Source organism: Pedobacter nutrimenti (genome assembly GCF_032678445.1).
Lineage (GTDB): Bacteria > Bacteroidota > Bacteroidia > Sphingobacteriales > Sphingobacteriaceae > Pedobacter > Pedobacter nutrimenti_A.
Genome location: NZ_JAVTSQ010000002.1, coordinates 115,344 through 346,029, shown reverse-complemented (window position 1 = coordinate 346,029; position 230,686 = coordinate 115,344). Strand labels below are relative to the sequence as shown.

194 protein-coding genes, 4 tRNA genes and 1 pseudogene (2 of these 199 only partly in view) are annotated in these 230,686 nt (G+C 42.1%); 137 read left to right on the top strand and 62 right to left on the bottom strand.

Annotation, left to right across the window (positions count from 1 at the left end; genetic code table 11):
• The 5 genes from R2S08_RS04225 to R2S08_RS04205 all read left to right on the top strand — a co-directional run.
• Positions 1 to 189 carry the 3' portion of a PD-(D/E)XK nuclease family protein gene (locus tag R2S08_RS04225; RefSeq protein ID WP_316833986.1) on the top strand. Its footprint begins 2,706 nt before the window's first position, so 189 of the gene's 2,895 nt are visible here — the last part of the coding sequence; its start codon lies off the left edge, out of view; it ends in the stop codon at positions 187 to 189.
• Positions 190 to 301: 112 nt separating this feature from the next.
• Positions 302 to 1,288: a pyruvate dehydrogenase complex E1 component subunit beta gene (locus R2S08_RS04220; RefSeq protein ID WP_316833985.1), complete on the top strand. Its 987-nt coding sequence runs from the start codon at positions 302 to 304 to the stop codon at positions 1,286 to 1,288.
• A gap of 75 nt (positions 1,289 to 1,363) precedes the next feature.
• Positions 1,364 to 3,673 carry a Tex family protein gene (locus R2S08_RS04215; protein ID WP_316833984.1) on the top strand — a complete coding sequence of 770 codons (2,310 nt, stop codon included), beginning with the start codon at positions 1,364 to 1,366 and terminating at the stop codon, positions 3,671 to 3,673.
• A 584-nt stretch (positions 3,674 to 4,257) separates the two neighbouring features.
• Positions 4,258 to 5,010, top strand: coding sequence for a hypothetical protein (locus R2S08_RS04210; protein ID WP_316833983.1), 753 nt, complete (start codon positions 4,258 to 4,260; stop codon positions 5,008 to 5,010).
• A gap of 5 nt (positions 5,011 to 5,015) precedes the next feature.
• The gene (locus R2S08_RS04205; RefSeq protein WP_316833982.1) at positions 5,016 to 6,416 is read left to right on the top strand and encodes an RtcB family protein; all 1,401 of its coding nucleotides are present in this window, start codon (positions 5,016 to 5,018) and stop codon (positions 6,414 to 6,416) included.
• A 14-nt stretch (positions 6,417 to 6,430) separates the two neighbouring features.
• Here the strand turns inward: R2S08_RS04205 and R2S08_RS04200 are convergent, their stop codons facing one another.
• Positions 6,431 to 7,456: a WYL domain-containing protein gene (locus tag R2S08_RS04200; RefSeq protein ID WP_316833981.1), complete on the bottom strand. Its 1,026-nt coding sequence runs from the start codon at positions 7,454 to 7,456 to the stop codon at positions 6,431 to 6,433.
• 819 nt (positions 7,457 to 8,275) lie between these two features.
• Between R2S08_RS04200 and R2S08_RS04195 the strand changes: the two genes are divergently transcribed.
• The gene (locus tag R2S08_RS04195) at positions 8,276 to 9,373 is read left to right on the top strand and encodes a slipin family protein (protein ID WP_316833980.1); all 1,098 of its coding nucleotides are present in this window, start codon (positions 8,276 to 8,278) and stop codon (positions 9,371 to 9,373) included.
• A gap of 4 nt (positions 9,374 to 9,377) precedes the next feature.
• Positions 9,378 to 10,796: an RtcB family protein gene (locus tag R2S08_RS04190; RefSeq protein WP_316833979.1), complete on the top strand. Its 1,419-nt coding sequence runs from the start codon at positions 9,378 to 9,380 to the stop codon at positions 10,794 to 10,796.
• 16 nt (positions 10,797 to 10,812) lie between these two features.
• Here the strand turns inward: R2S08_RS04190 and R2S08_RS04185 are convergent, their stop codons facing one another.
• Positions 10,813 to 11,286 (bottom strand): Lrp/AsnC ligand binding domain-containing protein, encoded by a 474-nt coding sequence (locus R2S08_RS04185; protein WP_133779189.1) that lies wholly within the window; start codon positions 11,284 to 11,286, stop codon positions 10,813 to 10,815.
• Between the two features lie 154 nt (positions 11,287 to 11,440).
• Here R2S08_RS04185 and R2S08_RS04180 point away from each other — a divergent pair.
• Positions 11,441 to 11,548 (top strand) — tRNA-Asp (locus R2S08_RS04180).
• A gap of 74 nt (positions 11,549 to 11,622) precedes the next feature.
• Positions 11,623 to 11,768, top strand: a tRNA-Asp gene (locus R2S08_RS04175).
• Between the two features lie 63 nt (positions 11,769 to 11,831).
• Here the strand turns inward: R2S08_RS04175 and R2S08_RS04170 are convergent.
• Positions 11,832 to 13,424, bottom strand: a complete 1,593-nt coding sequence (locus R2S08_RS04170) for a TPM domain-containing protein (protein ID WP_316833978.1) — start codon at positions 13,422 to 13,424, stop codon at positions 11,832 to 11,834.
• 469 nt (positions 13,425 to 13,893) lie between these two features.
• Between R2S08_RS04170 and R2S08_RS04165 the strand changes: the two genes are divergently transcribed.
• Genes R2S08_RS04165 through R2S08_RS04155 form a run of 3 tightly spaced genes read left to right on the top strand, consistent with a single transcriptional unit; the run spans position 13,894 to position 15,927 of the window.
• Positions 13,894 to 14,499, top strand: a complete 606-nt coding sequence (locus tag R2S08_RS04165) for a GIN domain-containing protein (RefSeq protein WP_316833977.1) — start codon at positions 13,894 to 13,896, stop codon at positions 14,497 to 14,499.
• A 10-nt stretch (positions 14,500 to 14,509) separates the two neighbouring features.
• Entirely contained in the window at positions 14,510 to 14,707 is a 198-nt protein-coding gene (locus R2S08_RS04160) for a hypothetical protein (protein WP_316833976.1), read from the top strand.
• A 14-nt stretch (positions 14,708 to 14,721) separates the two neighbouring features.
• The gene (locus R2S08_RS04155) at positions 14,722 to 15,927 is read left to right on the top strand and encodes a multidrug effflux MFS transporter (RefSeq protein WP_316833975.1); all 1,206 of its coding nucleotides are present in this window, start codon (positions 14,722 to 14,724) and stop codon (positions 15,925 to 15,927) included.
• A 5-nt stretch (positions 15,928 to 15,932) separates the two neighbouring features.
• On the opposite strand, the gene R2S08_RS04150 is transcribed toward R2S08_RS04155, so the two are convergent.
• The gene (locus R2S08_RS04150; RefSeq protein WP_316833974.1) at positions 15,933 to 16,763 is read right to left on the bottom strand and encodes an NAD(P)H-binding protein; all 831 of its coding nucleotides are present in this window, start codon (positions 16,761 to 16,763) and stop codon (positions 15,933 to 15,935) included.
• 66 nt (positions 16,764 to 16,829) lie between these two features.
• Positions 16,830 to 17,648, bottom strand: a complete 819-nt coding sequence (locus tag R2S08_RS04145) for a helix-turn-helix transcriptional regulator (protein ID WP_316833973.1) — start codon at positions 17,646 to 17,648, stop codon at positions 16,830 to 16,832.
• Positions 17,649 to 17,812: 164 nt separating this feature from the next.
• Here R2S08_RS04145 and R2S08_RS04140 point away from each other — a divergent pair, with 164 nt between their 5' ends.
• The 10 genes from R2S08_RS04140 (at position 17,813) to R2S08_RS04095 (ending at position 25,634) form a co-directional block, all read left to right on the top strand.
• A complete protein-coding gene (locus R2S08_RS04140; RefSeq protein WP_316833972.1) occupies positions 17,813 to 18,667 on the top strand; it encodes an SPFH domain-containing protein in 855 nt (284 codons plus the stop codon).
• A gap of 2 nt (positions 18,668 to 18,669) precedes the next feature.
• Positions 18,670 to 18,846, top strand: a complete 177-nt coding sequence (locus R2S08_RS04135; protein WP_108550476.1) for an Arc family DNA binding domain-containing protein — start codon at positions 18,670 to 18,672, stop codon at positions 18,844 to 18,846.
• A 279-nt stretch (positions 18,847 to 19,125) separates the two neighbouring features.
• Positions 19,126 to 19,575: a cytochrome B gene (locus R2S08_RS04130; protein ID WP_133779197.1), complete on the top strand. Its 450-nt coding sequence runs from the start codon at positions 19,126 to 19,128 to the stop codon at positions 19,573 to 19,575.
• Between the two features lie 234 nt (positions 19,576 to 19,809).
• Complete coding sequence (locus tag R2S08_RS04125; RefSeq protein ID WP_316833971.1) at positions 19,810 to 21,216, top strand: anthranilate synthase component I family protein; 1,407 nt, start codon at positions 19,810 to 19,812, stop codon at positions 21,214 to 21,216.
• 9 nt (positions 21,217 to 21,225) lie between these two features.
• On the top strand, positions 21,226 to 21,798 hold the full coding sequence (locus tag R2S08_RS04120; RefSeq protein ID WP_133779199.1) for an anthranilate synthase component II: 573 nt from the start codon (positions 21,226 to 21,228) through the stop codon (positions 21,796 to 21,798).
• Positions 21,795 to 22,586: an indole-3-glycerol phosphate synthase TrpC gene (gene trpC, locus R2S08_RS04115; RefSeq protein ID WP_316833970.1), complete on the top strand. Its 792-nt coding sequence runs from the start codon at positions 21,795 to 21,797 to the stop codon at positions 22,584 to 22,586. Before R2S08_RS04120 ends, trpC begins: the two co-directional genes overlap by 4 nt.
• A 23-nt stretch (positions 22,587 to 22,609) precedes the next feature.
• Complete coding sequence (hflX, locus tag R2S08_RS04110; RefSeq protein ID WP_316833969.1) at positions 22,610 to 23,800, top strand: GTPase HflX; 1,191 nt, start codon at positions 22,610 to 22,612, stop codon at positions 23,798 to 23,800.
• Positions 23,801 to 23,822: 22 nt separating this feature from the next.
• Positions 23,823 to 24,197 carry a 30S ribosome-binding factor RbfA gene (gene rbfA / locus R2S08_RS04105; RefSeq protein ID WP_108550482.1) on the top strand — a complete coding sequence of 125 codons (375 nt, stop codon included), beginning with the start codon at positions 23,823 to 23,825 and terminating at the stop codon, positions 24,195 to 24,197.
• A gap of 24 nt (positions 24,198 to 24,221) precedes the next feature.
• A complete protein-coding gene (locus tag R2S08_RS04100; protein ID WP_316833968.1) occupies positions 24,222 to 24,926 on the top strand; it encodes a peptidoglycan DD-metalloendopeptidase family protein in 705 nt (234 codons plus the stop codon).
• 54 nt (positions 24,927 to 24,980) lie between these two features.
• Positions 24,981 to 25,634: a TonB family protein gene (locus tag R2S08_RS04095; RefSeq protein ID WP_316833967.1), complete on the top strand. Its 654-nt coding sequence runs from the start codon at positions 24,981 to 24,983 to the stop codon at positions 25,632 to 25,634.
• Between the two features lie 8 nt (positions 25,635 to 25,642).
• Here the strand turns inward: R2S08_RS04095 and R2S08_RS04090 are convergent, their stop codons facing one another.
• A complete protein-coding gene (locus tag R2S08_RS04090; protein ID WP_316833966.1) occupies positions 25,643 to 26,503 on the bottom strand; it encodes a diacylglycerol/lipid kinase family protein in 861 nt (286 codons plus the stop codon).
• Positions 26,504 to 26,567: 64 nt separating this feature from the next.
• Here R2S08_RS04090 and R2S08_RS04085 point away from each other — a divergent pair, with 64 nt between their 5' ends.
• On the top strand, positions 26,568 to 27,575 hold the full coding sequence (locus R2S08_RS04085; protein ID WP_316833965.1) for an App1 family protein: 1,008 nt from the start codon (positions 26,568 to 26,570) through the stop codon (positions 27,573 to 27,575).
• On the opposite strand, the gene R2S08_RS04080 is transcribed toward R2S08_RS04085, so the two are convergent.
• The 3 genes from R2S08_RS04080 to R2S08_RS04070 form a co-directional block, all read right to left on the bottom strand.
• A complete protein-coding gene (locus R2S08_RS04080) occupies positions 27,540 to 28,739 on the bottom strand; it encodes a DUF1501 domain-containing protein (protein ID WP_316833964.1) in 1,200 nt (399 codons plus the stop codon). The two genes, R2S08_RS04085 and R2S08_RS04080, sit on opposite strands and share 36 nt — an antisense overlap.
• A gap of 21 nt (positions 28,740 to 28,760) precedes the next feature.
• Positions 28,761 to 30,185, bottom strand: a complete 1,425-nt coding sequence (locus R2S08_RS04075) for a DUF1800 domain-containing protein (protein WP_316833963.1) — start codon at positions 30,183 to 30,185, stop codon at positions 28,761 to 28,763.
• 83 nt (positions 30,186 to 30,268) lie between these two features.
• Positions 30,269 to 30,637: a YccF domain-containing protein gene (locus R2S08_RS04070; RefSeq protein ID WP_108550489.1), complete on the bottom strand. Its 369-nt coding sequence runs from the start codon at positions 30,635 to 30,637 to the stop codon at positions 30,269 to 30,271.
• Between the two features lie 135 nt (positions 30,638 to 30,772).
• On the opposite strand from R2S08_RS04070, the gene aat reads away from it, so the two are divergent.
• Complete coding sequence (aat, locus tag R2S08_RS04065) at positions 30,773 to 31,411, top strand: leucyl/phenylalanyl-tRNA--protein transferase (RefSeq protein ID WP_316833962.1); 639 nt, start codon at positions 30,773 to 30,775, stop codon at positions 31,409 to 31,411.
• Here the strand turns inward: aat and R2S08_RS04060 are convergent.
• Both R2S08_RS04060 and R2S08_RS04055 read right to left on the bottom strand, forming a co-directional pair.
• The gene (locus tag R2S08_RS04060) at positions 31,408 to 34,305 is read right to left on the bottom strand and encodes a DEAD/DEAH box helicase (protein WP_316833961.1); all 2,898 of its coding nucleotides are present in this window, start codon (positions 34,303 to 34,305) and stop codon (positions 31,408 to 31,410) included. The two genes, aat and R2S08_RS04060, sit on opposite strands and share 4 nt — an antisense overlap.
• 213 nt (positions 34,306 to 34,518) lie before the next feature.
• The gene (locus tag R2S08_RS04055; RefSeq protein WP_316833960.1) at positions 34,519 to 36,057 is read right to left on the bottom strand and encodes an aldehyde dehydrogenase family protein; all 1,539 of its coding nucleotides are present in this window, start codon (positions 36,055 to 36,057) and stop codon (positions 34,519 to 34,521) included.
• A gap of 426 nt (positions 36,058 to 36,483) precedes the next feature.
• Between R2S08_RS04055 and R2S08_RS04050 the strand changes: the two genes are divergently transcribed.
• The 7 genes from R2S08_RS04050 (at position 36,484) to R2S08_RS04020 (ending at position 42,365) form a co-directional block, all read left to right on the top strand.
• Complete coding sequence (locus R2S08_RS04050) at positions 36,484 to 37,887, top strand: tetratricopeptide repeat protein (RefSeq protein ID WP_108555515.1); 1,404 nt, start codon at positions 36,484 to 36,486, stop codon at positions 37,885 to 37,887.
• Between the two features lie 67 nt (positions 37,888 to 37,954).
• Positions 37,955 to 38,722 carry a phosphosulfolactate synthase gene (locus R2S08_RS04045; protein ID WP_133779212.1) on the top strand — a complete coding sequence of 256 codons (768 nt, stop codon included), beginning with the start codon at positions 37,955 to 37,957 and terminating at the stop codon, positions 38,720 to 38,722.
• A gap of 45 nt (positions 38,723 to 38,767) precedes the next feature.
• Positions 38,768 to 39,508 carry a shikimate dehydrogenase gene (gene aroE / locus R2S08_RS04040; protein WP_316833959.1) on the top strand — a complete coding sequence of 247 codons (741 nt, stop codon included), beginning with the start codon at positions 38,768 to 38,770 and terminating at the stop codon, positions 39,506 to 39,508.
• Between the two features lie 2 nt (positions 39,509 to 39,510).
• On the top strand, positions 39,511 to 40,092 hold the full coding sequence (gene gldD, locus R2S08_RS04035) for a gliding motility lipoprotein GldD (RefSeq protein ID WP_316833958.1): 582 nt from the start codon (positions 39,511 to 39,513) through the stop codon (positions 40,090 to 40,092).
• 14 nt (positions 40,093 to 40,106) lie between these two features.
• On the top strand, positions 40,107 to 40,742 hold the full coding sequence (locus R2S08_RS04030; RefSeq protein WP_316834152.1) for an MBL fold metallo-hydrolase: 636 nt from the start codon (positions 40,107 to 40,109) through the stop codon (positions 40,740 to 40,742).
• A 13-nt stretch (positions 40,743 to 40,755) separates the two neighbouring features.
• The gene (locus R2S08_RS04025; protein WP_316833957.1) at positions 40,756 to 41,982 is read left to right on the top strand and encodes an FtsX-like permease family protein; all 1,227 of its coding nucleotides are present in this window, start codon (positions 40,756 to 40,758) and stop codon (positions 41,980 to 41,982) included.
• A 2-nt stretch (positions 41,983 to 41,984) separates the two neighbouring features.
• A complete protein-coding gene (locus R2S08_RS04020; protein WP_133779216.1) occupies positions 41,985 to 42,365 on the top strand; it encodes a hypothetical protein in 381 nt (126 codons plus the stop codon).
• Here the strand turns inward: R2S08_RS04020 and R2S08_RS04015 are convergent.
• Together R2S08_RS04015 and mqnB are read right to left on the bottom strand one after the other, a co-directional pair.
• Positions 42,359 to 43,204: a 1,4-dihydroxy-6-naphthoate synthase gene (locus R2S08_RS04015; RefSeq protein ID WP_316833956.1), complete on the bottom strand. Its 846-nt coding sequence runs from the start codon at positions 43,202 to 43,204 to the stop codon at positions 42,359 to 42,361. The genes R2S08_RS04020 and R2S08_RS04015 overlap by 7 nt on opposite strands.
• A gap of 34 nt (positions 43,205 to 43,238) precedes the next feature.
• Positions 43,239 to 43,868, bottom strand: a complete 630-nt coding sequence (gene mqnB, locus R2S08_RS04010) for a futalosine hydrolase (RefSeq protein WP_316833955.1) — start codon at positions 43,866 to 43,868, stop codon at positions 43,239 to 43,241.
• Between the two features lie 70 nt (positions 43,869 to 43,938).
• Between mqnB and R2S08_RS04005 the strand changes: the two genes are divergently transcribed.
• The 4 genes from R2S08_RS04005 to R2S08_RS03990 all read left to right on the top strand — a co-directional run bounded on the left by R2S08_RS04005 (position 43,939) and on the right by R2S08_RS03990 (position 49,718).
• Entirely contained in the window at positions 43,939 to 44,349 is a 411-nt protein-coding gene (locus R2S08_RS04005; RefSeq protein ID WP_108555844.1) for a 6-pyruvoyl trahydropterin synthase family protein, read from the top strand.
• Between the two features lie 15 nt (positions 44,350 to 44,364).
• A complete protein-coding gene (gene folE / locus R2S08_RS04000) occupies positions 44,365 to 45,000 on the top strand; it encodes a GTP cyclohydrolase I FolE (RefSeq protein WP_108555845.1) in 636 nt (211 codons plus the stop codon).
• Positions 45,001 to 45,093: 93 nt separating this feature from the next.
• Positions 45,094 to 45,978 carry an ACP S-malonyltransferase gene (gene fabD / locus R2S08_RS03995; protein ID WP_133779219.1) on the top strand — a complete coding sequence of 295 codons (885 nt, stop codon included), beginning with the start codon at positions 45,094 to 45,096 and terminating at the stop codon, positions 45,976 to 45,978.
• Positions 45,979 to 46,040: 62 nt separating this feature from the next.
• A complete protein-coding gene (locus tag R2S08_RS03990) occupies positions 46,041 to 49,718 on the top strand; it encodes a HAMP domain-containing sensor histidine kinase (RefSeq protein ID WP_316833954.1) in 3,678 nt (1,225 codons plus the stop codon).
• A 10-nt stretch (positions 49,719 to 49,728) separates the two neighbouring features.
• Here the strand turns inward: R2S08_RS03990 and R2S08_RS03985 are convergent, their stop codons facing one another.
• The gene (locus R2S08_RS03985) at positions 49,729 to 50,637 is read right to left on the bottom strand and encodes a hypothetical protein (protein ID WP_316833953.1); all 909 of its coding nucleotides are present in this window, start codon (positions 50,635 to 50,637) and stop codon (positions 49,729 to 49,731) included.
• Positions 50,638 to 50,847: 210 nt separating this feature from the next.
• Between R2S08_RS03985 and R2S08_RS03980 the strand changes: the two genes are divergently transcribed.
• The gene (locus R2S08_RS03980) at positions 50,848 to 52,380 is read left to right on the top strand and encodes a glycoside hydrolase family 10 protein (protein ID WP_316833952.1); all 1,533 of its coding nucleotides are present in this window, start codon (positions 50,848 to 50,850) and stop codon (positions 52,378 to 52,380) included.
• Positions 52,381 to 52,417: 37 nt separating this feature from the next.
• On the opposite strand, the gene R2S08_RS03975 is transcribed toward R2S08_RS03980, so the two are convergent.
• The 3 genes from R2S08_RS03975 to R2S08_RS03965 all read right to left on the bottom strand — a co-directional run bounded on the left by R2S08_RS03975 (position 52,418) and on the right by R2S08_RS03965 (position 56,351).
• Complete coding sequence (locus tag R2S08_RS03975; RefSeq protein ID WP_316833951.1) at positions 52,418 to 53,563, bottom strand: acyltransferase family protein; 1,146 nt, start codon at positions 53,561 to 53,563, stop codon at positions 52,418 to 52,420.
• Complete coding sequence (gene nagB, locus R2S08_RS03970) at positions 53,564 to 55,483, bottom strand: glucosamine-6-phosphate deaminase (RefSeq protein WP_316833950.1); 1,920 nt, start codon at positions 55,481 to 55,483, stop codon at positions 53,564 to 53,566.
• 121 nt (positions 55,484 to 55,604) lie between these two features.
• On the bottom strand, positions 55,605 to 56,351 hold the full coding sequence (locus tag R2S08_RS03965; RefSeq protein WP_133779224.1) for a DeoR/GlpR family DNA-binding transcription regulator: 747 nt from the start codon (positions 56,349 to 56,351) through the stop codon (positions 55,605 to 55,607).
• A 234-nt stretch (positions 56,352 to 56,585) separates the two neighbouring features.
• Here R2S08_RS03965 and R2S08_RS03960 point away from each other — a divergent pair, with 234 nt between their 5' ends.
• From R2S08_RS03960 to R2S08_RS03925, 8 genes are all read left to right on the top strand, one after another.
• Complete coding sequence (locus R2S08_RS03960) at positions 56,586 to 59,756, top strand: SusC/RagA family TonB-linked outer membrane protein (protein ID WP_316833949.1); 3,171 nt, start codon at positions 56,586 to 56,588, stop codon at positions 59,754 to 59,756.
• 17 nt (positions 59,757 to 59,773) lie between these two features.
• Positions 59,774 to 61,066: a RagB/SusD family nutrient uptake outer membrane protein gene (locus tag R2S08_RS03955; RefSeq protein ID WP_316833948.1), complete on the top strand. Its 1,293-nt coding sequence runs from the start codon at positions 59,774 to 59,776 to the stop codon at positions 61,064 to 61,066.
• Between the two features lie 276 nt (positions 61,067 to 61,342).
• A complete protein-coding gene (locus R2S08_RS03950) occupies positions 61,343 to 64,378 on the top strand; it encodes a SusC/RagA family TonB-linked outer membrane protein (protein WP_316833947.1) in 3,036 nt (1,011 codons plus the stop codon).
• A 4-nt stretch (positions 64,379 to 64,382) separates the two neighbouring features.
• The gene (locus R2S08_RS03945; RefSeq protein WP_316833946.1) at positions 64,383 to 65,837 is read left to right on the top strand and encodes a SusD/RagB family nutrient-binding outer membrane lipoprotein; all 1,455 of its coding nucleotides are present in this window, start codon (positions 64,383 to 64,385) and stop codon (positions 65,835 to 65,837) included.
• A gap of 10 nt (positions 65,838 to 65,847) precedes the next feature.
• Positions 65,848 to 66,300 (top strand): hypothetical protein, encoded by a 453-nt coding sequence (locus R2S08_RS03940; protein WP_316833945.1) that lies wholly within the window; start codon positions 65,848 to 65,850, stop codon positions 66,298 to 66,300.
• Positions 66,301 to 66,358: 58 nt separating this feature from the next.
• A complete protein-coding gene (locus R2S08_RS03935) occupies positions 66,359 to 67,045 on the top strand; it encodes a peptidoglycan recognition family protein (RefSeq protein WP_316833944.1) in 687 nt (228 codons plus the stop codon).
• A gap of 36 nt (positions 67,046 to 67,081) precedes the next feature.
• Positions 67,082 to 67,297 (top strand): hypothetical protein, encoded by a 216-nt coding sequence (locus R2S08_RS03930; protein WP_108554861.1) that lies wholly within the window; start codon positions 67,082 to 67,084, stop codon positions 67,295 to 67,297.
• Positions 67,294 to 68,985 (top strand): S41 family peptidase, encoded by a 1,692-nt coding sequence (locus R2S08_RS03925; RefSeq protein ID WP_316833943.1) that lies wholly within the window; start codon positions 67,294 to 67,296, stop codon positions 68,983 to 68,985. Before R2S08_RS03930 ends, R2S08_RS03925 begins: the two co-directional genes overlap by 4 nt.
• Here the strand turns inward: R2S08_RS03925 and R2S08_RS03920 are convergent.
• Together R2S08_RS03920 and R2S08_RS03915 are read right to left on the bottom strand one after the other, a co-directional pair.
• Positions 68,982 to 69,314 (bottom strand): 2Fe-2S iron-sulfur cluster-binding protein, encoded by a 333-nt coding sequence (locus R2S08_RS03920; RefSeq protein ID WP_108554859.1) that lies wholly within the window; start codon positions 69,312 to 69,314, stop codon positions 68,982 to 68,984. The two genes, R2S08_RS03925 and R2S08_RS03920, sit on opposite strands and share 4 nt — an antisense overlap.
• Before the next feature lie 2 nt (positions 69,315 to 69,316).
• Positions 69,317 to 70,327, bottom strand: a complete 1,011-nt coding sequence (locus R2S08_RS03915; RefSeq protein WP_133779234.1) for an NAD(P)/FAD-dependent oxidoreductase — start codon at positions 70,325 to 70,327, stop codon at positions 69,317 to 69,319.
• 129 nt (positions 70,328 to 70,456) lie between these two features.
• Here R2S08_RS03915 and R2S08_RS03910 point away from each other — a divergent pair, with 129 nt between their 5' ends.
• From R2S08_RS03910 to R2S08_RS03790, 25 genes are all read left to right on the top strand, one after another.
• The gene (locus R2S08_RS03910) at positions 70,457 to 71,218 is read left to right on the top strand and encodes a UDP-2,3-diacylglucosamine diphosphatase (protein WP_316833942.1); all 762 of its coding nucleotides are present in this window, start codon (positions 70,457 to 70,459) and stop codon (positions 71,216 to 71,218) included.
• A gap of 114 nt (positions 71,219 to 71,332) precedes the next feature.
• The gene (prfA, locus tag R2S08_RS03905; protein WP_316833941.1) at positions 71,333 to 72,406 is read left to right on the top strand and encodes a peptide chain release factor 1; all 1,074 of its coding nucleotides are present in this window, start codon (positions 71,333 to 71,335) and stop codon (positions 72,404 to 72,406) included.
• Between the two features lie 77 nt (positions 72,407 to 72,483).
• Positions 72,484 to 72,557 (top strand) — tRNA-Asp (locus R2S08_RS03900).
• A gap of 76 nt (positions 72,558 to 72,633) precedes the next feature.
• Positions 72,634 to 72,707: transfer RNA gene (locus tag R2S08_RS03895), tRNA-Asp, on the top strand.
• Positions 72,708 to 72,873: 166 nt separating this feature from the next.
• Positions 72,874 to 73,458, top strand: coding sequence for an RNA polymerase sigma-70 factor (locus R2S08_RS03890; protein ID WP_316833940.1), 585 nt, complete (start codon positions 72,874 to 72,876; stop codon positions 73,456 to 73,458).
• Positions 73,459 to 73,534: 76 nt separating this feature from the next.
• The gene (locus R2S08_RS03885; protein WP_316833939.1) at positions 73,535 to 74,671 is read left to right on the top strand and encodes a FecR family protein; all 1,137 of its coding nucleotides are present in this window, start codon (positions 73,535 to 73,537) and stop codon (positions 74,669 to 74,671) included.
• A gap of 229 nt (positions 74,672 to 74,900) precedes the next feature.
• The gene (locus R2S08_RS03880; protein WP_316833938.1) at positions 74,901 to 78,272 is read left to right on the top strand and encodes a SusC/RagA family TonB-linked outer membrane protein; all 3,372 of its coding nucleotides are present in this window, start codon (positions 74,901 to 74,903) and stop codon (positions 78,270 to 78,272) included.
• 10 nt (positions 78,273 to 78,282) lie between these two features.
• On the top strand, positions 78,283 to 79,731 hold the full coding sequence (locus R2S08_RS03875; RefSeq protein WP_316833937.1) for a RagB/SusD family nutrient uptake outer membrane protein: 1,449 nt from the start codon (positions 78,283 to 78,285) through the stop codon (positions 79,729 to 79,731).
• A gap of 30 nt (positions 79,732 to 79,761) precedes the next feature.
• Positions 79,762 to 80,517 (top strand): hypothetical protein, encoded by a 756-nt coding sequence (locus tag R2S08_RS03870; protein ID WP_316833936.1) that lies wholly within the window; start codon positions 79,762 to 79,764, stop codon positions 80,515 to 80,517.
• A gap of 57 nt (positions 80,518 to 80,574) precedes the next feature.
• Positions 80,575 to 81,498 carry an ABC transporter ATP-binding protein gene (locus tag R2S08_RS03865; RefSeq protein ID WP_316833935.1) on the top strand — a complete coding sequence of 308 codons (924 nt, stop codon included), beginning with the start codon at positions 80,575 to 80,577 and terminating at the stop codon, positions 81,496 to 81,498.
• Between the two features lie 16 nt (positions 81,499 to 81,514).
• Positions 81,515 to 83,818: a Gldg family protein gene (locus tag R2S08_RS03860; RefSeq protein ID WP_316833934.1), complete on the top strand. Its 2,304-nt coding sequence runs from the start codon at positions 81,515 to 81,517 to the stop codon at positions 83,816 to 83,818.
• 1 nt (position 83,819) lies between these two features.
• Positions 83,820 to 86,489 carry a MutS-related protein gene (locus tag R2S08_RS03855; RefSeq protein WP_316833933.1) on the top strand — a complete coding sequence of 890 codons (2,670 nt, stop codon included), beginning with the start codon at positions 83,820 to 83,822 and terminating at the stop codon, positions 86,487 to 86,489.
• 1 nt (position 86,490) lies between these two features.
• Positions 86,491 to 89,268 carry a M16 family metallopeptidase gene (locus R2S08_RS03850; RefSeq protein ID WP_316833932.1) on the top strand — a complete coding sequence of 926 codons (2,778 nt, stop codon included), beginning with the start codon at positions 86,491 to 86,493 and terminating at the stop codon, positions 89,266 to 89,268.
• A gap of 12 nt (positions 89,269 to 89,280) precedes the next feature.
• Positions 89,281 to 91,569 carry a Gldg family protein gene (locus tag R2S08_RS03845; RefSeq protein WP_316833931.1) on the top strand — a complete coding sequence of 763 codons (2,289 nt, stop codon included), beginning with the start codon at positions 89,281 to 89,283 and terminating at the stop codon, positions 91,567 to 91,569.
• A gap of 159 nt (positions 91,570 to 91,728) precedes the next feature.
• Positions 91,729 to 92,313 (top strand): RNA polymerase sigma-70 factor, encoded by a 585-nt coding sequence (locus R2S08_RS03840; protein WP_316833930.1) that lies wholly within the window; start codon positions 91,729 to 91,731, stop codon positions 92,311 to 92,313.
• 93 nt (positions 92,314 to 92,406) lie between these two features.
• Complete coding sequence (locus R2S08_RS03835; RefSeq protein WP_316833929.1) at positions 92,407 to 93,543, top strand: FecR family protein; 1,137 nt, start codon at positions 92,407 to 92,409, stop codon at positions 93,541 to 93,543.
• Between the two features lie 354 nt (positions 93,544 to 93,897).
• Complete coding sequence (locus R2S08_RS03830) at positions 93,898 to 97,218, top strand: SusC/RagA family TonB-linked outer membrane protein (RefSeq protein ID WP_316833928.1); 3,321 nt, start codon at positions 93,898 to 93,900, stop codon at positions 97,216 to 97,218.
• Positions 97,219 to 97,337: 119 nt separating this feature from the next.
• Positions 97,338 to 98,693 (top strand): RagB/SusD family nutrient uptake outer membrane protein, encoded by a 1,356-nt coding sequence (locus R2S08_RS03825; RefSeq protein ID WP_316833927.1) that lies wholly within the window; start codon positions 97,338 to 97,340, stop codon positions 98,691 to 98,693.
• A gap of 18 nt (positions 98,694 to 98,711) precedes the next feature.
• Positions 98,712 to 99,479 carry a hypothetical protein gene (locus tag R2S08_RS03820; RefSeq protein WP_316833926.1) on the top strand — a complete coding sequence of 256 codons (768 nt, stop codon included), beginning with the start codon at positions 98,712 to 98,714 and terminating at the stop codon, positions 99,477 to 99,479.
• A gap of 135 nt (positions 99,480 to 99,614) precedes the next feature.
• Positions 99,615 to 100,538 (top strand): ABC transporter ATP-binding protein, encoded by a 924-nt coding sequence (locus tag R2S08_RS03815; RefSeq protein ID WP_316833925.1) that lies wholly within the window; start codon positions 99,615 to 99,617, stop codon positions 100,536 to 100,538.
• Positions 100,539 to 100,547: 9 nt separating this feature from the next.
• Positions 100,548 to 102,818: a Gldg family protein gene (locus tag R2S08_RS03810; protein WP_316833924.1), complete on the top strand. Its 2,271-nt coding sequence runs from the start codon at positions 100,548 to 100,550 to the stop codon at positions 102,816 to 102,818.
• Between the two features lies 1 nt (position 102,819).
• Positions 102,820 to 105,471: a MutS-related protein gene (locus R2S08_RS03805; RefSeq protein WP_316833923.1), complete on the top strand. Its 2,652-nt coding sequence runs from the start codon at positions 102,820 to 102,822 to the stop codon at positions 105,469 to 105,471.
• Positions 105,461 to 108,238, top strand: a complete 2,778-nt coding sequence (locus R2S08_RS03800; RefSeq protein WP_316833922.1) for a M16 family metallopeptidase — start codon at positions 105,461 to 105,463, stop codon at positions 108,236 to 108,238. Before R2S08_RS03805 ends, R2S08_RS03800 begins: the two co-directional genes overlap by 11 nt.
• A gap of 10 nt (positions 108,239 to 108,248) precedes the next feature.
• Positions 108,249 to 110,540, top strand: coding sequence for a Gldg family protein (locus R2S08_RS03795; protein ID WP_316833921.1), 2,292 nt, complete (start codon positions 108,249 to 108,251; stop codon positions 110,538 to 110,540).
• Positions 110,541 to 110,601: 61 nt separating this feature from the next.
• A complete protein-coding gene (locus R2S08_RS03790; RefSeq protein ID WP_316833920.1) occupies positions 110,602 to 111,426 on the top strand; it encodes a glycerophosphodiester phosphodiesterase family protein in 825 nt (274 codons plus the stop codon).
• Here the strand turns inward: R2S08_RS03790 and R2S08_RS03785 are convergent.
• The gene (locus R2S08_RS03785; RefSeq protein WP_316833919.1) at positions 111,419 to 111,970 is read right to left on the bottom strand and encodes a sigma-70 family RNA polymerase sigma factor; all 552 of its coding nucleotides are present in this window, start codon (positions 111,968 to 111,970) and stop codon (positions 111,419 to 111,421) included. The two genes, R2S08_RS03790 and R2S08_RS03785, sit on opposite strands and share 8 nt — an antisense overlap.
• Before the next feature lie 391 nt (positions 111,971 to 112,361).
• On the opposite strand from R2S08_RS03785, the gene R2S08_RS03780 reads away from it, so the two are divergent.
• A complete protein-coding gene (locus R2S08_RS03780) occupies positions 112,362 to 113,633 on the top strand; it encodes a sugar MFS transporter (protein WP_133779257.1) in 1,272 nt (423 codons plus the stop codon).
• On the opposite strand, the gene R2S08_RS03775 is transcribed toward R2S08_RS03780, so the two are convergent.
• Genes R2S08_RS03775 through R2S08_RS03765 form a run of 3 tightly spaced genes read right to left on the bottom strand, consistent with a single transcriptional unit; the run spans position 113,603 to position 117,496 of the window.
• Positions 113,603 to 114,343, bottom strand: coding sequence for an MIP/aquaporin family protein (locus R2S08_RS03775; RefSeq protein ID WP_316833918.1), 741 nt, complete (start codon positions 114,341 to 114,343; stop codon positions 113,603 to 113,605). The genes R2S08_RS03780 and R2S08_RS03775 overlap by 31 nt on opposite strands.
• A gap of 29 nt (positions 114,344 to 114,372) precedes the next feature.
• On the bottom strand, positions 114,373 to 115,881 hold the full coding sequence (gene glpK, locus R2S08_RS03770; protein ID WP_316833917.1) for a glycerol kinase GlpK: 1,509 nt from the start codon (positions 115,879 to 115,881) through the stop codon (positions 114,373 to 114,375).
• A 31-nt stretch (positions 115,882 to 115,912) separates the two neighbouring features.
• Entirely contained in the window at positions 115,913 to 117,496 is a 1,584-nt protein-coding gene (locus tag R2S08_RS03765; RefSeq protein ID WP_316833916.1) for a glycerol-3-phosphate dehydrogenase/oxidase, read from the bottom strand.
• Positions 117,497 to 117,817: 321 nt separating this feature from the next.
• Between R2S08_RS03765 and R2S08_RS03760 the strand changes: the two genes are divergently transcribed.
• Positions 117,818 to 118,588, top strand: a complete 771-nt coding sequence (locus tag R2S08_RS03760; RefSeq protein WP_316833915.1) for a DeoR/GlpR family DNA-binding transcription regulator — start codon at positions 117,818 to 117,820, stop codon at positions 118,586 to 118,588.
• Positions 118,589 to 118,595: 7 nt separating this feature from the next.
• Here R2S08_RS03760 and R2S08_RS03755 read toward each other — a convergent pair whose 3' ends face one another.
• Positions 118,596 to 119,063, bottom strand: a complete 468-nt coding sequence (locus tag R2S08_RS03755) for an Lrp/AsnC family transcriptional regulator (protein WP_133779261.1) — start codon at positions 119,061 to 119,063, stop codon at positions 118,596 to 118,598.
• Positions 119,064 to 119,425: 362 nt separating this feature from the next.
• On the opposite strand from R2S08_RS03755, the gene R2S08_RS03750 reads away from it, so the two are divergent.
• Complete coding sequence (locus R2S08_RS03750) at positions 119,426 to 120,286, top strand: RNA polymerase sigma factor RpoD/SigA (protein ID WP_316833914.1); 861 nt, start codon at positions 119,426 to 119,428, stop codon at positions 120,284 to 120,286.
• A gap of 34 nt (positions 120,287 to 120,320) precedes the next feature.
• On the opposite strand, the gene R2S08_RS03745 is transcribed toward R2S08_RS03750, so the two are convergent.
• The 6 genes from R2S08_RS03745 to R2S08_RS03720 form a co-directional block, all read right to left on the bottom strand.
• A complete protein-coding gene (locus R2S08_RS03745) occupies positions 120,321 to 122,831 on the bottom strand; it encodes a family 20 glycosylhydrolase (protein WP_316833913.1) in 2,511 nt (836 codons plus the stop codon).
• Between the two features lie 71 nt (positions 122,832 to 122,902).
• Positions 122,903 to 124,510 carry a RagB/SusD family nutrient uptake outer membrane protein gene (locus R2S08_RS03740; RefSeq protein ID WP_316833912.1) on the bottom strand — a complete coding sequence of 536 codons (1,608 nt, stop codon included), beginning with the start codon at positions 124,508 to 124,510 and terminating at the stop codon, positions 122,903 to 122,905.
• A 24-nt stretch (positions 124,511 to 124,534) separates the two neighbouring features.
• Positions 124,535 to 127,942: a SusC/RagA family TonB-linked outer membrane protein gene (locus tag R2S08_RS03735; protein ID WP_316833911.1), complete on the bottom strand. Its 3,408-nt coding sequence runs from the start codon at positions 127,940 to 127,942 to the stop codon at positions 124,535 to 124,537.
• Positions 127,943 to 128,080: 138 nt separating this feature from the next.
• Positions 128,081 to 129,046 (bottom strand): FecR family protein, encoded by a 966-nt coding sequence (locus R2S08_RS03730; protein WP_316833910.1) that lies wholly within the window; start codon positions 129,044 to 129,046, stop codon positions 128,081 to 128,083.
• Between the two features lie 449 nt (positions 129,047 to 129,495).
• Positions 129,496 to 130,083, bottom strand: a complete 588-nt coding sequence (locus R2S08_RS03725; protein WP_316833909.1) for an RNA polymerase sigma factor — start codon at positions 130,081 to 130,083, stop codon at positions 129,496 to 129,498.
• 170 nt (positions 130,084 to 130,253) lie between these two features.
• The gene (locus R2S08_RS03720) at positions 130,254 to 130,601 is read right to left on the bottom strand and encodes a hypothetical protein (protein ID WP_133779267.1); all 348 of its coding nucleotides are present in this window, start codon (positions 130,599 to 130,601) and stop codon (positions 130,254 to 130,256) included.
• A 102-nt stretch (positions 130,602 to 130,703) separates the two neighbouring features.
• Here R2S08_RS03720 and R2S08_RS03715 point away from each other — a divergent pair, with 102 nt between their 5' ends.
• Positions 130,704 to 131,243, top strand: a complete 540-nt coding sequence (locus R2S08_RS03715; protein ID WP_316833908.1) for a biopolymer transporter ExbD — start codon at positions 130,704 to 130,706, stop codon at positions 131,241 to 131,243.
• Between the two features lie 247 nt (positions 131,244 to 131,490).
• On the opposite strand, the gene R2S08_RS03710 is transcribed toward R2S08_RS03715, so the two are convergent.
• Both R2S08_RS03710 and metK read right to left on the bottom strand, forming a co-directional pair.
• Positions 131,491 to 132,708: an IS4 family transposase gene (locus tag R2S08_RS03710; RefSeq protein WP_316833907.1), complete on the bottom strand. Its 1,218-nt coding sequence runs from the start codon at positions 132,706 to 132,708 to the stop codon at positions 131,491 to 131,493.
• A 179-nt stretch (positions 132,709 to 132,887) separates the two neighbouring features.
• The gene (gene metK, locus R2S08_RS03705) at positions 132,888 to 134,138 is read right to left on the bottom strand and encodes a methionine adenosyltransferase (RefSeq protein WP_133779269.1); all 1,251 of its coding nucleotides are present in this window, start codon (positions 134,136 to 134,138) and stop codon (positions 132,888 to 132,890) included.
• Positions 134,139 to 134,368: 230 nt separating this feature from the next.
• On the opposite strand from metK, the gene R2S08_RS03700 reads away from it, so the two are divergent.
• The 29 genes from R2S08_RS03700 (at position 134,369) to R2S08_RS03560 (ending at position 161,031) form a co-directional block, all read left to right on the top strand.
• Positions 134,369 to 135,253, top strand: a complete 885-nt coding sequence (locus R2S08_RS03700) for a diacylglycerol/lipid kinase family protein (RefSeq protein WP_133779270.1) — start codon at positions 134,369 to 134,371, stop codon at positions 135,251 to 135,253.
• Positions 135,254 to 135,272: 19 nt separating this feature from the next.
• Positions 135,273 to 135,623: a translation initiation factor gene (locus R2S08_RS03695; RefSeq protein ID WP_316833906.1), complete on the top strand. Its 351-nt coding sequence runs from the start codon at positions 135,273 to 135,275 to the stop codon at positions 135,621 to 135,623.
• Positions 135,624 to 135,766: 143 nt separating this feature from the next.
• The gene (gene pckA / locus R2S08_RS03690) at positions 135,767 to 137,374 is read left to right on the top strand and encodes a phosphoenolpyruvate carboxykinase (ATP) (protein WP_133779272.1); all 1,608 of its coding nucleotides are present in this window, start codon (positions 135,767 to 135,769) and stop codon (positions 137,372 to 137,374) included.
• A gap of 273 nt (positions 137,375 to 137,647) precedes the next feature.
• The gene (locus R2S08_RS03685) at positions 137,648 to 138,475 is read left to right on the top strand and encodes a MotA/TolQ/ExbB proton channel family protein (RefSeq protein WP_133779273.1); all 828 of its coding nucleotides are present in this window, start codon (positions 137,648 to 137,650) and stop codon (positions 138,473 to 138,475) included.
• Positions 138,476 to 138,562: 87 nt separating this feature from the next.
• Positions 138,563 to 139,180 (top strand): biopolymer transporter ExbD, encoded by a 618-nt coding sequence (locus R2S08_RS03680; RefSeq protein WP_316833905.1) that lies wholly within the window; start codon positions 138,563 to 138,565, stop codon positions 139,178 to 139,180.
• A gap of 9 nt (positions 139,181 to 139,189) precedes the next feature.
• Entirely contained in the window at positions 139,190 to 139,741 is a 552-nt protein-coding gene (locus R2S08_RS03675) for an ExbD/TolR family protein (protein WP_133779275.1), read from the top strand.
• Positions 139,742 to 139,770: 29 nt separating this feature from the next.
• A complete protein-coding gene (locus R2S08_RS03670; RefSeq protein ID WP_108555429.1) occupies positions 139,771 to 140,595 on the top strand; it encodes an energy transducer TonB in 825 nt (274 codons plus the stop codon).
• Between the two features lie 236 nt (positions 140,596 to 140,831).
• Positions 140,832 to 141,737 carry a substrate-binding domain-containing protein gene (locus R2S08_RS03665; RefSeq protein WP_316833904.1) on the top strand — a complete coding sequence of 302 codons (906 nt, stop codon included), beginning with the start codon at positions 140,832 to 140,834 and terminating at the stop codon, positions 141,735 to 141,737.
• Positions 141,738 to 141,914: 177 nt separating this feature from the next.
• Positions 141,915 to 143,630, top strand: a complete 1,716-nt coding sequence (locus tag R2S08_RS03660; protein WP_316833903.1) for a hypothetical protein — start codon at positions 141,915 to 141,917, stop codon at positions 143,628 to 143,630.
• A gap of 78 nt (positions 143,631 to 143,708) precedes the next feature.
• The gene (locus R2S08_RS03655) at positions 143,709 to 144,080 is read left to right on the top strand and encodes an NADH-quinone oxidoreductase subunit A (protein ID WP_133779279.1); all 372 of its coding nucleotides are present in this window, start codon (positions 143,709 to 143,711) and stop codon (positions 144,078 to 144,080) included.
• 104 nt (positions 144,081 to 144,184) lie between these two features.
• Positions 144,185 to 144,727, top strand: a complete 543-nt coding sequence (locus tag R2S08_RS03650; RefSeq protein WP_108549706.1) for an NADH-quinone oxidoreductase subunit B — start codon at positions 144,185 to 144,187, stop codon at positions 144,725 to 144,727.
• Positions 144,727 to 145,230, top strand: a complete 504-nt coding sequence (locus R2S08_RS03645) for an NADH-quinone oxidoreductase subunit C (RefSeq protein ID WP_316833902.1) — start codon at positions 144,727 to 144,729, stop codon at positions 145,228 to 145,230. Before R2S08_RS03650 ends, R2S08_RS03645 begins: the two co-directional genes overlap by 1 nt.
• 5 nt (positions 145,231 to 145,235) lie before the next feature.
• A complete protein-coding gene (locus R2S08_RS03640) occupies positions 145,236 to 146,447 on the top strand; it encodes an NADH-quinone oxidoreductase subunit D (RefSeq protein WP_133779281.1) in 1,212 nt (403 codons plus the stop codon).
• Complete coding sequence (locus R2S08_RS03635) at positions 146,440 to 146,952, top strand: NAD(P)H-dependent oxidoreductase subunit E (protein WP_316833901.1); 513 nt, start codon at positions 146,440 to 146,442, stop codon at positions 146,950 to 146,952. Before R2S08_RS03640 ends, R2S08_RS03635 begins: the two co-directional genes overlap by 8 nt.
• Positions 146,952 to 148,316: an NADH-quinone oxidoreductase subunit NuoF gene (gene nuoF, locus R2S08_RS03630; RefSeq protein WP_316833900.1), complete on the top strand. Its 1,365-nt coding sequence runs from the start codon at positions 146,952 to 146,954 to the stop codon at positions 148,314 to 148,316. Before R2S08_RS03635 ends, nuoF begins: the two co-directional genes overlap by 1 nt.
• A 15-nt stretch (positions 148,317 to 148,331) precedes the next feature.
• Positions 148,332 to 149,336, top strand: a complete 1,005-nt coding sequence (locus R2S08_RS03625; protein ID WP_133779284.1) for a 2Fe-2S iron-sulfur cluster-binding protein — start codon at positions 148,332 to 148,334, stop codon at positions 149,334 to 149,336.
• A complete protein-coding gene (nuoH, locus tag R2S08_RS03620) occupies positions 149,336 to 150,373 on the top strand; it encodes an NADH-quinone oxidoreductase subunit NuoH (protein WP_316833899.1) in 1,038 nt (345 codons plus the stop codon). Before R2S08_RS03625 ends, nuoH begins: the two co-directional genes overlap by 1 nt.
• Positions 150,374 to 150,407: 34 nt before the next feature.
• Positions 150,408 to 150,908: a NuoI/complex I 23 kDa subunit family protein gene (locus R2S08_RS03615; RefSeq protein WP_108549713.1), complete on the top strand. Its 501-nt coding sequence runs from the start codon at positions 150,408 to 150,410 to the stop codon at positions 150,906 to 150,908.
• 50 nt (positions 150,909 to 150,958) lie between these two features.
• A complete protein-coding gene (locus tag R2S08_RS03610) occupies positions 150,959 to 151,456 on the top strand; it encodes an NADH-quinone oxidoreductase subunit J (protein ID WP_108549714.1) in 498 nt (165 codons plus the stop codon).
• Positions 151,456 to 151,785 carry an NADH-quinone oxidoreductase subunit NuoK gene (gene nuoK / locus R2S08_RS03605; RefSeq protein ID WP_108549715.1) on the top strand — a complete coding sequence of 110 codons (330 nt, stop codon included), beginning with the start codon at positions 151,456 to 151,458 and terminating at the stop codon, positions 151,783 to 151,785. Before R2S08_RS03610 ends, nuoK begins: the two co-directional genes overlap by 1 nt.
• A gap of 22 nt (positions 151,786 to 151,807) precedes the next feature.
• Positions 151,808 to 153,700 (top strand): NADH-quinone oxidoreductase subunit L, encoded by a 1,893-nt coding sequence (gene nuoL, locus R2S08_RS03600; protein ID WP_316833898.1) that lies wholly within the window; start codon positions 151,808 to 151,810, stop codon positions 153,698 to 153,700.
• A 21-nt stretch (positions 153,701 to 153,721) separates the two neighbouring features.
• On the top strand, positions 153,722 to 155,188 hold the full coding sequence (locus tag R2S08_RS03595; protein WP_133779287.1) for a NuoM family protein: 1,467 nt from the start codon (positions 153,722 to 153,724) through the stop codon (positions 155,186 to 155,188).
• A gap of 4 nt (positions 155,189 to 155,192) precedes the next feature.
• Positions 155,193 to 156,566, top strand: a complete 1,374-nt coding sequence (locus R2S08_RS03590; protein ID WP_316833897.1) for an NADH-quinone oxidoreductase subunit N — start codon at positions 155,193 to 155,195, stop codon at positions 156,564 to 156,566.
• Between the two features lie 46 nt (positions 156,567 to 156,612).
• Positions 156,613 to 157,272, top strand: a complete 660-nt coding sequence (locus R2S08_RS03585) for a DedA family protein (protein ID WP_316833896.1) — start codon at positions 156,613 to 156,615, stop codon at positions 157,270 to 157,272.
• 6 nt (positions 157,273 to 157,278) lie between these two features.
• Positions 157,279 to 157,830 carry an inorganic diphosphatase gene (locus tag R2S08_RS03580; RefSeq protein WP_133779290.1) on the top strand — a complete coding sequence of 184 codons (552 nt, stop codon included), beginning with the start codon at positions 157,279 to 157,281 and terminating at the stop codon, positions 157,828 to 157,830.
• Positions 157,831 to 159,156, top strand: coding sequence for a hemolysin family protein (locus tag R2S08_RS03575; protein ID WP_133779291.1), 1,326 nt, complete (start codon positions 157,831 to 157,833; stop codon positions 159,154 to 159,156).
• Positions 159,157 to 159,167: 11 nt separating this feature from the next.
• The gene (locus R2S08_RS03570) at positions 159,168 to 159,872 is read left to right on the top strand and encodes a 16S rRNA (uracil(1498)-N(3))-methyltransferase (protein ID WP_133779292.1); all 705 of its coding nucleotides are present in this window, start codon (positions 159,168 to 159,170) and stop codon (positions 159,870 to 159,872) included.
• The gene (locus R2S08_RS03565; RefSeq protein ID WP_316833895.1) at positions 159,869 to 160,528 is read left to right on the top strand and encodes a DUF4159 domain-containing protein; all 660 of its coding nucleotides are present in this window, start codon (positions 159,869 to 159,871) and stop codon (positions 160,526 to 160,528) included. The genes R2S08_RS03570 and R2S08_RS03565 overlap by 4 nt, the downstream gene beginning before the upstream one ends.
• A gap of 2 nt (positions 160,529 to 160,530) precedes the next feature.
• Positions 160,531 to 161,031 (top strand): acetyl-CoA carboxylase biotin carboxyl carrier protein subunit, encoded by a 501-nt coding sequence (locus R2S08_RS03560; protein WP_316833894.1) that lies wholly within the window; start codon positions 160,531 to 160,533, stop codon positions 161,029 to 161,031.
• A gap of 80 nt (positions 161,032 to 161,111) precedes the next feature.
• Here R2S08_RS03560 and R2S08_RS03555 read toward each other — a convergent pair whose 3' ends face one another.
• Complete coding sequence (locus tag R2S08_RS03555) at positions 161,112 to 162,755, bottom strand: SUMF1/EgtB/PvdO family nonheme iron enzyme (RefSeq protein WP_316833893.1); 1,644 nt, start codon at positions 162,753 to 162,755, stop codon at positions 161,112 to 161,114.
• A 317-nt stretch (positions 162,756 to 163,072) separates the two neighbouring features.
• Here R2S08_RS03555 and porV point away from each other — a divergent pair, with 317 nt between their 5' ends.
• The 3 genes from porV to R2S08_RS03540 are packed head-to-tail and all read left to right on the top strand — an operon-like array spanning position 163,073 to position 165,054.
• Positions 163,073 to 164,254, top strand: a complete 1,182-nt coding sequence (gene porV / locus R2S08_RS03550; protein WP_316833892.1) for a type IX secretion system outer membrane channel protein PorV — start codon at positions 163,073 to 163,075, stop codon at positions 164,252 to 164,254.
• Between the two features lie 16 nt (positions 164,255 to 164,270).
• Positions 164,271 to 164,750 carry a 2-C-methyl-D-erythritol 2,4-cyclodiphosphate synthase gene (gene ispF, locus R2S08_RS03545; protein ID WP_108551733.1) on the top strand — a complete coding sequence of 160 codons (480 nt, stop codon included), beginning with the start codon at positions 164,271 to 164,273 and terminating at the stop codon, positions 164,748 to 164,750.
• Between the two features lie 55 nt (positions 164,751 to 164,805).
• Complete coding sequence (locus R2S08_RS03540; protein ID WP_133779298.1) at positions 164,806 to 165,054, top strand: hypothetical protein; 249 nt, start codon at positions 164,806 to 164,808, stop codon at positions 165,052 to 165,054.
• Positions 165,055 to 165,107: 53 nt separating this feature from the next.
• Here the strand turns inward: R2S08_RS03540 and R2S08_RS03535 are convergent, their stop codons facing one another.
• From R2S08_RS03535 to R2S08_RS03495, 9 genes are all read right to left on the bottom strand, one after another.
• Complete coding sequence (locus R2S08_RS03535; protein WP_316833891.1) at positions 165,108 to 165,983, bottom strand: pirin family protein; 876 nt, start codon at positions 165,981 to 165,983, stop codon at positions 165,108 to 165,110.
• 32 nt (positions 165,984 to 166,015) lie between these two features.
• A complete protein-coding gene (locus tag R2S08_RS03530) occupies positions 166,016 to 166,546 on the bottom strand; it encodes a YceI family protein (RefSeq protein WP_316833890.1) in 531 nt (176 codons plus the stop codon).
• A gap of 87 nt (positions 166,547 to 166,633) precedes the next feature.
• Positions 166,634 to 167,221 carry a Crp/Fnr family transcriptional regulator gene (locus R2S08_RS03525; RefSeq protein WP_316833889.1) on the bottom strand — a complete coding sequence of 196 codons (588 nt, stop codon included), beginning with the start codon at positions 167,219 to 167,221 and terminating at the stop codon, positions 166,634 to 166,636.
• A gap of 18 nt (positions 167,222 to 167,239) precedes the next feature.
• A complete protein-coding gene (locus tag R2S08_RS03520) occupies positions 167,240 to 167,398 on the bottom strand; it encodes a FeoB-associated Cys-rich membrane protein (protein ID WP_316833888.1) in 159 nt (52 codons plus the stop codon).
• Between the two features lie 50 nt (positions 167,399 to 167,448).
• Positions 167,449 to 168,642: a hypothetical protein gene (locus tag R2S08_RS03515; RefSeq protein WP_316833887.1), complete on the bottom strand. Its 1,194-nt coding sequence runs from the start codon at positions 168,640 to 168,642 to the stop codon at positions 167,449 to 167,451.
• Complete coding sequence (locus R2S08_RS03510; protein ID WP_316833886.1) at positions 168,626 to 169,468, bottom strand: glutamine amidotransferase-related protein; 843 nt, start codon at positions 169,466 to 169,468, stop codon at positions 168,626 to 168,628. The genes R2S08_RS03515 and R2S08_RS03510 overlap by 17 nt, the downstream gene beginning before the upstream one ends.
• A 1-nt stretch (position 169,469) precedes the next feature.
• Positions 169,470 to 170,573 carry a carboxylate-amine ligase gene (locus R2S08_RS03505; protein ID WP_133779305.1) on the bottom strand — a complete coding sequence of 368 codons (1,104 nt, stop codon included), beginning with the start codon at positions 170,571 to 170,573 and terminating at the stop codon, positions 169,470 to 169,472.
• Positions 170,574 to 170,621: 48 nt separating this feature from the next.
• On the bottom strand, positions 170,622 to 171,674 hold the full coding sequence (locus tag R2S08_RS03500; protein ID WP_316833885.1) for a hypothetical protein: 1,053 nt from the start codon (positions 171,672 to 171,674) through the stop codon (positions 170,622 to 170,624).
• A gap of 38 nt (positions 171,675 to 171,712) precedes the next feature.
• Positions 171,713 to 172,417, bottom strand: coding sequence for an esterase family protein (locus R2S08_RS03495; RefSeq protein ID WP_316833884.1), 705 nt, complete (start codon positions 172,415 to 172,417; stop codon positions 171,713 to 171,715).
• Between the two features lie 186 nt (positions 172,418 to 172,603).
• Between R2S08_RS03495 and R2S08_RS03490 the strand changes: the two genes are divergently transcribed.
• The gene (locus R2S08_RS03490; protein ID WP_316833883.1) at positions 172,604 to 173,425 is read left to right on the top strand and encodes an alpha/beta hydrolase; all 822 of its coding nucleotides are present in this window, start codon (positions 172,604 to 172,606) and stop codon (positions 173,423 to 173,425) included.
• On the opposite strand, the gene R2S08_RS03485 is transcribed toward R2S08_RS03490, so the two are convergent.
• Positions 173,412 to 174,071 (bottom strand): NAD(P)H-binding protein, encoded by a 660-nt coding sequence (locus R2S08_RS03485; protein ID WP_316833882.1) that lies wholly within the window; start codon positions 174,069 to 174,071, stop codon positions 173,412 to 173,414. The genes R2S08_RS03490 and R2S08_RS03485 overlap by 14 nt on opposite strands.
• 51 nt (positions 174,072 to 174,122) lie before the next feature.
• Positions 174,123 to 174,902, bottom strand: a complete 780-nt coding sequence (locus R2S08_RS03480; RefSeq protein WP_316833881.1) for a DUF1080 domain-containing protein — start codon at positions 174,900 to 174,902, stop codon at positions 174,123 to 174,125.
• Between the two features lie 722 nt (positions 174,903 to 175,624).
• Here R2S08_RS03480 and typA point away from each other — a divergent pair.
• The gene (typA, locus tag R2S08_RS03475; protein ID WP_316833880.1) at positions 175,625 to 177,433 is read left to right on the top strand and encodes a translational GTPase TypA; all 1,809 of its coding nucleotides are present in this window, start codon (positions 175,625 to 175,627) and stop codon (positions 177,431 to 177,433) included.
• A gap of 77 nt (positions 177,434 to 177,510) precedes the next feature.
• On the opposite strand, the gene R2S08_RS03470 is transcribed toward typA, so the two are convergent.
• Positions 177,511 to 178,206: a phosphatase PAP2 family protein gene (locus R2S08_RS03470; RefSeq protein WP_316833879.1), complete on the bottom strand. Its 696-nt coding sequence runs from the start codon at positions 178,204 to 178,206 to the stop codon at positions 177,511 to 177,513.
• Between the two features lie 126 nt (positions 178,207 to 178,332).
• Here R2S08_RS03470 and R2S08_RS03465 point away from each other — a divergent pair, with 126 nt between their 5' ends.
• Entirely contained in the window at positions 178,333 to 179,049 is a 717-nt protein-coding gene (locus tag R2S08_RS03465) for a 3-ketoacyl-ACP reductase (protein ID WP_316833878.1), read from the top strand.
• Between the two features lie 19 nt (positions 179,050 to 179,068).
• On the opposite strand, the gene R2S08_RS03460 is transcribed toward R2S08_RS03465, so the two are convergent.
• Together R2S08_RS03460 and R2S08_RS03455 are read right to left on the bottom strand one after the other, a co-directional pair.
• A complete protein-coding gene (locus R2S08_RS03460) occupies positions 179,069 to 179,818 on the bottom strand; it encodes a glycosyltransferase family 2 protein (protein WP_316833877.1) in 750 nt (249 codons plus the stop codon).
• A gap of 12 nt (positions 179,819 to 179,830) precedes the next feature.
• Positions 179,831 to 181,102 (bottom strand): glycosyltransferase, encoded by a 1,272-nt coding sequence (locus tag R2S08_RS03455; RefSeq protein WP_316833876.1) that lies wholly within the window; start codon positions 181,100 to 181,102, stop codon positions 179,831 to 179,833.
• A 210-nt stretch (positions 181,103 to 181,312) separates the two neighbouring features.
• On the opposite strand from R2S08_RS03455, the gene R2S08_RS03450 reads away from it, so the two are divergent.
• Positions 181,313 to 182,071, top strand: a complete 759-nt coding sequence (locus R2S08_RS03450; RefSeq protein WP_316833875.1) for a class I SAM-dependent methyltransferase — start codon at positions 181,313 to 181,315, stop codon at positions 182,069 to 182,071.
• A 39-nt stretch (positions 182,072 to 182,110) separates the two neighbouring features.
• Here R2S08_RS03450 and R2S08_RS03445 read toward each other — a convergent pair whose 3' ends face one another.
• Genes R2S08_RS03445 through R2S08_RS03410 form a run of 8 tightly spaced genes read right to left on the bottom strand, consistent with a single transcriptional unit; the run spans position 182,111 to position 188,724 of the window.
• Positions 182,111 to 183,010, bottom strand: coding sequence for a glycosyltransferase (locus R2S08_RS03445; RefSeq protein WP_316833874.1), 900 nt, complete (start codon positions 183,008 to 183,010; stop codon positions 182,111 to 182,113).
• 3 nt (positions 183,011 to 183,013) lie between these two features.
• Positions 183,014 to 183,661, bottom strand: coding sequence for an FkbM family methyltransferase (locus tag R2S08_RS03440; protein ID WP_133779317.1), 648 nt, complete (start codon positions 183,659 to 183,661; stop codon positions 183,014 to 183,016).
• Complete coding sequence (locus R2S08_RS03435) at positions 183,658 to 184,977, bottom strand: flippase (RefSeq protein WP_316833873.1); 1,320 nt, start codon at positions 184,975 to 184,977, stop codon at positions 183,658 to 183,660. Before R2S08_RS03435 ends, R2S08_RS03440 begins: the two co-directional genes overlap by 4 nt.
• Before the next feature lie 25 nt (positions 184,978 to 185,002).
• Positions 185,003 to 185,518, bottom strand: a complete 516-nt coding sequence (locus R2S08_RS03430; protein ID WP_316833872.1) for a DinB family protein — start codon at positions 185,516 to 185,518, stop codon at positions 185,003 to 185,005.
• Position 185,519: 1 nt separating this feature from the next.
• Positions 185,520 to 186,212 carry a DUF4476 domain-containing protein gene (locus R2S08_RS03425; protein ID WP_316833871.1) on the bottom strand — a complete coding sequence of 231 codons (693 nt, stop codon included), beginning with the start codon at positions 186,210 to 186,212 and terminating at the stop codon, positions 185,520 to 185,522.
• 58 nt (positions 186,213 to 186,270) lie between these two features.
• Positions 186,271 to 186,960 (bottom strand): YjjG family noncanonical pyrimidine nucleotidase, encoded by a 690-nt coding sequence (locus R2S08_RS03420; protein WP_316833870.1) that lies wholly within the window; start codon positions 186,958 to 186,960, stop codon positions 186,271 to 186,273.
• Positions 186,961 to 186,962: 2 nt separating this feature from the next.
• Positions 186,963 to 187,607 (bottom strand): uracil phosphoribosyltransferase, encoded by a 645-nt coding sequence (gene upp, locus R2S08_RS03415; protein WP_133779322.1) that lies wholly within the window; start codon positions 187,605 to 187,607, stop codon positions 186,963 to 186,965.
• The gene (locus tag R2S08_RS03410) at positions 187,588 to 188,724 is read right to left on the bottom strand and encodes a DUF7033 domain-containing protein (RefSeq protein ID WP_316833869.1); all 1,137 of its coding nucleotides are present in this window, start codon (positions 188,722 to 188,724) and stop codon (positions 187,588 to 187,590) included. The genes upp and R2S08_RS03410 overlap by 20 nt, the downstream gene beginning before the upstream one ends.
• A gap of 77 nt (positions 188,725 to 188,801) precedes the next feature.
• On the opposite strand from R2S08_RS03410, the gene uvrB reads away from it, so the two are divergent.
• From uvrB to R2S08_RS03320, 18 genes are all read left to right on the top strand, one after another.
• Positions 188,802 to 190,838 (top strand): excinuclease ABC subunit UvrB, encoded by a 2,037-nt coding sequence (gene uvrB / locus R2S08_RS03405; RefSeq protein ID WP_316833868.1) that lies wholly within the window; start codon positions 188,802 to 188,804, stop codon positions 190,836 to 190,838.
• A gap of 24 nt (positions 190,839 to 190,862) precedes the next feature.
• A complete protein-coding gene (locus R2S08_RS03400; RefSeq protein ID WP_108550174.1) occupies positions 190,863 to 191,063 on the top strand; it encodes a YwbE family protein in 201 nt (66 codons plus the stop codon).
• Positions 191,064 to 191,149: 86 nt separating this feature from the next.
• On the top strand, positions 191,150 to 191,395 hold the full coding sequence (locus R2S08_RS03395) for a DUF4834 domain-containing protein (RefSeq protein WP_316833867.1): 246 nt from the start codon (positions 191,150 to 191,152) through the stop codon (positions 191,393 to 191,395).
• A gap of 82 nt (positions 191,396 to 191,477) precedes the next feature.
• A complete protein-coding gene (locus R2S08_RS03390; RefSeq protein WP_316833866.1) occupies positions 191,478 to 193,958 on the top strand; it encodes a hypothetical protein in 2,481 nt (826 codons plus the stop codon).
• A gap of 210 nt (positions 193,959 to 194,168) precedes the next feature.
• Positions 194,169 to 195,023, top strand: a complete 855-nt coding sequence (locus R2S08_RS03385; protein ID WP_316833865.1) for a UDP-2,3-diacylglucosamine diphosphatase — start codon at positions 194,169 to 194,171, stop codon at positions 195,021 to 195,023.
• 29 nt (positions 195,024 to 195,052) lie between these two features.
• Entirely contained in the window at positions 195,053 to 196,039 is a 987-nt protein-coding gene (locus tag R2S08_RS03380; RefSeq protein ID WP_133779327.1) for a glycosyltransferase family protein, read from the top strand.
• 102 nt (positions 196,040 to 196,141) lie between these two features.
• Positions 196,142 to 197,050: a DUF6427 family protein gene (locus R2S08_RS03375; protein WP_316833864.1), complete on the top strand. Its 909-nt coding sequence runs from the start codon at positions 196,142 to 196,144 to the stop codon at positions 197,048 to 197,050.
• Positions 197,051 to 197,147: 97 nt separating this feature from the next.
• Positions 197,148 to 197,903 carry a type III pantothenate kinase gene (locus R2S08_RS03370; protein ID WP_133779329.1) on the top strand — a complete coding sequence of 252 codons (756 nt, stop codon included), beginning with the start codon at positions 197,148 to 197,150 and terminating at the stop codon, positions 197,901 to 197,903.
• Entirely contained in the window at positions 197,887 to 199,215 is a 1,329-nt protein-coding gene (locus tag R2S08_RS03365) for a hypothetical protein (RefSeq protein WP_316833863.1), read from the top strand. The genes R2S08_RS03370 and R2S08_RS03365 overlap by 17 nt, the downstream gene beginning before the upstream one ends.
• On the top strand, positions 199,215 to 199,787 hold the full coding sequence (gene lptC / locus R2S08_RS03360) for an LPS export ABC transporter periplasmic protein LptC (protein ID WP_316833862.1): 573 nt from the start codon (positions 199,215 to 199,217) through the stop codon (positions 199,785 to 199,787). Before R2S08_RS03365 ends, lptC begins: the two co-directional genes overlap by 1 nt.
• Before the next feature lie 129 nt (positions 199,788 to 199,916).
• Complete coding sequence (locus tag R2S08_RS03355; protein WP_316833861.1) at positions 199,917 to 202,013, top strand: SurA N-terminal domain-containing protein; 2,097 nt, start codon at positions 199,917 to 199,919, stop codon at positions 202,011 to 202,013.
• A 62-nt stretch (positions 202,014 to 202,075) separates the two neighbouring features.
• A complete protein-coding gene (locus tag R2S08_RS03350; protein WP_316833860.1) occupies positions 202,076 to 202,591 on the top strand; it encodes a DUF2480 family protein in 516 nt (171 codons plus the stop codon).
• A 32-nt stretch (positions 202,592 to 202,623) separates the two neighbouring features.
• The gene (locus R2S08_RS03345; protein WP_316833859.1) at positions 202,624 to 203,406 is read left to right on the top strand and encodes a DUF3108 domain-containing protein; all 783 of its coding nucleotides are present in this window, start codon (positions 202,624 to 202,626) and stop codon (positions 203,404 to 203,406) included.
• A 1-nt stretch (position 203,407) separates the two neighbouring features.
• Positions 203,408 to 203,962: a DUF3109 family protein gene (locus tag R2S08_RS03340; RefSeq protein ID WP_133779457.1), complete on the top strand. Its 555-nt coding sequence runs from the start codon at positions 203,408 to 203,410 to the stop codon at positions 203,960 to 203,962.
• Positions 203,963 to 204,008: 46 nt separating this feature from the next.
• Positions 204,009 to 204,869, top strand: coding sequence for a glucose-1-phosphate thymidylyltransferase RfbA (gene rfbA, locus R2S08_RS03335; protein ID WP_316833858.1), 861 nt, complete (start codon positions 204,009 to 204,011; stop codon positions 204,867 to 204,869).
• 7 nt (positions 204,870 to 204,876) lie between these two features.
• A complete protein-coding gene (locus R2S08_RS03330; RefSeq protein WP_316833857.1) occupies positions 204,877 to 205,548 on the top strand; it encodes a hypothetical protein in 672 nt (223 codons plus the stop codon).
• A gap of 31 nt (positions 205,549 to 205,579) precedes the next feature.
• Positions 205,580 to 207,550, top strand: coding sequence for a hypothetical protein (locus R2S08_RS03325; protein ID WP_316833856.1), 1,971 nt, complete (start codon positions 205,580 to 205,582; stop codon positions 207,548 to 207,550).
• A 3-nt stretch (positions 207,551 to 207,553) separates the two neighbouring features.
• The gene (locus R2S08_RS03320) at positions 207,554 to 208,849 is read left to right on the top strand and encodes a hypothetical protein (protein ID WP_316833855.1); all 1,296 of its coding nucleotides are present in this window, start codon (positions 207,554 to 207,556) and stop codon (positions 208,847 to 208,849) included.
• Positions 208,850 to 208,856: 7 nt separating this feature from the next.
• Here R2S08_RS03320 and R2S08_RS03315 read toward each other — a convergent pair whose 3' ends face one another.
• Positions 208,857 to 211,232, bottom strand: coding sequence for a M1 family metallopeptidase (locus R2S08_RS03315; protein WP_316833854.1), 2,376 nt, complete (start codon positions 211,230 to 211,232; stop codon positions 208,857 to 208,859).
• Between the two features lie 133 nt (positions 211,233 to 211,365).
• Here R2S08_RS03315 and R2S08_RS03310 point away from each other — a divergent pair, with 133 nt between their 5' ends.
• Together R2S08_RS03310 and R2S08_RS03305 are read left to right on the top strand one after the other, a co-directional pair.
• Entirely contained in the window at positions 211,366 to 211,815 is a 450-nt protein-coding gene (locus R2S08_RS03310; protein ID WP_316833853.1) for a DUF6702 family protein, read from the top strand.
• A gap of 21 nt (positions 211,816 to 211,836) precedes the next feature.
• Positions 211,837 to 213,033 carry an anhydro-N-acetylmuramic acid kinase gene (locus R2S08_RS03305; protein ID WP_316833852.1) on the top strand — a complete coding sequence of 399 codons (1,197 nt, stop codon included), beginning with the start codon at positions 211,837 to 211,839 and terminating at the stop codon, positions 213,031 to 213,033.
• Here the strand turns inward: R2S08_RS03305 and R2S08_RS03300 are convergent.
• The 4 genes from R2S08_RS03300 to R2S08_RS03285 all read right to left on the bottom strand — a co-directional run bounded on the left by R2S08_RS03300 (position 213,030) and on the right by R2S08_RS03285 (position 218,608).
• Positions 213,030 to 214,805 (bottom strand): aminopeptidase P family protein, encoded by a 1,776-nt coding sequence (locus R2S08_RS03300; RefSeq protein WP_316833851.1) that lies wholly within the window; start codon positions 214,803 to 214,805, stop codon positions 213,030 to 213,032. The two genes, R2S08_RS03305 and R2S08_RS03300, sit on opposite strands and share 4 nt — an antisense overlap.
• A gap of 98 nt (positions 214,806 to 214,903) precedes the next feature.
• Entirely contained in the window at positions 214,904 to 216,298 is a 1,395-nt protein-coding gene (locus R2S08_RS03295) for a DNA/RNA non-specific endonuclease (protein WP_316833850.1), read from the bottom strand.
• A 234-nt stretch (positions 216,299 to 216,532) separates the two neighbouring features.
• Positions 216,533 to 217,690 (bottom strand): hypothetical protein, encoded by a 1,158-nt coding sequence (locus R2S08_RS03290; RefSeq protein WP_316833849.1) that lies wholly within the window; start codon positions 217,688 to 217,690, stop codon positions 216,533 to 216,535.
• A 24-nt stretch (positions 217,691 to 217,714) separates the two neighbouring features.
• Entirely contained in the window at positions 217,715 to 218,608 is an 894-nt protein-coding gene (locus R2S08_RS03285; RefSeq protein ID WP_316833848.1) for a TssN family type VI secretion system protein, read from the bottom strand.
• A gap of 166 nt (positions 218,609 to 218,774) precedes the next feature.
• Here R2S08_RS03285 and R2S08_RS03280 point away from each other — a divergent pair, with 166 nt between their 5' ends.
• Positions 218,775 to 219,713: a type VI secretion system baseplate subunit TssG gene (locus tag R2S08_RS03280; RefSeq protein WP_133779345.1), complete on the top strand. Its 939-nt coding sequence runs from the start codon at positions 218,775 to 218,777 to the stop codon at positions 219,711 to 219,713.
• Positions 219,714 to 219,716: 3 nt separating this feature from the next.
• Here the strand turns inward: R2S08_RS03280 and R2S08_RS03275 are convergent, their stop codons facing one another.
• Both R2S08_RS03275 and R2S08_RS03270 read right to left on the bottom strand, forming a co-directional pair.
• Positions 219,717 to 221,570: a hypothetical protein gene (locus R2S08_RS03275; protein WP_316833847.1), complete on the bottom strand. Its 1,854-nt coding sequence runs from the start codon at positions 221,568 to 221,570 to the stop codon at positions 219,717 to 219,719.
• 124 nt (positions 221,571 to 221,694) lie between these two features.
• A complete protein-coding gene (locus R2S08_RS03270; protein WP_108554913.1) occupies positions 221,695 to 222,129 on the bottom strand; it encodes a GPW/gp25 family protein in 435 nt (144 codons plus the stop codon).
• A 141-nt stretch (positions 222,130 to 222,270) separates the two neighbouring features.
• Here R2S08_RS03270 and R2S08_RS03265 point away from each other — a divergent pair, with 141 nt between their 5' ends.
• From R2S08_RS03265 to R2S08_RS03235, 7 genes and pseudogenes are all read left to right on the top strand, one after another.
• On the top strand, positions 222,271 to 222,792 hold the full coding sequence (locus R2S08_RS03265) for a hypothetical protein (RefSeq protein ID WP_133779347.1): 522 nt from the start codon (positions 222,271 to 222,273) through the stop codon (positions 222,790 to 222,792).
• A 2-nt stretch (positions 222,793 to 222,794) separates the two neighbouring features.
• Positions 222,795 to 223,286, top strand: coding sequence for a type VI secretion system transmembrane protein TssO (locus R2S08_RS03260; RefSeq protein WP_166644000.1), 492 nt, complete (start codon positions 222,795 to 222,797; stop codon positions 223,284 to 223,286).
• Between the two features lie 42 nt (positions 223,287 to 223,328).
• The gene (locus tag R2S08_RS03255; RefSeq protein WP_133779348.1) at positions 223,329 to 224,276 is read left to right on the top strand and encodes a PKD domain-containing protein; all 948 of its coding nucleotides are present in this window, start codon (positions 223,329 to 223,331) and stop codon (positions 224,274 to 224,276) included.
• Positions 224,277 to 224,281: 5 nt separating this feature from the next.
• A pseudogene (gene tssR, locus R2S08_RS03250) lies at positions 224,282 to 226,552 on the top strand (type VI secretion system protein TssR domain-containing protein); the annotation flags it as partial.
• Positions 226,553 to 226,647: 95 nt separating this feature from the next.
• The gene (locus R2S08_RS03245; protein ID WP_316833845.1) at positions 226,648 to 229,152 is read left to right on the top strand and encodes an ATP-dependent Clp protease ATP-binding subunit; all 2,505 of its coding nucleotides are present in this window, start codon (positions 226,648 to 226,650) and stop codon (positions 229,150 to 229,152) included.
• A 47-nt stretch (positions 229,153 to 229,199) separates the two neighbouring features.
• A complete protein-coding gene (locus tag R2S08_RS03240) occupies positions 229,200 to 229,646 on the top strand; it encodes a hypothetical protein (protein ID WP_133779351.1) in 447 nt (148 codons plus the stop codon).
• Positions 229,647 to 229,689: 43 nt separating this feature from the next.
• On the top strand, positions 229,690 to 230,686 hold the 5' portion of the coding sequence (locus tag R2S08_RS03235) for a DUF5458 family protein (protein ID WP_133779352.1). The gene runs 395 nt beyond the window's last position; 997 of the gene's 1,392 nt are visible here — the first part of the coding sequence; its start codon is at positions 229,690 to 229,692; the stop codon falls past the right edge of the window.

The window sequence follows — 230,686 nt, the reverse complement described above, 5'->3', positions numbered from 1 at the left end:
ACCTTTTTTATGGAGGGCAAGGAGAAGACCAAACTGAACGGGGAGCGGCTGGAAAGCATCAAAGCAGAGTTTCTGGATTTATTAAGGGCAAAACTTGCGGAGCTTTTTGATGAAAATATTCCTTTCAGGCCTACAGAAAACGAGGCTGGCTTTGTTTTTTCGCCCTATTTGACTTTGTGTGGAATGTAAAATGACCAAAGGATGTTAGATCGGGCTAAAGATGCCCAAGTGTAATTAAAACACTACTTTATAATTAGATTACAATACTTATATTTGCCCACAGTTAATATTTGAATATACAATGAGAGAGATTCAATTTAGAGAAGCCCTGCGTGAAGCCTTGAGCGAAGAGATGCGTAAAAATGAAAACGTATTTTTGATGGGAGAAGAAGTAGCGCAATATAACGGTGCATACAAAGTTAGTCAGGGTATGCTGGATGAGTTTGGTGACAAACGCATTATTGATACCCCTATTGCTGAGCTTGGTTTTGCCGGTATTGGTATTGGGGCTGCAATGAACGGATTAGTTCCAATCGTAGAGTTTATGACATTTAACTTCTCTTTGGTTGCTATTGATCAGATTATTAACGGTGCGGCTAAAATGCTGTCCATGAGCGGAGGCCAGTTTTCTGTGCCAATCGTATTTCGCGGACCAACAGGTAATGCCGGCCAATTGGGTGCTCAGCACTCTCAGAACTTTGAAAACTGGTATGCCAACTGTCCTGGTTTAAAAGTGGTGGTTCCTTCTACTCCTTACGAGGCTAAAGGTTTGTTAAAACAAGCTATCCTTGATCCGGATCCTATCATTTTTATGGAATCTGAGGTGATGTATGGCGATAAAGGAGAGGTTCCTGAAGAAGAATATTACATTCCATTGGGTAAAGCTAATGTCGTTAAAGAAGGTACTGATGTAACGATCGTAACTTTTGGTAAAATGCTGACCCGTGTAGTGAACCCTGCTGTTGAAGAGCTGACTAAAGAAGGCATCAATGCAGAGGTTATCGATTTGCGTACTGTACGTCCTATTGACTATGCAACCATCATTGAATCGGTGAAAAAAACGAACCGTTTGGTGATTGTGGAAGAAGCATGGCCATTGGCTTCTATTTCTTCTGAGATTGCTTTTAATGTTCAGAAAAATGCTTTCGATCATTTGGATGCACCAGTATTGCGTATTACTTGCGCTGATGTTCCGCTTCCATATGCGCCTACGCTGATTGCAGCAAGTTTACCAAATGCAGAGCGTGTAGTGAAAGCTGTAAAAGAAGTATTGTACGTAGCAAAATAAGCTATTAAAGATAATCCAGAAATATAATCCCGATGGCTCGTGCCCTTCGGGATTTTTTATTTTAAAAACAACGAAATGAGTCATCACTCGAAAATCATTGCTGCTGAATTAGCCATAGCAGAGAAACAAGTTCTTTCTACGATTGAATTGCTGGATGAAGGTGCTACTGTGCCTTTTATCTCCCGTTACCGGAAAGAAGCGACCGGAAGCCTGGATGAGGTTCAGGTAGCCGCGGTACGAGACCGGTTCCAGCAATTGCGCGACCTGGACAAAAGAAGGGAAGCAATTTTGAAGGCCCTGACCGCATTGGGAAAACTGAGCCCTGAACTGGAAGCCAAGATCAATGCGGCATTAACCATCACAGAGATCGAAGATATTTATCTTCCTTATAAGCCTAAGCGCAAAACAAGGGCTTCTGAGGCCAGGAAAAAAGGTTTGGAGCCATTGGCTTTATTGGTGTTGGAACAACGTGGTGAAGATCCGGAAGGAGAGGCTGCAAAATACCTGAGTGAAGAGTTGGGTGTGGCTTCTGTGGAAGAGGCCTTGGCTGGTGCCAGAGATATTATTGCAGAGATGGTGAATGAGAATACAGAGGCCCGGGCGACGATGAGAACCTATTTTCAGCAGCACAGTAAGTTTAAATCGGTGGTGGTGAGTGGAAAAGAAGAGGAAGGAATCAAGTATAAAGATTATTTTAACTGGGATGAGCCGGTTAAATCTACACCTTCTCACCGCGTTCTGGCCATGCGCCGCGGGGAGAATGAATCTGTATTAAAGCTGGAGCTTGCACCAGGTGAGGAGGGAGCGATTCGTTTGCTGGAAAAGCAATTCATCAGATCTTCCAATAAAAATGCACAACAGGTTGAGCTGGCTATCCAGGATGGCTATAAGCGTTTGCTTGCACCTTCTATGGAAAATGAACTTCGTGGTTTTTCTAAGGAAAAGGCCGATGAAGAAGCGATCCGGGTTTTTGTAGAAAATGCAAGACAATTATTGCTGGCGGCACCAATGGGCCAAAAGAATGTTCTGGCCATAGATCCGGGTTTCAGGACCGGATGTAAAGTGGTTTGCCTGGACAAACAAGGTAAATTGCTGGAAAACACCACCATTTTTCCGCATACGGGTCAGAATAACGTTAAAAATGCAGCAGAGAGTATACAGAAACTTTGTGCTAAATATGAGATTGAAGCCATTGCTATCGGCAATGGAACAGCGGGCAGGGAAACGGAGGTCTTTGTTCGTGGACTGGGGCTGGGTGAAGTATCGGTTGTGATGGTGAATGAAAGTGGTGCTTCTATCTATTCTGCTTCAGAAGTAGCAAGGGAAGAGTTTCCTAATCATGACATTACGGTTAGGGGTGCAGTGTCTATTGGGCGCCGTTTGATGGATCCTTTGGCTGAGCTGGTTAAAATTGATCCTAAATCTATCGGTGTGGGACAGTACCAGCATGATGTGGACCAGAATAAATTGCAGGCTTCTTTGGATGATACTGTAATGAGCTGTGTGAATGCGGTAGGCGTGGAATTGAATACGGCCTCTAAACAGGTATTGGCTTATGTTTCCGGACTGGGTCCGCAACTGGCACAAAATATCATCAGTTACAGGAATGAGCATGGTGCTTTTAAAAACAGGGAGAGCCTAAAAAAAGTACCTCGTTTGGGCGATAAAGCTTTTGAACAGGCGGCGGGTTTCCTGCGGATCAGAAATGGTGCACATGTGCTGGATGCGAGTGGGGTACACCCGGAACGCTATGAGCTGATCAACAGAATGGCGGCAGACCTGGGTTGTTCTTTAGAAGAATTGCTGAGCGATACTGCACAGCAGAAAAAGATCAAACTTCAGCAATATGTGAGTGAAGAAGTGGGTTTGCCTACTTTAAATGATATTATGGCAGAGCTTGCCAAGCCTGGACGTGATCCGAGGGAGCAGTTTGAAGTTTTTAGTTTTACCGATGGGGTAAACGAGATTGCAGACCTGAAACCGGGGATGAAACTGCCAGGGATTGTAACGAATATTACGAATTTTGGCGCTTTTGTAGATATAGGTGTGCATCAGGATGGATTGGTTCATACGAGTCAGATGTCTGATAAATTTGTGCCGAATCCAAACGATCTGGTTAAGGTGCATCAGAAAGTTGAGGTTACGGTTGTTGAAGTGGATGTGGAACGGAAAAGGATTTCCTTGTCGATGAAGAAGGAACATACCGGTAAGGCAGAGAAATCCAAATCGGAGAAACATCAGCATAAACCGAAATTCAAACCAAAACCGAGTGCGGCTGGCGGAGTTAAACCTGCATTTAAGAAGCCGGATGTTAAAAAGGAAAAAGCGCTTCCGGAAGGTGATTTGCAAATGAAACTTGCTGCACTGAAGGATAAGTTCAAATAATTTTAAAAAGGCCCGTAAGGGCAGTCATGGTCGGAAGAAAAATCTTCCGACTTTTTTGCGTAAAAGAGTTTGTTTTATTCTAATAAATATTTGATAATCAGTCATTTATACTTGTTTTTTTTGGACAATACACTCTTCGGAGACTAACGCTTCTGCGCACCGCTGCGCGCTTGCTTCGAAGCTCGATGTCCCTCCTGAGTAGTATTGTTTTTCTTTGGGTGCTTAATTGTCCGTGTGTCTTGTATGGTAATTAGAACAAAGATAAATTCCTGTGGCTCTTGCGGATGTCGAGAAAATAGCCTTATCTTTGCGCCAGTTCCTTGTTCAACTTTTTTTAATTATAGGAATCATGACTGAACGTTTCCACATATCGCCCCTTTCGCACGCTGCCTGATCCAGGCGGACGTTATTACATTTTGCTTTATTGTATATAAAATGGAATGCTTTCTGGTTTTAAGCCGGACTGATCTGCGTCTGCCGAAATTTTTAAGATCTGGCCTGTGCTGAATTTATAAGGGTATATCCTCTTTCTGAGGACGAATTGAGCCAATCAACACAATTATAATTTTTTGAGTAACAGTCCAATGGACAATAATGAATTGTCGTTTGATGTTTTGCAGTACAAATTGAAATCTGCAAGACGAAAGAAACGACTACAAAAAAAGGATTTCGATAAACAGCTTATCCGGATGATGAGGCATAAGGATCAACTCTTGGTACAAAGACGAGATCTGCCTATGATTCCTCTTGAAAAACCCTATCAGCGGGGCTGGAAGCGTTGTTTCGTGCTGCGGGAAGATGTAGCAAGATCTTCTTCCTCTGCTTTTTATGAAGGGCTTTTGACCAAGATCAATACGGTGCAGTATAGCCCGGAAAAATCTTTTAAAGTAAAGAAGAAGAGAAAGGGCAAAAAGATCAGGGTAGAAAAAAAACAATTCCTGATGGACTTTTCCGAATGGTACTGGAATGATGCCCGTCTAAAGCTTACGGAGGTGGAGAGGGCACATTTTCATTTGTATGAAGTGAGCAGAGAAAATGGAAATGAGACGTTTTTCCGGTATAGGTTTAATGAGCCCTGGAAGTACAGGCTGCAGGTTAGACCGCATTTTATCACGGAAGTAAAGATGGTGGATGAGGTATTGGAGCAGGAAATTAGATTTCTGAATAACCATATTGAAAAACATCATTTGTATCCCAGAATTTCGAAACTTACTGGTGGTGCCTATCACTACTGGAAATGGGCTGGCGAGGATAAAGCTTGTTATCGGGAAGCTGAAAAAGAAGCATCACTCCAAATAAAGGAGGCAATGGAATTTAAAAAAGAAGAACAATTTTAAACGCAATGAGCATTTTAAAAACAAAAGAATTAAGTAAAATAGGCTATACAAACGATAAAGCAAGAAGTCTGGCGATCAATATGATCAGCAGATATTTTAAGCATCATAGTAAGAGCCAGATTATAGAGCTGTTGACCGCTATTTTAAACCAGCCGGAGAATTATATGGCTGAGGAAGCGACGGAGAAATTAGCGGCAACATTTATGGATGAAGTAAAGGTGTGCGATTTTCAAACACATCGGCTGTTACAGGAAAGCGGGCAGCTAAAGGTTTATGGGGGAAAGGGGATTGATGAAAGTACAAAAAAGCAGATGGAGTTGGTGATGTCTTTGCCGGTGGTGCTGCAGGGGGCTTTAATGCCTGATGCACATACCGGGTATGGATTACCGATCGGCGGAGTAGTGGCTGCGGATAATGCGGTCATCCCATACGCGGTGGGTGTAGACATTGGGTGTCGCATGGCTTTGTCTGTTATAGATGAAAGTGATAGTTTTTTCAAAAGATATAGTCATCATATGAAGGTCGCGCTGAAGCAGTGGACGCACTTTGGTATGGAGGGCGGCCTGGAAGTCCCGGCTGAACATGAAGTTCTGGATAGTGCATTATTTCAGGAAACAGAACTTCTGAGGAAGCTGCAGGGCAAAGCTTATCGTCAGCTGGGTACTTCAGGAGGCGGAAATCATTTTGTTGAATTTGGAGAAATAGAATTGTACGAGGGGAATTCCCTGAGGCTTCCGGCTAAAAAGTATATGGGCCTGCTCTCCCATTCGGGCAGCAGGGGGCTGGGGGCAAACCTGGCGGAATATTATACCCGGATAGCCATGAATACCTGTAAATTACCAAGAGAAGCTGCCCGTTTGGCCTGGCTGGACTTAAATACGCAGGCCGGGCAGGAGTATTGGCTGAGTATGAACCTTGCTGGTGATTATGCGAAGGCCTGTCACGATGTGATCCACGCCAGTTTACTGAAATCCCTGGGTTTGCAGAGCTTGGCTAAGGTGGAAAATCACCATAATTTTGCCTGGAAAGAACAAATGGAGGATGGCCGGGAAGTGATTGTACACCGAAAGGGAGCTACCCCGGCGCATGATGGAGCACTGGGTATTATTCCAGGAAGCATGACTACGGCGGCCTATCTGGTAAAAGGTAAGGGCATTGGGAATTCATTGAATTCTGCGGCGCATGGAGCGGGCAGAGCCATGAGCCGGAAAAAGGCAAAAGAAAGTTCTACGGCATCCGATTTAAAGAAGGTTTTAAGCCGTGCGGGTGTGACCTTGATAGGAGGGAGCGTAGAGGAAAATCCGAAAGCCTATAAGGACATAGAGCTGGTGATGGCCGCGCAGAAAGATCTGGTGGATATAGAAGGGCGGTTTATGCCCAGGATGGTCAGAATGAACAAGGATTAATAGGAGCCCCTCATTTATTGAGGGGCTTTTCCCTGATATTGCCTGACAGCACTGTCAAGTCTGTTTTTTATCGTATTGGCCAGATTTCTTGGAGACAGGACTTTCATAAAATGACCAAAACCAAGTATTTCGCGCTCCAGTTCAAAATTGAGTACCACGTCTATTCTGATGGTAATGCCCTCATCATCCTCTTTTAAGACCTGCTGACTGGGATGGATGGGTTTTGTCAGGATATAGGGGGCGTGGTACTTCTCAATTCTTAAAATAACCTTTTGGGCCCTGTCACGTTCAGATTTAGTTACGCCTATTAAGTCTTCAAAATAGCGGTCGAAGTCTATGCCTTTGTATTCGATAAATGTTTCTTTGGTGAGTTCCTGAAACTCCAGGATGCGGTCTAAAGCTAAGTTCAGCAGGGTTGTTCCCTTTTTAGGTTTCACGATCAGAAACCACCTGTTCCTGTATTCTTTTAATAAGTATGGAAAATAAATGCCGGATTGGGATTTTTGGGCTTTAAAGGATTTGTATTCGATTAAAAGCGGAGTCTTATGGAGGATTGCCTGATAGAGCGGATTGATGTAATGTATGCCCTTAAGTTGTGTATTGCTCTCAAACTGTATACAATTCCGGCTTTGCTGTGTGGATTTATATAGGTTGTTTTCCAGTTTGGCAATCATATCGCTCATCTCGTCGAAATAACTGAAGCCGTTGAACTGTTTAAGGACGCCAACAATTTCCTTCATTTTGTCAATGTCATTGTTGTTGATGGGCACTTTTGTAATGCTGTAGGAGGACTCGCTGTAGGCATAATACTTTCTTTCGTTGACGATGATGGGTGCGTTGTAGCCTAGTTTATCGCTCCGCATCAGCTGGATATCTGCCTGTATGGTACGTTTGCTTACACCAGAGGTAATGCCTTCGTATTCATAGAGTGTGGCAGCCACTTTTTCGATGATATCTTCAAGGGTCCATTTCCGGCGCCTGTTTTGTAAGCATTCGTCGATCGTTTTGTACCTGATCAGGGCTAATTTGTTAATTGACATCCCAAAAATCTTTTTATAAAAGTATAAAAACAAAATTACTGCGCAATAGATCTGCGTATTTAAAGTTTTTATACAGGTTTACAGCTTGTTTTTTAAATTTATTGATTTGATTTATAATGCTTTGTGATTTTGTTTGGGGTTAATCTTTAACTGCGCAATTCCTCTGCGTTGACCTGTGTGCATCTTTGTCATGTCGATAACAAGACAGGTTCTTTGAAGAAAAGCAGTACTGAAAGGTACGATAAGATATTCCCGAAAGGGGATGACGATTAGAAAGGATAAACATCCACAGTTGAGGGTTTCTGTATGGCCCCATAGTATTGAGCTGTTTAGCAGCAATATTCTGATGTTTAATAATGGAGATCGTCTTCGTTGTGTGTCGCGGGTTCGAATCCCGCTCCCGGTGAAACGGGGTAGATCAGAGGGTAGATCAACAACATGTGCAGGTTCGAATCCTGCTTTCCGACCAAAATAGGAAACGCAATCGGTAGCGCAGTAATGGCTTAATATCCATTGCTAAAAAGAAGGGAACCTTTTCAAATTCCCATTGTAAAAGTACTGCAAAAGGCATTCAGCTTTTCATCGGATTCCGGTGGTGGGCAAATCTGGATTCTGCTTTGAAAGTATAGGATAGGAAATGATGCAGATACACGATCGTTAAATACGAAAAAGGGTTGGCGCTCTCTACGCTCTTCTGAACTCTTTAAGTATTTATCAGGGTATTGAATTTGTTTTCGATAGAGGATACTTCCGCAGAAACCGGATGAATGTCTTTTAAGGTGCCGATTTAAGAGATAAACCAACAAAAAATTAAATAAGATGAAAAGAATACATGTAAATACCAACTCTGCGGGTTTGGTTTATAAAAACGGAGAATTAAAAAGAATATTAACTGCAGGCAATTACTGGTTGTGGTTTGGAGAAAAGATGGAAGTCTATGATATGTCTAAAACTTTCATTGCTTCAGTTGAGTTGGATGTGTTGCTGTTGAATGAAGATTTTAAAGGACTGGTTGATGTGATAGAAGTGAAAGACAATGAACTGGTTTTGGTTTATCAGAACGGTAATTTTAAACAGGTGTTGGTTGCCGGGAAGTATGCTTTCTGGAAGGGCCTGAATAATTATTCTTTTGTACGGGCAGATCTGTCAGATGATGAATCCACCGCGCTAATTGATAGAAATATATTGGGTAAGTCGCAGTTATCAGCGCACACAAGGTCATTTACCGTCGAAACTTATGAGAAAGGCCTGATGATGAAAGATGGGAAGATGGAAAGGATGCTGGAGCCAGGAACTTATACCTGGTGGAAAAATAGTACCGTAATCCAGGTTCTGAAAACCGATATGCGTCAGCTGAATATGGAGATCATTGGACAGGAGATCCTGACGAAGGATAAAGCGCAGTTGAGGATCAATTTCACGGTTCAGTATAAAGTAACAGATGTGAAAAAAGCTTTGCTGGAAAATAAGGATTTTGATAAACAATTGTATGTGCTGATCCAATTGGCTTTAAGAGCATTTGTTGGAAGAATGACTTTTGATGAATTGATGGAGCATAAAGAAAAGATCTCTGAACAGGTGCTGGCAGATTCTTCTTCAAAAGCTGAGGGATTGGGTGTTGAATTGTTGAATTGCGGAGTGAAGGATATTGTGTTGCCGGGAGATGTGAAAGAGATTATGAACCAGGTGCTGATTGCGGAAAAGAGAGCACAGGCCAACCTGATCACCAGAAGGGAAGAAACGGCTTCTGCAAGGAGTTTATTGAATACGGCTAAATTGATGGAGGATAATGCGATGCTGTATAAATTGAAAGAAATGGAATATGTGGAGAAAATCGCAGAGAAGATCAATACCATCAGCTTATCCGGAGGTGGGCAGATTGTAGATCAGTTGAAACAAATTTTTGTAAAATCATAATTAAATGAAAAGAAAAATAAATGGGAATGACCTGTTGGAGATAGGTTATCATCCTGGAAAAATATTAGGTGCAGCATTGGATTTGGTGGAAGATCGCTTTGATGAATTGCCTGTAAAAGAGGTGCTGTTGCTGATGAAAGCTTTGGCAAAGGAACCTGAATGTTTTACGGACCATGAGGTTCTGGCAGAATTGGCAGCTGCCATGATCGAAGAGTCGCTGATAGAGCCGGAGATTTCGTTGAAAGCGGAAAAAGGGGATTATACGGTATATGGTTCAGCTTATATTGAGGAAGGGGCGAGAAAACAAATGGATATTGCGATGAGGCTTCCGGTGACAGTTGCCGGTGCCCTGATGCCCGATGCTCATCAAGGCTATGGCTTACCGATTGGAGGTGTTCTGGCCACAAAAAATGCAATTATTCCTTATGGTGTTGGTGTCGATATCGGATGCCGGATGGCTTTGTCTGTATTCGATATTTCTGAAAGCCATTTTTATGCCAATGAGGCCAGCTTCAAAAGAGAATTAATTGCACATACCAAATTTGGTGCAGGGCATGGTTTTCATGGGCAATATAAAGCGGATCATGAGGTGCTGGAGCGGGAAGAGTTTAAACTCACGCCATTTATCAAAAACCTGCACGACAAGGCTTATTCGCAATTGGGAAGCTCTGGTGGTGGAAATCATTTTGTGGAATGGGGGATCATAGAATTTGAGAAGAGAGATGAGTTTCTGGGTATAGAAAAAGGAAAGTACCTGGCTTTACTGACGCATTCTGGTTCCCGTGGACTGGGAGCCACGCTGGCGGGTTATTATACCAAACTGGCAAAATCGCTGTGTAAACTTCCGGCCGAAGCAGCCAATCTTGCCTATCTGGACTTGAATTCAGAAGCAGGGCAGGAGTATTGGCTGGCGATGAACCTCGCGGGTGATTATGCTTCTGCGTGCCATGAAGTAATTCATGATAAGCTGACCAGGGCAATAGGTGCAGAGGTTCTGGCCAAAGTGGAGAACCACCATAACTTTGCCTGGAAGGAAATGTGGAATGGGGAAGAGGTGATTGTGCACCGTAAAGGAGCGACACCTGCAGGTAAGGGCGTGATGGGTATTATTCCCGGTTCAATGACGGCTCCTGGATTTCTGGTGAGGGGAAAAGGAGAGGCGGCTGCAATACATTCGGCTTCTCATGGCGCAGGGAGGCAGATGAGCCGCTCAAAGGCCATCAAGAACATTTCCAGGGAAGAAATGCGGGGGATACTCAAAGCTCATGAGGTCACCTTGATCGGAGCGGGGCTGGATGAAGCTCCAATGGCCTATAAGGACATTAACCTGGTGATGGAAGCTCAGACTGCTCTTGTGGAGGTGGTGGCCAGGTTTACGCCTAAAATTGTGCGCATGGCTGATGACGGAAGCCGGGAAGATTAGTTTAGGCAGATTGAGTTTACAATTCAATCTGCCTTCTGATGCTTTCTTCCAGGGAAATTAACGTCTCTGTACGCTGTATGCCGGCAACAGCTTGTATTTCTTCATTTAAAACATGTCTTAGATGGCTGGTGTCCCTGCAAATGATTTTGGCAAACATGCTGTAGGCTCCGGTGGTGTAATGAAGTTCTACCACTTCTTTAATTCTGCTAAGCTGTTCTACTGCATCTTTATATTGTATCCCTTTTTCCAGGTAGATACCGAGAAAGGCACAGATGTCGTATCCTGCTTTCTGTGGGTCAATGATCAGGTGAGAGCCTCTGATGATGCCCATTTCCTGTAGTTTTTTCATTCTGACGTGTATGGTTCCCCCAGAAACAATCAAATCTTTTGCAATTTCTGTATAAGGTTTTGTGGCATCCTGCATGAGTTGTTTGAGGATGTCGATATCCAGGTTATCAATTTCTGAATTTTGGCTTTCTTTTTTTATCATGTATTTTATATTTGGTAATCAAAAGCGAATATAATTACAAAAATTATAAAAATAAAATTAATTGTTTAAAATATTTGCAACGTATTAGAGGTCTTGTTACATTTGTATCAAGCAAACGATAAAAAAACAAGTTCTTTAACATTTGCTTACCTACTGTAGGGTGGTGGAATTGGCAGACGCACCTCCTTGTCTCGGTGGTGGAGATTATGGAAAACCCGAAAGGGCTAACCACTCCTTGAAGGTTCGACTCCTTCCCCTACAGCGATTTATAAAGTAAGTTATAAAAAATCAACCTAAACCAAAGCTTACTTCATAAGAATACGTACATTAATATCATGTTGGGTGGTGAAATTGGCAGACACACCTCCTTGTCTCGGTGGTGGGGATCATGGGATAAACACAGTTTATGGGTTGACCACAAATTAATTTTTTGAACTGAGGCTAACTTCCCCTTGAAGGTTCGACTCCTTCCCCAACAGCCAGTTTTTTTATGAATAATAAGTTAGTTAATTGAGCGGACCAGGATTGGCCGCTCTTTTTTTGTTTTACCAGCTGCTTCCTGCGCCACCACCACCAGATGATCCGCCGCTGCTTGTGCTGCTGGAAGAACTGCTGGAGGAGGAGCTGCTGGAGGAACTGCTGCTTGAAAAGGAAGAAGAACTGCTGTCATCGCTGGAAACGGAGATCTTGGCAATCTCAAATTTGACCGAATCTTTAAATTTGCAGTTCGCACATATGGAATAGGTATAGCCATAACCTTCCGAATAGGTCGTGGCAGATTTTATCACCTTCCTTTTATCAAACTTTAAGGTAATGAAATGGCATTCAGGGCACTCCCTGGCTGTAGACTTGATGTTTTTGTAGTCCAGTATCAAGTGCTCTTTACAGGAGGTACATTCCCAGACATCATAATCAATGGAGTCTATACGTTCTTCTGTAAGCTGGCCTTTGGATAAAAACTGATCTTCCTGGTCGTCATCCAGACAAACCATGGGCTTCCCGCATTTTTCGCAGTCCAAGGGGGTATTTCGCAGTTGATATAATCTTTCTTTATAGCTCTTCCAATAGAATTTTAAAAATGGATAAGGAAATATTTTTAAGACAGCATGTTCCATCGAGGCATGTGTTTCCTGCCATTTTAAATACTGTTCATGTGGGCTTAGGTTTTTCAGTGAAGATTTTAAGATGGAACTTAAAATGAAGAAATGCAAGTGGATATAGATTAACAGGAACAGGTAGAAAATAGCAAGGCCTCTAAGGATAAACCAAAAGCCAGGAAGGGGATCCATAAAACTGATCCAGATGACAAGTGCGGAAGGCACTAAGACCAGGAAGTAGGAGACGGGATTTAGCCATTTCTTCTTAAAGCGATATCCATTTAAGCTTGAGCCTAGTGCAGCGGCAATGCCGATATAGAAGATCAGGATTGGAATAAAGATAAGGAGGGCAATAAGGCCAGGGCCTTTCTTTGAAGGGGAAGATGCCTGGAGGTTTTGTGTGAGTGGTCTTTGATTCTCCACATATGCTGTGGCACTGTCTGCAACAGCCAGGCTGGTCTCTGGTGTGCTTGGCGGAGCAACTGCAACTGCAACAGTGCTGTCGGATGGGGCTAATTCTGGCTGGTCTTCATTTTTTAATCTGGCCATTACCGCGTCCACTCCCGAAAGGATGGCGCTGTCAAAATCATTGTTCTTTGCATGGGGGATCATACTGTCTTCCTGGATCCTTTTGCAGATCATATCCGGGAGCATACCTTCCAGTCCATAGCCAGTTTCAAATTCAATTCTCTTTTGGTCTTTCACCACCAGGATCAGTAATCCATTATTGGTGTCTTTGCGGCCGATTTTCCATTTTCTGAACAATTCATGTGCAATGTCTTTGGGTACATGATCTCCGATACTTTGAACAAAGACGACATCGATATGTGCAGTCCCGGCCTGATCCAGTTTGCTGAGTTCGTTGTTCAGTTTGGATACGGTTTCGGGGGAAAGTATATGGTCAGGGTTGCTGACATAAGTTTCCGAGAGCGTTTTCGGATCCGGGATAGCTTCAAGTATGTTGTCTTTTGTTTGTGGGCTTTTACAGCTGGCGAAAAACAAAAGACTGATGGTAAAAAATAAACAGGCAGATTTTATCATAAACGATCAGTTTTTATAGAGGTAAATATAAGGCTTTGCTGAGGATAATACTGCCTTGGAACTTTTCAGGATATAAAATCAAGAGCTATTTGTCGACTGTAATTGCCTGTTGGTCGATCACAAGACCGGAGTGGTCTATTGGTGCACGACCCTACTGCAACGTTTTTGCCTTTCTGCAGTCTTATTCCCAAAAAACAGAAGATAGTAATAGCCTCAGGGCTTATAAGAGCTTGCCGAGCCAGCCCATCGTGGCTGGGGAGGTGCAAGGTGAATAATAATAGGACGCGGTTTGGTGGATGCCAACCGCTTTCTTTTTTGCAGGAGTTTTAAAAGGAAGACTTGTCGGTTAAAATTGGCCTTTCGTCGTTTTTTCGGCCTAGCTTATATAATACTGCTGATTGATGTGCAACGTTTTGATTTTCAATGTGGTCTTATCGAAAAAAGAACATCAAAATTTCAAAAAAACGATATGAAAACTTTAATCAAAACCCTATTTGCTGCAGTTATGACTATTATTGTTGGAGTTTCTGCCGCCGCTACTACTTCATTTGCAAATGAAGGTACAAAAAGTCTTGTGCTTGCTGATACTTCAGATTATTCTATGCTTAAAATCAGCGGCAATGTAAAGGTTTATCTCCGCCAGGGCAGCCGCGACCGTATATTTACAGAATTTGCCGAAGATCGTGATCGTGTATCTTTTAAGCGTAGAGGCCCTAAGCTGCTGATCCATTCCACTGCGGCAGAATCTATTGTCGTTTTTGTGACTGTAAAAGACTTGAAAAGGGTTGAACTTTGCGATCAGGCAATTGTAGGATCACAGGGCAGTCTGAACTTTCCTATATTTCAGGTGCTGTTGAAGGATCAGGCAGAGGCGAATTTAAAGATATGTGCAGGGGACTTGTATACCGTTGTTAATGATCAGGCGGTGTTGAAACTGAGCGGTTCTTCTGACAATCACACGATAAAGAAAGGAAAGTTTTCCACGCTGAAATTGCAACATTTTGCTTGTTCAAATACCGAAACCCTTCCCTCTGAAGAGGCCTCTCTTGCCTTTTTAAAGGAGGATCAATTTTAGCATTTAAGGGATGCTTAATGGAAAAACTTGTGTAACTGGATTTGGTTGGGTAGATTTGTCCATGAGCAAAAAGGACGTTAAAAAAAGTAAAAGTATTAAATTTAAGCTGCCAAGAAAGCTTAAAAAAGCGCAAACAAAGGCACGTTTAAAGCAGGCTTCAGAATATCTTTGGGCGGAGCTTGCCAAGGGCTTTGAACAAAAAGGCTAAGCCGGATTACTTTCATGGCTGGTTCTAAAAAGTTCTATACCATTCTCATTCTGGGGTCTTTGTCTGCGCTTGGGCCATTTTCTATCGATATGTATTTGCCTGGATTCGACTCCATTGCAAAGGACTTGCATACCAATATTCCTAATGTTGCCCTTTCCTTATCCAGTTTTTTTATTGGAATATCTGCAGGGCAGTTACTTTATGGCCCTCTTCTGGACAAGTTTGGAAGAAAGAAGCCATTGTATTTTGGCTTGGTCTTGTACATTCTGGCCTCTATAGGCTGTTTAGCCGTAAAGGATATCAATCAGCTGATTGTATTGAGGTTTGTTCAGGCTATCGGAAGTTGCGCAACAGCAGTGGCATCTGTGGCCATGATACGCGATCTTTTTACGGTTCAGGAAAGTCCTAAGGTCTTTGCCTCTATTATGCTGGTGATTGCAGTTTCACCTATGCTTGCGCCAACGGCCGGAGGGTATCTGATTGCTGGCCTGGGATGGCCCTATGTGTTTGTTTTTCTGGCATTGATGGCCTTGGCGATGCTCTTGTCTGCTTTCTTTTTTCTGCCGGAGAGTTATAAACCTGATCCTGGATATTCATTGAAGCCGGGGCCAATTATCAGAAGTTTTTTAATGGTTATAGCTGAACGTCAGTTTTATACTTATGCACTGATTGCTTCCCTGGCTTTCGCAGGTCTGTTTGCTTATGTATCGGCATCACCTATCGTATTTATGAACTTGTATGGGGTAAGTAAAACGGGATATGGATGGATCTTTGCATTGTTGTCTGTCGCGTTTATAGGTTCCAGTCAGGTAAATAGTTTGATGCTGAGGTGGTTTAGCAGTAAAAAGATTGTTTCTTTTGCTTTGGTCGCGCAGGCATTGTGCAGTGGATTGTTCTTAATTGCGGCTCATCAGGGCTTGCTTAATTTGTATAGTACTATTGCTTTTATTGCGTTGTACCTGGCTTGTCTGGGCTTGATTAATCCAAATGCGGCTGCGCTTTCTCTTGCGCCTTTTAGTAAAAATGCAGGCAGTGCTTCTGCCTTGATGGGGGCCTTACAGATGGGATTGGGTGCGGTGGCTTCTGTAATAGTCAGTTTGTTTCCGGAAAAATCGACCTTACCTATGCCATTGATTATGACTATTTGTGCTTTTTCGGCATTAATTTGTTTGTTTCTTTATAAGGAAAGAAACAGAAGTATAGAGAGCGTTAATTCGTAGTTATTCTAACTTTTCCAAATCCCGGATTCAATTGTTTTTTTGATGTATTCCGAAAAATCTGTTGGTTTCCTTTTGAGCATGTGTTCCAGACCATCAGTAAGGTGCGCGTTTCTTCCATCCAGCACTTCTGAAAAGAGATAATTGAGTAAGGAGATGTATTCTTCTGGAACCTCAAAAGACCGAAGCAAGTCTGTGTAAGACTGAAGAGAAACTTGTTCATAGACAATCGGTTTTTCCAAGGCACTGGCTATTTCTTCAATGGCTTGAGGAAAGGTTAAAAGGCGGGGGCCTGTCAGTTCATAGAGTTGATTTCGGTGTTCATTGCTGGTGAATGCGGCTACAGCCGCTTCGGCAATATCACTGGCATCGATGAATGGTTCTTTGGTGTCTGCGGTAGGCAGTACAACGTGTCCAGCCAATATGGGATCGATAAGAAAACTTTCACTGAAATTCTGAGCGAACCAGCTGGCCCGGAGAATCGTCCAGTCTAAGCCACTTTGTCTTACAATTTCCTCGCAATGTTCAGCTTCCGGTTCTCCTCTTCCTGATAGCAGAACGACTTTCTTTATCCCGTTGCGGGCAGCGAGTGAAGTAAATGCCTGAATGCAGTCTGAGGCTCCTGGAACTGCGAGGTCAGGCTGGAAGGAGAGGTAGACCGCATGCACGCCCCGGAGTGCCGGAGTCCATGTGTCCTGGTCTTCCCAGTCAAAAGGAATACTGGCAGACCTCGAGCCGATTCTTACTGGCAGACCGAGCTGTCTAAGCTGTTCTGCAATTCTTTTACCTGTTTTACCGGTACCTCCAAGTACCAAAATGAGTTTGTCTTTGCTTTCCATAGTTTTAATCTTTACTTCAAAACTAGGGGATGACTGATGGACAAAATAGAACAAAACCGACAGGTTTTACGAAGGGCAGAGTTGACGTAGGTTTTCTACGATTTCAAGCGATTTTTTTTGGTATTGAAAAGGGGAAAATCCGGCAAATTCTTTAAAGGAGCGGATGAAATGTGACTGGTCAGCATAATTATTTTCATAAGCGATATCTGAAAATTTATTGTACTCATTCTTTCTTAGTTGTATTAAAGAGGCTTGGAAGCGGCAAATTCTGGAGAAAAGTTTTGGAGAGATGCCTGTATAGGCTTTGAATTTCCTTTCCATACTTCGCTCTGACAGGCCGAGGTCGTCTTGCAGTCTTTTTAATGAGGCAAGGCCCTTAGACTGGATGATTTGTGTGAGTGCATGTTTCATGGTTGCGTCCTGCAAATGAAGGCTGCTTTGTCGCTCTATATTCAGGTAGTGAAATAGGATTTCAAGCTGGTCATTGGCGGCAGGAGCATACAAAAGCTGGTCTGAGAGGACCGGATGTTTCTTTTTGATGAGTTCCTCTAAATTTAAACAGGAGTCCGTGAGTTCTTCAGCAGGAAGACCAAATAGCGTTTTTAGAGCATTGGGGTAAAAATGGATGCCAATGGCCTGGAAATTTCCGCTGAGCTGTAGTTCTGCATAATGGGTGCTTTGCCCGAAAAGGAACAGGTCAGATAGTTGTTTGCTTCCCTGGTAAAGGGTTCCTACACTTTTCGGCTGGTAGATGAGGCCTGGACAGCCGTCAGCCATTGTCCTGAAGGGGGTGATGTTGGTTTCTGTGTGGGTGCTTTCCAAGGTCCAGCAGTACCTGATGTGGTCTCTAAGGTGCTCCGGAGGTAGAATTTCTTGATAGTTCATGCTTTAACACTTTAGTTATTAGATACATCTGTCTGGGTTTTGTTAACCGCATTTGAATATAAATTTCAAATTTATTTCTTTTTTTAAGAAAAACTGAAACAAAAACCAGAGAATATTGTCTATGTTTATGATATCAATTTAATATCATTTAAATATTGAGCAAAATGAAAACAGAAAGTACTGTAAATCCTTTTAATGGCTATGTTGCTATAGTCATTCTGATTCTTGCCGCGGGTCTGCTGACCTTTGGTATAGTAATGCAATCCGTTGGATTGATTATCGCTTCGGCTTTAATTATTATTTTAATTGCTAAGGGACTGATCATCGTAAGCCCGAACAGTTCAAAGGTGTTGTTGTTGTTTGGAAAATACAGGGGAAGTGTAAAGCAAAATGGCTTGTTCTGGATCAATCCATTGTTTACCCGGTTTACGTATTCACTAAGGGCCAGAAACTTTGAAAGTGAGAAAATTAAGGTGAACGATAAAATGGGGAATCCGATCCTGATCAGTGTAATTTTGGTTTGGCGGGTTAGAGATACGTTTAAGGTGGCTTTTGAAGTGGATAATTATAGTGCCTTTATTAAGATACAATCAGACTCTGCGGTACGTAAGCTGGCTGGTTCTTTTCCTTATGATCATTTTGAAGATGAAACAGCTACTGTAACCTTGAGTACAAATTTTGATGATGTGAACCGTGCCCTTGAAAATGAGCTGGCAGAGCGTTTGGAGATCGCTGGTATAGAGGTGATCGAGTCCAGGATCGGTTATTTGGCTTACGCGCCGGAAATTGCGCATTCTATGCTGAGAAGGCAGCAGGCTTCGGCTGTAGTTGCTGCGCGGCATAAAATTGTTGAGGGTGCCGTTGGAATGGTTGAAAGTGCTTTAAATTTGCTTTCCGAAAAACATATTATAGAATTTGATGAGGATAAGAAAGCAGCCATGGTGAGTAATTTAATGGTGGTGCTTTGTGGGGATAGTGAAACTAAACCGGTGATCAATACCGGAACTTTAAATCAGTAAAGATGGCCGAAAAGAAATCATTTGCATTGAGAATTGACGCAGAGACAATGAAGGCTATTGAGAAATGGGCTGCTGATGAATTTCGTAGTGTTAATGGCCAGATTGAATGGATGCTTCACAAGAGCCTTAAGGACGCGAAGCGTTTGAAAGGGAAAACAGAGAGTGGTTTGGATAAGTAGAGGGAATTTTTGGAAAATTCTGTACAACTGCTTCAAGACTGACGATATCAGGCGGGCTGAAGAAGCCCGCAGATCTCTGAGGTCTTTCCGCAGTGTACGAGAATTTTCCTTAGCAAATTGCAGAGGGGGGGAGGCCGGGCATGGCGTTGAGCGTAGAGAAGCAGGGAGTAGAGGAATACAGGGAGTAGAGAAGAGGGGAGTAGAGAGTAGACTGAATGTAAATTAAAGCGCAAATTTTTGCTGTAAGAAGGAATTGGTTAGATTTGAAAGAAAAAAGTTATGGGTTTAAGTGAAATCTTAAAAAGCGCGCACTCAGGTTGGCGCTATGTAGTGTTAATTCTCCTTATTGTTGCTATTGCCAATGCCTTTTCAGGTTGGTTGGGCAAAAAGGCGTATACTGAAGGCAATAGAAAGCTGAATGTTTTTACGCTGATCAGTTCTCATATACAGTTGCTTATGGGCTTGATTCTTTATTTCATGAACAACTGGTACAAAGCAGACAGTTCTGTGGCGATGGCCAGATACTGGAAAATGGAGCACATTAGCATGATGATCTTTGCTGTAATTTTAATAACGGTGGGTAATGCACGCTCTAAACGTTTTGATAATCCAGCGGCTAAACATAAAACCATTGCGATTTATTTTACACTGGCCTTAGTGATCATTGTTGCCGCAATCTATGCCATGACAAGGGCCGATGTTTCCCGTTCGTTCTTTGGAGTATCGTAAATTTTACAATTTTATTTTGACTTCTAAGTTTTATTTATATTTTTGTTGCTCATGATCAACAATATACATACATGGCAGTGGCGTGGTAATTCCGAAAAGAGTTTCGTCGCAGCTTTGTGTACCTTATAGTTTATCAACCTAAACCAACCACATTTCTAACCCGACGTTACACAACGTCGGGTTTTTTTGTATTTGGACTTTTTTGATTTTTAAAAATGATGTTATAAATAATTTATGAAAGGCAACATTACGATCCACACTTCTTTCAAAAAGAGGCTCGCAGATACCACCACTCCGGTGAGCATCTACCTTCGGTTAAGAGATGTATTCCCCAATACCATCTTGCTGGAAAGCTCTGACTATCACAGCAGAGAAAATTCTGTAAGTTATGTTTGTGCAGACCCCGTAGCTGGTATTGTGCTGAAAGACGAGGTGCTGTCTGTCTATTATCCGGACGGGAGCAGGGTAGAGAAAACTGATTTTAATCTTATAGAAGAGATAGATACTTTTAAATCTGAATTTGATCATAAATCAGATACAGATGGCCGTTATATTTCCTCGGGGCTTTTTGGTTATTTTACCTGGAATGCTGTGCAGCATTTTGAAGATATTTCTCTGACGGCCACTGCTCCTGAACAGGAGACCATTCCTGTGATGCAGTACCATGTGTACCGATATATCATTGCGGTTGATCACTTTCGCAATGAGATCACGCTGTTCAACAACAGTTTTAATGGCGGAGAAAATGTAGATCTGGAAAAGATCGAATACCTGATCCAGAATAAAAATTTCCCTGAATATAACTTTAAGATTGAGGGAGAAGAAAGCTCCAATTTGACAGACCAGGGTTTTATGGACATTGTGGAGAAGATGAAGAAACATATCCTAAGAGGCGATGTCTTTCAAATCGTTCCATCAAGAGCATTTAAGCAGGGTTTTTCTGGTGACGAATTTAACGTATATCGTTGTTTGCGTTCCATTAATCCTTCTCCTTATCTGTTCTATTTTGATTATGGAGACTTTAAGCTTTTTGGTTCTTCGCCGGAGGCCCAAATTACGATTAAGAACAACACGGCAAATATCTTTCCGATCGCAGGTACATTTAAACGCACAGGAAATGATCAGGAGGACGCTGAAATTGCGAGGAAACTGGAGCAGGATCCTAAAGAAAGTGCAGAACATGTGATGCTGGTCGATCTGGCGAGGAATGACCTGAGCAGACATTGTAATCAGGTGCAGGTGAAATCTTTTAAGGAGGTTCAGTATTATTCTCACCTGATCCATTTGGTATCTAAGGTGAGTGGAAACCTGCAGGAAGGAACTTCAGCAATTAAGGTTGTGGCGGACACCTATCCGGCGGGGACTTTAAGCGGGGCTCCAAAATATAAGGCGATGCAGCTGATTGATCAATATGAAGGATTGGGACGTAATTTTTATGCGGGAGCCATTGGGTATATGGGCTTTAATGAAGAATTTAACCATGCCATCATGATCCGGACCTTTATGAGTAAAAACAATGAGCTGCATTACAGGGCGGGTGCCGGTATTGTGGCAGATTCTGTTGCGGAGAATGAACTGAACGAAGTAAATAACAAAATTGCTGCCCTTCGGAAAGCAGTACAAATGGCAGTGGAGATTTAAGAAAAATATATGAAGAAGAAAGTATTGGTTATAGATAACTATGACTCTTTTACCTACAACCTGGTACATCTGGTGAACGAAATTGGATACGAGGTGGAGGTTTGGAGAAACGATAAATTTGAGCTTGCGGATGTAGACCGTTTCGATAAAATTCTTTTGTCTCCAGGACCTGGTATTCCTGTGGAAGCAGGTTTGCTGTTGGAGGTGATCAAAACGTATGCTGGAAAGAAGAGCATTTTTGGCGTATGCCTTGGACAACAGGCTATTGCGGAAGCTTTTGGAGGTAATTTATTGAATTTAGGCCGACCTATGCATGGCATTGCGACGCCCATCAACGTTCTGGATCCTGAAGAGTTGACTTTTAAAGATTGCCCTGAAGTGATCAATGTGGGCAGATACCACTCCTGGGTAGTCGATACGGCAGGTCTTCCTTCTGTTTTTACAGTAACGGCTACAGATAAAGACGGACAGATCATGGCGCTGAGACACAAGGAGTTTGATATAAGAGGGGTGCAGTTTCATCCGGAGAGTGTATTAACAGAATATGGTAAACAAATGATGCAAAACTGGTTAGAATCATGAACATCCTGGATAAAATAGTTTTACGCAAGCGAGAAGAGATACAGCTGGCCAAACAGAAAGTCAGTATACAAGAACTGGAAACGGCACTGCATTTTGAACGTCAGCCTTACCGGTTTAAAGATTTTTTAAGGGATGACCAGCGGACGGGCATTATTGCTGAATTCAAGCGTCGTTCTCCTTCCAAAGGCATTATTAACGACCGGGTGACGGTAGAAGAGGTGACTACGGCATATGCTGCTGCGGGCGCTTCTGCAATTTCTGTCCTGACGGATGTTGATTTTTTTGGCGGTGACCCTTCAGATCTCCTGAAGGCCAGGGCTGTTAATCAGGTTCCTTTATTGAGAAAGGATTTTATGGTAGACGAGTACCAGATTCTGGAAGCAAAAGCCTGGGGGGCAGATATTATTTTGTTGATTGCTGCAATTCTGACACCAAAAGAAATTGCAGCATTGGCAGCTACGGCAAAAGGGCTTGGTTTAAATGTGCTTTTGGAAGTGCATAACCAGGAAGAACTGGAAAGAAGCATTTGTGGTGATCTGGATGCGATTGGTGTAAACAACAGGAACCTGGCCGATTTTACGGTAAATATCCAGACTTCTTTTGATCTGGTAGACCGGATTCCGAATGATTTTATGAAGATTTCTGAAAGTGCCATCAGTCATACCGATACGATTAAGCGTTTAAAGACCGCTGGATTTAATGGATTTTTGATTGGAGAGAACTTTATGAAAACCGAAGATCCGGGAGACGCAATGCGCCAGTTTGCCAGAGATTTAATCTCGGTATAACTTTTGTATCTTTGCAGGGATACATGGGAAAACAAAAATTTTATGATACCGCACTTAAACAGGAACGCGCTGTACTTGTTGGTGTGATCAGGCCGGGGGAAACCCCGGAAGAGACCAAAGAATATTTGGATGAACTGGCTTTTCTGGTAGATACAGCAGGGGGAAGGGTAGAGCATGTGTTTACACAGAAAATGCTCCGTCCGGAACGTGCTACCTTTGTTGGTACCGGTAAACTGGAAGAAATACAGGCTTATGTGAAGTCTGAAGAGATAGATATGGTGGTGTTCGATGATGAGCTTTCACCTTCCCAGCTTAGGAACATTGAGCGGGAACTGCAGGTGAAGATCCTGGACCGAAGCAACCTGATCCTGGATATTTTTGCAGGAAGGGCTCAAACAGCACAGGCCAAGACGCAGGTGGAATTGGCACAACTTCAGTATTTGCTGCCAAGATTGACCCGGTTATGGACTCACCTGGAGCGCCAGAAGGGTGGTATCGGGATGCGTGGGCCTGGTGAAACTCAAATTGAGAGTGACAGACGGATGATTCTGGAGAAGATCTCTTTATTGAAAGGCCGGTTGAAACTCATTGATAAACAGAATGAGACGCAGCGGAAAAATAGAACACAGTTGATCCGGGTGGCTTTGGTGGGCTATACCAACGTAGGAAAATCTACGATCATGAACATGTTGTCTAAATCAGAAGTTTTCGCGGAGAACAAATTGTTTGCGACACTGGATACAACGGTTAGAAAGGTCGTTATTGACAATTTGCCTTTCCTGCTTTCAGATACGGTTGGATTTATTCGTAAATTACCGCATCATCTGGTGGAATGTTTTAAGTCTACACTTGATGAGGTAAGGGAAGCGGACATACTGATCCATGTGGTGGATGTGTCACATACCAGCTTTGAAGACCAGATTGGCGTGGTCAATGAAACATTGAAGGACCTGGGGGCAAGAGATAAGGATACGATTATGGTGTTCAATAAGATTGATGCCTACGTGAGCCCGGAACCAGTTGAAGAAGGGGAAGATCATGTGCCATTTACTTTGGCTGAGTTTAAAAAGAGTTGGATGGCACATCATAATGCCCCGGCTTTATTTATCTCCGCACTGCACAAAGAAAATTTAGAAGAGTTTAAGCAGTTATTGTACGATAAAGTGGTGGACTTGCATACGCAGCGTTATCCTTATGATAAGTTGTTATATTAATATTTAAGTGGAGGATTAGATTATGGAAAGTAAAAGACAACAGAAATTTGCAGGGGTATTACAGGAAGAACTGGCAGCGATTTTTCAACGCGAAGGGGCTGCATATTTACCCAATACATTAGTTACCATTACCAAAGTCCGGGTCTCACCTGATCTTGCCGTAGCGAAAGTTTACCTTAGCTTTTTGAATACGAATAACACGGCGTTATCAGTTGCAACAGTAAATTCACATTCAGGAGAGATCCGTTATAAACTGGGTTCCAGGATCAGGCACCAGGCGCGGATTGTTCCCACCCTTACTTTTTTTGTAGACGATACGAATGAGTACGTGGAGCATATGGATAAAATCTTTGATAAGATTTCTAAAGACAGAAAAGATACAGATCAGGAGGGGTAAAAGCCTCCTTTTATTTTACCAGGAATGACACTTTCGGAACGCTTTGAAACTTATTTTGAAAGAAAGGATATCTCTATAACGCAGGTTGTGGATTTTGATCCTGAAAAGGATGCTTTATATCCCTTTGATTTTACAAAAAACAATCTCGAGCTGACAGACGATGTGTTGAGAGATACCGCAAAATTTTCGGCCTGGGTAGCGCATAAATTGCAGGAAAACCAATGTCGTTACGGAATTGGGGGATATGGGGAACATAGAACCATATACGCCCGGAGTGCACATTTTGATACCGCTGAAGAGCCGCGCCGTTTGCATCTCGGAGTAGATATTTGGGGCCCTGCCGGAACGCCGGTATATAATTTTCATGAGGCCGTGGTACATAGTTTTAAGTTTAATGACCATTTTGGTGATTATGGGGCAACAATCATTTTAAAATATGATTTTGAAGGATTGGTGGTGTATGGGCTTTACGGTCACTTGAGTCTTGCGTCTTTAAAAGGTTTGTATGAAGGACAGTTGATCGCTGCGGGAACAGCTTTTGCGTCTTTTGGTATTCCGGAAGAGAATGGTTACTGGCCACCGCACCTGCATTTTCAATTGATGTTTAGCATGCGCGGGCTTAAGGGAGATTATCCCGGAGTCTGCAAATTTTCTGAACGTGCGGCTTATCTGGCCAACAGTCCGGATCCAAATCTGATTCTGAGACATAGTCTGTGTCATTCAGTTTAACGTAAACTTTCTGGTTTAAATTCTTCTGCTGGTTTAATTTATGTAAATTAGGGTATGACAAAGATGTTCATTTCCTTTTTTCTGCTGATGGGTTTTTCCTGTGCTGCACAACAGCCGGAGTTTAAAGGTGGGCTGGAAACTTTTGTGCGCGCAAATACCGTTTATCCTCCGTATTCACAAGCCAATTGCATTGAAGGGCGGGTAACGATTAATTTTAAACTGGACCAGCAGGGCCGGGTATTTAATGCTTTTGTGAAATCTGGTATAGGTACGGATCTGGATGATGAAGCCCTTCGTTTGATCCGGATGAGCAGTGGTAAGTGGAAGGTGCCTGCGGATTATGATACGACTTATGTATTGGTTGTACCTGTTAATTTTAAACTGGATGGATATGACTGCGGTAATAAAAGTAAAGCCGAGATCCAGCAAGCCATTAATGCCTATAAATCAAGTGATGCATTGGCCAGTGCCGTGTTGAATTTTTATATCAATAAGGAAAAAGGCGTTTATAATGCAGCTGATGAACCTAAAATTCTGGCCCTGAGAAAAGAACTGGGTTACGATAAGGCCTATATGGAGCAGAGAATTAAAGATGGCATGGCCAAACTCAAACAGAAAGACAAGGAAGGCGCTTGTGAGGATTTCCTTTTTGTAAAGCACATGGGCTTTGATCTTGCAGATGAGCAATTGCAAAAGTATTGCAGGTAAGCAAAAATCTATATAATAATCTGAATGGCCAAGGGTAGCAATTCGGCACTAATCTGTTTGACCTTTCCCATATATTCTCCATCGACCTGGAAATGTACCAGGTGCTTGGTTTGGATATTGATTTTTTTGGTAGGAAAGGTCTCGATTTTTTCCGGGTTGAAAGGAAGAGAGGTGAATCTGATTTTCAGGATTTCGGCGATGGAGTATTGTTTAATGAGGATGACTTCGAAAAGGTCATCATCTAGTTTTCCTTCTGGATTGATTTTTACCCCCGTGCCATACATAGTTGCATTGGCGATAACGACCATGGCTGCCTCAGACTTGATGTCCTGGTCGCCCATTTTCAATTCCACGTTCATTTTATGATTTTTCCATAATGCATGCCAGGATGCTTTTGCATAAGCCCACATGCCCCTTTGAGGGAGGTCATCGAATTTTTTTATAACATAGGCATTGAATCCGATATCAGATAAATGGATGCAGAGCTCTCCATTGATTTTAACGACATGGATGCTTTGGGGACTACCCTGGATACAGCGGTCAAGGGCCAGGTTAATGTCGGTGGGGATGCCCAGTTCCCGGGCCATGCCATTGGCAGATCCGGTGGGGATGATCCCTATAGGGGTACCGGAATTGAGCAGGCATTCAGCCACCAGCTTTAGTGTCCCATCTCCGCCTACGGCAATTACGCGGGTTGGATCGGCCTTTTTTATCGCTGTTTTAATTTGCCTGGAATCGCAGTTCTTTGGGAGTTCAAAAATCTCTATATTATGATCTTTATCTGCAAAGAAATTCGTGATCAGGGCATGAAGGTCCAGATTATGGCTTCCGGATCCGGGATTGACGATAAAAAGCAAGGTATGTTTCAAGGCTGTTTTTGTTTAATTTGTTGCTTAGGACAAACAACGGCGCCGCCACTCTGTTTGATTTATAATGAAGAATTCTGTTAGCGTAAAAATTTATCATGGTTATGGACATACCCATAATTTGGTGGTATACGGCCATGTGTTTAAATACAGAGCAAGTACAAAGCAGGTATTCAGTAATAATCTACTGGTTAATATCCTTCATCTGTTGAGGCTTTTCGTGCTAAAACCCTTTCCGTTTACCAAGGTCAGGCTTCATTTTAATGGAGATGTGATCGATCAGACTACGGAATATGACGGCTTTTTTAAATTTGAATGGAGTGCCACGACAAATATTGCTGCGGGCTGGCATCAGGTGAAAGTGGAGGCTTTAGGAGAGAACGGAACGGTTATCGCAGATAGCTGGGGAAAGATCTATGTGCCTCACATTACCCAATATGCTTTTGTCTCGGATATTGATGATACCATCATGGTTTCCCATTCGGCTACAATAGGCCGGAGGTTAAGAGAGCTTCTGATCAAGAATCCGCATACGAGAAAGACTTTTAAGGATGCCAGACTACATTATGAGCTATTGGCTTTTTCGCATACAAGTCCGGATCAACCCAATCCTTTTTTCTATGTGTCCAGCAGTGAATGGAATCTTTATGATTATCTGGTGGAGACCTTCCGTTTTAATCAATTGCCTGAGGGTGCTTTTTTGCTGAATCAAATTAAACGCTGGGGCAACCTGATTCGAACCGGAAAAACGGGACATGAAGGAAAATTGCTTCGGGTGATGAGAATCCTGGATGCTTTTCCTAATCAGAAATTTGTTTTTTTTGGCGATAACTCGCAACAGGATCCTGAAATTTACACCAGTATCGCTGCACGCTATCCTGATCATATCGAAGCAATCTATATTCGGAACGTGCGTCCGGAAAATTTCAGTTCCGCAAGAAGCAGGCTGGAGAAGGCCGAACTTCAGGGGATTAAAACCTGCCTGTTCAACGAGAGCGGAGAAGCAATTTTGCACTCCAGGAAAAATGGTTTGATCAGCTTAGATGAAATCGAGGGTGTTAAACCGTTGATTTAAGATCTGTGCATTATTTACATCGAGCCATTTGTCAAGGATTGTTCCATAAACCTGCCTGAAATCTACCTGGTATTTTAAATCACCGGCCTCCAGATCTTGTAAATTAGGGGCTGGGTTATAAATGCCTTGTTTTTTTAGCTTTCCGCCAAACAGGAACATGCTGTTTGCTGTACCATGATCGGTTCCGTTGCTGGCATTTTGTTCTACTCTTCTGCCAAATTCTGAAAAGGTCAGGACCAGGGTATCGTCTAGTTTGTTGTTCTGTTTCAGGTCTTTCAGAAAGGCATTGATGCCTTCTGCATATTGCTTAAGGAGCCTGCCCTGTTGTGGACTTTGATCTACATGAGTGTCAAAGCCACTTAAGGAAACGTAATAGACCCGGGTTTTAAGCCCTGAAGAGATAAATTTTGCAACAGTTTTCAGTTGACCGGCAAATCCGGTTGAAGGATAGGCAAAGCTATCCTGATAGATTTTGGAGGTGTTTTGGATATAGCTGGCAGAAGAGGAGGTTTCAATCATGGTTTTGTAGAGGTAGCCCAGATTGTCTTCATCGAGGTGCTCTTTATCGTTGTTCATCATCTCCTTAAAAAAAGGCTCGTTGGTATTTCTGAATAAGGCCGCGGGATCCTTAAGCGCAATTCCTTTCTTGGTTTTTCCTTTCATCGCAAGCGAGAGGCTGTCGTCGACCTCTATAGCCGTATAAGGAAATTTACAACTCTGGCAATTGGAGTCCAGGTAGCGTCCGATCCAGCCGGTAGAGAGGAATTGGTTTGCATCACTTGCGGTTTGCCAAATGTCCATGGATCTGAAGTGGGAACGATCCGGGTTAGGGTAACCTACGTCATTAATGATGCTCATCCAACCCTGGTCGTAGATTTCTTTAAGTGCAGAAAGATTCGGGTTAAGGCCTTGCATGTCGTCCAGCTTGATCAGGTCCTGGGGCTTTATGGCAATGTTTTTTCTTTTTTGATAATAGATGTCATTTCCAAATGGAATGACCGTATTCAGGCCATCGTTGCCACCGGAAAGCTGTACCACCACCAGGTTCTTATATAAGGTTAATTCATCTAAGGCAAGGGCTTCAAATGGTTTAATGAAGGCTGGCACAACAAAGGTTCCTGCGGCAGTGAGCATGGAGTTCTTTAAAAAATCTCTTCTTTTCATCGTGTTTTCTCCTTAAATGGTTTAGCAAAGCTGGTATTCTGGTGTACTGGTAATTTCTATGGCTGTTTTTTTTAAATCAGAGCTGTTGGCAGTCAGACTTTTGATTTTGCTGCCTGGTGTTGGCTGCAACAGGAATGCTGTCAGATCTGCGGTACTACAGTTTTTAGGTAGGGTGCTCAGGAATTTTTCCCAGTTGGCCTCCGCATTGATGTATGATTTTTTCTGAATTTTGGGTTTCCTGTTGATGGCCAGAAGTGCTTCTTCTTCCGGATCTGCTTTCGCATTGAAATCAATTAGTCCGTCGTTTAAGACGAGAGATGGGATTTTCATTCTCAACATCAGCGAAGAGCTGTCTATCCAACTTCTGCCACCCGGCCACCCGGCTACATTGGGTGGATTGAAAAGATATTGACCAAGGCTGCTTTGCAGTTGTATCAAGACCTGAGGTTTATTATAGGTGACGAAAAATTCCCTGCTGAGTCCAACGAGAAGTTCTGCAGGTGATTTGATCTTATTGCCGGTATTCTCGGGGCTATAGAACCATTCTGCTTCAAACATTTTTTTCATGACCGCAGAGATGTCATATTTCTGGTCATAAAAGCAGGAAGAAAGTTCTTGAATATGGGCCTCATTGGGCGTGTCGCTTACAAAGAAAGTGTAAAGTTTGCGGCAGATGAATGTGGCGGTTGCTGGTTTTTCCAGGATCAGGTCAATAATGGCCTCTCCATCGAAATTTCCGGTTTTTCCAAAGAAGACTTTGCTCCCGGTATCATGTATGTTGGGTTTGAATTCGAAATCGCCGTCTTTATTGTAAGTCCAGCCTGTAAATGCCCTGGCAGACTCGCGGATGTCTTGCTCGGTATAATTGCCCCGGCCAATGGTAAACAGTTCCATAAGTTCCCGTGCGAAATTCTCATTGGGGTGGTTCTTTCTGTTTTGCTGGTTATTGAGGTACTGCAACATTGCGGGAGATTTGGAAACCTCTATCAGTAATGTTTTAAAGCTTCCTAAGGCATATTTCCTTTGAATATTATTCAGTTGCTGGGAAAATAAAGGATTGCCTGAACGGCAGGCAAAATGGCCATGCCAGAACAAGGTCATCTTCTCCAGTAAGGGGGCATCCGTAGTGATCATCCTCTGGATCCATTCAATGTTGAGGTCTCTTCCTTTCTGACTGATCTTCCGGATAATTTCCTGCCGTTGTTCTTTTTCTTCCGGACTGAAATCTTTTTTTCCGTTCAGACCGGCTTGCATGAGCAATTGTTGCCGGGTTTCGGAAGCATCCACGGTGCTCAGATCGTTGATTTTTTGAGCATTGGAGAAGAGTTCTTTGATGGATTTATGCAGATTTTTTTTGCTGAGGTGCTCCAGCTCAGGATATGCAATTCCGAATCCTGCCCGGTTGTAGAGGTGCTTGACTTTAAAGAAGTTTTCCTTTTTATCCATAGCAATAGGAACTTGATGTCCTGATAAGACTCTGTTTTCACCGATAAGTTTAAAGCCATTTTAGAAAGAAATCAAAAGAAACGCTAACTTATTGATTTTCCAAAGGGGGAGAAGGCAAGGTTCATGAGCTTAAAATGTTGTCTGCCAAAGGGAATACCTATGATGGTAAGGCACAGTAAGATGCCGAAAAACAAATGGGTAAGCGCAATCCAAAATCCTCCAAAGAGCAGCCAAATGATGTTCATGATGGTAGAAAGACAACCTGTGTTGGAAGAAGTATCTGTAATGCGGACACCAAAGGGGGCCAGGCCTACAAATGCAAATTTGAAACATTGGAGTCCAAAGGGAATGCCAACGATGGTGAGGCACAGGATCAGACCCCCGAAAATATATTCAAGAAAAATGAAAAAACCTCCGAAGATGATCCAGATGATATTGCCTATTAAATTCATTGTATGCTCTTTTTATTAAGATAGTATTTAATAAATTTAGTTACATTAATTTTATCTGTTTATTTTCTCAGATGGAGACTTAGAGGATTAAAATAATTATTTTAATCGTACCGGGTTTATGTTTTAATATTGCATATGGTTTTCAAACTACTGGAAGATGAGATTGTATTTCCCGATCCTGCACTTGCCGATCCTGATGGATTGCTGGCAATTGGAGGTGATCTGCATATGGAACGCTTACTGCTGGCCTATGAGAACGGAATCTTTCCCTGGTTTAGTGAAGATGACCCGATCTGTTGGTTTTCTCCTCATGAACGTTGCGTGATTTTCCCTGAAAATCTTAAAGTCAGTAAAAGCATGAAGAAGGTCTCTAAAGATGGGGTATTCCGGATCAGCATGAATGAGGCATTCAAAGAAGTCATTATGCATTGTGCCTCGGTGGAGCGCAAGGATCAGAATGGCACCTGGATCACTTCCGAAATGCAGGAGGCTTACATCAATCTGCATGTAAATGGTTATGCGCACAGTGTGGAAGTCTGGCAGGGCGACAAACTGGTTGGCGGCCTGTACGGAATTCTTGTTAACCGTGTCTTTTGCGGGGAAAGCATGTTCAGTCTGGTTAGTAATGCTTCAAAAAGTGCCCTGATCTGGCTTTGTGAACGGAGCAGATTGCTCATGATAGACTGTCAGATGCCGAATGATCATTTGATGAGCCTTGGGGCAGAAATGATTGACCGGGAAACGTATTTAAAATGCCTAAAAAGAAAAGCTTAGTTGAGCAATTCCCGGATATCTTCTTTGCTTAAGGATTTAAAAAAGCTTTCTTCTGTAGTGATCAGGGAACTGGCCAGTCTTTTCTTTCTGTTTTGCAGAGAAAGAATTTTTTCTTCTACAGTATCCCGTGTAATGAATTTATAAATGAAGACTTTTTTGTCCTGGCCAATCCGGTGTGTCCGGTCAATGGCTTGCTGTTCTACGGCCGGGTTCCACCAGGGATCAAGAATAAATACATAATCTGCCTGAGTCAGATTCAGACCTACGCCACCCGCTTTGATAGAGATAAGGAAGACTTTAAGGTTTTCATCCTGTTGGAATTCGGCCACAATTTCACCTCTGTTTTTTGTGGACCCATCCAAATAGGCATAGGGAATATGTTCGTTTTCCAGATGACGCTTAAATATACCCAGGTGTTTCACGAATTGAGAAAAGATCAATACTTTATGACCTCCTTTAAGCACATTGTCCAGGGTATGTACTATGCTTTCAAATTTTCCGGAATCTGAGGTATAGGTGTCGTCTATCATCGATGGATGATTGGCAAGCTGCCGAAGGGCGGTAAGACCCTGCAAAAGCTGGACCTGCTTCTTTGCATAGGTGCCATCGTCCATGCTGCTGAGCAGATCGTTGCGATATGCTGATTTTGTTTTTTCGTAATAGCTGGCCTGATCTTCGCTCATATCACAATAGAAAACCTGTTCAGTTTTGGCTGGTAACTCTTCAGCAACCTGTTCTTTGGTTCTTCTTAAAACAAAGGGTTTGATGATGGCCTGAAGTTTTCTGGCTTTTTCTTCATCCTTTTTCTTTTCAATGGCTTGCACATACTCTTCATTAAAGAAAGCCTGGGTGCCTAGAAGGCCTGGATTCAGAAAGGTAAGTTGTGTCCAGAGATCAGCTACCGAGTTTTCTACAGGTGTACCACTCAGGATAAGTCTGTGTTTTGATTTTAAAGACCTTACAGACTTAAAGGATTTGGAAGAGGGGTTTTTAATATTTTGACTCTCATCCAGTATAATATAGTTGAAATAGAAATCTTTCATCAGGGCGATATCAACCCGGGTGATGCCATAGGTGGTAATGACCACATCATAACGAATGAACTGGCTTACATCTTTATTCCTGGAACTTCCCGTGTGGGAGAGGATTTTTAGCTTGGGGGTGAATTTTTTGGCTTCGTTTAGCCAGTTGTAAATTAAGGAGGTTGGCATAATGATCAGGGAAGTGCCTGGGGTGGCATTTCTCTCATTATCCTCTTTTTGTTTCTGTAACAGGGCCAAGGTTTGAATGGTTTTACCCAATCCCATATCGTCTGCAAGACAGCCTCCAAAATTATACTCTCTCAAGAAGCTGAACCAGTTATAACCAGCCTTTTGATAACTTCTAAGGTCTCCTTTGAAATGCTCCGGCATTTGAATGTCGGAAATGTTTTCAAAGTCATTTAGTTTTTGAAGTTTACGATTGAGCGTGACATTGGTAATGCTGTCTTCAGAAAGATCATTAAGCAGTCCTATATGATGTTTTTTTAATTTCAGCGATTTGCTGCCTTCCGAGAGGCTGAACAAGGTTCCATATTTACTGAGCCACTTGTCAGGAATAATTGCAATAGAGCCATCGGGAAGGATGAATTCTCTTTTTTTCTGCAGAATATGCTGTTTGAGTGCCAAAAACGGAATGGGATGGTTGCCAAAATACACAATCGCATTGATGTCAAACCAGTCGTTGTTTTCGCTGACCTCGAAGTCAATTTTATTGGTGGCGAAAAGGAAGCGTTTTGTTCCGGTAGCCTGCTCTACTTCATAGCCCTTTTCTTTGAGTTCTTCTAAGTGTTCGTTAACCCAGTTGAGCAGTCCATAGGACTTATCCTCTTGCTCTCCGGGATCGTGTAGCTCCAGATTATGGAATAAAGCACTTGTTTTCTTTAATCCTGATTTGAGCAATTCACTGAATTTGCTTTTTTCCCAGTCTGTATTTCTTTTGATCCGGGTAAATATATAGTTGTCTTCTGTTTTATGGACTCTAACGGTCACCTTGCGTTCATTATCCATGGCAAAGGCATATGAACCATACCTGAAATATAACTGCAGTTGTGAAATCCCACCTTCGACGTAGATGATTTTAAGAATGGCTACGGGCTCGTGTTTTTCTGTTTTGATTTCAAAACCTTCCGCGTAGACATGATATTTCTCAATCAGAGGGGCAACAAACTTCTCAAAATAGGTGCCTTCAGTGGCTTTTGGTATGGTAATAAAGCGCTTGTTGAGAAATGGTTGTAGCTTTTTACCCTCTATATCCTGTTCGAAAAAGTACAGCACGTCATTTAAAAGCAGCCATGCGGGTTGGTTACTAACTACCTGCGCTTCTTTAAACATAAAATCTATCCGCATTCCCTGATATTTTATCGTTGGGAAATAACGGGTTTCCGTCTCGTTCCTTCTAAAATGGAAAAGAATGGTTGCAGGCTCAGCAGCAATTTCAATTTCTCTTTCTGCCGGCCATCCGTCTTTTCCCATCAGGTATAAGGAGTCGGTAACGGCAAGAATAGATAAAACCTCTGTAAGTTTTTTTTCAATCTTTGGGCGCACAGTGTCGTAAAATTTCTCATCAAAGAATTTACTAAAAAACTCCAGTGGCCGGATTTGTTTCTTATGGTATTTTTTAATGATATAGTCCTGTTCCGTCTCATCGAGGATTTTGATAATCTTTAAATCGGTTTCAGACAGATGGCGGGCAAATTCTTTTGCGGTATGACTAAAAAGCCGTTGGTAGGTTAGAGAAAAATCACCCTGAGGATTAAGTTGAACCATATGAGGCTCAATTACATAGCCTAAAAACTCATGTTTGCATAAGGAATAAACGATTTTACATGGTTTGGAGCTATCTACGCGTAACATAGGTTAAAAGTTAAAACAAAAGGAGGATAAGCATATAAAAATCTTTAAACTTACATCAAATTGAAATGCTTTCAAAAAAAAGTATATAGAAGAAAAGCCATTTTTTAAAATAGACGAAATAACGCATCTGAAATACAAAAAAAGCGGCCTTGAAAAAGCCGCTTTTGAAAAAAACAGAGGTGTTTTTTGTTGTCCGGTTATTTTGTCCTGATTTTACAGGTCAAATTTGATTCCCTGTGCCAAAGGAAGGGTGTTTGAGTAGTTAATGGTGTTGGTTTGCCGGCGCATATAACCTTTCCAGGCATCCGATCCGCTTTCCCTTCCTCCTCCGGTTTCTTTTTCTCCGCCAAAAGCCCCGCCGATCTCGGCTCCTGAAGTTCCAATGTTGACATTGGCAATTCCGCAGTCAGATCCGTTAACGGATAAGAATTGTTCTGCTTCGCGAAGGTTTAAGGTCATTATTGCAGAGGAAAGTCCTTGTGGGACGCCATTTTGAAGGGCTATAGCCTGATCAAGAGTCTTGTATTTGATCAGATAAAGGATCGGGGCAAAGGTTTCTTCCTGAACAATCTCATAATGGTTTTCAACTTCGGCCACACAAGGTTTTACATAACAGCCTGAAATATATTGATCTCCCTTAAGAAGGCCACCTTCTACAATGAATTTTGCGCCCTCAGAAATTCCTTTTTTAATGGCTTTCTGATACATATCTACCGCTGCGGTGTCAATAAGAGGACCGACATGGTTGTGCTGGTCAAGTGGATCGCCTATTCTAAGTTGTCCATAGGCCCTAACCAGTTTATCCCTGAACGTATCATAAATGTCTTCATGAATGATCAGCCGCCTGGTAGATGTACATCTTTGTCCTGCAGTACCTACTGCACCAAAAACAGCACCTATGATAGACATATCAAGATCAGCGTCTTTAGATATAATGATGGCGTTGTTTCCGCCCAGCTCCAGAATAGTTTGACCGAAACGGCCTGCAACGGCAGAGGATACATGGCGGCCAATCCGGGTTGAGCCGGTAAAGGATACCAAAGGGATGCGCTTGTCGTTGTTCATCATATCACCTACAGCATTTCCGATCAGCAGAGAACTGATGCCTTCGGGCAAATCGTTTGCTTTTAAAACGCTGGCCAGAATGTGTTGGCAGGCCACAGCGCAAAGTGGTGTCTTGGAAGAAGGTTTCCATACACATACATTGCCGCAAACCAAGGCCAGGGCTGCATTCCAGCTCCATACCGCTACTGGAAAATTGAAAGCAGAGATAATGCCGACAATGCCCAGCGGGTGCCATTGCTCGTACATCCGGTGACTGGGTCTCTCCGAATGCATCGCTAAGCCATAAAGTTGTCTGGAAAGGCCAACTGCAAAATCGCATATATCGATCATTTCCTGTACTTCGCCAAAGCCCTCCTGTAAGCTTTTACCCATTTCATAGGATACTAATGTACCGAGATCTTCTTTGTACGCACGTAGTGCATCACCCAACTGGCGAACAATATCTCCTCTTTTAGGTGCAGGAACATTGCGCCATTTCAGAAAGGCTTGTTCCGCAGTTTTCATTACTTTTTCGTAATCTTCGGCTGTGGCCACCTGGACATCGGCTATCTTTTTACCGTCGACAGGGGAAAAACTCTCAATGGTTATTGCGTCAGAGGTAGCTCCCCAGTTATTTCCGGTGCTGTAAGCTGGGTTTACATCCAAGATACCTAAGTTTTTTAATACTGTACTGATCTCTTTTTTCATTGGAATATAATTTGTTTTTTATCGGTAATGAAACTATCATGTGCTACCAAATTCTATTCATATCGGCTTGTGTACTGTTGCACATGATGGTTTCATTGGTTCATGTCTGTTGCAATGTCGTTCTAAACAAATGTAAACAAAGATGCTCGACTACAGTTTAATAAAAATAGAACCCTTGGATTTCTTGACGGGAATATTACCAGGTTTGAAATTATGTTTTGTTCCTTTGTACTGAATTCTGAACAGACGGCAATGAATTTGCTGTATTTTAACTCTCCTTTAAATCTAAGCTAACTACAAATTTATCAGTTGATTATAATTTTAAGTGTGTGAATGTTGAAAATTATTTCGCCGGAGCTAGAATTAATTAGCTAAACTTATAATGTATTTAAAACAAAAGGGGACTGTTCTTTAATTATTCAATACATGGAAGAGGAATTTTACTTTGATTTTAGCGATGACGCACAACGTTCTGTAGAGCGCTACGAGGAGATGTTACGGAACCAGGATCAGTACTTTTTTGATGCCCAGGCCTTTGAGAACATCATTGATTATTATATTGAAAAGAGCGACCCGGTAAAGGCCCTGCAGGTGATTGAATATGCTCTAAACCAGCATCCTTATGCAGCGGTTTTCCTGGTGAAACAGGCACAGCTGTTATTTATTACGGATCAGATAGAACGTGCTTTCCTTGCTTTGGAAAAGGCAGAAATGCTGGAGGCTTCGGAAGCAGAGATTTATATTCTGAGGGGGAATATTTACAACAGTCTGGAACGCTATCATGAGGCTTTGGAAAATTTTCAGAAGGCCCTGGGTTTTGCGGAAACAACAGATGAGATCCTGTTGCAGATTGCTTATGTTTATCAGAATATGCTCGATTACGAGAAGGCTATTGTTTATATCAAGCAAAGCCTGGAGCAGAATATGGAAAACAAGGATGGCTTGTACGAGCTGGCTTTTTGTTATGACATCCTGGATAAACAGGAAGAAAGTATACAATTCTACAAAGAATATATCGACAACGATCCTTATTCTTATGCTGCATGGTATAACCTGGCCAATTCATATCACAAACTTGATTTGTTTGAGAAAGCTATTGACGCCTACGATTACGCCATTCTGATCAAAGATAATTTTGCTTCTGCCTATTACAACAAGGGAAATGCTTTGGTACAACTGGACCGCTATGCAGAAGCCATCGAGGTTTACAGGCAGACTTTTGAATACGAAAAGCCAAACGCTGACACGTATTGTGCTATAGGAGAGTGTTATGAGAAACTTGAGAAGATGGATGAGGCCCGCTCTTATTACAAGAAATCGGTGAAAATGGATATGAAGATGGCCGATGCCTGGTTTGGTATTGGGGTAACGCTTAATTTTGAAGAGCGTTATTTTGAATCTTTACATTTCTATAAAAAGGCGATTGAACTTGACGGAGAAAATCCTGATTTCTGGTTCGCGATGGCAGATGCCTACTATAAACTTGGGCAGATAGACAATTCTATTGAAGCTTACGACAAGGTATTGGAATATAATCCGCTGGATGTGGAGGCATGGCTTGATTTTTCGACGGTGTTATATGAGCAGGGAAAATTAAATGAAGCTGCCGAAACGATCTCCGAGGCCATTAAGAATAATCCGGACGCCGCGGAATTGTATTATCGGATGGTAGCTTATCTTTTTGCCCTTGGGGAGCATAAGGAGGCACTTATTTACCTGGAAACAGCTTTAAATACCGACCCGGATAAGCACTATATTCTTTTTGAATATTTGCCGCAGTTACAGGACAATGGGCCAATTATAGAGGTGATCAGCAAATACATTAAATAAAAAAATCCCCTTTTATTAGATAAAGCTGATAAAAGCAGCCTATTTTTTTTTCACCTTTGCAGAATATATGAACTATCCTTTAAATAATATACCCGTACGTCCTGTTAAACCTCGCCAGAAAGGCATAACAATGGTTATGGATAAGGGTTTAAGCTTGAGGCAGACGGAAGATTTTATTGATGTTGCCGGTATACATACTGATATAGTTAAATTTGGATGGGCGACTTCGTTTGTTACGCCTAATTTGAAAGAGAAACTGGCGATTTATAAAAGCGCGGGTATACCTACCTATTTTGGGGGAACATTGTTTGAAGCTTTTGTGATTAGAAATCAGTTTGATGATTACTGCAGAGTTCTGGATCAGTTCGGAATGGAATATGCAGAAGTTTCAGATGGGTCTATCACGATTGAACACGATGAGAAATGCGAGTTTATCCACAAGCTGTCCAAGCAGGTAACGGTGATTTCGGAGGTAGGATCAAAGGATGCGAAAAAGATATTTGCGCCTTATAAATGGATTAAACTGATGAATGCGGAGATTGAGGCCGGTTCATGGAAAGTTATTGCGGAGGCGAGAGAGGGTGGAAATGTTGGGATTTATAGAGATTCCGGAGAGGTGCGTGAAGGCCTGGTAGATGAAATACTCACACAGATACCTGAAGAAACCATTATCTGGGAAGCACCTCAGAAAGAGCAGCAGGTGTGGTTCATTAAGCTGATTGGAACGAATGTAAACCTGGGCAATATTGCTCCGGCCGAAGTTATTCCATTGGAAACCATTCGTCTGGGCCTTAGAGGGGATACATTTGATCATTTTCTTAATTTAAACAAATAAATAGCCGGTCTGGCCGGTTTTTATTATACAGATTCATATCACAGGATGAGAACATTTGGGTTAATAGGTTATCCTTTGTCGCACTCTTTTTCCAAAAAACACTTTACTGAGAAGTTTGAACAGGAGCATATTTTGGATTGCAGATATGAATTGTTTCCTTTGGAAAAAATCAACTTACTGGAATCCTTATTGGACAAACCTGGTTTGCGAGGCCTAAATGTCACCATTCCATATAAGGTCCAGGTCCTGCCTTATTTACAGGAGATGGAGGCGGCGGCTGCAGGAATTGGTGCGGTCAATTGTATTTCTATCGAATCCAGAAATGGTGAACGTTATCTGAAAGGATATAATACCGATGCTTATGGATTTGAAACCTCCCTCAGACCTTTTTTAAAAGCTCATCATCAAAAGGCACTGGTCTTTGGAGATGGGGGGGCTGCTAAAGCGGTGAAATATGTGCTTCAGAAACTGGGGATTGAATTCATCTCTGTAGTAAGAACGCCTGCGGAGGGATGCTTTTTATATCGTGATGTGACAGAATCACTCTTAGATACACATCATATTTTAATCAATACAACCCCACTTGGGATGTCGCCAAATATCGAAAGCTGCCCAGATATCCCTTATACCTGCCTTACTGGCGATCATCTGGCCTATGATTTGGTTTATAATCCTGAAGAAACGCTGTTTTTACGACAGGCTGCTGCGGCTGGTGCTTCAGTAAAAAATGGCATGGAGATGTTGTACCTGCAAGCTGAGCGCTCGTGGGAGATCTGGAACCGCTAGCTATGGGACGGATGTTTTTTTCGCTTTTTGTGCTTGTGCTCCTGATGTCATCCTGTCATCCGGATACTTATATGCCAAAGCCGAAAGGTTATTTCAAAATCGATTTTCCGGAAAAAAGCTATCGTTCTTACAAGGGAAGTTGTCCTTTTGTTTTTGATTATCCTGTTTATACAACGATTTCTGCTGATACAGAGCCTAATGCGCAGCCTTGCTGGAACAATTTGAATTTTTCACGGTTTAATGGAAAGATTCACCTCACTTATCATCAGATCTCTTCGAGAACAGAAGGGCTAAAGCTCATGGAGTACGCAAGAGAACTTGCTTTTAAACATACCGTTAAGGCGAATGCAATTGATCAGAAAGTGATTAATTATCCGGACCGAAAGGTTTATGGGATTTGCTACTACATAGAAGGCAATACGGCCTCATCTGTCCAGTTTTTTTTAACAGACAGTACGAAAAACTATTTTCGGGGTGCTTTGTATTTCTATGAAAGGCCACAATACGATTCAATTGCGCCGGTGGTCAATTTTATAAAAAAGGATATTGATGTTATGATCAATACTTTTAGATGGAAACAGTAAATAATATTGTGATTATGATGAATATTCAAAGATTTACGTTTAATGCTTACCAGGAAAACACCTATGTGTTATATGATGAGACGGGGGAGTGCGTGATCATTGATCCGGGTATGTATACCGGAGCAGAACAGAATGTACTGGTTAGTTTTATTAAAGAGAAAGGCCTGAAGCCTGTATTGCTTTTAAATACACATTGTCATATAGATCATGTATTTGGAAATAAGTTTGTATTTGATCAGTGGGGTCTAAAACCACAATTTAATAAAGGAGAACTGTATATCTTGCAGGCCGTACCGGGTTATGCACCACAAATGGGATTCAGTTATGAGCTTTCTCCTGAACCGGAAACTTTTCTGGGAGAGGCCGGAACCGTGGGTTTTGGGAACAGTGAACTGGAACTGATCTTTGCTCCGGGACATTCTCCTGCGCATTTGTGTTTTTATGCAAAGAACGAAGGATTTCTGGTTGGTGGGGATGTGTTGTTTTATGGCAGCATAGGAAGGACTGATCTGCCAGGTGGAAACCATGAGCAGCTTTTGACGAGTATTAGAGAAAAATTATTTACCTTACCTGTTGATTGCAAGGTTTACCCAGGTCATGGTGGACCCACTTCTATTGGTTTTGAAAAAGAAAATAATCCATTTTTCTAAATAGTAAAAAAAATTGAATACGGCCTTTTATATTGCACGCAGGTATCTTTTTGCAAAAAAATCTACCAATGCCATTAACATTATTTCCGCAATCTCACTTGCGGGTGTATTTGTAGGCAGTGCAGCCTTGTTAATTATCCTTTCGGTTTTTAATGGCTTTGAAGAGGTGGTTTTAAAAATGTATAATACTTTTACACCGGAACTTGTTATTGCGCCGGCAACGGGAAAAACCTTTGATCCCAGGATCGCGACTTTACAAAAGCTAAAGAATGACAAACGGATATATTCTTTTACAGAGGTTCTTTCTGAAAATGCCTTACTGAGGTATAAAGACAGGCAATCGGTTGGTTTGATTAAAGGAGTAAGTGATGCTTATCTCAAAAATCCAAACCTGGATACCATTGTTGTTCAGGGGAAATTTGTTTTGAAAAATGACGCGGGCTCTAATGCCGTTATCGGTTCTGCTATACAGAATTACCTCATGATCAATACCAATGACCCTTTTACGCCGCTACAGGTGTTCTCTCCTAAAAAAGGTGGTGGTCAAAGTTCAATTAATCCTGCAGATGATTTTACAATGAGCTCTATCCCTGTCGCCGGGGTTTTTGAGGTGCAACAGGATTTCGACAATATCACTATTGTGCCCTTAGGTTTTGCGAGGCAACTCTTTCAGGAAGAAAAGAAGGTGTCTTCTATTGAGATCAATCTGCAAAAAGGCATTTCGGCCGATGATTTTAAAAAGGAGGTTGAGCAGCGTATAGGAAAGGGTTTTGAGGTTAAAGATCGTTTACAGCAAAATAAAGTGTTGTACAATATCCTGGGTACCGAGAAATGGGCTGTGTATATTATTCTTACCTTTATCCTGATTATTGCTATATTTAATATTATAGGCTCGTTAACGATGCTTGTGCTGGACAAATTAAAAGATATCGCCGTGCTGAGTAGTCTGGGAGCGGGAAAAACACTGATAAAAAGAATATTTTTAATCGAAGGGATGATGATTACAATGACAGGATGTATATTTGGGCTTTTAATTGGGTTTCTCTTTTGCCTGATTCAGCAAAAATATGGTCTGGTCAAGATTTCGGAAGGAACAATTTTGAACGCCTATCCTGTTGCTTTTAAATGGACGGATTTTCTGCTGGTATTTTTTACTGTCGGATTGTTTTCCTTTGTGGCATCAGCTTTGTCTGCGAATTTAAGTGTGAAAAAGATAAATCATATAAATCAAGATTTCTAACCATGAAGCTTATCAAACAAATAACGTTATTATCTATTGTTCTCTCTCTTGCTGTTGTCGCATGTAACCGCAATACGTCTGAACAAAAGGACAGTGATGTTAAAGTGATAAAGGGCCTGTATAGCTTTGGGCCTGAGATTAAATCTTTTACGGATTGTGAAGAGGGCAGTGAATATTGGGTTGCGGACAGTGCAAAAACACTCGAGCTTGCCTATAGTAACCTGAATTTTGAAAAACCTTACGAACCTGTCTATATTGAAGTGGAAGGCCGAATAGTGAAATCCGATAGCTTGACTGTTTCTGCAGATTTCGATTCTACCCTTGTTGTTACCAAACTGATCAAGATCACTAAAGAGATACCAGACGGCCCTTGTAATCAATAGTTGTTTACATAGATGTTCTGGGTAATCTCAGGAATGACGCCTTTGGATTGTGCCATGGTAAACAGCGTGTCAATGGCCTTCCTTCCCTCAGGGCCAAGATCGATGGAATATTGGTTTACATAAAGCTCAATATGCTTGTACATGACCTTTTCTTCCATTTCCTGGGCATGTTGGCGAATAAAGTCCAAGCCTGATTTTGGATTTTCAAAAGCGTATTCTACAGATTTACGCAGTACGCGGTTGACCTTTTGCTGAATATCTTCAGATAGATTTCTATTGATTACAATTCCGCCAAGGGGAATTGCACATCCGGTGAGACCTTCCCAATAATTACCAAGATCTACAACTTTGTGCAAGCCTTTATCGCTATAGGTAAAGCGGTTTTCGTGGATAATCAGGCCCAGATCTATTTTTTCCGCTAACAGGGCATCTTCTATTTCAGAAAAGACCAGTTGTTCTTTATTGGTAAGTTCAGGATAAGCAATGCCAAGAAGGAAGTTTGCTGTAGTAAATTTGCCTGGAATTCCAACCAGAAGTTCGGGTTGAAGTGTACGCTGTTCGGTGAGTTCTTTGTTTTTACAGATCAGCAGAGGACCTACCCCAAAACCAAGTGCACTTCCGGCATCCAGTAAAGCATATTGATCCAGGACATAGGCGAGGGCATGAAAGCTAAGTTTGGTGATGTCCAGCTCGCCCCGCATTGCTTTTTGGTTGAGGGTTTCTACATCGTCAAAAAATACTTCAAAATCCAATCCTTCCGTATCAATTTTATGATGGATCAGGGCATCGAAAATGAAAGTGTCGTTTGGGCAGGGCGAAAATCCTAAGGTTAGCTTCATGCCGTAAATTTAAGCATTGGCTAAAGTCATTTGGTTATGTATTTGTCAAAAAATCTATCGCCCAATCGTTGAGATTTTTTATAGCAAGGCCTATTTTCCAGGTTTCTTTGTTCCGTTCTTCCACATAATTAGAGATACTTCTGACTTGTAAGCAGGGCACTGATGCTTGTTCACAGGAATAGAAAACCGCAGCGCCTTCCATGCTTTCTGTTACGGGTTGAAGTCTGGTTAAAACAGATTGAATAGTTTCTGTATTGCCATGTACAGTGTTCACCGTAATTCCTGAGACAATTCTGAGGTTTTGGGTAAGTGGCAAAAGTGAGGGGGTAATGCAATAATTACTTTTTCCAAAACCAAGCTGATCTATAGGCAGGAATTCATTTTTGTTTTCTGCGCCCAGTTCGGAGAACGTGTCAGAGGTGATATTGACCACGCTTCCCAATGGGATGGAGTGATCAAATGAGCCCGCAATACCAAGATTAAGGACCAATTGATAGGGTGTTGTCAGCTGTTTTCCTAGTGCATAAGCCGTTGCTGTCATGCCAACCCCGGTAATGAGCAGGTCAAAACCAGCTGTGGATTGAAACTGTTCATGAGAGAGACCGAAGTGGTCATAAACAGGTCCGATTTCAGGCAGAGTTGCTGCAACAACAAGTATCTTCATGTATCGAAGGTAATTAATTTGTAGCGACTTAAACCTCTTTCTGCGTATATTTGCAGTCAATTTATAAGAAATGATTTACATAACACGAAAGGCGTCATTTAATGCCGCACATAAATTATCCAGGACAGATTGGTCTGAGGATAAGAATACAGAAGTTTATGGAAAATGTGCCAATCCAAACTGGCATGGACATAATTATCAGTTATATGTTACTGTTAAAGGCGAAATTAATCCGGAAACGGGCTTTCTTGTCGACCTGAAATGGCTCAAGGAAATCATCAACATTAATGTTGTAGATAAGATTGATCACAGGAACCTGAACCTGGATGTGGATTTTATGAAGGATAAACTGGCTTCTACAGAAAATCTCGTTATCGCAGTCTGGAATGAACTGATCCCTCACATAGAAAAGGAAGGGATACAATTGCACAGTATAAAAATTTATGAAACCGAAAATAATTTTGTTGAATACTTCGGGTAATTAGCGTACAAATAAATGGATAGTAAAACACAAAAATTCACCGAAGAAGAGAACGAAGGTTATTTAAAGATAGACAGGTATAATGAAGAAAAGATAGCCTCTATTGCTGGTCATTATAAGGATATTTTACAGAAACTTGGAGAAGATCCCGAACGTGAGGGCTTGATTAAAACGCCTGAAAGGGTAGCTAAAGCTTTGCAATACCTTACACATGGTTACGATACCAAACCGGAAGAGATTCTTCGTTCTGCGATGTTTAAAGAAGACTACAGTCAGATGGTTGTGGTAAAAGACATAGAAGTTTTTTCTATGTGTGAGCATCATATGCTCCCGTTCTTTGGAAAAGCACATATTGCTTATATTCCGAATGGTCATATTGTTGGTTTGAGCAAAATCCCGCGGGTTGTTGATGCCTTCGCCCGCAGGCTGCAGGTTCAGGAAAGACTGACTAATGAAATAAGAGATTGTATCCAGGCAACCCTTAATCCGGCAGGAGTAGCGGTGGTGATGGAGTGCAAACACTTATGTATGGCCATGAGAGGAATTCAAAAACAAAATTCTGTGACTACAACCTCTGCTTTTACGGGTGAATTTGCAAAAGACAGAACAAGGGCAGAGTTTTTGAGGTTAATTACAGCGAATTTACATTAATAGAAATTTTTAAGAACATGATGAAGCCGATAGGATTAATTATTTTAATCCTATCGGCTTCATCTGACAACTAAACATACTAAAAATAAATAGATGAAAGCATACATATTTCCAGGACAGGGTGCGCAGTTTTCAGGAATGGGGAAAGATCTTTATCAGAATGATGAAGCAAAAGAATTATTTGAAAAGGCAAATGAGATTATTGGTTTCAGAATTAGTGATATTATGTTCTCCGGTTCGGATGAAGAATTAAAACAAACGAATGTAACGCAGCCAGCTATCTTTTTGCATTCTGTTATTCTTGCAAAAACTTTAGGTGCTGAATTTAAACCGGATATGGTTGCAGGACATTCTCTTGGAGAATTCTCTGCATTGGTTGCTGCTTCTGCTTTATCTTTTGAAGATGGATTAAGACTGGTGATTGCCAGGGCAAATGCGATGCAAAAGGCTTGCGAAATCCAACCGTCTACAATGGCCGCAATTCTTGGTCTTGCAGATGAGGTTGTAGAAAAAATCTGTGCAGATATCCCTGAGGTGGTGGTACCGGCAAATTATAACTGCCCGGGCCAGCTGGTGATATCAGGAAGTCTTGAGGGCATCGATATTGCTTGTCAGAAGTTAACAGAGGCAGGTGCAAAGAGAGCACTGAAACTGAATGTTGGGGGAGCCTTTCATTCGCCGCTTATGGAGCCGGCAAGATTGGAACTTCAGCAGGCTATCGAACAAACATTGATTCAGGCACCGGTTTGTCCAATTTATCAAAACGTAGATCCAACACCAAATACCGATCCTGAAAAGATCAAATTGAATTTAATTACGCAATTAACCGGGGCTGTACGCTGGACGCAGACTGTAGAAAGTATGCTTGCACATGGTGCAGATGAATTTATAGAGGTTGGTCCTGGTAACGTACTGCAAGGTCTTGTAAAAAAGGTCAGCAGGGAAGTTAAAACCAGTTCAGCGACAGTTACTGTTTAATATGAAATTTCAAATCAACTAATGTGAGCGTAGGGGGTAGAATCCGGTTTCTGCTGTTAATCATGGGTGTATGCTGTATTCTGACGGCGATATCCCTGAAGAATTCTATCACCAGGAAAGATCTTTTAAAACATGAGGCGCAGAAACTGCAGGCTAGTCTTTCGGCAAGTGAACAGTTGGTTTTTAATTTTTTAAATCAGAAGCAACAGGTAGAGCGGGCAAAAAAGTTCCACTTATCTGACGTACTCGGGTTAAATTTTATCAATACCTATAGAGAGAAAGGTATTAACCTGATGACTTATAAGGATCATGAGCTTAAATTCTGGAGCTCTTATCGAATTACTCCCCCCCGAGACAGTATGGTTAAGGAGGGGGTATCCTTTATGTCCTTTCCAAACGGTTCTTATGAGGTGATTAAGAAGACTTTAGGAAGCTACGTTTTTGTGTTTCTGATCGATGTTAAAAATGACTTCAGGATAGAGAACCGCTTTCTCAGGAATGATTTTTCAAAAAATCTGATCTCTTCGAATGTCCTGGAGCTGGCCTCTTTTACAGATGAAGAGTTTTATGGAATTAAAAGCAGTACAGGTAAATTACTCTTTGAAGTAAAGCTCAATCCGGGTTATAGTAAAAATGTGTACTCCACCATTGAAGTCTGGTTGTGGGTTGTCGGACTTTTTAGCTTTTCCTTGTTTTTTAATGGATTATGTGCGTGGCAGGCAAAAAAGGGGCATTATGTGCTTTCAACTCTTCTGTTAATCGGTTTTTTTACAGTCGTCAGGTTAACGGATTTACAATATGGCTGGTTCAATCATCAATTCAGCCTGGAACTCTTCAGCCCGACCGTGTACGCAGAGAGTTTTTTTCTGCCCTCTCTTGGAGATCTGTTACTGAATGTAATTTCGATTACCTGGGTATTGCTTTTTATTTATACTTATAAGGATAAATACGTTCTTCCAGACCGGCTCGTCAGAAGTAAAGCAGCAGGTTGGTTTCTCCATGCCATGATGTTGTTGCTGTTCTCCGGAATTGCTTTTTTGATTGATCAGGTTTTTTCTGGTTTAATCTACAACTCGAAAATTAATTTTGACATCACCAATATTATAAATCTTGGCTGGACAAGCTGGATCAGTATTGTAATTTTATGCCTGGTCTGGTTTAATGTTTACCTGATAGTAAGTGTTTCCATGCAGCTGAGCAGGGAATTGAGTGTGTCTAATAAAGAGCGTCTGATCCTGTTTTTGATCTTGTTTTTTGCTTACTTTATCTATAGGGCGGAGGTTGAGTTTACCGCATTTTTTATCATATATGCATTCTTCCTGTTTATTATGGGATGGAATATCTATATCCAGAAAAATAAATTTTCTATTGGGATTTATGCCGTTCTCTTTTTCTGTCTGGCCATGATCTCTTCTATAAAGTATGTCAAGTATAAGGATATAAAGGAACGTACCAAAAGATACGCCATTGCGCAAAAATTGCAATCGATGGATAATCCCTTGGTGATCGGTTCTATTGAAAGCCTGGAGAACGGAGTCTCATCTGACCACTTCGTACTGAACTATTTTAAGACACCAGCACTATATAAGCAGATTAAGCTGGAGAAACTAATTGATAAGAAATACCTGGATCGCTACCTTGCCCAGTTTGAATACAATTTGTATACCTTTAATTATGCGGATTCCTCTTTGAGCCAGGAAGAAAGCATTCCGCTTTCTCATTATAAGAATCTGGTCAGATCTGGATCGGTTAAAGTTTCCAATTTTTTTTACCGGCTCAATGATACTTTTGGCTATCAAAGCTATTTTGGAATTATTCCGGTTTTTTATAACAAGCATATTCTTGGGACTTTGGTTCTTGAACTTAAATACCAGCTATATGATTACAACAGCCAGTTTCCTGAACTGCTGGTGGATGGGAAGGTAAAAAGTGATGAGGATTACAAAGACTATTCTTTTGCTTTCTATAATAATGGCAAGCTCATTAAACAGTCCGGTAAATTCACTTACAAACTCACCAGTATCGATTTTAAAGGCCATAAAGATGAGCCTGTATACATTAATGATGATGTACTGGGCTATAGTCATATGGTGTATATGCCCAGTACCTTTAAAACCATTGTCATTAGTAAGGAAAAAGTATCCTATGTAACCCGTCTGGCCATTTTATCCTTTTTCTTTTTGGTCTTCATTGTCTTCGCAGTTTTGCTGTACATTCTCATATGGATTGTCAAAAACATAGACGAGAGCTGGGGTGGCTGGTTTAACATCAACAGATCGCTGATGATCAACGCCAACAAGATTTTATACAGGACCAGGATACAATTCTCCATTGTACTTTCGGTAGTGGCTACGCTGTTGATTGTTGGATGGACTACCTTTTTTTATATCAGTTCAGAATACAGGAAACAGCAGGATGATTTTATCAGGGAGAAACTGAGGAAGGTTCAGCTGTCTTATGAGAAGCAAGTTTATGTGAATGGGATACCAGCGGCATCTGACCAGTCTAATCAAGAATTTAATCAGTTTTCGGATATCAATGGTGCTTATCTGAACCTTTTTGATACCAGTGGAAACCTTCTTTATACATCTATTCCAAAGATATATGATTACGGGCTCCTGGGGACTAAAATGGGGTCAAAAGCCTATATTTATCTAAATAAGCTGCAAAGATCAGAATACATCAGTGCGAATGAGACGATCGGTGATTTTACTTATTCTGCTGCCTATGCGCCAATCAGAAATCCGCAGAACCAAACGATCGCTTATATTGGTTTGCCCTATTATGGTAATGAGGGCGATTATCAATCTAAAATTGGCTTGTTTGTCAATACGCTGATCAATATTTATGCTCTTGTTTTTGTAGCCATTGGAATACTTGCAGTTTTCCTGGCCAATCAGATTACAAGTCCGCTTACCTTTATACAGGAAAGTATCAGGAAAACAAAACTTGGGCAGAAGAATCAGCCTATCTTGTGGTCCAGGCATGATGAGATCGGCTCTCTGATTAAAGAGTACAATAAAATGATTGCAGCATTGGAAGAGAGTGCGGTAAAACTCGCTAAATCTGAAAGGGAGAGCGCATGGAGAGAGATGGCTAAACAGGTGGCCCACGAGATTAAGAATCCCCTTACCCCGCTAAAACTTGGTGTTCAGTTGCTGGAGAAAGCCTGGAAAGAGAAGGATGTCAATTTTGAGCGTAAATTTGAAAGGTTCAATAAATCTTTTATTGAACAGATAGATAGTCTGGCTACCATTGCTTCTGAATTCTCGAACTTTGCGAAAATGCCAGATACAAAGCTACAGACTTTACAGCTCCTGCCTATTATACAGCAGGCCAGAAATGTTTTTGTAAATGAGAAAGGAGTGGAGATCACTATCCAGAATCAGAGTAACCAGGATGTGTTTATTCTTGGGGATAAAGACCAGTTGCTGCGGACCTTTAATAATTTATTAAAGAATGGAATTGAGGCTTCAGCAGGAACGGATGGTTGTTTGATTTATATTAAGATCAGGAACGATCAGAAAAAAGTCTGGGTAGAGGTTTCTGATAACGGGAAAGGCATTGATGATGAGTTGCAGGACAAGATCTTTGCCCCTAATTTTACGACGAAGTCTTCAGGAACCGGATTAGGGCTTGCCTTTGTAAAGCAAGCTGTAGAAAATGCAGGAGGAACCATTGAGTTTAATTCTGTGATTGATCAGGGTACAACTTTTTACTTAAGCTTTCCGTTGGCTTAAACTGGATGATTTACTTCAGCAGGATGGAAGATTTTCCCATCGTATGGCCATCAGCGTATAGAATGATCGTGTAAGTTCCCTTTATAAATTCTTTTGGATTAACCCATTGAATAGAATAAGCCGTGTTATCATCATTATAGGAGATGGTGATCATTTCGCTATACTGCATTTGCTGGCTTTCTGCGTCGAACATATTGCTTTCATCTGCAATTAAATTTCCAGCCGGATCAAATACCCTAAGATAGATCTTATGGTAGTCTTTCCGCGCTAAAGGATTAGGTGCGATGCCAAAGGAAATGACGAGTTTTTTCGCTGAACTGGCACTGGTTACTTCAATATGTTTTCCACTGTTCTTTACTTTGTAGGCCGTAACGCCAACATTAAAGGCCTTTAGAACAGCTCCTGTTTTTACTTTATCATTGAGTTCAGAGTTCCGTCTGGCTAATGCATTGGCCCTTTCACTGGCTTTATTAGAGCTTTTGGCCAGGCTGTCCCTTTCGTTTTTTAATAAAAAATTTTCCTGCTGCAGGCGGTTGATATCTTCGTTGTAGCTTTTTACAAATTCATGCAGTTCCTTGATTTCCCTTTGAGCCTTTAACAGTTCATCTTTATTAAACCGTCCTTTTTGCAATGCAGACTTCAGTTCTGCTATTTTTTGACGGGCAAGTCCCTGCTCCTCCAGAAGTTTATTTGTTAACGACAGGTTAATTGCGTTGACTTTGTCTAACTCAACTTCTATCTTTTCAACTTCAAGTTTTAGACGGTCTTTTTCGTTGCTGACACTAACAAAGCGCTCACTTTCCTGTCTGTCTTTTATGTATAAATAGGCGTTTGTGCCAATTAATGCCGCTATTACGATAATGAGAAAATAAACTTTGTTATGGTCGCCTTTAGTACCGGAAACTTTTTGGTCTAACATTTCAAATAGATGTTCAGTTTTTAGTGTAATAATTTTCTTTAGTTATTCTAAAAAAAATCTAACATAAGATAAAAATGTAATAAATGGTAAAAAAAATGCTCAAATTGTATGAGACTTTAAAAAAAATCGTTTACTTGCCTAGGTGGGCTGTGTTGTATTACTTTACATAACCTACAAAAACACACAAATGAACGTCAAAAAAGATAAAGAATGCTTAAGAACATTGTTTATGCAATTATAGTTGCATTTATTTTACCCAACACTATATCTGCTCAAACAACTGCAAAAATCGCTCCAAAAAGAGAGTTTAGAGGGATCTGGGTGGCTACAGTGGCGAATATTGACTGGCCTTCCAAGCCAGGACTAAGCATAGATCAGCAAAAACAGGAGCTGATCGCTTTGCTGGACCAGCATAAAAAGAATGGAATGAACGCAATTATCCTGCAGGTCAGACCGGCCGCGGATGCTTTTTATTCCAAATCGAGAGAGCCCTGGAGTCAATGGTTAATGGGAAGACAGGGACTTGCACCAAGTCCGGGTTATGATCCTCTGGAATTTGCCATTAAGGAGGCGCATTCCAGGGGGATGGAATTGCATGCCTGGTTTAATCCTTACCGCGCCACCATGGGCGGGAATTCGACAGTAAGCAGTGGCCATATGACAGCAAAGCGGCCGGACATGTTCTTTTTATATGGGGGTAAAAAGCAGTTCGATCCTGGCTTGCCTGAGGTTAGGGAATATATAGTTGAAGTGATCCTTGATGTGGTGAAAGGCTATGACGTAGATGGAATTCACTTTGATGACTATTTCTATCCTTATCCGATCTCCGGACAGAGAATAAATGATGCTTTAACATTTGCCAAATATCCTAATGGGTTTACAGATATCAAGGACTGGAGACGAAACAATGTCGACATGCTGATCAAAATGCTGGACGACAGTATTCACCATTATAAAAAGTATGTGAAATTTGGCATCAGCCCTTTTGGTATCTGGAAAAACTCTTTTGAAGACGCAGAGGGGTCTAAAACGAATGGTCTTTCCAATTATGCAGAATTATTCGCTGATTCCAGGAAATGGGTTAAAGAGGGCTGGGTAGATTACATCAATCCTCAGATCTATTTTAGTTTCACCAGAAAAGCGGCTCCTTTTGGAACATTGGTAGACTGGTGGAGTAATAATACTTTTGGCCGGCATTTATACATTGGTCAGGCTGCATACCTGGTGAACCAGAAAATGGAAGCTGCCTGGCGGCAACCAAATCAGATTCCAGATCAGATCAGGTACCTGCGGGAGAACAACAGGGTGCAGGGTAGTGTGTTTTTTAGCTCCAAATCTTTCACTACTGTCGCAAGGGCTGTTGGTGATTCTCTGAAGAATGATCTCTATAAATATCCGGCTCTTCCCCCACAGATGCCCTGGCTGGATGATGTTGTTCCAAATGCACCTCAAAATTTTAAAGCAGAGGCTGCTAATGATGGCGTACACCTTCAATGGACCAAGCCGTTTATGGCAGAGGATGGAGAAACCGCTTCAGGCTATGTGATCTATCGGTTTGATGAGGGGGAGAAAATTTCTGTTTTAAACCCTAAAAATATACTTAGGATCAGTTTTGAAGACTTTACATCTTTCATTGATACGACGGTGGAAAAAGGGAAAAGGTATAATTATTTGGTGACGGCACTGGATCGGTTAAAGAACGAAAGCGAGCCAAGCGGTCCTGTGGGTGTAGAAACAAAATAAAAAAAGAAAGCCTGATGATTTCATCAGGCTTTCTTTTTTAGACTTTAATAAAGATTTTCTTCTTGTACATGATCCATAGAATGACCAGCCAGAAAAGAATCTGTGTAACTGCCCAGGCAAGTGAAGCGTTCACAGGCGAAAAATTTGGACTGTAAAAGCTTTTATACAACCACCACTGTGCGCCTGCCGTTGTTCCATCCGACATTTTTACCTGTATCATGTTTAATGTTCTTGGAATTAAACCGGAAAGGAAAAATACGGTAATGGCATTCACTCCGTAGACTACAAATGGTGTTGTAAACCTGGTGTATTTCTGCACGTCAATGATCCAGTAGCTCAAAGAGAGGATAACAGTTGCCAGTCCTCCGGCGTAGAGCACATAGGAGCTGGTCCACAGAGATTTGTTGATGGGAAATTCAAGATCCCATAGCAAACCCAGGGCAATGGCTGCAAATCCGGTAGAGAACAGCCAGGCAATTTTTGTAGCAGCCTCAATATCTTTACGCTTTAAATAAATACCAACCAGCACTCCAAATAAGCCTGACGCGATGGATGGAACAGTACTTAGGATGCCTTCCGGGTCCCAGGTTTTTGCTGATTTCCATAAATGCGCCTCCGTTAGTAAACTGCGGTCAAGCCAGGCACCTAAATTTGTTTCTTTTTCCAGATTAGGATAGCCAACATGCGGTACAGGTACAAAAGTGAGTAATGCCCAGTATACCACAAGCAGCCCAAGGAGTATTTTAAATATGCTCCGCTCTGAATTCTTCAGAAAAATGACGGAAGAAAAGAAAAATACAAGGGCTATGCGCTGCAATACACCGGGTATTCTGACGGTTTTAAAAGCCTCAAAGGGTTCCGTAAAGACCTTTGGGTATAAAGACAGGAACAGGCCCAGGCCAAACAGGATCAAAGCACGTTTAAAGGCTTTGAGTATAGTTTGGTTATGAAGGGCCGGATCAGCCTTTTTACTCCCCATGGCATAAGCAATAGATACCCCAACAATAAAGAGGAAGAAGGGGAAGATCAGGTCTGTGGGCGTACAGCCGTTCCAGCTGGCATGCTCCAAAGGCGCATAGATATTTCCCCAATCACCCGGATTATTCACCAGGATCATTGCTGCTACTGTTGCCCCTCTGAAAAAATCAAGGGACAATAACCTTTGAGAACTCTTTTCCATCATTTAGAATTTCCACCTCACGAAGGCTTCCATGGCTTCGTATTCTGCCAATCCAAGGTCATCGTAAGCTTTGGCTGTTTCACGGTTTCTGTCTTCTGCTCGTTTCCAGAATTCACGTGAATCGTCTCCAGGGAATACGGCACGGTCTTTCTGTGATTGGTGTTTGAAGATGGCATATTTCTTTTTCTCCAGCTCCTGAGGACTCAGTGGAACAGCCATTTCAATTTCATGGGTTTCAAATTCATGCCATGCGCCACGGTACATCCATAGCCAGCACTCTTGTGCCCAGGCTTCTGTTTTACGAAGTTCTGTTAAAGCTGCAAGGATGATGTTAAAGCATACAATATGTGTTCCATGAGGATCTTCAAAGTCGCCTGCTGCGAAAACCTGCTGAGGTTTAACTTTTTGAAGCAATTCAATGGTTAGTTCCACGTCTTTACTGGTTACCGGATTCTTTTGGTTTTTGCCGGTCTCATAGAAAGGAAGCGCCATAAAGTGAATATGATCATCTTCCAATCCGCAATAGCGTGCACCAGCAATAGCTTCTCCTTTTCTGATCAAACCTTTAACAGACTGGATTTCTGGAGTGTCTACCTGGTTAGGTTGCTTTTGCTCAATGAATTTACGCATATTGTCGTAAATGTTCTGTAAAGCATCCTGGCCCAATCCCATTTTCTGGGCAAAGTCTATACTGAATTCCACAAAACGAAGCGCATCGTCATCCCAAACTGCGGTATTTCCGGAAGTTTGATAAGCCACATGCACGTCGTGCTGCTGGTCTACCAGACGGATAAATGTTCCGCCCATAGAGATCACGTCGTCGTCAGGATGTGGCGAGAAGATGATCACCCTTTTTGTAGCCGGTTCTGCACGTTCCGGTCTTTGGGAGTCGTCGGCGTTTGGTTTACCTCCAGGCCATCCGGTAATGGTGTGCTGAAGCTTGTTGAAGATGTGGATGTTGATGTTGTAAACCGGACCTTTTTCAACAGCAAGCTGTGCCATACCGTTGTTGTTAAAATCGTCTTCTGTAAGTTTCAGGATTGGCTTTTGAAGCTTGTTGGCCAGCCAGATCACCGCTTTACGAGTTAATGTTTCATCCCAGATACAATCTTTAACCAGCCAAGGTGTATCAAAACGGGTTAATAAGGAAGCTGCATCAACGTCCAGAATAAATTCTACGTGGTCTGATAATTGTAGATAGGTTGCAGGAACTTCACTTGAAATCTCACCTTCTACCGCTTTTTTAATAATTGAAGCTTTTTTTCTGTTCCAGGCCATAAGGATAATTTCCCTGGCTTTGAAGATCGTGCCGATACCCATGGTAATGGCTTTTGTTGGAACGAAAGATTTTCCACCAAAGTCCCTGGCCGCATCACGTCTGGTCAGGTCGTCCAGGGTTACCAGTCTGGTTCCTGAGTTTGGTGCTGATCCCGGCTCATTGAAACCAATGTGTCCGGTACGTCCAATACCGAGGATCTGAATGTCTAATCCACCCAGTTCTCCGATTTTTCGCTCATAGTTGAGGCAAAATGCGGGGATTTCTTCCAGTGTAAGTGTGCCATCAGGGATGTTCACATTGTTTTTATCAATATCAATGTGATCAAAAAGATTTTCATTCATGAATGTTACATAACTCTGTGCGGCATTAGGCTGCATAGGGTAATATTCATCAAGGTTAAATGTAATTACATTCTTAAAACTCAGTCCTTCTTCTTTGTGTAAACGAACAAGTTCTGCGTAGACTGCAATTGGTGTGGCCCCCGTTGCTAAGCCAAGAACGGCCATCTCATTTTGTTCTTGCTTTTTTTTAATAAGGTTTGCAATACGGTGAGCAACATTCAAAGATGCCTCACGCGGATTGTCAAAGACAGAAACAGGCAGTTTTTCAAAGCGCGTCTCTTCTAATAGATTTAATCTAGCCATTTATTAGGTTGTTAAAATTGGTACGGAGCAGTAAATATAGCACACTATTTCTATAATATCTAGAGAATAATGAACAGATATTTATGTTTCTGATCAAAATTAATGGCTGATCGTTTTTTGCTTACAGAACTTTAATGCCTTTTGTTCTGTATGCATCCAGTTCATGGCTGGTTGCGGGAAGTTCGGTGATCAGATAATTTATTTTTTCCAGGGAGGCTACCTTAAGCCTTTGGGTGGTGTTCAGCTTTTCTGAAATGCACAGTACTGCAGAATTTTTGCAGGAATTCAACATGGTTTTTTTGAGTTGATTGATTTCCCAGTCGGTATCTGTAAGCCCATTCTGTGCATGCATCGCACTTGTGCCGAGCAAACAGAGATCTGCATTGATTTCGGATAATTGATTGATCACATGACCTCCATAAGTTACCTGAGAATTCTTGGAAAACAGGCCTCCGATCAGGATGACTTCTATTTTAGCATATTTAGCCAATTCTATGGCTACATAAGGGCTGATAGTGAAAAAAGTAGCTTGAAGATGATCTGGTAATTGTTTAACAAGTTCTATAATGGTTGTTCCGCCTCCAGTTAAGATCACCATGCCATCTTTGATCAGGGATATGGCTTTTTTTGCAATGGCGATTTTTGCTTCGCGGGCATAAACATTTTTATCGTCAAAAGAAGATTGATAAGAAGTTGAAAGTGCTCCTCCGTGAACTTTAATTAACTGATCTCTATCACATAACTCCTGGAGATCTCTTCTGATGGTATCTTCAGATACATTTAATAACTGGACAAGATCAGAGGTGAGTACTCTGTTGTGTAGGTTGATCTGGCGCATGATGAGATCATGGCGTTCCTTCTTTAACATGGACTGAATTTTTTGCTAATGTAATAAATATATGAAAAGAAAATAGAAGTTGCGGATTTATGCGGATTTGTGCAACATTATTTTGCTTGTTTGTTCATAAATAGTTAATCATTTCTTGTATTTAATAAAAAACATTTAGGATATTTACTTTAGGAACATCTTTGTGCGTGTAATTGCGTGTTTAAGGATGTGCTGTCAAATTAACAATTGGCCATAATTACTAACCAAACAAGTATGAAAAAAATCTACACATTATGGTGCTTTAGATGCATTTTTGCTTTTATAGTACCCGTTCTATTATTGATGTTTGCCAGTTCTGCTTATGCGCAGAGCAAACGGTTTACTTTAGTCGGTAAAATTGTGGATGCATCAACCAAACAAACCATCCCGGGGGTTGTGGTTAAAATCCAGGGCAGCAGTTTTGCTACCGCATCAAATAATGATGGCGTTTTTAGTCTTGCAGCTAATTTAGCTCCGGGAACTTATCAGGTTACGTTTTCTTATATTGGTTTTAAGTCTGTGAGCAAGCCGGTCATTCTCGGTGCTGACGAGAAAGTAACCGTTAATGCAGAATTAGGGACTGATGCGGTTGGCCTGGATGAGGTGATCGTTACTGGTACTTCACAGGGAACGACACGTAAACAATTGGGAAGTTATGTGAGTACGGTTAAGGGAGATGATCTTGTCAAAGCTCCTAGTGGTAATGTGCTGGCCTCTTTGCAGGGGAAAACTGCTGGTGCTCAGATCAGTCAGAATTCGGGGGATCCTGCAGGAGGTATGTCTGTGAGATTGAGAGGGGTGAGCTCTGTGAATTCTTCATCAGAGCCGCTGTATATTATTGATGGAGTAATTGTGAATAATTCTACAACGCGTGTGACGAATACCTCTGCTAATTATGACGGAGGAAATAATTCTGGTAGTCCAGTTGGTCAAAATGGAAATTTTGTTGGAAGTGTGGGTCAGAATAGGATGGTTGATATTAATCCAAATGACATTGAAAGAATTGAAGTGCTAAATGGAGCGGCGGCGGCGGCAATCTATGGTTCAAGGGCAAATTCGGGTGTGGTTCAGATTTTTACCAAAAGAGGGGTGAGCGGAAAACCAGTAGTGAGCTTCTCGACCAGTTTGATCGTTAGTAAATTACGCAAGCAGGTGGAAGTAAATCAATCTCCGGTAAAATTCGGAGGGTCTCCAGACGTGTTCACTCAGGATATTATCGCTGTCACTGGAACTCCTCCGGCGTTAGCGACGACTACAAGTCCTGTAACCCGATACAATTATCAGGATTATATCTTTCAGACGGCTACCGGTACAGACAACAATATTTCTGTGTCTGGGGGAAATGATAATACCAGAATCTTTACTTCGGCAGGTTATTTTTCTAACGAAGGAATTATTAAGAATACAAATTTTAAAAGATATAATTTTAGAGCAAACTTAGACCAGAAGTTGAGTGATTGGGCTAAATTAACTGCTGGGTTTAACTATGTTCACAGCGATGCAAATGAGAAGCCGGACGGAAACTCTTTCTTTTCTCCGATGAATTCAGTGACTATTATTGGTAACTTCCATGATATCTTTACAAGGGATGCGTTGGGGAATTTAAAAGCCGTTGGTGAACGCGGTAGGGTAAATCCCGTTTCTGTAATTGAGGACATCAAACAAAGACAGTTTACCAATAGAATTATCGCGAATACGGGTTTGAAATTGAATCCGGTAAAAAATCTGACTATTGACTATACCATGGGTGTCGATAATACCATTCAAAATGGTACAACCTATATTCCCCCTTTTGCCTATAATGTAAGTACCGGTTTCTACGGAGGCGGGGCGACTTTAGATGCGAGTTTAAATGGTTATGCTAGTGCTGCAAATGCAACTACGACATTGTTCAATAATGAATTAAATTTTACATATGACGCAAAATTGGCGGAAGGATTACTGTCAACGACGCAATTGGGAGGGTCTTACCAATACCAAAAGGACTTATATTCTCTTTTGAACGGACGTGGCCTGGCTCCTTTCATTGAGGTTGTAAACGCGGCTAGTACCGTTCTTCCAAATGTGGATAGAAGGTCCGAGTTTACCATTAGCGGAGCTTACATACAGCAAAATTTCAAATATCGCGACCATTTGTTTGTGACTGGGGCATTAAGAGTAGATCAGTCTTCTGTGTTCAGTAGTGCGAATCGTACCCAGGAGTATTTAAAGGGAAATGTGAGCTATGTTCTTTCATCTGCTGATTACTGGAAAAACCTTGGGATTTCTGACTGGTGGAGCACATTTAAGGTAAGGGGAGCCTATGGTGAATCTGGCAACTTAACCGGAATTGGGGCTTATGATCGTTTCAATGAATATTACTCAAATCCGCTTTTGGGAAATACAGGCTTTACCGGAAGTAATACCCTTGCGAATGAGAACGTTAGACCTGAACGTCAAAGAGAATTGGAGTTGGGAACAGATATTTCCTTCTTTTCAAACCGTTTAGGCGTTACTTTTAACTGGTATAGAAAAAAGGTGAAAGACCTGTTGCTACCCGTTGTGATAGCTCCAACTAACGGTTATTCCAGCCTATTGGATAATAATGGAGCTTTGGAAAATAAGGGGATTGAATTGATGCTGACAGGAGCGCCAATCGCAGGAAAAGATTTCAAATGGAATACGACCTTTATCTTTAACAGAAATAGAAATCAGGCACTCAATAGCGGAGCTCTTCGATTGATCACAACAAATGCAGGGGCGCCGGTTGCTATTATCGATGGTCAGCCCATTGGTGTTTTTTACGGGACCTTCTTTGCAAGAAATCCGGATGGAAGTTTGTTGACCAACGCTGCAGGTATCCCACAAACTGAACGGGGAATTCAAACTTCTGCAACCACTTTTACTCCTCAGAGAGATGCTAATGGAATGCCAACGGGTACCACACTCCGTAAAGTACTTGGAAATCCAAATCCAGGGTATACTGCTTCCTTTGTAAATGATTTCTCCTATAAGAAATTTAATCTGCATATTCAATTAGATGCGGTTCATGGAAGTGACGTTTGGAATGCGGATTGGCGTACACGTCAAGGCGTAGGAAATGGTTTGGTTGCAGAACAGGAACAAGAAGGGAAATTGCCTCGTGGTTATATTGCTGGTGCGTATGCTGTTGAAGAATGGAGAATCGATAACGGTTCTTTTGTGAAATTAAGAGAGGTATCTCTAAGTTATAATGTGGGGAAAGTTAAATTTTTACAGGACCTGACTGTTAATCTAAGTGGAAGAAACTTGATTTCCTGGGACAATTATAAAGGATATGATCCGGAGTTAAATTCAGGTGGACAATCAACATTGTTACGTAATATTGATTTTGGTTCCGTGCCAATTCCACGTACGTTTACTTTAGGAGTGCAGGTTAAGTTTTAATTTCAAAAAGATCAGATATGAAAAATTTATATATATATAAAATAACACTTGTGGCCTCCTTGATATTGGCTTCGACTTCCTGTAAAAAAGAATACAAAGATCCAAATGCAGCTTTGGCTACAGACGTTTTAAACTCTTCCCGGGGACTAACTGGTATTGCTGTCGGTCTTCAGAAATTGTATTCGGCTGGAAGGACGGGAGTATATTTTAATTCTATCGAGGCCAATGGTTTTGTAACCAATGAATTGTTGCTGTCAAATTCTGGGAATATACCAGAATTGCAATTGTTTAGCGGAGGAAATAGTGTTGATGGTACGAATACCATACTGGGTAATTTATGGAGTTATTCCAGTAAAATTATTTTTGATGCAGACAATGTGATTAATAATGCAGCCAACCTGCCGGATAAGAATTATGCTGCTGGTTTGATTGCTTATTCCAGTATTTTTAAGGCCCTTGCTTTAGGAAATTTATCTCAGTACTGGGAAAAAGTTCCCGCCAGTATTGGTAAGAATGTAAATTTCATTACAAGGGTAGAGGGTTTTAATAAAGCTATTGCTGTAATTGACAATGCGCTTGCCGTTATTACTGCAAATGCTATAAGTGCGAGTTTTAACGCAAATATTCCTAAGAATATGAATGTTAAAAACACCTTGTTGGCTTTAAAGGCGCGTTACGCACTTTTTGCAGGTAACTATCCCTTGGCTCTGACTACCGCTAATTTGGTTGACCCGGTTGGATATTCTACATTTGATTTTGATACCAATACTTTTAACCCGATTTACGATATTGCGACCTCGACAAATAATGTTTTCCAGCCAAGTAATATTAACCTTGGACAAGCTGGATCTTTTGTTCCAGACGCAGCAGATCAGCGGGTGCCTTTTTATACCCAGCCAATAACAAAGGCTCCTTTTCTTGGAATTAAAGGCTTTGGCGCTGCTTTAACTCAGTCTATTCCGGTATTTCTGCCGGGAGAAATTACTTTGATCAAAGCAGAGGCGTATGCCCGTCAGCCAGATCTTACTAGTGCCTTGATTGAACTAAATAAAGTTGTGACAAAGACTCCTTCCTCAGATCATTTTGGTGTAGGCGCTGCCTTACCTTCGCTTACAGGAACCTATACCCAAGCTCAATTACTGGATCTGATTTATAAACACAGGTGCATTGAATTGTATATGTCTGGTTTGAAGATTGAGGATATGAGGAGATTTGGGCGGCCAAACTCGGACAGGAAAAGAAACTTTTTCCCTTATCCTTTCACAGAACGGGATAATAATCCGAATACTCCTGCGGATCCCACTTTTTAATAAAGTATTTCTTTATCCAGGAATATACTCCCTATTTAATATAAAAACACAAAGGCCCCATTTGGGGCCTTTGTGTTTTTATATTAAGTTCATTTATATCATGTTTAAACACGCAAATTGCTGCATATTAAAAGCTATATAACTGAATTTTAAGCACTTTTTTTCTCGATATGATTTTATTAATAATATATTTTTCTAAATTTATTGCATAAAGACGCATAAAGACGCAAAAAACATTATGCCGAATGAGAAAAACTTAATCTTAACCAATTCATTATGAAAAAAAAACTACTCCTATTGTTGTGGGGGACCTTTATGCTGGCAACTCAGGCCTTAGCCCAGCAAATTTCGGTATCCGGAAAGGTGACTTCCTCTGATGATCTGATGCCTATCCCTGGAGTATCTGTGAAGATAAAGGGCAGCAGTACGGTCGTTCAAACCAATACAAATGGTGTCTACTCCATTAAAGCTGCCTCATCTGATGTGCTGGTATTCAGCTATATTGGGATGATTGCCCAGGAAATTCCTGTGGGTAACAACAGTAATTTGAATGTTGTGTTGAAGCCAACGGCAAACAATTTAAATGAGGTTGTGGTAACCGCACTGGGCGTTAAGCAACAGAAACGGGCATTGGGGTATGCAACTCAGGAAATTAAGGCTGCAGACATTGCCAATACCAATCAATCCAACCTCATCAATGCCTTAAAAGGCAAGGCTTCTGGCGTGCAGATTACCAGTGCGGGGGGAGCCGCAGGTTCAGGATCAAGGATCCAGATTCGGGGGATTAACTCCTTGAATCCTTCAGCAAATAACCAACCCCTATTTGTTGTAGACGGAATTCCTATTTCAAACAATACGGATCAGCTCAATGACAATTTCCAAAACACGAATAGGGCAGCAGATATCAATCCAGATGACATCGAAACCATGACTATTTTGAAAGGCCCAGCTGCATCTGTTCTATATGGTTTGAGAGCAGCAAATGGTGCGGTGATCATTACAACAAAATCTGGTAAAGGTGGAAAGCCGGCTTTTAGTTTCAAATCTTCTTATAGCTTTGACGACGTAGCCACTAAGCCCGCTATTCAAACCGCTTATGGTAATGGAAACAATGGTGCATACATTCCGACAGTTAATTCCTGGGGGCCTAAAATAGAGGGAATTCCAAGCTATAACCCTTATGATTTGTTCTTCAAAACAGGTCATCAGGCTCAAAACTCTTTTACTTTTAGTGGTGGAAATGAAAGTGCTACCTATTTTACTTCCATTGCAAATTCTACTCAGGATGGCGTAGTTCCAAACTCAGATTATGGAAAAACATCTATAAAGCTTGCCGGAACCCTAAAAGCCTCTGATAAGTTGAAGTTTGAGGGATCTGCAAATTACATCAATTCAGGAGGAAAGAATCCTCGTACTGGTGTCTCCTCTGGAACAATTTATTATCTAATGCGTTCTACCAATACGGTCGATCCAAGAGACTATTTAAACCCAGATGGATCTGAGAAAACATATAACGCTTCTATACAGAATCCATTCTATTTTACAGAGAATGCTTATCTAAGAGACAATGTAAACAGACTTATAGGAAACCTTGGTGTCGAATATAAGGCGACGGACTGGCTGACTTTCAATTATAAAGCGGGTTTGGATCATTATACGGATTTCAGACAAGTGTATAACGAGGTTGGTTTGTTGATTAGCCCATTGGGGTCTATGACAGAACAGAGGATCAGCTATAATGAAATCAATTCAAATTTCTTTGCCAGAGCTTCTAAGCAATTTGGTGACAAATGGAATGTGAATTTCTTGCTTGGACATTCCTTTACTCATATTAATGGAACGAACCTTTCCTTAAATGGAACTCAGGCTGTAGTTCCAAACGTGGAAAGCATTAACAATTACAATGTCTATAACCCAACAACTTTTCCAACTAAAAAGAATATTATTGGTGTTTTTGGCGATCTGACGGTGAGTTATAACAATACCGTGTTTGTGAATGTGACAGGAAGAAACGACTGGTCATCTACACTACCAGCTAAAAACCGGTCGTTCTTTTATCCATCAACGAGTCTCTCCTATGTCTTTACAGAGACTTTGGGTTTGCAGGATAATCCGATCTTTAATTATGGTAAGTTAAGGGCTTCTTATGCTGAAGTTGGTAAAGATGCAGACCCTTATCAAATCGGAGAGTATTATTCAACACTTCAGGCTTTTAGTGGTGTGAGTGGGGTAAGAAGAGATATTAAAGTTGGCTCCGAATCTCTGCGTCCGGAGAGAACAAAAGGATTGGAGTTTGGGGGAGAGTTTCATTTTCTGAAAAACAGAATTACCCTGGATGCCAACTATGCTATACTGAATAGTGTTGATCAGATCGTTCCAGTTCCAATCAGTTACGCTTCAGGTTTTGATATTTTCGTGACGAATGCAGGTAAAATCCGTAACAACTCACTGGAGTTTTTGTTGACAGCCAATGTGATCAATACACCAGGGTTTAAATGGGACATCAATGCCAACTGGTCGCAAACAAAAGGGCGTGTGCTATCGATGCCTCCCGGAGTAAGCGAAATTCAATTCAATCCCGAAACACCATGGGTTAAGCAAATCATTAAAACTGGTGGCAGGCCAGGAGACTGGTATGGCTGGCCTTATTTAAGGGTATCTGATCCAAGCAGTCCGTATAATGGACAACTTATTCTTGATGCCAACGGATATCCGTCAACCACTCAACAATTGTCAGATAACTTCCTGGTTGGAAATGCCTATCCAGACTGGGTTGGTGGTATTGGCAGTACATTGAATTACAAAGGATTTACATTCTCTTTCCTGTTCAGCTTTAAGAAAGGTGGAGACGTGTTCGATATACCGAGAACACAAAGATATACGACTGGTATAGGTGCAGAAACGCAAATGAGAAATGAAATGGTGATTTTTAAAGGCGTTAAGAATACCGGTACTGCGGCAAATCCTGTATATGTTCCAAACGACAAAGCTGCCCTGATTGACCAAAGCTTCTATAACAATAGTTTTGCGTACAGGCTTTCTACAGAAAACAATGGTTTTCAGGATGCTTCATGGGTAAGGCTGCAAAATGTTTCGCTTGCTTACGAATTGCCTAAAAAATGGCTGAACAAAACTTTTATTAAATCTGCATCACTTTCTGTAACAGGGAATAACCTGTGGTTAAGCACACCTTTTAATGGATTTGATCCGGAGGCAAGTGCTTATGGTGCGGGATCAAACTCAGTTGGCTATGTAGGAACGGGTATTCCTTCTACAAGAAGTGTATACGTTGGTATAAATGTTAATTTCTAAAAAAATGAAAAGAATAAATATAAAAGTCCTGGTTATGATGGTTGTTGTTGCGGCATCGTTTGGTGCTTGCAAGAAGGCCCTGGACATTAATGATGATCCTTCAAGGTTAACTCCTGATCAGGCGAATTTATCAGGCCTTTTAGGTGCGACTATTCAGTTTACTGCAACATCTTTTTTTAATGTGGGACAATATGGAAACAGCTATCCACAATATTTAGCTGGTTTTAACTCCTATGAAGCAAATATAGACTCCTATAATCCTTATGGATTTGACAATATCTGGGAGTCTGCTTACAGGGATGCGATGCCAAACTTAAAAGATATGATTGACCGTGCAGAAAAGCTCGGAGCTCCTCAGTATTCTGGGATTGGCAAAGTTCTTTTTGCATTAACTTTGATGCAAAGCACAGACATCTGGGGAGATTTGCCTTACAGCCAGGCTTTCAAAGGGCCAACTGTTCCAAGTCCAACCTATGATGCGCAACAGGACATCTATAACACTTCATTAAAGGCCCTTTTGGATGGAGCAATTGCCGACCTGGCTAAACCTGTTCCCACAACTGCAAGTTTAAAAGTTGGTACAAGTGATCTTATTTTCGGAGGAACAATTGCCAGCTGGCAAAAAGTAGCCTATGGAGCACGGGCACGCTATTATCTTCATTTGTCTAAAAAGGACCCTGCCAATCTTGTTAAGGCCATCTCTGATGTTTCCTCTGCGATTGATGACCAAAAGGGAGCTGTAGATTTACAGTTGAAATACTCTCAGGAAAGACCAAGCCCATGGTATACAAATCTGGGCCAACCCGCAATTACTGCAAAACAAGGTCGTCCTTCTTATTTCCTGGTGAACCTGATGAATGGCACAGGATATTTTAGCGGCGTAATAGATCCAAGATTGCCAAAATTATTTGATAACGCAGGCGCTGCTACCTATACAGGCCGGCCAGTTGGCGCACTGAGTACAGATCCTGGTGCAATCCTGGCAAACTCAGACGTAACGGATAAAACCTATTATGGCGCAAGAACATCTCCTGTTCCTATATTGACTTATGCAGAGATGCAATTTATAAAGGCCGAAGCCCTGATTGGAACAGACAAGGCTGGCGCATATACCGCTTATATTAATGGTATAAAGGGAAATATGCTGAAACTTGGGGTTTCAGATGCGGATATAACCACTTATACAACAAATGCAGTTGTCACTAAGAATGGGAACATTACGATTACGGATATCATGCTCCAAAAATACATTGCCTTATTTCTTCAAATGGAGACCTGGACAGATATGAGACGTTATCAATATGATGCTGCTATTTATCCTGGCTTGAAACAGCCGAATAAAAATCTTTTAGGCAATGTATATGTTCAGCGGGCAAAATACCCTGATAATGAACCAGGACGAAATCCTAATGTGCCTAAGATTCCAAATCAGGCCCAAAAAATATGGTTGTTCAATTAATTAAGAGAAAATGAAAACGAATATATCAATAATGGTTGCAGGTCTTTTTTCGGTGATGCTGTTGACCACTGCATGTAAAAAGAATGCACCAGATCAATGGCTGCAGGATAATATTACAGTTATAGGCAAGGTACCGGTTGTAGCCAGTTTTACCATTCAACCCCCTGCTACTGCAAATGTGACTTCGGGAACACCAGTTCCCCTGGATTTAAGATACTGGTCTGATGATCCGATTGACAAGATCAATCTAAGGGCAACAGTAGGTACGGGCGGTCAGCAGTTGGTATCAACGACAGCTTACCAAAAGGCTTATTCCTCTATAAGTCGTACAGATTCATTGATTCTGAGTTATCCGGTTCCTTCTGGTCTGGCTACCGGAACAGCGATTGTTCTGGAGGTTGAAGTTGTCAATAAGAACACTTTATCTAAAAAGGGATCTTTAATTACTTTGAAAGTGAAATAATGAAGGATCACTCCAACAAAGGCCCTTGCAAAGGGCCTTTGTCCTTATTATTGTATATATGAAACCGATTTCAATACTGAATAAATCATTTTTCTTCACACTGCTTGGCTTATTGGCAATATCCGGAGCTTATGCTCAAAAAATCTATCCGGTTATTCAAAAACCCATCATTTTTGATGAAGAAAGAAAACAGCTTTCCCTGGAATACCTCGAAAAAAGGCATGGGCTACAACAAACAACGCCGACCATTAAGCCTGTTATGATTGTGCTTCACTGGACTGAAATCCCTTCTTTGGAAAAAACTTTTAATGTATTCAATAGCTCTACTTTACCAGGAGCCAGGAGAGAACTTACTTCTGCGAGCAGTTTAAATGTGTCTTCACAGTATCTTATTGATCGTGACGGGACCATTTACCAGCTCTTGCCGGATACCATTCTGGCCAGACATGTGATTGGGCTAAACTATTGTGCTATTGGTGTTGAAAATGTTGGTGGAGAGAAATGGCCCTTAACAGAGGCGCAATTAGAGGCAAATGAACAACTGATCCGGTCGTTAAAGAACAAATATCCTATTGAATATGTAATTGGGCATTACGAGTATAATTTGTTCAGGGGAACTCCGCTATGGAAAGAAACGGACTCAGCTTACAGGACGGAGAAAACCGATCCGGGTATATCCTTTATGAGAAGAATCAGAGAGAAAATAAAAGATTTGGATATAAAAGGTGCAGCCTCCCATAAATAAGATTTATCGTATTACAATTATTTATATTTTTGCATTATGGCAAATTTTACACTTACTCCTGAAACAGCGCAAAAAGTTAAGATCAAATTTCTAAGAAAGTACCGTGAACTGGCAGGGGAGAACATCTCCTTTACCCCGGGGCAGGAAGAAGAATTGGTGAATCAGTTGATGAGCCTGATCAAAAGAGACAGGAAATATGTTGAATTTACCATCAATAAGGCTTTGGCCGATCCAGATGGTAATAGATTATGATAAAATATAAACCCTTTATTGCTGCCGGGTTAATCGCAACCGCTGCGCTGACCTGGTCTTTTAAAGAAGATCTTTTCCAGGTTTCCAAAAACCTGGATATTTTCGCCTCCCTTTACAAGGAAGTCAGCATTAATTATGTAGATGAGACCAACCCGTCTGATCTCATGAAAACAGGCATTGACGCCATGCTGGATGGACTTGATCCCTATACAGAATATATTCCTGAGTCTGAAATAGAAGACTATAAACTAAAGTATGTCAGCACCCAATTCGGAGGAGTAGGTGCAAGTACGGTCTTTATTGAAGGAAAACTTTTTGTGAATGAAGTGACAGAAGGTTATCCGGCTAATAAACAAGACGTCAGACCCGGAGACCAGTTTGTACGTATTGGTGGTGTGGAAGTGAAAGGAAAAGACAGAAGTCAGGTTACGCAATTGCTCAGAGGGCCAAAAGGCTCTTCTGTAGACCTGCTGATCATCCGGGAAGGAGCGGTTTTAAACAAGACCTTGATCCGGGAAGAGATTAAACTGCCAAATGTTTCTTATTCCGGGATAGTCGATGATATTGCTTATATCCGGTTGGATAAATTTTTGGAGAATTCAGCGCAGGAAGTCAAAGATGCCGTGCAGAACCTGACGAAGAAACAACCCAAAGGAATTGTGCTGGATTTGAGGTACAATGGAGGTGGAATCTTGCAGGAAGCTGTTAAAATTGTAAATCTTTTTGTGAATAAAGACGTGCTCATCGTTACACAAAAAGGAAGAAATCCGGAGAAGACCATCAGTTATAAAACGGTTAGTGACCCCATAGCCCCACAGGTGCCCCTTGTGGTGTTGGTTAGCGGCTCCTCAGCCTCAGCCTCTGAAATTGTTGCAGGTGCTTTACAGGACCTGGACAGGGCCGTCATCGTTGGTCAGCGGAGCTATGGAAAAGGATTGGTGCAGCAAACCTTTAATCTACCATACAACAGCCTTGTAAAGGTTACGGTGGCCAAATATTTTACCCCGTCGGGCAGATGTATCCAGGCTATTGATTATTCCCGTAAAGGTGAAGGAGGTAAAAGAGTTAAAATAGCCGATTCGCTGATCACAAAATTCAGTACCAAAGGCGGCAGGAATGTGTATAACGGAAACGGGATCTATCCGGACGTTTTTGTAGATGCCAAGAAGTATAGTCCCATCACCATTTCATTAATCAGTAAAAATCTGTTTTTTGATTTTGCCAATTCCTATAAGAAGAGCAATAAATCCATTTCCTCTGCAGCAGACTTTAAAGTCTCAGATAAGGATTATGAGCAATTTGTAAGCTCTCTTGCAGATAAAGATTATAAGTATACTTCAAATGCAGAGCGTTTATTGTCTGACCTTAGGACAGAAGCAGAAAAAGAGAATAACCTGCCTGCTGTGAAGGCCGATCTGGATGATTTAAGGGCAAAAATGCAAACCGCTAAAAAAGAAGATCTTTATACCTATAAGGAAGAAATCAGGAAAGCGCTGGAAACACAGATTGTAAGCCGGTACTATTTTGAAAAAGGAAAAGTATTACAAGCATTTCAGTATGATAAGGAATTTGCAGCAGCAAAATCTGTGTTGAACAATACACCTAAAATGCTTGTAATCTTAAAAGGTACAGGAGAATATAAAACGATTGGAGATCCGGCCAGGAAAAACCTGGCCATGGATAACTAGTCTAATCCACCATGTAATTTTACAGTTAAACCCTCCATAGCAGGGTTTAACTGTAACTGGCAGGCCAGTCTTGAATTCGGTAATACATCTGGTAAAGTATCCAGCATAGCGTACTCATCGTCAGACATTTCGTTCAGTTTGTCTTCGCCTTCAAGTACATCCACGCAACAGGTCGCGCAAAGTGCCATACCTCCGCAGGTCGCTAAAATATCATATTCACAGGCTTTTAAAAACTCCATCAGGCTCAGGCCCATATCGACAGGCGCTTCCAGAGTGGTTAAGCTGCCATCTGCATTTTGTACGTGTATATTAATGTTGTTCTCTTCCATAATTAAAATTCGCTTACGCCATTAACGGTGGTATATTTCATGGTGTATTTAACGCCTGGGTTCATGTACTGGTAAGCGCTGTGGCTCATTAACGCAGCCTCATGGAAACCACAAAGGATCAATTTCAATTTGTTTGTATAGGTGTTGATATCTCCAATAGCGTAGATTCCAGGGATATTGGTCGAATAGTCGTCTGTATTCACCTCGATCGCACTTTTGTTGATGTTCAGGTTCCATTGCTCAATCGGACCCAATTTAGGGCTTAGTCCGAATAAAGGAATTAAATGGTCGGCAGCAACATTGGTTACCTCTAAAGATTTGTTATGAATGATTTCCACATTCTCCAGTTTTCCAGAACCTGAAACAGAGTTTAAATTGCTGTTTAATATTAGATTGATGCGTCCGCTTTCAGCAAGAGCCATCACTTTATTTACAGAATCCGGTGCTCCACGGAAGCTCTCGCTGCGGTGAACCAGGGTGAGTTCTTCTACAACATCGGCTAAAAAGATGGTCCAGTCCAGGGCAGAGTCACCACCACCGGCAATCACCATTTTCTGTCCGCGGTACTGTTCAGGGTCCAGGATCATGTAGTTTACACCACGACCATTTTCGAATTGTTCCAATCCTGCAACTGCGGGTTTGCGGGGCTCAAAGCAACCCAGTCCGCCAGCAATAACCACAACTTTCGATTCAATGATCGTTCCCATATTGGTGGTCAGCACAAAATCGCCTTCACCACGTTTCTCCAGGCCTTCAATACGCTCGCCCAAAGTAAAACCAGGGTGAAATGGTTTACCTTGTTCCATTAGGTTGTCAATGAGCTCCTGTGCCAAAACAGTTGGATAACCAGGAATGTCATAAATTGGCTTCTTGGGATAAATCTCAGAAAGCTGTCCCCCAACTTGTGGAAGATAGTCTATTAAATGACAACGCATTTTGAGTAATCCTGCTTCAAAAATCGCAAATAAACCTACGGGGCCGGCGCCAATGATGGCTATATCTGTAGAAATCATGTATTTAAATTTTGGGGCGAATTTACAAACTTTTGTTTGAATAAACGGGTTATCAAGAAATATTCTACATAACTCCTAGAACTTTTTGACAAAACACCGATCGAAATTTGTTTATCTTTGCCCTCAGAGATGGTAAAAAACATATATTTCGCCTCTGATTTCCATTTGGGATCTCCTGATGAAAAGACCAGCAGGACCCGGGAAAATCGTATTGTTCGCTGGTTAAATTACATAGAACCAAGCTGCAGTGAGCTCTTTTTAATGGGAGATATCTTCGATTTCTGGTTTGAATACAAAACGGTAGTTCCCAAAGGCTTTGTTCGTTTGCTGGGTAAACTGGCCCAGATGTCTGACCAGGGGATTAAGATCTATTTCTTTAAGGGGAACCACGACATGTGGGTAAATGATTATTTTACCAAAGAACTGGGCATACAGATCATTAGTGATGAATTTGAAATGGAAAGAAACGGAAAACGTTTTTACCTTCATCATGGCGACGGATTGGGACCCGGTGACCGCAAGTATAAATTTCTCCGCAAAATATTCAGAAACCCGATTTGCCAATGGCTTTTTTCACTGGTTCCACCCAGAATAGGAATGGGTATCGCCAATGGCTGGTCATCCAGTAGCCGGGCTGCAGGTACTACACCCGATGGGGTGAGTAAAGAAAAGTTCATGGGAATGGAGAATGAATGGTTAGCTGTTTATGCCAAAGAGGTCTTGCAGAAAACCCATTATGATTATTTTATTTTTGGGCACCGTCATTTACCACTAGACCTGCAATTGTTTGGAAATAGCCGCTATATTAACCTTGGTGAATGGCTTAATTTTTATTCTTATGCTGTTTTTGATGGCAATGAGCTATGCCTTAATTATTTTGAGTCGAAATAATTGATCGAAAAACCTTATTTTTGTGGTCCAAATAAATAACGCTACGCTATACATCCGGCTGTTTGTTTACTGCCGGGGATAAAAGTGAATGAAAATAATTTTCTTTAGAACGATATGTTAGAAAAATTAGAAGCCATTAAATTGCGCTGGGAGGATGTAGAAGAGCAGTTGAGTAATCCTGATACCGTTCAGGACATGAAGCGTTTTGCAGCTTTAAATAAAGAGTATAAAGATTTAGGCAAAATTGTAGACCAGTATAAAATCTACAAAAATGTCATGAGTAATATTGAGGCCAACAAAGAAATCCTAAGTACAGAAAAGGATCAGGAAATGCGTGAAATGGCCAAAGAAGAACTGGATTTGTTGCTTAAACAACAGGAAGAACTGGAGGAAAAAGTTCGGGTGATGCTGATCCCGGTTGATCCTGAAGATGCTAAAAATGCAGTTTTTGAGATCAGAGGCGGTACAGGAGGAGATGAGGCAGCTTTATTTGCAGGAGATTTATATCGAATGTACACCCGTTTCTTTGAAACCAAAGGCTGGAAAGTAGAGACTGTTGATGTTACTGAAGGAACAGCAGGTGGTTACAAAGAGGTGATCCTCAAGGTGTCGGGTGAGGATGTTTACGGGCAATTGAAATATGAATCGGGTGTTCACCGTGTACAGCGTGTACCGGATACAGAAACCCAGGGGCGTGTACATACTTCAGCGGCTTCGGTTGCAGTTTTGCCTGAAGCAGAAGAGATCGATCTTTACGTCAATCCAGCAGATATCGACCTGCAAACTTCCCGCTCAGGTGGTGCAGGTGGTCAGAATGTGAATAAGGTAGAAACCAAAGTGCAATTAACCCACAGGCCTTCAGGCATTGTTGTGGTATGTCAGCAGGAACGTTCACAGCTGGGTAACCGGGTGATCGCGATGGAGATGCTTCGCAGTAAACTGTATGATATTGAATTACAGAAAAAAAACGGAGATATTGCTGCCCGTCGTAAAACTATGGTATCCACAGGAGACCGCTCAGCGAAGATCAGAACCTACAATTATCCACAAGGAAGGGTAACCGATCATCGCATTGGTTTGACCTTATATAACCTCAGCGGGGTGATGGATGGTGGCGTTCAGGAGCTGATCGACGCTTTACAGTTTGCTGAAAACGCAGAAAAAATGAAAGAAGGATCTGTAGCTTAATGAGTTACGATTATTTTTAAAAATAGTTTGTGAATATAAATAAAGGCTCTATATTTGCAATCCCGAAAGGGAACAACGGACCGGTAGTTCAGCTGGTTAGAATGCCGCCCTGTCACGGCGGAGGTCGCGGGTTCGAGTCCCGTCCGGTCCGCAAAAGCACTCTCAAAAGTGCTTTTTGTTTTTAATAAAAGTAGAGGCTCTTTAAAAGCCTGCCCCGAAAGGGAAACGGACCGGTAGTTCAGCTGGTTAGAATGCCGCCCTGTCACGGCGGAGGTCGCGGGTTCGAGTCCCGTCCGGTCCGCAAATCTTAGATCAAAAACATTAAAAAGCCTGTTATCATACGATAGCAGGCTTTTTTGTTTTAATCGCCACATGCGTTAAATTTCCAGATTTAAAAACATTAATTTCAACCTAATTTGTTAACATTGTTTGTAAATCCTCCCAATTTAGAATAATAGATAAGTCTCATGGTTGCTTATAGTGCACTTCCTGATCCAGAATTGACAACCTTGTTGAAAGAGGGAGATGAGACTGCGTTTACAGAAATTTACAATCGGTACTGGAAACTGATCTATGCCCATGTGTATAAGATGATCCGGGAGGAGGACGATGCAAAAGACGTTGTTCAGGAGGTTTTTAGTAATTTATGGCTAAAGGCTGCGGCAATAAAGAACAACACCAATATTTCCGGATTACTATATACCGCTGCGCGAAACCGGGTCTTTGACCTGATTGAAAAAAATAAAGTTCGAAGCGATTACATTGGTGAAATTGCGGCCTTTCTTTCTGATCCCAGAAATGACCAGGTAGACACTATCGATGAAAAAAGAATCCTCGAAATTCTGGAAAGAGAAATTCAGAAACTTCCCCCCAAAATGAGGGAGATCTTTGAGCTGAGCAGAAAAGAAGACCTATCTCATAAAGAAATAGCATCTAAGCTTAATATTTCTGAACAAACGGTCAAAAAACAAATCCAAAACGCTTTAAAAGCCATAAAGCCAAAGCTCAATGACGTGGGGGTTGGCATTTGGATTTTGTTGTTTTTCCGCTAAGCTGAAATTATTTTCAAAATCTTCTACCCCCAAATTTACTTTCACCCGTTTACCTGTAAATTAACCTCGAAAAATTATGGATAAGCAACAGGCAAAAGAATTGATTCGGAAATATAACCAGGGTTTGGCCACTGCAGAAGAGCAGGCCAGACTAGAAAACTGGTATATGCAAAAATCAGACAGCCTTGTTCTTGAAGAGGATGAAATCAATTTTGACCGGATAGAAAATGAATTGCGCGAACGAACCTTCAGTCATGCAGGTCTTGGTCATCCAACTCAAAGGGAACTACAATCCAAACCCTTTAGATTATGGCCCAGGATCGCCTCAGCGGCAGCTGTGATTCTGATAGCTGGAGCAGCCTTATTTTATTATAACCACCAGTCTGCAGATCAGCATACCATCCTGGACCGGAGTAAATACAGTGATGTTAATCCAGGATCCAATAAAGCCATTTTAACTTTAGCCAATGGGCAGCAGATCAGCCTGACCGATGTTAAGAACGGAAATCTGGCTAAAGAAGAAGATGCCCTGATTAAAAAGACTGCAGAAGGAGAACTGGTTTATCAGGAAGAAGCTGGAAAAAGGACGGAGTCCGTTTATAATATGATGTCTACCCCTAAAGGTGGTCAATATAGTTTAACGCTGGCAGACGGATCGAAAGTGTTCCTGAATGCAGCTTCATCTTTAAAGTATCCAACCCGGTTTAAGGGTAAAGACAGAATTGTGGAATTAACAGGAGAAGGATATTTTGAAGTCGCACACAACAAAGACCAACCATTTAAGGTGATCAGCCGGGGGCAGACTGTTGAAGTACTGGGAACACATTTCAATATCAATGCGTATGCAGATGAACCTAATGTGAAAACAACTCTTTTGGAAGGCCGTGTAAATGTAAATGGTACGTTGCTTAAACCCAATCAACAGGCTGTTCTGGCACAGGACCAGCAGATCAGTGTAAGACAGGTCGATGCAGATGAAGTGGTGGCCTGGAAAGATGGGCTGTTTAAATTTGATCATACCGATATCCAGACCTTAATGCGCCAGATTGCCCGCTGGTATGATGTAGATGTAGTTTATGAAGGGACTGTAAAGGAAGAACAGTTTTATGGAAAAATTGAAAGAAGTTATACCCTTTCAGAAGTATTGAAGGTACTGGAATTAGGCAAAGTACATTTCAGGATAGAGGGAAGAAAAATAATAGTCATGCAATAACGCAGAAAAAGATAATCAACTAAATAATCAACCAAAAAACCAACCAACCAAAATGAAGAAATTTCTACAACAAAGCGGTTAGCTTTCTAAAGAGGTAGCTCTGCAACACAAAATCCGGGGAAGGCTTCGACACTTTTCCCCGGAATTGCGCCTGGGTTACCCTTATCCGATAAAATCGGACTGATGAATAATTCTTGAAAATTAATCCAAACCCAAACAATACAAACGTATGAATTTATACTCATATGCGAAAACCCCCTGGTGTACGGGGCGGTTGATGCGTAAAACCATTTTGGTCATGAAACTGATTTTTTTCATCATCACCATCGCTTGTGTACAAGTGTCGGCTGTTGGATACTCGCAAAATGTTAATATTCAGCAAAATAATGCAGCGCTCACCACTATTTTTTCAACTATAGAAAAGCAGACCGGTTATAATTTCTTTTGGAAAGATACTGATCTGACTAAAATTAAGGTGGATGTAAAACTTCAAAATGAATCTTTGGACAACGCCTTAAAAGAAATTTTTAAAGGACTTCCACTAACTTATTCCATCACCAAAAAGTCTATCGTTGTACAGGCAAAAGCACCCTCCATTTTCGAGAAGATTGCAGGTGTTTTTAAAGATACAGATGTTCGAGGACACGTGCTGGATGCAAATGGATTGCAATTGCCCGGGGCAACTGTTTCGGTGAAAAACGGAAAAGCCCGTACCATAACCAATGCACGCGGAGAATTTATTCTAAAAGATGTTCCTGATAATGCCATTTTACAGGTTTCTTTTATGGGTTATGTCACCAAGGAAGTTGGAATCGGTGACCGTGTACTGGAGATCAGATTACAATTGAGTGACTCCAAGTTAGATGAGGTACAAGTAATGGCCTATGGGAAAACCAGCCGTCGTTTTTCGACAGGTAATATTGCCTCGGTTACCGCAGAGGAAATTGCAAAGCAACCCGTAATGAACCCACTTCTGGCTTTGGTGGGAAAAGTACCCGGGATGACAGTAACACCAGCTACAGGTTACGCCAGTGGCACAGTAAAGGTTGAGATCCGTGGCCGCAGTACCATCAGCCCGGATTATCCTTCAGAACCATTGTATATCATTGACGGGGTACCACTTACCTATCTCAATGTTGGGGGTAATGCCAGTTATGAAAATGGATCTCCGGGGATCATCCAAAACGGGAGTTATACAGCAGGAAATGGCCAAAGCCCTTTGTTTAACATCAACCCTCTGGATATAGAGAGTATTGATGTATTAAAAGATGCCGATGCTACAGCAATTTATGGATCCAAGGGCGCTAATGGTGTGATTTTGATTACGACAAAAAAAGGAAAAGTTGGACCGACACAGATTTCAGCAGGTATTACCCATGGGATTTCTGCGGTGACCCGTTACTGGGATATGCTGAACACCAGGGACTATGTGAAAATGAGGAAAGAAGCATTTAAAAATGATGGAATTCCATTGACATTACAAAATGCTCCTGATATTGTAGGATGGGACACCACCAGGTACACCAATTGGCAGAAGGCATTGTGGGGAAGTACGGGTCAAATGACCAGAACTTATCTGTCGATTTCCGGTGGAGATGAAAATACACAATTTAGCATTAGTCCAAGCTATACGCGTTCAACCTCTATACTTACGGTGAGCGGATCCGACCAAGTAGCCGGGGTAGCCCTCAGTATTAATAATAATGCCCTTAACAAAAGGCTAAAAACGGATCTATCGGTTAATTATACCTACTCAAATTCGAATATCAATTCTACGCCTTCTGTTGCTACTCTTCCTCCAAATGCACCACCGATTTATGACAACAATGGACAATTGAATTATAAAGAGTGGAATGACGTTGGACTTCCAAATAGTTATCCCTTTGGGACACTAGGGGCTTTAACGACTTCAGCAACAACTTTAGCAATGGGCAAGCTGAACCTGTCTTATGAGCTGTTCAAAGGTCTTCAAATTTCCAGCCTCTTCGGTTTTAATACCACCAGTGAGAAGAGCGAAACTAAATCACCCATTACGGCGCAAAATCCGATGTATAATCCAACGGGCGCCTTGAATATCGGAACGAATAATAACCAAACATGGAGCATCGAACCGCAAATCAACTATAACACCACTATAGGGAAGGGTGATTTTTCGGCATTCTTGGGTACTGCACTCAGTAAGACGGTGACTTCGGGACAGAATACTTATGGATTAGGCTATACGGATGATAATCTTTTAGGCTCTCTTCAGCTTGCACCTACTGTAGTGATTTTCGGTGATACCTACGGACAACTTAGATATGCGGCTGTATTTGGCCGGATTAACTATAATTGGGACCGGAAATATATCATTAACCTCAGTGGAAGGAGAGATGGCTCTTCACGTTTCGGACCTGGAAAACGATATGGAAATTTTGGGTCTTTAGGATTTGCATGGATTGCATCCGAAGAATCCTGGGTCAAAAACATCCTTCCTTCCTTTGTTGATTTTGTGAAGTTTAAAGGAAGCTATGGCCTTACGGGTAGCGATGGCGTGGGTGATTATCAATACATCAGCCAATGGTCTAGTGTGAATAATGGGACTCCGGGTTATACCTACGGTGGGATTACCCCATTGATTAGTTTACATGCTGTAAATCCAAATTTTCAGTGGCAAGTGAATAAAAAACTGGATTTATCCTTTGAAGTGAACTTGTTTAAAGATCTTAATATCAATGTAGACTACTATAGGAACCGGTGTGGCAATCAGCTGACCAACTATCCGACGCCTCTGTTTACGGGATATGCCTCGGTAACAGCCAACTGGCCGGCGGTCGTTCAAAACAGCGGATGGGAATTTTCAATTAGTGACGTGCCGATCAGAACAAACAACTTTAGCTGGAATTTGAGTTTGAACACAGGGTTCAATAAGAACATTTTGCTAAGTTATCCGGATCTTAACCTCTCTAGTTACGCCACACAGTATGTGGTTGGTAAATCAGTAAATGATGTTTATTTGCTGCATTATCTTGGTCTTGATCCGATGACAGGTCAGTACGTTTATGAAGATCATAACCGTGATGGAACGGTTGGGGCAAATCCTACTGTACGGCCAGGTACTGGAACTGACGACCGTTATATCGTCATGAACAGGGATCCGAAGTTCGCGGTCGGTATGAACAATAGATTTCAGTATAAAAACTTTTCGTTGATGGTTAATTTATATTATAAAAATCAAATGGGCCTTAGCGCGTTTTATTCAGGTGTGCCTGCAGGTAATATGCTGAATATACCAACTGAAGTTTTTAATAATCGTTGGCAACAGCCTGGACAGCCAGGTAAATATGCTGCTCTTACCTCTGTCACCGGGTCACCCTCAAATTCAAACATATTGAATTCCGATCTGGCCTATACAGACGCTTCTTTTCTGAGGTTGCAGACGGTGAGTTTAGGTTATATGCTGCCACAGAAATTTCTTAAGGGTAAACGCCTTAGCTTCTCTGTAGATGCACAAAATTTATGGGTATTTACCAAATATAAAGGAATTGATCCGGACACGCAAAATTTTGGATCGCTGCCACAGGCTAAAACGATTGTTGCAAGCCTTTCACTGACCTTATAAAACCATGACTATGCTTAACCATCATTCAAATAAATTATTGCTGCTGACATCAGTATTTTTATTGTTTTCATGTAATAAACTGGTAGAAATTCCAGATCCTAAAAATACCCTTACTACCAATAAGGTTTTTAATAACGATACACAGGCCGTAAGCGCTATGGCTGGTATATTGACACAAATGATCAACACAGATGCAAGCTCTTCTTTTGCCAGTGGACTGACCAGTCAAACTGCACGGGCTTCTGCTGATGAAATTAACTTAGCGTTTAATTTAAATAACAATATTGGAGATCTTGCCCGGAATTCACTCACTGCAGAGAGTGGGGAAGCCAATAATATTTGGTCTTCAGCTTATCAGACCATTTATGGTGCCAATGGGGTTTTGGAGGGAATCGAGGCCTCAAAATCGGCTTTACTCCATGCACAAACCAGAACAGAGCTGATCGCTGAGGCTAAATTTCTTCGTGCTTTTAGCTATTTCTATCTGGTGAATTGCTTTGGTGATGTACCACTATTGCTCTCTACAAACCTTGCTGAAAATTCTAACAAACCCAGAACAGCAGTCGCTATTGTATATCAGCAGATCATCAACGATCTGATCGATGCAGCCAATGCACTGCCGGCAGATTATTCGGCTGGTGGTGGAGAACGGATCAGGGCCAATAAGTGGGCGGCTAAAGCATTGCTGGCCAGGGTTTATTTGTATACTGGAGACAATAGTAAAGCCATTCAGGAAGCTACGGATGTAATCGGACAAACAGGCCTTTATCAGCTGGAGACGGCTGACCTGAACAAAGTTTTTTTGAAGAACAGCTCAGAAACCATCTGGCAGCTGCAGCAAAATGTAAATAAAATATTTATTGGTAATGCAGTGCCAGAGGCGGTTGGGATGCTTCCTTCTCCGCTTCACACCGGAACTTCGGGTGATCTTTCTTCCTACTTGCTTAAAGCATTTGAACCGGGTGATCTTCGTAAAGCGGCCTGGATAGACAGTACGGATTTTACACAATCAGGTGTAAACTATCGTGCGAGATTTATTTATAAATATAAAACAGGGTATCACAACCTGGTTGTAGGTGGCGTTGCTGCAGAATATTATATGGTATTGAGATTCGCTGAAATGTACCTCATCAGGGGAGAAGCCTTTGCGCTCAGCGGACAGCTTTCTGCGGGCATTGAGGACCTCAATATACTGCGTCGTCGCGCCGGGATAGTGCCATTGCCAACTACCCTGACCAAAGAACAGACCCTGGCCGCCATTGCGAAAGAAAGGCAAACAGAACTTTTTGGGGAATGGGGCCACAGATGGTTTGACTTAAAACGGACTGGAAAAGCAGAGCAAGTCCTTTCGGCGATTCCAGCTAAACAACCTTGGCGGGGTAACTACCAGTTGCTGTATCCAATCCCGAAAACAGAACTGCAAAGAGATCATTTTCTAACTCAAAATCCAAATTATTAAAACCACACCTATCACTAGAAACTGAACATCATGAAGAATCTGATTTTCCTATATATTTTGGCCGGGCTTTTTTTCTCAGCAATCGTTTCTTGTAAAAAAGACGTCCAGCCTCAAACCTTAACCGCGTTGACCATTGTCAACGCCCTGCCAGGCGGTGATTTTCTGGCTGCCAACTTTAGCGAACAACGCCCCAGTGCGGGATTAGGAAATACGATGTGGATTAAATATCGTGTTTACGCGCCTAATAATCACGTGGCGCTTCCTTCCAAAGCACAACCTATCCTCATTTATAAAATTCCGGATACCAACGCAAAAGATAAGCCTGTTTATCAACTGTCGCTTAATCTCGGTGCCAAAGAAGCCAGCACGTTGTTTCTCTTTGGAACGCTCGCACAGCCAGAAATGCTTTCGGTTAATCAAATACCTCCGTATCATTCGCTTACAGACAGCGTTGCGGGCTTACGCCTGATTAACCTCTCTCCGGATAAAAAACCGGTAAGGGTCCATATCTCCGGTAAAGGGACGGACAAGTCTGTTAGCAATTTGGCCTACAAACAACTTACGGATTACATCACTGTAAATGCGACTTCAGCGGTTACGGATGTTCTCGTTGAGTTTTATGATCAGGCATCGGGTAGCCTTTTAACCCGCTATACTTTAACGGATGTCGGTACCATAACAGCAGAAGTGAACAAATGGCGCTACCGAAACTATACCTTGGTATGGTTGCCGAACGATGCCCAGGGAAATCTCGCTGCGGACCCATTTCTGGTCTACGATTTTTAATTTTTAAAGGCTCCTACAGCTTTCTTCTCGAATAAATACTTAACACACATTTAAAATATGGAACCAATCGTTCGTATTATTGGACTATCGCATCGTTATAGTACCAGCTGGGCTATCCGCGACATTAATATCGAGATCCCAAGAAGCGGGATCCTGGGCTTGCTGGGCTCTAACGGGGCCGGTAAATCTACCACCATGAACATTCTCTGCGGGGTACTGACCCCTACTGCAGGTGAAGTGATCATCAATGGGATCGACCTGCGTAAAGAGCCGGAACGTGCCAAACAGGAGATCGGCTTTTTGCCGCAGACTCCACCTTTATATATGGATTTAACGGTGGATGAATACCTGAAACATACCGCCATTTTGCGCTCCGTAGAAAAGGACCAGTTGAAAAATGCCCTGGAAGAGGTGAAGGAGCGCTGCGGCTTGAGCCATATCAATAAACGTCTGATCAAGAATTTATCAGGAGGCTATAAGCAGCGTGTGGGTATTGCCCAGGCCATTATCCATAAGCCAAAGCTGGTGGTATTTGACGAGCCGACCAACGGGCTGGACCCGAACCAGATCCTGGAAGTGCGTGCACTGATCAAAGACATTGCCAGCGACCGTGCAGTGATCCTTTCTACGCATATCCTGACCGAGGTGCAGTATCTGTGCAGGGACATTGTGATGATTGAAAGCGGCAGGATTGTTTTTGCAGATACCATGGAAGCCTTTGACAACTATATCGCTCCGCACAGTATGCTGGTGGTGATGGAAAATGCACCTCCTGCAGAAGCCTTTCAAGCTATAGAGGGCATTACCAGGGTAGAGTACCTGACCGAAAAACAATTGAGAATCTATTTCAACGGTGACAAAAGCATTTCTGAGACCCTGGTGCAGGAAAGCGCGAGACAAGGCTGGCGGTTGCGTGAGCTGAATATGGAAAAGAATTCCTTAGATGAAACCTTTGCCCAATTGTCCAGAATCTCTAACTAAGCATGACGATATACTGATGAAAAAAATCATACAAATAGCCAGGCTGGAACTCAGTCTGCTATTTTATTCGCCGATAGCCTGGTTACTGATCATGGTCTTCTTTGTTCAAATGACCCATGCTTTTATACCGGGCTTAGCAAAGCTGCTGCAGCTGCAGCAATTGATTGGAGACAACGGGTTTTTAACAGACCGGCTGTTCACCACCTCCTCAGGAACTACTACTGGTATTCTGTATACCATGCTTGGAAGTTTATACTTGTACACGCCGCTGCTCACCATGGGGCTGATCAGTCAGGAGATCAGCAGTGGAAGCATTAAGCTGGTGTATTCTTCTCCGGTAAAACTCAGGGAAATCATTTATGGGAAATTTGCCGCTATGCTGGTCTATAACCTGGTGATTATCCTGGTGATCTCGGGCCTTTTCTTTATCCTTGGTACCAGTCTCGTTGATCATTTTGATTATCCGCATGTACTGGTGGCTATGCTGGCCTGTTTTTTACTTTTAAGTGCGTATTCGGCCATCGGGATCTTTATGTCCAGTCTCACCAGCTACCAGATTGTAGCTGCCCTGGGCACTTTCGGGGTGCTTGCCTTTATGAATTATATCGGAGGCTTTGGACAAGGGATTGACTTTGTACGGGACCTGACCTATAGTCTTTCTATGCCCAGTCGCGCAGAAAGAATGGTGAAAGGATTACTCAACAGCCGTGATGTGATCTATTATGTAGCCATCTCGGGGATCTTTTTATCCTTTACCATTACAAGACTGGAATTGGCGCGTACCTCCAGGTCTTTTTTGTACCAGGCTGGCCGATATGTTGCCATTATAGTAGTGGGTCTTGCAGTAGCTTATCTCAGTTCCCGCCAGGCGGTGATCTTGTATTACGATGCCACAGACACCAAGGCTAACACCATCGTAAAGCCAGTTCAGGATGTGCTGAAAAAGATGGGCGATGAACCAGTGGAAATGACCGCTTATATCAACGGGCTGGATAACAGTTATTCAGTCGGTGCTCCGGTTGCCCGGCTTTACGGGATTGCCAAATGGGAACCTTATCTGCGTTTTAAGGGAGATATCAACCTGCACTGGGTGTATTATTATGACATTACGAACCCGCAGTTCTATGCGGTTAATCCGGGTAAAAGTATAAAGACTGTATTCAAAGACGTGGCGAAGACCCAGGATATGGATACCAGCCGTTTTTTAAGCCCCGAGCAGATCCGCAAACAGATAGACCTTCGCGGGGAAAACGACCGGATGGTGATGCAGCTGAAATACAAAGGGAAAACTACCTTTTTAAGGACCTTTGATGATGGTGACGGCTGGCCTGGGGAAGCTGAGATTGCTGCCGCTTTAAAACGGTTGGTGGTAACCCCGCCTAAAATTGTCTTTGCGACGGATGCTTATCAGCGCAGCGTAGACAAAATCGGTGACCGGGACTATAAAATGCTCTTCAATACCAAACAGTCCAGGAGCTCGCTGATCAATATGGGTTTCGATATTGACAGTGTTTCTTTGGAGCAGGGTACAATTCCTAAAGATATTGCCGTGCTGGTGATTAGTGACCCGAGAGCGGCACTAAGTCCTGCCGCACTTTCCAATTTACGGAAATATATTCGGGAAGGTGGAAATACACTGATTACCAGTGAGCCGGGTAAACAATCTATTGTAAATCCTTTACTGGATTCGCTGGGTGTTGAAATGCTGAGCGGAACGCTGGTACAGCGGAGCAGGGATTATTCTTATGGTCTGGTTACCCCAAATCTTACTTCAGGAGCGGTAGTGATGTCACCAGCACTCAAAAAGCCATATGAAGAAAAAACGGTAGTTTCTATGTCAGGTGCAGCGGCTCTAAAGGATCAGAATCAGGGGACCTTTAAAGTTGAACCGATTTTAATGACCAATGAAAAGACCAGCTGGATCAAAAGAGGACCATTCGTACTGGATTCGGCGGCACTGGTCTTTGATAAAAAGACGGGTGATGCGCAGGGATCCTTTCCGACAGCGCTGATGCTATCCCGCAAAATAAAAAACAAGGAACAGCGGATTATGGTTACCGGGGATGCTGATTTTTTCAGTAACAAGGAACTGACCAGGGGCAATCTGGAAACAGCGAATGGTTCTGTTGGGATCAGCATCTTTAGCTGGTTTTCCAATGCTGAATTCCCGGTAGATATGAGCCGTCCAAGTCCAAAAGATGCGCATCTAAAGCTGAACAAAGCAGGGATGAAAACTTTAAAAGTATTGTATTACGCGGTCATCCCGGCAGTCATTATTTTGCTGGGTATGGTGCTTTTGATCCGCAGAAAACGTAAATAAAATGAGCTTTATAACCGATAAACAAACGATCGACGATCTGAACGTTTTCTCCAAATCGGGGAGCGATTCTATCTATCATATTTTCAACAAGACCTTCACGCAGGGTGGTGCGGCCCTGCTGGAGGAAATGTTCCGCAGTCCGCTTTCAGACCATCAGATTATTAATGAACGGGTGGCGGTACTTCGGTATTTCCAGGAAAGCAAAACCGAATTTCCTTTGCAGGGCAACCGTTTTGAAGAGGCCGAAAGGTACCTTTCCAATACCGATCCGCGGAGCCGTCTGTCCAACCAGGGCTTTAGCATGGCTGATTTTAATGCGGCCGGGCAAAGTGTAACCGCACTGATGGAGATCTTGCAAGGACTTAAAAAGTTTATGCAGGATGTTGAACCAAAAGTAGCCGGTAATCCTTACGGGAAACAAGTCACAGCAGTATTGGCCTTATTGAATGCCAAAGAGCTGGAGCTGATCTTTAAGGACCATGGCAAAGGTAAGATCTCCTCAGGCAAGATCGTGGAATACGATAATATTTTGCGTTTCCAGCAGCGTGGCCTGCTGGAGAAGATCCTGCAGCAGATTTATCACCTGGATGTGTGTATTTCCATTGCCAGGGTAGCTACTGAACGCAGCTATATTTTTGCAACGGCCTTACAGCGCGATGAGAACCGCCTTCGGGTGAAGGGTGTCTATCATCCGCTGCTAAGCCGGGCAATTCCCAATACCTTAGAAATGAACCCCGATGGAAATATTGTATTTCTGACCGGGGCGAATATGGCGGGTAAATCCACCTTTATGAAATCGCTGGGGATCTCGGTTTACCTGGCCCACCTGGGCTTTCCGATCGCAGCAGCAGAAATGGAATTCTCGGTTTGCGATGGGATGTATACCACCATCAACCTTCCGGATAACCTGGCTATGGGCGCCAGCCATTTTTATGCTGAAGTGTTGCGGGTAAAAAAGGTGGCGGTAGAGCTGGGTGCAGGAAAGAACCTGTTTGTGATCTTTGATGAGCTGTTCCGCGGCACCAACGTGAAGGATGCCTATGAAGGCACCATTGCCATTATGGAAGCTTTTGCAAAGAAACCGCATTCCTTATTCGTCGTTTCTACACATATCATGGAAGCCGGATCAGTGTTAAAGGAGCGTTGCCCCAACATGAGCTTCCGGTATCTTCCAACCCGTATGGAGCAGGGGAAACCTGTCTATACCTATACACTAGCGGAAGGAGTTACGGATGATCGCCATGGGATGATCATTGTGAACAATGAAGGAGTATTGGAACTGATCAAAGATAAAAAGGGTACAAAACCACAATATCAATACTTCCATGCTGATAAACAAACCATAGAAGACCTGAACTTGCAGGGCAAGTTTAAACAGCAATCCATTTACAGCTTGTTCAACCATTTGCAAACCCGGGGCGGGGAGAAAGTACTAGACGGCATGTTCCGGGAACCATTGAACAATCCCGACCAAATCAACAACAGAAGTGCATTGTTTGCTTTCTTTCAGAAAAACAGCCTGATCTTCCCGGTGATCCGTTCACAAGTGGAATCCATGGAAGATTACCTGGCTGGCGGTGCCGGGGCTTCCTTGCCAAGAGTGGCCTGGGGCATCTTTACCAAGAAGTTCAGGCAGGTGCTTTTTCATAATGCCGAATTATTACAACTACAAGCCGGACAATCGGTTACGATTGAAGTATTACAAGCTTTCCGTGATTTCTTTTCAGAATTAAAAGGAAAGACCGGCGTGGAGATCTACCAGAAAGATCTGGACACCATACAAGGGATTCTTCAGGCCCCGAAACTTCTAAGTATTTTGAATACTCCTGAAGGACAGCCATCACTCGGCCAGTTGATCCGCAATGATTATACCATCCGTCATGCGATGATGCGGGAGATGGAAACCTTGCTGAAATTGATCTATGAACTGGATGTATATATAGGAGTAGCTGCCGTGGCGCAGGAAGAGGACTTTGTCTATGCGAAGGCCTTACCTGCTGCGGACATGGTATTGGACCTGGAAGGTTTCCGCCATCCGGGCTTAAGAAAAGGGGTGAGCAATAACCTGCATCTGACTAAAGAACGTAATGTGCTGTTTTTAACTGGTGCGAATATGGCGGGTAAATCGACCTTTATGAAATCGATGGGAATTGCGGTTTACCTGGCGCATATGGGCTTTCCGGTGGCAGCTAAGCGGATGGAATTCTCTGTGAAAGATGGCTTGTTCTCCTCGATCAATGTTTCGGATAACCTGGATATGGGTTACAGCCACTTTTATGCAGAAGTACTCCGTACAAAGACCGTAGCTAAAGCGGTGAGTGAATCTTTGGATCTGTATGTCTTGTTTGACGAGCTGTTCAAAGGAACGAACGTTAAGGATGCCTATGATGCCACCCTCGCAGTGACCGAGGCCTTTGCGGCAAACCGGAACAGTTTCTTTGTGGTCTCTACACACATCATTGAAGTAGGTGAGGCCCTGGGCAAAGCCTGCGATAACCTGCAGTTCTCTTATCTGCCAACGGTGATGAAAGACGGGGTACCAACTTATCCGTATACGCTTGCCTCCGGAATCACAACCGACCGTCAGGGCATGATCATTATTGAAAATGAAAAGATTGTAGAGATCATTCAATCTGGCGGTTCCATTCATAAACCTCATTTACAGCTGTAACATGTTAAATAAATATAGATTTTTAAGCTTTTTTGGAATAGCCGCGCTTTGTATCCCCCTGGGATGCAAGACCCAGCTGGGCACACAAGCCTTACTCCTGGACCCGGCTGTACGAACAGGGAAACTAGCCAATGGCTTTACCTATTACATCCGTAAGAACAAAACCCCCGAAAAACGAGTGACCATGTATTTGGCTGTAAAAGTCGGTTCCATTCTGGAAACCGATCAACAAAGAGGCGTGGCCCACTTTGTTGAACATATGAGTTTTAACGGAACCAAACACTTCCCTAAGAAGGAGCTGACCAATTACCTGGAAAAATCCGGAGTAAGGTTTGGTGCAGATATTAACGCCAATACCGGCTTTGATGAGACGGTGTACCAATTGCCCTTACCGTCGGACAATCCGGATTTATTAGCTAACGGTTTACAAATTATGCGCGACTGGGCACAGGAAGCCAATATCGAGGCCGAAGATGTGGAACGTGAACGTCACGTAATCCTGGAAGAGAAACGCTATCGCGATGGACTTTCTCAGCGTTACCAGGAAAAGGCTATCCCATTTTATACCAATGGGTCTCGTTATGGTTCCCGTTTACCAATTGGTACAGAAGAGGTTTTGTTAAAAGTCACCCCACAGGAGATCCGCAGTTTTTATAAGGACTGGTACCGGCCAGACCTGCAGGCCATCCTGGTGGTCGGAGACATTGATCCCGATCAGATGGAAAAAGACATCAAAGCGAAGTTTTCAGACCTGAAAAATCCAAAGCCAGAAAAAGAACGGACAGTTTATCAGGCTAAACTGACTGGCAAAGGCCAGTACATGCAGTTTCTGGATCCGGAAATACCCGGTATATCTGTGGAGGTCCTGATGAAGGAATACGCTGACAAGATCGTGACAACGACCGACTACCGCGCCTTTCTGTTGAAGACCCTATTTGGGCAGCTGGTCAACAACAGGTTCAGAGGAATATCTCTTGCTGGTTTTTCGACGCTTTCGGGTGGATTAGGCTCTTTTTCGGTTGGAGTGAGCACCAAGCCGGCAGAGACCGAACAGGCGCTGAAGAGTGTATGGCTGGAATTGCGTAGAATACAGGAGCAAGGGTTCACTAAAGGAGAACTCGAAAGGGTGAAAAAGAGTCATCAGCAAAAGATGGCCGATGCACTGAGCGAGAAAGACAAAACGGCCTCAGAGGTGCTCATTAAACCCTACCTGCAGCACTTCCTGACCGGTAATATACCGCAAAGCATCGAAGAAGAATCCAAATTGACTACCGAGTTGCTCCCTGACATTACTTTAGCGGAGATCAATGGCCTGATGGGTACTTATCTTAAATCTAAAGACCGTGATATCATCGTCAAAGGGTCTGAGCACAATAAAGGGTTCTTGCCCGACGCGGCCACCGTGGATCGCTGGATAGAGAATGTGTATACGCAAAGTCTGCCTGATGCAGAAGAAGATACACAGGACCTTCCCCTGCTGAAGGTTGAGCCTACACCAGGAAAGATCAAATCGGCCGAAGAAATTAAAGCTGTTGGTATACAAAAGTTAATCCTGAGCAATGGAATGACTGTACTGTTAAAAAAGACCAATTTCCAGAATGACCAGATTTTGATCAAAGGTATTTCAGCAGGAGGAGCGAGTTTATCTTCAGATGCAGATTACCTAAGCGCCATCAATGCGGCCAAGTTAACTATGGCTGCAGGAGCAGGAAATTATGATGCGCTGCAACTGGGCAAGCTTCTGGCTGGTAAAAAAGTACAGGTCAGTCCGTTTATAGTAGACGAATACCAGGGCTTTAGCGGGATGACTACTCCACAAGACCTGCAAACCACAATGGAGCTGCTGCATGCTTATTTTACAGAACCCCGTAAGAACGAGGAAGCTTTTGCGACTTTGATTGAAAGGACTAAAGAAGAACTGGCGACCACAGGAAATGACCGATCTAAAGTGTTTATGGATACGGTAAACCTGGTTTTAGGAAATTATCATGTGCGCAAAAGGCCACAAAATGCAGCAAGTCTGGCCCAGATCAAGCTGGACAAAACCTTTGAGATCTACAAGCAGCGCTTCGCCGATGCTTCCGGATTTACCTTTCTTTTCGTAGGCAATCTGGATGAAGGAACCCTCAGACCTTTACTTGAAAAATACCTGGGCTCTTTACCTGCTAAAAACCTACAGGAAACAGCGCGGGATGTAGGTATTCATATTCCGGCTGGTCAGATTTCAAAGACAGTGTACCTGGGCAATGAGCAAAAATCAAGTGTCGTTTTGACCTATTCAGGCGATTTTGACTATAATTTTCAGAATACGGTCAACATGAACGCCGTGGCCGATGCGTTGAAGATTAGCCTGACCCAAAGGCTAAGGGATCAGCAGGGCGGAACCTATACGCCCAATGTGCAGATGAATATGTCCAAATACCTGAAAAGCAGATTTAGCCTGATCATTACATTTGATTGTGCGTCGCAGAATGCTGAAAAGCTGATTGCTTCGGCCAGAGAAGAGGTGAACAAGATGAGAACTTCAGGCCCATCGACAGAAAACCTGCAGAAGTTTAAGGCTGCACGAAAGGTAGGTCTGCAGACCGGCTCGACCAATAATGCTTTTTGGCTGGATTACCTGACCTCACAGGTGATGAATAAAGAACCGCTCGCCCAATTCTATGATTATGATGCGGTACTAAACGGCGTTACGGTAAAAACAGCACAGCAAACGGCGGCAAAATATATTCAGGATCAAAACTATGTGAGACTGGTGCTGATGCCAGAAAAAAGATAAATTTTTAAAGAGATGAAGAAAATCATACAAATAGCCAGGCTGGAGCTCAGCCTGCTATTTTATTCCCCGATTGCCTGGCTGCTGATGATCATCCTGTTTATGCAGGTTAGTCTAAGCTTTACAGGTATTATGCCTGATTTAGAACGTACAAAAGGTGGTCCTTTTTTAACCAGTAGTCTATTTACGTCTCCTGATAACCTGGGGCTTCTTGTTCATATTTTGAATAGCTTGTACTTGTATATTCCACTGATCACGATGGGTATCATTAGTCGGGAGACCAGCAGTGGAAGTATCAAATTACTCTATTCTTCCCCGGTAAAACTCAGCCATGTGGTGTATGGTAAATTCGCGGCCATGCTGACCTATAATCTGGTGATCATAGGTGTTTTGAGCCTGTTTGTTATAGGCGCGGCTCTGATGATCCCGCATTTTGATTATCCGCATATTCTGGTGGCTTTGTTTGCAGCTTATCTGCTCATCAACGCCTACGCAGCGATCGGGATCTTTGTGTCCAGCTTAACCTCTTACCAGGCTGTAGCAGCCATCAGTACCTTTGTGGTACTGGCCTTTATGAATTATATTGGGACAGTTGGACAAGATATGGATTTTGTGCGCGATCTGACCTTTAGTTTATCTATGCCCAGCCGCGCGGAACGCATGATGGCCGGATTGCTCAATACCCGTGACGTCATTTATTACCTGGCCATAACCGGGATGTTCCTGGCTTTTACCATTACTAAACTGGAAATGGAAAGGGTCTTAAAATCTACCTTCAAACAGGTTGGGCGATATGCGCTGATTACAGTGGTTGCCTTAAGCATCACTTATATCAGTTCACGCCAGCCAATGATCGGTTATTATGATGCTACTGCCACCAAAACAAATACGCTCACTAAGGCCAGTCAGGAGCTCCTTAAAAAATTGGGTGACGGGCCGATTGAAATGACAGAATATGTCAATGGAATCGAAGATTCCTATAACAGGGCAAGCCCAAGTGACCGCATTGCAGATATTGCCCGTTGGGAACCTTATTTAAGGTTTAAGCCTAACATCAACCTGAAATGGGTTTATTATTACGACAGTATTCCTGGCATGACTGAAAACCTCATCAAATATAATTCGACTTTTAATAAGTATGTCGTGTTTATGTCGAATGCCAACCAACTTGACCTTGATAAATTTTTAACGCCTAAGGAAATCCATAAGCAGATTGACCTGCGCGAGGAGGGCGCACGTACGGTCATGCAGTTGAAATATAAAGGGAAAGCAACTTTTTTACGCACCTTTCCTTATGAACGGAATATGTGGCCTAAAGAAGCAGAAACCGGGGCGGCTTTAAAACGATTGCTCGTGACACCTCCTAAAATTGTTTTTGCGACAGATGGTTATCAGCGGAGTATGGACAAACTGGGCGACCGGGATTATAAAAAGTTGCTCAATGAAAAAATTACCAGGGGCTCACTGATCAACCAGGGATTTGACATGGACAGTGTGTCTTTGGAAAACGGCCAGATTCCTAAGGATATCTCGGCATTGGTTATTGCCGATCCAAAGGTTGCCTTCAGCGCGTCAGCATTGACTAAGCTCCGGAAATATGTCACTGAAGGCGGGAACCTCATGATTGCCGGTGAACCTGGCAAACAAAGCGTTGTGAACCCTTTACTCGACTCCCTTGGGGTCAAAATGCTCAATGGAACCCTCGTTCAAAAAAGCCGGGAGTATTCTTATGGACTGGTTACCCCACAAGTAGCCGCCGGAGCAGTGGCAATGTCGCCATCTTTGCAATTGTTTTATGCTTATCAGTGGGTGGTATCCATGCCCGATGCTGCTGCTTTAAGCTACGATCCCAAAGGGCCTTTTGACGTTCATCCAATTTTAATGACAGATGCTCAAACCAGCTGGCTTAAAAAAGGCAAGTTTACCCTGGATTCAGCGGCACTGACAGTGGAAGCGAAAAATGGTGATGAGCAGGGCTCATTTCCGACAGCATTGACACTGACCCGAAAGATAAATAACAAAGAGCAGCGGATCTTAGTATCCGGCGATGCTGACTTTTTCAGTAACATGGAATTGGCCAGGGCGAATATGCGCACTGCCAATTCAGGCCTTGCGGTCAGCATTTTCAGTTGGTTTGCTTATGGAGAATTCCCGGTAGATGTTAGTCGGCCGGAATCTAAAGACAATACCATCAAGCTCACCAAACCCCGTGTAAAAATTATACAGGTTGTCTATTATGGGGTGATTCCAGGAACACTGTTCCTGATCGGAATGATCTTGCTCATCCGCAGAAAACGGAAGTAAAGTTCAGAATTTACAATAAAGAGGCTGATGACCAATTCAAAAAGGTAATCAGCCTCTTTTTGTTTAAGGCGTAAATGGCAGAAAATTATTGTTTGCAAAATTATTTACATATTATTGGATGGAATTTTCAAAAACCTCTTTCTTCAAAGCGCATCATATATGGAAAACTACGCTAAGCGCTCGGATATGGAATTGTTGCAATTGCTCCAGAACGGTGACCGTTTAGCTTATGCTGAAATATTTGAAAGGTATAAATTTATCCTGCATCACCATGCTTTAAAGAAATTACCCTATAGAGAAGAGGTACAGGACATTATACAGGAGGTATTTGCGACACTATGGACAAAAAGGGAAAGTATACAGATCCATACCAATCTTTCCGGATACTTATACACCTCGTTAAAACACAGCATTCTTGATCATTTTTCCCGTCAGAAGGTTCGCACAAAATATGTAGAATCAATGAAAAGCTTTTCTGCCCATGAACAGGTGCAGTTATTACCCGATCACCTGATTCGCGAAAAGCAGCTGTCTGCAGTTATAGAAGCAGAGATCAACGCGCTTCCGGAAAAAATGAGGATGGTTTTTGAACTGAGCAGAAAAACACACCTTAGCCACAGAGAAATTGCAGAACAATTGGGGATTTCTGAAAAAACAGTTAACCGTCAGGTATCTAATGCTTTGAAGATACTCCGGTCCAGGCTAGGTCTGCTAACTTATCTGATCTTTCTGATCAAACATTAAAAAAATAAAATATTTTTTGATTTCATCTGCATGTTGGGCCCGACTTAACCGTCTTGGTATCGGATTTGGAAAAAAAGCCAGGCCCAAAAAGATATGCCCATAGAAGATTATGAACAATTACTGGAACGGTATAAAGCTAATGATTGCACCGAAGAGGAAATCGCTTTCATAGAAAGCTGGTATATGACCTATCAGGAAGGTAACCTCTATGAAAGCTTATCTTTATCCGACCGGGAAAAGGACCTTGATGCCGTACGCTATAGCCTTGGATTAGAGATCCCAAAGAAAAAGGTACAGCTTTGGCCTCGATTAGCAGCAGCGGCAGCGATCTTTGTGGTCATGGGCCTTGGTTTGTACTTCTATAAAAGCAAAGGCCATCATCCGGTTTCTGAATATGCAAATGATATCGCCTCAAAAGGAAAAAATACAGCTACCCTTACCCTCGCCAATGGTGAGAGAATCAAATTGTCAGACGCTAAAGTAGGTAAACTAGCAGACCAGGCCGGTATCCAAATTTCCAAAACCAAAGACGGACAGTTGATGTACGAAGTAAAAGCATCTGTCGGGCAAACAGCCAATACCTGGAATACACTCTCTACAGCTAAGGGGGAACAATATAGCGTTGGACTGCCGGATGGCACAAAAGTATGGCTAAATAATGTTTCTTCTCTAACTTACCCGGCTTCATTTGCTTCATCAAAAGAACGTCGTGTCCAGCTCAAAGGGGAAGCCTATTTTGAAGTAGCAAAAGACAAGTTCCATCCCTTTGTTGTAAAAACACAGCAACAGGAAGTGACCGTATTGGGTACGCATTTTAACATCAACAGTTATACAGAAGACAACCAAACGACTACTACGCTCCTGGAAGGATCAGTAAAAGTGAGCGCTCTGGATGGCCTTCAATCTAAAATCATAAAGCCAGGAGAGGAAGTATTGAATGCAGACCATGAGCTGCAGGTCAGACCAGCAAACCTGAAGGCAACTATGGCCTGGAAGGAAGGCTATTTCCGCTTCAATAATGAAAATCTAGAGAACATCATGAACCAGGTTTCCAGGTGGTATGATGTAGATGTTGTTTATGCAGGAAACCGTAAAGAACTTGCTTCGCTCACCTTCTGGGGCATTGTTTCCAGGGATAAAAATGTGTCTGAAGTTTTGAAAATGATTGAACGTGCGGAGAAAGTTAAATTCAAAATAGAAGGCAGAACCATTACGGTGATGTCTAATTAAATAAAAATCAATTAAACCGATAACCAACAACCAACAAACCACATGAAAAGAAATCAAAGAGATCCGTAATGCAGGGATAGCCGGTATAAAAACAGGAACGCTACCAACGTCCCTGTTTTAAATGCTGATGAAATAAAACAATGAGTTCACACCATTTTATCATTACCGGGAAATGCCCTTAGCCTCTGAAAGCAAAGCATTTTCCGGTCTAGACCAGTATTTCAAATGTATAAAAATTTTACAAAATATTTTTGTATCCCTCCGGGCTACAAGGATAAATTCCCACGGTTGACCGGTCCGCATCGTGTTTTAGCGATGGACCATCCGCTGAAGGGACTAAATATAATTCTTGTAATGAAACTAATTACAGCTTTATTGATCTTGGGCATAATGCAGGTGAGCGCAGCAACTTTTGCGCAAAAAATCACTATTAACCAAAAAAACGCCAGTATAGAAGCTATCCTCGAAGAGATTGGAAAACAAAGCGGTTATGATGTTTTTGTAGGGGTGAAAACGCTGCAGAGCTCAAAACCAGTAACCATCAATGTTAAAAATGCAGCGATAGAAGACGTGTTGAAACTTTGTCTGGAAGGGCAGCAGCTGGACTTTAGTATCGAGAACAAGATTATTGTCATTAAGCAGAAACAGCCTTCATTTATAGAAAAAGTACTTGCAAATTTTAATGGGATTAATGTTGAAGGGTTTGTTGCTGGTTCAGACAATACACCTTTGTCTGGAGCGACGATCACAGTAAAAGGAGGGAAACGTAGCACCACTACTGATGGACTCGGACAGTTTAAATTAAAAGATCTTCCTGAAGATGCGATTTTGCAGATTTCCTTTATGGGGTATGCCACCAAAGAGGTTGCAGCAAAATCTAATCTATATACCATCAAGTTAGAACTGAGTACTTCTAAACTAGATGAAGTACAGGTAATGGCCTACGGAAAGACCAATAAACGTTTGTCTACAGGTAATATCTCCACAGTAACAGCTGCCGATATCGCAAAACAGCCTGTAATGAATCCATTACTAGCATTGGTTGGTCGCGTACCAGGTATGGTGGTTACACCAACCAATGGTTACGCCAGCAGTCCGGTAAAAATAGAAATAAGAGGTAGAAAAACAATAAATTCAAAATTCGTTTCAGAACCACTGTATATTATAGATGGCGTTCCAATTACCACTTTGGAACTCAATTCAGTTTCAGATTATAATAGGGGCTCTATGGGCGTTGTTCAAAGCGGAATGTCTCCAACTGGAGGTCAAAGTCCTCTTTTTAGTTTAAGTCCGGCAGATATAGAAAGTATCGAGGTATTGAAAGATGGAGATGCAACTGCAATTTATGGTTCCCGCGCTGCGAATGGCGTTATTTTGATCACCACTAAAAAAGGAAAACCAGGGCCTACTTCATTTAATGCAAATGTATCGCAAGCGATAACTGCAATTACCAAACATTGGGACTTGCTCAATACCCAGCAATACCTGGACTTGAGAAGAGAAGCTTTTAGAAACGACGGCATTATCCCTACAATCCTGAATGCACCTGACCTTTTTAAATGGGATCAAAACAGATATACGGATTGGCAGAAAGAGTTATGGGGCAACCTTGGAAAGCAAACATTGGCTAGTATGACCTTATCTGGTGGAGATGCACAAACACAGTTCAGGGTAAGTGGTAATTATGCGAAGCAAACTGAAGTACTCACCCAAAGCGGAAGCAACCAACGGGCAACGCTTGGACTTAACCTAGGGCACAGTACATTGGATAGGAAATTTAAAGTGAATTTAACAACATTGTATTCCTATACCTCCATAAATACAATTTCTACACCTGGCGCAGTGCTGGTAGCACCCAATGCCCCGGAAATTTATGATGCTAATGGAGACCTGAATTTTTCGGAATGGAGATACGGAACTGATAAGAACACTGCAGCCTTTCCTTTTGCAGCGCTAAAAAATCCATATAATTCTAATACCCATTCCATAACAACTAACTTACTGTTGGGCTACAACATTCTCAAGAACCTAACCTTTTCTACTAATTTTGGCTACAATTTCTACTTAAACAATAGTAAAACCCTCAATACACTTGCTGGCCAAGACCCGGAAAGTAATCCAATGGGCCTCAATTTTACGGGAATGACAACTAATTACAACTGGAGTATAGAACCTCAGTTGGATTATGAGGCAAAATTATTTGGTGGACAACTAAAGGTGTTACTTGGTGGAAGTGTACAGAAGACCGGAACAAAGACTTCTAGCACTTTAGGCTTTGGATATACTAGTGATGATTTTATAGAATCAATTGCCCTTGCACCAATTAAGTTACCTACTGAAAGCGATGGTTTTTATCGGTACGCAGCTATATTTGGTAGGATCAGCTATAACTGGGAGGATAAATATATTCTTAACCTCAATGGACGACGCGATGGATCCTCGCGCTTCGGACCGGGAAAACAGTTTGGTAATTTCGGTTCAGTAGGTGCAACATGGATTATGTCTCAGGAGCCCTGGATTAAAGAACATTTACCTAAAGCGATCAGCTTTTTAAAGCTGAGAGGTAGTTATGGACTTACTGGCAGCGACCAGGTTGGAGATTACAAATACCTTACCCAATGGTCAAATACATTTCATGATACGCCATTGTTGCCATACGCTGGTACAGCCCCATTGGTCAGCACATTGGCTGTCAACCCAGATTACAGATGGCAAGTGAACAAAAAGATGGAAGGTGCACTCAGCATTGGGTTTTTGGAAGATAGATTTAACCTCGAAGTTGCGCTGTATAACGACCGCTGTGGAAATCAGCTTACTGACTATCCGACTCCGCTTTATTCTGGTTTTTCTACAGTCACTGCAAACTGGCCTGCAGTTGTGGTTAATAAAGGCTTGGAATTTTCCATAAATACAGATTTGATCCGTACATCTAAAATCAACTGGTCTTTCTCCTTCAATATCAGTAGAAATACAAATGTATTGAAGGATTACCCGAATATTGACAAGTCCCCTTACGCAGCACAGTATAAAATTGGTAAATCCATCAATAATTTATATTTGTTGCATTACACTGGGGTAAATCCGCTTACCGGTAAATATGGGTTTGAAGATTATAACGGTGATGGTACTATTTCAATAAATAATTCAGTACTCCCTGGTACACATGGTGATGATCGTTATGTAGAACTTACTCTTGACCCTAAGTTTTTTGGAGGATTTGGAAGCACATTTAGATATAAGAATTTTAATATTAGCTGTTTCTTCGACTATACAAAGCAAATGGGACTGAATCCAGATTATAACACATCGTATCCTTTGGGGTTTATGAACAATCAATCAACAGGTATTATTGGTAATTACTGGAAAAATCCGGGAGACCATGTATTATATCCTAAACCTACTACTTTATCTGATCCTACCACCAATAGTCAGTTCAGTGTTTCTGATGGTCAGTATAAAGATGCTTCTTTTATCCGTCTAAATAATCTTTCGGTTTCCTATACATTCGATGAGAAAGTGGCAAAGAAAATAGGTGCCAGGTCTTTTAGTGTAAATATGAATGCACAGAATGTTTTTGTGATCAGTAAGAGTTCCGGGATAGATCCTACACTACAGCAGCTTGGAGGACTTCCGCCTGCAAAGATCTATTCATGGGGTATTTCGTTAAATTTTTAATTCAGCTAAACATGATTATTAAAAGAAATTTAAATACATCTATTCTTCTTACCGTATTAATGGTAATAATTTGTAGTTCCTGTAAAAAACTGGTAGAGATTCCACAGCCAACTAATTCTATGACAACGGAAAAGGTATTCTCCAGCGATGTTCAGGCAAACTCAGCAATGGCAGGCGTATACAGTGTGTTGATACATGGTAAATTTGCTGGGAGTTCAGGTTATACAGGCTTTGCTACTGGATTAACCACACTTTTGACCTCCATGTCAGCAGATGATCTGGTATTTACCTCTGTAGGTCCGGGCTACTCTACCTACAATCTTAATAAGCTGACAAGAAACCTCAACTTTTCACTTCCGCTGTGGTCTTCGGCTTATGATGCAGTCTATGGTGCAAATGCGGTAATTGAAGGGATTGAATCTTCAACATCTCCAAAACTACACGATCAGGTTAGAACAACGCTAACAGCTGAGGCGAAATTTGTACGGGCATTTAGTTACTTCTACCTGGTCAATTTTTTTGGTGATGTACCGATGGCAATGACGACAGATTTTAACAAAACCATTAATATGACCCGGACACCTCAAGCTGAAGTCTATAGACAGATTATTAAAGACTTAACTGAAGCTAAGGCATCACTTTCTGGCGATTTTTCTGACCAGAACCAGCAAAGAAGTCGTCCAAATAAGTGGGCTGCAACGGCTTTATTGGCTAGGGTATACCTCTATACCGGAGATTATACTAATGCTGCAATCCAGGCTAACGAGGTCATCAGTCATACAGAATTGTTTGGACTGAAGGAAGACCTGAATGATGTATTTCTGGTGAACAGTAACGAAGCCATCTGGCAATTACAACAGAATAGCAACGGAACGCAAGGTACAGCAACTCCTGAAGGCTTAACGCTATTACAAAGCATGAACCCAAAAGACGGCTCGAATTCCTTTAAATTATCAGATGAATTACTAAATGCTTTTGAACCACTGGACAAGAGAAAAACAGCCTGGAGCTGGCATGGAATAACAGCGGACGGTCAGCTGATTTATTATCCTTATAAGTATAAGGTAGGGTTATACAACCGTACAATTGGAGATATTCCTACAGAGGCTTATATGGTTTTAAGGCTGGCAGAACAGTACTTCATTCGCGCAGAGGCCTGGGCACGCACAAATACGCAATTGGATCTGGCCATTAAAGATGTGAATACCATCCGGCACCGTGCCGGTTTGGATAATTTGCCTGAAACACTTACTGGCCCCCAAATTATCAGTAAAATCGAACAGGAAAGACAAGTAGAGCTTTTCTCAGAATGGGGCCATCGTTGGTTTGATCTGAAAAGAACCGGCAGAGCGCATGATGTATTGTCGGCTATACCTATGAAACAGCCCTGGATAGGCGACTATCAGTTACTCTATCCAATACCGACTTCGGAAATTATTACCAATAGTAAGTTGATCCAAAATACTGGTTATTAATTATTAAAGTGCTTGAACATGAGAAAATTTAACATCATTTCTATACTGTTGCTTTGCCTGCTTTCCATTGCGATTACTTCTTGTAAAAAAGAAGGGCCAGTGCTCAGAATTATTTCATCATTAACAATTGTTAATGCAGTTCCTGACGCTATTCCTTATCTGGTGCCCGACCTGAGAAACGGTTCCAAGGTAGATTATTATTATGCAAGTACCCCAATATTTCAATATGGAATTTCTGACCCTGCTACAAAAATAAGTACAGACAAGGAATTATTGCCCCTGGCACTTTACCTGTTTCCTGATACTCTACTAACCAGTAAACCCTTGTTTGATCTTAAACTTCAGATCCCCAAAGGAAGCATAAATTCCTTATTTCTTGTTGGAACAGTTGCTCAGCCAGATTATAAGTTGGTCACTGCAGTCCCTCCTGCACATAATGAACGGGATAGTACATTCGGGGTCCGTTTCGCCAATTTGTCTTACCAAAGCAAACCGGTGAGTGTGTATGTGCTGGATAATGGTGAACAAAAGGTACTGGAAGGCTTGACCTATAAAGGTGTTTCTGATTATAAAAAATATGTTGCATTTGCAAAAAGCGACAATTTAACATTTCAATTTAGAGATCAGGAAACGCAGAACCTCCTGGCTACCTATGTGGTATCAGGACTTGGTGCACTCGCCAATAACCAATGGCGCTATAAAAACTTTACGCTGGCATTAAAGGGCCTTCCAGGCTCAGCTGATGCCCTGCAAAAACAGAGTACGTTCGTCATTTCAGACTTTTAAACCTTAAAAACGCAACCATCATCCCAAGTGAATGAGGGCATGATCCATCTGTAATAAAATTACGGAGCGGGACTCCCATTGTTCAGAGATGATGGCTGCAAATTGAACATATAACTATCAAATCATTAAAAATCTATGGAACCAATCGTTCGTATTAGCGGTTTGTCGCACCGTTATAGTACCAGCTGGGCTATACGTGACATTAATATAGACATCCCCAGAAGTGGGATTGTAGGTTTGCTGGGCTCTAATGGAGCCGGCAAATCTACCACCATGAATATTCTTTGCGGGGTGCTTACACCTACCGCCGGTTCTGTCACCATCAATGGCATTGACCTGAGTAAAGAGCCCGAACGCGCCAAGCAGGAAATCGGCTTTTTGCCGCAGACACCGCCTTTGTACATGGACCTCACAGTGGATGAGTACCTGAAACATACCGCGATTTTACGTTCTATAGAAAAAATACAACTGAAATCGGCCATGGATGAGGTGAAAGAGCGCTGCGGCCTTACACAGATCAGTAAAAGACTGATCAAGAATCTATCCGGAGGTTACAAACAAAGGGTAGGAATTGCCCAGGCGATTATACACAAACCAAAACTGGTGGTGTTTGATGAGCCGACCAACGGGCTGGATCCTAATCAGATCCTGGAAGTGCGCGGACTGATCAAAGACATTGCCGCTGAACGTGCGGTAATTCTATCCACCCATATCCTGACCGAGGTACAGTATCTCTGTAAAGACATCGTGATGATAGAAAGCGGCAGGATTGTTTTTGCGGATACGATGGAAGCTTTTGACAATTATATCGCCCCGCATAGTATGCTGGTCATGATGGAAAATGCGCCTCCGGCAGATGCGCTGATGGCCATAGAAGGTGTGATCCGGATCGAAACGCTTACAGAAAAGCAATTGCGGATTTATTTTAATGGTGACCGCAGTATTTCTGAAACAGTAGTATTAGAAAGTGCAAAGCGCGGATGGCGCTTGCGTGAGCTCAATATGGAGAAGAATTCTTTAGATGAAACCTTCGCTCAACTATCCAAAATCTCCAATTAATAAGATAACATGAAAAAAATAGTACAGATAGCAAAGCTGGAACTGAGCCTGCTGTTTTATTCTCCGATTGCCTGGCTGCTCATCCTGGTGCTTTTCATACAGATGGCCCTGGCAAATTTATCGGCAATAGCAGATCTGCAGTATTTGCTGGGATTAGGTGTTGATTTTACCGGTCTTACAGATAAACTATTCACAACAAGTATCTCCATGGGTACGCTTCCAGCAGGTATATTTTTTGCCATTCTCGGAAGTTTGTATCTGTATACGCCATTAATTACCATGGGCATCATTAGCCGGGAATTGAATAGCGGAACCGTGAAACTGCTGTATTCTTCACCGGTAAAACTGAGCCAGATTGTATATGGTAAGTTTCTGGCGATGCTCACCTATAACCTGGTTGTTGTAGCCTTAATGAGTCTGTTTGCCATTTTGGGAGCATTGTTTATAAATAATGTCGACTATCCCCATATACTGGTGGCCTTGCTGGCTTCTTTTTTACTCTTATGTGCCTATTCGGCGATAGGAATTTTCATGTCCAGCCTGACCACCTATCAGGTGATCGCAGCCATCGGTACTTTTGCTGTACTTGCCTTTATGAACTACGTTGGGAATTTTGGACAGGGACTGGATTTTGTACGTGACTTGACCTATAGTCTTTCTATGCCAAGCCGTGCAGAACGGTTGGTGGGCGGCTTGTTAACCAGTCGAGATGTAATCTATTACCTGGTGATTACTGGGATTTTCCTTGGTTTTACCATTGCCAGGTTACAGTTTGAAAGGGTATCTAAGTCTATTGCGCAACAGGCTTTAAGATATGTACTCATTTTGGTTGTTGGTTTAACCGTAGCGTACATCAGCTCACGCCAGCCAATGATTGCCTATTACGATGCGACCTATATCAAAGCAAATACCATTACTAAAAATACACAGGATATACTTAAAGCAATGGGCGATGCCCCCATCGAAATGACAGAGTACATCAATGTGATGGACGAGAGTTATAAATGGGGCGCACCGGTTAACCGGATTCCATCCATGTTGAGATGGGAGCCCTATCTTCGCTTTAAACGCAATATTAAGTTAAACTGGGTGTACTATAACAGCAGTTTTGATCAGAAGGCCTTTAAAGAAAGAGCAAAACAGTTAGAGGTGGATACGGCTGACTTTTTGAGTCCGGAAGCTTTACGTAAACAGATAGACCTGAGCAAGGAAGATGGGCGATTGATCATACAGCTTAAATACAAGGGAAAAACTACTTTTTTACGGACTTTTGACGACTCGGATTTCTGGGCTAAGGAACTCGAGATTGCGGCCGCATTAAAGCGGCTGATGGTCACCCCACCTAAAATTGTATTTGCTACAGATGGCTACCAGCGCAGTGTAGAGAAGATTGGCGACCGGGACTATAGGCTGTTCTTTAATGTAAAAACCGCACGGTCTTCATTGATCAATCAAGGCTTTGACATCGACAGTGTTTCTGTAGAAAACAGCGAGATCCCTAAAGGCATTGCGACACTGGTGATCGGTGATCCCAAAGTTGCTTTTAGTTCTAAAGCACTGTCTAAGCTTCAAAAATACATTGCTGAAGGCGGAAACTTACTCATAGCCGGAGAACCTGGTAAACAAAGTGTGCTTAATCCATTACTGGATACACTAGGGGTTAAAATGCTGAACGGGACCCTTGTTCAGCGCAGCAGGGAATATTCCTATGACCTTGTTACGCCAAAACTTACTGAAGGGGCTCTGATCATGGACCCAGGATTAAGAGGGTTTTATAAAAATAAAGATGTGGTCACGATGCCGGGAGTTGCAGCTTTAAAAGAGGAAAAGAAAGGGTCTTTCGCCGTTCAGCCCTTGTTGATGACCGATATGCAGCGCAGTTGGATCAAACAAGGATCTTTTGTTTTAGACTCAGCAGACTTGGTTTTTGATGCGAAAATTGGTGACCAGCAAGGCGCATTTCCAACGGCATTAAAGCTGACCAGGAAATTGAATAACAGGGAACAACGGATCATCATATCCGGGGATGCAGATTTCTTTAGCAATAAGGAAGGCTGGAGAGATATGCCAAAAATAAACAGCCCATTTACGCTGAGCATATTTAAATGGTTTGCCTATGGAGAATTTCCTGTGCAAATGATCAAAATTGATACTATAGACAATACAATGAAGCTGAATGAGGCGGGAGTGGAAACCTTACAGATCCTATATTATGGGGCCATCCCGGGCGCAATATTGCTGCTTGGAATTGTTTTGTTAACCCGTAGAAAACGTAAATAAAATGAGCTTTATAACCGATAAACAAACGATCGACGATCTGAACATCTTCTCTAAATCGGGAAGCGATTCAATCTACCATATTTTCAACAAGACCTTCACGCAGGGTGGTGCGGCCCTGCTGGAGGAAATGTTCCGTAACCCGCTTTCTGATCACCAGGCCATCAATGAGCGGGTGGCAGTATTGCGGTATTTTCAACACAGTAAAATGGCCTTTCCTTTACAAGGCAACCGCTTTGAAGAGACCGAAAGATATTTGTCCAATACGGATCCGCGGAGCCGCCTGTCTAATCAGGGTTTTAGTATGGCCGATTTTAAAACGGCTACACAGAGTGTGACTGCGCTGATGGAAATTCTGCAAGGGTTAAAGACCTTCCTGTTAAGTATCGGGAAAGGAACAGAAGCTAATGCATACCATAAAGAAGCAACAGCGGCTTTGACTTTGTTGAACTCCAAAGAACTGGAACCGATTTTCCTGGATCATGGAAAAGGAAAGATCTCCTCGGGAAAAATTGTGGAATACGATAATATTTTGCGGTTTTTACACCGGGCGCTCCTGGAAAAGATCCTGGGTCATGTGTATCACCTTGACGTCTATATTTCTATAGCGAGGGTGGCCACAGAGCGGGGTTATGTTTTTCCAACGGCCTTACAGCGTGATGAGAACCGCCTTTGGGTGAAGGGTGTCTATCATCCGCTGCTAAGCCGTGCCATTCCCAATACTTTAGAGATGAACCCTGATGGAAATATTGTATTCCTGACCGGGGCGAATATGGCGGGTAAATCCACCTTTATGAAATCCCTTGGAATCTCGGTCTACCTGGCCCATCTGGGCTTTCCTATCGCTGCTGCAGAAATGGAGTTTTCCGTCTGCGACGGGATGTACACCACCATCAACCTGCCCGATAACCTGACCATGGGTGCAAGTCATTTTTATGCTGAAGTGCTGCGGGTGAAAAAGGTAGCGGTAGAGCTGGGTGCAGGAAAGAACCTATTTGTGATCTTTGATGAGCTGTTCCGCGGTACCAACGTGAAGGATGCTTACGAAGGCACGATCTCCATTATGGAAGCCTTTGCCAGTAAACCGCATTCTCTATTTGTGGTCTCTACCCATATCATGGAAGCCGGGGAAGTGTTGCAAAAGAAATGCAGCAACATGATCTTCCGATATCTGCCTACCCGTATGGAGCAGGGCAAACCGGTGTATACCTATACACTTACCGAAGGAATTACGGACGACCGCCACGGGATGATCATCATCAACAATGAAGGGGTCCTGGAGCTGATCGACCATAAAAAAGGAATAAAACAAACTCCTCCAAACCTGCTTGCCGATAAGCAGACTATAGAAGATCTGAACTTGCTCGGTAAGTTTAAACAGCAGTCAGTTTACGGGCTGTTTAACAAATTGAATACCCGGGGAGGTGAAAAAGTCCTCGAAGGGATGTTTGCCAGGCCATTAAATACGCCGGGGGAGATCAACGACAGAAGTTCGCTTTTTGCTTTTTTCCAGGAGCAGCGAGTAATCTTTCCGGTGATCCGCTCGCAGGTAGAGTCCATAGAAGATTACCTTTCGGGAGGTGCCGGAGCAGCTTTGCCAAGGGTAGCCTGGGGTATTTTCGCTAAAAAATTCAAACAGGTACTTTTTCACAATGCTGAACTGCTGCAATTACAAGCGGGTCAATCGGTTACGATTGAAGTTTTACAGGCTTTCAGGGATTTCTTTAAGGAATTGTCGGGAAAAGAAGGCATATCGGTTTATCAGAAAGATTTAGATCAGGCACAAAAAATTCTGCAGGACGCAAGGCTTCAAGGCATTTTAAATGCTCCTGAGGGACAACCATCGTTAATGCAGCTGATCCGGAATGATTATGTCATCCGCCATGCGATGATTGCCGAGATGGAAGCTTTGTTGAAACTCGTCTATCAACTGGATGTATGTATTGGTGTGGCTGCTGTAGCGGCAGATCAGGGTTTTGTATATGCAAAGGCTTTACCGGCAGACCAGATGCTATTGAACCTGGAAGGTTTCCGTCATCCGGGCCTCAGAAAGGGTATTGCCAATAACCTTCACCTCACCAAAGACCGCAATGTGCTGTTTTTAACCGGCGCGAATATGGCGGGTAAATCGACCTTCATGAAATCTATGGGAATAGCGGTTTATCTGGCGCATATGGGTTTTCCGGTTGCGGCAAAACGTATGGAGTTTTCTGTTAAAGACGGATTGTTTTCTTCGATCAACGTTTCGGATAACCTGGATATGGGTTATAGCCACTTCTATGCAGAGGTGCTCCGGACCAAAACGGTAGCCAAGGCGGTTAGTGAATCGCTGGACCTGTATGTATTGTTTGATGAACTTTTTAAAGGAACGAATGTCAAGGATGCGTATGATGCAACTCTGGCTGTGACTGAGGCTTTTGCGGCCAACCGGAATAGTTTCTTCGTGGTTTCCACCCACATTATCGAAGTCGGGGAAGCCTTGGGCAAAGCCTGTGATAACCTGCAGTTCTCTTACTTGCCAACGGTGATGAAAGAAGGTGTGCCGACTTATCCATATACCCTGGCCAGCGGAATTACCAGCGACAGGCAGGGTATGATCATTATTGAGAATGAAAAGATCGTAGAGATCATTAAAGAACAGCATTATGTTAGTTAAATATAAATTTTTAGGGTTCCTGTCTTTGGCGGCAATATGTCTGCCATTGGCCTGTAAAACCCAACTGGATACACAACCATTATCATTGGATCCGGCCGTACGGACTGGAAAACTGCCTAATGGCTTTACCTATTATATCCGCAAAAATAAAACACCAGAAAAGCGGGTAACGATGTACCTCGCTGTTAAAGCAGGATCTATCGTGGAAACCGATCAGCAAAGAGGGGTGGCCCATTTTGTAGAACACATGAGCTTTAACGGGACCAAACATTTTCCGAAAAAAGAGCTGATGAATTACCTGGAGCGATCTGGTGTACGTTTCGGTGCAGATATCAATGCCAATACTACACCTGATGAAACGGTGTACCAATTGCCCTTACCGTCGGATCATCCGGAATTGCTGGCCAATGGTTTGCAAATTATGCGCGACTGGGCACAAGATGCCAATATTGAGGCTGAGGATGTGGAACACGAGCGCCATGTGATCCTGGAAGAAAAGCGGGTCCGGCAGGGACTTGCACAACGTTTCCAGGAAAAAAGTATCCCATTGTATACCAATGGCTCCCGCTATGGTTCCCGGTTACCGATCGGGACAGAAGAGGTGTTGCTAAAAGTCACACCGGAAGAGATCCGCAGCTTTTATAAGGATTGGTACCGTCCGGACCTGCAGGCGATACTGGTGGTTGGAGATGTGAATGTAGACCAGATGGAAAAGGACATCAAGGCGAAGTTCTCTGATCTTAAGAATCCTGAAAAGGAAAAAGAACGTACGATTTACCGCGCAGAACTGACCGGTAAAAACCAATATATGCAATTTATAGATCCTGAATTTGGCGGTATCTCTGTTGAAATGAGTATGAAGCAAAAAGCCGACACAGTGGTAACAGCAGCAGATTACCGCGCCAATCTGCTGAAAAACCTTTTTGAACAAATGCTGGCAACCAGGTTCAGGCAATTGCCTTTTGTTGGCATTGCGCCTATAACAGGTGGATTGAGTTCTTTTTATGTTAATGTGACCACCAAACCGGCAGAGACTGAACCGGCGTTGAAAAGCGTATGGCTGGAACTCCGCAAAATAGAAGAGCAGGGATTTACCCAGGCGGAGCTGGACAGGGCCAAAAAAAGCTATTTGCTTAAGCTGTCTGATGGCTTAAAGGAAAAAGATAAAACCGCATCAGACCTACTGATCAAATCTTATCTCCAGCACTTTTTAACAGGCACCATTGCACCTGGAATAGCGAAAGATTACGAATTGACCAATGCATTGCTGCCTGATCTTGATCTGAAGGAAATGAATGCGCAGATGAAAACCTATTTAAAAAATACGGACAGGGACATCATCGTAAAATCATCAGCAGCTAATAAAACATTTTTGCCAACTGAGGCGGCAATATCGAGTTGGATTGAAGACGTTTATGCCCAAAACCTTCCGCCATTTGTCGATGACGCACTTGATCTTCCTTTGCTCAAAAACGAGCCAAAACCAGGAAAAATCACTGCTGAGGAAGATATCAAAACAGGCGGCCTGCAAAAAATTACACTCAGCAATGGGGTAAAGGTGATCTTGAAGAAAACGGACTTTCAAAATAACCAGATCCTGTTTCAGGGTTTTGCGGAAGGTGGTGCTTCTTTAGTCAGTGACGCAGATTACGAGAGTGCAATTTCTGCTGCAAATATTATCGCTGCTGCGGGTGCAGGCAATTATGATGCTTTACAGCTGGGTAAGTTAATGTCGGGGAAACAGGTACAGGTCAGTCCGTTTATTGTAGACAATTATCAAGGTTTTAATGGCAATACGACAAAAGAAGACCTGCCAGCTGCACTGGAACTGTTGTACGCCTATTTTACGGAGCCGCGTAAGAGCGAGGAGTCTTATCAAACGCTGATCGGCAGGAGTCGGGAAGCCTTGGCCAACAAAACGAATGATCCCAATCAGGTTTTTGCAGATACAGTAAATTTTGTGCTGGGGAATTCCCATGTCCGTAGAAAGCCGCAAAGTCTGGAACGCATTTCATCGATTAATCTGGATAAGGCTTTTAAGATTTATCAGGAACGTTTTGCTGATGCTTCCGGTTTCACGTTTCTCTTTGTAGGTAACCTGGATCTGAAAGCCCTTAAACCTTTACTGGAGAAATACCTTGGCGCTTTGCCTGCTAAAGGGTTGCATGAAAAGGCCCGGGACCTGGGGATCAATATTCCTCCGGGCAGAATTGCGAAGACCGTTTACAGCGGCTCAACGCAAAAGGCAAGTGTAATGCTGGTGTATTCAGGCGATTTCAATTATAATTTTGAAAATACGATTCAGATGAATGCCATTGCTGAGGCATTAAAAATTAGCCTGAACCAACGTCTAAGGGAGCAGGAAGGTGGTACGTATACGCCCAATGTACAACTCAAGCTTTCCAAATATCTGAAAAAGAGGTTCAGCCTGATCATTTCGTTTGATTGTGATCCGAAGAATGTAGAGAAACTGATTGCTTCTGCGCAAGACGAGGTGAACAAGGTGAGGGGCTCCGGACCATCAGCAGACAATCTGCAAAAGTTTAAAGCAGGCCGGAAGGTTGGCCTGCAAACAGGAGCAACAAACAACGGATTTTGGCTGGATTATCTTGTTTCTCAAGAGATGAACAAAGAGCCCCTGACTGAATTTTTTGACTATGATGCTGCGTTGAATAAAATTACAGTGAAATCGGTTCAGGAAGCTGCAGCTACTTTTATTCAGGATAAGAATTACATCAGACTGGTACTCATGCCAGAAAAAAAATAACGATTTAAATATGAAGAAAATCATACAAATAGCCAGACTGGAACTCAGTCTGCTATTTTATTCCCCGATTGCCTGGTTGCTGATGATTGTGCTCTTTGTACAAATGAGTGTGGACTTCACTGCAGTTCTACCTCAATTAGAAAAGAGCAAAGATATTTTCTTTTTAACAGAGAAATTATTTACCGATCCGCATTCCATTGGTATCCTTGCCAAGATCCTGAACAGCTTATATCTGTATATTCCGTTGATCACCATGGGGATCATCAGCAGGGAAACGAGTAGTGGGAGCATCAAATTATTGTATTCTTCCCCGGTAAAACTGAGCCAGGTCGTATACGGAAAATTTGCGGCCATGATGGCATATAATCTGGTGATTATAGGGGTGATAAGTTTGTTCGTACTGGCAGCTGCAACATTTATTCCGCACTTTGATTATCCGCATATTCTGGTGGCCATGTTCGCAGCTTTTTTGCTGTTAAGTGCCTATTCTGCTATAGGGATTTTTGTGTCGAGCCTAACGACCTACCAGGCTGTAGCAGCCATTGGTACTTTTGTGGTGCTGGCCTTTATGAACTATATAGGAACAGTTGGACAGGGAATCGATGTGGTACGCGACTTAACCTATAGCCTTTCCATGCCCAGCCGGGCAGCAAGTATGCTCGCAGGTTTGCTGAATACCCGCGATGTGCTGTATTATCTGGCCATTATTGGTATGTTCCTGGCCTTTACCATTACCAAGCTGGAATTGGAAAGGGTATCCAAGTCAGTCTTTCAGCAGGTATTCAGATATGTGCTTATTGTGTTGATTGGTTTAAGCATTACTTATGTCAGCTCCCGTCAGACAGTGATCGCGTATTATGATGCCACAGCGACTAAAGGAAATACCATCACCAAAACCAGTCAGGAGATCCTTCAAAAAATGGGAGATGAGCCGCTTGAGGTGACAGAGTACATCAATGGGATGGAAGGCTCTTACTGGCAATCAACGCCAAGTCAACGTATTGCAGACATTGCCCGCTGGGAACCTTATTTGCGTTTTAAACCCAATATCAAATTAAAATGGGTCTATTATAACGATACGATTCCTGGCACCGCAGCCATATTGGCGGAGAACAAAAAAACTTTTGAAGAGCTGGTTGTTCGTATGGCACAATTGCAGAAGTTAAATCTCCGGAAATTTTTGAAGCCGGAAGAGATTCGGAAACAGATAGACCTGAGTGGTGAAAACGGAAGGTTAGTGATGCAGCTCAAGTATAAGGGCCAGACGACTTTCTTACGGACATTTCCGCCACCTGATGCAGGCTTCTGGCCGAGGGAAGAAATAAAGGCTGCCGCATTAAAAAGATTGATACAGACCGCACCAAAAATTGTTTTTGCCACGGATGGTTATCAGCGCAGCATTGATAAATTAGGAGAGAGAAACTATCGGGCGCTGACCAATGAAAAATTAACCAGTAGTTCGATGATCAACCAGGGTTTTGACATAGATAGTATATCCCTGGAGCGTGGGGAGATCCCAGCCAACATTGCGGCACTGGTGATTGGCGACCCTAAAGTAGCTTTTAGTACTGTTGCCAAGGCTAAACTGGAAAAATATATTGCCGGAGGTGGAAACCTGATCATTGCCGGAGAACCGGGTAAGCAAAGTATTGTTAATCCGCTATTAACTCCACTTGGCGTTAGAATGCTGGATGGAACAGTGGTTCAGCGGAGTAAAGAATACGCATTTGACCTGGTTGCACCTATCCTTGCGCCCGGATCTGTGGCTATGGCTCCAGCTTTGCAGCCATTTTTTCAACAAAAAGTAGTAGTTTCCATGCCGGGTGCCGGAGCCTTAAGTTATGAAGATACTGGCGCTTTTGCTATCCACCCGCTTTTGATGACAGATGAACAGAGCAGTTGGATTAAAATGGGCAAGTTTAAGGTGGATTCTGCCGCTTTAACGTTTGATGCCAAAGCAGGGGATCAGAAAGGGTCTTTTCCAACTGCATTGATGCTGACCCGCCAAGTCAAAAACAAGGAACAGCGGATCGTGGTAGCAAGTGATGCTGATTTTTTCAGTAATGGAGAGTTGACAAGGGGCAATATGGGTACAGTTAACCGCTATTTTGCCATGAAAATCTTTAACTGGTTTACCTACGGGGAGTTTCCGGTAGAAGTGAGCCGGCCACAACCAAAAGATAACAATACTACGCTGACCAAGGCTAGTGTAAAGATCATACAGGTCTTGTATTATGGCGTTATCCCGGGAGCAATGTTCCTGATTGGAATGGTGCTACTGATCCGTAGAAAACGTAAATAATGTAGTATCCGGATTACCTCCTTTTTAAAGAATAGTTGTCTATAGTGGAAAAACACAACATATGAACATTAAAAAAATCGTCCTGTCTATTCCTGTAGGCTTATGTTGCCTTACTGCCTTTGGCCAGCAGTCTTCGGCAACATTACCAAAATGCAAAAATGGATTTGTGGTTATTGCACACCGCGGAAGCCATCTGGTCAAGCCAGAAAATACCGTTGCAGCTATTGAAGATGCCATTCGGCTTGGGGCAGATTATGTAGAGATCGACTTGAGAACCACTAAAGATGGTCATCTTATACTGAGCCATAATGAAACGGTAGACGGCAGGACCAATGGAAAAGGTCTGGTGAGTGCACTGACCTGGGAGGAGATCTCCAAGCTCAAGGTAAATAGTACAGATGGTCAGATGCATAAGATTCCAACCTTCAAAGAAGCCCTGAAAGCTTGTAAAGGAAAGATCAATATTTACCTTGATTTTAAAGATGCGGATGCCGCACAGGCCTATCAGGAAATTGCAGAGCAGGGGATGGAAAAGAGCATCCTGGTTTATTTGAATAAAGCTGGTCAGTATGAAGCCTGGAGAAAAACAGCTCCTCAGATGCCGCTCATGGGGCGTTTGCCTGAAAATGTACAAACCAGAGAAGAACTGAAAGCCTTTCTGAACACCACTTCCTTAAAAGCAGTAGATAAAGCATCAGGCGCTGTGCTTTTGGCAGCGCTGAAAGCAGAAGGTGTTGGTGTTTTCCTCGATGCACAAAGCAAGGATGAAAATCCGGAAAAATGGAAAGCGCTGATGCACGAAGATGTACAAGGACTTCAAACAGACCATCCCGAAGCATTGATTGGTTATCTGAACCAGAACGGATGGCGCAATGGGCTTAAATAGCGATATTCCTGGCTCTTGACTTGATGTTGCGTAGTGCCAGAACCATATGTTTTTTGACGGTTTCAAGCGCAATATCCAGTTCTTTTGCAATCTGTGCCTGCTTCATTTTATCGCTGCGGCTCAGCAGGTAAATCTTTTTTTGCTGCGGTGGAAGTGATTCTACCGCAGCATCTATCCGGCTATAATAATCAAAAGTATCCTCAGGCTGTTCCCGCACAAAACGGTCGGTGTTTTCCAGCCATTGCTTCCTCCTTTTGTCTTGCCTTTTGTGCTTTTTTAAGCAATTAAAGGCGTGATTTCTGGAAATAGTCAGTAAATAGGATTTAAAACAGCTGATGTTCTGGAGTGCCTTTCTACTGATCCATATGTTCAGAAAGACATCCAGCGCCATCTCCTGCGCCATTGGCTCAGATTTACTGAAGTAAAACATTCGTCTTTCCAAGAGGCCATAATACTCATTAAATAATAGGGTAAAGGCCCGCTCGTCGCCCTGAGCCACTTTGGCAAGAATTTCCCGGATGTCAGATGAAGCGGAAGCGTACATGTCTTTACTGAAGAAATGCCTGAATAGACGGGCGAAATTAGGCGAATTAAACCGGTTAAACCGCTTTTAAGGGCTTTTCTGGTGTGATCATTTCGTAAACAAATTGTGTCTTTTATGTAAGGAGCCCTTATCCGTCAAATCAGATGCAAACGTTTGTGCGCTCATTCGGGATATTTCTGCCCGATTTTAGCGGCAGTCCGCCCTGGCATCAGGTCATTCGAGTCATAATGTGAAGATATCTGTCAGTTTGGTCAAACGTTTGCGTAGTATTCTTTTCATTGCTTTGTTTTATATTGAGGCGATTATCCATACTTTAAAGAATTATCCACTTTAAACGATGAAATAGATCGAAAAAACTGGATATATTTGAATTCAAGAACCTAAACTTAAAATGATACCTAAACCAACAACCACCAAAACAGCTTCAGGCTTTACACTGAATCCAATCGTTATTATTGGCGCTTTATTCTTTATTTTCGGCTTTGTAACCTGGCTCAATTCCGTATTGATCCCTTACCTGAAACTGGCCTGTGAGCTCAATAACTTTGAATCTTACCTGGTGGCTTTTGCCTTTTATATTTCTTACCTGGTGATGGCCATTCCATCTTCCTGGGTATTGAAAGCAACCGGATTTAAAAAGGGGATGGCAGTTGGATTAGTGGTGATGGCTGTAGGTGCCCTTGTTTTTATTCCTGCAGCGAAAACCCGAACCTATGAATTGTTCTTGCTGGGGCTGTTTATCCAGGGTACAGGCCTTGCAATCCTTCAGACCGCATCTAACCCTTATATTACCATCCTTGGTGCACCCGAAAGTGCGGCAAAGAGGATCAGTATCATGGGGATCTGTAATAAAGTTGCAGGCGCAATCGCGCCAATTGCCCTTGGAACCGTGGCGTTGAAAGACGCAGACGGAATCAAAGCTAAAATTGCCAGTATGACTGCCCTGGATAAAGCAACAGAACTGAATACACTGGCAGAACGTGTGATTTTACCTTATATCATTATTGTTGTCGTGCTGATCATTCTCGCTGTGCTGGTTTATCTGTCCAGCTTACCGGAGATTGATACTGATAAAGAAGATGAAGCTGTAGCAGCAGCAAACACCAATAAAACCAGTATTATGCAATTCCCGCATTTGTTGCTGGGTGTATTGACGGTATTCATTTATGTAGGGGTAGAGGTGATGGCAGGAGATACCATCATCAGTTATGGCGCTTCACAAGGCATTGCCTTATCTACCGCGAAATTCTTCACTACTTGTACCTTGGTGGCTATGATTGTGGGTTACCTGATTGGTATTTTTTGCATTCCAAGATACTTATCTCAGGAAAAGGCCATGAAGGTTTTTGCCCTGATCGGTGTAGTTTTTGTTTTGCTGGCCCTGTTTACACATGGCTATGCCTCTGTTTTATTTATTGCCCTTTTAGGTTTGGCCAATTCATTAATGTGGCCAGCCATCTGGCCTTTAGCCCTGGCTGGCCTGGGAAGATTTACCAAAATCGGATCTTCTTTACTGATCATGGGGATCGCCGGTGGCGCCATTATTCCCTTAATCTACGGTCGTCTGGCAGATATTGTTAATCCTCAGCAAGCCTACTGGATTATGGTGCCATGCTACCTGTTTATCTGGTATTATGCAGCCAGAGGCCATAAAGCCAAATAAACGGCTGCAGCTATGGCTGCTCCGATAATAGGGCCAGCGACAGGGATCCAGGCATAAGCCCAGTCGCTGCCACCTTTGCCTTTGATGGGAAGGATGGCGTGCATCATGCGGGGACCAAGGTCCCGGACCGGATTGATGGCATAACCTGTCGTTCCACCCAGGGAAAGGCCGATGACCCAAACCAGGAAGGCGACAGGAATAGCGCCAACTGAGCCCAGACCAATGGGTGTTTTCTGCGGGGTAATCTCTGCACCGGTAATGTAAAAGACGGTAAACACGAGTACAAATGTCCCAATAATCTCACTAATCATGTTCGACGAGTAATTGCGTATCGCGGGGCTGGTACAGAATACAGCGAGGATAGAGGCCGGCGGATTATCCCGGTTGAAATGATCACGGTACATGATCCAAACCAGGAAAGCGCCAGCTGCTGCACCCAGGAGCTGTGCGGTTACATAAGGCAATACAAGGGCCCAGGCAAACTTGCCTGCGATGGCCAGTCCAATGCTGACAGCAGGGTTTAAATGTGCGCCACTGTAAGGACCAGCAACAGTAACCCCAACAAAAACGGCAAGGCCCCAGGCCGTGGTAATAACCATCCAGCCGCTGTTATTGCCTTTGGTATCTTTTAAAACAACATTGGCAACCACACCATTTCCAAGAAGGATCAGGAGAAGGGTGCCTATAAATTCAGCAATAAAAGGAGACATACTTATAGAATTTAAAGATAATACCTAAACTATTCTGCATCCGGAAGCTCGTCTGTCCAGGATTGAGCGGTATGTATTGCCCTTTCCCATCCTCTTATCCCTTTCTTGATCTGTTCAGGATCTCCTGCCGGCAAGAATTCTTTTTCCGTAGCCCAAAGCTGCTGAATCTCTTCAACACTGTTCCAGTAACCCACGGCCAGGCCTGCCAGATAAGCGGCGCCAAGAGCTGTGGTTTCCACCACGGTTGGCCGGATCACTTTACAACCCAGGAGATCGGCCTGGAATTGCATCAGCAGGTCATTGGCTGTAGCACCACCGTCTACCCTCAGCTCTTTAATTTCCATCTCCGAATCCGCTTCCATTGCCTTAAGCACATCTCTGGTTTGGTAAGCAATAGCCTCAATAGCTGCACGGGCAATATGTCCGGCGGTGGTGCCTCTGCTCAGTCCAACGATGGTTCCCCGAACATCCGGTTTCCAGTAAGGCGCGCCCAATCCGGCAAAAGCAGGTACAAAATAAACACCTTGTGTATCGCCAACACCTAGAGCCAGCCGTTCTACATCCGCAGCGGTCTTAATAATGCCCAGGCCATCGCGAAGCCATTGAACTGCTGCTCCAGCAATGAAAATACTGCCTTCAAAAGCATACTGGATCTGACCATTGATCTTCCAGGCAACCGTGGTCAGCAGGTTGTTTTTTGAGGCTATAAATTCTTTTCCAATGTTCATGAGCATAAAACATCCGGTGCCGTAGGTATTCTTTACCATGGCTTTTTCAATGCACATCTGGCCAAAAAGAGCAGCATGCTGATCTCCGGCTATGCCTGCAATTGGAATCTTTGAGGCAAATATGGTAGTGGCTGTTTGGCCGTAGATCTCGCTGGATTGCTTCACTTCCGGAAGCATGTTTTTAGGCACGTCCAATAGAGCGAGTAATTCATCATCCCATTGCTGGGTCCGGATGTTAAACAACATGGTCCGGCTGGCATTGGTCACATCCGTCACGTGGACCCGGCCTCTGGTAAACTTCCAGACCAGCCAGCTGTCCACTGTTCCAAAAGCCAGTTCACCCGCATTGGCTTTATCCCGTGCCCCTTCCACATTGTCCAGGATCCATTTGATTTTGGAGCCTGAAAAATAGGCATCAATGACCAGTCCTGTTTTAGATCGGATCAACTCTGTTTTGCCTGCTTCTTTCAATTCATCACAAAAAGCAGCAGTGCGGCGGTCCTGCCATACAATGGCATTATAAATCGGTTCTCCGGTCGCTCTGTCCCAGACAATCGTGGTTTCGCGCTGATTGGTGATGCCTATAGCTTTGATATTGGTTCCGTTGATGCCCAGTTTTACGGTAGCTTCGGCCGCTACTCCGGCCTGCGTAGACCAGATTTCATTGGGGTCATGTTCCACCCAGCCCGATTGGGGGAAAATTTGTCTGAACTCTTTTTGAGCCACAGATTTGATCTGTCCATTGTGGTCAAAAACAATGGCGCGGGAACTGGTTGTGCCCTGGTCCAGGGCCAGAATATAAGATTCCATACTATCAGGTTTATGCAGGTTAAAGGATTTTTTATGGGGTATAGGGTTCCAGTAAGTAAGACTGGGCCAGCCTTCTGAAGGCGGTGACCTGATCTTGTTTCCACTGTTGGTCCCGGTTCAGTTCATTGGCCATCAGCTCCGCGACAATCGGCGCCGCATCTATGGCCGCTCTTGCATCCAGGAAAAGTGCCCGTACCCTTCGGGCCAGAATATCTTCAATGGTCCGGGCCATTTCATGCCTGACGCCCCAGATCACTTCTGCCTGGAGAAAGGGCAGGCGGGGATGCAGTTTTTCTTTCCAGGATGGATGTTCGTTCCCGAGTTCCAATACTGCTTCCTGGTCACTTCCGTAAATATAGAGGTGATTCTTTCTGTCTACATTTTCCATACTGCCATGAATAGACAGTTGCTTTGTCCTGGTTTCTGCGGGGTTTAGTTTTCCAATTTCTATGGCTTTATCAATGGTGTCTTCCCCCATTCTTCGGTAAGTGGTCCATTTGCCGCCGGTAATGGTGATCAGGCCAGACTCCGTTACAATTAATTTATGGCTTCGGGAGATCTCCTTGGTTTTTGAAGAATCGTTTTCTGGTGCAGCCAATGGGCGCAGACCTGCAAAAACACTGAGCACATCTTTCCGGGTTGGGGCTTTGCTGAGGTACTTTGCCGCGGTGCGCATAATGAAGCTGATCTCTTCTTCCAGCGCCACAGGTTCCAGGCTATGTTCGTTGAGCGGCGTGTCTGTGGTGCCTACCACCAGTTTGTCATGCCATGGCACGACGAAAAGAACCCTTCCATCGTCCGTTTTAGGGATCATAATGGCATCTTCACCTGGTAAGAAAGATCTGTCCAGCACCAAATGTACACCCTGACTTGACCGGACCAGAGGTTTCTTTCCCGGTTTGTCCATCTGTAAAAGATCATCTACAAAAACTCCCGTCGCATTAATGACAGTTTTACCTTTGATGTGGTAGGTCATCCCGGATTCTATATCTGTTGCAGTAACACCTGCTGTTTTTTGCTGGGCATTTTTGATCAGGTTAACCACTTTAAAATAGTTCAGTATCGTTGCCCCTTGTTCCAGACTGGTCTGCATCAGGTTTACCGCCAGGCGGGAATCGTCAAACTGTCCGTCGTGGTAAACCACACCACCATAGAGTTTCTTTTGCTGAACCGTCGGAAGTCTCCGGACCACTTCTTCTTTAGAAATATGCTTTGCGCGGCCAAAGCCGAGTTTACCAGCCAAAAGGTCATATAAAGTGAGCCCAATGGTATAAAAAGCACCACCCCACCATTCATAATTAGGAATAATGAAAGACTCATTTTTGACCAGGTGAGCAGCATTTTTTAACAACAGTCCCCTTTCGTAAAGAGCTTCCCGAACCAGTCCGATGTCACCTTGTGCCAGATAGCGTACACCACCGTGGACCAACTTGGTGCTGCGGCTTGAAGTGCCTTTAGCAAAATCAGCCTGCTCCAGCAATAGCGTTTGGTAGCCTCTGCTTGCAGCATCGAGTGCAGCGCCCAGGCCAGTAGCGCCTCCGCCAACCACGATAACATCCCAGAGTTTCTCTGGATCGTTTAAGTTGCTGATCAATTCCTTCCTGTCCGTCGTCATAATTTCTGCTTCTTAGGTAGATGAAGAAACGAGTTTCGTTTCCTTGTGCCAAATCTATAAAATAAAACAATTCAAAACAAATAAAAAATAATCATAACCTTATTTAGTGTTTTTATTCCGTATTTATGGCGATTTAAAATAATATTGTTTCTTTTTGCATTAATTCGAAACAAAACGAAAGATTTGTATGTCTGATCTGGAAGGGAACGATTTAAATACAAAGAAGCGAAGAGATTTGTTTATTTTTGAAACAGAGATTTTGCATGCAGGTGAAACACCTTATGTTTTCTTGCAGGCGACCTTTAAAATGACCTTGATAAAATGAAGAGTATTACCCAAAGACATCAGTTGATTCTAAAAAAGCTGGAACAGACCGGTCATGTAAATGTTCAGGAGCTGAGTACACAAATGAAGGTTTCTGATGTAACGATCCGAAAGGATCTCAAACTTTTGGAAGATAAAAAACTGCTTTTTCGTACGCATGGGGGAGGTTCAAAGGTAAATCCTTATGCCAATGACCGGCCGGTAGCCGAGAAAGAACAATTGCATGCAGAAGAAAAACGGCTGATTGCCCAGGCTGCTGCAGACATGATTGGACACAATGATTCTATTATTATCGCCTCCGGAACAACCATGCTGGCGCTCGCCAGGTCTATTCATGCAGAAAAACACCTTACAGTAATTACCTCTGCCCTGAACGTGGCCCTGGAATTGTCGCATCACCAGCATGTGGAAGTCCTACAGCTGGGCGGCCAGCTCCGTCAAAATTCGTCGTCAGTAATGGGGCCATATGCTGAACAGATCCTGGCCGATGTGTCCTGCAGTATGTTGTTTATGGGCGTAGATGGTATTGATATGGAAATGGGACTCACCACCACGAGTTTGATGGAGGCCCGGTTAAACCAGCGAATGATGACCGCAGCGCAGGTTACAGTGGTGATGGCCGACAGCTCAAAGTTTGGTAAAAGAGGTTTGGGTAAAATCTGTACATTGGATCAGATCCAGCATATTATTACCGACAGCGGAATTTCTCCTGCATTGGTTGAAATGCTGGAAGATAAAGGCATCAATTTAACTATTGTGCAGCAATAATAAGGCTTTACAAAGGGAAGGCGGTATCGTGTTTGGCCTGAGAAAGCACCAGATAACTGTGCACATTTCCAATATTGGGCAAGCTGGCCAGCTTTTCTCTTAAAAAGTTGTTGTACGCGTGCATATCCGGTAAAACAATCTTCAGCATAAAGTCTACATTTCCGGTCAAATGATAACATTCCAATACCTCCGGGAACTGGGTAACCTGGTCCTGGAACTGACGCAGAACGGCTTCTGTATGGCTGGTTAAATGAATATGCGGGAAAGCAATAAAAAGAGGATTGATCTTTTCCTGGTCGAGCAGGGCAACAAATGCTTTGATATAGCCCAGTTCCTTCAGTCGTTTCATTCTCTGAAAGATAGGCGTTTTGGACTTTTTCAATTGTTTGGCAAGCTGGTCAATCGTTAAATGAGCATCTTTCTGCAATAAATTTAAAATTCCTTTATCTGTTTCGTCAAGCGTGGAAATATTCATAAAAACCTATGTTAGTTGATGGGTTAGTGTATATAAGCAACAGGATAAGGCTAATAATGAGTGGTCAAATATAGAGAAAACAAATGTTAAACTGCAAATTTTTTAGGGCTTTGCAAGCTGTTTCGGGAAGTGACTTAAAATAGCATAGTGTACTTTCTGTTTCTCTCTGCCGGATCCGGCCTCTGTTTTGAGCCATTAGAATAAAATTTTGTATGTAAAAAAAGCAGCGATTTAAATGAAATTATATTCGGTAAAGTGAATCTAAACAAGTCGTTTTTTCTAAAGTTTTCCATTTGTTAGGCAATACGTTCTAAACCCTGCAGATTTGTTGCAAGATTAATTACTTGATAATCAACAGAACCATGAGAGATCTTAAAATTGAAAGGTCAATAACCAACCGCGATTCAGATTCTTTAAACCGTTATTTTACGGACATTGGTAAAATTGACCTGGTCTCTGTGCCGGAAGAAGTTCTGCTTGCTGCTAAAATCAAAGAAGGCGATCAGGCTGCTTTGGAAAGACTGGTCAAAGCCAATCTGAGGTTTGTGGTCTCCGTCGCCAAGAAATACCAGAACCAGGGCCTTACCCTTGGAGACCTGGTCAATGAAGGAAACCTTGGTCTGATTAAAGCAGCACATCGCTTTGATCACACCAAAGGATTTAAATTCATTTCATTCGCCGTGTGGTGGATCCGTCAGGCCATGATGCAGGCCATCGCAGATCAAAAACGGATCATCCGTTTACCGCTGAACCAGGTGAACGGGATTATGCAGGTCAACAAGGCCGTAGCAGAACTGGAGCAGCGTTTTGAAAGACTGCCAACTTTAGAAGAGCTGTCAGATTATACCGAGTTGGGTACAGATAAGGTGGTAGATTACATGGAAAATGCAGGTTTATCCCTGTCTCTTGATGCCACGGTAAGTGAAGAAGTGGGTTTTTCCCTTTTAGATACCTATGTGAACAGGGACAGCCCAGCGGCCGATGCGGAAATTCAGGGCGTTTCCCTTTCGCAAGAGCTGGCCAGAATGCTGGGCAAACTGCAACAGCGCCAGGCAGAAATTCTCAAACTTTATTACGGACTGGACGGGAGAGAAGTGACCGGGATGGATGATATCGCTCATATGATGAAGATCTCCAGGGAGCGCGTACGTCAGATTAAAGACACCTCTATCCGCAGTTTGCGGGAAATGCTGAATAAGAAACTCATGATGGAATACAGATAGTCATAAAAAAGGGCATGTATAATGCCCTTTTTTATTATTGATGAATCGTAATGGTTTTTCCGGATCTGCCTGCCAGATTAAAGACCGCCATTTTGATGGTGCCTTTTTCCTTAACCGGACCCGTATAAGTTTTGCTCTTCCAGTTTGGCTGACTGCCATCTGTAGTGTACTTGATCACAAAGCCCGGGATTTGGCTGTTCGCCTCTACAGCGCCTCCATGAAGCACCGCCCCCGGACCTGGGATTCTATATTTAAAACCGCCGGCATAATAATCCAGTTTTGGCAATTCTCTTTTTCCTATGGTGTTCATAAATGCAGACCAGGCCTCCTGATATAAGCGTTCAGATTTCTTAGGGTCCTGTTCCTGCGCCCATTCCGGATCTTTTGACCAGGCACGCTCTGCCAGACCCAATAGTTTTGGAAGGATCAGGTATTCCATCCGTTCCGATCCTTTACTCACTTCACTAAATAGAGCAGCCTGCAGACCAACAATATTTTTCCTTCCCTTTTCGCTCAGCTTTTCTTTGCTGTCGAAAAAATCAGGTGGAAGTACATTTCCCATGCGGTCTGAGGTCGTGTTCTTGTAATAATTATAAGGAATAAAGCTGAAGGGTTTTTCTACATCGATATAGCCGCCCCAGTAATAACCAGGCTCGTCAAAGGATTTCTCATAAGCCATGTCAAAATACATATTGCTTACCCCAGACAAGACCACCTGGAAACCTTTGTTCGCAAATTTGTAGGCCAGATCTTCTTGTCCCCAGCCTGTCATATTGTTCCAGATGTCCAGGTGTACATTCTTACCCAGCATATCCTCATTAAATACCGTTTCTTTCTGTCCGTCCTTCATCACTTTGCGGGTGGCAACCTCTTCCCAGGCACTGAGATAGAGCCCTTCTGCTTTTAAAATCTGGTCTACCTTTTTGTAATAGTAACCCCAAAGGTCATCGGTGGTTTTTATAGTGGTATCCTGTTTCATCAAAGCCTGTACGGCAGGTGATTTCTCCCACACGCCTGCAGGAACTTCATCTCCACCATAATGTATGGTTTTTAATGGCGCACCGGCCTCGGTATACATAGATTTAATTTCCCGGGTGAGTGTTTCAATAAAATGGTAAACAGAAGGCAGGGCTACATTCATCACATTATCGTTCCAGTATTGAACAGAGCGGTATTCAGACTGATCTTGCGGATCGTGAAGTAAATACTTGGGGTCATTTCTGGCCGCCATGGCCTTGATTGCTGCGCGTGCATGCCCCGGGGATTCAATTTCCGGAATCACCTGAATATGTCTTTCCGCAGCATATTTTAAAATATCCACAAAGTCAGCCTTACTGTAATATCCGGTTCCATAAGAACCCTGGATTGCCGGGCCAGAACCCAGAGAAGGCTGTAAGTGTGTCTTTTCATCTAAGGTATGGCCTCTTTTGCTGCCAAAGGTAGTGAGTTCGGGCAGGGCAGGAATTTCCAGACGCCAGCCCTCATCGTCATTCAAATGAAAATGAAGCGTGTTCAGTTTGTATAATGCCATCAGGTCCAGCAATTTTAATACTTGCTTTTTTGTCTGAAAATTACGGGCAACATCCAGCATAAAAGCACGGTAGCCAAAACGGGCCTGGTCAGAGACCTCAACACCCGGAACAAGAACTTCTGTTTGTTTTCCTTTAAATGCAGCGGGAGGAAGCAGCGTTTTTAAAGACTGGATGCCATAGAAAATGCCGGCCGGGCTGGAAGCCGCAATGCTGATGTTATTGTTTTTTACCGATAGCTCGTAAGCCTCTTCTGGAAGATCCTTTTTGTTTAAATGGATACTGGTGCCGGTTTTTCCACCGGTATTCAATAGGCCCTTCAGAAAATGTTGCAGATGGCCAGATTCAGACTGGAAAGCCGGATCGGCGACGACAACAGTGCCCGAACTGAGCTTAAATACAGCAGAAGTTTCTTCGTAATGCGCCGGTGTAGGGAAGATTTTGACCTTTGGTTCCAGATCTTTGATCTTCCTGTTCTCCTCAAATGTAAGGGCTGGCGTGTTAAAAGGTACATGATCAGTGGCATTTCGCATGATCTGCTTGTTTTGCCTGGATGGAATGGCCTCCACAGAAGGAAGTACATAATATTTTGCGGGTTCATTATCTCTGATGAGATAAAAACCAGCAGGCGCATCAGTGGCATTCACCAGCCAGTCGCCCGATACAAATTCAGTTCTTAAAGAGGCACCCGGTTTCAGGCCTTTGAAATCCGGTAAAGGTTCTATAAGGAAAAAATCGCCGTTGATAGGTTTAATGGAAACCCCTCCTGTTACAGGTTGTTCTTTTATAGGTCTTGCAAAGTTGAAATAGATCTTCCAACCTTTTGAAGGCAAGCTTTCCTGTTTCGAAGTGCGGATGGTAAGTGCAGATCTGGTTTGGTTAATGCCTTTATAATTGTTCTCGAGGATTTCCCAACTCAAGTGCAGATTCATAAGTTGATTCTTTTGAATGGTTTGCGAAAATAGGGGGCTTGTGAAGCAAATGGAAATCAAAGTCAGGTATACAGTCTTTAGCATAAGGCAAATTTAAACAAAGGAAGGTAAAAAAAATCCCCGCCTGAGCAGGGATTTTTTAGAGTTAATCCTATTTAAAAATTAGGTTTGTTTACGTCCCACCATAATCTTGTTCCTCCATTATCAGGTCCGCCCAGTAATTGAACAGCCTTCTGAATTTCAGCCCCATTGGTAGAGTATTCGTTTTGTGGAAATGGCAACCTGCGGATTTGAATCTGGGTATCTATAGTTCCATTACTGTTATTATTCACAACAGGAAACAATTTAGGATATCCAGTACGGCGATATTCTGTCCAGGCTTCCTGACCTTCCGGGAACATGGCTATCCATTTTTGAGTGATGATCCGCTCTAATTTTTTCTCATTTCCAGCAGCAGGATCCCATTTTATGGTAATTGTTGAGACTGCAGGGGAATTGTTGTTTGCATTTAAAGGGTCAACATAAGCAATTGGCAAACTTGTAGCATCATTAATATAAGCGCCTGCAGCTACACCCCACTGATCCATAGAAGTTTGAATACCGGTGGTATAATTAGTTTGTGCGTCACCAGCACCGGGCCATCCGCGTAATGCAGCTTCTGCTTTTAAAAACCATACTTCAGCAGCAGTCATCATCATCATTGGTGATGTGGGAGTTACTACAGTTTGTATATTTAATACGGAGTAACCACCGTAACCAGGCTTGGCCGTTACTGGCGATCCAATACGAATGCCTTTATATTGCCCTGCAAAATTTTTATCTGTAGCCGGTGACGCGTATTTAGCTAAACGAGGATCCTTATAACCTGCCAAATAGGTTTCTACAGAGGCTCCCAGAGAAATGTCAGTCCAGCTTACTGTAATTACGTTCAATGGGTTATGGTATCCAGGACCTGAAATAGAAGCATTATCCAAATTTGTAGTCAGTACACCTCCATTAGCAGGATCTAACGCTTTTTGTGCCTGAGCCTGAGCTGTTACAGGGTCAACTTTTACAATGTGCATAGCTAAGCGTAAACGTAGGGAATTGGCAAATTTGATCCACTTGGTGTAATCACCAGCATACACCATATCGTATTGTTTGAAAGGAGTTTGGCCAGGATTAGCTTTTACAAAAGTATTCAGGTTGGTCACCGCTGTATCCAGTTCAAGAAAAAACTGCTTATAAATACTTTGCTGAGCGTCATAAGGTGTTCCCATTAAAGATTGTCCTGCAGCACTATAAGCTGCAGGGCCGAATTTATCAGTCAGCCTGTTCATGGTTTCCACTTTAAGAACTAAAGCGATACCCCAGAAATCAGGAAGTTTAGTTCTTGTTCCAGCCTTTCCAATCGCATTGATGGCAAAGAATGAGTTCGTATAAGAAGTAACAAAGATATTCTGGTTCCATCCGTCTACCAGGCTATAATTTAGGTTGTTGATGTTTCCTCTGAAAGGATTTGGAGACATCATATAACCTGCGTAACAGTCTGCATTTAAGTTTTGGTTCAGCTGATAATCACCTTCCTCCCCAAAAATAGCAGATTGAATACCAGGGTATACCAGTCCGATCTGAAACTTTCCGTTGCCTATACCCGTGTTATCGGTATTAAACTTCTCAAAGTCTTTTTTACAACCAGAAAAAACGAATACTGTTAATGCGAGGAAAGCTGCCAGAACAGCCTTGTATCCATTGTGTAGCATATATTTATAATGAGTTTTCATTGTCTTAATTTTAGTAGTGAACATTTATAAGGTAAGATTCAGGTTAAAACCGAAATTACGGGTAGCTGGTTGGCTAAATACGTCTACGCCAGATAATCCGTTTCCTGTAGACATGGTAACTTCGGGATCGAAAGGTGCTTTTTTATAGAAGTATAAAAGATTTCTTCCGATAACAGAAAACCTCATGCTCTTGATCGCTCCTTTAGTGAAGGGAATGGTATAACCTAAAGATGCCTCACGTAAACGGACTACTGTCGAACTATAGATGTAATTCTCTGTAATTCCATCTCGGCCACCAACAGAAGTATACCATGTTTTAGGATCAACACTGTTTATGGCTTTTCCAGTCACAGCATCTACACCATTGATACTCAAACTGCCCTGGTCTCTAGCTGCGCCAGATTCTTTGGATACCCCATATTTATCCAATACAGCTTGCGTAAGTGATAAGACCTGGCCTCCAAATTTTCCGTCTACAAGGAAGCTTAGTCTGAATCTTTTGTAATCGAAACTGTTGTTCCACCCTAACTGAAATTTAGGATTCGGGTTTCCAATGTAGTTATATCCACTGTTTACTAAGGGTTTGCCATCAGAACCAATCTGAATACGTCCCTGGTTATCACGCATAAAGGTAACTCCAAAAATATCTCCAAATGAACCATTTGTTCTTAGTTCCGACTGGTAAGTGTTGTTGCGGTTAGGTGTTAATATAAACTGATTGATGCCATCTTTCGAATCCACGTCAATTACTTTGTTTTTATTGGTTGATCCATTAAAAGAAGAGTTCCATGTAAAGTCCGAGTTTTTTATGACGTCATAACCCAGCATGAATTCAAAGCCAGAGTTCTGCACATTTCCTGCATTCACATAGCCTTGTGAATAAGTAGTGACAAAAGAAGGGATAACTTTGATAAACTGATTCTTGGTATTGGATTTATAATAAGTAAAACTAAAGCTTAATCTGTTTGCAAGGAAACGCAGGTCAGTTCCCAATTCATAAGAATTGGTTTTCTCAGGTTTCAATTCAGGAAAAGGAGCAACAGAATTTAATAGTACACCACCGCCACTGTTAAAGTGTGTTAAAGGATAAGTTACATAGTTAGGAACCGTGTTACCTACCTGCGCATAGGTGCCTCTTACTTTTGCATAAGAAATAACTTCAGGCAAGCTGAACATCTGATTTAAAATGAAAGATAAGCCAGCTGAAGGATAGAAGTAGGAATTGTTAGGTGTAAATGCAAGGTTTGACGACCAGTCATTTCTTGCTGTCAGTGTTAAGAAAGCCCAATCTTTATACCCAATATTGGCATTTGCAAAGATCGATCGTATTTGATTGTGATTATTTGGTAAAGTTGTGATTGGGGGACCACCAGCCGCAGAAGTAATGTTTTCAGGAAGGAAAATATTAGGAATGGTTAAACCAGGTGAAGTATAACTATTACTTGCATCCGGTCCAATCAAAGTACCAAATGTACTGGCATCAGTTATACTGGTACCCAGAACGCCGTCTACTTTAATATCAGATTTAGTGGGTATCGCAAAAGTCAGCAGTAAATCAGCATATTTCTGTTCTGTAGTCTGGTTACTTAGTAATAACTGCCCGTTTGGTTTTGCAAGTACGCCATTTGTATTTGCATATAAATCCTGCTCGTACACATCAGTGAAGCGGTCAATATTTCCACGTGCCTGTATGCTCATCCAGCTGGTTATGTCATATTTGACACTGGCGTTGATCAGGATACGGTTACGTTTGGCTTCATTTGGATTACGGTTCAGTATCCACCATGGATTTTGCTGCACATCTTCGTTGAAAGGCCAGTTTTGTGTTGGTACAGAGACGCCTTCTACCGTTGCCGGTAATTCAAACTGTTTGTATGGAGTAAGATCTCTTCCTCTTGGAAATAAATATAAACCGGTTAATGGATTTAAGTAAAGGCCCAAACCAGGACTGTTATTGATTTTTTGAGTGATGTAATTAAAGTTTCCGTCTACCGTTAGTTTATCGTTCAGAAAACGAGCGGTCTCCCGAAAGTTAATGTTATGACGGGACAACTTATTTGTAGGTTCAATACCTCTTGCTGTTGTATTGGCATAAGAGAAATAAGATTGTGCGGCTTCAGTTCCTCCTGATAGACTGATCGAGTTGGTTAAGTTTGTGCCAGTCTGAAAGAATGAAGATACGTTATCGCTTGCAGAAGGTATTTTTGCCCCCCAGCTATCTGCTCCGCCTGTTGTTTGTCCATAGCTGTTTTGAAACTGAGGTTTGTAAGCAATGTGGTCCATTGTAATGGAAGATGAAAAGTTGATGGTGGTTTTTCCCGCCTTGCCTTTTTTAGTCGTAATTAAAATGACGCCATTCTGTGCCTGGCTACCATATAAGGCAGAGGCAGAGGCACCTTTCAATACCGTAATACTCTCAATATCTTCCGGGTTAAGGTTGGAGATCCCATCACCGCCGTCCTGACTAGGGCTAATCGCTGTAGTACCCGCACCTCCCTGGCCCACATTTGTGCCAAAAGTATTATTTGGCTGTCCATTGGCATTTGAGCCATTAGAAATGGGTACGCCGTCAATAACATAGAGTGGTTGATTGTTTCCTCCGGCTGATTTATTACCCCTTAATATCACCTTTGCCGAGCCGCCCACTCCCGATGCACTTGGTGAGATGGTTACACCGGCAATTTTTCCATTCAGCGAATTCATTAAATTATCACTTTTTACCCTGGTGAGTTCTGAACCACCTATTTGCTGAGTAGAATAGGTTACCGATTTTTCTGATTTTTTAATACCTAAGGCGGTGACTACAACTTCTCCAAGTGCTTTAGAATCTTCTGTTAAAATTATATTTACTGAGGTACTGGTGATGGTTACCTCCTTGCGGGCATAACCTATATAAGTGACAATTAAGATATCACCGAGGCTGGCTTGCAGGCTGAAACGACCGTTAACATCTGTTTGCGTTCCGGATTTTGTTCCTTTTACAAAAACACTCACTCCAGGAAGAGCCTGCCCTGCGGCATCCCTGATTACCCCTGTAATGTTTACAAGGTTGATATTCTCGGTTAATTTAGGCATGCTTTCAGTATTCTGGGCAACACCAATATAATTTCCAACCAGTTTAAACTCCAGTGATGTTCGTTCTCTTAATTGGTTGAGTACTTCTGAAAGTTGTTGTCTCTTGATGTTCAGAGAAAGGGTAGGCAGGTTGCCTAGTACCTGTTCATCGTATACGAAAGTAACATTGGCCTGTTGTTCTATTCTCTTAAAGACTTGTTTTACACTTACTTTAACGACCTTAAAGTTCATTTCCTGGGCTTTAGTAGCTTTTGCTGCCAGGATGGTGGTAAAACAGATTTGTATGCCGATAATAATTGTAGAAATGCGCATGCATTTTCGGAGTATGGGCAATACTTTGCCGTAAAAATTTATCATATTTGTTCTAGGTTTAATTCGGTTAAACTGTAGCCTGCTGTCTATGGGTCTCAAGCATATATGCAGAGGCTAAATCATTTCCGGGGACACCCTGTGTTCCCGGTTCTTTCCTTTTCTTAGCTGCTAAGCAAGGTTTATCTATTTAATTACGGTTATGCTGTCATTGGCCATTTGATATTTAAAATGTTTGGTGAAGCTTAAGATCTGCATTACTGTATCCAGATGCTGATTGCTCAGGGTAATGGAAATGCGTTCATTAAGCAGGTTTTTATTGTCGACTGATATTTTGGTGTTATATTTCTTTTCAAGTACATGGAATACATTGCCCAGGTTTTCCTGTTCAAAGACCAACTGGCTTTTGCACCAGGCGTTTACTGCAATTTCCTTTGTAGGGATCCTGATGATCTGGTGGTCTAATTTGCTGAGCACGAGTTCTTGTTTTGGCGTCAGCATAATGGCTGGTTTTTTGGCTTCATTTTTAAGGGTGATGCCCACTTTACCTGTCACAACGTTCACTTTGGTGGTGCCTTCTTTCTGATAGGCCCTGACATCAAAGGAAGTGCCCAGCACGGTTACATTTAAACTTTTCGTTTTTACAATGAAGGGGTGTTTGTCGCGGTGTTTGATTTCAAAATAGGCGCGGCCCTCAATGAGTTCAACTGTACGGTTTTTTTGATCGAAGGTTTTAGGGTATTTAAATATCGAACCTGCATTCAGCCAGACTTTGGAACTGTCGGGCAGTACAATCTCTATAATTTTATGGTCGGGTACACTGACCAGTTTAGGAACTTCTTTTTTAGCGGCCAGTTGCCAGCTGAAGATACCAATCAGGAGCAGGGCAGCTGCAGAAACGGACCAGGTAAGCAGGTGTTTCCAGGAAGAGGTTTTTTGACCTTGCGGGGTTTTATTGTTGATTTGCTGCTGGAGGGTGTTCAGCATCCTTAGCCGGATTTGATCTTCGGTTTCCGGTATTTTGGTGTTTACGTGTTCTACCCAGCCGTCGTTGGTGGTGTCGTACCATTGGTTAAGTAAGCGCTTTTCCTCTTCGGTTGCTGTTCCTTCTAAATACTTTTGGGCTAAAAGTTTCAGTTCTTGTTTGTTCATCGTTTATTTAACCTGGTTTAATAGGATAGAGTCTGATAAAGGATAAACACCCTTAGTGCAAAATGAAATTTATTTGTGAAAAATCAATATACTCTTCGGAGACTACGCTTTCTGCGCGCCGCTTTGCGGCATGCTTCGAAAGCTGAGGTCTCCTCATGAGTAATATTGATTTTTCCTGTGCGTATAAAGTAGGGAGGTGAGTCCGGCTGGGTGTAGAAGGAATGGGTTATGCATGATTGTTTAGCAATGCATTTTTTTTAATAGCACAGGTTGTTTAGCAATGAATTTTGTTTAATAGCATAGTTTCTTTAGCAGGGTATTTTGTTTAGTTGCAGAGTTTGTTTAGCAGAATATTTTGTTTGATTGGATAGCTTGTATTAGTAATACAGGTTGTTTAACTGTACTTGTTTAAAGCGTAGTTTGTTTAGTGGTTCAGTTTGTTTGTGGGCTTATTTTCTGAGGAAAAGGAGGGAGACGAGGAAGCAGGTGAAGTGGCTAACGTCGCCGAAATTGGCTCTGATAACCCTTAGTGCTTTGGTGAGGTGGGCTTCTGCGGTTTTCTGGGAGATGTTTAATTGCTCGGCGACTTCCTGGAGGGATTGATCATGGATCTTGTTGTACTGGAAGACCAGGCGGCATTTCTCGGGAAGCTTATTGGAGAGTTTGGTGATGATCTCCAGCAGGATTTTGTTGTCCAGGTCTATTTCGTCGGCTACTTCGGCATTCAGGATGCCTTCGGAGTTTTCTTGTTTGTTGAATTTCTTCTCCCTGGCCAGGTGCCGGAATACAGCGTAGCGCGTCATGGCTGCGAGATATTGATGGAGGTTTTGGATGTTAAGGCTGTTTCTTTTTTTCCAGATGATGAGAAAGACTTCCTGGACGATTTCCTCAGCGGCATCGGTATCTTTCAGAAGTTTATGGGAAATATAGTAGAGTTTGTCCCAGTATCGGTTGTAAATTTCGGTAAAAGCAAGCTCATCCTCGGTTTGGAGGAGGGAAATTAATTCCTCATCTTTTTTTGAGTGGTAAGCGCTCACAATTGGTTAGATATTTAAGACGAATTTAATATAAAATTAATCAAGTTGGTAGTGTAATGGATTAATTTTTATGTGATTAGGGGCTGGGAAATTCAAAAAGCCTGCTTTGGGCAGGCTTTAGGCTAGTTTTAAACTGGATCGTTATTGTTTTGCAGGTGCTTATTGGCCGATCAGCTGAACAATTCCTGCATATCGCGGTCGGCGGTTGGGATTTTCTTCAGAAAATCGTCAAAGCCTGCGTTTTCCTGCGAGCTGTACATGCCGTAAGCATCCATAATATAGCCGATCTGTCCGTCTTTGTCTTCGAGAAGGTACAGGACAGAGTTGTCTGCCGGATCCGAATCTCCTTCAAAACGGTAGGTTTTAATAATGGTCAGGTCTTCGGGGCTGTAAATCTTATTTAAGCCAACACCCTGCATTTTACCGTGGTCGGTCATTTTTATCTCGTTGTCAAGGCCTTTCTGTCTCAGTTTCTCTAAGATTTGGCTTAATGTGTTCATTTCTACTGGCTGTTCCATAATAGGTCGAATTATCTGATGATAAAACAAGTACAATTAAAAATGGTTTGGCCTTATGCATTTTAATGCCATAATGCATCCTGTTTAAAAAGAAGAAAGCTTATGGCAACACTCAACCTTCCCCAAAATGGCAAGGCCAAATATGGGAGAACACGCAAATCCGTACCTGCTGTTGATCTGACTGCAATGGTAGATCTGGCATTTTTGCTGATTACCTTTTTTATGCTGACCACATCTTTGTCTAAATTCAATGCGATGGATGTGGCTAAGCCTGTTGCGGATGCAGTGGATTTTGCGGAATATCCGGCTTCAAGGACAATGACCGTGCTGCTGGGTAAGGACAATAAGATGGCCTGGTATAGGGGAGAGGAAAAGGGGGCGGCTACTGTTCTGAAAACAATGAACTATGGGGATCTCAACAAACAGTTGCTGCGCAATAAGAAAGAGATACTTGCTTTTCATAAAAATGATTTGTCTAAATTTATGATCGTGATTATCAAACCCACTGCAAAATCCAGCTATAAGAATCTGGTAGATGCTTTAGACGCGATGAAGATTGCTGGTGTAACCTCTTATGCCATTGATGATGAACATTTCTTCAAAACAGAAACCGATTATATGAAACAGGACGCTTTACTTTAAAGTTAAGTCTAACCGGAATGGACCAAGACCCTACTAAGAATGGGACTCGTATGGAGTGTGTACGGAATAATAGGGGATTACCAGCAGAGTAAGTCCGGGTTTTTACGTAAAAACCCGGACTTACTCCGGACTCACTCCGGACTGACTCCGGCCGGAATAGATACTATGTCCGGTTCAGGTCCGAATCATATAAATAGAAAAAGGAGGCCAATCGGCCAGTCATGGTCGGAAGAAATTCCGACCTTTTTCATGTTTTGAAAAATAAGCCAGGGTCTCCACCACATTGGACAACTATTAATGCAATAGCAAGATCCCTTATCTCCATGGAGAACCGTCTTTTTGCTGTCTTGTAAGTCAATTTGTTTGCTTTTTTATATATCAGCACCAACATGGCTGCGATTAATGTCATGTACAACATTACCTGTATTCCGTTCTTATTCAAAGACACAAGGTGGCTCATATTGAGTTCCTGTTTTAGAAACCTAAAAAATACTTCTATGTCCCAGCGTCTCCTATATGCCTGAGCAATTTCCTTTGCAGACAGATCAAAATCATTGCTCAAAAACCAATATTTCTTCCCATCCAACTTGCTTTCCACAATAATAAGACGAAAGGGACTATCTACTAGTTCTTCTCTGAAATGTTTATTCCCCTTTTTGTTATTTACCGCTACACCAGTATACAATTGAACTTTAGAGTCCTTTAATAGATTGGATTCACCTAGATCCAGGTCTTGATTCTCCTTGATAAACGACTCCAGTTCAACGAATTTCTTATTTTCTTTGGCCCTGCAAATGAATGTTATTGCATTGGAACTAAATGTTTTCATGTTTCTGATTGATTGCAAACCTCTATCCATCACATAAATGTTTTGATGATCAGTTTCTTTCTTCACATGAGCCATTACTGCTTCAGGCAGTGCAAGATCTTCACTGGCATAGCCTTTGGAGGTAAATACATTGGATTGACATGGTAATACTCCATCAAAGGCAATACTATATTTCACTGCTTTCTTACCACTTTTGTTATCAAGCCCTTCGGCCAACTTACCAACGGTTTCACTAACCATTGAGCTATCAACACGGATAAGATTATATTTCTCTCTTTCAGTTAGGGAGTACAAACTGGAGAACTGATCGTAAATGCATTCATAGATCTGCTTAAAATAATCTGGATCTATTTTAGAAAGTCGCTCTGAAATGGAGCTTCTGCGTACCCGTTCATCCTCATCCAGATTAAAAAGCACCTTGAATACAGAATCATTGAAGGTATCCTCCAAAGTTCGTTGACTTAGTTTTTCATTATCCAAGATGCCATACAACAGAAGATAGAATAGCTTATTACCATGAAGAACCTTCGCGTAATGATCGATCTTGGTAGTGAGGGATAAATTTGATATCAGCGCCTCAGGAATGTACCCTAATAGATGTTTCGCACTGATAGCATGATCTTTAAATTTTGCCATATCTTATTGATTATCAGCAATTAAGATACTAATTTAAATCCATAAAAACAAGTATAAATGACTGATTATCAGATATTTACGAGAATAAAACAAACTCTTTTACGCAAAAAAGTCGGAAGATTTTTCTTCCGACCATGACTGGCCAATCGGCCTCCTTTTTCTATGGAATGTTTTTTTAATTATAAGGAAAATGCAGCTTTTACCTGATCTACATAATCTAATTTTTCCCAGGTAAACAGTTCTACTGTAACTACTTTTTCTTCTCCGTTAGGGGTTCTGAAAGTTTTGGTTACAGTTTCCGGTGTACGACCCATATGGCCATAGGCAGCGGTTTCACTGTAAATAGGATTTCTTAATTTCAGGCGTTGTTCAATGAAATAAGGACGCATGTCAAAAATGCTTTCTACGATCTTAGCAATTTCTCCGTCTGTTTTATTCACTTTTCCAGTGCCGTAAGTATTGATATAAATTCCCATTGGCTTAGCTACACCAATCGCATAACTTACCTGAACAAGGATTTCATCTGCAACACCGGCAGCAACTAAATTCTTTGCAATATGACGGGTCGCATAAGCAGCACTTCTGTCTACTTTACTCGGGTCTTTACCAGAAAAAGCACCACCACCGTGTGCGCCTTTACCACCGTAGGTATCTACAATGATTTTACGGCCCGTTAGTCCGGTGTCGCCGTGAGGCCCACCAATAACGAATTTACCAGTTGGGTTGATGTGGTACTCAATTTTGTCATTAAAGAAATGTGCGTATTGAGGATATTTTGCGATGATTCTTGGAATAAGGATGTCTACCAGGTCTTTTTTGATTTTGGCCAGCATAGCGCTTTCTTCGTCAAAATCATCGTGCTGTGTAGAAATGACGATGGCGTCGATGCGAACAGGTTTGTTGTTGTCATCATATTCAAGGGTTACCTGCGACTTTGCGTCCGGACGCAGATAGGTGATCTCCTTGTTTTCTCTTCTTAAAATAGCCAGCTCCTGTAAAAGTGTGTGCGACAAGTCTAAAGCCAATGGCATATAGTTCTCTGTTTCCACAGTGGCATAACCAAACATCATTCCCTGATCTCCGGCACCCTGATCTTCTTTATTAGAACGGTCTACACCTTGATTGATGTCCTGGCTTTGCTCATGGATTGCAGAAAGAATTCCGCAAGAGTTTGCCTCAAACATATATTCGCTTTTGGTGTAGCCAATTTTTTTAATCACATCACGTGCAATCTGCTGAACATCCAGATAGGTTTTTGATTTGACCTCTCCGGCCAGGATGACCTGTCCGGTAGTAACCAAAGTTTCGCAGGCTACTTTTGAGTCGGCATCAAATGCTAGAAAGTTATCAATTAAGGCGTCTGAGATTTGATCTGCTACTTTATCCGGGTGACCTTCAGAAACAGATTCTGATGTAAATAAATATGACATTTTAAATAATTAATTTATATACTGAATAATTACGTAAAATGGAAGATGATCCTGTAAAACAGGCAGTAAAAGGAAGTGTATGATGGTTAGCACTTTTTTTTACGTGGTTGCAATCCCGCTATTTTTACATAGCATCGCAAATCAGTCCACTTTAATGATGCAAAATTACTATATATATTTAAATAGTCAAAAAATATCGATTATTTTGTAGAATCATTAATACAGGACTTTTGGCAAAATCTAACATATTATTTATTATCAACCCGATTTCCGGGGGGAAGGACAAATTAAAGATTCCGGCACTTATAGACGCTAATCTGGACCGTTCCAGGTTTAATCCGAACTATAGTGTAACAGAGTATGTTGGCCATGCTGCGGAAATTGCAGAGGAGGCAGCCAATAAGAATTTTGACATTATTGTTGCAGTAGGCGGAGATGGTACGATCAATGAGATCGGTTCCAAGGTGGTTCTTCAAAATAAGGTGCTTGGCATCATTCCTTTTGGCTCAGGTAACGGGCTGGCCAGGTTCTTAAAGATTCCAATGAATCCGACGAAGGCCATCCAGGTGATCAATAATCTGCATATTAAACAGATTGATACGGCCACCTTTAATGATAAAGTTTATTTTAATATGGCTGGAATGGGTTTTGATGCCCATATCAGTTCTGTTTTTGCGGGCAACAAGAAAAGAGGCTTTTCCGGTTATTTGAAAGTGGGTTTAAAAGAGATGCTCGACTATATGCCGGAAACCTATACCATCGTTATTGACGGGAAATCGTATACCCGTAAAGCTTTTGTGGTGAGTATAGCCAACTCTTCCCAATATGGTAATAATGCACATATTTCTCCCCTGGCTTCGGTGAGCGATGGTTTGCTGGACGTATGCATTGTGAAGAATTTCCCGTTATATCGTTTACCTGTCCTTGGTTATTATATGATGACGGGCAATACCCATAAATCGGATATGGTAGAGATCATTACCGGAAAGGAGATCCACATCAGCCGCCCGAAAGAAGGGGCTATTCATATCGATGGGGAACCTTTCTTTATGGGAACTGAAATAGATATTTCCATTAATCCCTTATCCTTAAATATTATCGTACCTGCAGAATAAAGATTTAGAGATTAAAGCAATGAAAACGAAGAAGAAAGTATTGAATGATTTTGGCGGGATCATGTATTCTACAGATCCTTCATTTACTTATCCACAGGAAGAGTCGGCCGAAGAAAGCATAGCCAATAACCAGCAAGACTTAAGGGTCATGCTGGACCGGAAAAACAGAGGGGGTAAAGCGGTTACACTGGTTACTGGCTTTGTTGGCCCAGAGGAAGACCTGGAGAAGCTGACGAAAACGCTAAAGACAAAATGTGGGGTAGGAGGAGCTTGCAAAGATGGCGAAATCCTGATCCAGGGTGATTTCAGAGATAAGGTGTTGGTCCTGTTGCAGAAAGAAGGTTTTAAAGTGAAGAAAGCCGGAGGCTAAAATCGCATTATTTCTTTTTTAAATTACTGTTTTACAGTGGTTTAATTGTTAGTGTAAGGGAGACAATAAGTAAAATTTTTCCTGAAAAATGGTTCTTATTCCCTTTTTATCTATATAACTTTGCCGGACTAACTTATTTATTTATGAGCAAAGTTATTTTGCAAAAGCCGGACTTAAGCTACCTGAACCTAAGTTCCGAGAATGCTTTTTACCAGCTGGAGGTAGCAGAATTGGTGGAAGAGGCCTTGAAAAACGGCGAGGGAACGCTTGCAGACAGCGGCGCCCTGGCCATTGACACCGGAAAATTCACCGGACGTTCTCCTAAAGACAGATTTATTGTTTGTGACGATGTAACCAGGAATGCTGTTTTTTGGGGTGACATCAATATTGAATTTAGTGAGGAGAAATTTGACGCCTTATATAATAAGGTAACAAACTATTTGAAACAGCAGCAGCAGGTTTACGTTAGAGATGCCTATGCTTGTGCAAATGAAGAATTCAAAACGACGATTCGTGTGGTGACCGAAAAGGCCTTCCAGAGCCTGTTTGCCAATAATCTTTTTCTGAGAATGGAAAAGGAAGATTTAGGGATTCAGCCGGAGTGGACGATTGTTGCAGCACCAGGTTTTCTTGCAGACCCGCAGGCGGATGGAACCAGGCAGTCTAATTTCTCTATCTTAAATTTTACAAAGAAGATCATTCTGATCGGAGGAACGGCGTATACTGGCGAAATTAAGAAAGGAATTTTCTCAGTCCTGAATTTTATTCTTCCTGAACAAAGAAAGACTTTATCTATGCACTGCTCCGCAAATGTTGGTGAAGAGGGTGATACAGCCATCTTTTTTGGCCTTTCAGGGACTGGAAAGACAACCTTGTCTGCAGATCCAAAAAGGGGGCTGATTGGAGACGATGAACATGGATGGGGAAAAGGAACTGTTTTTAACTTTGAAGGTGGTTGCTATGCAAAATGCGTTGATCTTACCGCAGAAAACGAGCCTCAGATCTATCATGCGATCCGTTTTGGCGCTTTGCTGGAGAATACCAATTATTTTCCTGGTACCAGAAATGTAGATTTTTCCAATATAGATAAAACAGAGAATACACGGGTTGCTTATCCGATTGATTATATTGATAATGCGGTTATTCCGTCAATGGCTGGTGTTCCAAAGAATATTTTCTTTTTGACCGCTGATGCTTTTGGGGTATTGCCGCCGATTTCCAAACTGAATCCCGGACAGGCAATGTTTCATTTCATTTCGGGCTATACAGCAAAGGTTGCAGGTACAGAAGCTGGGGTTACAGAGCCTCAGGTTACTTTTTCTGCCTGTTTCGGCAAGGCTTTCCTGCCATTGCACCCTACCCGTTATGCTGAATTGCTGGGTGAAAAAATGAAACAGCACCAGGTGAATGTATGGCTGGTCAATACAGGCTGGAGTGGTGGTTGCTACGGTGTAGGTAAAAGAATGAAACTGGCCTATACCCGTGCTATGATTACTGCTGCTTTAAAAGGACAGCTCGAAGGAGTTGAGTTTTCTGAACATCCGGTTTTTGGATTGAACATGCCGGTGAGTTGCCCCGATGTTCCGGCCGAAATTTTGAACCCCAGAAATACCTGGAGCGATGTTCATAATTATGATGTAAAAGCCAACGAACTTGCGGCTGCGTTCATCCAGAATTTTAAGCAGTTTGATGCTTACGCCAACGAAGAAATGCGTAGTTCACTACCAAAAATTACCGAAATCACGGTTTAAAGCATTTTTTTTAGTTAAAAATTTGCATTTAATTTTTTTTTTAGTTTTAATTGTGAAAGATTGTCTCCTAATAGGGGACAATCTTTTTTAATATATGCTTCTGTTAAGGGGAAAATACACAGTGTAGCGAATTAATAATTTAATGTTAAATTAAGATTCAAAGTTATAAGTTTGCTGCTACAACAATTGTGTATATTAGCCGTTGTGTGTATTAAGAGAAATTATCTAATTTTTAAAAAAACAAAGTACTAAGAACTAAAAAACTAACAAAAAATGGCAAACGCACCAAAACCAACAACAGTTACAAAAGAAAGCTCGTCAGCTTCTAATTTATTCGCTACTCTGGTAATTCCTATCTGTATTATCATCGGGATATGTCTTTACAAATTTGTATTAGGTGATCCAAACAACTTTATCGACAACAATCCTGAAATGGGCCCTAAAGTAGGTAACTATGCTGGTATGGCTTACAAAGGGGGAGTTATCGTTCCGATTCTAATGGGTATGCTTTTAATGGTATTTGTATTCTCGGTTGAACGTTTTATCGTAATCGGAAAAGCAACCGGATCAGGTAGTCTGGACGCTTTCGTTAAAAAAATCCAAGGCCTTTTGAGCAACAACAACATCGAAGCTGCTATGGCTGAGTGTGACAAACAAAAAGGTTCTGTTGCCAACGTAATCAAATCCGGTTTGAAAAAATACCGTGAAATGGAAGTTGAAGCAAACATGGATACTGATCAGAAATGTTTAGCCATTCAGAAAGACATCGAAGAAGCAACTACTTTAGAGATGCCAATGTTAGAGCAAAACTTAACTGTAGTAGCTACTTTAGTTTCTGTAGGTACATTAACAGGTCTATTAGGTACAGTAACAGGTATGATCAAGGCCTTCGGTGGTTTGGCTACATCTGGAGCTCCTGACCAGGCTGCGTTAGCAAGTGGTATTTCTGAGGCCCTTATCAACACGGCTACAGGTATCTGTACTTCTACTATCGCGATTATCATGTATAACATCTTAACTTCTAAAATTGATAAATTAACTTATGCAATTGATGAAGCAGGTTTTAGCATCATCCAAACTTATGCTTCTACGCATAAATAAGAAATAATGAATTTTTTTTTACCGGCTTTATGGAAAACCGGAAGAATTAACATCATTAGTATAAAACATAAGTAATTTAAAAAAATTATGCCAAGAGCAAAGGTTAAAAGAAAGAGTACTTCGATTGATATGACCGCCATGTGCGACGTAGCTTTCCTGTTGCTTACTTTCTTTATATTAACAGCAACTGCACGCCAGCCTGATCCTTTGGATATCAAACTTCCTTCATCGAGCTATAAGATCCCGGTGCCTGATGTTGATATCGCGAAGCTGACCATCGGCCACGGAAAAGTGTTTTACGAGGTTGCAGGGAAAGACGTTAAAATGGCGACTTTGGATAAAATGGCTGAGCAATACAAATTGAGCTTTACTCCTCAGGAGAAAGAACGTTTTGGGGTAATCCAGTCATTCGGTGTACCGATGCAAAGTTTAAAAGCGTTCATCAATTTACCTGATGAGGCTGCAAGAACTAAATCTGGATTACAGATCGGTATCCCTACAGATTCATTGGACAATCAATTGTCTGCCTGGTTACTGAATTCGCGTAAAGCTGTTGCAGAATTGCATTCTACCCAAATGCGTGTAAGTATTAAAGGTGATGCAAAAGAAGAATATCCTGTGGTTAAGAAAATCGTTGATATTCTTCAAAAACAAAAAATTAACAAATTTAGTTTAATTACAACTGCCGCAGGCGGTGCTAAATAAAGATAGACAATGGCAGAATTAGATACCTCCAGCGGGGGCGGTAAAAAAGGAGGCGGTAAGGTCAGAACCAAGAAAGCGAATACCAAAGTAGATTTAACTGCGATGGTGGATTTAGCCTTCCTTCTGATTACCTTCTTCATGCTTACCACTTCCCTTTCGAAGCCAATTGCAATGGACATTGCAAAGCCGGATAAGGATGTTAAGGATGAGAACAGGCTTGAACTGCGTGCATCTCAGACCATGACTATCCTTTTAGGTAAAAACAATAAAGTGGCCTGGTATATGGGTGAAGCTGGAAAAAGCCAGCCTAATATCGAAGGATTTGGTGAAATCAGAAAGTCAATACTGGAGAATAAAAAGAAAGTAGCTGACGCAAATGGTAACAACCCTAAGAAAACACTGGTTGTTGTAATTAAACCTACATCAGGTGCAAGTTATGAGAACTTTGTGAATATTATGGATGAGTTGAACATCACCAAGATCACGGCTGCGCCGGCAATTGATGATGAGAACATCACTGATGCAGAAAAAGATTTCATGAAGAAAAATGGAATTTTATAATATAATTTTAACATTAAAACATTAAAGCAATGTTAGGTTCTAAAATAGATTTATTCAGGAAGGAATGGCTTGATGTTGTTTTTGATCAGAAAAACAAAAGTTACGGGGCTTACGAGCTTCGTACCAGAAACTCTGCAAACACAACAAAATCGTTATTCTACGCATCAGCAGTGTTTATCCTGCTGTTCATCTCGCCTAAGATCATCAGTATGATCAAAGGTGCGTTGCCTGAGGAAGAGGTTGTTAAACAAGTAGAGGTTACTGTTGCTCCACCACCACCGGTGAACCCGGATACCCCTCCGCCACCACCGGTTGAGCCTCCGCCGCCAAAACAGGATCAGGTTAAGTTTCCTCCTCCTATCGTTAAGCCGGATAACTTGGTGCGTGATGAAGAGCCACCTCAGATTGAAGATTTGAAAAAAGCAGATCCGGGACAGAAAACAATTGCGGGTGATCCGGATGCGGACATCGTAGTTGCTGCACCAGTTGGAAATGGTCCTAAACAGGCTGCTGTAGTTGAGGATACTAAAGTTTATGACTTCGTAAGTATCGAAACTCAGCCAAGTTTCCCTGGAGGTATGGAGAAATTTTATGCTTACCTGCATAAAACCGTAAAATATCCTCCAATGGCTGCTGAAAACAACATTCAGGGTAAGGTATTCTTATCTTTCGTTGTGGAGAAAAATGGTGAATTAACAGACATCAAAGTAGACCGTAAATTAGGCGGTGGTACAGATGAGGAAGCTGTTAGGGTATTAAAGGCCAGCCCGCGCTGGACTCCAGGTATCCAAAACGGTAAACCGGTTCGTGTTAAATACAACATTCCAATCAGCTTTACTTTATCAGGTCAATAAGATTAGTACATGATTGACTTCAATTTTTTTAAGCAGAAATCGCCTCAACAGCGATTTCTGCTTATTTTAGGGCTAGTTATGCTCTTGTTTTATATGGCTTTGGGAACATTGCTAATTTTTTGGAAGGAGATTCCATTTGATATCACGCCAACTTACAGGATCCTGTTTGGTGTTTTACTTATCGTTTATGCCCTGATCCGGTTTTACCGGTTAATTAATCAAAAAGATCAGTCGGAATGAAATATTTGAGCTTTATAATAGTATTACTGGTTGTTTTTTCTTCTTGTAAGAATAAAAAGGCAAAGGAAGGACAATCGGAAGATTCCAGGACTTCAGGCTATGCTAAATTGCTGGTGGATGAGTCTTTTCATAACATTATAGATGACCAGATAGAAGTTTTCAATTCTGATTATCCGGAGGCACATTTTACCGTAATTACAGGTAATGAGAATAAGATATTTCCAACCTTTTTAAACGATAGTGTAAGGGTAATGATTTCTTCCCGGATGCTTACATCAGATGAAGAAAAGGCTTATAGTAAAAGAAGCATCCCTGTATTTACATCCAGGTTTGCTATTGATGGCATTGCATTGATTACGGCCGCAGATAGCCAGGACACCACCATTACGGCTGAAGAGGTGATTTCCATTATGAAGGGAACGTCATCTTCGGATAAAAGCCTGGTGTTTGATAATGCGTATTCAAGCACCTTAAGATATTTTAAAGACCTGGCGCAGGTAAAGGAATTGCCTAAAAAAGGTATTTATACGTTAAGTAACAATAATGATGTGATCAAATATGTTTCTGAACACAAAAACTATATTGGCGTGGTTGGCGTAAATTGGTTAATAAAGAAATACAGCGAGGGAGAAGAATATTCGGGGAAAGTAAAACTAATGGGCGTAAAAGCTGTTAAGGGTAAAAAAGGGGATGATGCGTTTTATAAACCTGTTCAGGACAATCTGATCAGTGGTATTTATCCTTTCCTTAGAAACATTTACATCATTAATGCGGAAGGTAAAGAAGGTTTAGGCACAGGATTTGCAAACTGGTTAGTGAGCCAGCGCGGACAACTGATTGTTCTTAAATCTGGATTGGGTCCTCATAAAATTGTATCGAGGGATTTTAACTTGAAGAATTAAAACAAAATTATATATTTGGGAATACGAAGTATCTCGCTTTTTATCCTCTCAAAACAAACGAACCAATGAAACCTGCGTAGCAAGCTTCATTACAATTAAAATTAAATTAGTAGAACCAATGAAACCTGCGCAGCAAGCTTCATTACAATTAAAATTAAATTAGTAGAACCAATGAAAATGACAAAGAAAGCAATAACCTTAGGTTTAGGTTTAGTAGTGATGGGTTCTGCCTCTTTTGCTCAGAGTTTAAATGATGCAAAGAAGGCGATAGATGCCGAACAGTACCAAAAAGCGACTTCGATGCTTAAAGCGCTCGTGAATTCTCAGGCCAGTAAAGGTGAAAATTACTACAACCTGGGTGAAGTTTACCTGCGTACAGATTACGTGGATTCTGCAAGAGCCGTTTTTACAAAAGGGGTTACTGCTGATCCGAAATATGCATTAAACTACATTGGTTTAGGTGAGGCTGACCTGGCTTCCAAAAATGCAGCCTCAGCAAAAACTAATTTTGATAAAGCCATCGAGGTTTCTTCAAAAAAAGATTACCTGCCATCTATGTATATCGGTAAAGCCTATACTGCAGCGGGTGACTACACTTCAGCTCTTCCATTTTTGCAGAAAGCAGATGAGTTAGATAAAGACGACAAAGATGCGGAAACTTTCATCGCATTGGGGGATTATTACGCAGCTCAGAAAAAGAACTCTGAAGCATTGCAAAATTATATGCGTGGGCTGAACATCAACGAAAACCTTTTAAGAGGTACGGTTCAGATTGGTCGTATGTACAAAGAATCCAGAGCATTTCCTGAGTCTGAAGAGCGTTTAAAAGAAGCGATTACTAAAGACCCTAATTATGGTCCTGCTTACAGAGAGATCGCTGAGCTTTATATGCAGTGGGCTAACTTCGAGCCAGCTAGCTTTGATGCAAAAGCAGCTCAGGCCTTAGAGAACTACAGAAAATATCTTGACCTGACTGATAAATCGTTCGAGTCTAAATTGCGTTATGCACAGTTCTTATTCTATGCTAAAGATTATAAAACTTTAGAGCAGGTAACAGCTGATCTGGCGACTGTAAGTCCTAATGATCCTAAATTACCAGTTGTATTAAGAATGCGTGGTTATTCAGCTTATGAGAATAAAAACTATCCTCAAAGTTTACAATACATGAATGATTTGTTTGCTAAAACTAAAGACCAGTCTCGTTTGGTTGCTACAGATTATCTATATTTAGGTAAAGCATTGCTTCAGTCAGGTAATGATAGTTTAGCCCTTCAAAATATTACCAAGTCTGTTCAAATGGATTCAACTAACGTAGAATCTCTTGCAGAGGTTGCAAAAGTTTATTATGATGCTAAAAAATATTCTAAAGCAGCAGATGTTTATGACAAAGTAATTGCAGCGGCTCCAAATGCGAAAGGTGTATTGTATAGCTATTATTATGATGGCCTTGCTCGTTATTTCCAATACGCGAATGAATTGAATGCAAAGAGAAACCCTTCAAAAGATCTACTGGTTAAAGCAGATTCGTCTATTTCTAAAGTAGTTCATCTTTCTCCTGAAACTGCGGATGCTTACTTATGGAGAGGACGTATCAACAGCTTGCTGGACGATGAAGCTAATCCAAAGGGACTAATGGTTCCTCATTTTGAGGCATTCGTTAAAAAAGTAACTGTTGATAAACCAGAAATGGCTGCGGCAAGTGCAAAGAAATTATCTGAAGCTTATGATCAGTTAGGTGCATTTTACATGGCTACCGATAAAGCAAAAGCTAAGGACTATTTTGAGAAAAGTATAGCGGCTAATCCTGCTGATACTTTTGCTCCTGCTAAATTAAAAGAAATGTCTGCTCCTGCGTCAGCAGCTAAGCCAAAAGCACCAATCAAGAAAAAATAATCAGTATAAATAACTATTATTGAAAAGGCAGGGTTGTTATCCTGCCTTTTTCTTTTAATTTTGTACCAAATTTATATTATGGAAACGCAAAGTATACCTTCAGATTTTCTCCCTATTATATTCCAGGTTGTTGTAGCGCTTGGTTTTGTGGTCACGACATTGATCGCAACCCATTTGCTTGGACCTACGAGGAAAACAGAAGATAAGTTATCTACTTTCGAAGCCGGTATTAAGGTGGTGGGTAATGCCAGACAGCCTTTTTCCATTAAATATTTCCTGGTGGCCATTCTGTTTGTGCTGTTTGATGTGGAAGTGATTTTTATGTATCCCTGGGCAGTGAACTTCAGAGAGCTTGGATCGCGGGGAATGATTGAAATGTTCATCTTTATGGGGACTTTACTGCTGGGCTTTATCTATGTCCTGAAGAAAAAAGTACTGGATTGGAACTAGTTATTTAGATTTGTTCTAAATGCGCCCCGGTGCTCCAATTCCTTCTAAAATATTGTAGATTTGTGGTTCATTCTTTACCTGAATGAACCCTTTTTGTTTATATCATGAGTGACATCAATATAGTAAACGCGCCTCCAGGCATTGAAGGATCTGGCTTTTTCGCCACCTCTTTAGATAAAGTTATCGGCCTGGCACGTTCCCATTCCTTATGGCCTTTACCATTTGCAACATCCTGCTGCGGAATTGAGTTTATGGCAACTATGGGATCGCATTATGATTTCGGACGTTTCGGTTCCGAACGTTTAAGTTTCTCCCCGCGTCAGGCAGACCTTTTAATGGTGATGGGTACCATCGCCAAGAAAATGGCTCCGGTATTGAAGCAGGTGTATCTGCAGATGGCAGAACCTCGATGGGTAATGGCTGTTGGTGCCTGTGCATCAAGCGGTGGTATTTTCGATACTTATTCTGTTCTTCAGGGAATCGATGAGATCATTCCGGTCGATGTGTATGTTCCGGGCTGCCCGCCAAGACCTGAAGCGATTTTAGATGGTTTTGGTAAAATACAGGAGCTGGTTAGAAATGAATCTTCAAGAAGGAGGAATTCTGATCAGTATAAAGAGTTACTGGCTTCTTACGGAATATTATAATGGCTGAAAACAAGAATCAAGAGCTGATCCAGGTGCTGACTGAAAAGTTTGGCGATAAGATCATTGGTGTTCAAGAGCCTTATGGCCTGTTGACCTTTGAGACCACAAAAGATGTAATCTCTGAAGTTTTGAAATTTCTTAAAGAAGGCGCAGCGACGAACTTCAATTTCCTGACCGATATTACGGCTGTTCATTACCCGGGTATGAAACACGGTATTGCAGTGGTATATCACCTGCACAGCATGGTGAACAAGGTGAGGGTACGAGTGAAGGTGTTCATAGACGAGCATCATCCAAGCATTCCTACAGCAACAACGTTGTGGAACGGCGCCAATTGGATGGAGAGAGAAACTTATGACTTTTTCGGGGTTAAATTCGAAGGTCATCCGGATCTGAGAAGAATATTGAATATGGACGACCTTGGGGTACACCCGATGCTGAAACAATATCCTTTGGAAGATCCAAACAGAGTGGATAAAAAAGACGAATACTTTGGTAGATAGAATATATGAATAATCAGCCGGTATATACAGATAACGACCCACAGAGTGAGCTGGTAACCCTAAACCTAGGGCCAACACACCCAGCTACGCACGGGGTATTTCAAAATGTTCTTCAGCTGGATGGTGAACGTATCGTGAGTGGGGTTTCTACGATCGGGTACATTCACCGTGCTTTTGAGAAAATTGCAGAACACAGACCTTTTTACCAGATCACACCGCTTACCGACCGTTTAAATTATTGTTCTTCACCGATCAATAATATGGGCTGGCATATGACAGTAGAGAAATTACTGAACATTGAGATGCCTAAACGGGTGGATTATCTGCGCGTGATCATTATGGAGCTGTCCAGGATCTCTGATCATATTATTTGCAATACCATTATTGCTCAGGATACAGGGGCTACAACAACCTTCCTTTACTTATTTCAGTTCAGGGAACATATTTATGAGATCTACGAAGAGATTTGCGGAGCACGTTTAACAACTAATATTGGTCGTATAGGTGGTTTCGAAAGGGATTTTAATGATATCGCTTTTGCGAAAATCAATAAATTCCTGAAAGAGTTTCCTGTAGCATTAAGAGAGTTTGAAAACCTTTTAAACAGAAACAGGATCTTTATTGACCGTACAGCTGGTGTAGCCCGGGTAACCGCAGAAACAGCTTTGAGTTACAGCTGGACCGGCCCTTTATTAAGGGCTACCGGTGTAGATTATGATGTAAGGGTAAGTGAGCCTTATTCTTCTTATCAGGATTTTGATTTTGAAGTCCCTGTTGGAACCAGTGGTGATATTTATGACCGTTACCTGGTGCGTAATGAAGAAATGTGGCAGAGTGTACGCCTGATTGAACAGGCCCTGCAGAAATTGAAGAACGAGCCTGCGGGTATTTTCCATGCGGACGTTCCGGATTTCTATTTACCGGCTAAAGAAGAAGTGTACAACAATATGGAAGCACTGATCTATCACTTCAAAATTGTGATGGGAGAGATTGATGCACCAAAAGCGGAAGTTTACCATGCTGTTGAAGGTGGTAACGGAGAACTGGGCTTTTACCTGATCAATGACGGTGGAAGAACGCCTTATCGTTTGCACTTCAGAAGACCAAGCTTTATCAATTATCAAATGTTTGCGAAAATGAGTGAAGGTATGCTGTTGTCAGATGCCATCATCAATATGAGTAGCATGAATATTATAGCAGGAGAACTAGATGCTTAGAGTAGAAGAACAACAACCTGTAGATTTTTCATCGGCTTTGCTGGCAAAGTTCGATGAGATTGTAAAAAGATATCCTGAGGGCAAGCAGAAATCTGCTTTGCTGCCGATTTTGCATGAAGTACAGGCCGAACAGGGCTGGCTGAGTACATCGGCGATGAACAGGGTAGCAGATTATCTGGATATTCAGGATATCGAGGTCTATGAAGTAGCATCTTTCTATACCATGTACTTTTTAAAACCTCAGGGCAAATATATGCTGGAGGTTTGCCGTACAGGGCCTTGCTGTCTGGTTGGAGCTGAAAAGCTGATGAACCATATTGAGCACAAGCTTGGGGTTAAAGAAGGAGAAGTAACGCCTGATGGCTTGTTCAGCTGGAGAGGTGTAGAATGTCTGGCCGCATGCGGTTATGGACCGGTTTTACAGATTGGCCCTGAATATACATTCTATGAGAACCTGAATGAACAAAAGGTAGACGATTTAATAGAGGACTTACGTAAGAAATAATGGCCCGTAAACTATTATTAGAACATATCAACGTACCCGGCATCAATACTTTTGATGTGTACCGCCAGAAAGGTGGTTACCGTGCTGTGGAAAAGGCTTTGAAAATGACCCCTGATGAGGTTGTGGAAGAAGTAAAGAAATCAGGATTACGCGGTCGTGGTGGTGCAGGATTCCCTACGGGAATGAAATGGAGCTTTCTGGCTAAGCCGGAAGGTGTGCCACGTTACCTGGTTTGTAATGCGGATGAATCTGAGCCTGGAACCTTTAAGGACAGGTATCTGATGACCTATATTCCTCATGCTTTGATTGAGGGAATGATCGTATCGAGCTTTGCACTTGGGGCTAAAACGTCTTACATCTATGTAAGAGGTGAAATGATGCCTCAGATCCGTATTCTGGAAAGAGCGATTGCTGAAGCAAAGAATGCGGGCTTTTTAGGTAAGAATATTTTAGGTTCAGGTTATGATCTGGAACTGTATGTTCAGCCTGGAGGCGGTGCTTATATTTGCGGTGAAGAGACGGCTTTATTGGAATCTTTAGAAGGTAAGAGAGGAAACCCGAGGATTAAACCTCCTTTTCCTGCAATTGCCGGATTATATGGCTGCCCTACGGTAGTGAATAACGTTGAATCTATTGCAGCTACTGTTCCGATCATCAACGATGGTGGCGATGAGTATGCTAAAATCGGTATCGGCCGCAGTACCGGAACTAAACTGATCTCTGCTTCAGGTAACCTGGTGAGACCGGGTGTTTATGAAATTGAGTTGGGTTTACCCGTAGAAGAGTTTATTTATTCTGATGAATACTGTGGTGGTATTGCCAATGGAAAAAGATTGAAGGCTACTGTAGCCGGAGGTTCTTCTGTTCCTGTTTTGCCAGCCAATTTAACTTTAAAATTAGCGAATGGTGATCCAAGGCTGATGAGCTATGAATCTTTATCCGAGGGTGGTTTTGCTACAGGTACCATGATGGGATCTGGTGGTTTTATTGCTTTTGATGAGGATCAGTGTATCGTTAGAAATACCTGGAACTTTTCAAGATTCTATCACCATGAAAGTTGCGGACAATGCTCCCCTTGCCGTGAAGGTACAGGTTGGATGGAAAAGGTATTGCACCGCCTGGAATACGGACATGGTAAAATGAGTGATATTGACCTGTTGGTGGATGTATCCAAGAAGATAGAAGGAAATACCATCTGTCCATTGGGAGATGCAGCAGCATGGCCGGTTGCAAGTGCCATCAGACATTTCAGAGATGAGTTTGAATGGCATGTAAAGGAACCGGTTAAATCTCTGGATACAAATTATGGTTTGGCTAATTATGCCAATCCGATTGCGAAAGCAGAAGTGACTACTGAAAATTAAAGAATAGCTGCAACAATGAGTGATAAAGTTAAGGTAACCATAGACGGGATAACTGTTGAAGTAAATCCTGGTACGACGATCCTGAATGCTGCAAGGCAAATAGGAGGGGATATTGTACCTCCGGCGATGTGCTATTATTCCAAGCTGGAAGGTAGCGGAGGTAAATGCCGTACCTGTATTGTTAAGGTAAGCAAGGGCTCTGAAAAAGACCCAAGACCGATGCCTAAACTGGTGGCTTCCTGCCGTACAACAGTTATGGATGGTATGGAAGTGCAGAACATTACTTCTCCGGAGGTTTTGGAAGCCCGCAGCGGAGTTGTAGAGATGTTATTGATCAACCACCCGCTGGATTGTCCGGTATGTGATCAGGCTGGAGAATGCGATTTGCAGAATCTGGGCTATGAGCACGGTTTGCAGAAAACAAGATATGAATTTGAGCGCCGTACTTTTGAGCGCATCGATATTGGCGATAAGATCCAGTTGCACATGAACCGTTGCATTTTATGCTATCGTTGTGTATTTACTGCAGATCAGATCACCAATAAACGTGTTCATGGTATCTTAAACAGGGGTGACCATTCAGAGATCTCTACCTATATCCAAACGGCTGTAGACAATGATTTTTCCGGAAACGTGATTGATGTTTGCCCTGTAGGTGCATTAACAGATAAAACGTTCAGGTTTAAAAACAGGGTTTGGTTTACTAAACCGATTGATGCACACCGCGACTGCCCGACCTGCAGCGGTAAAGTAACGCTGTGGTATAAGGGAGAAGATGTACTGAGGGTAACTGCCCGTAAGGATGTGTATGGTGAGGTGGAAGAGTTCATCTGCAATACTTGTCGTTTTGATAAGAAAAAGACTGCAGACTGGGTGATTGAACATCCTACGCACATCAGTGATACTTCAGTGATTTCTTCTAATCACTATGAAACCATGAAACCTTTACCTGTAATTCAGGACAATCCTAAATTGCAGCTTGCAAATAAAATAGAACTAGAAAAAACCACTAAATTCTAATGGATATCTCGTTTGTTATAGAAAAATTTATACTGGTGGCGATCATTTTCGGGATCAGCTTACTGATTGCGATGTATTCCACGTATGCTGAAAGAAAAGTGGCCGCATTTTTACAAGATCGTTTAGGACCAGACAGAGCAGGTCCCTTTGGGATTTTACAGCCGCTTGCGGATGGGGTAAAGATGTTCATGAAAGAAGAGATCGTACCCGCAAATTCGAGTAAATGGTTGTTTATGGTTGGACCTGGTCTGGCTATGTTAACGGCCTGTATCGGTACAGCAGTAATTCCATGGGGATCACCGATCACGATAGGTGGCCGTGTCATTGCTTTGCAGGTAACAGACATCAACGTAGGTATTTTATACATTTTTGGTGTGGTTTCTTTAGGTGTTTATGGTGTAATGATCGGAGGCTGGGCATCCAACAATAAATATTCTTTATTGTCTGCGATTCGTGCGGCTTCTCAAAACATCAGTTATGAAATTGCCATGGGTTTATCCATTATCGCTTTATTGCTGGTAACAGGTACCATGAGTTTAAAAGAAATTACAGAACAGCAGCATGGCTGGCACTGGAATGTGCTGTACCAGCCGGTTGGCTTTATTCTGTTTATGATTTGCGCTTTTGCGGAAACCAACCGTGCGCCTTTCGATTTACCGGAATGTGAAACGGAGCTGATTGGCGGATACCATACAGAATATTCTTCCATGAAACTGGGCTTTTATCTGTTTGCAGAGTACATTAATATGTTCGTGTCTTCGGCGGTAATGGCCACGCTTTATTTTGGGGGATATAACTATCCGGGAATGGACTCCATGGCCGTATGGCTTGGCCCAACATGGGCACCGCTTTTTGGTACGTTCATATTCTTTATGAAGATATTTGCATTTATATTCTTCTTTATGTGGGTGCGCTGGACCATTCCGCGTTTCCGTTATGATCAGTTGATGCATTTGGGCTGGAAGATGTTAATTCCACTGGCTATTGCGAATATTATTGTCACAGGACTTGTGATTGCTTATATAGAAAAGTTTTAACTCCCGCGCAGCGGTAAAAATAAAAGGAGGTTTAATGGAACCATTAACCAGTAAAAAGAAAGTATTAGAACAAAAGCCCTTAACGTTTGCAGAGCGCATGTACCTGCCGGCGATTATGAAGGGGATGTCTATCACCATCAGTCACTTCTTTAAAAAGGAAGCAACGATACGCTATCCTGAGGTAGAAAGAGAATTTTCGACCAACTTCAGGGGAATGCACTCCTTAAAAAGAGATGAAGACGGAAGGGAGCGCTGCACAGCCTGTGGTTTATGTGCATTGTCCTGCCCTGCAGAAGCCATCACTATGATTGCTGCTGAACGTAAACCGGAAGAGAAGGAACTGTACAGAGAGGAGAAATATGCAGCAGTATATGAAATCAATATGCTGCGTTGTATTTTCTGCGGTTTATGTGAAGAGGCTTGTCCTAAAGAGGCCATTTACTTAGACGGTCCTATTGTTCCGGCTGATTATCTGCGTAAGGATTTCATTTATGGAAAAGATAAACTGGTAGAGGCACCATTAGAGAAAAAATAAATAGTTTAATACATTTGTCGCTTTTAAACGGCTTTAAAACAAAATAATAAATGGGTACATCTGTATTCTATGTAGTCGCAGCTTTAAGCATCTTCTTTTCACTGATGGTGATCTTTTCGAAGAACCCGGTGCACAGTGTGCTTTACCTGATCGTTACTTTTTTCACCTTCACGGTTCATTACGTTTTATTAAATGCGCAGTTTCTTGCCGTCGTGAATTTTATCGTGTACATGGGGGCCATTATGGTGCTTTTTCTCTTTGTACTGATGCTATTGAACCTCAATAAGGAAAACGAACCTTCCAAATCCAACCTGATCAAAGTGGTGGGGATCATTGCCGGCTGCTGCCTGGTGGTGACGCTGATTGGTTCTTTTAAAGCAACGACACTTTCTAATCCATTGGTGTTGCAGAACCCGGACCTGGGTCTGGTGAAAAACCTGGGTAAAGAATTATTTGGTCCGTTTATGCTTCCATTTGAATTGTCTTCGATCTTGTTGCTGACAGCGATGGTAGGAGCGGTATTGTTAACTAAAAAAGAAAAAGTATAGTGGGAAATCTAACGCAAACATTGCAGGGAGTGCCGCTTAACCATTACATCTGGCTGAGCGCTATTATTTTCACCATTGGTGTTGTTGGGGTATTGACCCGCAGAAATGCCATTGTGATTTTTATGTCGGTGGAGTTGATGCTGAACGCAGTTAATTTACTGCTGACCGCTTTTTCGGTACACAGTAACGATCCTTCAGGACAGGTATTTGTGTTTTTTATTATGGCACTTGCAGCCGCCGAGGTTGCTGTAGGCCTGAGTATTATTGTAATGGTCTACAGGAATACCCAGAGTACTGATGTTAATGTATTGAATCGCCTTAAGTGGTAATTATTAAGAATAGAATTATAAAATGATAGATTTAGTTTGGCTGGTTCCGTTGATTCCTCTTTTAGGCTTTGTAATTAATGGCCTTGGAAGAAATACATTATCTAAAAACCTGATCGGGTTTATTGGAAGCGGAGTGATTTTCATTTCATTTGCCATTAGCGTGGGTATCTTTTTTGCATTGGGTGCTGATGCGAACAAATCGCATGAGATCTTCCTTTTTGACTGGATCAATGCAGGTAGTTTACATATTCCCCTGTCTTTTTTAGTTGATCCGCTGAGCAGTATTATGCTGCTGATCATAACAGGGGTAGGTTTCCTGATCCATGTATATTCTATTGGATATATGCACAGCGATGAAGGTTTCGGTAAGTTTTTCAGCTACCTGAACCTGTTTATCTTCTTTATGCTATTACTGGTCCTTGGATCAAACTATATTGTCATGTTCATTGGCTGGGAAGGCGTAGGTTTATGCTCTTACCTGCTCATCGGTTTCTGGTTCACCAACAGCAGTTATGCTTCGGCAGCCAAAAAGGCTTTCGTGATGAACAGAATTGGTGACCTTGGCTTTTTACTGGCCGTGTTCCTGATCTTTACCACTTTTGGAAGTGTAGAGTTTTCAAAGGTATTTCCTCAGGCGGCTAATTTGATGCCGGGTCATTCTACTGTGGTATTGATTACCCTGTTGCTGTTCATCGGTGCCTGCGGTAAATCTGCACAAATTCCATTGTTTACCTGGTTGCCGGATGCGATGGCAGGACCAACGCCGGTTTCGGCTTTGATCCACGCAGCAACGATGGTAACGGCGGGTATCTATATGATCGCAAGATCTAACGTGCTGTTTGACCTGGCCCCTGTGATCCAGCACCTGATTGCCATCATCGGTTTGGCTACGGCTGTTCTGGGTGCACTGATTGCGATTACACAAACAGATATTAAGAAGGTACTGGCTTATTCTACCGTATCTCAATTGGGCTATATGTTCCTTGGTCTTGGTGTTGGTGCCTATGATGGGGCCTTCTTCCATGTGATTACCCATGCTTTCTTTAAAGCTTTGTTGTTCCTGTGTGCAGGTTCTGTAATCCATGCGATGCACCATGAACAGGATATGAGACATATGGGTGGTTTACGTAAGAAATTACCGGTTACCTTTATTACCATGCTGATTGGTACCATTGCCATCGCAGGTTTGCCGCCTTTCTCTGGTTTCTTTTCTAAAGACGAGATCCTGGCACATGCTTATCAATACAATAAAGTAGTTTGGGCGATCGGTGTATTTACCGCCTTCCTGACTGCCTTCTATATGTTCAGAATGTTGTATTTAACCTTCTATGGTAAATATAGAGGAACACATCATGCAGAAGAGCATATTCATGAGTCACCTTCGACCATGACATTGCCATTGATTGTTCTGGCGGTTTTATCTGTGTTCGGCGGTGTATTGAACATCCCTGAGTCTTTAGGGGGACATCAATGGCTGGCCCACTGGTTAACTCCGGTGATTGCTCACCATGCAGAAGGACCTGATCATGCTACAGAATATATGCTGATGGGGGTTTCTGTAATAGGTGTATTGATCTCGATCGCTATCGCTTACAACAAATACAACAAACAAGGTCATGTACCTGTTCCTGATGAAACAAAGAGATCTGCTTTTGCAAATCTTTCCTACCATAAATTTTATATTGATGAACTTTACGATCTGATCATCAGAAGGCCGCTGGATGCGTTTTCTACGTTCTTCTACAAAATCGTTGACCGTAAGATCATCGACGGAATTGTGAATGGTTTGGGCTGGGGTACTTCGGAAACCAGTAAAGGTTTGCGTTTATTGCAGACCGGAAATGTAGGGTTCTATATTTTCATGATGGTGGCTGGAATCATCTCTTTGTTATTGTATACTTATTTATCTATCTAAAAGATCGTTCAAACAAGCATAATGGAACAACTTTTAATACTTCTTATATTTCTACCTCTGGCTGGTGCTTTAGTGACGGCGTTTGCCGGCAAAGCAGCAAAATATGTAGCTTTGATCTCTGCAATCGTATCTCTGGCTATTACAGCTGTTGTAGCGGTTAATTTTATTCCGGATGCAAGCACACAGTTTGTGGTGAACTGTCCGTGGATCCAGGAACTAGGCATTAGTTTTCATGCGGGGATTGATGGCATTAGCCTGATCACTGTTCTGCTGACCAATGTTTTGATTCCGATCATTGTCCTGGCCAGTTATCAGCATGATTACAAAAGGGCGAATGCTTTTTATGCCCTGATCTTATTTATGCAGGCGGGTTTGCTGGTGGTATTTACCGCTTTAGATGCCTTCCTGTTCTATATTGGCTGGGAAGCAGCATTGATCCCTGTGTATTTTATCTGCGCGGTTTGGGGTGGTAAGGACCGTATTAAAGTGAACATGAAATTTTTCGTGTATACCATTGCTGGTTCATTGTTTATGCTATTGGGTATCATCTATCTGTATTTACAAAACCCGGCGCACAATTTTGATATTCAGGCTTTTTATAAGCTGAACCTGGATGCGACACAACAAGGCTGGATTTTCTGGTCTTTCTTTATTGCTTTTGCTATTAAAATGCCGGTATTTCCTTTCCATACCTGGCAACCGGATACCTATACAGAGGCGCCTGCAACAGGAACGATGCTTCTGGCAGGTATTATGCTGAAAATGGGTATTTATGGTGTGATCAGATGGTTGTTGCCAATTGTTCCTGCAGGTGTTCAGGATTGGGGCACTACGGCAATTATATTATCCATTATTGGTATTGTCTACGCCTCCGTTATTGCTTTTACACAAAAGAATGCAAAGAGGCTGGTGGCTTATTCTTCTATTGCACACGTTGGGCTGATCTCTGCGGGTATCTTTGCTTTGAACACGCAGGGTATGCAAGGTGCGATGATCCAGATGTTGAGCCATGGTATCAATGTGATTGGTCTGTTCTTTGTTCTGGATATCATTTTCAACAGAATGAAGACCAATAAGATTGCAGATCTGGGTGGTATTGCAAGTAAGGCACCGCACTTGGCTATTGCTTTTCTGATCATCGTATTTGGTACGGTTGCTTTACCTGGAACCAATGGGTTTATCGGGGAGTTCCTGTTGCTGATGGGCGTTTATCAGTTTAACCTGTGGGCAGCGGTATTTGCCGGACTGACCATCATTTTTGGCGCAGTATATATGCTGAGAATGTACCAGGGTATTATGCTGGGCAAAACCAACGAGCTGACCATTGGCTTTACAGACATCAAAGGATCTGAAAAATTAGTATTATATATCATTTGTGCGTTGATCATTGTACTGGGCGTATATCCAAAGCCCGTCCTTCACTTATCTGAAGCGGCTGTACAACAATTAATAGAACAGGTAAATCAAAAATTAACATCGGTAAACTAAGGAAATGAATATCATTATAACAATTGCGGTTACAGCTTTAGTAGTTCTTTATGCAGGTTTGTTTAAAGCTAAAAAAGCGTTATTACCTATTTCCATTATTGGTCTGCTTACCTCACTGGCTTTTGTTGTTACCTCATGGAATACCAATCAGGTGTTTTACGGCATGATGCAAATGGACAATTTTGCGCTTGCTTTTTCAGGCCTGACCATTTTGGGTACCCTTCTGATCTTATTACTGACACAGAATTATTTCTCCAAAGACAGTGAAAATATAGCAGAATACCTGACCTTGATCCTTTTTTCCCTTGCTGGTATTGTGATCATGGTTTCCTATAAAAACATGTCGATGTTGTTCATTGGCCTGGAAATTATGTCGGTGAGTTTATACATTCTGGCTGGTATTCGTAAAAACAATTTTGCTTCCAATGAAGCTTCACTGAAATATTTTTTAATGGGTGCCTTCTCTACAGGTTTCCTGTTGTTTGGGATTACGCTGATCTATGGTGCCACCGGATCTTTCGATTTAGAAGTGATCAATAAATACCTGGTTGGAAATTATACAGCGGTTTCACCTTTGTTCTATCCGGGGATCATCTTAATGATGATTGGTCTGAGCTTTAAGGTAGGTGCTGCACCTTTTCATTTCTGGACTCCGGACGTGTATGAAGGCTCTCCAAGTCTGGTAACAGCTTTTATGTCTACGGTAGTTAAAACTGCGGGATTTGCTGCCTTTTTACGCTTATTCGCGGATACATTTGCACCATTGCATGACTTCTGGTTGCCACCATTGATGGTAATTGTTTGTTTGACTTTATTGATTGGCAACGTAACGGCGCTGTTCCAGAAAAGCTTCAAAAGAATGCTGGCTTATTCCAGTATCTCTCACGCGGGTTATTTGTTGTTCTCCCTGGTGGCATTGACTTCAAGATCAGCAGGTGATGTACTTGTTTATGCCTCTGCTTATACTTTTGCCAGCATTGTGGCTTTCGGTGTATTGATCCTGGTGAAACAAAAGACCGGAAGTGATAACTTTGAGAGCTTTAACGGCCTGGCTAAAAAGAACCCGCTTGCTGCATTGGTCCTGACTGTTGCCATGTTGTCTCTGGCAGGGATTCCTTTAACAGCGGGCTTTATCGGTAAATATGTCATGTTCCTGAATGTGATGAATGACTATAGAATCTTCCTGGTTGCTTTTGCTATTTTAAATGCCCTGGTTGGCTTCTATTATTACTTCAGAGTTATTGTGGCCATGTACTTTAAAGAAGGCAATGAAGTTAGTCTGGATACGCCTGTGCAATACAAAGTTGTACTGATCCTTTCTGTAGCTGTTACCGTCATTTTGGGTATATTTCCGTCCATAATTTTAAATTTGATATAACGGGCTTCTCTTGATAATTATTTGTAGTTTTACGAATAATTGAACTATGCACGAATTCTGGAATTCATTACAGCACTTCATCGATCCTGAGAAATTACTAAAAGAAGGTGGTTTTTATGTGGTGTTGTTCGTGATTTTTGCAGAAACGGGCTTGTTTTTCGGATTCTTTTTGCCGGGAGATTATCTCCTGTTCCTGGCTGGCATGTTCGTTGCTACAGGTAAATTAGACATCAGTATTTATATGTTGGTGCTAGGGCTTTTTATAGCAGCAGTACTGGGTAATTTTACAGGCTACTGGTTTGGACGTAAGACCGGGCCTGTATTGTATCATAGAAAAGACACCTTCTTTTTTAAAAAGAAGTATTTAAAGGCGGCGGAAGAATATTACAATAAACAGGGCGCATTTGCATTGATTATGGGTAGATTTGTGCCGATTGTTCGAACTTTTGCACCGATTTTTGCTGGTGTGGTTAAACTGGAATTTAAAAGGTTCGCATTTTATAACATAGCCGGTGGATTATTATGGATTTCATCCTTAACTTTACTGGGCTATTTTTTAGGTAAAAGATTTGAAAAAGAGATTAATGCTTATTTATTATATATAATTACTGGATTTATTGTGATTACATCGATCCCTTTGATTTATACCTTTGTTAAAGGGAAGGTGCTGAGCAGCAATAATGATAAAACAACAAACACTGATTAATAAAAAATGACTAAAGACGATCACCATCCGTGGCATAATGTTTCTCCCGGCGCTAAACTGCCTGAATTTGTAAATGCAATTATCGAAATTCCTAAAGGATCCAAAGCAAAGTATGAGATAGATAAAGAATCCAATTTAATTAAATTAGATCGTGTTCTTTTCTCTTCAGTAATGTATCCGGCCAATTATGGCTTTATTCCTCAAACGTATTGCGACGATAATGACCCTTTGGATATCCTGGTTCTTTGTTCTGTAGATGTGTACCCGCTTTCTATTATTGAAGCGAAAGTGATTGGGGTAATGCATATGGTAGACAATGGGGAACAGGATGATAAGATCATTGCAGTAGCTAAAAATGATATGTCTGTAAATTACATCAACGACATTTCAGAGCTTCCTCCGCATACCATGAAAGAAATTGTACGTTTCTTCCAGGATTATAAAGCGCTGGAGAACAAAAATGTAACTATTGAGGATTTACTGGGTGTGAAATTTGCGCACAAGGTGATCCATGAAAGCATAGAGCTTTACGATAAAACATTCAGAAATAATTCTTAAATGGGCTTTCAGATATTTTTAACCTTTTTCCTGGTTGTGTTGAACGGTTTCTTTGTTGCAGCAGAGTTTGCAATTGTAAAGGTCCGTGCTTCACAAATAGAGATTAAAGCTAAATCAGGTAGTAGAGTAGCTAATATTGCCAAATACATTACCCAACATTTGGATGGATACCTGGCTGCAACGCAGCTGGGTATTACGCTGGCATCTCTTGGTTTGGGCTGGGTTGGAGAATCTGTTATGGAGCATCTTTTACACAATCTGTTAACAGTACTGGGGTCTTCTCCGGAGTTTATAGATTCGTTTTCGAAGACTGCTGCACCTATTATTGCTTTTTGTTTCATCACCGTTATGCACATTGTATTTGGTGAGCTTGCCCCAAAATCTGTGGCCATACAAAGACCTGTTGCAACGACATTATTTGTGTCTTTGCCCCTGCAGATTTTTTATGTGGTGTTCAGGCCGTTTATCTGGTTGCTGAATGGTTTTGCCAATATTATTCTGAAGGCATTTGGCATCAATACCGTAGGCGGTCATGAAGCGGTACACAGTACCGAAGAACTGTACTACCTGCTGGACCAGGGAAAGGAAAGTGGTGCATTAGATACCAATGAGCATGAACTGATCCGGAACGTTTTTGACTTTAATGAACGTGTAGTGAAGAACATCATGGTGCCGAGAACCAAAATTTCGGGTATTGAGTTGTCTACCCCGAAGGAAGAGGTGATTGAGAAGATCATTGCTGAAGGCTACTCGCGTTTGCCGGTATATGATGATATTATTGACAAGATCATTGGTATTATCCATGCCAAGGACGTATTGCCTTTACTGGCAAGTCATAAAGACTGGACTTTAAAGGACATCATCCGTAAACCTTATTTTGTTCCGGAAACCAAAAAGATCAATGATCTGCTGAGTGAACTTCAGCAGAAAAGGATCCAGATTGCTATTGTGATTGATGAATTTGGCGGAACTGCAGGTATGGTGACCCTGGAGGATATTGTGGAAGAGATTGTGGGCGAGATCCAGGATGAATATGACGAAGAAAAACCGAATGTGGAGAAGATCTCGGATACGGAATTTATCATCAATGCCTATGCAACTGTTTATGATGTGAACGAGCATTTGCCGCATGACCTTCCGGAAGATGAAGATTTTGATACCGTTGGAGGTTTGGTTTCTCATGCCTTTGGAAGAATTCCGGAAGTTGGAGACAGCGAGGAATGTTATGGTTATCTGTTTACCATTCTGAAAAAGACGGAACAGAATATTGAGACCATTAAACTGGAACTGGTGATTGCTAAAGAAGATCAGGTCGATAATCATTAAACCTTCTACACATGCATGTTTTCTATACGCCGGATATCAATGCTGATCAGTATACTTTAAATGAAGAAGAAAGCAGGCATTGTACAAAAGTATTACGTTTAACACTTGGTGACCACGTTTTCCTGATTGATGGAAAGGGTGGATTTTATGAGGCGGAAATTATCCAGGAAACCAAAAGGAATGTTTCTCTTCGTGTGCTGAATGTGCAGCGGGAATATCAAAAGAGAAACCATCATTTGCACATTGCTGTAGCACCTACTAAAAATATCGACCGGATAGAATGGTTCCTGGAAAAGGCAACAGAAATTGGGATAGATGAAATCACTCCGATTATCTGCGAACGTTCGGAACGTAAAGTAGTCAAAGAAGACCGCTTATTCAAAGTAATCACCTCTGCCGTTAAACAATCATTGCAGGCTTATCATCCAGTACTCAATGCCGCGGTATCCTTAACTGATTTTGTGAAGCAAAGTCATGCCGGAACTAAAATGGTTGCACATTGCGTGGATGGTGAACCCAGACAATACATCAGCGAGCTGATCCGGCCGCAAGAACATTATACCATTTTAATTGGCCCTGAGGGAGATTTCAGTCCAAATGAAATTGCCCTGACTTTGGAAAATGGTTTTAAACCTTTAACTTTAGGTAATACCCGGCTCAGAACCGAAACTGCAGCACTTGCAGCCTGTTTTGAGGTGAATTACTTAAATCGATGAACACCAGACAGCTTGTTTTTTTTGCCGGACTGATCTTGCTGCTGAGCAGTTTTAGTCCGCCTACCTATAAAATTGCTAAACTAAAGTATAGCGGTGGAGGTGACTGGTATGGTAACCGTACCGCATTACCTAACCTGGTGAAATTTTGTAACCAAAACATTTTTACGAATTTTTCAACTGATGAGGCAACGGTAGAGGTTGGAAGTGCTGAAATCTTTGATTATCCGTTCGTGTACCTGACAGGACATGGAAATGTGGTGTTTAGTGAGGCAGAGTCGGCAAACCTCAGAAAATACCTGGTTGGTGGTGGTTTTCTCCACATTGATGATAATTATGGGCTGGATAAGTTTATCCGCAAGGAAATGAAAAAGGTGTTTCCTGAATTGGCTTTCGTGGAACTGCCGGTCAATCATCCGCTCTACCAGCAGCACTTTAAGTTTCCCAATGGGCTTCCAAAGATTCATGAGCATGATGGAAAGCGGGCACAGGGCTTTGCCTTGGTTTGGAAGGGGCGGGTCGTGTGTTTTTACACCTATGAATGCGATCTGGGGAATGGATGGGAAGATTACGGGACTTATCCCGGTGATACACAAGAAAAGAGAACAGAGGCGCTTAAAATGGGCGCTAATCTAATACAGTATGCTTTAACACAATAATTATGTACAAAGTAAAAGTAAACGATCAGTACAGCTTCGAAATTGAAGCAGAACAAGAGGGTTTGAAAGTGGACGGGGAAATGTTGAGTTTAGATAGAGCAGTGTTGACAGATGGCCATGCCCATATGATTTATAAAGACCGCTCCTATCGTGTAGAAATGGTTTCTGAAGACAGGGAGGCAAAACAGCTGGAGGTTAAAGTGAACGGAAGAATGTACGTTGTTCATATAGAGGACCAGTTTGATCAGTTGCTGAAACAACTTGGTATGGACAATTTATCGGCGAGCAAGGTGCAGGAGATCAAAGCGCCAATGCCTGGCCTGGTGTTAAATGTACTGGTTACCGAGGGGCAGGAAGTGAAGAAAGGGGATAGTTTATTGGTGCTGGAGGCTATGAAGATGGAAAATATTATAAAATCTACTACAGATGGTGTGGTGAAAAGGATTGCTGTTAAACATGGTGAAAAAGTAGATAAGAATGCAGTATTGCTGCAATTCTCCTGATTTACAGTTAGGAACAGAATACAGAAAGAGCCCTCCGACAAGAGGGCTCTTTCTGTATGGGTTCAGGAAAACAAGCAGGTTTAGAACTTGCTTGAACTGAATTTCTTTTGAGGTTTTACTTTGAATTCGCGTTTCCCTGCTGTGCTGATTTCTGAAGCACCCAGCATGGTCATTGCGCATCTGAAGCCGATATCTGCAGAGGATTCATCCTGTTGTAAGAATCGTCTTGCCGCTGGATTTAACCAAATGGCCTGGTCATTCCAGGAACCTCCTTTATACACTCTTGATTTATTGTTTACCAGTGTAGTTTCTCCGTACAGGCCGTTTTCGCGGTCCCTGTAGCCTCTTTGATCAGCATAGGAGTTGGAAGAGGCTGCTGCAGCAGGTTTTGCTTTAGCCGCTGTATCTGTAGCTGCAGGAGCAGTAACCGGGGCACTTCCTGCAGGGATTCCTGCCTGACGCTCTGCCCAGGTTTGTTTTTTAGCATTTACTGCAGGCAACAGGATTGGTTTTCCGTATTTATCTTTGGCAATTTTTCCTGTGATGGGATCCATTGTCTTTTTGTCCTGGTAGAAGTTTCCGCGGTAAGGATTGAGCGGGTCAACGGCTTCAAATGTGGTTGGACGGTAGACGTCGGCAACCCATTCATTTACGTTTCCTGCCATATTGTACAGACCAAAATCGTTTGGTGTGTAAGATCTTACCGGAGCTGTAATTCCTCCCTTATCATTCAAAGCACCGCCTACGCCCATATAGTCACCCTTGGTGCGTTTAAAGTTGGCCAGGATCATACCTCTTGTCTTTTTCTTTGCAGAACTCAGACCAAGGCCGTTCCATGGATAGATTTTGTTGGTATTGATATTTTCGTATTGGGTATTTCCAATCAGGCCTAAGGCAGCATATTCCCATTCCGCTTCTGTAGGAAGACGGTAAGGTTGTTTTAGAATACCATCTTCGAGTCTTACATTACGGGTTGGCGCATTTTTGGTGTTGTTGGTGGTTTGGGTCGCTGAAGGACTCAGGTCTTTCATTGCTTTTTTTCCTTTGTCATCAATCTGGCCATTCAGGTACATGTCGGTATTGAAGGGCTCGGTTGGTTTTGGCGAGGATGCGATCGCAGCACCTTTTCCACCTCCGTTTAAATCTTTGTACGAAGTCATATAGCCACGGTCGCGAAGCAGAAGCTCATTGACCCGGTCTGTTCTCCAGGCGCAATAGCGATTGGCTTGTTCCCAGGTTACACCAACGACAGGATAGTCCTGGTAGGCCGGATGTCTCAGGTAGTTGTCTACATAAGGTTCATTATAGGAAAGCGGTCTGCGCCAAACCAGGGTGTCCGGAATTTCATCATAATAATATTCATGGTCATCCGGGTAAGTTCTCCTGATCCAGTCCAGATACTCCAGCCAGTTGGTGTTGGAGACTTCTGTCTCGTCCATATAGAAGGAAGAAACCGTGGTTTCTCTTTTCTGGTTGTAATTTCCGAGTTCCTGACCGGGTGCTTCTATAGCGCTGCCGCTCATCACAAAAACGCCACCCTCAATTTCTACCAGTCCGGGGCCCGGACCTCTTTTAAACTTATTGTTAACTTGAAACCCCCCGTACTCCTTTTTATTATAAGCCATTCCTGTTTTATCAGAAGTGCCGTTTTTTTTGGAGGAACATGAAGTAAACAAGATTATGATCGTTAAGAAACTAAATGAATATAGGGGGATTCTTTTCATCTATTGTTTTATTTTATTTTTTGTCCGATGAAGCCTTTAACAATTAAAATAACTATTTCCCTGTGCGTGGAATCATTATTTTAATCCTCTCGGGTTCATCGGAACCGAGTGTTTTTTTCTTGCAGGTGTTGGTAAATCGCACCCACTTGATAAAATTACATAAAAAAAGGTTTATGCGCCAAAATATTTATTATAAAGGCTGTTTAAGCTTATAAAACCACAGATCCAGATGGAGATGAATTAAAACGGCCTTAAACCTGAATAATAATTTGAAAATCGGAAACGCAGTGCTAACTTGCGTAACAGAATTATAACATATGGGTTTTAAGTGTTTTCTGATCGCAGGCATTGGCTTGTTGGGATTGCTTATTCTTTCCGGCGATCTGAAGGCTCAGGGACTTCCGTCAGGTGCACAGAGCAATGGAAGTGGGGGAAGTAATGTGATAACGGCAGTCCCGTTCCTGCTGATTTCCCCCGATGCGAGAGTAGGAGGTATGGGAGAGGCAGGGGTTGCTGTACTTCCAGACGCGAACGCGATGAGTAACAACCCATCTAAACTTGCTTTTCTGGATCAACGCTATGGCTTGTCCCTGTCTTATAGCCCCTGGTTGAGAAACCTGGTTTCGGATATTAACCTGGGTTATTTAAGTGGATTTTATAAAATTGACGACCGGAACATAATAGGAGGTTCTTTGCGGTATTTCTCCTATGGGAAAATACAGCTTACAGATGCAAATAAACAGGATCTGGGTACCTACAGTCCCAATGAATTTGCTATAGACGGTACCTTTTCAAGACGTTTTGGCGACTCCTTTTCTTTAGGAACTTCTTTAAGGTATATCCGTTCAGCTTTGTCTACCGGACAGTTTAGCGGCGGGCAGCAGGTAAAAGCAGGCCAGTCGGTTGCTGTCGACGTTTCTGCTTATTTTAAAAAACAAACCTATTTTCTGGGCTCTGATGCCATCCTGGCTGCCGGAGCCAATATCTCTAATATAGGGACAAAGATGAGCTATACAGATGTGGGTAAAGCCTATTTTTTGCCAACCAATCTTAGAATTGGGGGGGCATCAACCTTTTTGGTGGATGATATGAACCAATTTACCCTGGCTATCGATTTTAACAAGCTTTTGGTGCCTACGCAGCCGGAATATGATGGAAATGGCAATATCGTTAAAGGAAGGGACCCAAATGTTTCAGTTCCTGCCGGGATTTTTGGTTCTTTTGGGGATGCGCCTGGTGGATTTAGTGAAGAACTTAAGGAAATTAATATAGCCGCAGGTCTTGAATACCTGTATGCAGGTAAATTCGCGTTGCGCGGGGGATATTTTTATGAAAGCCCGGATAAGGGAAACCGTCGTTATCTTACCCTTGGAACTGGTTTTAAATACGATATTTTAAATATAGACTTCGCGTACCTGGTGGCCTCTCCCCAGAAAAGCCCGATGGCGAATACACTCCGGTTTACCCTGCTGTTCAATTTTGGAGGCGGCAGCAAATAATTTATAGAGAATACATATGAAGATTAAAGTAGGATTTGGATTTGATGTGCACCAGTTAAAAGATCAGCATCCATTTGTAGTAGGGGGTGTTAATTTGGAACATCACAAGGGTGCTTTTGGCCATTCTGATGCGGATGTATTGCTACATGCTATTTGTGATGCCTTGCTTGGGGCCGCAAATTTGAGAGATATCGGCTTTCATTTTAAGAATACAGATCCAAGGTGGAAGGGGATCAGCAGTGTAATCCTGTTACAGGAGACGGCTAAAATGTTGCAGGAAAAAGGTTGGTCTATTGGAAACATAGATGCGATGCTTTGTCTGGAAGCACCTAAGATCAACCCACATATTCCTGCAATGCAGAAAAATATTGCGGAGGCCATTGGCCTTTCTGAAGAAGATATTTCTATCAAGGCCACTACAAATGAGCAAATGGGTTTTATTGGCAGGGAAGAAGGTGTGGTGGCTTATGCGGTTTGTCTGATCGAGAAAAATTAAGCGCTCCCGTCAAACAATTGCAGGAGGTAAGGGTTTTAGTTGAAATCCTTTTGTTATGATAAATGTAAAGAAATATAGCTTTTTAATTGCTTTGCCTGTACTGCTCGCCGCTGGCTGTATAGGTGATAAGGGAAGTGAGAACAGAACTGATACTTTAAAGGTAGACACCTCAAAACATTCTGATCCAAACGCGGGATCGAATGGTACGGGCATTAATGAAGCCCCTGCGGTGAACACCGGAAGAGGGACCATTATGAAAGATACAGTAAAAACAGATAGTACTGCAAAAAGCAAAAAACCATAAAAAAGGCTTTAACCTGGAAGCGGGTTAAAGCCTTTATCAATTGTTCTGGAAAATTAATCTTCCAGGAAACCAAATTTTCCCTGGTTGTAATCGCTGATTGCCTGTTGTATTTCTTCAGGCGTATTCATTAAGAACGGGCCATAAGCAGTAACAGGTTCATCAATAGGTTCTCCGCTTAGAACTAGCACTACACTGGGTTCTAAAGCTTCTATTTCGATTTCCTCGCCCTCCGGGCTGAAGTGGATGAACTGATTGGTCAGGGCAGTCTCTGTCTGATTGATCCTGATCTTTCCTTCAATAACCACAAAGCCCGTGTTGTACGTTGCAGGAAAGTTAAAGGTCGCCTTTGCTCCGGCATGTAACCTGGCATTATACACATGAACAGGAGTAAAGGTACTGGCGGAACCTTTTACACCCTGATAGTTGCCTGCAATCACTTCAATTTGTCCGCCATGGTCAGGCAGATCAACCCTGTTGATTTCATCATGTTTCAGCGCCTGGTATTTAGGCCTGCTCATTTTGTATTGCGACGGCAGGTTTACCCAGAGCTGGACCATTTGAAAAGGGCCTCCACTTTTGCTATAGGTTTCTTCATGGTATTCTTTATGCAGTATTCCGCTTGCAGCGGTCATCCACTGCACGTCTCCCGGGTAAATGACACCGCTGTTTCCGGCGCTGTCATGATGCGCTACGGCACCATGGTAAGCGATGGTTACCGTTTCAAAGCCCCTGTGAGGGTGTACACCGACGCCTCTTGGCTCATTTCGTGCTGAAAAATCAATTTTCGCATTGTAATCGAGCAGGTAAAACGGGCTCATATTTATTTTATAGCCTCCAGGGAAAAAATTGTGGACCCTGAAACCGTCGCCTACCATATGAGGTGCCGGTGCATTTAAAACTGCAGCCACCGACTTTGTTGTTGTTTTCATTTGTTTCCTTTCTGTTGAAAAGGATGTTGCAATTAGGCTTGTTTTACAAACTGCAATTCACCCAGTATACGGACTTCTTCACTCACCATTACACCACCTGTTTCCAGGGCTGCATTCCAGTTTAATCCGAAGTCTGTTCTTTTTATCTTGCCGCTTAGTGTAAAACCGGCTTTGGTATTTCCCCAGGGATCTGTAGCGATACCTCCAAATTCAACGGTCAGTTGAACGGGTTTGGTAATGCCTTTGATCGTTAAGTTTCCTTTTAATGCATAGTCGTCTCCGTCTTCAGACAATACGCCAGAGTCGAAAGTCAGCAAAGGGAACTGATCAGCATCAAAGAAGTCAGGACTTTTCAAATGGTTGTCTCTATCTGTGTTGCCGGTGTCTATAGAGGAAGGTTTCGCTTCGAAAGAAACTTTTGCATGATTGAAGTCGTCACCTTCAGAAACCAGTTCAGAAGTGAATTCGTTTAATTTTCCTGTTACCGTAGTGATCATTAAATGTTTTACCTTGAACTGCAGTTCGCTGTGGGTTGGGTCTAAAGACCATTTAGTTGTTGCCATAATATTTTAATTATTAGATTGATTAATAATACAGCACAAAATTACGGCCAAGACATCAGCCCCGCATTGATCTAGGATAAGAAATGCTTATGGTTGGAAATGTTTGTGTGCAAGGTCTTTACGTACCCGGCTTAGCGATTCAGGTGTGATGCCCAAATAAGAGGCAATCATCCATTGGGGAACCCTTAAAGTGAGATTGGGATAGAGTTTGATGAAATCCAGGTACCGCTCTTCTGCAGTGGCGCTTAAGAGCATATTGATCCGTTTCTGCATAAAGCGGATGGCATTATTTAGCATGGTGCTGTTGAGCGGATTCATACAGGGTACAATTTCTGCGGCCTCATTGATGAAGTCTTTTGGCATCAGGATGGCCTGAGTGGACTCAATGGCATCTATAAAGAAATCAGAAGGTTCATTGAAATGGCCGTTGCGTTCAGAAAGCCACCATTGTTCGGGTGCAAACTGGATGATATGGGTTTTCCCTTTGGCATCGATGGAGTAACTGCGCAGCAATCCATTGAGCACAAAAAAGCCTTGTGTAGAAAAATCGCCTTTCATCAGGATCATTTCATTTTTACTGAAAGTTTTTACCTTCAGTTTATGTGAAATAAGATCAAATTGTTCATCAGTTATCGCTACTTTCTTTTGCAAATATTCCTTGAAAGGTTCAAGCATAGGGGTTATAGATAAAGTCTATTTCTTTTCTGGTTCGATATTGGAAAAATCTACACCGCACTTGCAGTTTGATCCGCAGCCATTTTTTTTTGGGCTGACAGACTTGTACACCATGCGGCCAACGTAGAACAGTGCGCCTGCAAAAAGAATGATCACTAATATGGTCTGAATATCCATAACACAAAAATAAAAAAGAAATGAAGCGGTGCCGTCTTTCAAATGTAAATTTACTTCTCCATTAATCCAACAGTTCCACCTACCCAGTCGAAATCTTTATTATAACGTACGCCGATCATTTTTCCCCGGCTCAGTCTTGCCAGATTGATGCAAAGCTGTGGTTCGCCATTTTCCGGCCACAGGTACATGAGACGGATTTCTGCTTTTACACCGCCATCCAGGGCTTGCACGACAGGTTCGTATTGCACTTTTCGTTGCAGGATCCAGTTCTGCGGATCCTTTACATTTTTAATGTCCTGGAGTTTTACATCAATGATTACACCCAGGCCGGCAAAAGAAAACAGTGGTTTCAGTACATAGTTTTCCAGGTCTGACGGAAGGGGATCGATTTCGTTCAGGAAGCGGGTTTCGGGCACAAAATCACTTTTCAGGAAAGGCATGGTATACTTGCTGATCCTGTAAAACCAATTGGGGTGAGTAATCCATTCGATATCCAGGGGTATTCTGGGGTCAAAGCTCTGTTCAAACAAATGTGTTTTGTTTTCTATTTCATCAAAGATCAGGCGGTTATAAATGCGTTTCAGGCGGATTTTCTTTCCGTTTTCTTCATAAAACAATTGATCGCCTTCCCTGAAAATATCGGTGAGACTGAGTATTTTCAGTCCGGTATATTTCTGGGTGAGGTAAAAGTCGATCGCTGTTTTTTGATCAGGTGCATCGATGTCCATCAGGGCAACCTCGTGCGGCTGATGTTCTCCGATCAGCACTTCCTTTAGCAGATTGACGTATTGTTCCTTGTTCATCTGGTTGAAAAACGGGCTGAATGAAGCCATTTCATCCAGTTCATAGCACCCGATGTATTGCGCTGCCAGATGGGCCTGAAAGCCGTATAAGGAAGGGAATCCCTGCAATTCTATCAGTTTAGGGATCAGTTCTCCATTTTGATCTCTACATATCCCAAAATCAAAAGTTAAGAAATGAGGATGTTTTTCGTCTCCCGGGACTTTCCATTGATCCGGGATGGATTTGCTGGTTAGCTCCTTGAAACCCGGCTGACGGATCAGGCTGATGATCTCTTCGCCGGCAGCAATAAGTTTCTCCTGCAGGTCGGGGGGGATGAAAATAGGTGTTTCTGCAACTCTGAAGGAAATTGGAAGCAGGTCCTTTGTTAAATTTTGGAGGAACGAGCTATATTTTTGATGCGTAAAATTGCTGTTGAATTGTTTTCTATACTTGCTGATCATGTTCCTTCTCCTGTAATAGTTGGATGGCTTCGTTTAAAAAATTAGGTAGTATAATCCGCTGGGTTAGGCTAATCCGTTCCGGATCGCCCAGGCTGTTGAGCATGTCCAGGTACTTTTCTTCTCCATGGTTCTCTGTAATCGCGGCTTTTTTTTCCTCCTGCAGCAAGTACATTTTCATGCCCACCGGATCGGCTTCCGGGTGGAATTGTGTGCCCACAAATTCTTTTGAAAAACGGATGGACATAATGCAGCGTTCCAGGTCTACATGTGGCCTTTCTTTTTCGATAGCGAGTATTTCTGCTCCGGTGTTACTGAATTTGTCCTCATCCGGGGAGATCACCTGCCAGTCGCGGCTATCTACGGAATAGAAAGGGTTCGGCAGGCCCTGGTAGATCAGGTCCTTTTCGCCTTCACTGGTTAGGGTAATGGGGAAGATGCCGAAGGCATTTGATTTGCGGCGGGTTACTTTACCCAGACCGTACTTCCTGCAGGCCAGCTGGAAAGAATGGCAGATAAAGAAGAAGGATTTTTTTTGCTCGTTTTCCTTGTTGAACTCCTCTACCTGGTCCAGCAGATGAAAAAAATGCATTTCCCATGCCACACCTTCTCCTTCATATGGACTTCCAGGGCCGCCAGAAGAGATATATATATCATATTCTATACCTGGAATTTCCTCTTTCTGTCTCAGGTCAAAGACATCGAAAGAAAGGGGGGCGCCAGTTTGTATCTTATATTGATGCAGGATCTCTTTAATTCCCCTCATGCCCTGGTTCGGTGAGCCGTTATTCATATCGATAACGGCCACTTTGATCTCTCTTTTGCTCATGTTATTTTGTTCCCAGGAGGGTTTGGGTGGTGATATAGTCTACCACCGATTCAAAACTTCCAGTTTGTTCGTATACAGCCAGTTGCCGGTCTGCTCCGGTTCCATTCTGTAAGATCTTATGCACATAATTCAGGTCTTCCCTGCAACCCAGTTCGTCCACTACATCGTCTACAAAGTCCAGCAGTTCCAAGACCAGGTTGCGACAGTTCACCTCCATTTCTTTTCCAAAGTCGATCAGGTTACCGTCTATGCCATACCGGGCAGCCCGCCATTTATTTTCATTAATAAGAGCTCTGGAATAACTGATAAATTTCATGTTCTGCAGTCTGAGTTTGTAGAGTTTGGCACAAAGCGCCTGGAAAAGGGCGGTAAATGCCATGGTTTCATCAACCAGCATCGGGCAGTCACAAATCCTGAACTCAATGGTTTCAAAGAAGGGATGAACCCGGATGTCCCACCAGATCTTCTTGGCGTTGTCTATGCTGTTGGTTTTGATGAGCAGTTTTACATAATTGTCATAATCTTCAATGCTGTTGAAGATATCGGGGATTCCTGTCCGGGGAAATTTGTCAAAAACTTTGGTTCTGAACGACTTGTATCCTGTATTTCGGCCTTCCCAGAATGGGGAGTTGGCGGATAAGGCAAAGACATGCGGTAAAAAATAACGTACCTGGTTGGCAATATGTATGGCCAGCTCCCGGGATTGAAAACCCACGTGTACATGCAGGCCAAAGATGAGGTTGGAACGGGCAGCTTCCTGCAATTCATTTACAATTTCGCTGTAACGTGGGTGTTCAGTAATCAGCTGTTTTTCCCAGTGAGAAAAGGGATGTGTTCCCGAGGCTCCGATCCGAAGACCCTGTTCACCGGCCAGCTGGGAAACGGTATGTCTCAACTGCGTAATTTCCTCCCTGGCCTGGCTGGTATTCCTGCAAATTCCGGTTCCAACTTCTACTACAGCCTGGTGCATTTCGGCCTTAACCTGATCTTTATGTATTTTTTGAGCTGCTTCTACAATTTTCTGGTCATGGGAAGTCAGCTCGCGGGTAACAGGATCAATGACCATGTACTCCTCTTCTATTCCCAGTGTGAAATCATTCATCATTATATTTGGTATTTCTATAGATGTTTATCTGGTTGGCCTTTTACAGGCTTATTTTGTTTTTTTAACCGGTGCTTTTTTCGCTGGGGCAGCTTTTGCTTTTTCCTGAACAATAGGTTTACTTGCCGGAGCTGCAGTTTTTTTTACGGTAACCAGTGGTTTTCCTGCTGCTGAAGTCTTAATGTATTCGCCCCAGGTCAGGTTATCCTGATCTGCTTTGTGCGCTTGGGCTCTTTCAATGGCATATTTCGCAGCATGTTCTACTACCCAGTCAAAATTCTCTTGTCCAACACTGGTCACTTCGGCATCCGGGGCCGGATTGCAGAAATCTATAGCATAAGGGATACCATCTCTCACCGCAAATTCTACGGTGTTGAAGTCATAACCCAGGTATTGGTTTAATTGAATCACATAATCGTGAATGGTTTGTAATAGTTTTTCGCTGGATGGGGGGGTGTTTACAGAGTAGCGCAAATGAAAAGGGTTTCTCGGTTCATACTGCATGATACGGACATACTTTCCACCAATGCAGTAGCACCGGTAGTATTCATCAAAAATGATCTCTTCCTGGAGCATCATTACAGTTTGTTTGGTTTGGCTGTGTTTGTCAAAAAAGTCCTCTTTGTCGTGAAGCTTATAAACCTCTTTCCATCCGCCGCCATCAAAAGGTTTCATATAGGCCGGAAAACCTGTGTATTCAAATATGGCATTCCAGTCCATGGGGTAGGCCAGGTTGCTGAAGGACTGTTCTGAAGTATCATCGGGATGTTCCTTTGAAGGGATCAAGGCTGTTTTGGGTACCGGAATACCGAGTTTTACAGCCAGGGCATTGTTGAAGAATTTCTCGTCCGCACTCCACCAGAATGGGTTGTTGATGACGGCAGTTCCGGTAATGGCTGCATTTTTTAAGGCGGCCCGGTAAAATGGAACATCCTGGGATATACGGTCGATAATAACGGCGTAATCCAGGGGCTCCGCCTGGAATATTTTATCGATACTTACAAATTCTGCCTGGATATCTTTACCGGCAATTTGGTTAACTCTTTTTACGAAAGCTTCCGGAAAAGATCTTTCTTTACCGAACAGGATGCCTATTTTCTTCATAAATATATCGTTTTTAAAATGCTGTTTGTATTTGTTCTTTAAAGTTGTGCAAGATATTCGGGAAACATTTGCCGCCAGATGACCCAGTCATGATCTGCGTTCTGACGAATGTCCAGCCAGTGGTTCATGCCTTTGCGGCTTAATATTTCAGACAACCTTTCGTTGTCGTGCCGGCAAATATCCCTGTCGGCGGCACCCAAAACAACCTTCATGTCCCAGAGTGCGGCACTCTGATCGTTCGGTAGAAAATCAATGGGGTTGTTGTAATAGAAATCGCCGTTGTAAAAACCGTCCATTTGCCCTCTGAGATCAAAAGCACCACTCATACTGAATAAATGGCTGACCAGCCAGGGATGCCGGAAAGCAAAGTTTGCGGCGTGGTAACCTCCGAAACTGCATCCGGCAGTAATGATCTTGTCAAATCCGGTTTCGTGTCTGGCGCGGGGTGCTACTTCTTCCAGCAGCAGCTTGTCGTACCAGATGTGGTTCTTTACGCGGTCGGCCGGATGAATGTTTTTGTTGTACCAGCTGAGCTCGTCAATTCCGTCAGGACAATAAATCTTGACTTTTCCTTCCTCAATTAAATGCCTTGCGGATTCAATAAGTTTAAAATCCTTGTTCTCATAATAACGTCCCTTGCTTGTAGGGAATAGTACGATGGGGTAACCGCCATGGCCAAAAGTGAGCATTTCGAAATCTGCACCTAGGTTTGGGCTATACCATTTTATATAGTCTTCTTGCATAAATCGAAAATTTAGGTGCTAAAAGGTAAGAAAGAACCTTTTTATAAACAAGTATTTAGAGGTGTTTTCTTACTATAAATCTGTGTTTTAAGTAAAAAAACAGAAGTGTTATCTCAAAATTTATACAGATTAATATCTTTGCGAAAAATTTTTGTGAAAGGGAATTGCTGAATTATGTATACAACCATGTTATCATCTGAAATTATCAAATCAACGCATCGTATTAAATCTCTTCATCTAAACAGGACAGTGGAACTGGAGATGTACAGTCCCGATGAGCTGATGGGGAATGAAGAAGTGAACCTGTTGCTGTTAAATGATGGCCAGGAATCGGAAGCGTTGCAAGTTCAGGAAGCACTTTCTCAATTGTATACTTCTGGTAAAATTGAGCCGCTGATTGTTGTTGCCATTAAGGCTTCAGAAGATCGTGTTCAGGAATATGGTGTTGCAGGTGTTCCTGATTTTCTTAAAAGGGGGGCGAAGGCGGACAAGTATACGGCTTTTATTACCAGTGAATTGCTTCCTTTTGTACAGGCTGAAGTGTCTGTTCCTGTAAATGGTAAACGGGCTTTTGCCGGATTCTCCCTGGGTGGCTTGTCTGCATTTGATATCGTTTGGAACAATGATAACTTATTTGATGTAGCCGGGGTGTTTTCTGGTTCTTTCTGGTGGCGGAAAAAAGACCTGAAAGATGGTTACCGGGATGATCAGGACAGGATTTTACACGAAATGATCAGAACCACAGCAGGAAAACCTGAAGTGCAGTTCTGGCTGATGACGGGTACGGATGACGAAACGGCTGACCGGAACCGGAATTTTATTATAGATTCTATTGATGATACGGTTGATGTCATCAAAGAATTGGTGGCAAAGGGCTATAAGCGGCCTGAGGATATCTTTTATTATGAGATGGTAGGCGGAAAGCATGAAGTGACCACCTGGGCAAAAGCATTGCCTGCATTTCTGACCTGGGCATTTCCAAGGAAACCGAGGTTTACGAACCTATAGTTTCAATCTGTTCGGAGGTATAGGTATAGATGCCTTTGTGCTCTTCTGTTGACTTACGGAACATGGCCATGGCAACTTTGCTGACCTTGATGCTCCTGTATTTTTTTAGCGAACCAATAAGCAGAGGGTTAAGGACGTGCATGATCCCGATCATGGTGCTTTCTCCAAAACGGCTTTCTTTTCTGTCTCCATCCAGTAAGGAAGGCTGATAGATGTGGATGGCTTTGAATGGAACGGCTTTGATCTCGTGCTCTGCTTCTCCCTTTAGTTTAGAGTAAAAAATGGAAGAATTCCTGTTGGCGCCCAGGGCTGATACCAGATGATATTGTTCTGCACCGTTGGATTGTGCCATCCAGGCTACGTCTACCGGGTATTGAAGATCTATCTTTCTGTATTGTGCAGGGTCAGGGGTTTTACTTTTAGTGGTGCCTAAGCAGCAGAACACCACATCACCTTTAATTTCGTGTGCATATTGATTTAAAAACTCAAAGTCTACAACCAGCTGACGGAGTTTGGGATGTTGTACATCCAATTCTTTCCGGACCAGGATCAATACCTGTTCATAGGTGCAGCTGTTGAGCAGCAGTGAAAGAAGGTGTGTGCCGATTAGGCCGCTTGCGCCTAAGAGGATTGCTTTTTTGCCCATGTTTGAATAACAATGCAGACCGGGAGAAGTTTTCTTCCCCCGGAAAATCAATTAAAGTTCTCTTACCCAGATGTTGCGGAAGCTCAGCGGTTCGCTTTTATCTCCATGTGCCTGTAATTTGATGGGAGATGGACCGTGTGCTTTTCTGTATGCTGGTGAGCCAATGTATTGGGTTGGACCTTTCAATTCGAAATTATTTTGTACAATAATTCCGTTAAATAGTACCGTAACCTTTGCTGGTGATTTCAGTGAGCTGTCTGCATTAAAGACAGGTGCTGTCCAGATCACGTCATAGGTTTGCCATTCACCAGGTTTCTTGGCTGCATTGAACATCGGTGTGGTTTGTTTGTAGATACTGCCGGCCATTCCATTGGTATAGGTTTTATTGTTGTAGGAATCCAGGATTTGCAGTTCGTAACCCAAATCTCCTTTGCCTATAGAAGCGAGGAATAGTCCGCTATTGCCTCTTAACTGGCCTTCTCCTGTAATGTTTGCTGGAACTCTCCATTCCAGATGCAGCTGATAGTTGCCAAAGGCTTGTTTGGTTTCAATATTTCCTGTTTTCTTGTCTACGGTTAAGATACCTCCTGAAACTTTCCATTTGGCCGGCTGGGAACGGTCGTCTGTCATAACCCATTGATCGAGGTTTGTACCATCAAAAAGAACAATGGCATCGGATGGTGCGTCTGAATTTATTTTTCCTGGTGTTACGACTTTGGGTACCGGGGTGTAAAACTCTGTGTCTTCGTGTTTGGCTTCCTGTGCGGTTGCCATGGATACACAACCCGTAATAAGGAGCGCAGCACTGAAAATGGATTTTTTTGCGTTCATAACTGTTAAATGTAATTAGCTAGACAATATAAGAGTTTTGGAGATAAAAGCTGGTTGAAAAATCAATATTACTCTTCGAGGACTGGACTCCTTGCCCCGCTTCGCTCTTGTGGCAAGGCGCCCTGAGGTCCTCGAAGAGTAATATTGATTTTTTCGAAGTGTCTATGTTTTCATTTGTTCTCAAGAGCTCGCAAGCTCGGTTTTATAGGGCGCTTAATTGGGGGGAGTCCGGGTAAGGCGCAGAAAAGGTTATGCAATTTGTTGTTGTTTTTTGAGAATTTGTTCTTGTTTTTGGGTTTAGTATGGGCTGTATAGTTTGTCCTAAATAAACTCTATCCGTTTGTAACCTTATTTCAGTGTAAAACAGAATATTAAGCTATATAAGGACGAGAGATAATATGCTTCGGAAAAGTGACGAATCAACACGAAGCCTTATTCTTAAAGCCAGGTATAATCCAGGAAGCATTGTGCTATCTCGTCTCCAATTTTGGCCTGTGCTTATACTCCTTTCCCGGACACCCCGCCCGGTTATGCGCCCAAAAAAATAATATTACTCTGAGAGGACCTCAGGGCGCCTTGCCACAAGAGCGAAGCGGGGCAAGGAGTCCAGTCCTCGACGAGTATATTATTTTTTATCAGCAAATCCTTTATTATATACCTAGTTAATAGGCTGATATATCGATTAAAAATCATATCTTTGCGCCAAATTTAGGGCGCATTATATGCAAAAAATAAGAAATATAGCTATCATAGCACACGTTGACCACGGTAAAACTACGCTGGTTGATAAGATTTTACACACTTGTTCTATTTTTCGTGACAACGAACAAACAGGTGATTTAATACTTGATAACAACGATCTTGAACGTGAACGGGGAATTACTATTGTTTCCAAAAACGTTTCAGTAAGATACAAAGACTATAAAATCAATATTATTGATACTCCTGGTCACGCGGATTTTGGCGGTGAGGTAGAACGTGTATTGAAAATGGCTGATGGTGTTCTTTTATTATGCGATGCTTTTGAAGGTGCAATGCCTCAAACCCGTTTCGTTACTCAGAAAGCACTTGCATTGGGATTAAAACCAATTGTAGTTGTAAATAAAGTAGATAAAGAAAACTGTCGTCCGGAAGAGGTTTATGAGCAGATCTTTGAATTGTTCTTTAACCTGGAGGCTACAGAAGATCAGCTTGATTTCCCTGTGATCTACGGTTCATCTAAACAAGGATGGATGAGCACAGACTATACCAAGCCGACTACTGATATTTTCCCTCTTTTAGATGCGGTAGTGGAGCACATCCCTGCAGCACCGATCAACGAAGGTACTTTACAAATGCAAATCACCTCTTTAGATTATTCTTCTTTCGTAGGTCGTATTGCAATTGGTCGTGTTCACCGCGGTATAATCAGAGAAAACCAACCGGTTACTTTGATTAAACGTGATGGCAAGATGGTAAAATCAAGAGTAAAAGAACTATACGTTTTTGAAGGTCTTGGAAAAATCCGTGCACAGGAAGTGAGTTCAGGAGATATCTGCGCTGTTGTAGGTATTGACGGTTTCGAAATTGGTGATACTATTGCTGATTTTGATGCACCAGAACAATTACCTGTAATCAAAATTGATGAGCCGACAATGAACATGTTGTTCACCATCAATAACTCTCCTTTCTTCGGTAAAGAAGGTAAATTTGTGACTTCTCAGCGTATTAAAGAACGTTTGTACAAAGAGATGGAGAAAAACCTTGCTTTAAAGGTTGTAGAAACAGAATCTCCGGATTCTTATCTGGTTTACGGAAGGGGTATTCTGCATTTATCTGTATTGATCGAGACCATGCGTCGCGAAGGATATGAGATCCAGGTAGGTCAGCCACAGGTAATCGTTAAAGAAATTGATGGTAAAAAATGTGAGCCGGTTGAGACCCTGATCGTTGATGTACCGGGTGAAGTTGCCGGAAAGGTAATTGAATTGGTTACACAACGTAAAGGTGAATTGTTGATCATGGAGCCAAAAGGTGATTTACAGCATTTGGAATTCGAAATTCCATCACGTGGAATCATCGGATTAAGAAACAATGTGTTGACTGCAACTGCTGGAGAAGCGATTATGGCACACCGTTTTAAATCGTATGAGCCTTGGAAAGGTGTAATTCCTGGAAGGTTAAATGGTGTATTGGTTTCTATGGATAAAGGTACAACTACCGCTTACTCTATTGATAAATTGCAGGACCGTGGTCGTTTCTTTGTTGATCCGGGAGTAGACATTTACGAAGGTCAGATCCTGGGTGAGCACATCCGTGACAATGATTTAGTTGTAAATATTGTTAAAGGTAAAGCCTTAACCAATATGCGTGCTTCTGGTACGGATGACAACACACGTATTGCGCCAGCAATTAAGTTCTCATTGGAAGAGGCTATGGAGTATATCCAGGCTGATGAGTATATCGAAATTACTCCGGTAAGCATGCGTTTACGTAAGATCTACCTGACAGAAAATGAGCGTAAGATCAATGCTAAAAAATTCCAGTCTTAATTTCTAAGACGGATTTAAATATAAAAAATCCTGATGGCATGGCCATCAGGATTTTTTTTTGCCGGATGGTACCGGTTTTAGAAAATGCTGTTCTTTAAAGCGGTATGACCTGCTTTCGATTGGCTTTTTCGCCATTTTTTGACTGCTTTCAGAACCTTAACATGGTAAACCACATGATAGCTCAGCATACCAAAGAAGACCCCAACGCACATACCTGCCAGTACATCGGCGGGGAAATGCTGCGCCAGGTAAATCCGGGAATAACCAACCAATATAGCACCTAGCAGGCAGGGGATCGAGATTCTGTTCTTTTTATAAACGAGAACGAGTACGGTAGCCAGGGCAAAAGCAGTTGTGGTATGGCCTGATGGAAATGAATTAGAGCTATACAAACTCATTTGGTTCATAAAAGCCGGGGTATTCAGCCCTTCTGTTTGGAAATAAAGCTTTGGCCTGGGCTGATGAAAGATGATCTTCAGCAAAGATGCCATCATTCCTGAACTCAGGAAAGCGACAAATAAAGTAATGGCTTTTTTTCTCTTGTTGCAGATCAGTAATAGTATAATAACCGCAAGACAGGTAAGTCCATCTCCCAGATTGGTGTAGACCATAAAGAAGAGGTCCAGCCAATTGGTATGGAATGGATTGAGAAGTATAAAGCCCTCTTCTTTAGTGTGAAGGAAGATGAAAAGGGAAGAGGCCAGGGCAAAGGCTAGCGCGAGCAGAAAATAATAAGGGAGGCTCCAGAGTTTTTTGAAAAGTGGGGGTGGCATTAAAATATCTTTTCATGTAAAAGTATTGAGCCTATGTGAATAGTGAGTTAAACAATTGTCAAGCTTAGCCTGTAATTCTGATATCAAATATTATCTTTTTAGCTTTGATTTTAAATATTGAATGCTATGGAATCATTACAAGGAAGAAATGCGCTGATTACTGGAGCGGGTAAAGGAATAGGTAGGGCCTTGGCTATTGAATTGGCTAAAGAAGGTGTAAATGTTGGTCTGGTAGCCCGCACAAAGGCGGATCTGGATAAAGTGGCACAGGAATTAAGTGCCTGGCCGGTGACGGTGGTGACAGCGATAGCAGATGTTGCAGATATGGCGGAGGTGAATGCTGCTGTTGCTGAAATAAAATCCGGATTGGGGACAATAGATATCTTAATAAACAATGCAGGGATCAGCAGCTTTGGGTCTTTTATGGAACTTGAACCAGAACGCTGGGAGCAGATCGTGAAAGTGAATTTATTTGGACCTTATTATGTTACGCGTGCCGTATTACCCGATATGATCGACAGAAAAACGGGCGACATTGTGAACATTTCCTCTACAGCAGGTAAAAATGGTGCCGCGGTAACCAGTGCTTACAGTGCCTCTAAATTTGCATTGATTGGAATGTCTGAGTCTTTAATGCAGGAAGTAAGAAAACACAATATCCGGGTAACAACCCTTACCCCTAGTACCATTGCGACAGATATGGCAAAGGACTTGAAGCTCACCGACGGTAATCCTGACCGCGTGATGCAGCCGGAAGATTTTGCCGAGCTGATTGTTGCTCAATTGAAGCTGAACAGAAGGGTGTTTGTTAAAGAGGCAGGCCTCTGGTCTACAAATCCTTAGGATTTATATCGCCGCAGGACTAGTCATTGGTTCTGCGGTGTTTGATAAAGTAACCCGTCAGGTTCAGCGCGATCAGAAAATGATGGAATAGATTAGGGATCAGGCCATAGTACTTACTGAAGATCCTGAAACGCTCCTTCAGACTGTCCATGTGTTTTTTCTTGGAAACACCGCCAACCAGATATTTCGCAACATAGCGGTGTGTATTTACGGTAAGCTTTGCTTTTTTTGCTGCTTTAATGATCCAGTCTATATCAGAACTGTATTTGTATTGAAGATCATAAGGTTCGGTCAGACTCTTTTTAATATAAATGGCCTGGTGGCTGATGTTCATTCCGTATCTGAAACTTTTCCAGTTGAAATTTTCAGGAACCTGATGCCGCCTTCTGCCCAGGCTTTCCCAGTTTTCGTTATACATTTCTGTCTCGCCATAATAGATATCTGCCTGTTCTGCAGTATGGAATACGGCAGACACGGTATCTTTGTCGTAGATCTCATCACCAGAATTCATGAATAGAACATAATCGCCGCTCGCAAGTGCCAGGCCTTTGTTCATCGCATCGTAAATACCTTTGTCTTTTTCAGACAGCACTTTAGCTAATTGGGATCTATAGTTGTTGATCACTTCGAGCGTTCCATCGTTGGATGCACCATCTATGATGATATACTCGATGTTTGTATAGGTTTGATGTAATACAGAAAGCATCGTGCGTTCTATGTCCTTTACATTATTGTATACGATCGTAATAACGGTTAACTTAGGTTGCATGCAGGGTTTAGATCAGCGCGGCTGTAAATTGATAAGAGATTGGTACAAAAGTAAGTGTTTTTCGGCAATAACAGCTGGAGAAAACTGTGTCAGAATTGTTCTGCGTGCCTCTTTTTGAATTTCTTCCTGGTTTTGGTGAAGGTATAACCACTCCATGCCATTGGCCAGGTCTTCTGAAGATTGATAGTCGGCAAGATAGCCGTTCTCCAGGTGTTTCACCATATCCGGGATACCCCCGGTTTTAAAAGCAATAACAGGCGTTGCACAGGAAAGACTTTCCATGACTGTATTGGGAAGGTTGTCCTCCAGTGAGGGGGTAAGGAAGGCATCTGCTGCTGAATAACATTTGGCCAGGTGCTCGTCATTACTAATGGTGCCTAAAAAGGTAGTTTTAAATGGAAATTCGGGCATTTCTGCATTTTCCTTGTTTCCAAAAATCACCAGTTCGATATCTTCTTTACGGATACCTGGTCTTTTCGAAAAGCTGTTTAATGCCTCTACAAGGTAAGAGGTGCCTTTGTGTTTGTCATTTTTTGAAGGCATAAAACCGCTCATTAAAACGAATTTTTCGGGAGCAATTTTTAAGATCTTTTTTGCTTCTGTTTTAACATATGGCTTAAAGACGGTTATTTCTATGGTGTTTGGTATCACGTCTATATGTCTTGCGCCCATTAAACTGCTGATTTTTACAGATTCGGCCATCCAGTTACTGGGTGCGACAATATGGTAGTTCAGGTTCGAATAGGCTTTCTTCTTGCGGAGCCAGTTCTTATGGGAAAAATCATTTTCTCCGCTAAATTTTAGCAAGGGGCAATGACCGCATTGCTGGTGGTAGTTTTCGCAGGCATAACGTACATGGCATCCTCCTGTGAAAGCATTGCTGTCATGAAAAGTCCATACAATTGGTTTGTCCAGATCGTCGAGTTGAGCAAGTAGCTTTGGTGTGAGAAAGCCATGGTTGATCCAGTGCAGATGGATAATATCTGCCTCTTTGACCACACGGTTTTTCACAATAGACCGCCCAAACCACTGCAGGGAGAAGGGAGTTTTTAAGGCTTTGGAAAAAAATTTGGAAAGGTACCGTTCTGCAAGGATGTTAAATATGGCAAGTGCTTTTTGTATGGGCGATTGACTAAAGGTTTTCGTTCTGGTGCTCTCCTTGAACTGAAAATAGACCATCACCTCAGATTGGACGCCTGCTGTATTTAGAGCATCACTTAACCTCAGGCATGCCCTGCCCGCGCCTCCATTTCCTTCGTAAGTGTTTATGTGTAATACTTTCAATTGCCCCAAAATAAAACTGCCCGCGTATGCTGAACATGGTTAAAAAATAGCTTCCGGGCGAAAAATACATAATATTGCTTAGTTTTCTTCAAATTAAACCCCTGAAAAAAATATTACTGATACATTTGCAAAAATGTATGGAGCTAAGATTCCGTAAAATAAGGCGGGCAGCAGCAGAAATTTTAAAGGACATAGAAAGATAAAATACGGATGGAAAACCTGTTAACAGACAGAGAATTTTGGGTGAACTACTGGGAAAGCAAAACAGATCTATCTGTTAATATCCCTGAAAATTATTTATTTAGCAAAGAGCTTAAGGATGTTGTGCAAAACCAAGGCTTAAAAAGTGCGATTGAACTGGGCGGTTTCCCTGGTTACTACGCGGTTTTTTTGAAGAAATATCTTCATTTAGAGGTGACCTTGCTGGATTATTTTGTTCATCCACCCATTACCAATGAGTTGTTGCAAAGCAATGGACTGGAGGAAAGTGATATTCACATCATCGAGACGGATCTTTTTAAATACGTTCCTGAACAAAAATACGACCTTGTTTTATCCTGCGGGCTGATTGAACATTTCAAAGATACGGCTGATATCATTAACCGGCATATTGCTTTTTTGAAGCCAGGTGGTACGCTGTTTATTACTTTACCCAATTTCAAAGCAGTAAATGGATGGTTTCAAAGGAAATTTGACAAAGACAATTATGATAAGCATAATATTGATTGCATGGATCCTGAATTGTTGGCAGGTATTTGCCGGGCAGCTGGATTGGAACAGGTAGAAGCGGCGTATTATGGGCATTTTAGCTTGTGGCTTGAAAACGAAAAACAAAGGTCATTCGCTGTCCGGATGTTTAAGAAAATACTTTGGACAGGAGGGAAGGTACTTACAAAGATCTTTCCTTTTAACTCCAGACAGCTTTCTCCTTATATTGTTTTACAGGCGAAAAAAAGCGGGACTTTGTAGTTCCGGAATGGCTGCGTTAGGTAAATGCTTAAACAGTAATCAGCCTAGCTTTTCTTTGATCAGTCGTTTAATGCGCTGCCATAAACTTCCCTTTCTATTGGATAGGAAATGTTTAATGGCCTCGTAAGCTTCTGGATTCTCTTTGATCTCTGTTGGAAAGGTTTTGACCGGTTTTGGGTTGATCACCACATTATAGATGTCGTTGATGCCGGAATGAATGCCAGAGCCGTCATGTCCTATATTGTTGACCAGGGATTGTGCAGGGTTTAAAGTTAAGCCGCCTTTCAGGAAGATTGATGCATACCAGCGGATAGCCCATGAATTATTTCTACCCTTTTTAAAGTCTTGCATTTGCTTCCAGAAGTTCATGGTCTTCTCAATAGAGAAGGCATTTCTTTTTGGGGCGTCAAATTGCTTCAGCAGTACGTCGATATTGGGTTCAAAATGTTGCCAGGCTCGCTCCCAGGTTGCCCAGCCCCAGCTGGTTGCGGCGCGGTAAAAGAAAGATTCGGGCAATTGCTTGTCTTTTAGCGGATACATGTAAGCACCTATATGCATCACCTTTTCTTCTTTTCTGTATACGTTCAGTGCTTCGTTAAAATAGGTGAGTGTATGCGGGGAGCTGATCAGGTCATCTTCAAAAACAATGATCTGTCCGTAGTCTTTAACCAGGCGGCTTACTCCGGCGATTATTGAATTGGCCAGTCCCAGATTCTCTTTTCGTTCGATGATCTCTACGGAACGGAAACCGTCGACAGTTTTTAGATAATCCCTCAGCTCTTGTACCTTTTCCTGATCTGCGGGAGTTTTAGGTCCGTCAGAAAAAATAAACAGACGACTTTCTGCAGCCAGTTCATTCTGCTGCAAAAACTTCAATGTACGTTCTGTATGTTTAGGCCGGTTGTAAACGAATAGGGCTATGGGGGCGAGATGTTGCATTTCCTAAATATCCAGACAGTTTTCGGTACGGTAAAAAACAGAGGTTGCTTTCAGGTAGAACAGTCCTGGCGAGATGCCAGAGAAAGAAAGTTCTTTGAACTGATTTTCTTTCAGGAAGCTTCGGGCTTGTTCGTATTCCGGACGTTCAGAGTCGTCCAGGACGATTACTCCGGAAGGGCTAAGGGCTTGTATACTTTCTATGCAGCAGTTCACCCTGTCGCGTCCGTCTACAATAATAATGTCGAACTTTGTGCCCAGGAGTCTGGCTTTTTTACTGTATTCTCCTCCTCTTTCGAGCTTGGTAAAGATCATTTCGGCATTTTGGGGTTTGGTGCCTGCAATCTTATGATACCAGCTCTCGTCATGCTCTACCGAAACCACTTTACTTACACGTTGTGCATAGAATAGGGTTGAGCTCCCAGAGCCGTATTCAAATACCGTTTGAGATTTGTTCAGCCTGCCGGTAATAAAGTCAATAAAGGAATAAGTTACCCATGGAAGGGCTTCACCATTGCCATCAACGGCTTGTTTGGTGTCAAATGCCCTGAACCATCCAATACTGGCGAGGTAACCTTTATGGCCATAAGATAAAAGAGCGGCGAGCCGGTCTGGCTTAGAAAGTAGGGTAGCTAATGCTTTTAGTTTACTCAACGTTTTATTATTTTTTGAAATGCAGAGATCAAAAATAATGATTTTAACATCATTATACCCTGCTGTCTTGTTTTAGGAATGAATAAAATATAAAAAGTAGAGACCACGCAGGCGATGAGCGTCGCGATTGAAGCTCCAATGCCTCCATAGCGTGGAATCAGCCAAAAATTCAATGCAATATTAATCAGGGCGCCTGCTGCTGTTCTCTGAAAGGAGATCAGAGTATATCCTTCAGCCATCAGGTACTGGGAGCTGGCAATTCCGAAAAATACAAAGATGCCAGACCAGATATGGATGCTCAGCATAGTGCCGGCTCCGGTAAAGCGGTTCCCGTAGAGCAGGTGGATAATGTCTGTTCCAAGAAAACTGATCAGAATGGCCACCGGTAGACTTATGAAGACCAGGAGGTTATACAGATTGTTGAGGCGTTTATGGTACCTTTCCGGATCTGTTTTTCTGGCATTGATCAGAGCTGGAAAAACAGAGGTGACAATAGCCATGGGGATAAAATACCAGGCCTCACTTATTTTTGCAGCGGCACTGTAAATCCCAACTTCGGCGCTGCCTTCACTTTTAAGCATGACCTGGTCAATCTTCATATAGATCGAAACCATAACCGCAGAAAGAATCAACGGAAAAGATTGTTTTAATAAAGATAATGCACGCTTAGAACGGAAATTCCATGTTGTTATTTTTAAGCCTCGCTGATGGTAGATTAAAACCAGTCCGGCTGCCAGGATGAAACCGTCAAATGTGAGGGCTGCTGCAAACCAGATCAGAGGGGCATCGATCCAAACCAACAGAATTTTAACCAGTGCCGACAGAATGACACAGATGTTTTGGACATGTACTACATATTTGGATTGAACCTGGGATTGAAAATAAGAATCTATGACATTAAAAGATTTGAAAAAAGAAGCCAGGGAAAGCAGGGCCACAATAGCCGTTAGGGGCTTGCCTGGTTGCGCGGAAAAATGGTGGAAAACAAGGTAAAGACCAATGCTGAGTGGAATAAGGATAACATTGACTCCAATACGCAGCCAGAGTGAAGTGCCCAGAATTTCATCTCTTTTTTCAGGTTCGTTAATGATTTCCCGAATGATAAAGGAGTCGAGCCCCAGGGTGCCGACAGCTGCAACAATTGCAGTTAACGCATCAGCAAAACTCAGGTCTCCAAAAGACGCAGGGCCCAGATAACGTACAATCAGGAAACTCACCAGCATGCTGAGTATTTTGCCAAACATCAGCCAGCTGGTGTTTTTGAAATACTTGCTAAATGCGGCTTCATCAAAACCTTTAAGTCCGGGGATTTTCATTCTTGCAAAGATGTGAAAATTGCAGTTATTGGGCGAAGCTTTTCTCTATCCTGTGCAATTGTTTTAAATGGTGCTTTAAATGAACCTCGGTAAAGCGAAACCATTGCCGGGCACTGAGGTAACCCAACCGCGGGTGTTTGGATTTAACATTGTCCCTGGCCCTGGGGATTTGTTTATAGCCAGCTTCCAGCTGTTTTTCAAATTGGCCGATCAGGTCTTGTGCTTCTTTTTTGGTGATGACTTTTGCTCTGCCCTCCAGTTGTTTGGGGATTTTGTACCGTCCGGGAGGCAAAGCGCCAAAGAAAAGAATAAGTTTTACTGCAAATGCGGTCGGCTTATCCTTTCCTTTTCCATTTAGACAATCTTCCAATGCCTGCAGTGATAAGAGACTTGCGTCAAAAATATGCGCATATACTTCACTGTAAGACCAGCCGCCGATGGCAGGCGTGGCCTGGAACTGGGCATCACTGATGCTTTGCAGCTTGTGGTTGTAAGCATCTGAAATCCTTTGCAGGGAAGAGAAAATGGTGGCTGTATTCATTTTAACGGGTTGAGGGTGCATTCTTTAAAAAGTCCATCAATCCATCCTGTCCGTGGAGGAATTTGAAGCTATTTTTTAAAGTATAATAGTTGTTCTTGTCTACCGTTACGCTGTAGGCTCTTTTTGCAACGTCCAGCCCCTGATCTTCAAAGTCAAGGGAGCGAATGATCTCTCCAACTTGTTTTGTGCTGAAATAATTGCTCTTTAGGGTGATGTCTATGATCCTGATCCTGTCTTTGTCGAAATGTTCTGCCCTTACGGAGTTCATGAATTGTGTGAAATCTTCGGAGTTCATGGCGTAACCCCGGTCGGGATAACCAGGCTCGGCATTTAGACTGCCGTCCCAGTCATCAAGAAGATACTGGCCCCGGCTAAGTACGGCAAGTGCTGAGCTGATCTGAAATCCACGCCTTTGAGAATAAGAGGCGATGATCCTTTTATTGCCTTCCAGGCGGATGCGTTGTTTAAAGACGGGCCGGTTTTCCTGCAGTATGGTGAGCACTGGGTTTTGGTCCGAAACTTCGAAGAAGCGGAATCTGCCCTGTGAAGATCCGGCATATTCTTCATTCAGGTAAACGGTAAATCTTCCCCGGTCAGAGATTTCAAGAAACAGTTCCGAGGTCTGAGCCCTTCGCTGGGCAAAAATTGCGGTAGTTTGCAGCAGTACAGCAAACAATAAGATGATCTTTTTCATTTGGTTTCATTTGTGTGTAGAAACCATATTACGAATCTCATACCACGATAACGGAATTTTAGAAGTACTGGAGTAATTCTTCCAGGTGATGGATTTGCCATTCTACATATTCGGGTGCTTCTTTCTTCAGCGGATTGAAGAAAATAGCCTTCATTCCAAAGTTTTGGGCGCCGGTAATATCCGCTTCCAGACTGTCGCCAATCATAATGCTCTCTTCTTTTAGAGCTTCTGCTTTTTGTAAAGCATGTTCAAAAATGGCCTTGTCGGGTTTGTTGACGCCTACATCTTCAGAAATGATCACATTTTTGAAATAAGGATTCAAAGCGGAAACTTCCATTTTGGTTAGGGTACTTTCTTTGAAACCATTGGAAATGATATGTAGGCTGTATTTTTTTTGCAGGTAAGAGAGTACCTTTTCTGAGCCCTCAAATAAATTTGTTTTGGTTGGAGTGATCCGGACGTAATCGTCCTCAAATTGCTGCGGTATATGATCGGGGTGTATGCCCAACTGGATAAAGGTACTGCTGAATCTTTCAGACCGAAGGGTTTCTTTGCTGATCTTGCCTACGTGATAGGCGGCCCAGAGCCGGTGGTTATTTTCTGTATAGGTCTGGATGAACTCTTCTGTAGAAGTTAAACCGAGTGTTTGAAGCTGGTAGGTCTGATAGAGTTCCTTCAGAGTTTCTTCTGCATTTTTATCGAAATCCCAGATCGTATGATCCAGGTCAAAAAAGATATGTTTGATCATGATTAAAGTTTTGGGCCATAGGCCAGGTCGCCGGCATCTCCAAGGCCGGGAACGATATAGGCTTTTGTCGTCATCTCTTCGTCTATTGCGCCTACCCACAGTTTGGCATGGGGAAGATTAGCCCTGACATGGCGAATGCCTTCGGCACTGGCAATGGCAGTTACGATGTGAAGTTCTTTGATACTGAAACGGTTGAGTAATTCTTTGCAGCAAATCACCATACTTAGACCTGTGGCAAGCATGGGATCTGCAATGATCACTGTCCTGTCTGTAAGGTCTGGTGAAGAAATATATTCCATCTGGATCTCAAAATCACCGCTTTTGTGCGTTTTTCTGAATGCGGTAATAAAGGCAGAGTCTGCCATGTCGAAGATATTCAGTAATCCTTTATGCATAGGTAACCCTGCGCGAAGGATGGTAGCCAGCACGGGTTGCTGCACAAGTTGTTTGCTTTCTGCAATTCCAAGCGGGGTTTGTGTCTTTGTTTCCTCGTAGCTTAGGGTTTTGCTGATCTCAAAAGCAAAGAATTCCCCCAGTCTCTCCAGGTTCTTTCTAAAGCGCATTGCATCTTTCTGTATGTTTTCATCCCGAAGTTGGGCAATAAAAACATTTGCAATAGAATTGGTTTTACTGAGGTCGAATATCATTAGGCAAAGATAAAAAATTGCTTAACATTTCTGTGTAAAGCTTTCTTGCGGTCCGGCCTTTTCCACTATTGATCAGGGTGTCCTGGTGCCAGGTCATGTGCAATTTTCCTTCCAGTAACTTGACCGTGTCAACAATGTTTTTCCATTGAGCGAGGGTAGGGACAATTCTGATGTGTTTATCATTAGAGAGGCTGCCGTCATTAATGGCCACTGGATGCACAATGAGGTGCGTGGTTTTTTCCAGCTGAAGATCATACCATGGAAAAGGAGTACAGGTTCCTGCTCTAAAGCCGGTTGTATGCTTATAGCCCATGCGATAATCGTTAACTGTTCCTGCTTTCAGGAGCTGAAGGTAGCTTTGCGGGAGATTGATCTGTCCGTCGCATTCATGATCTTCATCTTGACTGGGTTTGAAAAAGAAGCGTGCTTTGATTCTGTATGGCTCATGTACGCCGTTTACAAAAGCTTGTATGTCTTTGGCCTTCCTGTCTTCAGTTTTGTCTTTTCTTAAAACAGCAGTCACCTTTCGAAGTAGGTTAACGGTGGTTTTAAACAAACCGTCTGAGCTGGAGGTGCCGGGATACATACAAATTAAGGGTATGAAGTCGAAATTCTTTTTTTCGAAAAAGAGATTGGGGTGCTTTTTCAGCAGGATATTTTTCAGGATCAGTGCCCAGGCATCAATTACGGGGATTTGCAGCAGTTTTAACTTGCTTTGAAGGCTGTATTCGGGCGGATAATGACCGTCTGCATCGGGGTGAAAAGGCAAATACTCTTCATATCGGCTGATAAAGTAAAAAGAAGCCGCAAAGAGGTCGAAAGGCAGCGTGCTGCCGGTTACGGCAAAGGGGACGATCGTATCTCCGAATGCAGTGGTTTTAAAACTGGTTTTTACGATGGCGTGGGAAAGCAGCAGGTCTGTGTTTTTAAAAAACAGTTCGTCGCCTACCGGCTGATCTGCATAACTGATCTTTGGGAGTGTGGATGCTTTGAATTCTGCCAGGTTTGAGCTGAAGCCAATCTGGGTTTTCAGGACATCATTAAAGATAAAATTAAAAATATATCTTATCCGGGGCGTTAGTATCGGTACATAGGCCAGTAGCTTCATGATGACCATAAAAATAAGATTTTTATTTAAAAGCAAGCAAGCCCTCCGGAGATTTCCTTCGTAAATAATTTCTTATCTTTGATTTGATGAAATTCAAACTCGTATCAGATTATAAACCTACAGGAGATCAGCCCAATGCCATCAAGCAATTGGTGGAAGGGGTAAACAATCAGGAGCACTATCAGACGCTGCTTGGTGTAACAGGTTCTGGTAAAACCTTTACCGTTGCGAACCTTATTGAGCAGACGCAGAAGCCAACCTTGATCCTGAGTCATAACAAGACTTTGGCCGCACAGTTGTATGGAGAGTTTAAGCAATTCTTCCCGGAAAATGCGGTGAATTATTTTGTTTCCTATTATGATTATTATCAGCCTGAGGCTTATATGCCCAGTAGCAATACCTATATAGAAAAAGATCTGAGTATCAACGAAGAGATTGAAAAACTGAGGTTAAGGACGACCTCTGCTTTAATGTCTGGTAGAAGGGACGTGATTGTCGTTTCCTCTATTTCCTGTATTTATGGTATGGGAAACCCGGAAGATTTTTCCAGGTCTGTATTTCGTTTCTCCGTAGGAACAAGGATTTCCCGCAATTCTTTTCTGCACAGCCTGGTAGAAATTCTGTATGCCCGGACCATTAATGATTTTAAAAGGGGTACTTTTCGGGTAAAGGGAGATACCGTGGATATCTTTCCTGCCTACCTGGATAATGCGTACCGGGTTTCTTTTTTTGGAGATGATATTGAAGAACTGAGTGTGATCGATCCGGTGACGGGCAAGACCCTGGAGAAACTGGAGGATATGGCCATTTACCCGGCCAATTTGTTTGTGACACCTAAAGACCGGTTTAATTCTTCTATCTGGGGCATTCAGGAAGAACTGGAGATCCGGAAGAACCAGCTGATCGAAGACCGGCAACTTCTGGAAGCAAAAAGACTGGAAGAACGGGTGAATTTTGATATAGAGATGATGAAGGAGCTGGGTTATTGTTCCGGTATTGAAAATTATTCCCGTTTCTTTGATGGCCGCTCACCAGGAATGCGCCCCTTCTGTTTGCTGGATTATTTTCCTGATGATTATTTAATGGTGATTGACGAAAGCCATGTCACTGTTCCTCAGATCAGAGCGATGTATGGAGGAGACAGATCGAGAAAGATGTCGCTGGTGGAATATGGTTTCCGCCTGCCCTCTGCTTTAGACAACCGTCCTTTGAATTTTGAGGAGTTTGAACGTCTGGCACCACAGACGGTTTATGTAAGTGCAACACCGGCCGATTATGAACTGCAGAAATCAGACGGGATATTTGTAGAGCAGGTAATCCGGCCTACGGGTTTGCTGGATCCTTTGATTGAAGTGCGGCCGGCAGTGAACCAGGTGGATGATCTGCTGGAAGAAATAGAAAAGACCATCAAGATGGGGGATCGGGTATTGGTGACGACTTTAACCAAACGTATGGCAGAAGAGCTGACTAAATACATGGACCGGCTGAACATCAAGGTGCGTTATATTCACTCAGAGGTGAAGACACTTGAGCGTGTGGAAATCCTTAGAGGGTTACGTTTAGGGGAATTTGATGTGCTGATCGGGATCAACCTGTTAAGGGAAGGACTTGATCTTCCTGAGGTATCTTTTGTGGCCATACTGGACGCGGATAAAGAAGGGTTTTTACGGTCTGACCGTGCCTTGATACAGACCATTGGACGTGCAGCGAGGAACGACAGAGGAAGGGTAATTATGTATGCGGACAATATGACAGAATCTATGGAAAGGACCATTGATGAAACCAACCGCAGAAGAGAGAAGCAAATTGCTTACAACCTGCAACATGGAATTACGCCTAAAACAGTTGGTAAGAGTAGAGAAGCTATTTTAGAACAGACTTCGATGCTGGATTTCTCTGAGAATGCCACAAGGGCTAAAGCCTATGTAGAGGTAGATGAAGTGAGTATTGCGGCAGATCCGGTGGTGCAGTATATGACCAAAGCAGAAATGCAGAAGTCTATAGATAAAACGCGTAAAGAAATGGCTAAGGCTGCCAAAGACATGGACTTTCTGCTTGCCGCAAGGTTAAGGGACGAAATGTTTGCCATGGAAAAAGTATTTGAGGAGCGTTTTGGCAAGTAAATTGAGTATAGTAAAGATTAAGTAATGGACGGAAAGAACAGAAAAGACATTTATCCCGGTTTAGAGGTGGATATTATTTTGAAAAAAGACCAGAGATCTGGTGCCTTGACCAGGGGGATTGTTGCAAATTTATTAACTTCTTCTCCTTTTCATTCCAGGGGTATTAAAGTGCGTTTGGAGGACGGGCAGGTAGGCCGGGTGGCGCATATTGTGGAGGAAGATTAATTGTAATGTAAGTGCAATAATCTGGTTGAAACTGTAATAATCAAAAATGAATTCCGTCATATTTGTAAACATTAAGACGAATTAACATGGGAATAGTGAAATTTCTTTTTATAACGATATTGGTGATGTGGGTGATCAGGATGCTTTTGAAACTGGTTTTCCCGCTTGTGCTCAGAAATATTTTTAACAATATGCAACAACAGGCCAATGGTGCTCAACAAGCTCCAAGAAGACCTGAAGGCTCTATCTCTATAGATTATATGCCACCGAAGCCTAAGGCTGGAAATGTAGATAAGCTGGGTGATTTTGTAGACTACGAAGAGGTTAAATAATTATAATTTTTTTTAAAAGGCGGGAAAGAGATCAATAAAAATTATCTAAGTTTGGGGTTAGTTTAAATATTAAATAACCCTAATGAATACTTGGTTTAAAAGAAATGGCATCCACGTTGCCATCGCCGCATTTTTCGTAATTATCTGTTTCGCCTATTTCAGCCCTGTATTGCAAGGCAAGGGACCGGCTCAAAGTGATGTCCTGCAGGCAAAAGCGATGCAGAAAGAAATTATGGACTACAAAGCTAAAGATGGTAAAGGACCTCTTTGGACCAATCAGATGTTTGGAGGTATGCCAGCTTATCAGATTTGGGTTCAATACCCAATGAATGGTGCAACTTATGTCATTTCTGCAATTAAGACCATATTGCCAGATCCTGTGGATGTGGTTTTATTGTATCTGTTGGGCGCGTATTTACTGTTTTGTGTATTAAAGGTCAATCCGTATCTGGCGGCATTGGGGGCAATAGCTTTCGCTTTTACCTCTTATAATTTTATCATTATTGCTGCGGGGCATAGCAATAAGGCTCTGGCCATTGCTTTCTTTGCACCGATTCTGGCTTCGGTCATTTTAACCCTCCGTGGAAAGCATTGGGTGGGAGGAAGCTTGTTTGCACTGTTCCTCGCTTTGGAGATCAGGGCCAATCACATCCAGATGACTTATTATATCTCGCTTGCATTGGTGATTTACCTGGCAATTGAATTGTATCATGCCTGGAAAGAAAAGAAGCTGTCTGCATTTGGGCGGGGTTTAAGCTTTTTAGCTATTGGTGCTGTATTGGCACTGATGGTGAATGCAAGTACTTTATGGACAACTTATGAATATGGAAAGGAATCCAACAGGGGGAAATCTAATTTAACGACAGATAAAGCTGAAGAAAAGAATGGTCTTTCTAAAGAATATGCTTATGGCTGGAGCCAGGGTGTTGGGGAGAGTTTTACCTTTCTGATTCCAAACCTTTATGGTGGGGCGACCAGTATTGATGCACTGGTAAAACCGGAAAGCAATGCCTATAAGTCTTTACAGTCATTGACTGGTGGCGATCCTACGCAGGCGATTCAACAGCTGGCCGGACAGATTGGTTATCAGCAGTACTGGGGTGGTAAACCGGGTACTTCAGGTCCGTATTATTTTGGGGCAATTATCTGCTTCCTGTTTGTTTTTGGGCTGCTTGTGGTAAGAAGCCGTTTTAAATGGTGGGCCTTGGGCACAACCATTTTATTTATGCTGCTTTCTTTTGGAAGTAATTTCCCGTTGATATCCGATTTGTTTTTTGATTATTTCCCGTTATACAATAAGTTCAGGGCGGTGGAATCTATTTTGGCTGTGGTAGGGCTAATGGTTCCGGTTTTAGCTGTGCTTGCGATTAAAGAGGCTACAGAAAGTAAGCTGGAACAAAAGGTGCTTCTTAAAAAATTAACGATTGCTGCGGCAATCACCGGAGGGTTCTCCTTGTTGGTTGCTGTTATACCAACCGTATTTTTCAGTTTCACCAGTGAGAACCACCAGCGTATGCTGGAGGCGCTTACCCAGATTCTGCAGAACAACCGTGGAGAAGCGTTAAAAGTTGCGAATGCTTTAGTGGCGGATCGTGTTGATATTGCTCGTGCAGATGCCTTGAGATCTGTACTTTTTATAGCGATCGCTTATGCATTGATCTGGGCATTCATCACTAAAAAAATGAATCTTCAGCTGGCATTGGTACTGCTTGGTTTTGCTGTTTTGATCGATATGTGGCAGGTAGACCGCCGTTATTTAAACAACAATAATTTCGCGAGTAAATCAGACCTGGCCAATCATTTCCAGCCCCGCGATGTAGATACGTTTATTATGGCGGATAAAGATCCTGATTTCAGGGTAATGGACCTCACAACTTCTACTTTTTCAGATGCGAGCGCTTCCCAGTTCCATAAAACTGTGGGTGGTTACCATGCGGCTAAATTAAAGCGTTTCCAGGAGTTGATCGATAATCAATTCTCAAAAAGTGTGAACCAGGATGTGTTGGATATGTTGAATACGAAGTACATTATTACACAAGATCAGCAAAATGGTTCTTATAAAATGCAAAGAAATCAAACCGCTGCAGGAAATGCATGGATTGTACAAAATGTACAATTTGCCAAAGATGCAGATGAAGAGATGAAGGCCATCAGTAGTTTTGATCCAAAAAAAGAAGCCATTGTGGATGTTCGATATAAAGATCTTATTGATGAGAAAAAGGTAACAGGTGGTGGTGCAACAGCCATGATCACGCTGGACAGTTATCATCCGGACAATTTGGTTTATTCTTATAGTGCGCCTTCAGATGTAATTGCCGTTTTTTCTGAAATTTATTATGATAAAGGCTGGAATATGTACATCGATAAGGAGAAAAAACCTTATTTCAGAGCTGATTATGTACTGCGTGCAGCACAGCTTCCTGCAGGTAATCATAAAGTAGAGTTTAAATTTGAGCCTGTTTCTTATTATGCAGGAGAAAAGATCTCCCTGGCAGGATCTGTTTTATTGCTGGCCGCATTGGGCTTTGCATTTTACGGAGATAAGAAAAAGAAGGCCGCTTAAGCATTATTTAAGCGATTTGTAATAAAGGTTATTGTCATCAGGCAATAACCTTTTGTTTTTTTAATAATATTCTGTTAATGGCTTGTTAACCTGTGTATTGCATATTTGTGTCCATAAACTAAAGATCTATGGAGGAAATGATCGTAATAGGATGTGTTATTGCTCTGGTTGCCTTCTTTTTTAGTCCTTATGATCTGAAAATGGATGACGATGACGTCTAAAAGAGAAGTAGAAATTGCAGTCATTTCGGACGTACACCTGGGTACTTACGGCTGCCACGCCAAAGAGCTTTTAAAATATCTGAAAAGCATTAAACCTAAAATGTTGATTCTTAATGGGGACATTATTGATATCTGGCAATTTAGCAAAAGGTACTGGCCGGAAACACATATGAAGGTGGTTCGTAAACTGATGAAATTTGTGGTGGAGGGGGTACCGGTATATTACCTGACAGGCAACCATGATGAGCTCTTACGTAAATTTGCAGATATGCACTTAGGGGCTTTTCATTTGCAGAATAAACTGGTTTTGGAAATAGATGGTAAAAAGGCCTGGTTCTTTCACGGAGATATTTTTGATGTCACCATGCAGCATTCCAAATGGCTGGCGAAACTTGGTGCCGTAGGATATGATACCCTGATACTGATCAATAGTTTTGTGAACTGGGGCCTGAAGATTTTTGGAAGAGAAAAAATGAGCTTTTCGAAAAAGGTAAAAGAAAGCTTTAAGGATGCTGTAAAATTTATCAACAGTTTTGAACAGACGGCTGCGGAGCTTGCTGTTGAAAAAGGCTATGAATATGTGGTTTGCGGTCATATTCATCAGCCGGAAATGCGTGGCATAGATACCGAGAATGGCAGGGTAACCTATTTGAACAGCGGAGACTGGATTGAAAACCTGACCGCTCTGGAATACTACAACAAGGCCTGGAAAATATTTAAATATGAGGCCAAAGATTATGAAACGGATATAGAGGAAGAAGGAATTCTTTCTGATAGCGAGGATTTACATAGTAAACTGGATATCAATGTATTATTGCAAAAGATCAAATTAGAAATTGTCTAAAGGCTAAAATTTACAGATATTCGGTGCGGATGAAGATATTATATGCGATTCAGGGAACTGGAAACGGGCACATCAGCCGTGCCAGAGAGATTGTTCCATTGTTACAACAGCATGGTGATGTGGAGCTTCTGATCAGCGGAACGCAGGCAGATGTGAGGCTGAGCCAGCCTGTTAAATATCAGCTTCATGGTTTTAGCTTTATTTTTGGCAAAAAGGGTGGTGTTGACCACTTCGAGACCTGGAAGACCATGAACCTTCCTCGCTTTGTAAAAGACATGAGGTCTCTTCCTTTAAAGGAGTACAATTTGATCATTAATGACTTTGAGCCGGTAACCGCCTGGGCATGCAGGCTTAGAGGGATAGAAAGCGTTGGTTTAAGTCATCAGGCGTCTTTTCAGTCTCCCAAAGTACCTAAGCCAAAGAGTATAGACTGGGCACAGCTGGTAATGAAATATTATGCACCTGCAACACATTATGTAGGGTTTCATTTTGACCGGTATGATGACTTTATATACACACCGGTGATCCGTTCGGAGATCAGGAATTTAATGGTTTGTGACCTTGGTCATTATACAGTGTACCTTCCGGCTATAGACGATAAATTTCTTGTCCCATTGTTGAAGCAGATTCCAGGAGTGAACTGGCAGGTCTTTTCCAAGCACTCAAAAGTTAAATATACAGACGGAAATGTCCAGGTTGCGCCTGTAAACAACGAAGAATTCAATGCAAGTCTTGCGGGCAGCTCCGGATTGTTTACCGGAGGTGGATTTGAAGGCCCGGCTGAAGCTTTGTTCCTGGGTAAAAAATTGTTGGTTGTGCCCATGAAATTTCAATATGAACAACAGTGTAATGCCTTTGCCTTAAAACAATTCGGTTTGCCTGTGATCTGGGGAAGTAATAAAGACTGGTTGCCAGTGATCAGGGACTGGGTGGAGCAGCCTCAAAAGCATAAATTTTATTTCCCGGATGAAACAGCTGCAGTAATTGATAAAGTTGTAAAGGAGTTTGCCAGATAATTTCCTTTACTTTGCCTTTAGTATACAGGCATGATCAATCAGTTCAGAACACTAAACCCAGTAAACCTGCTTATCTTATTCGCATACACCTTTTTTATGCGGATGGCGATATTCATAGATTTGCCGCCAAGGCTGAACTTTGAATTCCTGGAGCCCTTTGCCAAATTTTTTATCCAGATTCCAATTGAAAACAGCTTCTCTCCGGGAGCGAATATTTTCTTTGCGGCCATTTTGATCTTTGTACAGGCCATTCTGTTTAACCGGATTGTCAATAATCATGGCTTGCTCAATAAACCAGGATATTTGCCTGCTTTGTTGTACATCACCAGTGCGAGTTTATTTATGCCTTTTCTGGTTCTGAGCCCAACTTTGATCTGTAATTTTTTACTGATCTGGATCATGGATAAATTCCTGAAGATTGGAAAAACGCCAAATGCGATTATGATCATGTTTGATATCGGGATGATCATTGCTGTAGGTGCTCTGATTTATTTTCCTTTTATTGTGATGCTGCTGATGCTTTGGCTAAGCTTGCTGTTGTACAGATCTTTCAACTGGAGGGAATGGGTTTCCGGTCTGGTGGGATTTTTGACCATATTCTTTTTTGTCGGGGTCTTTTATTACTGGCATGACGATATTGCATTATTTTATAAGATATGGCTTCCATTAACCAATAAGTTTCCGTCTGTTTTTAAAATTCATTATAACGATTATCTGGTGCTGGTCCCTGTGGTGATCATGATGATCCTGGCGATGATCCAGTTGAGAGAGAATTTTTTCAGGAGCTTTATCAGTACAAGAAAGGCTTTTCAGATGTTGTTTTTTATGTTTATCCTGGCTGCGCTGAGTTTTTACATTAAACCGGACTTTAGGTTATTCCATTTTTTATTGTGTGTGCCTCCGGGAGCAGTCTTGCTGGCTTATTATTTCTCAAATGCCACTAAGCGTTGGTTTTATGAAAGTCTGTTCCTGGTTTTTGTGCTTACAATTCAGTACTTTTTGTTCGTTTAACTTTTTTTAACAAATTGATCCCTTGAAACTTGGTAAAGATTAATAGCTTTGTGCCATGAAGTTTGGAGGGTATGACCGGGAACTCCTGGAATTATAAATGCATAATCTGGTAATAGATATTGGCAACACCAACAGTAAAATAGCTGTCTTTAAACAAAGAGAGCTGATCCACTTTGAATCAGTTCAGCAGCTTGATCGGCGCAGGATAGCGGAGATTACAGAAGAGTTTGAAATTAGTCATTCGGCCATGTCCAGTGTTGGTGAAGCGCATGCAGAAGTTGTCGCATTTTTGAAAGAGAATACGAATTATACCGCGTTTTCTACCCGCATAAATACGGGGGTAAATAACCATTATAAAAGCATTTCAACTTTAGGTCTGGACAGGTGGGCAAAGGTTATTGCTGCACATCGGTTCTATCCGGGAGAAGATTGCTTTATGATAGACGCAGGGACTTGTATCACTTATGATCTGCTGAACGGCCAGTCGGAATATTTTGGCGGGAGTATCAGTTTGGGTTTTAAAATGAGGTTCCAGGCGTTGCACCATTATACCGGCAGGTTGCCGCTGGTGAAATGGGAAAATGAGCAGAAGGAGATCCCGTTGGGATCAGATACCAATAATGCTATATTGAACGGTGTATTGCAGGGGGTGGTCAATGAAGTGAAGGGCTTTATAAGCGATCAGTATAACAAGAACAATAGTGTGAGGATAGTGATAACGGGAGGGGATGCATCATTTTTGATGGAACAGTTGAAAAATTGTGATTTTGCCTCCAGGATGATACACGAGCCTTATTTAGTATTAAAAGGATTAAATGAAGTCATTGCATTTGAATATGTACAAAAAAATTAGTTATATCGCCGCGGTTATGGTTGTGCTGACCGGCATGACAGTTAAAGCGCAGGTTACCACGCAATCACCCTATTCAAAGTTTGGTGTTGGAAATATTAAGGGAATGTTGCTGCCGCAGTTCAGGGCAATGGGTGGAATCTCAACCGGTGTATATAAACCAAGCGATTACTACAGCAATGTCAATATGCAGAATCCTGCATCTTATCCGGGTATTGATCTTACAACAGTAGATGTGGGCATGAGTTTTGGTCTGACGAATTTAAAAAGCGGCAACACTTCTGAAAGCAGTTTCAACTCTACTTTAAGCCATTTGGTGATTGGTGTTCCGGTTAATAAACATTCAGCAATGAGTTTTGGTGTGGTGCCTTATTCAGAGCTGGGTTATCAGTTTACAAATTCTGCCACGCTGACTGGAACAGGTGCGAATCCTTCGAGTCAGAATGTGAATTATATCTACTCCGGAGAAGGAGGTTTAACAAAAGCTTATATCGGATATGGTTACAGATTTGGTCATTTGAATCTTGGTGCCAACGCAGAGTACCTGTTCGGAAATATGCTGCAGTCCAGATCTACGGAAATGGTGACGCCTACAGATCAGGTAGACAATTCTCTGAACTCCCGTATGCAGAATAAAAACAGTGTAGGTGGGATCAGTTTTTCTTATGGAATGCAGTACGATATTCCTTTGAATAGCAAAACATCTATTATTTTAGGTTATTCTGGTTCTTCGGCTTCAACAATTAATTCTACAAAATCTTACATTGTTACTCAATATACCAAAACTGCTGCCGGAGATGAGAATACAGCAATTGACTCGCTGATCTCTACAGAAAATGGTAAAACCAATCTTAAAATGCCTTTAATCCATAATTTTGGTTTTTCTATTCAGAAAAAGAATAAGTGGATGGTTGGGGCAGATTACCGTATGGGAAAATGGTCTAAATTCAGTATAGATGGTGTAAACCAAGGCTTGCAGGATACCTACGGATTCTCTGTGGGTTCACAGATTACTCCAGACATCAATTCCATCGGAAGTTATTTCAATCGCGTAGATTACCGTGTAGGTTTTCAATATGACAAGACCTATATTCAGTTAAATAACCAGGATATTAAACAAATGGCGGTTACTTTTGGCTTTGGACTTCCAATGGCCCGTGCCGCGACTACGCTGGCGATTTACAAGATCAATTTTACGACAGAATTGGGTAGAAGAGGAACGACCAGCAATAGCTTGCTTCAGGAGAACTACATTAATTTTCACTTAGGCTTTACCCTGAACGAAAAATGGTTCAGGAAGTTTAAATTTGATTAATGAATTACTCTGGTATTCGATACGGACTGCTTGTACTTGGTTTAATTCAGGTCTTACTGCTATCGTGTACTGATGACGATTTGAAAAAGGCAGCAGCCATTTCGGCTGGAAAAGTGGCCCTGACCAAAGACCGTTCGTTAAAGGTGGAGGTTATTTACAGTGATTCCGCAAAGGTAAAGGCCAAGGGCTTTGCGCCCATTTTGGATAAGGTGAGTCCCAAAACCGGAAACCAGTACCAGGAAATGCCTAAAGGGGTAAAGATCGATTTTTATGGTGATCTGCAAACCAAAACAGGTAGTATCACTTCAGATTACGCCATTATGAAGGAGACGGAACAACTGACGATTTTCAAAAAAAATGTGGTGGTGGTTACAGATAACATGACTTTTAAGACCGAGGAATTGACCTGGGACCAGAATAAGAAGATGTTCTATTCGCCAACAGGAACAGTGCTGAAACCGGATGGATCTTTTGTAGATGCAAAAAACTTTACCTCTACACAGGATTTTAGTCAAACCACCTTCGAACAGGGTTCTGGCGTTACTTATTTTAAAGGGGATTTGAGCCAGTAAGGAACCAAATTTACAGGTCCTTATTTCCTTAATTTTTAAATACTTATTCAAATACATTTTAATATTTTCTTTTTTTGGCAAAAGTTGTATCTTGCGCCCTCTTAAAAAAAATTATAAATAAGAATTATTATGGGTTTAATGACATTTTTGCGTAATCGTGCAGGCTTTATCCTTATTGGCTTTATCGGTTTTGCAATTGTTGCATTTTTATTGGGCGATGCAATAAAGGTAGGCAAGCCTTTCTGGGCTGATTCGCAAAGAGTAGTGGGATCAGTTGACGGAGAAGAAATCGGCATCGAAGAGTTTGGTAAAAAAGTAGAACAGAGCGAAGCGCAGTTCAAGCAGCAATATGGAGGAAGTTCCAATCCTCAGATGCAGGCTATGGCTGTTGAAAATGTTTGGAATGGCGAAGTGGCCAATGTCCTGCTGTCAAAAGAGTACAGCCGCTTGGGCTTAAATGTATCAAGTGATGAACTTTTTGATCTTTTGCAGGGTAAAAATCCAAGTCCTTTAATCGTACAATATTTTGGTAATCCTAAAACTGGCCAGGTAGACCGTGCTGCGGTTCTGAACAGCTTGAAGCAACAGTCTAAGAATCCTCAGCTTAAAGAGCAATGGGATCTTTTACAGGTTGAGGTTGAAAAACAAGCTTTACAGCAGAAATACGGAAATCTGATCAAAAATTCAGTGTATGTAACTTCCCTGGAAGCAAATGATGAGTACATCAACAGAAATAAGCTGGCTAAATTTAACTATGTAAGTTTAGATTATGCTTCTATTGCGGATGCTTCGTTAAAATTGTCTGAGTCTGATTATTCAGATTTCTACAATGAGAATAAAGCACGTTTCGATAATCCTGCTGAGACAAGATCATTCGAATATGTGTCATTTAGCGTGAACCCTACTAAGGAAGATTCTGCTGCAGTGAGAACGCAAATTGAAAAATTAGCCGGTGACTTTAAAACCGCAAAAAATGATTCTTTATTTGCTGCAATTAATTCTGACGTAAAAGTTCCGTATACGTATGTTACTAAAGGTAAATTGGATCCGGCTGTAGATTCAGCTGTGTTTGCATTACCTGCAGGAAGTTTCTATGGACCAAAACTATCGGGTAACTCTTACAAATTAGTTAAGGTGATTGATACCCGTTTTTCACCAGATTCAGTTAAAGCCAGCCACATCTTAATCGATGCAGCTAAAGCTGGTGGAGTAGATAAAGCGATCAAATTGGCAGACTCTCTAAAAGCGCTGGTGGAAAAAGGTGGTAATTTTGCCGCATTAGCTGCGCAGTACAGTATAGACGGTTCTAAAGATAAAGGTGGAGAGCTGGGTACATTTGCCCGCGGACAAATGGTTCCGGAATTTGAGAACGCAGCTTTCAACGGTAAAGCAGGCGATCTTAAAGTGGTTCGTTCACAGTTTGGTGTTCACCTGATCAAAATTGAGAAACAAGTTGGCTCTTCTAAAGTGGCTAAACTGGCTTATATTGAGAAAAATTTAACTTCAAGCAGCAAAACTAAAGATGCAGCGTATAAAAAAGCAACTGGCTTCCTGAATGAAGTAAAAGGTGATGACTTTGCGCCCCTTGCTCAGAAAAAAGGGTATACTGTGGGTGTTGCAGATAAAGTAACGGCTAGTCAGGGGTACGCTCCGGGGCTTGATAATCCACGTCCTTTAATTAAAGATGCTTATGCAGCTAAAAAAGGAGACGTTCTTGCGCAGGTTTACCAAATGGAGAATGCTTTTGTTGTAGCTCGTTTAACAGCGATTAAACCTAAAGGTCAGTTGTCTTTGGAAGATGTTAAAAAAGACATCGAGCCTTTAGTACGTACAGCTGTAAAAGGTAAAATGTTAACTGAAAAATTAAACAATGCATTGAAAGGTGCAGGAAGTTTAGATCAGGTTGCACAAAAAGTGGCTAAACCAGTAGTACCGGTAGAGAATATTGTTTTTGGTAATCCTGTGCTTCCGGGCGTGGGCCAGGAAAACAAATTGATTGGTACTGTATTCGGTTCTGCTGTAAATAAAATTTCCAGCCCTGTTGCGGGAGATCATGGTGTTTATGCTTTTACAGTAAGTGCATTTAGCAATCCTGCTCCATTGGCTAATACATATAAACAAAAAGAAACTATGTTACTGAGTGTTGGACAGCGTGCGTTAGGTGCAGCGTTCCAGGCACTACAGGATAAAAGCAAGATAAAAGACAATAGGGTGAAATTCTATTAATCTTATTTTACGTAATTTTGTAACCGGAAGTATATCGCTTCCGGTTTTTTCATTTAGATGCCATGGATATTCAGGAGAATTTTGTTAATAAAGTTAGTGCCAGCGGGTTAATTACGATCAACCTGGAAGAATATTACAATAAAGGTGAGCGTGTAGTCTATGATATTAAAGAGAATCTCTTTCATGGATTGATGCTGCGTGAAAAGGATTTTCGCGAGTTCATAAAGAATCATGACTGGTCTCAGTATCAGGATAAAAACATAGCAGTTATTTGCTCGGCGGATGCTATCGTGCCTACCTGGGCGTATATGCTGCTGGCCAGCAAAATGAAGCCTTTTGCCAATGAGGTTGTCTTTGGGGGCTTAGATGTCCTGGAATCGGTATTGTTTGCAAAATCACTGGCCAATATAGATCTGGATTCTTTAGCTGGTGAAAGAGTTGTTGTTAAGGGTTGTGCAGACATTGATGTTCCGGTTTCGGCTTACGTGGAGTTGACCAATCTGCTGCTTCCTGTTGTGAAAAGCATTATGTATGGGGAGCCGTGTTCTACAGTTCCGATCTATAAGCGTAAGGATTAAGGATTTTGGAAGGATTCTTGCATAAATTCTGTATGAGATTTGCCTTTTTATTCTTTGTTGGAAGTTTATTAGTCAGAATACAAGTGTATGCACAGGAATTGCCTTCAAAAAAGGAACCGGTCTTTCAGGCAGGAGAGGTACTTCAGTATAAGTTAAAATATGGCTTTATTACGGCAGCCGAAGGAACACTGAAAGTTCTGAATACAGACATGAAGTTTGACAACAAGCCGGTTTATAAATTATCGGTGGATGGGGAAACGTCAGGGACCTTTGATATTTTTTATAAGATCAGGGATCATTACGATTCCTATATTGATAAGGAAACATTCACCCCTTATTTTTATCAGGAAAATATCCGCGAAGGAGGTTATAAAAGGGCAGATAAAGCAAGGTTTACACAGCACAGCAGGCAGGTTGTTTCTAACCGGGGTACATTTACCGGGCCTACGAACCAGACCTTTGATCTGGTTTCTGCGTACTATTTTGCAAGAAGTCTGGATATTGCCAATATCAAATCGGGTGACCAGTTTGCGCTGAACTATTTCCTGCAGGATGGGATTAGCCAGTTGAAAATTGAATATATCGGAAAGGAAGTGATCAAGACGAAGCTGGGTAAGATCAGATGTCTTAAATTCAGCCCTTCTATACAGCCTGGAAGGATTTTCAGGAAGGACAGCAGGCTTTACCTCTGGATTACTGATGACGGGAACCGTGTCCCGGTAAAAGCTCAGGTAGAGATACTTGTTGGTGCGGTGACTATGGAATTAAAATCAGCTACGGGGCTTAAATACCCAATGGCTAAAATTGATGAATAAGATGATAGAAGTTCAGAATACGCTCATCCATGAGGATGTGATTAGCGAAAACTTTGTGTGTAACCTCAATAAATGTAAAGGGATTTGTTGCGTGGAAGGAGATTCAGGGGCCCCACTTGAACAAGCTGAAAAAGCAGTCCTGGAAGAAATTTATCCTAAGATCAAACATTTGCTGGCACCCAAAGGAATTGCAGCAATAGAAGAATATGGTACATCTGTTGTCGATCAGGATGGAGACCTGACCACACCATGCGTGGATGGGAACAAGGAATGTGCTTACGTTACTTTTGAAAATGGCATTACCAAATGCGCCATAGAAAAAGGCTATGAAGAAGGGCTTGTCGATTGGCAAAAACCGATTTCCTGTCATTTGTACCCTATTCGAATTACGCATTATCCAGAGTTCGACGTATTGAATTATGACAGGTGGAGTATTTGTAAAGACGCTTGTACCTTTGGCCGTGAATTAAAAGTTCCGGTTTACCAGTTTTTAAAAGGGCCGCTGATCCGTAAATATGGTGCGGAATGGTATGCAGAATTGGAAAATAGCTTATAATTGCAGATAAATAATTAAATCATATAAAACTAACGGACTCCGAATTTTGAAAGGAATAATTTTAGCAGGTGGAAGTGGCACAAGGTTGCACCCTTTAACCTTAGTAATGAGTAAACAAATGATGCCGGTTTATGATAAACCGATGATCTATTATCCTTTGTCTACTTTAATGCTGGCCGGGATCAGAGAGATTCTGATCATTTCTACCCCACATGACCTTCCAAATTTCGAAAAACTCCTGGGTGATGGAAGTCGTTTGGGCTGTAAGTTTTCTTACGCGGTTCAGGCTGAGCCTAATGGTCTTGCACAGGCATTTGTGATTGGCGCTGATTTTATCGGCCAGGATAAAGTAGCACTGGTGCTCGGCGATAATATTTTCTATGGTGACGGAATGGCTAAGTTGCTTCAGGGAAGTTCAGATCCGGATGGTGGAGTGGTATTTGCCTATAGAGTCGCAGATCCGGAACGTTATGGTGTGGTGGAATTTGATGAGGAGAACAATGCGGTTTCGATTGAAGAGAAACCTGCTGCTCCTAAATCTGACTATGCTGTGCCAGGATTGTATTTCTACGACAACAGTGTGGTTGAAATTGCCAGGAACATTAAACCATCACCTCGTGGTGAGTATGAGATTACAGACGTTAACAAGGTTTACCTGGAACAAGGTAAATTGAAAGTAGGTGTACTGAGCAGGGGAACAGCATGGCTGGATACAGGAACTTTTGCTTCCTTAATGCAGGCCGGACAGTTTGTACAGGTGATCGAAGAACGTCAGGGCCTGAAGATTGGTTGTATTGAAGAGGTAGCTTACCGGATGGGCTTTATCGATAAGGAACAGTTGCACAAAGTAGCAGAGCCATTGGTGAAAAGTGGTTATGGTGCCTATTTATTAAAAGTGATCAAATAATTGATAAATGAAAGGGTATCTGTACCTGTTTCTGATCCTCGTGGCCTGCTGTTGCAGTTCCTGCTTCCAGATTGTAGAAGAAATTAACCTGTCTGACAATGGGACAGGTACAGTTAACCTTACCGTAAATCTTAGCCAGAGCAAAACCAAGGTCGCTTCGATCCTGCTTTTGGATAGTGTGAATGGCTACAAAGTTCCTTCCAAGCAAAAGATTCAAAAAGAAATGGATGAGGTTGTGGCTTATCTGAAAAATTCAAAAGGAATTACTAATGTAAGCCGGAAGCTGGACCTGGAGAATTTCATCGCGAGCGTGAGCTTCTCCTTTAATAATATTTCGAATATCAATAACATCAGCCAGAATGTGCTCAAAAAACTAAAAGTGAATGCCCTAAGTAGTTCTTCTTACAGCTTTAGCCCGGCAAATCATGTTTTTGAGCGAAATTATGCACACAATAAGGAAGCCCTGGTTCAATACAACAAACTAAAACCAGAAGTAAAAAATGTATTTAAGGAGGCTACCTATACGAGTATTTATCGTTTTGAGGTACCGGTTTCCGTTTGTACAAATCCTCTGGCAAAAGTCTCCGCAAGTAAAAAGGCGGTGATGGTTCGAACAGGGATGCTCGGACTGATCAATGGTAAAACCAATATTTCCAATAAAATTACGCTGTCAAAATAAATCTTACCTACCTATTTAAAATTTTATCATCATGAATTTTCTTACTAAATTAACGTTGACGCTCAGCGTTATTTTTCTCGTAACCGGACTTAAAGCACAAGATCTTCAACGTAAAATACCTTCAGATGCGCTCGTGGTAGCTACCCTTAAAGGGAAAAATATGCTGGAGCTCCTGTCAACAAATGAATTCAATCAGACCTTTCTTGGGAAAAAAATCCTGGATAAAGTTTCGAGATCTACCAAAAGTAAAGTAAGCCAGGTGGAAGAACTTGGTTTTAACTTATCAGCCGATTTTTACTATTACAATCAGGGCAATGACAGTGTAAGTTATCACTGCCTGCTGGCTCCGGTAAAAAATGCCGCGAAGCTGGATGAACTGTATACCAGTTCCGGATTAAAGTTCAATACTGCGGGGAACTGGAGAACCTATTATAATCAGGATTCTACAGAGCTAACGCGCTGGAATGAAAATACCCTGTATTTTGTCAAAGGCGAAGGGAAGACATCTTATCTTTACCCTGCTGCACAAACTTCCATTGGGATTACGGATACAGCTGCGGTGGCAATTGACAGCACTGTTGTTGATGCGGTTGCGGTTGCAGCAGCTCATGACACAACGGAAATACAGGAACCTGCGGTGAGGAAAACCAAAGCGACCAAAACAAAAACATCGGGAGCAAAGAAGAAAGGGAAAGTACATTCGAAAAAGCACAAAGCCAGACCAGTAAAGAAAAGACCAGTTCAGATAAAAGAGGAGGAAGCAGACCCTACTGAGGCTGTAGCAATGGCCGACAGTGTGGCTGCAGCTCCGGCCAATGAGGTGGACAATGGTTATTCCCAGCAACTGGCGCTCAAAAAAAGAACCATCGCTAAAGGTGTGCAACAAAAGGCAGATGACTTTGTCGCCAAAGGGGAATCGAACTCTATTCTGGACAACAAGGACTATGTAAAAAGCATTGACGGGCATGCCGAAATTTCTGTGTGGATTGCTGGGCTGGATAAATTGATCGGTGGCTATATGCCCTCCAACCGTTATTTTGATGGTAAAAGTATGTTCAAGGGATACGGAAGTGTGGTAGCAAAACTTTATCTGGAAGACAAAAATATAAAGATCGGCACTGCAATGCATTTTGATCAGGATATGGCCGATATCTTTAAAAAGGTCAATAAGAGAAAATTGAACAATAAGTTTCTCCAATATGTAAACGAAGATAAACTCATCGGATATATGGCCTATGCCGCTGATACGAAGGCTTATCTGGAGGCTTATCCAAAGATCATCTCCAGATTTTATGGCTCGGCTTACGGAGATGAGATTGGTATGGCCAGCGATCTTTTTTCTCTTTTGCTGGATGAAGAGGCAGTGAGTAAGGTGATCAAGGGAGATGGATTGTTTATTTTTAATGGTCTTAGTCAAAAGGAAGTTTCCTATAAGTCTTATGAATACAATGAAGAGAATTTTGAAACCAAAGAGGTGACCAAAACCAAGAAAGAGACCTTGCCGGATTTCCTGCTGATGTTCTCTTCTGAAGACCATAAGCTTATTAATAAGCTAATCGCTTACGGTGTAAAGAAGGAATTCGTAAAAAATAATCAGGGTTATTATGAGATGTCTATCCCTAAGAGTCCGATGGCACTTTTTTTTGTACTTAAAAAAGACATGATATTTTTGGGAACCAATGCTGATGAAATGGCACAGATTGCAGGAGACCGTTATGTTGCTAAAGTATCCTCCAGACATAAAAAGATGTTGAACAATGCTAATTATGCTGCCTATTTCAGTTCAAAGAAACTTGCGGGGAAGATTCCTGCTGAAGAACTTGGCAATACAGCGAAGGTAGATAAAGCAAATAAACTCTTGAATTCAATTGGAGATATCTATATGAAATCTAACCCTATTGAAGGAAATGCAATTTCGGGAGAGGTCAGCATGGATATCCCGGCCAGCCAGCCGAATGCTTTGAAATACCTTTTCTCTTTGATAGAGGAAGCAAAAAAATAGTTCATGAAGAAAATATGGACCAGATCAGCAGCGGTTATTCTGCTGCTGCTGATCGTTGTATTGGGTTACCTCCAATACAGAAAATACCAATCCCGGAAAAATCGGATCCATAACCAGGCAGCTCTCCTATTTAAGATTGATCTGGATGGCATACTGGAAAGCAACGCTTTGAGCTTTTGGAGAAATCCTCCAAAATTTCTAACCTGGGAAAACGAAGAGATATCCAGTCCCAAGGGCTTTTCTATTCCTTCCCGTCTTTTTATTTACAATGTACGTTCTAAGTCTGCAGAGACTTTCTTTTGTTCTTTACAGCTCACAGATACAGCAGCACTTAGATTGTTTCTTAAAAAGGCCATGAAGATCCATGCTTTCGAAAATATAACAGGCGGACAGGTTTTCGGTACCAGTGCAGATGGGAAATTATGCGTGGCCTATAGTGATCAGGAAATGGCATTGTCTTATTCTTTTAAAAGAGAACAGACCAGAACCATTCTTCTGGATGTACTGAATAAAAGAAACCTATTAGATGAAGGAGATCAAAGGCTACAAAGCCTCCTGAAGATAAAAGGTCATCTGGCTTATATTTTTGATGGATTTTCCGGATCGGGAGAAGTAAAGGACAATGCGATTTCGTTAGAAGGTTCTGTTCCTATAAAGGGGCTTGATGTTTCCGAACAGCCTTATGTAAGTACAGATCTGGATGCCGATGCACTGGTGAAAATATGGCTGAATGCCAAACCAGGGAATTTTCATTTGAATAAATTGTGGACAATTGGAGGGATTGAACTTTCAGCAGACAGTTTAAATAAATATTATAAGGGCTATGCAGATCTGGTAGTCAACAAATCGATCAAACAGACCGATACCCTAATTACGTATGCCTATAACGACGATTTTGAAAAGACGGAGCAAAAAGAACTCAAGGAGGTCAGGGTTCCGGATATGCGGATGACGTTGGGTACAAAAACAGGTGGTTTGCTGAATTACTTGAAAAAGCAAAAGGCTATTGAAGGGGAGAAGCTCAATAAATCATTGTTCCCTTTGTATCAGGTATTCGTTAGAAGCAATGATCAGGTACTGCAATTAAGTACCAATACATACAGCCAATTAATGGGAGGGGTAAGAAATACCCCTTATTTCTTCTCTGCGGAGGCGAATATAGATCAACTGCACAAAGACAATGTTTTTCCTTTGCTGAATTCTTATCTGGAGTTCTTTACCCATTTGACGGTGAAGATGAAGAGAGAAGATGCAAAAAAGGCCCATCTCGAAATGGAGATGAGCCTGAGTAGAAATTAGGGTCGCTTTATTTTTTATCTGCTGCCTGCATTGGGTTCAATCCGGTAGACTGTCCGCGGGCGGCAGCTGCATTTGCTTTTTGTTTGAACAATTGAAATTTAGTAGCTTGTGCCTGGCCACCCCAGGTATTGTTGCTTTCATCGATATCTGCTGTCTCCCGCATCGGATCCAGCTTTATGGAGGCAACTTCTTTATCTTCTGCATAGAATTTAGAGGCATTGTTTTCATTCAGGCGCCAGATCTGTGCAGGAATCCTGTCTATTCTTTTTGTGCCATCAGTGTAAGTAAACTCAACAATAACAGGCATCACCAAACCTCCTTTATTGCTAAAGGACAATTCATAGAAGAATTTTCCTGCATATTTGGACTTGTCGTTGCTGCTTAATTGTTCCAGAGCAGGTGTGTTGACCTGTTTGCGTTCAGTATCGTCGTATTTTTCCAGTCCTCTGTCATATTTCCAGTAAAAATCCCTGGTTTTTAGATCTTTGTCGGTATAGAAACTGATAGATTTATCTTCTTTATTTCTGATTTTGGAAATGTCTTCAAATGCATTGACAAGTGGCCGCTCTAATTTGATCATGGAAGAGGTTGCCGGGGGAACGGTGGCATTGACGTCCGCTTTTGCAAATTTTACAGAATCTAAAGAGATGTCGCAAGCATCGGTACCGTAGAACCAGCCTCTCCAGAACCAGTCGAGATCTTCGCCACTGGCATCTTCCATCGTTCTGAAAAAATCCGCAGGTGTTGGATGTTTAAAAGCCCATCTTCTGGCGTATTCTTTAAAGGCATAATCAAATAGTTCCCTGCCCATGATCGTTTCTCTCAGGATATTTAGTGCCGTTGCAGGTTTTGAATAGGCATTAGGGCCAAAGCGGACAATATTCTCCGAATTGGTCATAACAGGCTCCAGTTCGTTCTTTGGTAATTTCATGTAGTCTACAATCGTATAGGCAGGTCCTTTCTTGGTGGGGAACTTATTGTCCCAAAGTTCCTCTGTAAGGTACTCCACGAAAGAGTTTAAACCCTCATCCATCCAGGTCCACTGACGTTCATCGCTGTTCACAATCATTGGAAAGAAATTGTGCCCAACTTCATGTATAATAACGCCCAGCATTCCATTTTTAGAGGTTTCTGTATACGTACCATCCTTTTCGGTACGGCCATAATTGAAACAGATCATAGGATACTCCATACCATTGGCAGCTTCAATGCTCTGGGCAACTGGGTATGGGTATGGAATGGTAAAATGGGAATACGTTTTTATGGTATGGGCAACTGCTTTTGTAGAAAACTTCCGGTAAAGACCATAGGCTTCTTTGCCATAAAAACTCATACACATTACAGATTTGCCCTCTATAGGCTGTGCCATGGCGTCCCAGATGAATTTTCTGGAAGAAGTCCAGGCAAAATCCCGGACATCTTTTGCCTCAAAAATCCAGGCCTTGGTTTGGGTACTTTTATTTTTTTCGGCCTGCTTTGCTTCTTCAAGGGTAACGATCTCAACAGGTTCTGCAGCTGTTTTAGATTGTTTATAGCGGGACAGTTGGGCCGGTGATAATACTTTTTCGTAGTTAACACATTCTCCGGTACCGCCAAGAATATGATCTGCAGGAGCTGTAATTTGTACTTTAAAATCCCCGAAGGTTAGTGCAAATTCGCCCCGCCCGGTAAACTGATGATTTTGCCAGCCCTGAAAATCGCTGTATACGCATAAACGGGGATACCATTGGGTCATGGTAAACAAATGGTTTCCATCTTCAGGAAAGTACTCATAACCACCGCGGCCACCCATGGCGATACGGTTACCAATTTTATAACTCCAGTCTACATTGAATACAAATTGCTGACCTGAGACAAGGGGCGCTGGCATTTCTACACGCATCATGGTCTTGTTGATGGTGTATTTTAAAGGCCTTCCTTGTGCATCGGTAATCTTGCTGATCTTAACCCCATAACCATTGTCGCTTCCATCATACTGAAATTTATCCAATGCCTGTGTGGTGGTGTTTTGCGGCATCAGGCTGCTGCTTTGATATCCTGAATTGCTGAGGTTGTTGTGCTCATTCTCATCCAGTTGCAGCCAGATATAGGTCAACACATCAGGGGAATTGTTGGAATAAGTAATGGTTTCACTGCCGTTTAACTTAAGTTCCTTCTCATCAAGACTGCATTTGATGTTATAGTCTGCTTTTTGCTGCCAGTATTTTATGCCTGGGGCACCACTGGCCGTTCTTTGTTCATTCGGCGTGGTCAAAATGGTGCCTAATTGTTCAAATTTATTGCCATGATTACTTTCCGGATTGTTCCTGATGTTCTGTGCGAACACGGCTGAAGAACAAACCAGCGCCATGGAGAGGGAAAATAGAGCTTTTGTAGATTTCATTTGTAAAACTTATGCGAATTTAAATTTAAACTGTTTTTTTGTATTCTGAAAACAGGAAAGCACCATGACTATAATATTAAACCAAACGCTATTAATTTGTTACCTAATCCTGGGATTTTTGCCTGTAAAACCCGTGGAAAAAAGACACCCTCTGCATTTGAGTAGTATGGAGTTGAATTATACCGCTAAAGGTGCAACGGTAGAAATCAGCTGCAGATTGTTTACCGATGATTTGGAAAATGCCTTAGCTAAGGCATTTAAGGTCCATGCAGACCTTACTTCTTCGGCTAAACATGCAGCGATGGACGAGCTGGTTAAAAAATATGCAGCCCGGCACCTGCAGTTGAAAACGGGAGGCAAGGCGATCGGCCTGAATTATCTTGGATTTGAAAAAGATAATGAAGCCATTGTACTGTATATTGAATCTGTTCCTGTTAAAGGACTAAAAGATCTGGAGATCCTGAATACATTTATGTATGATCTTTTTGATGATCAGAGTAATATTATGCATATTACGTACAACGGAAATAGAAAAAGTACCAAACTTGACTATCCGGACAAGCTCTATAAAGTTGTATTTTGAGTTGAATAACCTATTATTCTTATGAACAAAGACCTACAAAAACTGGCAGAACTTTCTGCTGCACCATCCAGAATAATTATTGGATTGATGTCGGGGACTTCTCTTGACGGATTGGATGTCGCTTTATGTCGTTTTACAGGATCAGGCATTTCGACCAAAACAGAACTTCTGCATTTTAAAACGATCAGCTACCTTCCTGAATTTAAGGAGGAACTGAAATCAGTTTCTTTTAAAGCGCTGGTAGACCTGGAAAAAGTGACCTTGTTAAATGCTTATATCGGTACATTTCACGCTCAGCTGATTTTAGATTGTCTAAGAGACTGGAATTTTCCGGCTGCAGAAGTAGATCTGATCGCCAGCCATGGACAAACCATCTATCATGCCCCTTTTTCTAAGCATCAGCAGGAAAATTATCCGAATGCAACGCTTCAAATTGGCGACGGTGATCATATTGCTGTGAAAACGGGGATCATTACCCTCAGTGACTTTAGGCAAAAACACATTGCCGCCGGAGGGGAAGGTGCTCCGCTGGCAGTTTATGGAGATTATCTGATCTTTTCAAGTGTAGACGAGAATCGGATCTTACTCAATATAGGAGGTATTGCCAACTTTACTTATCTGCCTTCAGGCCGTCGCCCTGAACTTGTTTTTTCTACAGATGTGGGCCCGGGAAATACCCTGATGGACCAGTTTGTACAATTGCATTATCCGGGCAAGCAATATGATGAAAATGCAGCCCTGGCTTCTGCAGGGGGGTTAAACGAAGCTTTGTTAAAGGAATTGCTGAACAATGATTTCTTTGGACTGGCCTTTCCAAAAACAACGGGACCGGAACTGTTCAATCTGGATTACCTGAAAAATGCGATACATCAATCCGGTCAGGAAGGAATTTCCAATACAGATGTTCTCGCAACACTTTGCGAATTTACAGCCGTTGGAATTGTAGAGGCTATAACGCGTTCCATGGGAGGGAGAGAAGATTTCGAGATTTACCTGAGTGGGGGTGGAATGCACAATCCTTTGCTGGCGGAGAAACTGAGCTTGAAATTGAATAAAAAATTGAAGGACACTAAAGAGTTGGAAGTAGATCCGGATGCAAAAGAGGCTGTTTTGTTTGGTCTGCTGGCCAATGAATGTGTAACAGGAGGGCGGCTTGATTTTGGAAACCGCCCTGGACTGCCTTCAGTGGTGATGGGTAAGATCAGCTTACCAGCTTAGATCTTCCGGGTTTCTTGTTCGAGCCAGTTCTTTTCTTCTTCATTTAAGAAAGGGCTTATTTTCTCGAACACGAGTGCATTGTATGCATTCAGCCAGTTGATTTGGCTCTGTTCCAGTAATTCTTTTTGAACAATAGCGGTGCTGATTGGGGCAATAGTTAAAGCCTCAAAAGCGTAAAACTCATTGAATTCATTACTGATATCGCTAATGGTGTTCACCAGATTTTCTATTCGGATGCCGTGTTTTCCCGGACGGTATATGCCTGGTTCTATAGAAGTAATCATACCCAGTTCAATGGCTACCGGATTATTGGTTGGGTTAAAGACCTGGGGGCCCTCATGTACGTTTAGGAAATAACCTACGCCATGACCCGTTCCGTGACCGTAATTGATACCATGTTCCCAAATGGGTTTACGGGTAATTGCATCGATCTGGTAGCCGCAGGTTCCTTTAGGAAAGCGGGATTTGCAACCATCGATCATACCTTTAAGTACCAGGGTATAGTCCTTTTTCTCTTCGTCGGTATTCTCTCCCAAAGAAATGGTACGGGTAATGTCGGTCGTTCCGTAAAAATACTGGCCGCCTGAATCTACCAGGTATAAGCTCTCCGGTTTAAGTTCTGCATCGCTTTCAGGAGTTGCAGAATAGTGTGGCAAAGCACCGTGAGTCCTGTAGGCACTAATGGTCGTAAAACTATCGCCAACAAAACCTTCCTGTTCTTCCCGGAAGCCACGAAGTTTTGCTGCTGCTGAAAGTTCGGTAATTTTTGTTTTTCCGATCGTCTCTGTCAGCCATTTCAGAAAACGGGTAATGGCTACACCATCTTTAACCATGGCGGTACGGGTATTTGCCAGTTCTGTTTGGTTTTTAATGGCTTTAAGAAGGGTGGAGGGATTGGTCTCTTTAATGATCTTCACACTTGCAGGAATAACCTTTGTAAAGGCATAACAATTTCTTTTTGGATCGATAAAGATGCTGCTGTTTTCAGGCAAAGCGGATAAGTGCTTTTCAATGTCTGTATAGGCTAGCAACTGAACGCCGCTTTTCTGTAGTTGTTCCTTTTCTGCAGTACTGAGTTTATACTGATCTATAAACAGGAAGGCTTCTTTTTCACTGATGAGGGCAAAGCTCAGCACAACGGGGTTATAGCTTACATCCTTGCCCCGGATATTGAATAACCAGGCCAGATCATCCAGTGAGGAAACCAGGTGATAACCAGCTTGATGCTTTTGTAAGACAGCTCTAACCTCAGTCAGTTTGGAAGCTACAGACTGGCCGATGTGTTGGTCTTCAATCAAAAAAGCAGGTTCTGACGGTAGTTCAGGACGACCCTCCCAGATTGGACTCAGGTAATCTTTATGCACAATGGAGATGCCTTTTACCGCAAGGGTTTGGTTTAAAAGGTCGCCCAACAAGATGGAAAGTAGTTTTTCATCTGAGGCGACAGCGGCTCCTTTTGGTAAAGTTTCGCCAAGCCATTGAATATATTCTGGTGCGTGTTGTACTTTTTGTTTCACCAGTTCAAAACCACTGCCTTTCAATTGCTCGGTGGCTTGCTCGAAATATCGTCCGTCTGTCCATAAACCGGCGAAATCAGCAGTAATTACTAATGTGCCGGCAGAGCCCAGAAAGCCAGAGGTAAAGGGAATACATTTATAGTGTTTTGGCAGGTATTCGCTCATATGAGGATCTGCCGAAGGAATAATATAGGCCTGAACATCATCGGCCTTCATCTGTTGACGTATTGCAGTTAGTTTTTCTTGATAAGTCATTGTCAAATGTTCTATGGATTAGAATTAGGCAAACTTAAGGAATATATTTACATGAGGGGTACAAAAAAGGCCTCCTTTTCGGGGAGGCCAGTGTTGTGTTAGTTGCCAGAGTCTTTGTTGGTCTCTATGACATCTTGTATGTTTTGTGGAAGATTGTTGAGCAGGTTGTAACCTGTTGCTTTTTCAATGTCCCTGACAGTCACAATATATTTTTTCCAGTCCGGGTCTACTGCATTGTTGTTTGGAGTGTTTACGGCAATTACCCTGGTGGTGTTGGTTACACGGCTTAAGTCATTATTTCCGTTAGGAATAATCACCGCGACTTTCCATACGTTTGAAGGTACAGTGATTTTTCCATTATCAATGGTGCTGACGTTTCCATTATTCCCTGCTCCGCCTTTACCGTAATTACCCATGATAACATAAACTTCATTACCAGCGGATACCTGTCCGCGAAGGTAGCTTTCCAGGGCTTCCCAGGTACCCTGATTATTTTTTGGCGCCTGTGGAATCATATTGGACATTAAGAAAGTTGCACTATTGGCATTTAAAGAACTTGTTCTGTCTCCCGATGGACAATTGTGTCCCCGGTCAAACCCAGAATTTACGTAGCTGTTGCTTTGCACCACATAAGTACCTTCAGGTAAACCATTGAAGCCAGCAAAGTCATCCTGCCTTTTAACGGTGTTATTGGTTGTACCAGCATCTATATGCCAGCTCACCCAGTTTGGTATTGACCGGGTGCTGCTATAGGATTCGGTATAATATTTTTGATCCAGGTAAAGATTATCTGGGGTCATCATTGTTGCTTGAGACGGATTCCCAAATAGTAAATTACTGTTGTCTCCGTCTGTTGGTTGAGCATCGCTGCCAAATGTAATACCTCTTGGCGCAGTGGCTGTTCCGGGATTGGTTGGCTCAACAGGGTCTGCGTTAGGATCTGTCACAACAACGCCAGGATTTCCTATCCCTTTAAAGGTGATGTCATCTAGATTTACCCTTGCTGCATCATTTGCAGCACCCAATTTTTTGATCTGGAACCTCACCGTCTGTGGAGAAGAAAGTACAAAGGAATCTATAACCAGTGTTTTATTTGTTTCTTCTATATTCTTTCCCAATTGGGTATAAGTTGTTCCGCCATCTGTAGAGAACAATACCTGCCAGGTAGAATTGGCATCACTCCCGTATTTACCATGGCTAATATATAAAGCTCTTACTCCCTTTATATCATAAAGCATACTAAGGCTTCCAGTCTTTAATCTAATCGATCTGTTGCCATTTTTCAGATCGCCTGCAATATTTCCCACAACAGCATTATCAAAAATCCATTTTCCGGTCAGCATTTGAACGGTATCAATTTTATAAGCTGATTTAGCCGAACTTTCCAGATCTTCAGTAATAGAATAAGGTTTTTCGGGTATGTCAATCGTTTTTTTAGAACACGCAGAAAATAGAATTACTGCTGTACTCAATAGTAGAAGTTTTTTAATCATTGTCATTTTCGTTTTACCGTAATTAATCGGGGAAACGAAAGTGCGGCTTTTGGTGTTAAATAATTATTAATTTTTGTGCATTATTTCAGAAAAGTGTAACTAAACTTAATAATTGATGGAAGGTATCAAAAATTTTGCATACAAAAATGTATTGCGGTGTGCTGAGCTTAACGTGTATATCACATTAAGCTCAGCACACCGCAATGAAATTTGCTTATAAAAAGGAGAATAGATTTAGTCGAGTAAGGTCCAGCTTCTCTTGGTTTGTACCTGCTGTACCACCTGCTGCTCGGCAACAACAATATTTTCTTTGCGCTGTCCAATATATTCCAGCATGCTGAGTTTATTCCATAAAGCCACCAGAACCTTTAAAAACTCTTCAATCATGGACATAGAGGCATAAATGTTCTGATGATCATAGACCAATTCAATCGTACGGGCCAGCAATTCTTCGAAGTTTCCGGGGGTAACATCCCTCCATTCATAGAAATACTTCAGCATCTCTTCCCTTTCTTTTGATTCAATCAATTTGATTCCCGTAAAGAAAGCATGAGCGAGATTGGAGAAGTAGCCGGCAATATAGATTGGAGATTGCTGATAACCAAGATTTCTGTAGCTGAAGAAAATCTGGGCAATATAATCCAGGAGCTTTTCCGACAATAGACGGATATTTTTACCCAGCGGAGTAATGGCCTCTTTTCCTGTTGTTTTATCTACAATTTTAAAAGCAGACAATTGAAGTTCATTAATTAGGCTGCTGAACAATTCATAGTAGCGGATCAGCGAAGGATGGCTCACCATACTACTGCTTGGTGGGATATAACTGGTATTAATAGATACCCTTCCATTTTCAAGTGTGAGTTGCCCAATGGTCAGATGGTAACTGTCCAGGTTTTTGGGTGCCATTTCTGAGGCCGGCAAAATAACAATACTGTATCCTTTAGCAATATCCGGGTACCGTGGAGGGGCATCCTGTGGATCTGGATTGCCAGAAGGAACGCGCTCAAAGGGATTGACCAGTAATAAAATATTGTATTGTACTGTTTTAGAATAGTCTGAATTCTCTGCACTAAAATAATGACTATAGGAGAGTTGCTTCTCCAGTTCGGGCTGGTTGAAGATATCTATCCTGCAGCCTTCGGCCGTAATGGCATTGCAATGCCTAACCTTCACCTCAATATGATTGGTGGCCCTTTCCAGAATTTCAATGTTATGTGAGCTTTGCTGTCCTACAAATGGCGCAAGCAGCCCAAAATTAAAACCTGTTAAAAATACAGAGTTAGCATCTCTTACAAAATCCTGGTTAAACTGGTCTGTTGCCACAAAATGGCTGCTGGACAGTTTCATGCCGTCTACCCAATTGACCGGTTTATATTTTAATGGTGAAATCATAGTAGTAGATATATAGATTGTTAATTATATGAAAATGGCTTCGTCTCCAATTTTTTCGGGCCTGGAGGCATTTTCTGACACCCTTTTTGCATAGATGGTCATTTTCTCTGAGATACCATTCTTAATAATGTCGAGATCAGGATCTATGAATATGTTCTTCTTGAAGAAAGAAGTTTTGATAAAGAAGATCCAGGTATAGGCCTCATGGTCTTCACTGATATACCTTACCGGATTTTTAGGGAATTTAATATTATAATCTTCAATGAATTTATAAAACCAGGCGCCAAAAACCATATTTTCCGGAGCTTTGGCCTTCACTTTAAGTGGCTCGGGATCATTGGTGTTTTTGTAGAGTTCAAGTTCAAGCACCAGCATGCGGTCAAAATCCAGATGGTCCATATCTATATTCATTGGACTGGATGGATATTTCCAAACCTTGTAAATTTCTGTTGGAATACTGATGAGTGCCACATATGCCCACCAAAATAACAAAGGAACAATAAACGTAGCAATGCTTGTGGCTGCCCACACCCCAAAATTAATGTCGCTCAGCCAGTTGAAGGCAAGCTGGAACAGGTAAAAACTGAGTAAGCTGCTGACCAGAATGGATATCACAATGAACAATTTTCTGCTCAGTAGTTCTTCAGGATAATATTTAGTAAGCAGATACACCGCCAAACATCCTATACCCACGTAATAGATTTGACATATAATGTAACCCCACGGCATAAAGTCGAAACTTAGGAAGCCGAGCAGGCCGGGTAAGGCGAGTATTATGCCTGTGAGCAAGACAATAACAATTAATTTTTTGTTGTTTAAAAACTGATTCTTCTTATTGACAATAGAGAGCAGCGCAGTCGATACAATAAAAATAATTGGAAAAAGTAAGTACCTGATGAAGAATGATTGAACGTCCATTAAATTAACTTTGATATTTTATCTGTAGCTTAACAAATATAATACCTTAATTTTTTTTCATAAACTGGTACAATTATTAATACAATCTTTACGATTGCTGAATGCCGCAAAATGACTGCAATTTTTAGACACCTCCATCTAACTATAAAGAACAGAAAATAAATAGATGAAACAAAGACTAGAACTTAGGAATGACCTAAACACTGATTACAAAGCAACAGCTAAAGCTGCCGAATTGATAGAGACGGGTGAATTCCAGGCAGACCAGATCTCAGTTATTCCAATAGGTCCTAAAAAGCGTGCTTTTGCAAAGGAAATTAGTAATTATTCGCTCTATTATTCTGAAAGTAAAAGAAAAGACTGTCTTAACATTGAGGTGAACCGGGAAGGTTTGTATGATATGCTCCCGGAGGGACTTTTTCACCGGCCACCATCAGGTAGTACGGGCATGAGTGAAGAAGAAATGATTGCCGATGTACAGGAAAAAAGAGCAGAAGAGAAAGATGCCAGGAGATTTTTTATGCCCTTTGAGGCAGAAATCAACCATTTGAGGGTACAATTTGAATTGTATGAAAACAGGCTGGATAAAAAAACGAGCTATAGCGACCTGACCAGGATATTTGCTTCTGAATGGAAAGAATTTGAGCTCTTTGATAAAGAACAAGGCATCATATGGATGCACCTTTTGCCCATCATACATCAAAAAAGAAATAATGTAAAATTTTTGGGACAATTGTTGAATCTACTTTTCAAAATCCCGGTCAATATAGTTTACAGCACACCTTCCTTTAAACAAACGACAATAGAGGAAGGCATGCAATTTAAACTTGGGCATGGTGCTTTAGGCATAGACTCCATTATTGGCAGCAGTTTCGACTCCGATGAAGAAGAAGTGACCATCCATATTGGTCCGGCGAGTACCAGCAGGTTGGTTTATTTTATGCCAGGCACCGCATATGCTTATCTGATCAATACAGCTGTATCTTACCTGATGCCTGCTGAAACGGAAATAAAAATCAACCTCCTCGCCAGTGAAGAGCATAAATTGGGTACACTTGGCGCCGGAAGCAGTAATTCTTATCTGGGTTACACCGTATACCTTTAATGATCAGTTCAACAGAAGTCTGTAATGGATATTCATCATACTCCGGTTCTCCAGTTTCGATTTGGTCAGCGCAAGAATAGAGTTCCATTCGTCGGTATTTAAGCCATTTTGTGCCGAAGGTGTAATCATGATATCTGTTGTCTTTACAAAACCAGCTTTTGGATTTTGTGCGGGCATTAAACCTTTACGGATATCTACCCCTTTGATCTTATTGCCCAGTTCATAAAAGCAAAAATTAACAATATCAGATTTCGTTACGATCCTGTCGCCTGTAGTTAAACCATATTTATAGGCCTGAACCCGGTTGGTCGAGTCTAATCTTGATCTGCCACCAACACTATTGCTTAGAAAATACAGACTTTCAGGTATTATTTTGCTGTTCTCGAAAGCCTGTAAACGGCTTCCAGACCTGATTTGGTTGCCAATTTCGGCATTGGTAGTCCAGAAATCGAGGAACATAATATCTACATGCTCCAAAGGTTTAACAATAATGTAATTGAGCATCTCTTTAATATTGGCGAGCTGTGTACGTGTCTTTTGCTCAATAATGGAGATGTTTTGTTCCAGATCCTTTAAGGAACTGTTTAAGAAATCAGAGCCGAAAGCGGAAAATGCTGCTTTTTCATCTCTAAGCAATTCAAAGAGATAATCTACAACTTCCTTTGCGTTTCTCGTGTCCAGTCTTTCGGTTCCTCCATAACGGATAGAGTAGGATCCTGTATTGCTTTCCTCATCCTGACTGTGTGGAATCTCCAGATATGAATACCCTGTTTTATCAGTGAGTTGGCTGACACATAAAAACTGGTCATTCGGGCCTAGCTTTACAGGAATGATATTGGTCATCATTTTTAGCCTGTGTTTAATCTCATTAGACCTTTTGTTCACTACAGGAAAGGCATTCACCGTGATGTGCATTTCTTCCAGCATCTGTTCTGTAATTGCGGCAGGAAACTGGATCTTTAACCAGATCATAGGTTTTTTAAACAATCCAAGCGTGGTTGGTGGGAAGAGTTGTTCAAATTCTTCCGGATAAAGTTTCAGATAGTTTTGGGCAGGCAAAAGATCTTCCTGGTCTATGGTTAGAAACCGTTTAGAATAGAAGGCATGAACGTCTCGTGAGAGCAAATGAAGCACGTCTTGTTTCTCAAATGCGGCTTCTCCATGCTTTTGATGATCCATATAAAATTTATCCAGCGAGGTATCTAGGGGATGATCATTCAATGTCCATTTAGACAGAGAAAGCAAGTCATAGGCTTCTTCATTAACCACGTAGTTCTTCCAGTCAAAATAAAAGCTTATGCCGTTTAGCTTTTCTATACCAGAAGCGATCTCCATTCCGATATAGGCCGTGTTGTTCTTTAAATGGCTGCCAGACAATGTATTTGCAGCTAGTGTTTTGTGAAGGTGGCTGTCTAATTGAAATAAATTATGTCCGCTTGCAAAGAAAGAGATTCCTGCATTGTAAATGGTAACGGGCTTAAGCGGGCTGAAAAATACATCAAGTGTATGTTCTTTGCTGTTTTCGGCGGCTTCCTTAAATCTTTTCTTATAAAAAAACTGGGTCGTATTTTCTATAACCTCTGTGGGTTCAAAAGGGCGTGCGTGTAAAATGGCATGAGCGGGTATGGCAGAGGTCAGCGTATCCGAGGCCAGAATTCTTGATATTTTATCTAAAATCCTGTTTTCCAGATTACGGACATCATTGGAAACGTTGAATAATTCTGTACTGAGGGCTTCGATCAGTAATTTAACGAGCGGGTCAAAATCGTTGGTATTTTTAATTCCCCAATAATCTTGTGCATTTTTCAAAATTCGGTTTCTGATTTCGTCTTTAGAGGAGTAAAATATATTCTTCATCGGTAGTATAGATTTTGTTTATGATGACAGTGGTGACATCATCTCAGAGTGGATTGCCGGGGTTAAATTTTTTAAAGTGTCTATAATTTTGTTCAATGTTTCCTTAAAATAGAGCAATTTTAGTTTAACTTGAGAGGGGGCTTAAAAATAAACTGGTATTAAAATAATATTTTTCTCCGGTGATATTCATTCTTCCCAGAATCGTGATGTCAACTTTCTTTTTAATCTCTGTGACATTTCTCATGGCAAAAAATTTTTCGACTTCACTCATTTTAATTTCGACTTCTACCTGATACAACCGGGGTTCATAATGCACAACCGATTTTAATAAAGATTGCCTGAATTTTTCTTCCCAAATGGTTTCACTAACGATTAATTCAAAATCCAGGTCCCAAATTTCACATCCAAAATTATTGTTGTGGCGGTGTTCTCCATATCGGGTAAAAATGATAAGCTCAATATTTTGAGAAATGGACTTGCCAAGATCTGCCTCATTTAAATCTTTGTTTTCGAGAATATTTTTTAAGCGGAAGGGCTTATTGTATAAAAAATGTGACATAAAGAGCTGACTATAAATGGAACAATAATTGAAAAGGATAATCAATATTGCGACCAATTTTGGGAGTAAGAAATAAGAAAGCAAGAATAAATGAAGAAATAAATATAAATTTTTTAAAAAACTACCTACCTACATCGCCCTATGAAACCAATTAATGCTCAGGAACTGACTAGATCCTATAGGATTTTTGTCTTAAATTTTATCCTTCTCACCAGTTTTTCAATATTTTGTGTTTATCTGTTTTTTGCAGCGTCTAAATTTGAATACAGCCTGCTGGAGAAGCAAGTAAAGCAAACAGACCAGCTCTTATCAAAACGAAAGCAAATCAACGAAAACTTCGATGTCATCCTGCTTCGGTTCAAACAGTTGACTAAATATACCTCCATTAATTCGGAGGAGATGAATAACCAGGCCATTCTGCTGGAAGATATCCAAAATGCAAATTTTAAGATCAAAGACCTGATTAAGGAGCAACCTCCCGGAGTTGGAAGTTTTTTGCTTTATAAGAAGCTGACTGATGACGTTGCCCAGATGGCGGGGATACAAGATTCATTGTTCACCACCAAGTTTCAGATTGAGAACATCAGGACCCAACTGGAGTCTTGCTTAAAAACTAACCAGACCGCTGCAAAGAAGATCAGGTCTGGAAGATTTACCCGATAGATATGATTAAGCTAAGTATAAAAGAAAGAAGAGAACAATTCCTGTTTTTTATCGGAATTTTTGTGTTTACCACAGGGCTATTGAGTTATGGGCTTTTTCATGATTATGGTGACGGAAGAATGGTTTCTAAACAAGATCTGGCAGATCAGCTTTCCAGAAACGCTGATTTTGAAGAAACAATTAGGGACCAGAGGCCAACCATTGACTCGACTTATAAACAAATTATGAGATTTGATCCTGGAGTACAGGCCGTTTTCCTGGAAAGTGATATTAAGAATTCACTGGGTTCTATTAAGGCTGCCTATCAAAGAAGAGCTTCAGATCAGCGGTATAAAACTTTTTTACAGGCTTCACAACTGTACAACGATTTGTTTTATGACCGCAGGGAACTTAAAGGAAACAGAACAGATCTGGACAGACTGAATAAATCGCTGGAGGACTGTAAGTTGTCTACCCGGCAATTAAGGCAGACACTGGGCAGCCAGAACAGATAATTAAATGATACAATACCTATAAAAAAATCAACCTATAAAAAAATGGCCGAAACGACTACCTCAGGAAAATCAGTAAGCAGTAATTCACAGGGATATATTTTCCTGTATATATTTATTGCAATTATAATCCTTGCCGCACTTATCTTTCTATTTAAGAGTTCAGTTTTTGATAAACGAACCATTGATGCAAGGATCTTAAGAAATGAATTGTCTTTAAATGAAGACCTGGTATTTACCGATAATACAAGAAATGCAAAAAAATGGATCTGGGAGTTTGGTAATGGAGCAAAAGCCACCAGCCAAAACGGAACCTACCGTTATTTGAAATCAGGTTCTTACATCGTACGTTTGACCGTAGACGGGGAATTAAAAGAACAATTCCCGGTAACCGTTAGAGACACTGTTGCTGCCGCTATAGATACATTGGTCACCATCAGCGGCCCAACTTCAGGCGTTGTAGACGAAGAAGTGAGACTTGAAGCAGATGGTAAAGCCACCCAGTTTGACTGGTCATTTGGTGAAACCAATAGGGTGGACGTAAAAGGCAGGACTGCTCTGTACACTTATCACGCGCCGGGTAAATACCTGGTGAAGCTCACCACAGACAAAAGCCACCGGCCAATCTTTCATACCATTTTCATTACAGATCCCAACGCAGAACTGGAGACAGATATGGTGGTTCCCGGAGAAGGTGAACGTAAAGTGATTGATGACATCAGGGCAAGATTACAGGCAATTGCTAATGGTGCAGATTTCAATACCAATTATTATTACCTGGTTCGTAAGTATCTGTGTAATAACGAGAAGGTTACTGTAAATGTAGAGCAGGACAGTGCTAAAAAAGCAACAGACTTTTATTCCTATTGCATGGGCCTCACCTTTGGGGGAGAAATCGTGGTCGATGAAGCGCAGCTTACGATCAGCCCAAGCTCTACTTGTGCAACACTTGTGAACATCAAACAACATTCTGCAAAGACAGTTAAAAAATAAACCCTATGAAACGAATTATATCTCTTGTCCTCCTTTTCACCCAAACTGCCTTTGTAATGGCCCAGTCGCCACTTTCCTTTGGTAAAAAGGTGAAATATATGCCTAAATCTTACGCTAAACCAAGTTCATCGACCCAGGTTGCTGAAGATGGTGGAACATCAAAACTTCCATGGATCGTATTCTCCGACCGTGCAGATAATTATACAACGACCAGTCCGGGTGGGAGTTTGATGATGAAAAAATTAAACTTTATGGAACCCTTCTATGTTTCACAGGAAGAAAATGGGTACCTGAAACTGATCAAGTATAAAGCTGGAATGATCAGGGGCAGAAAAATAAACGATAAAAAAACCGCTATTAGTTATGGCTGGATCCCCAAATCTAAATTGCTCTTGTGGCAAAGGTCTTATTCTAATCCACAAAATGGGTATTCTGAAAAGGCAATAGCCATTATCAACGGAAAAACACCTCTAACGGCTTCCAGGGTATACTTTGACAATACAGATTCGGTGTATGTGTATGATTCACCGGAATTAAAAAAGAGAATTGCGAAGATACGGCTGCATGAGATTACTTATGTATACAAGAAATCTGAAGACGATAAAAAATATCTGATTGGAAACGAAGATCAGCTGGTTGCAGACAGTGCCAGAAAAAGTATTACAGGCTGGGTTGGAACAGATGCCATTCATAATTGGGGAGACCGTTTATATATCGCCCCGCAACAATTTGGTTCTTACGAACAGGCTGATTCCCTATCCTTATTACTCCATAATGCGCATGCAGATCCTCTTTTAGATACAGACAATGATCTGATTTTGAGGAGTACCCCGGTCGTCGCAAATGACGGAAAGGGGCCTTATACACTCGGCGTTGCAACAGATGTGTATAACAAATCGGGCAACAGTGTGATTACCATCAATGGGGCAAGTTTGCCTTACTCTACTTATCTCAATCTTAGAAAGAACATCCACAAGATCAACGTGATCTTTGTTCTGGATGGAGGAAGTCCGATGAGAAAATATTTCTCGGGTCTAAGAAATACCATACAATCTTTTGAAAATGTTTTTAATGAGTACGACCGTAAAAATCAGATCAGTTATGGTGCGGTAGTGTACAGAGATGCGGCCAATTGCACTGCTCCCGGGATTTTCAGTACAGCGGGTGTATCTCCGGATTACCGTAAACTGATGGATTTTCTTACCATTGAAGCCCGGAAAACAGAGAGGTGCACCAGCAGAATCAATCAGCAGCCCGTTTATGATGGGATCAGGTCAGGTCTGAACCTGTTGAAGGGACATGTTAATGAAACCAATCTTGTGGTACTGATTGGGAGTACCGGAAATGAAGTGGCTTCGGCCACACAGCTGAGTGATCTTTCTGAAGAATTTGCCAGAGCAGATGCGAGACTGCTGTCTATACAAATGTATAGCGATTATGATCCTACATTCAATAATTTTGTGTTGCAATCCAAAAGATTGGTTTCAGAATCTGCAGTATATCTTGCAGACAGAAAGAAACGCTTCATGGTAAAAGGTGAAGGACTAAATAATACCCAGGCCTATAATACCAGCCAGCTGGATTCAGTATCTTATTACCTGGACTATCCAAAAAACAGTCTGATCCAGGGTGGTGTGGTTTTCCCGGCTAAGGGTGCTGTCAATTCTAATGAATTGATCACCGTAGCGGTTAAACGTTTCATGAGAGAAACCGACTTTGATATTAACAGTCAGATCAACTCACTGGACAGCGCCTTCAGGTTAACCGGGATAGAACGTAAAAAGTTGTCTCCATATGTAGAAAGCTTTCTTTTGCCTCCGGTCTCGGATGATGTCGCAGATAAAATGCCACATAATGCATTTAAATATTATCTGACTTCCAGTGCACCCGCAGATATTGTTTCTAAAAATAAGAACCTGATGCAATATATAGTTGTGCTGAATACCATGGAGTATAAACAGATCAACGATATATTCTCCCTGATGATTGGGCAGAATTTGCAACCGGATCAATCTTCTTTCAGAAGCAAGCTGCTTAAAAACTATCTGAATATTCCCAAAAACCTATTGGATTTGAAGATCTCTAAAGGAGAAATTAAAGACATGACGCTGGCTAAATACATCCAGACGGTCATAGGATTGCCGGTAAGTACAGAGCTTCTGGATAAATATAAAGTAGGTGAACTGTCCAAATCCAGTAAAATGCCACAGCCAGACTTTGAAGCTTATATCAAGTTCCTGATGAGTACAAGCGATAACTTCAAAAAGGCGACACAGGTTGGGCAGCAATTCATTTCTAACGGAAAAAATTACTACTATATCACCGAAGGAAATTTTATTCAAAAACCAGAAACTGAAAAACCATAATACCTATGAGTCTTACAAATATCAGCGAGTCGGTTAAAACAGCCATCAGGATAGCTCAGTCTCTGGCTAAAGAGTACCATAATCCTGAATTCTCTCCTGCGCATTTGCTGAAGGGTTTAATGCATAAGGAAGTGGGACTAAGAACCTTTTTGAGTTCTATTGGCAAGGATGAAGAATACATCAGTGAGTGGGCAGAAGTTAGGATCGATGAACTGGATAAGACAGCTTATGCGCCAGAAGAAGTAAAAGGCAGCGCCGAAATTTCAAAAGTTTTTGAAGAGGCCGATCTGGTCCGTATTAAGCTTGGGCTTGATTTGATCACACCGGTTTGTGTGCTCACGGCACTTTGCAAGCCGACGATTGGATTTCAGCCGGACCAGCTAAAATCTTTTCCCATTAAAGAAAAAGAGCTGTTGGATCTCTATATCAAAGATGAGGAAATCCAGCACGCGGTTTCTCCTGCCTCTTCCGATAAGGGAACAGGGAAATCCGGAGGAGCAGCCTCGTCATTGCATAAATATTGTATCGACCGTATTGCCCTGGCAAGGGAAGGGAAGACAGACCCGATTATTGGCAGAGATAAAGAGGCCAGGATGATTATGGAAATTCTTTGCCGCAGAACAAAGCCTAATGTGATCATTACCGGTGACGCGGGTGTGGGTAAAACAGCACTTGTAGATGGCTTTGCGCAGGATATTATTGCAGATAACGTGCCTGATCTGCTCAAAAATGTACAGCTTTTTGAGCTTGATCTGGGTTCCCTGATTGCTGGTGCTTCTTATAAAGGAGAGATTGAGGACAGGTTGAAAAATATTCTAAAAGAAATTAAGCAGTTTGATAAAGCAGTACTCTTTATAGATGAGATCCACACACTTTTAGATAACAAAGGACCAATTGGAGGTGGCGTAGGTAATTTGCTTAAACCTGAACTGGCCAGAGGCGAGATTACGGTCATTGGTGCAACCACTATAGATGAATACCGGAAGATTATAGAGCCTGAACAGGCCTTCAGCAGAAGGTTTGAAGTTTTACAGGTGAATGAGCCGAATGAGGCTTCTGCCATAAAGATGCTGGAAAAACTGACGCAAAAATATGAAGAGCATCATCAGCTTAAAATACAGGCAGAGGCTATTCCAGAGTGTGTTCGTTTGGCCAAACGCTACATGAAAGACCGCCGGTTGCCGGATTCTGCTTTTGATTTGCTGGACCGTACCATGGCGGCCATGAAAATGATGAACGATACTTCAGATAAGGTATTGGCTGAACTGGAACAGTCGCTAACTGAACTTGGACAGCCCGAAGCTCAGCAGAAGCATCAGCTGGCCGATTATAGGTGGTTATACAGTCAAATGCAGGACAAAGTGAGTCCGGTACTGCTGGGGCAACTTACAGACGAAACCCAAACCGATGCTTTTGAAACCCCGGAAGAATACCTGGACTATCTCTCCAGAAACCTTGCTGCACTTAAAATTCTTGCTGCCCAGAAAACTGATGAGGTAGGGAAGCAGGATATTGCTTCTATTGTTTCTTACAAAACAGGGATCCCCTTGGGAAAAATCCAGGCCCAGGAGAAAGAGAAGCTCATGAATATGGAACAGTTCCTGAAAAGAAGAGTGGTTGGTCAAGATCAGGCCTTAAAGGCAGTATCTGATGCCATTCTGGAGTCAAGAAGTGGACTAAACAAGAAGGGACAACCTATTGGATCTTTCTTTTTACTGGGGCCTACCGGAACAGGTAAAACAGAGCTGGCCAAATCTATTGCAGAATTTTTGTTCAATGATGAGAAGGCCATGATCCGTTTTGATATGTCCGAATTTAAAGAAGAACATTCTGCTGCGTTATTGTATGGTGCGCCTCCGGGTTATGTTGGGTATGAAGAAGGCGGCCTGCTGGTCAATAAAATCAGACAGCAGCCTTATTCTGTATTGCTTTTTGATGAGATTGAAAAAGCACACCCTTCGGTATTTGATACTTTTCTGCAAATCCTGGATGAAGGACATATGCACGACAGACTTGGTAAGGAAGGCGACTTTTCCAATTCCCTGATTCTGTTCACCTCTAACATTGGAAGTGAATGGATTGCAGAACAAGTTGGAAAAGGAGAAATACCCGGTTCTTCTCAACTGATGGAGATTATGTCGAGGCATTTCAGACCCGAATTTTTGGCCCGTCTATCCGAAATTGTACCCTTTGCACCGATCAGCGAAAAGAACGTAGTCAGGATTTTTGAGATCCAGCTGAAGAGTTTAATTGAAGCTCTGGAGAAACAAGGCATAACTTTTGAGATTGATGAACAGGCAACAACAATGCTGGCACTGAGCGGCTTCACTCCAAAGTATGGAGCAAGGCAGTTATCCGGAGTGATCCGGAATGAACTCAGAAGGCCGATATCAAAGTACATTATTTCCGGGGAGTTAAAGAAAGGAAATACAATTGTGGTAAAAAAACACGCAACTGAAGACCGGCTGGAATGGGAGATCATAGAGCAGGTGCCGGTAACAGAAGCATAAATAATAAAGACATTTAAATTAATCGTAAACCATTAAATACCAATACTATGTTTAACTATGAAATTGGCGGTAATGAGAGAAAGGTAGATACCTCTGAAGCATTTGCAGATATTGCCCACAATAAAACGCTGTTTATTCAAAAACTTACAGATAATGAGCCGATAAAGCCGGAAAAGGTAGAAGGACTGAAAACTGTACAGGAAGTTTTTAACCACTATAAACCAAAGGTGAATGTGTCTTTTGAAAAACAGGATGGTTCTCCGGTATCAGAAACCTTAAAGTTTAACAACCTGGGCGATTTTTCAGTGAAAAACATCATTAACCAGAGTACTTATCTGAATAATGTGAACATTGAGAAGGAGATGTCTTTAAATGTGATTAAACAATTAAAGTCCAACAAAACCTTGAAGGCCACATTAGATGATGCAGAAACAAAAAATGCCTTCATCAGTGCGCTTAAAAACTTCGTTTCTGAATTAGAAGCAAATAAATAGTCCAGTTAAGAACCAGGGATCAACCCGATTTAAATAGATTAAAATGGCAACTCCAGATGAACAAAAAATAACGCAGGAAGCCGCTTCAGGCGCCTCCTTTAAGCCGGCAGAGAAGCAGGCGGGAGAAAAGCTTACGCTAGAAGCGAGCCTGGAAAAACTGGCAAGAGTAGGTGGTTTCGATTTATTGGAAGCTACTGTTGACGGATTACAAAACTTAAACCCGGAAAGAAAAGCAAGGAAACAGATCTTTTTAACCGGAGACGAGAAAAAGAAAGAAAGAGAAGAGCTGAAGAAAAAGATTCAACTCTGGATTGATGTATTGGAAGACTCTGATTCTGTTTCGTCTATGCTCGATAAAAGCACGGAAAAATTAGAAGCAGCAGAGGAAAATCTGAATAAAAATATAGCCACTGCTTTAGAGACCACCAAAGAACTGGAGCAGGCTTATCGCTCTGTGAACCTCTTTTATCAGAATACAGAATCTGATAAATTAAAGAATGTGGTGGTTCTCAATGCCTCTATGGACCAGATCAAGGATTTGGACAATCCGAGATTTATAGACTATGTTGCAGATGAACTGAAGCAAAAATATGACAGGCTGGATCTTCGTGAGAATTATTCTTTAATGGTAGTTCCGGGTTACATGGGGTCCAATAAAGTGGTAGAAAAATGGGGAAAGATCGCTTACCAGAACAAGGCTATGCTGATTACCGATTTTGCAGATCTGGACCAGCCGGATGATGTGATTGATTTGTTTACTGCAGCAAACCTCACCGGAGGAGATGCATTCAGGTCTAATGTGATTATGACCTGTAACTGGCTGGTGGGCAGAGGTAAAGTAGCTGAAGTGGGCGAAGAAGACGATCTGACCGTTCCAGGTTCAGCCGCATTAGCCGGGAAGATGTATTACACCCTGATGTCGCAGGTTACAGCAGGTAAGAAACACGGTGCAATCAATGATGTTGACGGTGTAAAGTTTGACCTTAAAAAGAGTGAAATCTCTCACCTGGAACGTATAGGCCTTGTTCCTATGGTTAATG

Coding starts and splice junctions, on each gene's coding strand:
- R2S08_RS04220 (WP_316833985.1), top strand. CDS start 302: ATGAGAGAGATTCAATTTAGAGAAGCCCTGCGTGAAGCCTTGAGCGAA.
- R2S08_RS04215 (WP_316833984.1), top strand. CDS start 1,364: ATGAGTCATCACTCGAAAATCATTGCTGCTGAATTAGCCATAGCAGAG.
- R2S08_RS04210 (WP_316833983.1), top strand. CDS start 4,258: ATGGACAATAATGAATTGTCGTTTGATGTTTTGCAGTACAAATTGAAA.
- R2S08_RS04205 (WP_316833982.1), top strand. CDS start 5,016: ATGAGCATTTTAAAAACAAAAGAATTAAGTAAAATAGGCTATACAAAC.
- R2S08_RS04200 (WP_316833981.1), bottom strand. CDS start 7,456: ATGTCAATTAACAAATTAGCCCTGATCAGGTACAAAACGATCGACGAA.
- R2S08_RS04195 (WP_316833980.1), top strand. CDS start 8,276: ATGAAAAGAATACATGTAAATACCAACTCTGCGGGTTTGGTTTATAAA.
- R2S08_RS04190 (WP_316833979.1), top strand. CDS start 9,378: ATGAAAAGAAAAATAAATGGGAATGACCTGTTGGAGATAGGTTATCAT.
- R2S08_RS04185 (WP_133779189.1), bottom strand. CDS start 11,286: ATGATAAAAAAAGAAAGCCAAAATTCAGAAATTGATAACCTGGATATC.
- R2S08_RS04170 (WP_316833978.1), bottom strand. CDS start 13,424: ATGATAAAATCTGCCTGTTTATTTTTTACCATCAGTCTTTTGTTTTTC.
- R2S08_RS04165 (WP_316833977.1), top strand. CDS start 13,894: ATGAAAACTTTAATCAAAACCCTATTTGCTGCAGTTATGACTATTATT.
- R2S08_RS04160 (WP_316833976.1), top strand. CDS start 14,510: ATGCTTAATGGAAAAACTTGTGTAACTGGATTTGGTTGGGTAGATTTG.
- R2S08_RS04155 (WP_316833975.1), top strand. CDS start 14,722: ATGGCTGGTTCTAAAAAGTTCTATACCATTCTCATTCTGGGGTCTTTG.
- R2S08_RS04150 (WP_316833974.1), bottom strand. CDS start 16,763: ATGGAAAGCAAAGACAAACTCATTTTGGTACTTGGAGGTACCGGTAAA.
- R2S08_RS04145 (WP_316833973.1), bottom strand. CDS start 17,648: ATGAACTATCAAGAAATTCTACCTCCGGAGCACCTTAGAGACCACATC.
- R2S08_RS04140 (WP_316833972.1), top strand. CDS start 17,813: ATGAAAACAGAAAGTACTGTAAATCCTTTTAATGGCTATGTTGCTATA.
- R2S08_RS04135 (WP_108550476.1), top strand. CDS start 18,670: ATGGCCGAAAAGAAATCATTTGCATTGAGAATTGACGCAGAGACAATG.
- R2S08_RS04130 (WP_133779197.1), top strand. CDS start 19,126: ATGGGTTTAAGTGAAATCTTAAAAAGCGCGCACTCAGGTTGGCGCTAT.
- R2S08_RS04125 (WP_316833971.1), top strand. CDS start 19,810: ATGAAAGGCAACATTACGATCCACACTTCTTTCAAAAAGAGGCTCGCA.
- R2S08_RS04120 (WP_133779199.1), top strand. CDS start 21,226: ATGAAGAAGAAAGTATTGGTTATAGATAACTATGACTCTTTTACCTAC.
- trpC (WP_316833970.1), top strand. CDS start 21,795: ATGAACATCCTGGATAAAATAGTTTTACGCAAGCGAGAAGAGATACAG.
- hflX (WP_316833969.1), top strand. CDS start 22,610: ATGGGAAAACAAAAATTTTATGATACCGCACTTAAACAGGAACGCGCT.
- rbfA (WP_108550482.1), top strand. CDS start 23,823: ATGGAAAGTAAAAGACAACAGAAATTTGCAGGGGTATTACAGGAAGAA.
- R2S08_RS04100 (WP_316833968.1), top strand. CDS start 24,222: ATGACACTTTCGGAACGCTTTGAAACTTATTTTGAAAGAAAGGATATC.
- R2S08_RS04095 (WP_316833967.1), top strand. CDS start 24,981: ATGACAAAGATGTTCATTTCCTTTTTTCTGCTGATGGGTTTTTCCTGT.
- R2S08_RS04085 (WP_316833965.1), top strand. CDS start 26,568: ATGAAGAATTCTGTTAGCGTAAAAATTTATCATGGTTATGGACATACC.
- R2S08_RS04080 (WP_316833964.1), bottom strand. CDS start 28,739: ATGAAAAGAAGAGATTTTTTAAAGAACTCCATGCTCACTGCCGCAGGA.
- R2S08_RS04075 (WP_316833963.1), bottom strand. CDS start 30,185: ATGGATAAAAAGGAAAACTTCTTTAAAGTCAAGCACCTCTACAACCGG.
- R2S08_RS04070 (WP_108550489.1), bottom strand. CDS start 30,637: ATGAATTTAATAGGCAATATCATCTGGATCATCTTCGGAGGTTTTTTC.
- aat (WP_316833962.1), top strand. CDS start 30,773: ATGGTTTTCAAACTACTGGAAGATGAGATTGTATTTCCCGATCCTGCA.
- R2S08_RS04060 (WP_316833961.1), bottom strand. CDS start 34,305: ATGTTACGCGTAGATAGCTCCAAACCATGTAAAATCGTTTATTCCTTA.
- R2S08_RS04055 (WP_316833960.1), bottom strand. CDS start 36,057: ATGAAAAAAGAGATCAGTACAGTATTAAAAAACTTAGGTATCTTGGAT.
- R2S08_RS04050 (WP_108555515.1), top strand. CDS start 36,484: ATGGAAGAGGAATTTTACTTTGATTTTAGCGATGACGCACAACGTTCT.
- R2S08_RS04045 (WP_133779212.1), top strand. CDS start 37,955: ATGAACTATCCTTTAAATAATATACCCGTACGTCCTGTTAAACCTCGC.
- aroE (WP_316833959.1), top strand. CDS start 38,768: ATGAGAACATTTGGGTTAATAGGTTATCCTTTGTCGCACTCTTTTTCC.
- gldD (WP_316833958.1), top strand. CDS start 39,511: ATGGGACGGATGTTTTTTTCGCTTTTTGTGCTTGTGCTCCTGATGTCA.
- R2S08_RS04030 (WP_316834152.1), top strand. CDS start 40,107: ATGATGAATATTCAAAGATTTACGTTTAATGCTTACCAGGAAAACACC.
- R2S08_RS04020 (WP_133779216.1), top strand. CDS start 41,985: ATGAAGCTTATCAAACAAATAACGTTATTATCTATTGTTCTCTCTCTT.
- R2S08_RS04015 (WP_316833956.1), bottom strand. CDS start 43,204: ATGAAGCTAACCTTAGGATTTTCGCCCTGCCCAAACGACACTTTCATT.
- mqnB (WP_316833955.1), bottom strand. CDS start 43,868: ATGAAGATACTTGTTGTTGCAGCAACTCTGCCTGAAATCGGACCTGTT.
- R2S08_RS04005 (WP_108555844.1), top strand. CDS start 43,939: ATGATTTACATAACACGAAAGGCGTCATTTAATGCCGCACATAAATTA.
- folE (WP_108555845.1), top strand. CDS start 44,365: ATGGATAGTAAAACACAAAAATTCACCGAAGAAGAGAACGAAGGTTAT.
- fabD (WP_133779219.1), top strand. CDS start 45,094: ATGAAAGCATACATATTTCCAGGACAGGGTGCGCAGTTTTCAGGAATG.
- R2S08_RS03990 (WP_316833954.1), top strand. CDS start 46,041: ATGGGTGTATGCTGTATTCTGACGGCGATATCCCTGAAGAATTCTATC.
- R2S08_RS03985 (WP_316833953.1), bottom strand. CDS start 50,637: ATGTTAGACCAAAAAGTTTCCGGTACTAAAGGCGACCATAACAAAGTT.
- R2S08_RS03980 (WP_316833952.1), top strand. CDS start 50,848: ATGCTTAAGAACATTGTTTATGCAATTATAGTTGCATTTATTTTACCC.
- R2S08_RS03975 (WP_316833951.1), bottom strand. CDS start 53,563: ATGATGGAAAAGAGTTCTCAAAGGTTATTGTCCCTTGATTTTTTCAGA.
- nagB (WP_316833950.1), bottom strand. CDS start 55,483: ATGGCTAGATTAAATCTATTAGAAGAGACGCGCTTTGAAAAACTGCCT.
- R2S08_RS03965 (WP_133779224.1), bottom strand. CDS start 56,351: ATGTTAAAGAAGGAACGCCATGATCTCATCATGCGCCAGATCAACCTA.
- R2S08_RS03960 (WP_316833949.1), top strand. CDS start 56,586: ATGAAAAAAATCTACACATTATGGTGCTTTAGATGCATTTTTGCTTTT.
- R2S08_RS03955 (WP_316833948.1), top strand. CDS start 59,774: ATGAAAAATTTATATATATATAAAATAACACTTGTGGCCTCCTTGATA.
- R2S08_RS03950 (WP_316833947.1), top strand. CDS start 61,343: ATGAAAAAAAAACTACTCCTATTGTTGTGGGGGACCTTTATGCTGGCA.
- R2S08_RS03945 (WP_316833946.1), top strand. CDS start 64,383: ATGAAAAGAATAAATATAAAAGTCCTGGTTATGATGGTTGTTGTTGCG.
- R2S08_RS03940 (WP_316833945.1), top strand. CDS start 65,848: ATGAAAACGAATATATCAATAATGGTTGCAGGTCTTTTTTCGGTGATG.
- R2S08_RS03935 (WP_316833944.1), top strand. CDS start 66,359: ATGAAACCGATTTCAATACTGAATAAATCATTTTTCTTCACACTGCTT.
- R2S08_RS03930 (WP_108554861.1), top strand. CDS start 67,082: ATGGCAAATTTTACACTTACTCCTGAAACAGCGCAAAAAGTTAAGATC.
- R2S08_RS03925 (WP_316833943.1), top strand. CDS start 67,294: ATGATAAAATATAAACCCTTTATTGCTGCCGGGTTAATCGCAACCGCT.
- R2S08_RS03920 (WP_108554859.1), bottom strand. CDS start 69,314: ATGGAAGAGAACAACATTAATATACACGTACAAAATGCAGATGGCAGC.
- R2S08_RS03915 (WP_133779234.1), bottom strand. CDS start 70,327: ATGATTTCTACAGATATAGCCATCATTGGCGCCGGCCCCGTAGGTTTA.
- R2S08_RS03910 (WP_316833942.1), top strand. CDS start 70,457: ATGGTAAAAAACATATATTTCGCCTCTGATTTCCATTTGGGATCTCCT.
- prfA (WP_316833941.1), top strand. CDS start 71,333: ATGTTAGAAAAATTAGAAGCCATTAAATTGCGCTGGGAGGATGTAGAA.
- R2S08_RS03890 (WP_316833940.1), top strand. CDS start 72,874: ATGGTTGCTTATAGTGCACTTCCTGATCCAGAATTGACAACCTTGTTG.
- R2S08_RS03885 (WP_316833939.1), top strand. CDS start 73,535: ATGGATAAGCAACAGGCAAAAGAATTGATTCGGAAATATAACCAGGGT.
- R2S08_RS03880 (WP_316833938.1), top strand. CDS start 74,901: ATGAATTTATACTCATATGCGAAAACCCCCTGGTGTACGGGGCGGTTG.
- R2S08_RS03875 (WP_316833937.1), top strand. CDS start 78,283: ATGCTTAACCATCATTCAAATAAATTATTGCTGCTGACATCAGTATTT.
- R2S08_RS03870 (WP_316833936.1), top strand. CDS start 79,762: ATGAAGAATCTGATTTTCCTATATATTTTGGCCGGGCTTTTTTTCTCA.
- R2S08_RS03865 (WP_316833935.1), top strand. CDS start 80,575: ATGGAACCAATCGTTCGTATTATTGGACTATCGCATCGTTATAGTACC.
- R2S08_RS03860 (WP_316833934.1), top strand. CDS start 81,515: ATGAAAAAAATCATACAAATAGCCAGGCTGGAACTCAGTCTGCTATTT.
- R2S08_RS03855 (WP_316833933.1), top strand. CDS start 83,820: ATGAGCTTTATAACCGATAAACAAACGATCGACGATCTGAACGTTTTC.
- R2S08_RS03850 (WP_316833932.1), top strand. CDS start 86,491: ATGTTAAATAAATATAGATTTTTAAGCTTTTTTGGAATAGCCGCGCTT.
- R2S08_RS03845 (WP_316833931.1), top strand. CDS start 89,281: ATGAAGAAAATCATACAAATAGCCAGGCTGGAGCTCAGCCTGCTATTT.
- R2S08_RS03840 (WP_316833930.1), top strand. CDS start 91,729: ATGGAAAACTACGCTAAGCGCTCGGATATGGAATTGTTGCAATTGCTC.
- R2S08_RS03835 (WP_316833929.1), top strand. CDS start 92,407: ATGCCCATAGAAGATTATGAACAATTACTGGAACGGTATAAAGCTAAT.
- R2S08_RS03830 (WP_316833928.1), top strand. CDS start 93,898: ATGAAACTAATTACAGCTTTATTGATCTTGGGCATAATGCAGGTGAGC.
- R2S08_RS03825 (WP_316833927.1), top strand. CDS start 97,338: ATGACAACGGAAAAGGTATTCTCCAGCGATGTTCAGGCAAACTCAGCA.
- R2S08_RS03820 (WP_316833926.1), top strand. CDS start 98,712: ATGAGAAAATTTAACATCATTTCTATACTGTTGCTTTGCCTGCTTTCC.
- R2S08_RS03815 (WP_316833925.1), top strand. CDS start 99,615: ATGGAACCAATCGTTCGTATTAGCGGTTTGTCGCACCGTTATAGTACC.
- R2S08_RS03810 (WP_316833924.1), top strand. CDS start 100,548: ATGAAAAAAATAGTACAGATAGCAAAGCTGGAACTGAGCCTGCTGTTT.
- R2S08_RS03805 (WP_316833923.1), top strand. CDS start 102,820: ATGAGCTTTATAACCGATAAACAAACGATCGACGATCTGAACATCTTC.
- R2S08_RS03800 (WP_316833922.1), top strand. CDS start 105,461: ATGTTAGTTAAATATAAATTTTTAGGGTTCCTGTCTTTGGCGGCAATA.
- R2S08_RS03795 (WP_316833921.1), top strand. CDS start 108,249: ATGAAGAAAATCATACAAATAGCCAGACTGGAACTCAGTCTGCTATTT.
- R2S08_RS03790 (WP_316833920.1), top strand. CDS start 110,602: ATGAACATTAAAAAAATCGTCCTGTCTATTCCTGTAGGCTTATGTTGC.
- R2S08_RS03785 (WP_316833919.1), bottom strand. CDS start 111,970: ATGTACGCTTCCGCTTCATCTGACATCCGGGAAATTCTTGCCAAAGTG.
- R2S08_RS03780 (WP_133779257.1), top strand. CDS start 112,362: ATGATACCTAAACCAACAACCACCAAAACAGCTTCAGGCTTTACACTG.
- R2S08_RS03775 (WP_316833918.1), bottom strand. CDS start 114,343: ATGTCTCCTTTTATTGCTGAATTTATAGGCACCCTTCTCCTGATCCTT.
- glpK (WP_316833917.1), bottom strand. CDS start 115,881: ATGGAATCTTATATTCTGGCCCTGGACCAGGGCACAACCAGTTCCCGC.
- R2S08_RS03765 (WP_316833916.1), bottom strand. CDS start 117,496: ATGACGACGGACAGGAAGGAATTGATCAGCAACTTAAACGATCCAGAG.
- R2S08_RS03760 (WP_316833915.1), top strand. CDS start 117,818: ATGAAGAGTATTACCCAAAGACATCAGTTGATTCTAAAAAAGCTGGAA.
- R2S08_RS03755 (WP_133779261.1), bottom strand. CDS start 119,063: ATGAATATTTCCACGCTTGACGAAACAGATAAAGGAATTTTAAATTTA.
- R2S08_RS03750 (WP_316833914.1), top strand. CDS start 119,426: ATGAGAGATCTTAAAATTGAAAGGTCAATAACCAACCGCGATTCAGAT.
- R2S08_RS03745 (WP_316833913.1), bottom strand. CDS start 122,831: ATGCTAAAGACTGTATACCTGACTTTGATTTCCATTTGCTTCACAAGC.
- R2S08_RS03740 (WP_316833912.1), bottom strand. CDS start 124,510: ATGAAAACTCATTATAAATATATGCTACACAATGGATACAAGGCTGTT.
- R2S08_RS03735 (WP_316833911.1), bottom strand. CDS start 127,942: ATGATAAATTTTTACGGCAAAGTATTGCCCATACTCCGAAAATGCATG.
- R2S08_RS03730 (WP_316833910.1), bottom strand. CDS start 129,046: ATGAACAAACAAGAACTGAAACTTTTAGCCCAAAAGTATTTAGAAGGA.
- R2S08_RS03720 (WP_133779267.1), bottom strand. CDS start 130,601: ATGGAACAGCCAGTAGAAATGAACACATTAAGCCAAATCTTAGAGAAA.
- R2S08_RS03715 (WP_316833908.1), top strand. CDS start 130,704: ATGGCAACACTCAACCTTCCCCAAAATGGCAAGGCCAAATATGGGAGA.
- R2S08_RS03710 (WP_316833907.1), bottom strand. CDS start 132,708: ATGGCAAAATTTAAAGATCATGCTATCAGTGCGAAACATCTATTAGGG.
- metK (WP_133779269.1), bottom strand. CDS start 134,138: ATGTCATATTTATTTACATCAGAATCTGTTTCTGAAGGTCACCCGGAT.
- R2S08_RS03695 (WP_316833906.1), top strand. CDS start 135,273: ATGAAAACGAAGAAGAAAGTATTGAATGATTTTGGCGGGATCATGTAT.
- pckA (WP_133779272.1), top strand. CDS start 135,767: ATGAGCAAAGTTATTTTGCAAAAGCCGGACTTAAGCTACCTGAACCTA.
- R2S08_RS03685 (WP_133779273.1), top strand. CDS start 137,648: ATGGCAAACGCACCAAAACCAACAACAGTTACAAAAGAAAGCTCGTCA.
- R2S08_RS03680 (WP_316833905.1), top strand. CDS start 138,563: ATGCCAAGAGCAAAGGTTAAAAGAAAGAGTACTTCGATTGATATGACC.
- R2S08_RS03675 (WP_133779275.1), top strand. CDS start 139,190: ATGGCAGAATTAGATACCTCCAGCGGGGGCGGTAAAAAAGGAGGCGGT.
- R2S08_RS03670 (WP_108555429.1), top strand. CDS start 139,771: ATGTTAGGTTCTAAAATAGATTTATTCAGGAAGGAATGGCTTGATGTT.
- R2S08_RS03665 (WP_316833904.1), top strand. CDS start 140,832: ATGAAATATTTGAGCTTTATAATAGTATTACTGGTTGTTTTTTCTTCT.
- R2S08_RS03660 (WP_316833903.1), top strand. CDS start 141,915: ATGACAAAGAAAGCAATAACCTTAGGTTTAGGTTTAGTAGTGATGGGT.
- R2S08_RS03655 (WP_133779279.1), top strand. CDS start 143,709: ATGGAAACGCAAAGTATACCTTCAGATTTTCTCCCTATTATATTCCAG.
- R2S08_RS03650 (WP_108549706.1), top strand. CDS start 144,185: ATGAGTGACATCAATATAGTAAACGCGCCTCCAGGCATTGAAGGATCT.
- R2S08_RS03645 (WP_316833902.1), top strand. CDS start 144,727: ATGGCTGAAAACAAGAATCAAGAGCTGATCCAGGTGCTGACTGAAAAG.
- R2S08_RS03640 (WP_133779281.1), top strand. CDS start 145,236: ATGAATAATCAGCCGGTATATACAGATAACGACCCACAGAGTGAGCTG.
- R2S08_RS03635 (WP_316833901.1), top strand. CDS start 146,440: ATGCTTAGAGTAGAAGAACAACAACCTGTAGATTTTTCATCGGCTTTG.
- nuoF (WP_316833900.1), top strand. CDS start 146,952: ATGGCCCGTAAACTATTATTAGAACATATCAACGTACCCGGCATCAAT.
- R2S08_RS03625 (WP_133779284.1), top strand. CDS start 148,332: ATGAGTGATAAAGTTAAGGTAACCATAGACGGGATAACTGTTGAAGTA.
- nuoH (WP_316833899.1), top strand. CDS start 149,336: ATGGATATCTCGTTTGTTATAGAAAAATTTATACTGGTGGCGATCATT.
- R2S08_RS03615 (WP_108549713.1), top strand. CDS start 150,408: ATGGAACCATTAACCAGTAAAAAGAAAGTATTAGAACAAAAGCCCTTA.
- R2S08_RS03610 (WP_108549714.1), top strand. CDS start 150,959: ATGGGTACATCTGTATTCTATGTAGTCGCAGCTTTAAGCATCTTCTTT.
- nuoL (WP_316833898.1), top strand. CDS start 151,808: ATGATAGATTTAGTTTGGCTGGTTCCGTTGATTCCTCTTTTAGGCTTT.
- R2S08_RS03595 (WP_133779287.1), top strand. CDS start 153,722: ATGGAACAACTTTTAATACTTCTTATATTTCTACCTCTGGCTGGTGCT.
- R2S08_RS03590 (WP_316833897.1), top strand. CDS start 155,193: ATGAATATCATTATAACAATTGCGGTTACAGCTTTAGTAGTTCTTTAT.
- R2S08_RS03585 (WP_316833896.1), top strand. CDS start 156,613: ATGCACGAATTCTGGAATTCATTACAGCACTTCATCGATCCTGAGAAA.
- R2S08_RS03580 (WP_133779290.1), top strand. CDS start 157,279: ATGACTAAAGACGATCACCATCCGTGGCATAATGTTTCTCCCGGCGCT.
- R2S08_RS03575 (WP_133779291.1), top strand. CDS start 157,831: ATGGGCTTTCAGATATTTTTAACCTTTTTCCTGGTTGTGTTGAACGGT.
- R2S08_RS03570 (WP_133779292.1), top strand. CDS start 159,168: ATGCATGTTTTCTATACGCCGGATATCAATGCTGATCAGTATACTTTA.
- R2S08_RS03565 (WP_316833895.1), top strand. CDS start 159,869: ATGAACACCAGACAGCTTGTTTTTTTTGCCGGACTGATCTTGCTGCTG.
- R2S08_RS03560 (WP_316833894.1), top strand. CDS start 160,531: ATGTACAAAGTAAAAGTAAACGATCAGTACAGCTTCGAAATTGAAGCA.
- R2S08_RS03555 (WP_316833893.1), bottom strand. CDS start 162,755: ATGAAAAGAATCCCCCTATATTCATTTAGTTTCTTAACGATCATAATC.
- porV (WP_316833892.1), top strand. CDS start 163,073: ATGGGTTTTAAGTGTTTTCTGATCGCAGGCATTGGCTTGTTGGGATTG.
- ispF (WP_108551733.1), top strand. CDS start 164,271: ATGAAGATTAAAGTAGGATTTGGATTTGATGTGCACCAGTTAAAAGAT.
- R2S08_RS03540 (WP_133779298.1), top strand. CDS start 164,806: ATGATAAATGTAAAGAAATATAGCTTTTTAATTGCTTTGCCTGTACTG.
- R2S08_RS03535 (WP_316833891.1), bottom strand. CDS start 165,983: ATGAAAACAACAACAAAGTCGGTGGCTGCAGTTTTAAATGCACCGGCA.
- R2S08_RS03530 (WP_316833890.1), bottom strand. CDS start 166,546: ATGGCAACAACTAAATGGTCTTTAGACCCAACCCACAGCGAACTGCAG.
- R2S08_RS03525 (WP_316833889.1), bottom strand. CDS start 167,221: ATGCTTGAACCTTTCAAGGAATATTTGCAAAAGAAAGTAGCGATAACT.
- R2S08_RS03520 (WP_316833888.1), bottom strand. CDS start 167,398: ATGGATATTCAGACCATATTAGTGATCATTCTTTTTGCAGGCGCACTG.
- R2S08_RS03515 (WP_316833887.1), bottom strand. CDS start 168,642: ATGATCAGCAAGTATAGAAAACAATTCAACAGCAATTTTACGCATCAA.
- R2S08_RS03510 (WP_316833886.1), bottom strand. CDS start 169,468: ATGAGCAAAAGAGAGATCAAAGTGGCCGTTATCGATATGAATAACGGC.
- R2S08_RS03505 (WP_133779305.1), bottom strand. CDS start 170,573: ATGATGAATGATTTCACACTGGGAATAGAAGAGGAGTACATGGTCATT.
- R2S08_RS03500 (WP_316833885.1), bottom strand. CDS start 171,674: ATGAAGAAAATAGGCATCCTGTTCGGTAAAGAAAGATCTTTTCCGGAA.
- R2S08_RS03495 (WP_316833884.1), bottom strand. CDS start 172,417: ATGCAAGAAGACTATATAAAATGGTATAGCCCAAACCTAGGTGCAGAT.
- R2S08_RS03490 (WP_316833883.1), top strand. CDS start 172,604: ATGTTATCATCTGAAATTATCAAATCAACGCATCGTATTAAATCTCTT.
- R2S08_RS03485 (WP_316833882.1), bottom strand. CDS start 174,071: ATGGGCAAAAAAGCAATCCTCTTAGGCGCAAGCGGCCTAATCGGCACA.
- R2S08_RS03480 (WP_316833881.1), bottom strand. CDS start 174,902: ATGAACGCAAAAAAATCCATTTTCAGTGCTGCGCTCCTTATTACGGGT.
- typA (WP_316833880.1), top strand. CDS start 175,625: ATGCAAAAAATAAGAAATATAGCTATCATAGCACACGTTGACCACGGT.
- R2S08_RS03470 (WP_316833879.1), bottom strand. CDS start 178,206: ATGCCACCCCCACTTTTCAAAAAACTCTGGAGCCTCCCTTATTATTTT.
- R2S08_RS03465 (WP_316833878.1), top strand. CDS start 178,333: ATGGAATCATTACAAGGAAGAAATGCGCTGATTACTGGAGCGGGTAAA.
- R2S08_RS03460 (WP_316833877.1), bottom strand. CDS start 179,818: ATGCAACCTAAGTTAACCGTTATTACGATCGTATACAATAATGTAAAG.
- R2S08_RS03450 (WP_316833875.1), top strand. CDS start 181,313: ATGGAAAACCTGTTAACAGACAGAGAATTTTGGGTGAACTACTGGGAA.
- R2S08_RS03445 (WP_316833874.1), bottom strand. CDS start 183,010: ATGCAACATCTCGCCCCCATAGCCCTATTCGTTTACAACCGGCCTAAA.
- R2S08_RS03435 (WP_316833873.1), bottom strand. CDS start 184,977: ATGAAAATCCCCGGACTTAAAGGTTTTGATGAAGCCGCATTTAGCAAG.
- R2S08_RS03430 (WP_316833872.1), bottom strand. CDS start 185,518: ATGAATACAGCCACCATTTTCTCTTCCCTGCAAAGGATTTCAGATGCT.
- R2S08_RS03425 (WP_316833871.1), bottom strand. CDS start 186,212: ATGAAAAAGATCATCTTATTGTTTGCTGTACTGCTGCAAACTACCGCA.
- R2S08_RS03420 (WP_316833870.1), bottom strand. CDS start 186,960: ATGATCAAACATATCTTTTTTGACCTGGATCATACGATCTGGGATTTC.
- upp (WP_133779322.1), bottom strand. CDS start 187,607: ATGATATTCGACCTCAGTAAAACCAATTCTATTGCAAATGTTTTTATT.
- R2S08_RS03410 (WP_316833869.1), bottom strand. CDS start 188,724: ATGGTCATCATGAAGCTACTGGCCTATGTACCGATACTAACGCCCCGG.
- uvrB (WP_316833868.1), top strand. CDS start 188,802: ATGAAATTCAAACTCGTATCAGATTATAAACCTACAGGAGATCAGCCC.
- R2S08_RS03400 (WP_108550174.1), top strand. CDS start 190,863: ATGGACGGAAAGAACAGAAAAGACATTTATCCCGGTTTAGAGGTGGAT.
- R2S08_RS03395 (WP_316833867.1), top strand. CDS start 191,150: ATGGGAATAGTGAAATTTCTTTTTATAACGATATTGGTGATGTGGGTG.
- R2S08_RS03390 (WP_316833866.1), top strand. CDS start 191,478: ATGAATACTTGGTTTAAAAGAAATGGCATCCACGTTGCCATCGCCGCA.
- R2S08_RS03385 (WP_316833865.1), top strand. CDS start 194,169: ATGACGTCTAAAAGAGAAGTAGAAATTGCAGTCATTTCGGACGTACAC.
- R2S08_RS03380 (WP_133779327.1), top strand. CDS start 195,053: ATGAAGATATTATATGCGATTCAGGGAACTGGAAACGGGCACATCAGC.
- R2S08_RS03375 (WP_316833864.1), top strand. CDS start 196,142: ATGGCGATATTCATAGATTTGCCGCCAAGGCTGAACTTTGAATTCCTG.
- R2S08_RS03370 (WP_133779329.1), top strand. CDS start 197,148: ATGCATAATCTGGTAATAGATATTGGCAACACCAACAGTAAAATAGCT.
- R2S08_RS03365 (WP_316833863.1), top strand. CDS start 197,887: ATGTACAAAAAAATTAGTTATATCGCCGCGGTTATGGTTGTGCTGACC.
- lptC (WP_316833862.1), top strand. CDS start 199,215: ATGAATTACTCTGGTATTCGATACGGACTGCTTGTACTTGGTTTAATT.
- R2S08_RS03355 (WP_316833861.1), top strand. CDS start 199,917: ATGGGTTTAATGACATTTTTGCGTAATCGTGCAGGCTTTATCCTTATT.
- R2S08_RS03350 (WP_316833860.1), top strand. CDS start 202,076: ATGGATATTCAGGAGAATTTTGTTAATAAAGTTAGTGCCAGCGGGTTA.
- R2S08_RS03345 (WP_316833859.1), top strand. CDS start 202,624: ATGAGATTTGCCTTTTTATTCTTTGTTGGAAGTTTATTAGTCAGAATA.
- R2S08_RS03340 (WP_133779457.1), top strand. CDS start 203,408: ATGATAGAAGTTCAGAATACGCTCATCCATGAGGATGTGATTAGCGAA.
- R2S08_RS03330 (WP_316833857.1), top strand. CDS start 204,877: ATGAAAGGGTATCTGTACCTGTTTCTGATCCTCGTGGCCTGCTGTTGC.
- R2S08_RS03325 (WP_316833856.1), top strand. CDS start 205,580: ATGAATTTTCTTACTAAATTAACGTTGACGCTCAGCGTTATTTTTCTC.
- R2S08_RS03320 (WP_316833855.1), top strand. CDS start 207,554: ATGAAGAAAATATGGACCAGATCAGCAGCGGTTATTCTGCTGCTGCTG.
- R2S08_RS03315 (WP_316833854.1), bottom strand. CDS start 211,232: ATGAAATCTACAAAAGCTCTATTTTCCCTCTCCATGGCGCTGGTTTGT.
- R2S08_RS03305 (WP_316833852.1), top strand. CDS start 211,837: ATGAACAAAGACCTACAAAAACTGGCAGAACTTTCTGCTGCACCATCC.
- R2S08_RS03300 (WP_316833851.1), bottom strand. CDS start 214,805: ATGACTTATCAAGAAAAACTAACTGCAATACGTCAACAGATGAAGGCC.
- R2S08_RS03295 (WP_316833850.1), bottom strand. CDS start 216,298: ATGATTAAAAAACTTCTACTATTGAGTACAGCAGTAATTCTATTTTCT.
- R2S08_RS03290 (WP_316833849.1), bottom strand. CDS start 217,690: ATGATTTCACCATTAAAATATAAACCGGTCAATTGGGTAGACGGCATG.
- R2S08_RS03285 (WP_316833848.1), bottom strand. CDS start 218,608: ATGGACGTTCAATCATTCTTCATCAGGTACTTACTTTTTCCAATTATT.
- R2S08_RS03280 (WP_133779345.1), top strand. CDS start 218,775: ATGAAACAAAGACTAGAACTTAGGAATGACCTAAACACTGATTACAAA.
- R2S08_RS03275 (WP_316833847.1), bottom strand. CDS start 221,570: ATGAAGAATATATTTTACTCCTCTAAAGACGAAATCAGAAACCGAATT.
- R2S08_RS03270 (WP_108554913.1), bottom strand. CDS start 222,129: ATGTCACATTTTTTATACAATAAGCCCTTCCGCTTAAAAAATATTCTC.
- R2S08_RS03265 (WP_133779347.1), top strand. CDS start 222,271: ATGAAACCAATTAATGCTCAGGAACTGACTAGATCCTATAGGATTTTT.
- R2S08_RS03260 (WP_166644000.1), top strand. CDS start 222,795: ATGATTAAGCTAAGTATAAAAGAAAGAAGAGAACAATTCCTGTTTTTT.
- R2S08_RS03255 (WP_133779348.1), top strand. CDS start 223,329: ATGGCCGAAACGACTACCTCAGGAAAATCAGTAAGCAGTAATTCACAG.
- R2S08_RS03245 (WP_316833845.1), top strand. CDS start 226,648: ATGAGTCTTACAAATATCAGCGAGTCGGTTAAAACAGCCATCAGGATA.
- R2S08_RS03240 (WP_133779351.1), top strand. CDS start 229,200: ATGTTTAACTATGAAATTGGCGGTAATGAGAGAAAGGTAGATACCTCT.